Origin of the sequence: Shewanella carassii (assembly GCF_002777975.1) — a bacterium.
GTDB classification, from domain to species: domain Bacteria; phylum Pseudomonadota; class Gammaproteobacteria; order Enterobacterales; family Shewanellaceae; genus Shewanella; species Shewanella carassii.
This window is the reverse complement of sequence record NZ_NGVS01000033.1, coordinates 461,371-629,576: the sequence shown is the minus strand read 5'-3', so window position 1 is coordinate 629,576 and position 168,206 is coordinate 461,371. Positions and strand designations below refer to the sequence as shown.

Sequence of the window (168,206 nt, the reverse complement as noted above, 5' to 3'; positions counted from 1 at the left end):
TTCATCGAGTTAAATCGTTTTGTCGATTTCTCAATGCCTGTGAGTGTCCACACAGATTGCTTGATAGATTGTTAAAGAGCAAAAGAAGCCAGCCAAGCATTTCAACTTAAAGCATACAATGCTTGAATCTTTGACTTCCAGACCCTGTCGCGGGTCAGTGGTTGCGCATTATAGGGAGCCTGAATTTTTGCGCAACCCCTAAAAGGCGATTTTTCTTATCAAAGTCTCTGAGTGATTACTATTACACCAAGAAGTCCAATAATCCGCCAAATTAGGCCAGTGATGCCAAATATTTAGGTACATCGGCAATGCTATCCAGCACTACGCTCGCCTCATCCATGGCTTCCTGAGTCACCTCTTTACCACTTCTGACCAGGATCCGCACCGGGATCCCCGCAGCTTTGGCGGCGCGCATATCATCGGCCTTGTCACCAACCATTACACTGGCGGCAAGTTCCAGCTTAAGGAAACTGGCTGCACTGTTGATCATTCCGGCCTTAGGTTTACGGCAGTCACAATCCTGCTTGTATTCACCTATGCCTTTCTCGGGGTGGTGCGGGCAGTAATAGATACCATCGAGATCCACGCCCTTGTCGGCAAAGTTCCAATCCATCCATTCGGTCAGACTGGCAAACTGCTCTTCGCTGTATAGTCCACGGGCAATACCTGACTGATTAGTCACCACCACCAACTTATAGCCTTGCTGCTTCAACGCCAGGCAAGCATCGAAGACGCCTTCGATATATTCAAAATCATCTATCTGGTGCACATAGCCGTGATCGACATTGATTACACCATCTCTATCCAAAAAAACCGCTCGGTTCACTGTTTGCCTCCCAGAAAGCGAATGGCGATATTATTTCATTCATTGCAACAAAATGCACTGCGGGAACAGACTTATGTTGTGAGCTTTATGGCAGAGGGGGAGAAAACCCCGGCCCTTGAGGTCCGGGGTGGTGTTTGGCCTAGATGTTTAATGCACTGCCGCTAAGGGAGAGGCTAGACTTCCGGGCTCAGCATGACCATTCAAACGGGTCGTAGTCTGCGAGCACTCTGGCATATTCAGGACTCAGGCCATCGGTAGAAAAGTAATATCCCTTGCCATCGCGGCCTATGTCATAACGTATGTCGTCATACTCCGGCATCGCCAGCAACTGTTGTCGCAACGCCTGCTGCGCTTCGACATCTAGGTTATAAGGGGGATAGCACAAAACCGAAGCCTCGAGCACAGCAGTATGACGGCAACTGGCTTCGCGTATCTGCTGCGCCAGGGTCGCTACCACTTCACCCCGTTGCAATGCCAACCAGCGGTTAGCATAACTGTCCACCATGTGGCGATCTGAATAGAAGAAGTGTTCACCATCCGATAAACGCATCTTCAGATCCCTATATTCAGGCGCCAGGATCAAGCTGATGTACTCTTGCACGGCATCCACAATCTTTTCCGTGTCCTTCCCTGCCACAGCCAACAACTGCGGCAGGGAAACCAGACGTCCGTGCTGGCTGAATAGCCGGATAAAATCCACCAGTTCCAGCATGGCTTACCCCGGCAACAGGCCACGAGCCTCTAGTGCATCGGCCGCGTAACCCAGGCCAAATTTCTCCAGGGTTGACCTCAGCGGTGCCCCGGTTTGCCTGTCCCAACCAAAATCGTCATAGAACATATCCAACGCCTTTTGAATATCGTCTCTGTCCATCTTAATGGTGCCTTCATCGCCGAAGGCCTTGTCGGGATCCATGTCGTAAACCCAATCGCAGAGCACATCGTGCTCATTGCGCATATTGATCTCATTCATTTGGATCATGGTCAGCGCACGGTGCAGATGCAGTACCCGCTCGGCCATAAAGTCGAGCTCAGTCTCGGTCACAACTTTTCCTGTAACCAGAGAGAACATTTGGGATTCTATGGTGCTATCTCCGCGATAGTTGCGATTCTTGTCCGGCGAAGCCAGCAAGGGGAACATCCAGTTACAGAGAGTCAATGAGTCGTGCAGCACGTTTTTCACCAAAGACCACTTGGCAAACCTGACCTTGGCCGGGTTGATTGGGGTGTACCACTTCACCTTATCGAAGGCCCCTTCGCCCCAGAACTCGGCGGCTATGGTTTCGATCATGTCCTGAGGCAAGCCGCAGTTAACAATATTGATATGGGAGTGACACTGGGCATCGCGGTTGAACACCATATTGATCAGAGTGCCCACCTGCCCTGCTGTCTCACTGGCATGATGCACGGCAGCGTTAGTCTTCTTATTGAAAATTTTCACCGAGGATTCTTTGTGAATATCCCAATAACCAAGATCCGGGTTACGCCCATCCAGTTTCCAGCGTTCAATCAGATCCGACATGCCATCGGCCATATGGGCAATTTCCCCTTCGCGGTAGGCTATGCGGCGGTAAAAATCGATAAGGAACGCCGGATCTTTCTTGTCCCACAGATCCCAAGGGATGCTGTCAAACTCCTCCTTGGGCAACAGATATTGGAACATATCGTGCTTTTTAAGGAACTTGAACAGATGCGAAATCAGGCCATAGTTACACCAGATGCCGTAATCATCGATCAGATGTCCCCCCAAAGCCCCGGTCATCGCGTGCTCTTCCGAACCTTTCTTAGTATCCATCAGATACTGGGGCGCCAGGAATCCCATACAAACGTTGGAAATATGCTCGCTCTTGCGACCATACTTCTGCTTCAGTTCAGGCACCTTAAGTTCACAAAAACAGCGAATGGGGCAAGCATGACAACCACCGGTACGCTTCATCCACTTGTTGGCATACTCTTCACCGAAGTACATCTCGGCCATTGAGGTGCGGAACCCCACCTTATTACGTTCATTCCAAGGTACCTCACCCAGCTCAATCTGTTGATCCGACTGCCCCCATTTAAGCCCAGGCCGCGCCTTCCAGCGACTGATGCCATTGGAATACTCGGCCCAAGACTGCGGAGTAGATGGCACAACCCCTTGGTTATTGGCGCCTATAATCCCCAAAATATGGTCATCGAGCCGACGCATATTGGCATTATCGGCGGCAATGGCCACAGCCCCTGTACCTATGATGCCTATCCCTTTGAAGTTCTTTGACCCGAGCACGGCGCCATGACCTCCGGCTGAGTGTCCCCCCTGAGTCATAATTACAGACAAGGGCACCTGGTTTTCCCCCGCCTGACCTATGGCCGCCACTTGGGCATTGGGGCCCATCATTTCGGCAATCATGGCGTGGGTATCAAAAATCCCCTTGCCCCAAAGCGCAGCGGCTGACTCTAACGTGACTTTGCCATCTTCTACTCTGAGCCATACCGGCGCGGCGGCGCGGCCTTCAATGGCGATGGCATCAAATCCGGCATATTTCATTGCCGGTGAAAAGTGACCACCGAAATGACCATCGGAGATCAGATGATCTTTAATCACCGGGCTGCGGGAAGTAATAGTAGTGCGACCAGTACAGATCACCCCTGAACCGGTTAGCGGACCGGCTGAGAATACAATAATATTTTCAGGATCTGTGGCCTTGATATTATCTTTATGGCCATCCCAAAGGATCTTGTAGCCTATCCCCATACCACCTATATAGTCATGATATTTATTTGTTGATTCTGTCGTAATATTGCCGGTTGTTAAATTAACCCTTAATACTTTACCAGCCCATCCGCCAAGTTTATCTGTCATTTTCAATTACCTCATTAACCGATCAGGCCAGTATATTTTTCATATTGTTCGAGCGCGGCTTCCGCCTGTTCCCAGGTATAAAATTTAATCGCACCTGTCGGACAAACCTGGGCACAGGCCGGCTCGCCCTGACACAGGTCGCATTTCACGGCTTTCATTTTGCTGCGTACGACTTTAATCACCTGTTGCGGGCATTTATCGGCGCAATAACCGCAACCGACACAGCGCTTTTCATCTATCACCTTAGCGCCGGTTTCCGGATGAGTTGAAATAGCCTGCTGCGGACAGACCTCAGTACAAACTTCACAATGACGACAGGTGGCGGGCACCACTGTGCGATCGCCGCATTCCCCTCGCTGCTCTGTGTAATTGAATTGCACACCATGAGGCCCATAGTTCATGTTGTGTTCGACCTTGACCCTTGCCAGGGTTGGGCTGCAATCGCCTTCATGGTTCCAGCCACAGGCGATTTCACAGCGACGGCAACTGACGCAGATAACCGGATTAACCACCATCAAGCCACCGGGTAACACCTCAACCTTTTCATCGCTGGCATCGTCACTGCCACAACCGGTAAGAAAGCTGATGAGCGTTCCACCATAGACAGTACCTACGGCTGCTCCCATACTCCCTTTCAGCATTCCTCGTCTGGTAATCATATTGCGTTCCTTAATTAGTTTAAGAAATATTATTTAAATATGCATACACCAAATGCCCGACGATTCATGCTAATTAAACTAGGACATTTTTTCTTAACTCGGGTCACATTTACTCACGAACAAGCAAAGTAATCTCAGTAACTAGAATTATCATCAAATATTAAACTTTCACTTTTCTTAAAAAGGAAAAATACAATTTAGATCGAGACAGCGCTTATCAGTTATAAATGGTTCAGATTGACAATAGCCATAGACAAAAAACTCAAAAGAAATAAATTAATCCTTGCATACATTCCTAATTAGACATCCCGACAGAATCTAAAACATAAAGGAATGGGAAATGATGAAATTCAAGCCTAAAAACGCCTGGTGGAAACTATCTCCACTGGTGGTTTGCTTATTGGCAGCATGTTCCGATGGTGATGACGGCCAAGTGGGTCCACCGGGTGAGGTAGGGATCAATATTGCCAAAGCCAAATCACTGCAAGCCAATATCGAAGCCGTAACCATAGATGAGCAGACCCGGGTTTCGGTCGACTTCTTCTTAAGCGATGCCAACGGCGTTGCCGTAACCGGACTGGAACAACTGGAGCAGGTATCCACCTTGGCCATGGGCATAGCCAAGCTGGGCAGTGCTCAACCCATGTACGGAGATACAATGCCTGCAACGGGACGCTATGAGATAAACCGGGCTCCCCAATGGATAAGCTATATCAATAAACTGGTTGAGCCCGGAAATGGTGCCACAACCCAAGCTTCGACGCAGTGGCAAGCCGGGATTGAGAGTGACTGTAAACTCGACTGCCTACAGAGCCTGGGACAGGGGCGTTACCGCTATCAATTCAACAAGGCGCTCAATCAATACCCAAGCTTTGAAGGGCTCGATACCCACTACGAAAGTGACAAGACTCACAGGGTCTATCTGGAGCTCAAGCCCGCTGCGGACAGCTCACCGAGCAGCATGCTGATCAACAGTGTCTATGACTTTATTCCGGCAACCGGCCAAGCCGCCGCTGCCGAAGACAGCCGGGTATTGATAGATCAGCAGCAGGCCTGCTATCGCTGCCACGGCAGTGACAGGGATAACAGTGAGGCGCGTTTGTTGATGCACGGCAGCAAGCGTTTTGCCTTTGAAGGCTGCGTCATGTGTCACACCAGTTACTCGGGCGACCCAGAAACCGGCTCGGCGCTTGATATGGCGACCCTGACTCACAAAATTCACCAAGGCGAGTATAAGGTCGTTGGCTATCAGGGCCATGAATATGACTACAGCCAATTGCACTATCCCGGTGATATCAAGGATTGTAACAGCTGTCATATTCCCGATGCCGCGCCGCAGGCCAGCCAATACTTTATTCCCGGCAATAACAGCTGCCTGAGCTGCCACAGTAAGGATGCCCCGGATGACTGGAATGGCAGCGCCAGTGCGTTATTCCACGATAGAGAACTCTTCCCCAGAGGCTGGCAACAGAGCTGCTCAGGCTGCCATCCGGATGCCAGCAACCCAGAGGGCGCGGGTAAAATCCACCTGAGCCTTGGCAGGACAAGCAAACTCATCAAACAGGAGTATGCCTTTGCGCTTTCCTCCGCCGCTATCGATGGCGACAAGCTGAGTATCAGCCTGGATTTTCGCAGCCAAGGCCGCCTGCCGGCAGACGATCCGGCCATAGAGTCATTGTGGTTAACGGTCAGTGGCGATCCCGAACCTGCCAATCGTCCGCTCAACAATGGTCAGCGCAAGATTTGGAATTTGGCCAACCCTGGGGATGACGTCACCCTGGCCATGCAGGGGCACAGCCTCAGCGCCGCCATAGGCCCGCTTCAAGCAGCGGACTTTGGCGAGCCGGACAAGACTCAAGTTCGGGCAAAACTGGTTGTCTGTGCCGATCCCGCGACAGGTTTTGCTGTGGCTTGTGATACAAGCGAGACCCGCATCGAGGTGATTGCCGATAACCCCTTGTCACTCACAGGCTCTGCGGCAAGCAATAAAGCCCTTGCCGATGAGGTTGCCTGCCGGCGCTGTCATGACAGCGACATGCAGCAGCGGGTTGTCAGCGCTCATACTCTGGCGAGCCGCTTCCAGCCGGGCAATGACAGCTGCGGCAGTTGTCATGCGCCTCAAGGAGCTACGGCCCTGACCGACAAGAGCTGCAACGACTGCCACAATAATGGCACTAACATGTACCTGAATGCCGGGCTGAAACACACTCCTGGCATGGATCAAATAAAAGCGATCCGTACCCTGAACAACAGTCTGAACTACAGGGAAATGGTGCATTCGCTGCACAGTGGTACCCGCACTGTGGCCGGAATGGGCGCCGACAGAGAGGCGGCCACCTATCCGAAACCGGCCAGTGACTGCCGCGCCTGCCATATCAAGGGCCAGCTTACGCTGGATGGCCTGAGTCAGAGCGCCTCCGTGTTGGTTGCCACTCCCGGCGCAACCGAGAAAGGCCAAATCGCCGAGTATTCTCCCACGGTTGCAACCTGTGGTGGCTGTCATATCCAAGTGGAAAAATGGGCCAGCCATGCCGAAGCCTTCGGAGGCGTATTCCAAAAGGATGCCAGCGGCGGACCTGTGTATCAGAGCGGCAGCGAGAGCTGCGCCGTTTGTCACGCCGAGGGGCGTAATAACGGCGTCGACATAGTACATGGTATCAAGGATTGACCTACTCACTCTCATCGGTAAAAACGGCGCCTCGGCGCCGTTTATCTCTCTGCCGCTTGTGGTGACAAGTACCACAATGGCCTAGATGAAGCCCTACAAAGATGGAGCCCCAAAGGTAATGCAAATAGTTTTTTTCTGCCAAAAGCCGCTTCATAACGACACAGGTTATCGGGCCAACACTCCAACACGCACCATATCCAAAACACAGAACCCAGGGAATTCCCAGGGGTGGCCATATGGGTTTTTCTTTATTTATCCTCGTGTTCAATGTAGTCTTATTCGGCTCAGTAGCGAATAACCTAAGCAAGACAGGAGCCATGAGCCACACAAAGCCCATAGTTCATAAAACGCGCACCCAAGTTGTAGTCGAAGTGCTGCGAGAGAAAATTCTTTCAGGTGAAATCTCGGCTGGCACGCCTCTACGACAGAGCGCCCTCGCGGAAGAGATGCACGTGAGCCGCATTCCGATCAGAGAAGCGCTACTGCAACTGGAAGCCGAAGGGCTGGTGAAGTTTGAAGCCCATAAGGGCGCCACAACCACCGAATTATCGGTGGAACAAGTCAGAGAGTTATTTGAACTCAGAGCACTGATTGAAACTGATCTTCTTGCCAAAGCTATTCCAAACCTGCAGGATGAAGATCTGCGTCAGGCCGAAGCCGTACTGGACAAACTGGAATCTGCCTTTAGACAGGATAATGCCGTGGGAAGTTGGAGTGAACTCAACACTGAGTTTCACACGCGTTTGTACCAGGCCGCCAACCGGCCCCACACCATGGAAGTCGTACATGGTCTGAACACCAACTGTGATCGATATATCCGCTTACAGTTATTGCTGACCGGGGCAATTCCCAGAGCCGAACAGGAGCACAGGGAGTTACTGCAATTATGTCGGCAAAGAAAAATAGATGAGGCCGTGGTCCTGCTGAGGGCCCACATACTGCACGCTGCCAGTACCATTCGCGAATTGGTAGCCCAACAGGTGAGCTGAAAATCACGACCCTTTTCAAGCAATAGCGCTTTAGTTGTCCAAAAGACAGAACTGGTTTCTGTCTTTTAATTTTGAGAGTAAATTCAATGCAGTACGCCACTATTACCGGCTGGGGAAAGTGCGTTCCCCCCGCCGTTCTAACCAACCATGATCTGGCCACCTTTATCGATACCTCCGATGAATGGATTAAACCCAGAACCGGGATTAGCCAACGTCATATCAGTCACGTCAACACCTCGGAATTGGCCACAGTAGCCGCCCAACATGCACTGGCCGCAGCGGGTATCGAAGGCAGTGAACTGGATATGATTATCCTGGCAACCGCCAGCCCGGACACCCTGATCCCCAACATAGCCTCAACAGTACAAGCCAATGTCGGCGCCACCTGTGCCGCCTTTGATATCAACGCCGCCTGCAGTGGTTTCCTCTACGGGGTTGGCTTAGCGACCGCCCAAATCAAGAGTGGTCAATGCAAGAAAGTCCTGGTGATAGGTGCCGAACGGCTGAGCTTCTACCTCGACTGGTCAAGAAGGGAGACCGCTGTACTGTTCGGTGACGGTGCCGGTGCCGTGGTACTGGAGGCCACAGATACTCCATCTGGCGTACTGGGCTATGAACTCAACAATGATCCCGAAGGCCGCGATATTCTCAAAGCAGGCTTCGGTACAGGCATGGATAGATTTGTTGCCGAGTCACTGGACTTCTACATCCAATTCGATGGCCAGGAAATCTTCAAACGCGCCATCAACGGCATGGGTAAACTCAGCGCCCAGGTGTTGGAGAAGTGTGGTCTGGACAAGGAAGAGGTCGATTGGGTTATCCCCCATCAGGCCAACGAGAGGATCATCGACACTCTGGTACACAGAATGAAGATCCCCAAAGAGAAGGCCTTCGTCAACATTGCCAACTATGGCAACACTTCAGCAGCCACCATTCCTATTGCCATCTGTGATGCGTTGGAAAAAGGCATGATCAAGCCAGGACAACATATTCTTTCCTGTGCCTTTGGTGCCGGCCTCACCAGCGCCGCCTTGCTGCTGAAATGGGGTGATAGAGTCACGCCGCTGAAGCAGAGCGATGCCAGCCTGCCGCCATGCGATCAGACAGGTATTGAGCTGGTAAAACGCGCGGTAGACTATTTCTGCCATCGCGATAAAGCCTGAGCCGAATGACCTGTTTAAAAAAACGGTGCTGTGAGCACCGTTTTTTATTGTTATTGTCTACACGACTTTGACCTCTGCCGTTTTCAATCTCGGGCATCAGGCCGAAACCGGCCATACGGGCACCATCTTGCTGCCGTGCTCGGCGACAATCGCCATGATCCCCAGCTGCAACTCCTCGGCGACTTCCTGATAAACCGGTAAACTGGTGGTGCCGACATAGGCCAGTACATTCAACTCGAGTCCGGCGTTGCCAAAGCCCTTGAAGGTGACCCGCATCGGTGACTCATCCACCTTCTCATGCTGCTTTAGCAAGGCTTTGATATCATTGATGATCGCCTGCAGCTGTTTGGCATCTGTACTGTAATCGAGACGTATATCTGTCTTAAAACGGATTTTCTCCCGCTCTGAAATATTCTCTATCTCCATTTCGGCCAACTTGGCGTTGGGCATATGAATAACAGAGCGATCCAAGGTTCTGATGCGGGTACAGCGTAGGCCTATCTCCTCCACTGTGCCGCGAACGCCGCCGAAATTACCGATATTGCCAACCTTGATGGGCGCGGCCGAATAGAGAGTGATGGTGCCAATCAGGTTTTCTATCGACTGCTTCGACGCCAAGGCGATTGCCAGCCCCCCGATACCCATCCCGGCCAGTATAGTGCCAGCATTAAATCCCAGGTGCTCAAGCCATAATAAAGTCGCCAAGCTGAGCAGAGCCACCCGCAGAAAATTCCCAAGGGGACGCAACAAGGAGGCCGCCTGTTTGTTGCCCTTGGCTATCCAGCGTTCCCTAAGACTGCTCTGTGCCAGTCCCACCAGCGCCCATATCAACCAAACCGTGGCCAGAATAAAGAAAAAGCCTGTGTTGATTATCTCCTGCATCGCAGCGCTCAAGGTACTGTTGGCAAGCATGGCCCTATCGAGTGCCACAGCGGCAAAGAACCTGAGTGGGCCGCGAATAAAGGCACCCAATTCAGCCTTAAGCGGGTGTGATGAACGTGAAAGCGGCCATTGCAACAACCAGGTCACAGGTACCACGAATAAGAATGCCAGCGCCAGATAGGCCAGCATCATGGCCCATTCCCAAAGATTCAAGGTAAACAGGCGTCCTTCAGGAATGTGCTCGATAAACCACTCCACCACGGGGCCATAGCCCAAGGCCTGGTATAGTTTTGGAAGCTTGGCAACCGTGGCATTGGAAACCTTCCACAGACTGCCGTATTCAGAGCTCGGCACCCGCTGCAATAGGAGCTGATAGGCCTTGTTTTCGGCTTCCAAACGGGCAAATCCCTCCCGATAGGCGGGCAGCTTGTCGTCGGTTTTGCCCTCCGGGGTATCATCCAGCTCTTGCGGGTTGAGCCAGAGATTACGCTCGATAATCGCCAGCAACTGCCTGGCATAGAGCGGCCCCTGCTCCGCTGTCATGCCGGTGGGAAGAAAACGCAGATCCAGATACTCGGCCGCGGTTTGGTAATCCCCCTCTCTGGCGTATTGCATAAAGCCCTGCAGGGCGCCTCTGGGGGTATCCCTGAACAAGGGGTCGCGATACTCATAAGCCGCTGCAGCACTTTGCTCGCTTGGCGTTTCCGGTGCAGGTTCAGCCGCCGGACATAACCCAGGCCAGAGCAACAGAATAAATAATCCTATGCCAATCAACACTCTATTCATTAACGCGCTCCTTGCCACTATAAGATAAGGTACCAATCCATCCGGTGTAAGCACTTCAAGCTGTGTTCAAGCCAGAGTGCGCCAGGGGGTTATTGGCACCTTCAACAAAAAAGACTAGCAGAAACAAGTAGTTCCGGATATATCGGCTCAGTATTTATACTGCTTGACTTATAGCCAACTGTCGATATAATTGCCGGCGATATTAAGGTACCCTCAGCTCGTCCCATCTCGCTCCAGGCCGCTTAAGTAAATCCGTTCAGTTAACAATTCCTGAGTTTAATTGAAATGTCACACAGCTGTGGTGAACTCTGTGCTGCGGCGATGGTCTGATGTTCTGCTGACACCCGGAGTGTCTTTTTGCACTTCAGTCTGTCGGGGGCTTGATAAAGGCTGACAAACTGGGTACATTCAATAGTCAACCAACGCATCTTTCGCAATAAATGCTAAGGATTTTCTATAGTTAAGATTGTATACGCCAATATCGGCGCTAACAGAAAATAAGGAGTGTGGCCTATGTCATACAAAGTAAACGGACATGAAATCGCAGTAAGTTTTCCTGTAGATTCAATTTCCATCAACAAAAACTCTATCGCCTTTACCGACAGCAAAGGCAAGAAGAAGCAAACCTTCTCAAAGCGCACAGAAACCCTCAAGTTTATGAAGTGGTTGCTGAGCGCCAATAAGTAAGACTGTCGAAATGCCCACTCGATACCCCTATCCTCTCACTGTATCGAGCGCTCAGGCAGATTGGACTGTTATCCAGCAGCAATCGGGTAAAACATCACATTTGGTCAAGGCCTTTTCCCGTGATCCCGGGAAGCAGCCTGACCAAATGGCGATAAACAGGTAAATCAAGCGCCAGATCATTTTCCAACCCTTCCACTTGAATTAAGCTGATGCTTAACAAACTCATCTGTCGGTGTTGTCTTGAATCAATCCATCACAGCAGCTAAAAGCAGAGTGACTAAACCCGGATCCATTAAACCGAATACCACGGAAGCGATGCGCTCATTGCTTAGCGAGATCCGGCGCTGTATTCCACTGGACTTGCCGGAAGCCAGCCTATGCGGCGGGAAATGCCTGGGTTGCTCCAAGAAAATACTGGAGATGTTGGACACTGAGGTATGCTTTTGGGAGTCCCGTCTCGATGACGAAGTGCCTGGGCTTGCCGATCTCAAATCCTTGCAGCGCTTGGCTGAGCGCACTCATAAGATCCTCAAGCGTAACCAGCTGGTCTGAATCAGCCGTATTTACGCCCGTATCTGGGAAGCATGGACTCATTACCAAGGAGCCCCCCCTGATGCAGATACAATACCTGGCAGTCGCCCTCACATCGCAAGAAGTCGAGCAACACTTGCCAGCCGAGCGGATCGTACAAGAGCTCAAAGCGGATACCGCTTTGCTCCAGCTCTTGCCAAAGTTGGTAAAACTCGGGGTAACACTTGCCAAAATGATACTTACGCTCGGGTGTAACAATAGTTGGATGCAATGCCTCATCGGGCGATAACTCAAGCAACTGGGTCTTGAGGTAACTGTCTCCGCCGACCACGGCGCAGGTCAGCACTTCAATATCAGCCTGTTGCTCACAAAAATACTTCTGTAGAAACAGTGCCGTTGTACCAGTCCCCGATGGCAGAAACAGCTTGAGGTTATGGGCAGCCTGTTGCTGCTGCCACTGTAAAATCTCGGTGCCCAACTGAGCCACGCCGTATTCGGCATAACTACAGCGGCCCCCTTCGGGAACGAACAGGCTGTGCTCGCACTCAGGTACAATATGCTGCCTGACAAAGTTCTCCAGAGTCATGCCGGTCATCAACTCGGCGTTGGGCGTATTCTTTACGGCTATCACCCGTGCACCCAATTCCAACGCGGCGCGATAGTTACCCAGGGGGCGCTGCTGCAACCAGTCCGGCAGGTGATCCACATAAAAGTCCAGCTGCCAACCTTTGAGTTTGGCCAGCGCCGCCATAGAGTAGAGTGAGTTGGCCTGGGCCGAACCATAACCTATCAGGCGCTTGATACCGGGAAAGTCATGGTCGAGGAAATAACGGAACTTGCGCGCCTTATTCCCACTGAAACTGGGATGAAGTAGATCATCGCGCTTGATAAACAGCTGATGTCCCCGAAACTCAAAGGCTTGAACCGGGGTTTTATCCAGTTTGAAATCGGCTAAAGACATGGCACTGGCGATATATTTCAAGGCTAAGGTGTGCAAGGGATAGCTATTGTATGTGTTTGCCGCCAAGGAGGACAGGATTCAGGCCACAAATCCTCACAGGCACCATGGCTTTATGCCGACTAAGTGATGGCTTGGTGGCTAATCCATTGCGGCTTCACTCTATGATGATTATCGCCACTTATTGGTATAAACCACCAATCGCCGCCATCCGCCCAGGCACACAAATAGAAATATCCAATATTATTCAACAGGTTATAATTATGGCATACTTCTGGCTATTAATCGAAATATCCCCAAGCTTTACAGCAAAACTATGTGGCTGAACCGCCATTTAAAGGAGCACTCAATGGCTATTTTGCGTCTTATTTTTAATATTGCCTGGTTTATTCTTGGCGGCTTTGTCATGGGACTGGCCTGGTGGTTTGTCGGCTTGCTCTGTTTTATCAGTATCATAGGTATCCCATTCGGCCGCGCCTGTTTTGTCATAGGTGAACTGGCATTCTGGCCCTTCGGTCAGGAACATATCAGCCGCGACAGGCTCTCTGGCCGCGAAGATTTGGGCACCGGCGCCCTGGGTATGGTCGGTAACATCATCTGGTTCCTGCTGTTCGGAATTTGGCTGGCGATAGGCCACCTGACCCACGCCCTGGCCTGCTTTGTCACCATCATAGGCATACCTTTTGGCATTCAGCATCTGAAGCTGGCCTTGCTCTCTTTAACACCTATAGGCAAGACAGTGGTCGCCTCCCATTAACCACAAAGCCCAGGTCGGATATCTGACTCGATTTTGACCTGGGCTCAAACTTTCCCCAGACAAGTCTAGGGCATTTGTCGACTCAAGCGCTGCACCAACTCCAGCAATAACTCAGGCCTATCCAGCGCCACATCATGACCGCAGCGGCAAAAAGGAATCGGCTTTTGCCGATATTTAGCTGCCAGGCGAACGCTGCACTTGGGCGAAACCAGGCGATCATCACAGCCATAAACAATTGTTGCCGGCACCCGCAAGTTAGCCGGAGAGCGAAAGCGGGCCGAGGCAACAATTTGTCGCAGGCCATTGGCGAGTGTGGTTTTGGCCTCAAGCGCCAGTTGGCTCCAGTGACGACACAGAGACTTATCTTTGGCATGGGCAAGACTGGTAAGCGCAAGAATCGTCGCCTCGCGCCATTGAATGCCCTCGCCTTTGACTCTAGCGCACAAGGCTCGCAGCAGGGCTTGCAGCCGAAATCTCTGATACCAAGGAGAAAGATCGGCGGCGCTGCTGTTGAGCAATAAAAGCCCCTCAATCTGAAATTCCTTTTGGCAGCCATCTTCAACGTCATTTTTCCCGCCAAGTGCCATGGCCACCATGGCGCCCATGGAGATAGCCAATATTCGGCATTTAGCCACCTTGCGCCGCAGCAGTTCATCTGCAACAAAGTCGGCATAATCCTGAATATCCCAGGGACTGGTATCCGCCACCCTATCGCCATTTCCCGGCAGATCGATGAGCTCCACCCGAAACCCCGCCGCCAGCAGATTATCGGCAAAGGCCTGCCAATGACGTTTATCGCGCATCAGACCACGGATCAGCACCCAGGTTTGCTGCTCAGTCATGACTTGGTTTCTCCGCCGCTTGTGGATACCAAAAGTTTCGTGCCTGATAGTCCAGGTGATGCCGATGAAGTTCAGGCAGTTGTTCCAGTACCTGAGCATACCCCACATCGAGCAAGAACTGCATCAGGGTAAAGTGACGCCGTAAAATACGCTGTAGCCTGTGCTGCTTTTGAGGGTTGAAATAACCGGAGAAGCGCAGCAATTGCCTGGGATTCTTTTTAACCCAGGCCCAGGAGCCCATTTCCAGCGTTAAAGGTAGGAAAGGCACTTGGGGGTTACCACTGACCAAATAATCCCAAATATCGCCGTGGGTGCGATAGAAGCAGCTTTGAGGCGCAATATGATAGTGACAATGATGGGGGTAGCTCATTTCGAACAACTGCTTTAAATGATACACCTCCCCCAGGCGGGCAAAAGGCGTGTCCTTACAGGCAAAGGGAAACCAGATATGGTCCACCAGGCCAAAACCTGAGTGAGCATCGAGCACAATCAAGCTGCTGCCGCGGGCCATAAGATCATTACTGTAGTCAATAATCGCCCGGGTCTCGGCTTCCAGCTGATTGCTGCGGCCCCGATACCAGGGAAGATGGCGGGAAAACCGTTGACCGCCGACCATAAAAGTCACTGAGCCGCGGGCATCTATGGGAGCATTGCGCATCAAATCGACCCCATTGCCATTGGCGCGAGTTCCCCTGATAAGGCCGATGGGATTCAACACAGGTACAAACGCCAGCCGTATCTGAGTTAACATCAACTGCAGATGCTTATCCCAACTGCAGCGGGTCAACAAGCTGCCAAGAAGCGCCAGTATCACCTGGCTGCCGATACGCTCTACCCCGTGAACACCGCCGACGAACAGCACTGTGGGCACCCTGGAATTTGGGTTCCCCAGCTCCAGCGCCCGTACATCGTGCGTCTTCCCGGCAAAGCCGACTTGGGCCAAAGACCTGGCATTCAAGTGTTGCTGGTATTTATGCTCCAACTCGGCAAGCAGTTCAAGCTCATAGGCACTTTCTGTCACAGACACGTCCATCTGGGGTAAAGTGCTCAATTTAGCCGCCTTGGATGACAACTCAATGATACTTTAAGTGTTGCTCCAATATACTCTTGGCATCAATTCGAGCCAGCCCCTGGTCGAAAATATCCCGCCAGCGTTGTCCCTCTTCGGAATTTCGAAAAGCCACCAGCAAGCCCTTGCTGGCCAGCAATTGCCGATTCAGTTTAAGCTTACCCTCCAACTCCTCCATCCCCTGTTGCCGCAACAGGTAACGATAGACATTGGCATCGATCACCACGGCATCAATTCTGGCGGCCGCCAATTTGCGAAGGTTTTGTTCATCGGAATTAGCCAGCTCGAAGGGTTGCCGGCCTGAGTCCATGGCCCGATCTAGGCTCTCGGTATTAACATAGCCCTTTACCACTCCGAGATTGTAACGCTGCAAGTCCTGCAACTGTTGCCAGCTCACTGGCCGCTGGGCTTGCTCCACCAGTGCCAATTGACTGAAGCCTAACGGCTTAGAAAAAATAAACTTGTCACTTTGATGATAATACTCGGGAAAGTAACCAAGATAGGGTGAACCAGGCATGCCCGCCAACTTCACTGCCCGGCTCCAGGGGTAGAAATTAATTTTGAGTTCATGGCCCATGGCGGCGAGTGCCGCCTTGACCACGGCAACACAGGCTCCCTGCTGTTGCAGCATTTGACCACTGTAGGGAGGCCAATTAAGCGAGCTCAGTTGCAGAGTCTCGGCACGTGCAGAAGAAATGCCACAATAAAGCAGCAATAAGAGAACGAGCAGCGCAGACCGGTCGAAAAAGGTGATAGCTGTTCTTGCCATAATCTTACTCCGTTTGCCAAGGCCAATCCCACAAGCATTCAGAACGTTAACAGAGTATAGCTTGTCGATATCAGACACCCCTTACCCTTAATATGCGTTGCTGCGAGCATAAAAACGCAACCTGTCGCACATTTTAGAGTTTAATTGTGATGGTGAGTGAAAATCAGGAAAAAGTTGATTCGAGCAAGATAGCTAAATTCAGTGGCTAAAACCGCGGCGATCATCACAAAAAAACCATCTAAATCAACGATAGAGCCAATCGATATTAACATCTGTCAAAGCTGCTCACCGCTCACTATGATGGACCAATAACCACACACATAGTAAGTCTATTAGAGGTGATAGCAATGAGATATCAAGCACTGGTCATGGCTGTAACGGCAGCCCTCGGGATGACTGCGGCTCAGGCGGCTGAGCCTATCGAAATTATCAAGCCGGTGAAAATCACCGAGCCGGAAAAAGTCGAACTCGGAAAAATGCTTTACTTCGAACCCAGATTATCAAAGTCCGGGTTTATCTCCTGTAATTCATGTCACAATCTTTCCATGGGAGGGGTAGATGCCCTGCCAACCTCTATCGGTCATGCCTGGCAAGAAGGTCCTATCAACTCGCCTACCGTATTGAACGCCGATTATATGCTGGCACAGTTCTGGGATGGCCGCGCCAAAGATCTCAAGGAACAGGCCGCAGGTCCAATAGCCAACCCCAAGGAGATGGGATTTACTCATGAACTGGCGTCCGAAACCGTTGCCTCCATGCCGGCTTACCGCGCCCGCTTCAAGCAGGTTTACGGCTCTGAAGAGGTCAACATCGACAGGATAACAGATGCAATTGCCGCCTTTGAAAAGACATTGGTGACCCCCAACAGTCCCTTTGACAAGTATCTGGAAGGGGACAAAAATGCCATCAGCGCCGAAGCCAAAGCCGGTTATCAACTGTTCAAGGACAAAGGCTGTGTCGCTTGCCACAATGGTCCGGCGGTCGGTGGCACCATGTATATGAAGATGGGACTTATCAAGCCTTTCCACACGGATAACCCTGCTGAAGGCCGCAAGGCAGTAACGGGTAAGGAAGCCGACAAGATGGTGTTCAAGGTGCCGACACTGCGTAATATTGAACTCACCTACCCCTACTTCCATGACGGCAGTGTTTGGGAGCTGGAGGAGGCGGTCAACACCATGTCGGATATCCAGTTGGGTCAGAAGCTGACCGAGAAAGAAACCCAAGAGATGGTGGCCTTCCTCAAGTCGCTGACCGGCGAACAGCCCAAGGTTGAAATGCCCATTCTGCCGCCATCCAACAAAGACACCCCTAGACCGATTCCTTTCGGCAAGTAATTCATGACCATAAAGAAGCGCCGCAATGCGGCGCTTCTCTTTTACTGTTGCGGTTTAAATGACTCAAGCGTTGATATCCCGGTGCAGCTCTTCATACATCAGCTCACGCATGCGGAACTTCTGGATTTTGCCGGTGACCGTCATAGGGTATTGTTCAACAAACTTGATATAACGCGGCACCTTGAAATAAGCCACCTTCTCGGTCAGGAAGTGACGGATTTCATCTTCAGTGACGGTACTGCCGGGACGTATCTTGATCCAGGCGCACACCTCTTCACCGTATTTTTCACTCTGTACCCCGAATACTGCAGCATCTTGAATTTCACTATGGGTGTAGAGTTTCTCTTCAATCTCCCGTGGATAGATGTTCTCACCGCCCCGGATAATCATGTCTTTGATGCGACCGACTATCTGTACATATCCTTCGCTGTCCATCACTCCGAGATCGCCCGAATGCAGCCAGCCTTCTTTATCTATGGTAGCTTGGGTTTTGGCCGGATCGTTCCAGTAACCCTGCATCACACAATAACCTCGGCTACAGACTTCCCCCGGCTGCCCTACAGGTACAATCTCACCGAATTCATCAATGATCTTCACCTCGGTATGGGGCAGTGCCCGGCCAACGGTAGTGACTTGTTTCTCGAATGAAGATTCCACCTCTGTCATGTTATTGATCGGGCTGCATTCCGTTTGGCCGTAAGCGATAACGACTTCTGTCATATGCATCAGCTTATGCACCCGTTTCATCAACTCCTCAGGACAGGTGGCGCCGGCCATCACCCCGGTGCGCAAACTGCTGAGGTCATACTCCTGGAAATTGGCCAGCTCCAATTCGGCGATAAACATGGTCGGCACCCCATGCAGTCCGGTGCAGCGCTCCTGCTCGACCACCTTGAGGGTAGTAGTAGGGTCAAAGGCATCGGATGGGAATACGGCCGTGGCGCCTTTGGCCAGACACACCAGATTCCCCAGCACCATGCCAAAACAGTGATACAGGGGCACGGGAATACAAAGCTTATCATCCGGGCCAAAGCCCATGGCGTCGGCCACCAGCATGCCGTTGTTGAGAATATTATGGTGGGTCAGAGTGGCGCCTTTGGGGTTACCCGTGGTGCCTGAGGTGAACTGGATGTTAATGGCCTCATGGGGCGATAGACGCTCACCTATGCCTTTGAGATCGGCATATTCCGCCTCAGAGCCCATGGCACATACCTCGGGGAAATTCAGCATGCCCGGCGTCTTGTCACTGCCGGTGCGAATAACGCAGCGCAGTTCCGGCAGACGACTGGACACCAGCTTACCAGGCTCGGCATCACTGAGCTCCGGCGCCAACTCATTCAGCATCGCTAGGTAATCGCTGGACTTAAACTTATCGTGAGTGATCAGAGCCTTACAGCCCACATTGGTAAGTGCATATTCCAGCTCTTCCGGGCGATAAGCCGGGTTGATGCACACCATGATGGCGCCAATTCTGGCGGTGGCAAACTGAGTCAGACACCACTCGATATTATTAGGCGACCAGATCCCGACCCTGTCCCCGGGGCCGATACCCAGTGCCAACAGGCCTGTGGCCAACTTATCTATCTCTTCAAGATAGCGCGCATAACTCCAGCGCAATTGCTGATGATGCATCACCACAGCTGTATTGTCCGGATAGCGGTTGCAGATATCCTGCAAATACTGACCTATGGTCTTGTCTATCAAGGGAGTATTACTGTGCCCCAGATAACGGCTCTGTGACAGAGGTAAATCATTGAGTTGCTTGCTTGTCTTGTTGGCAGACATCTAAGCCTCCGTGCGTTGTTTTATCGTTATAGGAAGAGTCTGTCACCCTGAGCCGGCGGCCCTCCCCTCACAGTGTGAAGCCATATTGACAGCGTCTGAAAAGCATCAAAAACAGCGGCAATGATCGGCTTTCACTGCGGCCTGGGCGCAGGGTTCATAACGACTCTAACGAATGGCGCATTGGAATAACAAGCAAGGAAACCGGCTTTTAGACTAAAGAATAATGGCTCAAAAACCATCAGGGCCCCCAAAGGAGCCCTGAATAAAAAGCCTGCCGATGACGGGATCATGGCCGCAAAATGCACGGTAACAGCGACCGAATATCCTCAGGCCGCCTTTTGCAATTGCTGCATTCTTTCCAGTAAGGCCAACATGACCCCCTGACGGCGCATGTTCTGCAGGACACCCGGGCTGAAACGCTCTAAGCGCACCATGGCACTGAGCAGCAAGCGGCATTCATACAAGGAAGCATCGGCGATATATTCAGGCCTGTCGACCATATGGCTGTTTTGGTACCAATCGTCCCAACTAAACTCGTTGAGTAGCATGCCTTGGCGCTTCATTTCAGCAACAAATTTGTGGACTGTCGCGGGGTCGTAATCCTGTTCCCCGCGGGCAAAATCATGGCGATAGGTTTGATAATCAGCAGTTGAAGCTGTCAGGCTGAGTGTGGCCATAGGCGACTCCTAATCTTTTACATCGATTATCACAATAATGCATAATCTACCAATCTAATGAAGTCAGTCTGCCCTTGCCTTGCTGAATAAGTGCTTAACAGGCTGGTAAGCTTTCCTGGTAAAAACACTCAAGGAGTGCCAGCATGAAGTACTGGTTGATGAAATCCGAACCCGATGAATTCAGCATCGACGATCTACAGCGGGTCAAGGTGGAACCCTGGTGCGGGATCCGCAATTATCAGGCTCGCAACTTTATTCGCGATGAACTGCAAATCGGCGACGCCATTTTGTTCTATCATTCCAGTTGCAAAACGCCGGGCGTGGTGGGCACAGCCAGAGTCGTCGGAGAGGCCAAAGCCGATACCACGGCCTGGGATCCGGAATCACCCTACTTTGATCCCAAGTCGAGCCCAGAGTCACCGCGCTGGTTCCAGCTGGATATCGGCTTTGAACGGCAGTTTGCCAAAACAGTCAGCCTGAAAGAGATCAAGGCAGACTCGCAGCTCGAACATATGTATCTGGTACAAAAAGGGGCCAGACTGAGCGTGCAACCGGTCACAGAGCAGGAATGGCAACGTATTCTTCTACTCGCAGGAGAGAAACTATGACAAACAAACTATCCAAAGCCTTGGTAGCAATCAGCCTGGGTGCCCTGCTGGCCAGTCCGGCCGTTTTGGCCAAGCAGGATAAAGACCACAAAGATTTACCCCCTGGCCTGCAAAAGAAAGCCGCCCGGGGTGAACCTTTGCCTCCGGGTTGGCAAAAGCGCTATCACAGGGGCGATATCCTTGATAATGATATCTATGCCCGCGGCCGAGTGGTTGTGCCGCTGGGCAATGATGGCCTGATAACGGTCGACATAGAAGGCACACTGTTCAAGCTGCACGACAAGACCCGCAGGATCATTGAGATCCTGGAACACTGATGCCGTTATCAAAGCCCTGAGTTCAAAAGCAAAAAGCCATGGTGGAAACCATGGCTTTTTTGTTTGTCGGCAAAATAGGTTAAGCGCTTGACTGCTTTTCTTGACTGCCTTTCTTCGCTGCTATCTTTACCTTAATCTTTACTGCTACCTTTGCCGGTCATTTTGCCAATAGCGCTTCAGCGCCCATCCAGCATACGGCCAATTCCGCCAAGCACTGAGCCCTCGCCCCGGTCACTGCCACCGGCGGAAGGCGCATGGGCAATGATCCTGTCGGCCATACGGGAAAACGGTAAGCTCTGCAGCCACACTGTGCCATGGCCTGAAAGTGTCGCCAGAAATAAACCTTCACCACCAAACACCATGGACTTGAGAGAGCCGGCCCTCTCTATGTCGTAATCGATACCCTTGGTAAAGCCCACCAGACAGCCGGTATCCACTCTCAGGGTTTCGCCCTTGAGCTCTTTACGGATCAAGGTGCCACCTGCGTGAATAAAGGCCATGCCATCACCCTTGAGGCTCTGCAAAATAAAGCCTTCACCGCCGAAGAAACCGGTTCCCAGGCGCTTATTGAATCTCATGGTCACCTGGGTACCCATAGCCGCGGCCAGGAAACTGTCTTTCTGCAAAATGAGTTCACCGCCGACCTCATCGAGATCGATTGCCAGAATAGTGCCGGGATAAGGTGCGGCGAACGACACCCGGCGTTTGCCCTGGCCCTGATTGCTGAAATGGGTCATAAACAGGCTTTCACCTGTCAGCATACGTTTACCGGCCCCCATCAACTTGCCGAAAAAGCCCGAATCCGGCTCTGAACCATCGCCCATGCGCGCTTCAAAACTGATCCCTTCCTCCATGTAAGTCATGGCGCCGGCCTCGGCGATCACTGTTTCACCGGGATCCAGCTCCACCTCAACCAGCTGCATGCTCTCACCCTTGATCTCATAATCCACTTCATGGCTGTTCTTGCTCATTGAAACTCCCCCTCAATGGTTTAGGGTCTGAATGACCTGGCACTCAGTCTATGACATAAAATGTCAAAACAGCAAGTGAGGAGGCGGATGTAATTTGAGTAAAAAGTAACAGAATGCTTCAACCCAGACCGCTGGCGTTATCCCCTTGAAAGCGCTCAAACTCCTCCAGAATCAGCTCGGTAAACAGCCTTCCTGCACGGCCAAGGGGTCGCTCCAGCGTCGACACCAACTGAGGAATAAAACGAAAACGGCTGCCGCCGACAAAGTCCAGCTCACATAAATCACCACAAGCCAGCTCTTCGGTTATCAGGAAATCCGGCATCCAGCCAAAACCCAGGCCCTTGAGCAAGGCGTTCTTTTTCATGATAAAACCGGAGAGATAAAAGACCTTGTCGCCACCAAACTGCAGCTCATCGCGCTGGCTCTTGACCGGTGATGAGTCTTCGATGGTGAGCTCCACATGTTGCTGCAATTCGGACAGGGTTATGCCGCGGCGCGAAGTCAAGGGGTGGTCTTTACCTGCCACCAACACACTGGTGATGGCAGGCAGGGGCTTGGGGTGGTAACTGGGGCCGCTGCGATAGTCTTTTACCAACATAAGATCGGCGCTGTCGCGCTCAAACCTGTGTTGTACCCCACCGAGAAACTCCATATTAAGCTGGATTTTGGTCGGGATCTTATGCTCTGTCATGCGCTTGAGGGCAGTCATAATAGGCTCCATCGGCAAGGCGCCGTCTATCACCAGCTCCAACCTGGGCTCCCAACCCTCACTGAAACGACTGGCCAGATGTTCTATATTGCCAAGATGCGCCAGCAAGCGTTGTCCCTCGGCTAAAATAACCCGCCCTTCGTGAGTCAGCTCGGCCCGGTATTGATTACGGTCAAGTAGATTAACGCCAAGATATTGTTCCAGTTTCTTTATCTGATAACTGACCGCCGACTGCGCCTTGTGCAGACGCTCTGCCGCCTTGGCAAAACTGCCCTCTTCCACCACCACCTTAAGCACATTGAAGGCGTCGATATCGATACGCAAGGTTTACACTCCCGTAAATTCAACAAGACAATCAAATTTTTAGATTGAGTATGCCGAATAATTATTCTTTTTTTTGTACAAGCACGCAACTAAATTGAAAGATAGATCACAAAAACGGCTCATTTGCGCTGCTAGCGACCGGCAATTCCGACAGACAAGAGCGCAAAGAGAACAAGAATAACAACAGTGGCCGCCGAAGGTTCCCAACGAAGGTTAACAGCAAGCGCCACCAAGGAAGAGTCAGATGCCATTTTATGTAAAACAGGGGCAGGTTCCCAACAAGCGCCATATCGCATTTGAGAAGCAATCCGGTGAACTCTACCGTGAAGAGCTGTTTTCAACCCATGGCTTTTCCAATATCTATTCCAACAAGTACCACCACAATATGCCTACCAAGGCGTTAACCGTTGAGCCCTTTGAGCTCAGCCATGGTGAAGTGTGGCAGGACTCCCTGGTACAGAACTATAAACTGGACAGCAAACAGGCCGATAGGCAGGGGCACTTCTTCTGTGCCCGCAACAAGATTTTCTTCAATCAGGATCTGGCGATTTATACTGCCAGAGTCACCGAGGATACCGAGCTGTTCTACCGCAATGCCTACGCCGACGAGGTGGTATTTGTCCACGAGGGTGAAGGCGAGCTCTTAAGTGAATACGGCAAGCTCAAGGTGCAAAAGTGGGACTATCTGGTGATCCCCCGCGGCACCACCTATCAGTTGAAATTCAAGGACTACACTAATGTTCGCCTGTTGGTGATCGAGTCCTTCTCCATGGTGGAGATCCCCAAACACTTTCGCAATGACTATGGCCAGTTGCTGGAGTCGGCGCCCTATTGCGAGCGGGATATCCGGGTACCCGAACTGACAGAGGCCAGGGTCGAGCAAGGGGAATTCCCACTGGTCAGCAAGTTTGGCGACAAGTATCAGCTGACTCAGCTGGAATGGCATCCTTTTGATCTGGTGGGTTGGGACGGTTTTGTCTACCCCTGGGCCTTCAACATCACAGAGTACGCGCCCAAGGTAGGCAAGATTCACCTGCCCCCCTCGGATCATCTGGTGTTTACCGCCCACAACTTTGTTATCTGCAACTTTGTTCCCAGACCTTACGACTTCCATCCCAAGGCTATCCCGGCACCTTACTACCACAACAATATCGACAGCGACGAGGTGCTCTACTATGTGGATGGCGACTTTATGAGCCGCACCGGCATAGAAGCCGGTTACCTGACACTGCATCAAAAAGGCGTGCCTCATGGGCCGCAGCCCGGGCGCACCGAAGCCTCCATCGGCAAGAAAGACACCTATGAATACGCCGTTATGGTGGATACCTTTGCCCCGCTGCAGTTAACCACCCATGTGCAGAGCTGCATGAGTACAGATTACAACCGCTCCTGGCTCGAACGCTGAGCCCGGACCCGAATATCCAGCAAGGCCATCAGAGAATGGCCGCAAGCAACATCATTGAAGAGGACATAGAAATGGCAAGCGAAAAGAATCCACTGGGACTGCTCGGTATCGAATTCACCGAGTTTGCAACCCCGGACAGTGATTTCATGCACCAGGTCTTTATCGACTTTGGTTTCTCCATGCTGAAAAAAGCCAAGGACAGGGAGATTTTCTACTACAAGCAGAATGACATTAACTTTCTGCTCAACAAGGAGCGTCAAGGCTTCAGCGCCGAATTTGCCAAGCACCATGGCCCGGCCATCTGCTCCATGGGTTGGCGGGTAGAAGATGCCAACTATGCCTTGCAACTGGCGGTATCCCGCGGCGCCCGCCCGGCAGATCAGGCCCACACTGATCTGCCCTACCCGGCAATCTATGGTATAGGCGACAGCCTGATTTACTTCATCGACCGTTTCGGCGAGCAGAATAATATCTACAAGACAGACTTTGTCGACCTGCCTGCCCCTGTGATAGTCCCTGAAAAAGGCTTTATGGAAGTGGATCACCTGACCAACAATGTCCACAAGGGTACTATGGAACAATGGTCTGATTTCTATAAGGATATCTTCGGATTCACCGAAGTGCGTTACTTCGATATCAGCGGCGTACAAACCGCCTTGGTCTCCTACGCCCTGCGCTCTCCCGATGGCAGCTTCTGTATCCCCATCAATGAGGGCAAGGGTGACGACAAAAACCAGATTGATGAGTACCTGCGCGAATATAACGGCCCGGGCGTGCAACATCTGGCATTCCGCACCCGGGATATCGTCGCCTCGCTCGATGCCATGGAAGGAACCTCAATCGAGACCCTGGACATCATCCCTGAATACTACGACACCATCTTCGACAAGGTGCCGCAGGTGACGGAAAACCGCGACAAGATAAAGCATCATCAAATTCTGGTGGACGGGGATGACAGTGGCTATCTGCTGCAGATCTTCACCAAAAACCTGTTCGGCCCGATCTTTATCGAAATTATTCAGCGCAAGAACAACCTCGGCTTTGGCGAGGGCAACTTCAAGGCGTTGTTCGAATCCATCGAGCGCGATCAAATGAAGCGTGGCGTGCTGTAACCGATAACGAAATCCCCCGTTTGAGACCGATCTGATGATCGGTCTCTTGTTTTCCGCCTTAGTATATTGAGCGCTGCAATTTTTTACTTTGTCACCCGGTAGGATTTCATTAGACTGATCTCCCTTTTTGAGAGACAGCTGTACCCAAAATGCAAGACTACGCCCTGCTCGCCGCTTTTATTCCAACCTTTTTCTTTGTTTCCGTCACCCCGGGAATGTGCATGACCCTGGCCATGACACTGGGGATGAGCATTGGGGTGCGCCGCACTCTGTGGATGATGCTGGGTGAAGTCGTGGGGGTCGCCCTGGTGGCTTTGGCGGCCGTGCTGGGTGTGGCCACGATTATGTTGAAACATCCGATGATCTTCCAGGGACTCAAATATCTTGGCGGAGCCTATCTTATCTGGCTCGGCATCAATATGTGGCGGGCCAAGGGCAAGATGGCCAATCTGGACCAACCCCGAAGTATCAAGCGCACGGCGTTGATCTCCCAAGGCTTTGTCACCGCCATTGCCAATCCCAAGGGCTGGGCCTTTATGATTTCCTTGCTGCCTCCCTTTATCAATCTGCAGCAACCTATGGCACCGCAACTGACGGCACTCATCGGCATTATCATGTGTACCGAGCTCATCTGCATGCTGGCCTATGCCAACGGCGGCAAGAGCCTGAGGCTGTTTTTGAGCCGTGGCAACAATGTCCGCCTGCTCAACCGGATAGCCGGCAGCCTGATGTTGGGGGTCGGTGTCTGGCTGGCGCTGGGTTAATCGCCCTTTTTGTAGGGTAAGGCCTGCTGCAACTGCGCTTGATACAAGCGGTTGTTGCCGACCTCTGTTTGACAGAAATCGGCTATCGCCTCTCGAAAGCCCGGATGCGCTATCCCGTGCAGCGAATAGGTGGTGACACACTCAAAACCGCGGATAAGCTTGTGCTCCCCCTGGGCACCGGCGTTGAAGCAACTGAGGCCGTTCTCGATACAGTAGTCTATCCCCTGCCAGTAACAGGCCTCGAAATGCAGCGCCGGGATCTCCTCAAGTGCGCCCCAATAGCGGCCATAAAGGGTATCTTTCCCCTGCAGATAAAGCGCGCATGCCAGCACCTGTTGCGGCGCTTCGCCCATTCGGTGAACCAGGAGCAAACGCACCTCAGATGCCATCAACTTACCGAGTAACTTGAAAAAGTCGGGCTGAAGATACCCCCCGTGGCCGGAGCGTTTCAGGTAGGTCTGCCGATAGCAGCGATAGAAAAGCTGCCAGTGCCAATCTTGCAGTTCATCGCCCCTGAGCCAGACAAACTGCAAACCAGCCAAGGCACGGCGCTCTTTGAGAATATTCTTGCGCCGTTTCGAGTTGAGCCGCGCCAAAAAATCATCAAACTGGCTGTAACCCCGGTTAAACCAATGAAACTGCGTGCCTTCCCGCACCAAAGTCTGGGGCAAATGCCGCAATGACTCGAGCTGCCCCTTGCTGACAAACAGCCAATGCCAGGAGGAATAGCTTTCGAGCAGTTGCCAAAACAGTTTCCACAGCGCCTGCTGGATATCAGCGGCCGCCGCCCTGGCCTCGGGCGCTATCCCGAGTCTTGGGCCGCTGACAGGCGTAAAGGGAATGGCGCAGACCAACTTGGGATAATAGGCTTCACCGTGGCGTTGATAGGCATCGGCCCAGGCCCAGTCGAACACATATTCGCCCCAGGAGTGATCCTTGAGATAAAGCGGCATCACAGCCAACCGCCTGTCGTTGCAAAACAGCTGTAAATGCATGGGTTGCCAGCCGGCTGCGGCGCAAACACTGCCGCTTTGTTCCAGCGCCTTCAAAAAAGCATGTCGACAAAAGGGGTTGTCCGGCTCTGTTTGGCCATCTTCAGCCAGACACAGATCCCACTCGGCGGCGGGGATCTCATCAATGCCGGCGGCAAAACGCCACTGCCAGTGCTTATTGTCCAAATGTATTCCATATGCCGAGGCAAACTTGCAATCAAGGATAATTGGCGGCACATTGCATAGCAACTTAAGCAAAAGCAGTATAAGGAAATATAGTGCGTCTGATAAAACCGCTGATCTTCGCCGTCGCTCTGGCTCTGCCAACAGCCTCCACCCTGAGTTACAGCCCACAAGTTACCGCCAATGAATCCTCGATTTACAGTGAAATGGCCACAGCCCAGCCCGTTTGGGCCAAGCATGGCATGGTTTCCAGCCAGGAGGCACTGGCTTCCCGTATCGGGGTAGATATTCTCAAGCAAGGCGGCAACGCGGTAGATGCAGCTGTGGCCGTGGGTTATGCCCTGGCAGTGACTTTGCCCCGGGCCGGCAATATAGGTGGCGGCGGTTTCATGCTGGTACACCTGGCGAAGGAAAACAAGACCATAGCTATAGACTATCGGGAGATGGCTCCTTCCAAGGCCCACAGGGATATCTTCCTTGATGACAAGGGCAATGCGGTCAATAAACTCAGCCGCGAGCACGGCCTGGCGGTAGGCGTTCCCGGCACTGTGATGGGCATGGAGCTGGCCCTGTCCAAGTATGGCACCATGAAACGGGAGCAAGTGATAGCCCCGGCGATCAAACTGGCGCGGGATGGGATCAGCGTTACTTCAGATCTAGCCAACTCCCTCAATGGGGTTAAGCGCCGCATTTCCCAATGGCCAAGCTCTGCCGCTATCTTCTACAAGGCAGATGGCAGCAGCTTTGTACCGGGCGACATCATCAAGCAACCTGAGTTGGCTCACTCATTGGAGCTGATTGCCAAACAGGGCAGCAAAGGATTTTACCAAGGGGAAACCGCCGAGAAACTGGTGAGTGCCATTCAGGCCGCCGGCGGCATCATGACCCTTGAGGATCTCAACAACTATCAAGCCATAGAGCGCCAGCCGGTGCGCGGACACTATCGAGGCTATGAGGTGGTTTCCATGCCGCCGCCATCATCGGGTGGTATTCATATCATAGAGATCCTCAACATTCTCGAGCAGTACCCCATCCATGATCTGGGCCATAACACCGCCGCCACTTTGCATCTTATGGCCGAGGCCATGAGACGGGCCTATGCCGATCGCAGCGAGTATCTCGGCGATCCGGATTTCTATCCTGTGCCGGTCAAAGCCCTGTTGAGCCAGGATTATGCCAAGACATTGGCCAAGAGCATCGACAGCAAGCACGCCACCCCTTCAAGCCAGATCAAACCCGGCAAGCTGGCACCCTATGAAAGTGACCAGACAACTCACTACTCGGTCGTGGATAAATGGGGCAATGCGGTATCCAACACCTATACCCTCAACTTCAGTTATGGCTCTGGGCTGGTGGCCGATGGCACAGGGATTTTGCTGAACAATGAGATGGATGATTTCTCAGCCAAACCCGGCACCCCCAACGGGTATGGTCTGGTGGGCGGTGAAGCCAACTCGGTACAGGGCAACAAGCGGCCACTGAGCTCCATGAGCCCGACCATGATAATGAAAGACGGTCAGCCGTTTCTGGTTACCGGCAGCCCGGGGGGCGCCAGGATCATTACCACAGTGCTGCAGATCATCATGAATGTGATTGACCACGACCTGAATATCGCCGAAGCCAGCTTTGCGCCGCGGATGCATCACCAGTGGTTGCCGGATGAAATTCGGGTTGAGCGCAGCCTCAATGGTGACACCATAGCGCTGCTGGAAGCCATGGGCCACCAGGTCAAGGTCAAAAGTGCCATGGGTAGCACCCAGAGCATTATGGTGACCGAAGAAGGTAAATTTGGTGCATCGGATCCGCGCCGTGCCGGCAGTGAGGCGTTGGGATATTAAGCCGTTTGTTCTCTAGAAACTGTCACTTAGGGACAATACGGATAATTCCTAGTGACACTCAGGCTCACAAGACAATTGGCGGTTAAGGTATCCGACCGATGGCATAACCGCCTACCTGAGTCGAATAATACAAAAACCGAGTGTGGTGAAAGCCCTGCAAGCCGGGGCGATTGCTATCAGCTAAATTCAATTGACCTGCATGCCCCCAAGGCCATGACTCACAGCCCCTTGTTACAAAACAACAAAAAAACACACTTAGCGTGTTTTAAGGGGCATTTTCCACACTTTATTACTGCTAGCACTTCGGAATTCCAAGCAAAAAAGGCTATTTAAAACGGAAATACCGCATTGACTGATGAAATTTGAAACAACAGCAAATTAAGTTATTGCATTGTTTTTAATCGAGAATTTTATGTGAACTCAATCAATTTATCTTTCCCTTATAAAATGTATCCTTTCTCCCCCTTTTGAAATGAAGCTTTATTTCATCAAGGGAAAGGAAATTGGACAACCTGAGGCGCTCAGGTTTACTTATTTTGGGATAGTAAATGAAAAAAACGACTTTTCTTGCCGCTTCAATCACGTTGGCGCTGGCCGGATGTGGTGGCAGCGATAACGACACCACAACCAACTCATTCACGGTAAAAGCAATTGACGGTTATCTGGTAAATGCCGAAATCTATGCCGGTGACAACTGTCAAACCAAGCTGGCAACAACCGGAAGAGGCGGCATAGCCAAGATTGACAACCAATATCTGGGTCAAAAAATCTGTGTGAAAGCCATTGCCGACAAGACCATAGATGAAAGTCGTGGCGTAGTAAAAAAAGCTTTTGAATTGAAAGCTCAGGCAAGCAAAGACGCAAACAGCCAGGTGATCAGTCCCATGACTGATCTGGTAGTCAAGCATATGGATGCTAACAAGGGTGTATCCCAAGCGGATGCCCAGAAAGCCGTATCTGCCAAATTTGCCGGTTTGAAAGCCGACTCTGAACTCTTGTTTGGTGACTATGTAGCCAAGAGCGGCAGCGACAAGGTTGCTCAGGCACTGAATATTGTTGGTGAAACTCTGGTTTCTCAACCCGATGTGGCTGAAGAATACCTGGAAGAGTTGGTTGAAGATGTCGCAGCCAAAGTCGATGCAGGTGATGATCTGAACGATTATGAGCCTGTGATTACTCCTGAAGGTAGCGTTGAAGCCAACCATAGACCTCATATCGCCCTGTCCAAAACAGAGCAGGATAAACTTCAGGCAATTACCCTTGAGTTAAATCAATCCATCGAACCTATCGATTTAGCCGCAGCCTTTGCCGACAAAGACAATGATGCCTTTGAATTGAGCGTGATGGAGGAAGATGGCAGCGTAGCGCTGGAAACTCTCGGATTGGCATTCGATGCCAAAACAGGCGTACTCAGCGGTACCCCTAAAATCGCCGGCGAAATCGAATTGCATGCCTACGCTACCGACAGCAAAGGGGCCCGCTCTTACCCACTGGAAATTGAGATTGAAGTCAGCAGTATCAACCATGCTCCTGTCATCAATCCTGCCGAAAAGGTTGAACTCGAGGCTGAACTGGTGCGCATGGCGCTGACAGTGGGAACACAGATTGATCAGACTATTGAACTGGACGACCTGTTTGGCGATCAGGATAAAGATCAACTGACCTTCAACGCCACCACCGACATGCAAGGTGTCACCTTGAAAATTGAACAAGGCGACTCACTGCGTTTGTCCGGCAAGCCTGTGGTAGCCGGTGACTTTGTGATCACAGTGACAGTTAATGACGGCAAACATGCGCCTGTGAGAGCCGATCTTAAAGTCAAGGTTGCCGATAACGGTATCGCTCCTGAGCCAAAACACCCATTGGAAGGTAAAACCTGGTTCACCACTGAATGGGGTTCTGCCAATGAAAATGATGATGGTGTAATGCAGGTTTGGTGTGACACACTGGAATTTAAAAACAATTCTGTACTACGTAACGTCCGCACGGCTGAAAACCTGAGCGACTGCTCAAACTTGGCAACAGAAGAAGTTTCCACTTACCTCATCAACGACAAAGGTCAGATGGTGTTGGAATATGCCGATGATGAAGGTGTTGAACATCAAGAAACCATCGAGCTGAGCGACGCCATCGCCGGGGTGGGTACAGGAGCCAAAGTCGCCCAAATGTGGGGCGGTCGCTATACTCTGTTTGCCAACGCCGATGAAGTAGAAAAGCGCCTGGATATCGAATCTGATGATGATGCGGCCAATCGTATGTTTACCGCTGAACTTCCGGCAACGACAGACGCCACCTATCAATTGGGTCACCTGACCATGCAGATGACAGCGGCAGACAACGGCGGTGCCCATGTTGGCCTGTACTTCGATGTGCCTAACACCGACTTCAGCTGTGATGAAGTACGTGAATTCTACGATCTGAACCTGAGTTACCAAGGCATGGAGTATCGTATTCCAGCCGAACTGTTCCCCGGCGAAGAGAATGGCATCCAATATTGCTCAGCCCAGTTCAATATTGCACAACCTGTTGTTGGCAAGATCTATAGCGTTATCGGCCATGTGGCCGAAGACGATGCCGGTTTGGTCGAAGAGATTAAAACCAACATTGAATGGACTGGCAAAGGTAACAACGAGTAAGCCTACTCCGACATAAACAGACTCGATTGACTTTAGGTTTCTTAGCCTAAATTTAATTTGATACTGTTTAGGATCTTTGAGTTGCCCGTATCAAAAGGTTAATTCCAACGGGCAACTCTCTATTATTTAAAAATTTAGCCTATCACTGTTTATCCAGGACAGAGTCAACAGCAGTGTCAGTACTTTCCCAAGCCAATAGCCATATATAAAACGTTCTGTAAAAAATTCTGTAAAAACTCGCATCCAATTCAAGATAAAAAGCTCAAAAACCAAGCAAGCCAATGCTTAAATAATACACATCTTGCTTGCAGGTACTCCCCGCTTTGGTTAACCTCTCGGCACAGATAAAGCCCCAAAGGAAGGACCCTATGGCTGAATCCCACTGTCAAACAGAACAACAACTCCTTGAATCGCTCTACCAGCGCCAAGCAGTATGGAGCGCTCTGTCGGACTTATTTCTCGACACGGATGTGACCATGCACTACCCAGCTATCACCCGGATATGCGCGCTTTCCCCCTATTCCCTGCCGGAGCTGGAACATATTCTGTACCGCGAAGTGGCACCGGTATGCGGCCCTAATCTGTTCGATACCTGTGGAGAGTGGGCCGGGTTTGATGAAAAGTGGCTCAAAGAGAATATTGTGTTACGTCTCAATACGTCTCCCGGCCTTTGGCTGCGACTGAAACAACGCCTAGCACATAAAGTGTTCGCCCGTTACTTAGCTCCTCACTGGCAGCTCTTGTCGGCGCAGATCCAAAGTTGGCGCAATAACCAACGCTAACTTGCCCCTCAAAGTCTTTAGCCGCTGAGCATTGGGCGGCAGCGGCTTCCAACGGCCAAAGTCATATTGATTCCAGTCTGACTGAGATATAGAGCTCCCCTTTGCTCCAAACCATCGAACGTGCCTGAGCAACTTACCTTAAGTACACTCAGATGCCAGCTCTAAAATCTGCAGCAACTCATTTCATACATCCAATTTATCTCTTCTACAAAAGATTTCCCTACATTCAACCACAATCACTCTTAATGATAATAATTATCACTTGCACTCATGTTTATAACAATATAAATTTGCCCCCACTCAACGCTTAGTTTCTCAATCGCTTCATTTGTTAATCAGGACAGATACTCATGCCTAGCTACACGTTTAAGCTCAATGCCCTGCTGCTCGCTATGCTGGCATCACCGGCCTTTGCCGATGATGCTGTCGAGCGCGGAAATCAATCAATCGAAAGAATTGTCGTTTTGGGGGAAAAGACAGAGAAATCATTGAAAGACGTGAGTTCATCTGTATCTGTCATCACCGAGGAGCAGCTTAAGACGCTGCAATACCTATCGGTGCATGACGCCATCTCTGAAATACCCAACCTGGTAGTGCTGTCCGGGCAAATGCCCAATATCCGCGGGGTTTCCGGTAACGGCGCCGCCACCGGCTTTAGTGGGGTTTCCGGCGGCGCCAAGACCCGGGTATCTACCATAACCGATGGTGTGGCAGAACCTTTTATGGCGGATTTGACCGGCGATACCGGCATGTGGGACATAGAGCAGATTGAAGTGTTCCGTGGTCCCCAATCCACCAGTAATGGCCGCAACAGCATAGGTGGCGCCATGTTTATCAAGACCAAGGATCCGACTTTTGACTGGCAGGGTGCCGCTCGGGTGGGTTATCGCAGTGAGAGCCAATATATAGACTCGGCCGCCGCCATCTCCGGCCCTTTGATTGAGGATGAGCTGGCCTTTCGCCTATCGGCGCAGCATACCGATGGTGAAACTTACGCCAACCCGGTTATCCATGAAGCTAACCCGCCTGGCTTTGATCTCAATAAGCTCAACACAGACAGAATAAGAGCCAAACTCCTGTGGGAACCCGCAGCCATTGACGGCCTCAAGGCCATGCTCAGCTATGCCAAAAACCATGAGCGCGGCAACACGGGACGGCAATACTTCAGTGGTGACGATCCCTGGAAGTATCAGCCCATCAACCCCAGAAACATGGACACTGAATCAGATACCGGCAGCATCAAGCTGGACTACAGGATAAGTGACAATTTTTCGGTCGACTTCTTGCTGGCCAGAATGAACTACCACTGGGTGATGGATACCTATGACAAGGATCCTGCTACCGAGCAAGTGGTGAGTATGGAGGAGTCCAACACCACGGCTGAAACCAAGCTGCATTTTGGCCTTAACAGCGAGCTTTACAGCGGCTTTATCGGCCTCTACTATTTCAAGCGCGATCAAGACTTCAACAGTATTGGCGGTACTGTTTATCGCGGCGACGACAATAGTGACTCCAAGGCGGTTTTCGGCGAATTTACCTATAACGTCACCGATGACTTCAGGATCACCGCCGGAGGCCGGGTTGAACGGGAATCCCAGCGGCGTAATTTCTGGATGAAGCAGCCGCAAACGCCCATAGAAGATACCCTGGACAACAGTAAGACCATCAAGTTGCCCAAGCTGGTATTGCAATATGATATCAATGCCGAGACCACAGTCTCCTTAAGCGGTCGCCGTGGCTACAACGCCGCCGGTGCGGCGATAGGCTTCCCGGAAAATGAGTTCTACTTCTACGATGAAGAGTACGTTAACGCCTATGAACTTGGGCTGAGAACCAGCCTGGATGGCGGTAATATCAACCTGAGCGCCAACCTGTTCTACAACGACTACGACGGATATCAGGCCACAGGTTCTGCCAGACGGGTTATCAACATGGACAAGGTGATTACCTATGGTGCCGAGTTTGAAGCCTCAGCCATGGTGACCCGGGATCTGCGCCTGCACGGCGGCCTTGGGCTGTTGAGTTCGGAAATCAAGGAACCTGGAGAAGGTTATGCCTCTGCCAAGGGCAATGAACTGGATTCGGCCCCCTCAATGACCGCCAATCTCGGTGCCCAGTATTGGCTGACGGATCAGCTTACCTTCAGTGTCTCCGCCAACTATGTCGGTGAGTACTATGGTGACTTTGAGAACACAGAGGAACGAGTTGCCGGTGACTATGTGCTGGCACGTATGTCGCTCAATTATGAGACAGACAACTGGATCTTCAACGCCTTCGTCAACAACGCCTTTGATGAGAAAGCCGTGTTGAGCCGCTCTCCGGCAGCCCGTAACTACCCGGATGGCTATGCGGCGATAGTCGATCCCCGTAACTTTGGGGTCTCAGTCACCTACCAGTTTTAACCTTAGATAAGCCAAAAGGCTCCCAAGGGAGCCTTTTTAATTTTATTGAAGCCCCTTTGACCAAGAGTTACGGCTTCCAAGCCGTTTCATGACTGAGTCTCACGCGGCGATCATCCCCTAAGTGCGTTAAACACAAGGCGGAAAACTCGCTTTGCCAACGAGTCAGCTCAAACCCATAGCGCTCTTGAAAGGCCTGAGTCTCAAAGTACATGGAATAGGCATAGTTTTGATACAACATCAATCCGGGCAGCACTTGGCCAGCCTGCAGATACTCCCTGGATGCCGCCAGCATGATGGGATAGTTGTCGTTATGCTTTTCACCGCCGAACCCCAGCTTAAAGCCATCGAGCCGGCGGATGAAGGGATCATCTTCAAGATAGGTTTGCAACTGCACCTGGCTGAGCATTCGCATTACGCCATCGGAGGGGATGCCGAAGGCCCAATTACTGTGAAACGCCCGTAGAGCAGCATGAGCCGCCAGTTCATTTCGCCCCAAACGCCTTAACTGCGATGCCAGTGCAAACCAATAGTCACCCACTTCCGGTAATTGCTCGCAGGCCTGCTGCAGTAAAACAATGCCTGCCTCAATATCGTCCTGCTTGGCTGGCCCCTTCTCTGCTCCACGAAAAAACGCCTTGGCGCGCTGAACCAACATTGGCGCAAAGTCTGCGTCTTGCGGCTCTTCATCGCCGCGCTCCCAGTCGTTGGCTTCGAGCCAGGCAACAAATTTACCGGCGCCGGAAAAGGCCGGTACCAACTTGGCCTCATCGTGCCACATGTCACAGACAATCGGCGCCTCTGTCTCCCGGCCCAAGGGCCAATAGAGCCCAAAGTAATCACCGTTGCCGAGCTCGGCATCGAACAGAGGCAGAAAGCCCAATGAAGGATAGGGTCCCATGGGCTGCTCGTCCGCAGTAAAAGGTGACAATAGATTGATTTCAGGAGGAATATACATTATGCGACATCTCTCTATCAGCGCGGAGGACAACAACTGTTTTTGAATGGGGTTAGAGGCTAGCTCACAGGCGGAATGGAATAAGTGCCCACGGCATGGGCCACCAGGTCGCTGTGTCCGTTTGAAAACACAGACACCTCGGCAATCGCCAGTGATTTACCCAATTTCAGCAGCCTACAATCGGCAACTATGTCACACTCGGCGCTGGGTTTACGCAGGAAGTTGATATTCAGGTTGGTGGTTACCGCCAGAGGCACTATGCCTATTTCCGCCAACAAGGCGACATAGATGGCAATATCGGCCAGCTCCATCATGGTCGGCCCTGAGACTGTACCTCCGGGGCGCAGGTGCGCCTGAGTTATCGGCTTACGCACTCTGGCCGACTTATCTCCCAGATGTTCAATCACAATGCCGCTCTGTGGCAGCTCGCGTTCGATAAAAGCTTGCAGCTCGGCGATAGTCACCATCTAAACCTCCTTGATTATTTGGTCAATCTTGCGGTATCAATGGGCCATGGGTATCACTTGAGCATTAACAGCCTCTGGTTTAGCCATGTTTGCCCTTCTACTCCTGTTTGGTTGTGGGCTTTGATACCGCTTTTAATTGTTGCCGCCGTTTAAGCTCCCTCCCCTGAAGGGTAAATATCAACCAAACTAACAGCAAAGGCAGCATTGGGACTATCCCCCAAAGCAAATCCACAGAGCTTGCTACCGAGTTGTATTTAAGCTGATATACCGGCACCAACACCCAAAGGGGATAGCTGTAGAACAATCCTCGCACCAGACGCATAGACAAACTGCGACGCATCTCGGCGCCGGGAAGCGATGCAAACATCAAGGCAAACCAGCCCAAAACACCTGTCAGCAGAACAACCGCCAGCACCAATTTGACCAATAGTTCTGCCATAGTTTCGGTTTACAGGTATCTTTGTCTGCAATCACCACAAACATAATGATTGGCTAACAGTTGCTTGGTATCTGCGGCATGACAAACTTCGCAAAGCTTAACAATGTTAGAAAAGTCAAAACCAGATTGATTTTTCAGGTGGGATAGCAATTCATGATTAACCGGGCTAGCCTCAGGCTCAGCGTTGGTATCTAAGTCCACTTCCCTTTGGACAACCAACGAGCCATCTTGTGAAAGGGACTCTAGTTCCCCATTGGCGGCCCCAACAGCCTGCTTTACTTCTTGATTGGCCTCCTCTTCCTCAGCAACTACAGGCGTTTCCTGATTGTTATTCAGGAATAACCAAACAAGCAAACAGATAACACTGTAAATAGTTCCGGCAGGCCACATCACCAAACCAATCGCACAAAAGGTACCACCTGCGAGCTTATTCTCACCGAAGCCTCCCCAAAACCCCAAGCCACCATAGGCAAAACAGGCCAAGGCGATGACAACAAAAAGACTCGCGTCCACAGCCAAGCCATTGGCCGCAAAAATACTGTGAAACAGGCTGGCGCCACCAAGGAATAGCAAGCCAATAAAAAAACTCAGCACCCCACCACTAACAAACAAAACCTTTAAAGCCATATGCATCAGTCAATCTCCTTTTTAATTATTCGTCCTGGAGCGCATGCGCTTGAACTTAGGACGCCTCATCCTTGAAAAATTGGTTTGATTGGGCACTCCTGAAAACCTTGTTTCAATTAAGCCCGATAACACACCCTATCGTCATGCGAAAAAGGCGACTGCGACAAGCCCCCAAAAGACTTAAAACCATGGTTTTAATTAATCTCCGGTTGAGTCACAATCCAAATCAGCCCCAGCAGCATGCGCTGCACTATGGCCTGTGCAGGCATCATGCAGGCTCGCGACAGTAAAATCCTGTGGTCGGCCAAAGATAACTTCTGCGGCTTCCCTTCTCAGTTGCCCATAGTCCGGCTCACTGGGACCTTGAGCGATGGAGGTTTGCATCGAAATGCGGGAAAACTCGGCCGGTGAGCAATACATGGCATAGGCATAATATTCATTGGTCGAAATCCCGCCATTGCTATCACAGGCTTTGGCCGGACGCCTGAACTTTTGTCTGATTAAGGCCCTTTCCAGCTGATTTCTGGAGTAATATCTCTTCTTGCCGTAATGCTTTAGCAAATCCCTGGATAGCCTACGGGCATATTGCTTTATCTTTCGTTTTCGAAATAGATGGGCAAACATAAGAACTCACTCTCCTTGGCTCGCTTCTCCAATATGCCGCTTTGTGCTCAAAGCCTGATTGGAACCCACTTGCCGAGCGGCATCAAAGAACAGATATGGCGCGGCAAATAAGTTAATGATCAGGCTATAAAACAGCAGCAGCGCCACACCCAAACCTGTCATGACGGTTTCGGCGCCGCCTGAGCCTTGTCCCAGAATCCGCAGCAAACCGTAAATAAACATAAGCCCGGCGGCCTACCAGCATACGTTCATGGCGGTCTGTCTTGTCGCCGACAAAACCAGCTTGCCAAGCGTGTACAAGCAGGCTAGCCAGAAGACTATGACTGCTGCCCGATTCAATTTCTGCTCCTGTTCTCGCAGTTAGGCTTCAAGTGCCAATTGCAGCAAGAAGTCCAGCTGAACTCTGGCATCGCCTCTTTGAGTCTTATCAATGGCAGGCTCGCCCCCGAGACGCAGTGCCGGGGTGTAAAAATAGATCTGGTTTGGCTGCAGCTTGCCTTGCTGGTCACTGACTTGCTGAAGTTCCTTCTTCCTGAAGAAGCTGGTTTGCACTTCATCGTCACAACACCAGTCGTTGAAGAAATCTTCCATGCTCCAGGTGAGCACATCTGTCTGTGAAGTGTGGGGATCGATAAAGGCGATATCTTCATCCCCTTCATCGCTCAGGAGCCGATAATAAAAAATGTCGCCAAAACAGCTAATAGCGAACGGGATGCGACTCATGTCTTCATCCAACATCAGCCAGCCCCAGAGATTGTCCAGGTATTCATCCGGATCAATAAGTTGGATTAAACCATCACCATAGTGGCCAAAGCCATGTTGTTGCCACAGTTCCAATAAGCACTCGGGCAAATGGTCCTGATATTTGGCAAGAGTTGGCGCCGATACTGATTTGATATCTGCGCCGGGTGGCAGATGGTCGATAAAAGATTGCAGAAGCATTGAGGTAAAATTCCTTTTCCTATCAGAATAACTGTCACAAAACCTTGGGTTTTCCGTGACCTTGATTTGAAAGCCTTAGCAGGCACTTAGACATGTGGCGAGGATAAGTCCGTTGCCGATTATGCGGCCTTTGATAGCATGATTGCAATCCCGAGAGACGCACCGGCTATACACAAAGCCCAAAAATCGCTGAGACAGTATCGATATTTGTCCGCAATATCTATTCGATCGCAAAACTCTCGGCGACAAGCTTTAAGGTATCAGTCTGAGCTTGGTACAGCCCTGGCATCGAGCCGTAAAATGGTGAAGGCGATGCTTTCGCCGCTAATATTGCTATCGAAAGGTGCCTCCAGCCGACATAGGCCGACATCTATGACAGCACCTTGGGTAATATCGGTTATGGTGCCAAATGCGCGGTAGCTCCATCCCTGAATATGCTGCAGCTGCCTTAACCCCTCCGGGTTGCCGGCCAACATGGTGTTTTGATCCTCCTGTTCACAGGCGATACCGACGCTCAGCTCAATATCAATGATCTCACCATAAGTCAGGCTGTCACCACCGAATTCATCCATCACAGTAAGCGGCTGCCCCGCCACTTCAATAACGGCTTCGAGGTAATCGCCCTCGGTTTGCTTAAATACTGCTTGCACGGCTTTCCTTATAAAATTCTTTTTTGAGGCTGTTTCTCAGTTGGTCACTGCTCAGCTTCTTTGGCCGCCAGCCACTCACATTCGGCTGTGGTGGCCAATTCCCCCAGTTGACGACGCTGATCCCGCCCCTGGAAACCACAACGAGTCCCCTTGCGAATAGGTACCGCATATTGAATATCACGGGCCAGTTGCCCGAGAAATAGATTGCCGGAACGGCGATACTCTGCCACTTCCCGTTCATTGAGCTGGATCATAAAGCGGTTATTATGTCGGCAAAGCACATCCAGATATAGTTGTCCTTCATGCTCCAACAGATACCATTGCGCTTGAGACATTGCCAATACTTTCATACCCAGCTCCCGACTATGCCGCTTTTACCGAAAGAGGCACAAAATTACAGCAGCGTAAGCCACTCTGAGGTATCTGCCAGAATAAACTCATAGCGTTTGCCATCATTGAGAATGACCCGCAGCGCATCTGCCGATATAGGGAAAATACCGCCGCCAGTAGCCAGACACTTTTCTACCGCGCAGATATCATCACGCTTGAGTGTGTAGGGCCCCAGCCCCAGTTGCTGATTGAAAGGCACAAACTTGAGTTCATTGCCGGTCAAGGAGATTTTGCCATCGGCTTTGGCCACTCCATTCTGCACTGTAGTCATTGACGATTTGATCAGTTCTGCTGCCATCCTTGCTTCCTCTTGGGTGATGCCTTGCTTCCTTAAGGCCTTGTTGGCATAAGCCATCAGTAATGTTCAAACTACCTCAATAGATGAGGTTTGTCATCCCGATGAACGGGCACTGCTGCACTGCAGGGCTCAGGCGATAGCCTCTGGCAGGATGAGCTCCGGCGCACCAAAACTGTGAAGTCGGCCATCAATAATGGCCAGAGCGTCTTCATCCGAGCAGAGATAAACGGGCAAACCATGCCGCTCTGCCAATTGCTTTGCACGCCGTTTTTGGCTGAGGCCATGGGATTGGTCTCGGCTCTGCGAATGAACCACATGGGGCACAAATAAAAGGTCGGCCAAGCCCAGCGCCTTCAGGTTTTCAAGGCCCACTGTATTGCTGTCACCACAAAGCGCCGCGGTTTCTATGTTGGCGGTCAGCAGCATGGCGCCGGCACTGACACCAACCAAGAGATGTCCTGATGCAGCATAACTCTTGAGTTTCTGCTGTTGATTGCGGCTATACAATCCATGTAAAAAACGGTAAGTATCCCCGCCAGAGAGATGCACTAAAGGCTTATCCAGTAACCTCTGCATCACAGTGTCGTTAAAGCCCTGTTCAAAATCCAGGTAGGTGTTGAGACCTATGCCAAGGCCTTGATAAAACGCCTGTGTTGGCAGGTAGAAATCCCCCTCGGGATCAGGCTCTGAACCTATGTAACCACCCGCTTGCCCTTTAAGCCCCAGAGCCTCAATAGCAAACGCTAGCGCCTTATGGCCGGTTGCGCTTTGGTGATTACTGAGCAGCAGTAGATTCATCTTTTTTCACTCCTTGAAAGTCGGCAGTTTCTTACAACACCCAGAGTTTCCCGCTCACAGCCTCAACGGCCATTCGCGCCGTGATTAATAGAGTTCTTCAGCCTAAGACATCAGCGCAGGGAGTCAAAAGCAGCCAGCAGTGCTTCATCTTCTCTTTCTAACAGGCACTCGCCAATCTCATCTATGGGTAACGCAGCGCTGCGGGACAACAGCTTGAGGGCTTCAATATGCTCAAGAGTCAGTTCATGCTCGGTAAGCAAGAACGACCAATCGAAACTGTCGACAAGCGCCTGCTCGACACCATCGGCATACAGCTGGTTAAACTTTTTTGGGTTGTGACCGAAGATCAATGCCGCCAAGCAAGCGTATTCGCCGAATTCACTGTCATCATCAAAGCAGTAATCCAACGCTATGCCTCGACTTAGCAAGGCAGCCAAAGCCTGTTCACCGGCTTCATCCAAATGGTATTCATTGTAAAACAAACAGGCCGCCGCCGTAGCCAGTGCCTTATGGGAGAAGGCGTATCTGGGCAGTAGAAAATTAAAAATGGCGTAAGCGTCAGACTCTCCTGCGAAGACCAATGCCAACAACCGGTTATGGTCCAAGCGGCCACCCACTGAAATAAACGCGCTAATAAAACCGAGATAAACATCGTGACACAGCCGGTAAAGATGTTCAGGGTCGTCTTCGACCAAGCTGCCATCCGAGCCGTTGACTTTGATGATGTCAAATAGCGGCGTAAACTGTTTCGGCTCGGAATAATACGCCACACGACAATACATAAGATAATAGATTTGATAGTCCTTGATAACGGCGTTCGCTCTGAGATAAGAGATGATCTCAAGCGAGGCCGGGTCTTTCTCTATCCTGAACATATATTGGGACCAGGCTTTCGGCATATGCTGGCGCAAATAGTCCAGATTGCCTTCTTCAATATGTTGTTTTATCTCATTTAATCCACGAAACACGGCATTCCTCTCATAACAGGTGTAAATCTTCTCCGGGAAATCCCGGGCTTGGTAGGTAAAAGACCTGAGTTAGGGCTGACTCAGTTTTTGCTCAAGCGCCCGGTTCTGAGCCATAATCTCTTCGAGAAAAACCGAACCATGCAGCCTGGCCAATTGCAGCGCCTTGATAGAAGCCGCCATTGCCTTATCGAGCTGTTGGTTAAGCGTATAGGCCGTTGCCAGGCTGTCCCAAAGGATTTCCGAGCGAGCGAATCTCTCTACTCCTTGCTCCAATATGGCAACGCCCCAGGCAGTTTGGCCCTCATAGGCGGCCTTTAGGCCGTATACATTGAATTGATGTGCCGACAACGGAAAGGTATAGCCATACTCGGCAGTTTTTCCCCTGTAGAACGCCAGCAGTTGTTGCAGCGACATCACATCGACTTGTGGTACCGCGTTCCAGCCACTGAAGATGGCTTTAAGCCCCTCGACATTGCTAATCAAGGAAGTGCTGTCGTGGGTTTCTCGGGCAAAACGGGCATTGAAAACCTATAGCTTTGACGGCTTCTTGGTGTCCAGTTTTTGCAGCATGGCGTCAAAAGCCTGCACCATCTCGCCTGGCTCACTCGCCATACTGAGAAACCAGCGCATGGGCGTTTTACGCTTGCGAGTCTGGTATTTGTCGTAATCTGTAATCAAGGCACCATCGTCCCACCACAGGCTGGGACTAATGGCTATCGCGGCATTGAAGGAAGATGCCGGACCGAGCGCCTGATAACTGCTGTAAAGCCCGGCCAAAGAGTGGCCAAATATCGTCCGGTAAGGCGCCAGACGGTAACGTTCACTCCATGCAGGCAGCAGTTCCTCTGCGATAAAACGGTTATAAACATCAGCCTTTCCCGCCCTTGCGGCGAAATCTTCCGGCTCTGTGAGAGTAAAGTACTTGAGTCTGTCGCGGGTGCTTATGCCCACCACTATCATTTCCGGCACTATGGCGTATGTGCTCAGAAAGCCAACGCTGGATGCCACATGATGAAACTGAGTCGAACCATCAAGTACCAACAACAAGGGGTAATGAAAACTGTCTGAATGTCGATAACTCTCGGGCAAAGCAACCTGAACTGTCACGGCTTCATCGATAAGCCCGGCCGCAAGTGTAAAACGCTGCTCTTCGGCCAATGCAGTCAGCGACAGCAAGGCACAAAGCAAAAATACGAATCTCATGGAAATCCTTGTCAGTAAAACGTCTTTAAAGGGCATTCAAAGGCCGGCTGGCGCGGGATAAAAGAAATCTTTGCCGTTCATAGCCAATGCCTGCAACTGCCCAGCTTTGCTCGCCTTGCCAACCCTGCCACTGCCGGGCAAGCTCCTCAAAGAAATCCGCCGGGTTCCGTCCGTAGGGAAGATTATCCACCCTCACACTTGCCTGCATGCCTTCTCCCGAGATAGTCACGCAATAGTGTTAAGCCAACCACTGGTGTCCAGCTCGGGTTTATGAAAACGCACAGAGCAGCCAAAGCTGTTTTTCAATATCCATTCTTTCACCTTCCCGGCGTCCTCTTTACCTGGATTTACAAGCCCTCGGGTTACAAACGACCTTTGAGCGGGTGCTGGGTTTGCCAACCGCTGGCTCCGCGGCTGCTGACAAAATACACCAGCAGATCAGCTGCGCCACGATGGCTGACCCAATGAATGAGTGACGTAGCCATTGAGCGGCTCGTCACCTGACACCAGAGGCTATCCTGATTGTGCGTAGCGCCGCGGCTGTCGACTCGATAAACCAATAGATCGGCGGCCGCTCGGGAGCTGACTTCATGTACCAGCACTTTGGCCGCACCCCGAGCCTGAACCTCATAGACAAGTGCCATAGAACCTCCTTATTACCAATTAAATCCCTTTAAATTCATATGGTTACCACCAAAATTAGCTTAAAGCCAACTTGTATTGTCGATATTCTCACGGTTAGTGCCTTATAGACTTTGGCGATTGTTCCATCTGGGGCGCCGCCTCATATTTCAAAATCCAAAGTGCTTAACGCCCTCAAGCAATAAAACATAAAAGTCTCAAAGACTCGCTCTGACAAATTCAGTTATGTCACTGACTTTTGATAGGCAACGTCTCGACTCAAAGAAATCAATATGACAGTCGAAGCCTGATGAATGCGGCTCTGAAATGTTTCAGACGTCCTGTTAATCATTAAGCCGGTCGATTTGACAACAGATTGACTCGAGGCAAGTGTACGAGTGGGCAATCTTAATAAAAAATACCGATTTTAAATAGCGTTAAAACCGTTAGTTTGATTTTCATCTCTTTTCCAATCAATCACTTGATACCCAAGCTGATAAGATCTTGCTTAGTCCCTTGAGCCGATAGTCAATGGCGACTTCTGGAACACAACATTATCCGTTTACACCAAGCAAACAGAAAGCATTTTGCCATTCCCGTCACACTCCGAAGAGTTACTCAAAGTGAAATACTCATAATAAACAAAGCATTATTGAGCATGCGACAATTGGTCGCATCCATTTTTATCTATGTCTATTCCTATCATGCACTCATTGTGAATCTATGTAGGATAACCTTGTGAAACCTCTGACTTTTTCCATATCAACAATCACATTGGCACTCTTGCCAAGTTACCTGCTACACGCCCAAACGGTGGATGAAGTCATGGTGGTCGTGGGGAATCGAAGTGCCGCCGCCATCTCAAATGTCAGCGGCAGTGTCACGGCTATTTCTTCCCAGGAGATGGCTCGTAATATGGCCAACAATGTCCAAGATGCAGTCAAAGCGGAACCTGGGGTCGAAATAGCCGGCACCGGGAAGTTCGGCTTAAGCAGCTTCAACATTCGAGGCATGAACGAAGACAGGGTAAAACTACTGATTGATGGCATAGAACAACCGGTATTTTTTAAAGCTGGCAGCGGCTCCCCTCATACAGATGTGATCAACCAATATTCTGCGGGTTTTGAACTCGATACTCTCACCGCCATTGAAATCAATAAAAATGCGGCTTCCAGCCTCTATGGCAGTGATGCGATAGGTGGGGCCGTACTATTACGCACCAAAACACCTGATGATGTACTTCAAGGAGAAGCCCGGGCGCTGAATCTGTCTCTGGGCTATACCGGTGCTAATCAGGGGGTTAAAAACACCCTCGAAGCCGCAGTAGACAATGGTAACTGGCAAGGATTGGCAATTTATACATTCCGAGATGAAGCCGAAACACAAGCTCACGGAGAGGGTGCCGATATCATTGGCGTCATGAGAGGGCTGGCCGATCCGGCCAATTATCGGAGTCACAATTTATTGCTAAAGGGGGTATCGCAACTGACAGGTTCCCAAACCTTGGCGCTCACGGCAGAACTATACTTGCGCGATGGCGATAGCGATTTATGGTCAATGGAAGGCTATACGGTTGCCGGGCGAGGCAATCAACCCGATACTCTTTACTTCAATAACCGGCTCGAAAGCGAACAATCGCGCTGGCGCCTAACCATGGCGCACCAATGGGATGCCAACAAGCATTTATTTGATTCCTGGCAATGGCATCTCAGTTGGCAACAAGCCGATACCGACAATGACAATTACCGTACAAAAAATACCGACTGCCTTGCCGGCTGTGTATTAATCCGCAACCGTGAAGACAAACATCTGCAACTACATGGTCAGTTTGACAAGCAAGTGTCCTTAAATAGTGCTGAACAATATTGGATCTATGGTGTATCGGTAGTACACAGTGAGTTTGACTCATTTTATCAAGATCTCGACTCAGAAACCGGGGTGGTGACCGACACCAATACGACCATGCCTGCAGCCAAAGCCCTGCGTAGCGGACTTTTTATTAAACAACAACTAACAGCAAATGCTTTCCCACTGCAATGGGATTTAGGATTGAGATATGACGATTATCGTACCGATCCCGACGGGGATTTGGCTCGTCATGAAAGTAATGTACTGACATTCAATACCGGCTTGCTATATCGTTTAACCGACGAGCTTGGCAGCTACATTACGGTTACCAGCGGTTACCGGGCCCCTTCTTTATACGATCTTTACTATCGTCTCGACTTACCCCATGTCACCATTCTTCCCAACGAATCGCTCGAAGCCGAGCGTAGTACCAACTATGAGTGGGGCATTCGCTGGAACAGTAAAAATACTCAATTAGAGGCCGCGCTTTACTACAACGACTACCGAGATTTTATTGACAGCGTTGTTGATGACACTGTCTGGCCAAATGTAATGCAATACCAGAATGTCGGCGAAGCTTGGATCCGTGGCGCCGAGCTCAAGGCCCATTGGCAACTGTCTGATTGGTTAGATGGGGCGTCATTAAGAATGTCTGCCGCCTGGTCAGAAGGTAAAAATCGTCTTACTCAAAGGGCTCTGGACACTATAGCCCCTTTCAACAGCACTTTGGATCTGAGTTATGACCACCCTGATGGACACTGGGGGGCCAGCTGGTTTATCAAATACAGTGCCGCCAAACAAGGAGACGACTGGACAGAGCTTAACAATTTGACCGCGCCTGAATACCTGTACATGGATTTGCTGGCTTACTGGCAGGTCACTGACGAACTCAAATTGCAAGTAGGCATCATGAACTTAACCGATGAGCGATATTGGCTTTATGGCAATTTGGCCGGGTTACAAGCCGATCCACAAATGAACCCGGATCGCCTCACCCAACCTGGACGCCATATCAATGCCACCCTGCACTATCGCTTTTGAGGATAAAAAAGATGCCCTCTATGTTTAATGGACGTGGCTTGTTGAAGCTCATTCAATGGTCTGGGGTCACGGTATTTCTAGTGACCCTTTTGGCAGGATGGTGGCTTCCGGATAAGAGTGAACTCTGGGTTCGTAGCCTGTTCTGGGGGTTATTCTGGCCGGTACTTACCGTGACCTTGTTATTACTATCCGGCCCACTGTTTTGCGCCTTCTGCCCTTTGGGCGTCCTGGGGCGAAGCATAAGTAGGTTTGGTCTTGGCCGTCGCCTACCTCAAAGATTGAACCATATGGGCTGGAGTTTAGCCACGCTGCTCGGCAGTTATTGGTTGGTCAATGCCGCAGTTTCAGGAGGCTATGGGAAACTCCCTTTGACCGCCACCTTGATATTTTTCAGCACTTTTTTGCTACTGATGTTGTTAATGTCGATATATTACCGCGACGCCCCCTTCTGTCGCAGCCTGTGCCCTTTTGCTGTAATAGCCCAAGGATGCTCCAACACAAGCTCTCTTACCGTAAAATTGAGTCAAGATTGCCAAAACTGCCGTTCAGTCGAGTGCAGTCGCCTCTGCCCGCAACGTATCTCATTGCCACTGTTAAACGACAGCCGCCAACATCAAAGTTGTAATCTCTGCCTGGCATGCTTTTCTCAATGTTCCTCATTAAGCCTGGGGTATTCAACGCACCGACCTCAGGTCCCCCGCCCGATGATCTATGCTTGGGCCTATATAGCATTAATTGCCATGGTCACAATCCAAACGCAACTGCAGCACAGATGGGATAGGAGTAGCATGAGGGAGCTACTGCCCTGGAACACGTTAGCCGAATACTTAAGCCCCTCAATAACGCTCCCTTGGCTCAACGTATCCGGGCTATTATTGACTCTGTTTGCACTATTAATAACCGCCACTATCGTCTGGAGCTCTGCTGTCGCGGCCTCAATCTTTATCAAAGACCGCAAGCAGAATTGGTTGCCAGACATGCTATCGATCAATATCCCTCTGCTGTTATGTCTGTTGTTATCACATGGATTAATGATGTTTATGAGCCGCGGTATCAGTAATCTGGTGAATGGTCTGGCACAACTTGGGGGCAGCCAATGGCAATTCACTGGATTGGCGCGCGATAGTGACATCATGCCTTGGTTTTCCATACTGTTATGGCTGGGCGTTGGTTGGAGTCTATTACTGGCCTGGAAATGGGCAAAACCTCATAGTCGGTCGGCTCTATCCCATATCGGCTTATGGGGTATTGGCTCCAGCTTGATCTGGTTATTTTTAGCCCTAAGGTTTGGCGGCATCATGCTAGACACCGCGGCTGTTCGTTGTCACTGAGCGCCCTTGCCCCATGGCATACGCGCTAAAAAAGAATGCCGTTCACTATCAGTGAACGGCATTCTCGTGTTAATTTTTTACTGTTCAACAATTACGGAGACTCAACCCCAGAGTTGATCATCCTGCTGAATTTTGTAGAGGCTCTCGGCTCTGGAGACCAGCAACTGGGCAAACTTGGCCTGGGTAGGATCTTTGGTCGCCCCCGACTGCACCAGGTTCTCGGCCTTAAGCTGCCAGGTCAGCGAAAAGTGACGCAAGGCTTCGCGAGCAGTGGCCGCTACGCTGACATCAACATAGTCGGAAGGCAAGTCACCGGACATTACCCAATAAGTCTTATGGCTGGGCTGTTTGGATTCGATTTTCCACATGGCGACATAAGGCGCCAGATAGCGGCTTTCTGCCGGTACTACTTTGCTGGGGATCACCCCTTTCTCTGCAAGAAATTTATTGGCTTTCTGGAACTGTTCACGCACCCAAGCCTGACGCAAGGCTTCCTGCTGTTCGGCGCTGGGCGGTGTACTTGTCTGTTCAGTCATAAACTTTCCTTTCTTCTTGTTTGTTTTTATTGTGCTTTTTATTCTGTGTCGATTCGATTTAGCCCCCGAGCCGCCTTGAGTCGCAACACGGTAACAAGGCTTCAGACCGAGAACTAAACCAGCTTTACGTTAACGTAAAGTGGAAAGCAAAATTGCCAGATAGATCACAATTATTCTGCTCATCAGCTTTGTTGAGAGTATCGCTAAATGCTATGGTTCTGCAATAAATATAACAAGCGGTAGGCGGCCGCTAAGCGCCGCCCCAATATGCACAGCGGAGAACAGACGTGGCTGTATTTAATCATGTATCATTCGACGAACATGAACAGGTAGTATTCTGTCATGACAAGGAAAGTGGCCTGCGTGCCATCATCGCCATCCACAATACCAACCTGGGTCCAGCCGTTGGGGGTTGCCGTATGTGGAACTATCAATCAGATGATGAAGCCCTCACTGATGTGTTGCGCCTCTCCCGCGGTATGACTTACAAGAATGCCCTGGCCGGTCTGGCCATGGGTGGCGGTAAGTCAGTGATCATTGCCGATCCCAAGACAGAAAATCGTGAGCAGCTGTTCCGCGCCTTTGGCCGTTTTGTTCACAGCCTCGGCGGCCGCTACTACTCGGCCGAAGATGTGGGCACCACCCCTGCCGACATCATGATTGCCCATGATGAAACCCCTTATGTGCTTGGCCTGGAAGGTATGAGCGGCGATCCCTCTCCTTTTACCGCCATGGGAACTTACTTAGGTATCAAGGCTGCCGTTAAACACAAACTGGACAAAGATAGCCTCAAGGGCCTCAAGATAGCCGTTCAGGGCGTAGGCCATGTGGGCTATTATCTGTGCAAGCACCTGCATGCCGAAGGGGCCGAGCTGTTTGTAACCGATATCCATCAAGCATCACTGGACAAGGTCGCCACCGACTTTGGCGCCGTGGTGGTTGCTCCTCAAGACATCTATGCTCTGGACGTGGATGTCTATGCCCCTTGCGCCCTGGGTGCGACACTTAACGACACCACACTGCCACAGCTGAAAGCGAACATAGTCGCAGGCTGTGCCAATAACCAGCTGGCTGAGCCTCGCCACGGCGAGCAGCTCAAGCAGATGGGCATCCTCTACGCTCCAGACTATGTGATCAACGCCGGTGGTATCATCAACGTGTCTTTCGAAAAGGACTATGATGCCGCCAAGTCTACCGCCAAGGTTGAAGAGATCTACAACACCCTGTTGACCATCTTCAAACAGGCCGATGAGCAGAACCGTACCACGGCCGAAGTAGCCGATGAGATGGCCCGTGCCATCATCAATGGTACCCAAGCCTAGGCTCAACCATATTCCATAAATGGGCCTTCGGGCCCTTTTTTATTACTGAAAAAATTTTCCTCCTGTCGGCAAAGAGATAAGCGCCGGAAACAGAAAATTCATTTTTACGGACTGGCAAGCGTCATCTACCTCTGCTTGACTTAGCATTCGTCATCTCGCATGTCAGGGAGTTAGTGATGCTCAGATTCGGCTATGAAGTGGAACAGCAAAAGGTTGAATTACAGGCCAGCAACTGGAATGGATTTGAGCGTTTGTTTGTCGACGGTAAAGTGGTATCCAGCAAATTCAACCTGGGGCTGCAGAGCGAGCACAGCTTCAAGTTGCGTAACGGTGTACGTTGCCGGATGCAACTCCTGGTTGACCCCACCACAGAGCTGACTATCTGTCGCATCTACAAGTGTAACCGCCTGCTGGCGAGCCTCAAACAGGGGAAACAGCAGTCAAGCAGCTCACATCTGCAACACTGGTTGCTACTGGGGGGATTGGTGTGCGCGCTCTTAGTTTATCTTTGATTTACCGAGCACACATTCAACCATAGGGTTAACGCTTGTCGGTATGATTGATCTTGTTGAGCAGCATGAGCAGCTGCCCTCTTTCCGGCTCATCCAAGGCCGCCATAAACTTCTCGTTGACCCGCTCGGCCTCGCGAATCAAATCCTGCTCCATCGCCTTGGCCTGATCGGTCAGGAAAATTTGAAACGCACGTCGGTTGTCTTCTTCCTGATGGCGATAGATTAAGCCTTGTACCTGCAGTTGATCCAGCAGGCGTGTCATGGTGTAGTTGGCCACATCACAGCGACGTGACAACTCGGTTTGGCTTATCCCTTCCTCTTGCCAGAGCGCAAACAACACAGGCCAGAGTTTAATATCCAGCTGATAACGCTTCAGGCGGCTATCCAGTTCATGTTGCAGTTCCACGTTCAAATGGGATACCAGATAACCGAGACTCTCTTTGCGGTTCAAGCAACACCTCCTGTACTTCAGGGCTTGTCTGTTCGCTAGCGGCAGGGGCAAGCGCTTTATGCAACAAAATCGCTTATTCTGTTTCATTGGCGCCGGGCCATTTCCGCTGCCGAGTTTAACTATACCACTGCGCAAAATGATTGACCTACACAGGGAGCATGAAAGCGGCATATGACATCTCAAGCGGAATAAAACCGCATTGACCTGCCCAAATATACGGCTTTATGACTCCCCTATGGGTACACGATTGCCAGCCGACAATCCGCCTTAAACTTGAGTGGCTAACCCGATTCTGAGTCAATCAAACTTCTATACCAATGGTATTAATACTACCACCTGCTGAATATTTCACTAACACAAGAAAGGAGAACAATGGGGCATTTACAGTCAGGCTACTGTAAATAAAGGTTTTATATCTGCCTGAATGGCAAAGCGATTCCGTTAATATTTAACTCAGTAGATAGGTTTCGGCAAAGCGATAGAAACAGGCACGCCCAAGCCTGGCCTTTAGACCTCGAGGCAAGCTTACCAATAGCCCGGATTCGGCGCTCTCAAAGGCATTGAGCCCCAGCACCTCGAACTCATTACCCTGGGAGCAAACCAGGGCAAAACGGCTGCTCTCGGCCTCGATATCTAACTGCTTGTAATCGACTATGATGAGCGGTGTGTCGGCCACCGCTACCTTCAAACGCTCTGCCGGGGTGATCAACAGATGTTCACCCTCGATGCAGTGCAAAATACTACTGAAGAGCCTGGCAAACTTGGCCGGCAGTGGTGAGTTGAGATAATACCAGTCGCCTTTAACGTCTATCTCAAACAGGGCTTGCTGCTGACACAAGTCAGGCCTTGCCCCCAACCCTTTCAGGGCCTCACTCACCTTGTCTGCAGACTGTTTCATCCTGACTTCCTATTTTGGGTTCCCTATTTTTGGCGCTCTCAGGCTTGCGCCTGAGTCAGCTCCAGCAAGGCTTCGATGGGGTGCCTGGGCCTGAAGCCACCAAAACGTTTGACCTGGCTGCGACAGGAATAACCGGACACCAATATCTGCTCCTGCGGCAGCGACTTTATCGCCTCGTCCCAGGACATCTCATACAAAGCCTTGGAGCGAGGCAGGTTTTCCAGCTCATGACCATAGGTACCGGCCATGCCGCAACAACCCAGATTCACGGTTCCCAACTTGGCACCAAAACGGGCAAAGATGGTTTGCCATTCTTTGGCGGTGCCGGGACGAGCACTGGATTCAGTGCAGTGGCTGAACCAGGTGAACTCACGCCCGCTTGCAGGCAATTGCGGCAACTGCTCGAGCATGGCACTTAGCCACTCACTGGCCAGCTGGACATTGAATTGGCCGCGCTTGGCGCCGAGCGCCTCACGGTATTCGTCGCGATAAACCAGCACCAACGCAGGATCTACCCCCACCATGGGCATGCCAAGGGCATGCACCTGATTGAGAAAATCGGCGGCGGTCTGTGCCGTCTTGGCAAACTGCTCCAGAAACCCCTTGATATGAGCCGGTTTACCGTTGGGCTTGAACGGCAGCAATACCGGCTTGAGCCCAAGCGCTTCGATCAGGCGAATAAAGCGATAAACCAGTTCGGCATCGTAGAAGCTGTTGAAAGGATCCTGCACTACCAACACATAGTTTTGTCGCTCAGCGGCGGGGATAGCGCTCAAGGCGTTGAGATAATAACCACGGCTGGGGTGAGCATCTAGGCGCTGTTTCAGCGTAGGTACAGACAGCGCAGGCGCATCCACATACCCCAGAGCCTTCTTAATCACCCACTTGGATAGAGGATTCTGCGCCGCAAAGTTACTCAGCCGGGGCGCCTTGGCCATCAGCTGCACCGAATCCTCGACACCGGCCACCAGGTAATCCTTGGCGGGACGCTGATAACGGCGGTAATAGATACTGAAAAACTGTGCCCGGAACTTGGGGACATCCACCTTCACCGGACACTGGCCGGAGCACGCCTTACAGGCGAGACAGCCCTTGAGCGACTCCATCACCTCGTGGGAATAGTCGTATTCTTTCTTGGCGTTGAGGCTGTTCTGCAGCCGCTGCAATAAGCCCATGGGTTTGGACTTGGCCAGCTCATTGACGTCAACGCCTTCAGATTCCAGCAGTCGCAGCCACTCACGCATTAATCCGGCGCGGCCCTTGGGCGAATGGATCCTGTCTCCAGTCACCTTGAAAGAGGGGCACATGGGCGAAAAGCGGCTGTAGTTGAAACACAGGCCGTTACCGTTACAGTTCATCACATCCGGGAAAGCATCGCGGACACTGACAGGTATTTGCCTATCGAAACTGCCGCGCTTGGTACTGTCGACATTGTAGATAAGCTGTTGGCCTTTGGGCGCCACCAGCTTACCCGGGTTGAGTTTATTCTGGGGATCGAACAGCGTCTTAACTTCTTCAAGCTCACTCCAAAGCTGCTCGCCAAATACCTGGGGGCCATACTCACCACGCACCCCTTTACCGTGCTCGCCCCACATCAGGCCGCCGTATTTCTGCGTCAGTGCCGCCACTTGATCCGAGACGGTGCGCAGCAAGGCTTCATCCTTGGGATCGCACATATCCAGCGCCGGACGCACATGCAGCACCCCGGCATCCACATGGCCGAACATGCCGTATTGCAGTTGATGGCTATCCAACAGGGCACGGAACTCCATAATATAGTCGGCGAGCTTTTCAGGTGGTACGGCGGTATCTTCGGCGAAGGCTATCGGTTTGCGGCGACCTTTGGTGGCCCCGAGCAGCCCCACAGCCTTCTTGCGCATGGCATAAATCTTATTGATGGAACCGGCATCCCGGGTGAGCTGATACCCAAGCACCCCTTTCTCACCGGCGGCAATCTGTGCATCCAGCGCCGCGGCCAGACGCTCAGCCCGCTCATCGACCTGGGCTTGTTCTCCGGCAAACTCCACCATGTTAAGGCCATCGATTATTTTGCCGGGCACTTCCTGGATAAGCTCGGATACCGAGTGCCAGATAATGTCTTCCCGCGCCAGATTCAGCACCTTGGAATCGACGGTTTCCACCACAGTGGCATTGGCGAGCACCAAGTCGGGCGCATGGCGCAGCGCCGATTCAAAAGAGTCATATTTGATGTTGATCATAAGGCGGCTGGCCGGCAAGGGGGTGATATCCAGTTTGGCCTCAGTCACCACCGCCAGCGTTCCCTCAGAGCCCGTGAGGATCCGCGACAGATTAAATTCGCTGAGCTGTTGATCCCAGACGTTTTTCAGATCGTAACCGGTCAAAAAACGATTCAGTTTGGGAAAGCGCTGTTCAATCAGCTCTCGCTGCTCACGGCAGCGACGGGCCACCTCGGTAATCAACTTGTTGCCGAGCGGGTTGTCAGTGACTTTCTCACCCGATTCCAGTGCCTCGCGGCTCACCGGAGCCGTGTGCAGCACACTGCCATCCACCAACACACTGGTGAGCTCCAGCACATGATCCGAAGTCTTGCCATACACCAGCGAGCCGGCGCCGGAGGCATCGGTATTGATCATGCCGCCCAGAGTGGCACGGTTGGAGGTGGAAAGATCCGGGCTGAAGAAAAAGCCGTGCGGCCGCAGCGCATCATTGAGCGCATCCTTGACCACACCGGCCTCGACTCTGACCCAACCTTCCTCTGGATTAACTTCCAACACCCGGTTCATATGGCGCGAGAGGTCCAGCACTATCCCATGGGTCAGCGCCTGGCCATTGGTTCCGGTACCGCCGCCTCGGGCACTGAAGACCACCTTGGCAAAGGCTTCCTCACAGGCGAGCCGTAACGCCATGGCAATATCTGCGCTGTCTCTGGGGTATAGCACCGCCTGTGGCAGAAACTGATAAACAGAGTTATCCGTCGCTTGCGCCAAGCGGGCACTGTAACGCCGGTCAATATCGCCGCGAAAACCGCGCTGCTCCAGCGCATCCAGATATTCCAGATACAAGGGTTCCANCGCCGGTCAATATCGCCGCGAAAACCGCGCTGCTCCAGCGCATCCAGATATTCCAGATACAAGGGTTCCAGAGTTTGTTGGTGTGAAAGTAGGGGTAACATCTTATGCTCGAATAAATTTTTTGTTATCGGGCCATTATAAACAAAAAAAAGCCGCTAAAAAGCGGCTTCTTTCATAACTTACTGAGTTGTTAGCCGTGGGCTTCAGCCAGGTACAACCAGGTGTCGATCACTGTGTCTGGGTTCAGAGACACTGTGTCTATGCCCTGCTCCACCAACCAGGCGGCAAAGTCGGCGTGATCCGAAGGACCCTGACCACAGATACCCACGTAAGCACCCTTGGCCTTGGCAGACTTGATAGCCATCGCCAGCAGCGCCTTAACGGCTTCGTTACGCTCATCGAACAGGTGACTGATGATGCCAGAGTCGCGGTCCAGACCCAGAGTCAGCTGAGTCAGGTCGTTGGAGCCGATGGAGAAACCATCGAACATCTCCAGGAACTGATCCGCCAGCAGGGCGTTGGATGGCAGTTCGCACATCATGATGACGCGCAGACCATCTTTACCACGCTCCAGACCTTGCTCTTTCAGCAGTTCGATAACCTGACGGCCTTCTTCCAGAGTACGAACGAACGGGATCATGATCTCAACGTTCTTCAGCCCCATGTCGTTACGAACACGCTTAATGGCTTCACACTCTAGGGCAAAACAATCGCGGAACGACTCGGAGATGTAGCGGCTGGCGCCACGGAAGCCCAGCATTGGGTTCTCTTCCTCTGGCTCGTACTTGTCACCGCCGATCAGGTTGGCGTATTCGTTTGACTTAAAGTCAGACATACGCACGATAGCCTTCTTGGGGTGGAATGCTGCAGCAATAGAAGAGATACCTTCCACCAGACGGGCAACATAGTATTCAACCGGAGATTCATAACCGGCGATCATCTCGGTGATCTCGGCTTTCAGCTCGTCGGTTTGCTGATCGAATTCCAGCAGAGCCTTGGGGTGAATGCCTATCATGCGGTTGATGATGAACTCGAGACGGGCCAGCCCCACACCTTCATTAGGCAGACGGGCAAAGTCGAAGGCGCGGTCAGGGTTACCCACGTTCATCATTATCTTCATCGGCAGATCAGGCATGGAATCAACGCGGCTGGAAATCACATCAAACTCCAGCTTGCCTTGATAGATATAACCTGTGTCGCCTTCGGCGCAGGATACAGTCACTTCCTGACCATTTTGAATTTTGTCGGTCACGTCACCACAACCCACTACCGCAGGCACGCCCAGTTCACGGGCGATAATAGCTGCGTGACAGGTACGGCCACCACGGTTGGTGACAATGGCGCTGGCGCGCTTCATGATAGGTTCCCAATCCGGGTCAGTCATATCGGTAACCAGTACATCGCCTGGCTGGATCTTGTCCATTTCGTCGATAGAGTTGAGCACCTTGGCAATACCTGAGCCCACCTTGTGGCCGATGGCACGACCTTCACAGATCACTTCGCCGCGGCTCTTGAGGTGATAACGCTCAATCAGCTGCACATCTTCACGGGAGCGTACGGTTTCGGGGCGAGCCTGAACTATGTAGAGACGACCGTCGTTACCGTCTTTGGCCCATTCGATATCCATCGGACGGCCATAATGCTTTTCAATGATCATCGCCTGCTTGGCCAGTTCCATCACTTCTTCATCATTGATGGAGAAAGTCATGCGCTGCTCTTTGGCGACATCTTCAATTTTCACTTGCTTGCCGTGAGATGCGTCATCCGAGTACACCATCTGGATCAGCTTGCTGCCGATGTTACGACGTACAACGGCCTTGTGACCGGCTGTCAGGGTTGGCTTGTGTACGTAGAACTCGTCCGGGTTAACCGCACCTTGTACCACCATTTCGCCCAGACCGAAGGAAGAAGTGATAAATACCACATCCTTGTTGCCGGACTCGGTATCCATGGTGAACATCACGCCGGAAGCCGCTTTGTCGGAACGTACCATGCGCTGAACACCGGCAGACAGTGCCACGCCGCGATGGTCGTACCCCTGATGCACACGATAGGAGATAGCGCGATCGTTAAACAGAGAGGCAAACACATGCTTGATGGCAACCAATACAGCGTCGAAGCCCTTTACGTTAAGGAAGGTTTCTTGCTGACCGGCAAATGAAGCGTCGGGCATATCTTCTGCGGTGGCAGAGGAACGCACGGCGAATGAAGCGTCTTGGGTTTCAGAGGCTAATTTTTCGTAAGCTTCTCGAATCGCTTGTTCGAGTTCTGGCTGAAATGGGGTTTCGATAACCCACTGTCTGATCTGTGCACCAACTTTAGCCAGTGCGTTGACATCATCTACATCCAATGTGTCAAGAATGTCGTATATCTTCTGGTTTACTCCACTTTGCTCAAGAAACTCATTGAACGCGTGGGATGTGGTCGCAAAGCCGCCAGGTACTTGAACACCGGCATTGGCCAGATTACTGATCATTTCACCAAGGGAAGCGTTTTTACCGCCGACCTTGTTGACGTCACCCATGCCTAATTCCTGATACCAGAGTACGTATTGCTGCACAGTTCTATCTCCGCAAGTTTATTTCAGTGGCCCCTTCACACGAGGGCAGCGGCATTTTACACTCCGAGGCAACAAGCGTAAATCTATAATTTTATTTGTAATTTTATTACTACATGAGGTCGGCATGGCACGTAAAGTATTCTACATTTCTGATGGAACCGCGATCACAGCCGAGGTGTTTGGTCACGCGGTACTTTCTCAATTTCCATTGGAATTTGACTCACTTACCATTCCTTTTGTCGAAAATACCGTTAAGGCCGAAGCCGTTAAAAAACAAATTAACGATAGTTTTATTACAACAGGGGAACGGCCTCTGGTGTTTCATTCCATCGTCAAACCGGAAATTCGCGACATTATTTACTCCAGTGAAGGCCTGGACTATGACTTTTTGAACACTTTCGTCGCACCACTGGAACAACAATTGGGGGTCACAGCGAGCCCTTCATTGCATAGAACCCATGGTATGGCCAAAGCGGGTTATGATGCCCGTATCGATGCCATTAACTTTGCCATGGAGAACGACGATGGCCAGACCATGAAACATATGGATAAGGCCGACATTATCCTGCTGGGGGTTTCCCGCTGCGGCAAGACGCCATCCAGCCTTTATCTGTCGATGCAGTTCGGTATCAAGGCCGCCAACTACCCCTTTATTCAAGACGATATGGATAACCTCAAGTTGCCGGAAATACTGAAACGCAACAAATCCAAGCTGTTCGGCCTGACCATTGAGCCCGTGCGTCTGCATGAAATACGCCAAAGTCGAATGGAGAACAGCCGCTACTCTTCACTGCGCCAGTGCCGCCTCGAAGTCAAAGAGGTGGAGATGATGTTCAAGAAAGAACGTATTCCTTATATAGACACCACCAACCAATCGGTCGAGGAGATCGCCACCAAGATCCTCGATGCCACGGGCCTTGAACGCCATATGTTTTAAAATCTCTGCCATGCACCAAGTAATATTTACCTGAGTTGAAACTGAGTTACAGAATGACATCATCAGGCTAACTACTTGTTACTGCTAGACGAATCAAATGAAGTTAGTGTGGGAATTGATCATTTTTCAAGACCCACATGACCAATTATCGGACAATTGCCACTTTGCAGCACCGCTCGATTGGTTATAATCCGACACAAGATAAGCGCAAAGCGCTCAAGAAATTTCCCCCGGTATTATGAATGACCATTAAAACAGACGAATTACGTACTTCTCTCTTATGTAAAGTGATCTCACCTGCCCAACTCGCATCTGAGTATCCATTGACTCAGGAAGCCGCAGATTACCTGGTTGAACAGCGCCGCGAAGTCGAAGCCATTATTCAGGGTGACGATCCGCGTTTGTTGGTCATCATAGGCCCCTGCTCTATCCATGATACAGAGGCAGCCCTGGACTATGCCAGCCGCCTGGCCAAGCTGCACCATGAACTCAAAGACGATCTGTGCATTCTGATGCGGGTCTATTTTGAGAAGCCCCGCACCATAGTCGGCTGGAAGGGCCTGATTTCCGATCCTGACTTGGATGGCAGCTTCAGCCCTAATAAAGGCCTGCGCCAGGCCCGCAAGTTGCTGCAGCAGATCACCGAGCTGAAACTGCCGATCGCCACCGAGTTTTTGGATATGGTGAACGGTCAGTATATTGCCGATCTCATCACTTGGGGCGCCATCGGGGCCCGCACCACAGAAAGCCAAATTCACCGTGAGATGGCCTCGGCGCTCTCCTGTCCTGTCGGGTTCAAGAACGGTACCGACGGCAACATCAATATCGCCGTTGATGCAGTGCGCGCCGCCAGAGAACCACATATCTTTTACTCTCCGGACAAAGACGGCTCACTGGCGGTCTATCGCACCCATGGTAATCCTTATGGACATATCATTCTGCGCGGCGGTAAAACCCCCAACTACAGCGAGCAACATGTGGCCAAGGCCAGAGAGCAGATGGATTCGGTTGGGATCCACTCAGGTATAGTGGTCGACTTCAGCCATGGCAACAGCCAGAAGCAGCACAAGAAGCAGCTGGAAGTCGCCGAAGATATTATGGCGCAGCTGCGCAGCGGCTCCACCGCCATTGCCGGTATTATGGCCGAGAGTTTTATTGTCGAAGGCAATCAGAAAGTTATTGCAGGTGAGCCCCTCACTTACGGCAAAAGCATCACAGATGCCTGCCTGCACTGGGAAGACTCGGAAAAACTGCTTAGAGATCTGGCCGCAGCCGCCAAGGAAAGACGCCGCCTGCTGGGCAAGTAAGCCGCTACAAATTCAGGCCGCCAACATAAAATAGCCCCCGTCTCCACCTCGGAGATACCGGGGCTTTTTCATGCCCGGATACTTTTGAACATCCAATATTTTTCATGCAAGGCTTTCTGCCCCAGGCTGTCAATCCGCCTTTGGTCGAACTATAATACCGCCCCTGATTTTCCAGCATAACCTTGAGGTTGCCGTATGCCAGAAACGACACAGAGCCAATATGAAGCGGCCGTAGCGCGCCGAATTGAACAAGCCGAGGCTCGGGTCATCAAGGCGGTTTTCCCGTCCATTACCAATCATCACAACACACTGTTTGGCGGTGAAGCCCTCGCTTGGATGGATGAAACCGCCTTTATTGCCGCCACCCGCTTTTGTCGCAAGACACTGGTCACCGTCAGCTCTGACAGAATCGACTTCAAAAAACCGATCCCCGCCGGTAGCCTGGCAGAATTGATCGCCCGGGTGATCCATGTGGGCAACACCTCGATGAAAGTCGAAGTGAACATTTTTGTAGAAGATATGTATCAGGATAAGCGCGAGCACGCTATCCGCGGCGTCTTCACCTTCGTGGCCGTCGATGAAGACAGAAAACCGACCCAGATCTGGAGCGATGATCTAGCCAACTAGCCCCTGTTCGCTTATTCGCATAATCCTGGCCTGTATCTGGCTACAGGCTTTTAGGTTTCATTCTGCAACAGTCTTTGCCGCTGAAAAGGCTTTTATTGACCGTCGTTCTCGACTAAAGTCTAAAAGCGACGGTAACAAAAAGTCACTTAAACCCTGATAAAGCAATAGGATTATTTGTCACTTTTCTGTTACATTGACCCTTCTTCAGCGTGCAGAGCCATAACCATAACAAGCCATGAAGCCAGAAAACTTAAATATTATCATCGCCGATGATCACCCTTTATTTCGCAATGCCCTGCGCCAAGCGCTTAACAGCGGTTTCTCCAATACCCGCTGGTATGAGGCCGACAGTGCCGATGCGCTGCAAAAACTGCTTGAGCAAACTCATCAGGGATATGATCTGGTGCTGCTGGATCTGCAGATGCCGGGATCCCATGGCTACTCCACCCTTATCCATCTGCGCGCCCACTTCCCCGAGCTGCCGGTAATAGTGATTTCAGCCCACGAAGATGCCGCCACCATCAGCCGTGCCCTGCACTACGGCGGCGCCGGTTTTATTCCCAAATCGGCCTCGATGGAAACCTTTATCGAAGCAATCACCGCAGTAATGTTCGGCGATATCTGGCTGCCTCAAGACATAGAGTTGGTTGAAATTGATGATGAAAATGATACCGACAAGGTCGCCGGCAAGCTCTCTGAGCTGACGCCGCAGCAATACAAGGTGTTGCAGATGTTTGCCGAAGGCCTGCTCAACAAGCAGATAGCCTACGACCTGGGCGTATCCGAGGCGACCATCAAGGCCCACGCCACCGCTATCTTCCGTAAGTTGGGGGTTCGCAACCGCACCCAGGCCGTGATAGCGCTGCAGCAACTGGGGATGGAAAAGGTCGAGATCAGCTGATCTCACCGCTTCCCAAAGATTTTCAGTCCTCTATGGCGGCATACTTGCCAAGATAGATGATTTCCGGCGCGCTCGGGCACAACACCTCGACACACTCATCGCCGGTGCAGATAAGATGTGACCAGCCGTCACTGTGCCCATGGAAGAAACTGATTGGGCTTTCCTGCGACCAGGCGTGATCTTTAATCAGGCGGCTGTTGTAACCCTGTTCGTCCCCAAGCTCGCTCAGCGCCTGCCATAGCTCCAGCAACCCATGTTCATCCAGCATACGAAACGCAGTGACCGAGTGATAATGCAGCCGATAGCGCCCTTCACTCGGTAAATGAAACAGCTCCAGGCTGAGCTCGACCCCGGGATGGGGCGTATTTTTGATTTGATAGCGTTTGCCGCCGGGAAGCTGCAACATGAAATCACCGCCCCAGAAGAGCCCAGTGATAAAAAGATCCCCCTGCTCGAAGGGTGTCTGCCATCTGCCTATTTTCATGCTCCCTCCCATTAACCCCTGCGCTCGTTAATCCCCCTCAGACAAAAGTGGGGTAAACCAGAAAGTACTCAACAAGCGGATACCGGGCAATGGCCGCTATAACCCATAAAAAAGCGCCGCCGGGGCAAACCCTCGGCGGCGCTGCATTTGAGAGGCTCAGCGTTTACAAGCCCAGATGGCTGGCATGAAACTTAAGCTGCTCGTCGATAAATGAGGCGATAAAATAGTAGCTGTGATCATAGCCGGGGTGGCTGTGAAAACTCAGCGCAATTCCAGCGTCAGTGGCGGCGGCCTGCAAGGCCTGTGGCAGTAACTGCTCGGCCAGAAACAGATCACTCTCGCCCTGATCGACCCGCATCGGCAGCCCTTTGGCACCACTTTTTATCAGCTCTACCGTGTCATAGGCCTTCCAAGCCTCCCTGTCGCTGCCAAGATAGGCGGCAAACGCTTTCTGGCCCCAAGGGCACTGGCTAGGATGACTGATGGGGGCAAAGGCACTGGCGCTGAGATAACGGCCCGGATTTTTAAGGGCTATCATCAGCGCGCCGTGCCCGCCCATGGAGTGACCGGCAATGGCACGCTTACCCGATACCGGAAAGTGCTGCTCTATCAAGGCCGGCAACTCATCTACCACATAGTCATACATACGATAATGATTGCTCCAGGGAGCCTGGGTCGCATTGACATAAAAACCGGCCCCCAACCCCAGATCGTAAGCAGCATCTTCGGCATCGGCCACACCTTCTCCGCGCGGGCTGGTATCCGGACAGACTATGGCGAGCCCCAGCTGAGACGCGAGGCGCTGGGCCCCGGCCTTTTGCATAAAGTTCTCATCCGTACAGGTCAGCCCGGAGAGCCAATACAGCACAGGTACCTTTTGGCTATTGGCCTGCTCCGGCAGATAAATGGCGAAACGCATCTCGCAGTTCAGACTGCTGGAGTGATGACGGTACTGCTTGTGCCAGCCTCCAAACGACCTGTTGTTACTGATATTTTCCATCAGAAGGTCCTCAGAAGTGGATCACGCTGCGTATACTCTTGCCTTCATGCATCAGCTCGAAGGCTTCATTGATATCTTCAAGCCCCATGGTGTGGGTGATAAAGTCATCCAGCTTGAATTTACCGGCCAGATAATCTTCCACTATGCCTGGCAACTGTGAGCGTCCTTTGACACCACCGAAAGCCGAGCCTTTCCACACCCGGCCGGTCACCAGTTGGAAAGGTCTGGTGGAGATCTCTTGCCCGGCACCGGCAACCCCAATGATCACTGACTCGCCCCAGCCCTTGTGGCAACACTCGAGCGCCGAACGCATCACATCCACATTACCGATGCACTCGAACGAGTAATCGACGCCGCCATCGGTCAAATCCACAATCACCTGCTGAATAGGCTTGTCATAGTCCTTGGGGTTAATGCACTCGGTCGCGCCCAGCTTCTTCGCCAGTTCAAACTTGGACTCATTGACATCTATGCCTATGATGCGACCGGCCTTGGCCATCACAGCGCCAATCACCGCCGATAACCCTATACCGCCAAGCCCGAAGATGGCTACAGTGGCGCCCTCTTCCACCTTGGCAGTGTTCATTACAGCGCCCATGCCGGTAGTGACACCGCAGCCCAGAAGGCAGATCTCTTCCAGCGGTGCCGACTTGTTGACTTTGGCCAGGGAGATCTCAGGCAATACTGTATATTCAGAGAAAGTCGAGCAGCCCATGTAGTGGAAAATCGGCTTGCCGTCTTTGAAGAAACGGGTGGTACCATCCGGCATCAGGCCCTTGCCCTGGGTCTCGCGGATCTTCTGACACAGGTTGGTCTTGCCCGAGCGGCAGAACTTACACTCTCCGCATTCAGGCGTGTAAAGAGGAATAACATGATCGCCCACCGCCACACTGGTGACGCCTTCGCCGACCATCTCCACTATGCCGCCGCCCTCATGGCCGAGAATGGCCGGAAACACGCCTTCTGGGTCATCGCCGCTCAAGGTAAAAGCATCGGTATGACACACACCACTGGCAACAATGCGCACCAACACCTCACCGGCCTTGGGCAACATCACATCCACCTCTTCCATCTTCAACGGCTCACCGGCGGCCCAGGCTACGGCGGCGCGGGACTTGATAAATTTGTCTGTCATTGTCGCTTCCTTCTGTTGTGATTGATTCGGTATCGAACCTCTTGGCTCATAAACCGGATGCCAACATTGTATTTATTCCCAAATAAAAGATAATCAGCCAAATATACAAATCACTTTTACTGAGAAGTAATAATGAACCACTGGGAAGGGATCAGCGAATTTATCGCCGTGGCCGAGAGCCAGAGCTTTACCCGCGCCGCCGAGCGGCTCAACTTGTCTGTGGCGCAGATAAGCCGCCAAATCGCCGCGCTGGAGAAACGCCTGGCGAGCAAACTCTTCTATCGCACTACCCGTAAGGTGTCGCTCAGTGAAGAGGGTCAGCTTTATTATCGCCACTGCCGCTTGCTGCAAGATGGTATAGAAGAAGCCGAACGCGCCCTTGGCAGTTTGAAACAAACCCCGCAGGGCTTGCTGCGGGTGACGGCGCCGGTCACTTACGGCGAGCAATTTATTCTGCCGCTGCTGAATGACTTTCTCTGTCTGCACCCCAAGCTGGATCTGCAACTGGATCTCAACAACAAGACGCTGGATCTGATTGATGGCGGTTATGATTTGGCGATTCGGCTGGGTAAGCTGGCGGATTCCAGCTTGATGGCGCGGCGTCTTGGCAGTCGCCGCAATTATGTCTGTGCCAGCCCTGAGTATCTGGCCAACCATGGCGTGCCCCACACTCTGGGCGAGCTGCACCGGCATCAATGTTTGCTGGGTAACCACCCTTACTGGCGTTTTATCGAGCAGGGTCAGGAACGTCAATGGCGTTTGAGTGGCCGCTTGGTGTGTAATTCTGGCCCTGGGCTATTGGATGCTGCTCGCAAAGGGCTCGGGCTGGTGCAACTGCCCGATTATTATGTCGGCGAGGATCTCGCCAGCGGCGCCCTGGTATCTGTGCTCGAGGCTTACCAGGCGGCGCCGGAGGGGATTTGGGCCTTATACCCACAGAACCGCCATCTGTCGCCCAAGGTCAGCCTGCTCTTGGACTTTCTGCAGCAGGCGCTGCCGGAGGCGCCGGATCTGGGCAAGTCTTGAGTGGATGCCCTGTCTTGAATGGAGCGTTAAGTCTTTAATGGGTGACAGGTCTTGAACTGCAGCCAGATCTTAAATAGGAAATGAATTCTGTATCGGCTCTGAATCTTGCATAGCCGCGAAACTTGCGAGCCACTCAGCTTTCAAATCGCTGAGGTTTCAAATTTCCAGGCTTTTGATTCTCTGAGCGAACTATGGCTTGGCAGGCTTAGCCCTGACTCGTCTTAGCACGCTGCCAGTGCAGCAGATATTTATCCAGCTCATTAGCAAAGGCCTGTCTATCTGCCTGGCTCAACTTGGGACTGCCGCCGGTATCTATACCGCTGGCACGCAGGGTATCGAGAAAATCCCGCATATTAAGACGGGCACGCACATTGTCACGATTCAGCAGCTCGCCACGGCTATTGAGCGCCTTGGCGCCCTTGTCTATCACTTCGGCCGCCAGCGGAATATCATTGCTGATCACCAAATCACCGGCGTGACACAGGCGCACGATTTCGTTATCGGCCACATCAAACCCCTTGGGCACCTGTAAGGTTTTGACACTGGCAGCACCTGTGATCCTGAGTGCCTGATTGGCGACAAAAGTGACATTGATGCCGGTACGCGCCGCCGCCCGCACCAACATTTCGCGGATCACTACCGGGCAGGCATCGGCATCGACCCAGATTTGTGCCAGGTCTGATGCCTGCTCATTTTGATTCTGCTGCACTCGCGCTCCTTTAGTTTGCAATAAAATTCGCACGCTATTCTATCTCAAGCAGGGTATCTGTGCGCGCAAAATCCGCCAAGCTAAAGTGGATGGAATGACACCGAACGAGTCAGAGCGAAGATACTGGCTTGAATACAAAACCGTGGCCAATTTAACTTGGCCATATATGGACGCCTCCTGTTTTGCCAGTATGGTAATCCTCCCCTTTTTAACCGCAGTTAAAAGTAGAGGTTAAGCGACCATTAAAGGTGGACGCCCATGATTGGCTTTGCGTGGCCTTTCGGGATTGTATAACCAAAGCCATTGAGTTGCATAGTCTTGTACATCTTCTATGGAATCAAACAAGAACTTATTCGCAGCTTCCTTAACTATACTCGAGGTGCCTCATCTAAGGTATCAAAAGTATAAGCAACTATACTTGTTTTAATTTTCCCTTCTTGAGCTATAGCGACAAGTGCTTCAAACAGTTCATTTGAAAAGAAGGTTTTCAACATTCCTTTAGGGTTAAACACATGCCTCTTACTTGGCTCGAGTGCTAATATTTTCTCTTCCGATAAATAAAACCTTGTTGTTGCATCGGTAACTTTGAAACATCGATCTTGGTCAATCACATCTACTTCGTTATTTACTGCCACTAAATATCTTCCAGTTAAAGTGTCATCACCCCCGCATTTCAATGCAGCTGGATAGACTTCAACCCCATATGGATCAAAGCTCATTATAACTTCAGCGATTTCTTTAGTTACATTTAAACAACTGGCATCAATGATATCTAAAGCTTCAATATTAACCAAATCTTTATCTGACCATACAACAGGTGAAAGAATTGAGGTAGGTGTAAAATTGTCATCCTGATAATAGAATGCCCTGTTGTCATCATCCACAAAAAAACAATCACCTTTTTCAAAATCTTCTGTTATATATGCAATTTTCAAATTTATCTTTCCATTTTATAAGGAAGGTGCGAACAAGCCCTGCAATTTAGACCTTGATAAAACCTTTACTTTACCAGCCTAAATCTTAAACGCTAAATTTCTAATTTAGGCCAATTTATCGGATATACAGCGGATATACCGGACATCCTAAACACTTTTCGAGCCACGAGGAAGCATATCATTTGGTCTCAATCACAACATACAGAACATCCTAAACACTTTACGAGCTACCACAACATACAGAACATCCTAAACACTTTACGAGCTACTGACAGAGCTCAAGGACATCCTAAACACTTTCTAAACCGCAAGGAAGCACGCTGCCAAGTGTCAGTCTCTGATAAATAACGACGTATTTTGGGAAGTAGACTCTCTAAGACGAGTAATCTGCGTGCTTCATACAAAAACTGCGGTTGCTAGGCATGCCAACGGCAGGCTTAAGCCTGTTGCTGCAAAATCACCAAGGGTTTAAGGTTAATGGGGATGTATTGCTTGGCTTTGTTGCTTACCCCGGCACCATTTACCGCCATATTTGGCCTTCATGGCACACATCGCATCCCATCGGCCACTCATGCCACTGTACTGACGGCGAAACTCCTTGGCGGAAGTTATCCAGGCATCGTCGCTGATACCAAGCTCAAGCAGTAGTTTGGGTCTGGAACAGGCAATAAAGCCACGCTTGTCTTCCCGCACCGCCCGGCCTGTCCAATCAATCAGCTCCAGATAGTCGGCAAAGTGAAATGGAATGCCGCTTGGTTCGGCGGCAGTGGCTGCACCATCAAATTGCAGCAGCGGCTTAAGTGAAGCGTTGGCAGTTGTAGGTTCATCAACTTCCTCTATGCGCTCCTGAATGGATGTGTAATCAGAAGTTTGCAGCGAATCTGCAATACCTGCGCGAATGGGATTTAAATCCACATACATCATGCAGGCCAGCAGCGCCTGTTCATCAAGCAGCGCCTGCGACTTAAAACGTCCTTCCCAGAATACGCCCTTGCAGCCATCTTCTCGATTGGCCTTGCGGGCGATATCTTCGTTTAAACAGCGCATAAACCAACTGATACTGCCAAGGCGTTCCTGCCAATCGCTAATCAACGTATCCAACAGTATTCGCTCACTTTCTGAGAGACTATCGCCCTTGAGGAACTTTGCCGCCACAGGATTGCCGCTAAAGAGCAATGTCCAACGCTCGATGACTTCAAATGGTGACAACGATTGTTGCGCAGCAAGGTCGATTTTGAGCACCAAATGGTAGTGATTACTCATAACCGCATAAGCGCAAACGTCGATGCAGAATATTGACGACAACTGCCTGATTTTATCCACTATCCAGCCACGTCTATGCTCGTAACTGCGCCCCGACAGTGCATCTTCACCACACAAAAATGCCCTTCTCACGCAGCGATTAATCACGTGGTAAAAGGGCGTACTTTCAACATCTATCAACTGGCGGCGGGCTGTGGTCATAACCAACCTCGACTGAGCTTTGATGGGTATTTTTTCAAAGCCTAGTCAAGGCTGGGCGAAACATCAAAAAGGTATGGCTGTCCTGTTTTTTCTTCTTCAAAAAGGTATGGCTGTCCTGTTTTTTCTTCAAAGCCTAGTCAAGGCTGGGCGAAACATCAAAAAGGTATGGCCGTCCTTTATTTTATAGTCAAGGCTGGGCGAAACATCAAAAAGGTATGGCCGTCCTTTATTTTAGTCCTTTTGTTATTTCATTTGGTCCTTTATTTTTTATGGCTACCATATTAATTTAACGGTAATAATTTTATGCCTGCCTTGTCTAGACGGGCAAATGTGTCTCCATACTCCATACACCAGCCTGGAGGCATAGTATCTTTCAGGTTTAACTTATTTTTACTATCGAGGGAGTTGGCCTGGTCTTTAGAGATATATGCTAACTTCCAATGTTTGGATAAAAGTTTCGCTATATATTCTGGCTGTTTTCCTTCTTTTAATAGTCTAAACGATTCATTTCTTAAGACAGCGCATGGAACTACGTGTTCTGGATGGATTCTCGCACCATCTTTAACTTCTTTAGACTGCCCACATAAAATGTAATCTTTCTCTGGATGAAGGATATGAGAGAAGAGTCTTGAATGAATTCCTTCATTACCTGATTTAATACAGTTCTGGAAGTGTGTTATTAACACTAAGGCAGTGTTAAAAACGAAATGTTCTTTATCCATTTATTTGAACCATAGTCAATTCCTTAAAAAAAGGTATGGCTGTCCTATTTTTCCATCAAAAAGGTATGGCTGTCCTATCTTTCTAATCAAAAAGGTATGGCTGTCCTATCTTTCTACTATGTATTTTTTTGTAACGTCATGTAAATTCTTAGTCTGACTTCAGTTTCTTATAAGCACTTATCAATAACTCAGTTTCAGTTTCCGATTTATATTGCTTTTTCTCCATATCTAAACCAGAACTTTCAAATATAGACTCTGCCTTTTTAAACATTGAAAGTGCCTCAGATTCATTTAGAAGTAGCTTCTTAAATGCTTCCGCTTTTTTCTCAATTTTATTGCTATTGATATAGTCAAGTTCTTCACCCATACCTAACAAGCGCACTATCAGCATTATGTGAAAACGAGCTTTTTTATTTTCTGTTTTAAGGTCACCAGACCTGAAGAATTGTTCTACTCTGTAGTAGCAAAGAGAACTTACATAATAGGGTAAGTATTTATGTCCGTCTGCAAAGATTCTTCCAGAAAACCTTTTAACTATTGTTCCATAATACCCTGACACTAGATGAGGTGAGTTTAAGAACATTGAAGCAAATGACTTAATCTGAATAGGGATCGATATTATCTGATTCCTTTTTATGCCTGAAACCGAGTTATATTGCTGAGAGCGCCTTTCATAGTATAAAGGTATTGAAGTTTTTTCAGCAGAGTAATACAGCTCAAGTTGTTTTTGGAAGATGCTAAGTGCTTCAAGCTGCTCAGTTTTAACTTCTGTTTGGCTGTTCGTCGCCAAAGTAATGCTAGCTTTTATATCTTCATTTGCCGTAACAACTATTTTTATAGGGACCTGAACTTGTTCAATACCTTCAATGTTCTGACATTCATGAAGAATATGACTAGTTTGACAACCATTAACCACTTGATAATCTCTGATTGTGAAACGGTTACCAGCTGGGGTAATTGAAGAAGCAACTACAGTTACACCATTGTTGAGTACACAAAAAATATCAAATTTTTTGTCTTCAAGAGTACCTTTTATTTTCTTGTTTACAGGATTATCACCCTGAAAATCTCTTACATTATCATCAAAAATACTATGTATTGTCTTATTCTCATCTTGGATTAACTTCAAGTATTCGCTTAATGGAATAACCCCAAGGTAACCCTCTGAAACCCCTTCAATGTCAGGTAATGTAATTCGATTTAAAAAGGTAATAGTTGAAGAAAGTTTGTTTTTAGTCTCATGGAAGAGTTTTTGGATTTCCGAAGAACCACAAGGTTCGAAACTTACAGTTTCAAAAATTCCAATCGCATCTACCTCATCAATACCTGAGCTAATAACGGCGGAAAGGTTCTGGTCATTTACCCATTTTCCAGTACATACATAGTACATTTTACAATCAGGTCTTCTATTTACCATATACGAAGACTTTAGGATAATGTCTTCCCATAGAACCTTTTTAGCTTTAATCGTTTCATTTTGTACGAGCTTAGGATCATCACTTAGGAAATCTTTTATACCATGGATAAAGGCACCGATGTCTGCCCCACTAAACGAAGACGTTGTCTTCGTTTGTATGAAGCCAATCTCTGCGTCTAAGTGACCTGAAGATTCAACAATTTCTCTGAGTTCATCACTATCGTTTACTAGGCGCCCATTTACGAGAATATACAGCCCATCAATAGCGCAGTCACCACCAGAACCTGAATGAACTTCATCAAGCTCAAAACTTCCACGGAATTGCTTTGATAAAATTGAGTAGTTTGCGAAGTGCTCAAACTGAGTAGATTCAGGTAACCGCTCTAACTCACATTGTTCAGTAAAGCTCTTTAGTAATGAGCCTGTAATCTTATCCATATGGTACAACCAGCCTATATTAACGTTTTGATTATTATGCTCTTATGATGCCACTCTTGTTGTGAATAAGTTCGTGAATTTACATAACGCCGCGAGCAGCGGCGCGTGTTTTTGCGTCCGCTGCCTTGCCTGGTTAAGTGGCGACACTCCCACCCTACCTAAGGGCACGATGTGAGCCTGCGAACCAGACTACATTTATGGCACCCGCAAGAACTGATGACTTGAAGACACCCCCAACCTGAAATGTGGCCGCCCGCAACGAACGGGTACGCCGAGCCACATCCTTTTATTTTTCTAATGGCAACCGAACGCTCACTCATGGCACCGACTTGGAAGCTTGCGCTGTCATAAAAAAGCAGAGCCATTTAACAGTTGTATAGTGCGCATGCGCGTTTTAGTCATCGGTGGAGTGTAAACGCGCATCGCTATCTCTTTGTATTAGTTAAATATAATAGAGTTTAGCCCGAATATCCCTTACCACGAAAAACGCAATCATTGAGTCTCTCTCATAGCTACCGAAAGGGCGCGAAGGTTGTTCGTCCCTGAATTCCGCTGAAAACGGAAAAATACCACTGCCGCCGACTTTGAGCTTAAGGAAGTGCTAAAGATAAGCACCTGAATTAGTTACACAATACTCAGTACTGTTTATTAAAACAATTAGCAAAAGGTCAAGCTTTTGACAAAAGCCATAAAAGCCTGTCTTGGTTGTTTTTTACAAAATAATTGGCTGATTTTTGATTATTTTCCAACAAAAAGCGCCGCTTGCCTGTAAGACTGAGGCAAGCGGCGCAAGTTATTGGGCTAGTTTCCCCTGAGCTATTTCATCCTAGCCATGTCACAGGGCTATTTCACCTGAGGCACTCGCACTGGATCGGCGGGCTGTGGCAACTTCACCGGCGCGGCAGATTTCAGCTCATCCAAGGCAATGGCGATGGCCTTTTCCAGCTGAGGATCTATGCCTTTGGCTGTGTCTTTGGTCCACTGCTCGACTTCCACATCCGGGGCCACACCTTCGTTCTCGACCCGCCACTGGCCGTCGATACTGAAGAAACCGCTGCGCGGCGCCGTGATATGGCCGCCATCCATCAGGGAAGGCACACCCCAGATGCCGACCAGGCCACCCCAAGTGCGTTTACCCACCAACTTGCCCACTTGGTAATAGCGGAACATATAAGGGAGCATGTCGCCGCCCGAGCCGGAGACTTCGTTAATCAACATTACCTTGGGCCCCCAGATACCGCTGCCCGGGCTGGTCATGGGGTGATCGCCGGCCATCTGGTTATTGAAGTAACCGTTACGCTCGCGGCGCAGCACATCTATGATGTACTCGGCAATGTAACCGCCGTGGTTGAAGCGCTCATCTATGATCACCCCCTGGCGCTGATTCTGGGCGAAGAAGTAGCGATTGAAGTAACTGAAACCGTTCTCGCCTGTGTCCGGAACCCAAACATAGGCCAGTTTGCCGCCGGAAGCTTCATCCACCCGCTTGCGGTTATCCTCGACCCAGGCGTTACGTCTCAATGCCTGTTCGCTGGCCGTTGGCACCACAGTCACCTCAAAGGCTTTTTTGTCGCTGCCATCCGGGCTGATACTGAGACGGGTCTGTTTACCGAGAGTCCCCTGGAAGGCCTGATAGAAGTTGGCCTTGTTATCCAGCGGTTTGCCGTTGACTGCCAGCAGATACTGGCCCGCCTTGACCTGGGGATAGAGAGCCAGCGGCGCACTGCCTTGGTCCGCCGGATACCAGTTTTCGCCGCGATAAATGCGGCTGAAGCGATAACCCTTGTCGGTCGCCTCAACATCGGCGCCGAGCAGACCGGTACGGTTGTCGGCAATTTCCGGCAGATCGCCATCATTGGTAAAGGAGTGGCCCACAGAGGTTTCGGCGCCCATGTTATCGAGCAGATAGGTCATGTCGGCGCCGTGGCGCACATGGGCGACCAGTGGCTGGAACTCCTTGTATACCGCGTCCCAATCGGCACCGTGCAGATTACTGACATAAAAGTAATCGCGCTGGAAGCGCCAGGCTTCGCGGAAGATTTGCTGCCATTCGGCCTTGGGATCGATACGTGCCGTCAGCTTGACGTTGAGCGTCTTGGCATCGTCCCCCATGGGCGCGGCGCCGGCAAATTGCTGCCAGTTGTCGCCGATTTTCACCAGCAGGCTCTCGCCGTCGTGGCTCAGATGATACTCATCGACATCACCGGCCAGGGTATCGGCCTTACGCTCCTCAGTGCTGTACTTGCGAAGCTCTGTGGTTTCATCCAAATCCTGCATATAGAACAGCTCACCTGGCTTACCGGCGCTCAGGCTGTGGATTTTACCGCTCTCACCCAGAGGCAGCACCCGCTGCGCTATACCGTTGAGATCGATTCGCACCGCAGGTGGTGCATCTGAACCTTTGGACTCCTCTTCAGTGCTGCCCTCTTCCTCGTCGCTTCTTGGCAGCATGGGCGCCTCGGTGCGGGTATTGAGCAGCATGGTATAGAGGCCGTAAGTCGGGGTGAAGGCAACCGAGGTCATATCCAACCAGGCGGCGTGAGGGCCATAATCGGTACTGGCGGCAAAATAGAGCTTGTCGCCGGCGCTGTCCCACACTGGGTAACGCACATCGGCCATGCCCTGGGTAATTCTGTTACTCTGATTATTGCGGGTATCGAACAGGTAGAGACTGCGGAAAAAGCTGTCATCCTGCTTGCTGTAGGCCAGATAACGACTGTCTGGCGACCAGCTGGGGGCCATCTCCCAGTCGGGGTTCACTACCGGCTGGCTGTCGATAACCTGCGCCTTGCCCTTGGACAAGTCCGCCAGCCAGAGTTGCTGGCGCTGATCGCTGAACACCAGCTGTTTATCATCTGGCGACCAGATAAGCCCGGTATAGAAGCCCTTTTCGGCCAGTTTGATCTCTTGCTGCGGCTTGCCGAGTTGATCGGCTATCACCAGGCGATATTCGCCGCTCTTGTCGGAGAACCAGGCCAGCTGTTTGCCGCCGTTGGACCAGGCGGCGCCCACTTCGCGGCTGTCTGAGCTTTCAGTAAGATTACGGGCATCGCCGTGCTCCACGGGCACGGTAAATACATCGCCGCGGGCCACAAACAGGGCGCGCTTACCGGTAGGCGAAATGGCCGCCGACTCTATCCGCTTTTCGACCTCTTCAAAGCGTGGCCGCACCCAGGGGAAATCGGCATGCAGGCTGATGGCCAGTGCCTCACCCTTGTCGTTGTCGTTGGCATTGGTATTAGCCAGCGACTTTTTCACCAGCTCGCCACGGTATTCGTATACCAGAGTGTCGTTATCCAGGGTAAAGCCTTTGACATCGGCATCCTGGTAATGGGTCAGCTGCTCCGGCTCGCCGCCCTTGACCGCGACCCGAAAGATATTGGTGACCTGGGAGCGGTTGGAGAGGAAATAGATATAGTCGCCGTGCCACTGGGGCTCGAGATCCTGGGTGTTGTCCCAGGGCAGATCTTTTTCCTCCAGGCTATCGAGTGAAATCAACCTGAGCGGCTGATTCTGGCCGCCGCGGTAGTTACGCCAGCCCGGATCCCAAAGACCAGCGCGGCGGTAAACCAGCTGCTTGCCATCGGCAGAGAAACTGCCGTCAAAGGCGCGGTTCATGGGTAAAGGCTTGGGATTGCCGCCCTCGATGGACAGGGTAAACAGCTGCTGCCAGCCCCTCGGGGCATTGGCCCTGCCGGAGCGCAGCAATACCGATTTGCTGTCCGGGCTCCAGCCCACCAGCTGATCCACATCCGGGTGGAAGGTCAGGCGTTTGGGCTCGCCACCGGCAATAGGCAGCAGGTAGATATCCTGATTGCCCTCATAGTCGCCGGTAAAGGCCACCCACTTGCCGTCGGGCGACAGCTTGGGTTGCATCTCCTGCCCTTGGAAACTGGTGAGACGCACCGCCTCGCCGCCCTTGAGCGACACTTTCCAGATATCCTTGGCGTAGGAAAACACCAGAGTATCACCGCGAAGATCCGGCTCCCGCAGGAGTTTGGCCTCTGCAGCCAGCAAATTGGGGCTGCCGAGCGCAAGGGCCGTCAGCCAAAAGAGTTTATTGAGCTTCATTCCTGTTCCTTGTATTTGAATACCAGCAAACCTGTGGGGATCCCCCGCCAAAACCGCAACTTAACCAGCGCCATAGCAGAGCTACCCCTGTAACATAACCAGTGGTAAAAAAATACGCAAAAAAGGTTTTGTTTCAACTCATTGCAATACGCCATTCCGGGCGAATGAGACAAAAATCCCCGGCCTTAAGCAGACCTTAATCTGAGCCGGCCAGAATAATTCCTATCCACCAGCCGGGCCATGAATTCAACGCCCACTTTTTCAGGCTTTCTATTTCGCAGATCTCAGCTGCGACTCTGTCTCAACTCGCACTATGCCACTACAGTCACAGGAATCACAATGCCCATTGCAAGCCACCCGCTGAGTTTTCAACACTGGTTCAAACATCATCTGCTGTTGCCGTTATCGGTAGGGCTTGGCGTGCTTATCTTGCTGCACATCACTAATGCCGACCTGCTGCTGGCACAGTGGATGTTGGCATTTGAGGGCACCAACACGGCCTGGCCCTGGCGCCATGCCTTTGTCGCAGACAAACTGCTGCACACAGGAGGACGGGATCTGGTGGTGCTGGCGGCAGTTGTGTTGCTGTCGACCCTGGTATTGAGCAGTTTCAAAGCCTCAATGAAGCGCTGGCGCCGGCCCTTGCTGATGCTGTTTATAAGCGCCCTGGCAACCGTGCTTTTGGTGCGTATCGGCAAGAGCATGACCAATGTTGCCTGCCCCTGGGATCTCAGTTTATTTGGTGGCCAGCAGCCTTATCTGCCCTTCCCCATGAGCCTGAGCGTTGACACTGAATTGGGCCAGTGTTTCCCCGGCGGACACTCCAGCGGCGCCTTTGCCTGGGTGGGACTTTATTATCTGGCGTTGGTCTTGAAGCCGAAATGGCGCTTTAAGTTGCTCGGCGCGGTATTGCTGATAGGCGCCGTGTTCAGTCTGTGTCAGGAGTTTCGCGGCGCCCACTTTTTATCACACGATATCGCCAGCGCCCTTATCGGTTGGACCATGGCGACCTTGAGCTACGGCCTGGCTTATCGCCCTTGGCGAGCGGCAGGATACGCCGGGGTTCCGGCGCAGGCACTGATACAGACACAGGCACAGATACAGACACAAACAGAAGTCACCCGCTAAAATACCGGGCCTGATTTATTGCCGATAAATCAGGTCCTGTTTCCATAGGCTATTTCACTGAGCTTTTGAATTACGCCTTCTTCACCAGGCTTGAGATCAAAGCCCTGAGCGCCGCCGGTTTAATCATCTTGGCCATATAGTGGTAACCGCGGCGCTCGACATCCTCCACCAGATCCTTGCGGGTGTTGGCGGTGATCAAAATGCCGGGCAGATGTTGCCCATACAACGCCCTGAGCTCATCCATGGCATCGACGCCGTTTTGGCCCTTATCCAGATGATAATCTGCCAGCATGATGTCCGGCGCCACCCCTTTGAGCCCCAGCTTGATCCTGGCATCACTCAGATCCCGGGCGCAGATCACCTCGCACTGCCAGCGGCTCAACAGGCTTTCGAGCCCGGCGAGGATAGCCTCTTCGTTGTCGATACACAGCACCTTGACCCCGGCGAGCGGCTGCAACACAGAAGAGATGGCCTTGGGTTGCGGCACGCTGACAGTGGCCCCAAGCGGCACCCGAATGGCAAATACAGAGCCCTTGCCCTGCACCGAAGAGACGCGGATATCATGCTCCAACACCTTGCTTATTCTGTCGGCTATCGCCAGCCCAAGCCCCAGGCCGTTGACACTGTTGGAATGGGGGTTATCCAGACGCTTAAACTCGTGAAATATCTCCCTAAGCTGCCCGGCTTCGATGCCGCAACCGGTATCCAGCACTTGCACCTCAAGCTCGCTGCCGCGGCGGCGACAGCCCATCAGCACCCGCCCGCCCTTGGCATAGCGATAGGCGTTGGTGAGAAAGTTCTGCAGCACCCGCCGCAGCAGTGACGGGTCTGAATTGACCGTCAGGCTGCAGGGCATCATGGCAAAGCGGATCTGGCAGTCTTTGGCCATGGCCTCAAACTCCACCGCCAGGGCGTTGAGCACTTCGGAGATGGCAAAGTCGCGCCGTTTTACCTCCACCATGCCGGAATCCAGCTTGGAGATATCCAACAGATCGGTCAGCAGTTCACCGGCGGTTTTCAGTGAGCTGTTGACATGGGAGAGGGTCAGCCGCCCTTCCCTGTCAAGCCCGGGATACTGACTCAAAGAGGCGGTAAACAACCGGGCCGCATTGAGCGGCTGCATTAAGTCATGCCCCACCGCCGCCAGGAAACGGCTCTTGGAAGCGTTGGCCATCTCCTCCTGGGCCTTGGCTTCGAGCAGCTTGCTGTTGAGCAGCGCCAGCTCATAGGTGCGCTCCTTGACTCTGGCCTCCAGGGTCTCGTTGACCTGCTCCAGCGCCTGTTGCTGCTCACGATATTGGGTAATGTCGGTAAAGGTCATCACAAAGCCGCCGTCCGGCATGGGATTGCCCTGAATTTTGATCACCTTGCCATCGCGCCTGCGCCGCTCTGAGCTGTGGGCGGTGCCGTTACGCATATGCTGTACCCGGCGCTCGACATGCTCGTTCACATCCCCCGGGCCGCAGTAGCCGCGGGAGGCATTGAAACGTATCACCTCGCTGATGGGCATGCCCGGTTGCAGAAAATCTTCCGGATAGTCGTAAAGCTCTGCATAGCGGTAGTTCCAGGCCACCAGGTTGAGATCTTTGTCCACCACGCTCATGCCCTCGTAGGCGTGTTCTATGGCGGCGCGCAGCATGTCCTGACTGAGAATAATCTTCGACGAGGCCTCATCCACCAAGCTGAAGACTTCATCGAGGGCCAGATCCCGCCCCTGCAGCACTGAGTCCATCACCAAAGAGGCGCTGGAAGCCCCCAGCACCCCGGCCAGCATGTGCTCGGTATGGGCAATAAGCTCGGGCGGTGCCGTCTTGTGCCAGCTGTCGCTGCGCACCGCATCGGCAGAAAAGCGCGAGAAACTCTCATAGGCCCGGGTCGGGCTGACAAAGCGGCTGGCCAGGATAAGCAAGTCCTGCTGGCTGATGGGGCCCGTCTTGCGATTGCCTGTGTTTTTGAGTTCACCCGGGGTGACAAAGGCGCTGGCCTGAATACGCTCAACCAAGCCGGCGCGCAGCCAGATAGAGCCGCCGATATAGCCAATCAGGTTGGCGCCGAGTGCCAGCAGGGTATCGTTGACATTGGGCTTAAGCGCCTTTAACAGTTCAAATTGACCTGCCAGCACGCCTTCCCAAGCGCCCGAGCCCTTGAGCAGCAAAAAGCCCCATAGACCGAAGCCCGCCGCCATGCCGAGAAACACCCCGGCGCGATTGCCGTGTTTCCAGTAGAGCCCGCCCACCAAGGCCGGTGCCAACTGGGCAAAGGCGCCGAAAGACAGCATGCCCAGGTTGGACAAAGAATCACTGCTCTCAAAGCTCAGGTAACTGAAATACCCGAAAGCCAGGATCAGCGCGATGGAGAGACGTCTGGCATAGAGCAGTTGCTGGGAAAACTGGCTAAAGTTCTTGCGACGGATCTGCCCGGTACGCAAGAGTACCGGCACCAGCCACTCGTTACTTATCATCACGCTGATGGTCACCACTGCCACTATCACCATGCCGGTGGCGGCCGAGAGGGTTCCCAGCAGCGCCACTATCGCCAGCCAAGGTGCGTCCAGCGCCAGCGGCAGATTGATCACATAGGTATCGGCAGAGACACTGTCGCCGAGCAGCACCTTGCCCGCCAGGGCCAGCGGCCCGACAAACAGGCCGAACAGGCCAATATAGAGAGGGAACAACCAGCGCGCCTTGGACAGAGTCTGCTCGCCTTCGGCCTCGACCACCATGACGTGGAACTGGCGCGGCATACAGAGAAAAGCCGCCATGCCGACTATAAGCTCGGGCATCAGCGCTTCGAGCCTTAGATTGGGATTGACTATTACCCCCTTGGCGCTGGCCTGGCTCCAGAGGTCGCCAAAGCCGCCAAATACCCCGAAGACCACTATGCCGCCCACCAACACAAAGGCGGCCAGTTTCACCAAAGATTCAAAGGCGATAGCCAGCATCATCCCCGGGTTATGCTCTGTGGCATCCAGTTTGCGGGTGCCGAAGAGGATGGCAAAGATGGCCAGCAGCACGGCGATGATAAGCGCGACTTTGGCGCCATCAAGCGGATCATCCGGGCTTTGGAACAGGCTTAGGCTGAATACCATGGCTTTCAGCTGCAACGCGATATAGGGCATGATGCCGAACAGGGCAATGAGTGTGATGATCACCGCCAGCGGCTGCGACTTGCCGTAGCGGGCGGCGATAAAGTCGGCCACCGAGGTGATATTTTGCGCCTTGGACACCACCACCATTTTGCGCAGCATGCCAAAGCCCAGGGTAAAAATAATGATGGGGCCGATAAAGATATGCAGATAGGACCAAAAATCATTGGCCGACTGGCCAACCGTACCGAGAAAACTCCAGGAAGAGCAATACACCGCCAGGCTGAGGGCGTAGATCCATTTCTGCAACCTGCGGGTGACACCACTGAACCAACGCTCCGCGCCCCAGGCAAGCAGGAACAGCAAACAGACATAACAGACGGCGATCACCGCCACAAAAAGGGTCAGATTCATAGGGTTCTCTTTATTGTCGCCGTATCCGTCGGCGACTGTTGTTATCCCGGCTAGATTACACCAGCCAAGGGTTTTGATGAACCGCTGCGGCGATTTGCATCTTATGCGGCGCCCATTGTGGGGGCAAAAACCTGTATTGGATACCGATTTAAACCCGCGCAAACCTTAACAAAACCACGCCGGCTCAAGCACTTCAAGCTGTGCGTTTTAAACGCAATAACCGATTAATAAATAACATTTTTTCATCACTAGACCAATGTCTAATAGAGACAGCACTGCCAAGCAACCCATACTTTGGCTCACGTATGATAAAAACAAGGGGAAGCCCAATGAGTACTCAGTCTCTTTATAAAGTGCCCGCGGCGATTGCGGCCAATGCACTGGTAAATGATGAAAAATATAAGAAAATGTACCAGGAGTCCGTGGTTAACCCCGAAGGTTTCTGGCGTGAACATGGCAAGCGTATTGACTGGATCAAGCCCTATACCAAGGTCAAGAAAACCTCATTTGACGATCACAATTTGTCGATCAACTGGTTCTACGACGGCACGCTGAATGCCTCGGCCAACTGCCTCGACCGCCATCTGGAGAAACTGGGCGATCAGACCGCCATCATCTGGGAAGGCGATGATGCCAAAGATCAACGCACCCTGAGCTACAGCCAGCTGCACACAGAAGTGTGCAAATTTGCCAACGCCCTCAAGAGCCAGGGCGTGCGCCGCGGTGACGTGGTCACCATGTATATGCCCATGGTGCCGGAAGCTGCCATCGCCATGCTGGCCTGTGCCCGCATCGGCGCCGTACATTCCGTGGTATTCGGTGGTTTTTCCCCGGATTCCATCGCTTCACGCATCATAGATGGCCGCTCCAAAGTCATTTTGACCGCAGACGAAGGTCTGCGCGGCGGCCGGGCTATTCCGCTCAAGCGCAATATCGACGAGGCGCTCTCCCATGCGGATGTCACCACGGTTGAGAAGGTGATAGTGCTTAAACGCACCGGCAATGATATCAACTGGGTCGAAGGCCGTGATGTCTGGTGGGAATCGCTGACCGAAACCGCTTCCGAGTATTGCGAAGTGGAAGAGATGGGCGCCGAGGATCCCTTGTTCCTGCTCTACACCTCAGGCTCCACCGGTAACCCCAAGGGGGTGCTGCACACCACGGGCGGCTACATGGTGTACGCCTCCATGACCCACGAATATGTGTTCGACTACAAGCAGGGCGAAGTCTACTGGTGCACCGCAGATGTGGGCTGGATCACCGGCCACAGCTATATGATTTACGGCCCGCTGGCCAATGGTGCCACAGTGCTTATTCACGAAGGTGTGCCCAACTACCCAAGCCCTGCCCGCCTGGGCGAGATGATTGACCGCCATCAGGTCAACATACTCTACACGGCCCCCACGCTTATCCGCGCCCTGATGGCCGAAGGCAAGGAGCAGTTTGACCAGTTTAACGGCAGCTCGTTGCGGATCATGGGCTCTGTGGGCGAACCCATCAACCCTGAGGCCTGGCGCTGGTATCACGAGGTCATAGGTCATGAGCATTGCCCGATTGTCGATACCTGGTGGCAAACCGAAACCGGCGGCATTCTTATCAGCCCGCTGCCCGGTGCCACAGACACCAAGCCTGGCTCGGCCACCCGTCCCTTCTTCGGGGTGCAACCTGCGCTGGTAGACAACATGGGCAATATTCTGGAAGGCGCTACCGAGGGCAACCTGGTGATGCTGGATTCCTGGCCGGGACAGATGCGCACGGTTTACGGTGATCATGAGCGCTTTGCCCTGACCTACTTCAAAACCTTCCGCGGCATGTATTTCACCGGTGACGGTGCCCGCCGTGATGAAGATGGCTACTACTGGATCACCGGCCGGGTCGATGACGTGATTAACGTCTCCGGTCACCGTCTGGGCACAGCTGAGATTGAAAGCGCACTGGTGGCGCACGATCTGGTGGCCGAGGCCGCAGTTGTGGGTTATCCCCATGACATCAAGGGCCAGGGGATCTACGCCTATGTCACACTGACCAAGGGCATAGAAGCCACCGAAGAGCTGAGGCAACAGCTGAGACAATGGGTGCGCAAAGAGATTGGCGCCCTGGCGACCCCGGATCTTATCCAGTTTGCCGGTGGCCTGCCCAAGACCCGCTCCGGCAAGATCATGCGCCGCTTCCTGCGTAAGATTGCCGCCAACGAGATTACCAACCTTGGAGATGCATCAACCCTGGCCGACCCAGCCGTGATTGATACTCTGATTGAGTCGCGACTCAACCGTACAGAGTAAAAGCTTACTTCCTCCTATTGCCCCTCCTGGAGGGGCATTTTTTTACTTTCAGCTTGGATCCCCCAAGGGCGGCTTAAACGGTTCACCTATGTAAGCCGCTCCTACATTTCAATTATCTCTCCTGTTGCACCCGAAGCATTAACATGTGAAGAATGACTTTTCACATGTTATCAATGGCATGAATAGCGAATTAGTGTTTGGCAAGCTAGACGCAATAATCAGCAACGAAATCGGTCATAGCTCACTTATGGCGTTGATGACCCCCGAGGGCGGGATTTGGCAATAAAGGAAAACCATATTACAGCCCCTAAACTTTTAAGGCCGATTTCACCATTGCCTGGATATTTAGGCCACCGAATAAAGCAAGCCACCCTGAGGTGGCTTGGCTAAGAGTATAAATAGGGATCATAAGTAGGGAGTCACAGCTCCCGGTCGCAACAAGGGTTAGAGCACGTATTTAGCCGAGAAAATGACCCGGTTGAGTTCCCCATCTGTGCCATTTTCCCGCTCGTTCTTGGCGTACATATACTCTACCCCAAAGGTCAGAGCCTTCACCGGCGAGTAAAGCAGGTTGATATAACCTGAATAGGATTCCTTGTTGGCGCTGCCTCCGGTCAGAGACACATCGTTATCAGCGCTGAAAGCGGACAAGGTAAAGCTTGAGCGCCACTGCTCGTTCCACCAGTGACGATAAGACACAAAGCCTGAGTAGGATTCTATCGCCTGCAGATCGTTATTGTTATCCAGTACCGCGCCATTGGCAAAGTTCAGCGCCACATAGCGGCCCAGGCCTTCGCCATAGGTGGCGGTGAAACGGATATCATCACGGCCCACAGGAATGATCCCGGCCACGCTGGCGCCATAGCCGAGCTCAGTGCTGTCTATATCCTGATTGGCGATACGAGTCTCCAGTTCAAGTTGCCTCAGCATCCCCATTACAGAGAAACTGGCGCCACCCGAGGTCTTAAAGTTATAACGGGCGATAAGATCCGGCATCACCCCATTACCACTGGTGATCCGGCTGCCACCGCCATAGGGAGTAATAGTGGTTTCCGGGTTTTCGATGGCGATTTGAAAGCCACCATTGCTGTATCTCAGCTGCGCCTGACGGGCAAAGGGAGTACCTTCGGTGGCGCCGACAAAGTCGAGGTTTTCCGGCAAGGCTCCCGGATTCATAAAGGTGGTCCAGGTCTGGCCTATGGTCCAGTTGTCATAGCTGATAAAGGCATGACGAATGCGCGGTGAATAGCTGTTGGATACCCGCTCATCACCATCGGCGTGAGTCATAAAGTCCAGCTCGATAAAACCGGTGAGCGTATGACCATCGAGATCTGTTACCGTCTTGAAATTAAAACGGGTTTCCCGAGCCTGGAAGTCAGCAACCTGATTGCCGTTGCCATCGACACCATAGATGGCACCCGGCACATAAAACTGGCGTGAAATATTGTTGGAGTCGGGCGCACCATTGCTGTAATCACTGAACATGATATCGGCCTTAAGATAGCCGCCAAACTGCACGTCAGTCTTGTCCAGTGCCGATGCCTGAGCCGTCCCCAAACCGCCCAGTGCCAGAAGGGTTGCAGCGCACACCCCGGTGAGTCTTGCTTGTTTCATCTTGGATTGTCTCCCTGTTGTTATGCCAATCCATTCGACAAAGCGCACAACAGCCGAAACAGATTGAGCTAGCAAGAAGCACTATCCGATGTTTAACAGAATTGAAACATTGGCAATAGGTCTATAAGACAAAAGTAGAAAAGCTTTAGCTAAATTAGCCTGATTATCTGCGTAGTTTGGAAATATCGAACTTAAGATGTTATAGAGGATATTCTGGATGGTGGGTCGTGAAGGATTCGAACCTTCGACCAATTGGTTAAAAGCCAACTGCTCTACCGACTGAGCTAACGACCCATACAGATGGAGCATTCAGTGGTGGGTCGTGAAGGATTCGAACCTTCGACCAATTGGTTAAAAGCCAACTGCTCTACCGACTGAGCTAACGACCCACTAAAAAGGTTTACGAAACATGAAGTTGGTGGGTCGTGAAGGATTCGAACCTTCGACCAATTGGTTAAAAGCCAACTGCTCTACCGACTGAGCTAACGACCCATTCAAGTTTCGCCCCAGCAGGCTGTGCCGTGCTGAGGGCGCCTATAATACCGCTTTGTGATTCTCATGCAAGTGTAAATTCCCGATTTTTTGTCGTTTGCATGAAAAACAAACTGGGCGGATGTTTTTTAGTTAAATCATGGTTTAATTGCCGCCAGTTGCTGCTGTGCAATCCTTGCTGCAGCGCTGTTTGCGTACTGTTTCACCACTTGCTGATAGTAGTTCTTTGCCGCCGTTTTATCACCGGTTTTCTCGGCAATCAGCCCAAGTTTAACCAGGCTGTCGGCCCGCTTACCCGATTCCTTGAAGTTATCGACCACATTGGTAAAAGCGGTTTTAGCTTCGGTAAATTCATTCTTATTATAGAGCAGTTGCCCGAGCCAATAGTTGGCGTTATCGGCAAAGCCCGAGTTGGGATACTGCTTGATAAAGTCGCGAAATGCAGGGATTGCAGCGTCGTACTGACGCTCTTTCAGTACCAGATCGACCGCTCTTTGATAGCTGTCGGTCTCGGACAAAGAGGAGCTGGCCACCAGATTGGATGGAGTCTGGCTAACGGCAGGCGCCGCTGGCTTACTTTGCAGGTTGGCGATTTCGTCATAGAGCTGGCGCTGACGCTGCAACATCTGGTTGATCTGATAGTTTTGCTGTTCGGTCAGGCCTCTGAGCTCCAGCACCTCTTGTTGCAGAGTATCCATTCTGCGCATGGTATCAAACTCAGCTTGCTGACGAGCCTTGATGATCCGCTCAAGGCGGGCGATACGATCTTCGCTGGAACCGCCACCAATATCTTCAACGGGCGCTGGGGCCGCATAAGCGGCCCCAGTTCCCAGAAGCATGGCCGCGATGATAACGGCTTTCTTCATTCTTTAGTGTCCTTCTGTCGCCGGGATCAGTACACCAGTACAGCGCGGCGGTTCTTGGCAAAGCTCTCGTCGGTATGGTTCATGTCCAGAGGCTTCTCTTCACCATAGCTAACAATGCTCATCTGACTTGGCAGTACGCCCATACCCTGCAGGTACTTGGCAACGGCCTTGGCGCGGCGCTCACCCAGAGCGATGTTGTACTCCGGCGTACCACGCTCATCAGCGTGACCTTCAATCAACACACGTACGTTAGGGTGTTCAACCAGATATGTACCGTGGGCTTCCAGAATTTCGGCGAACTCTGTCTGCACTTCACTGCGGTCAAAATCAAAGTAGATGATGTGTTCTTTACGCAGTTCCTGGAACTTGAGGCGCTGCTGCTCTTCAGGGCTCAGCACAGGGTTGGCGCCCCCGATTTCCACGCCGCCGGCAGCATTGCCGTACTCACTGCCGGAAGTTGTCGAACCGCTGGCGTCCGTTTCTGATTCTGAAGTTGAGCTACAGGCACCCAGAGCCAGTAATGGCGCCGCGATTACGATTGCCTTAAACAACTTGTTGAGATCCATCATGTTATCCTTCTGAAATATAAGTTATAGAAACGGTGACCAAGCGGGTGATTTCACTTCACCCTGCCCCACGGGCAACCGCGCCTTGAAACGGCCATCGACAGATACTGCTGCCAGCACCTGCTTGCCGTTATAGGTAGTGCCATAAATCACCATGGTGCCGTTAGGGGCAACACTGGGTGATTCATCGAGCCGGGTTGAAGTCAAAACCTGCATAAAACGCGTCTGCAGATCCATACGGGCAATATTATATTTACCGTTGGTTCTGTTGACGAAAATCATACTGCGGCCATCAGGGGTCACAGTTCCCCCCAGGTTCCACTCGCCTTCGAATGTCAGGCGGGTCACCTTGCCTGAGGCCAACTCTACCTGATATAGCTGGGGCCTGCCACCCCGCTCTGAGGTGAACAGCAACGACTTGCCATCGGGGAACCAAGTGGCTTCAGTATCAATGGCATAGTGATTGGTGATCCGCTTGAGCGCACCTGTCGCTATATCCACCACGTAGACCTCAGGTTGGCCATCTCGGGACAGCGTCACCGCCAGCTTAGTCCCATCGGGCGAAAAGCTCGGCGAGCCGTTGATACCGGGGAAACTGGTGACCTTGGTGCGACTCTGACTATAGATATCCTGAACAAACACTTCAGCCTTTTTGTTCTCGAAGCTGACATAGGCCAGCTTACGCCCGTCCGGAGACCAGGCAGGAGACATCAAAGGCTCGGGCGAGCGCAGCAACATCTGTTCGTTGTAGCCGTCGTAGTCGGCAATCATCAGACGGTAGGGGTTCTTTTCCTCGCGATTGACCACCACATAGGCGATACGGGTCAAAAAGGCGCCGCGGTTCCCGGTCAGCTTTTCATAGACTATGTCGCTGATCCTGTGGCCATACTGGCGGAACTGCGCTTCGCTGATAACGGTTTCGCGGCTATCTAGCAATAGCTCGCTGCGGGACTGAGGACCACCAGTCTGCATCTGCGCCTTGACCAAGTCCACCAGGTCAAAGCTCACCAGATACTTACCGGCGCCATAAGGTTTCACATAACCCATTACCACGGCTTCGGCAGAAACATTTTTCCAGGCGGCGGCATTGAACTCGTCTATCTTGCTGATGGCGCGTTGACCCAGTGACAATTCATCCAGAGGCTTGAAGGTACCGCTGCGGGTCAAATCAGACATCACCACATCCGAAATCGACTCTGGCGCAGGCCCGGCGCCCTGCCAAACAAAAGGCACCACGGCGATGGGACGCGCGGCGTCCACCCCTTCGGTGATCACTATATCCAGCGCCGCCTTGGCCGGCAGCACCAGCACGGCCAGCAAACAGATAAGACTCTTGGCAATTCGTTTCATGGGGCTCCCTTAGTTGAATTCCGGTCTAACTTCTAAATTAATCTCTTTCATCAGCTGATACACATCAGGCTCCTGGGAAACCGGCAAACGCCCGGCCTTGTTGATGGCAGCCTTGGCGGCGCGACATACCACAGGATCCCCTTCGATGATCTGGCTGTTGGTGACAAAGCCGTCTTTGGCCAGACGCACCTTGACCTTACAGACTCTGCCGCGCATGGACTCGTCCACTACCAGATTGCGCTGAATAGTGGCGGTGATCATCGCCCGGTAACGGTCGACTTCACTCATGACCTGACGATTGCGGGTCGCTGACAAGGCGGCTTGCTCGGCGGCCAGCGCCTCGGCCAACTCCTGCTCCTGACGGCGACGGGCCTCTTCCTCGGCCTTACGTTTACGCTCGGCTTCCTCTTTGGCCTTACGCTCAGCCTCTTTGCGTTTGCGCTCCTCTTCCGCCTTCTTGGCGGCGGCTTCTTCAGCCTTGCGTTTCTGCTCGGCCTTCAAGGCAGCCTCTTCGGCTTCTTTACGCTGTTGCTCCTTGGCCTTACGCTCGGCTTCCGCCTTCTGGGCCTTTTCTTTCTCCTGCTGCTCTTTCAGCTTGGCAGCCTTGGCAGCTTCGGCGGCTTTCTGGGTCTCCAGTTCTTTTTGCTTGCGCTCGGCTTCCAGCTTGCGGATCCGTTCCTGCTCCTGCTCGCGGGCCTTTCTGGCCTCATTGGCCTGGCGGTCTAGCTCCTGCTGCCGCTCGCGCTCACGGCGCTCGGCGGCGGCCTTGTCCTGTTTCAGCTTCTGGACATAGTCATCCACTTTCTGCTGATCGACCACCACGGCCTGCACAGGCGCAGACTGCGCCTGGGTGGGCTGCGGCTTAGGCTTGTCATGAAAGTCCACGCCCATGGCCAGAATCGCAATAACCCCTACATGCAGCACAGCTGAGATGATAAAGGGGACAGTAAAATCAGATTTCCCAGCCACTTACTTCTCCTCTGGCGAATCTGTCATCAAACCGACCGAAGGTACGCCGGCATGTTGCAGCGATACCATAAGTTGAATTACCCGCTCGTAGGGAATGGCGCGATCGCCCTTAACCACCACGGGGCGATCCGGCTCCATTTGGATGATGGCGCTGACCCGGGTGCTGATCTCTTCCAGATCCAGCACTTCATTATTGGGTGAGCCACCCAAGTCGAGAAAATACTCACCCTCGGCATTAATAGAGGCCACCACAGGCGGCTTGCTGTCGGCGGGCAGCGGCTCGGCCTCGCCCTGAGGCAAGTCCACTTTCACCCCCTGAGTCACAATCGGCGCCGTCACCATAAAGATGATCAGCAGCACCAACATCACGTCGATATAGGGCACCACATTGATTTCAGCGACGGGGCGACGCCGCTTGCGCTGATATCCCTGAATCATACCGCTTCCTTATCGCTGTATGCCTGACGGTGCAATATGCCGGAGAACTCTTCCATAAAGTTGGCGTAGGAAGTCTCAACCTTTTCCACCTGAGTGGAGAATCTGTTATAGGCGATAACCGCAGGAATCGCGGCGAACAGGCCCATGGCGGTAGCAATAAGCGCTTCGGCAATCCCCGGGGCCACCATGGCCAGGGTGGCATTTTCCACCGCGCCCAAGGCGATAAAGGAGTTCATGATCCCCCAAACTGTCCCAAACAAGCCGATATAGGGACTGGTGGAGCCTATGGTTGCCAAGAGTGGCAGATGGGTTTCCAGCTTATCCAACTCTTTGGAGAGGGAGATCCGCATGGCGCGATAGCTGCCATCCATAATGGCCTCAGGCACCCGGCCGTTCAGTTTCGACAGGCGGGCATATTCCTTAAACCCGGAAACAAACATGGCTTCCAGCCCTGAGTTACTGTCCTGGCGCGCCGACAGTTCCTGATACAAACGATTGAGATCCACACCGGACCAAAACTTCTGTTCGAAGCGTTCGGCATTATGCCTGGCCGCATTCAGGAGTTTGCGCCTCTGGATAATCACAGCCCAGGACGCGATAGACAGAGACAATAAGGTGAGCATCACCAGTTTTACCAACAGACTGGCCTGCATGAACAATCCAATAAACGAAATCTCAGCTTCCACCTTTTTTAAACTCCTGCAATATGTGTTGGGGAATGGCCAGTGGCCGCATGCGCTCGAGTGAAATACAGGCAACCAAAATGCTGGCCGCGCAATAACACTCACCCTCGGCATCTACCAGGCGCTGTTCAAACACCAAAGATGCCCGCTTCACTTCTGAGACACGGGTTTCCACCCAAAGGTTCTGCTCAAATCGCGCCGCCTTGCAGAAATCCAGCTCGGCGTGGCGTACCACAAAGGCGATATCCTGCTGCAACAGGGCGGTTTGGCTCACCGACATAGATCTGAGCCACTCACTTCGGGCTCTTTCAAAGAATTTCAAATAGTTGGAATGGTAAACCACCCCACCCGCGTCTGTGTCTTCATAATAGACAGTGATAGGCCAACGAAACATGCTTCCACTTGCTTTTAATGCGCCAAAAGTGAGGCCTACTATACCTTATCCACAATCCGCTTGTGAATGGCGGAAAAAGCAAAGGGGCCCGTAGGCCCCAGTTTATTTTTTTAAGGCTTAACTTAAGCTTAACCGTCGATTTTGCTCGGCAGAGTCAAGCCAAAGTTGTGCCACAGGAAGGTGAAGATATCCGCCGCTTCATCTATCTTCATCGCCGTGGGTTTACCTGCGCCGTGACCGGCATTGGACTCGATACGCATGATAACCGGCTGATCACCCTGCTGCTTGGCCTGCATCATGGCGGCAAACTTGAAGCTGTGCAGCGGCACCACCCTGTCGTCGTGATCGGCCGTCATCACCATGGTCGCAGGATAAGCCTGAGACTTGACGTTGTGATATGGCGAGTAAGCCAGCAACGCCGGGAACTGCTCGGCATTGTCGGCACTGCCGTATTCACTGGTCCAGGCCCAGCCTATGGTGAACTTGTGGAATCTGAGCATATCCAGTACCCCAACGGCGGGCAGCACGGCGGCAAACAGATCCGGTCTTTGGGTCACGGCGGCGCCCATCAACAAACCACCATTACTGCGGCCATAGGCGCCAAGCTTGCTCTTGTTGGTATAGCCCTGGTCCAGCAGGTATTCGGCAGCGGCAAAATAGTCGTCAAACACATTTTGCTTCTTGTCGAACATACCTGCCTGGTGCCAGCTCTCACCATATTCGGCGCCGCCACGCAGGCTGGGCACAGCATAGATGCCGCCCATATCCAACCAGGCGATATTGGCCGGGCTGAACCTTGGGGTCATGGAGATGGCAAAACCACCGTAGGCGTACAGGAGTGTCGGGTTGGTGCCGTCTTTCTTCAGCCCTTTCTTGTAGGACAGCATCATCGGCACCTTGGTACCGTCCTTGCTGGTGTAGAACACCTGCTCGGATACATAATCATCCGGATTAAAGGCGATTTTAGGGCTCTGGTACAGCTCGGACTCACCTGTCTTGAAGTCAAACTTATAGGTGGTCTGCGGCTGCACATAGCTGTTGAAGGTGTAATAGAAGTAGTCTTTGCTGCGTTTGCCGTATGGGCCGGCAATCTTGCCTTTACCCGGCAGAGTCACGTCCTGGCGCTTGACGCCGCCCATGGAGTAGATGGACAGCTGTCCCAGCACGTCATGCAGTGAGCTCACCACCAGGTGATCATTGATGATACCGACACTGGCGATAGGATCCTTTGTCTCAGGGATCACTGTCTTCCAGTCTTTTTTGGCCGGACGGCGCAAATCTATCGCAATCACTTTGCCGTTGGGGGCATCGAGATCTGTCTTGAAGTAGAACACTGACTTGTCGTTGCCGATAAAGCTGTACTCGGCTTCCAACTCGGAAATCAGCTCGACCACTTCCGCTTTTGGATCTTTGAGTGACTTATAGAAGAAGCGGTTGCGGCTGTCGGTTCCCTGGGAGATAGACAGCAACAGATAGTCACCGTCTTCAGAGACACCGATACCAAAGCCCCAGTCCTTGTTTTGCGGTCTTTCATAAACCAGCTTGTCCTGGCTCTGATCTGTGCCCAGCTTGTGGTAGTAAACCTTTTGGTTGAAGTTGACATCGGCCATCTTGTCACCGCCGGCAGGGGCATCATAACGAGCATAGAATACGCCTTCGTTGGCGTGATCCCACACGGCAGAGGAGAACTTAATCCACTCCAGCTTGTCGCTGAGCAGTTTGCCGCTGGCAATATCCATAAACTGCCACTGTTGCCAGTCGGAACCGGACTCGGAGACACCATAAGCCAGCACCTTGCCATCGTCACTCACTGACACTCCTGACAGGGCAACTGTGCCCTTGTCGGAGAAAGCGTTGGGATCCAGCAACACCTTCTCATTACCCTGCTTGTCTTTGACATAGAGCACTGACTGGGCCTGCAGGCCGTCGTTGCGGTAATAGAAGGTATTGTCACCCTTTTCAAAGGGTGCAGAGATTTTTTCGTAGTTCCACAGGGTGGTGATCCTGTCGACTACCGCCTGCTTGTTGGGGATTGCCGACAGATACTCCTGTCCAAAAACCTGTTGCGCCTTGACCCAGGCTTCGGTTTCCGGGGTGCTTTCTTCCAAGTGACGATAAGGATCGGCAACCTGAACACCGTGAATGTTTTCAACCAGTACTTCGGCGCGAGTCGCCGGATACTGGGACTTAACGGCAGCCAGCGCATTCTGGCCCTCAGAATTATCAGCACTTTGGCAAGCGCCGAGCGCCAGGCTCAGACCAACCGCCAACAGCATAGGGCGAGCTAATTTTGTAGTTAGTATCATGGAAACTTCCTGTCCGACTAAATAAAGAGGCGTACAGCGGCGTTTTAGCAAAAAATGCAAACGCAGCGACTTGCAAAGTACTATACAAGCAAAAAAAACCGACACAATCGTCAAATTGCAATCTGTGCAAGGATTGAACAATGACAAATGTTAATAAAACGGCAACAAGGATTAATTATATAAATTGCAGATTTATGCAGCCACATTGAGTAAAGAAGCGAAACACGGGCTATAAGTGCATTTAAGTGACCTACATCACCTTTGTGTCATTAGTTTTACTTATCTCATGACGTAGTTTTTCTCGCTTGTTGCTGACACATTCTGTCACTAAAATGTGCCTCGTTTTCAGGAAGTATTTACCCCGGTAAATATGAAAACCAAGAACTTCAAAACTGTTGTGTAGTTTTCATGGCAGTTTTCCCTGGTTCTTATGCTTGACTTCCTTCCTTCAATTTGTTGATTGCAATGATTTAATTTTTGCGGCCCGCTTGTTTCAAGTGGGCTTTTTTTTTATGTTTTAATCGCCCCCTTTCCCAAAGACAACAAGGACCCGTATGTCACTGCTGCGTATATTGTTTGCTTACCTGTTACTGCTGGTCGGTGCTTTTTCAGCTTATATCTGTATTTTTGGTGCCTTCCAGAGCCTGCCGGAGCAACAACCGGCAAAATACTTTATGGTTATCTTCGGCGCCTTGCTGGCGGCTGTCAGCCTCACCCTCGCCGGTTTTCTCAACCGTCACCGTAACTGGCGCCGTTCCAGCGGTATCACCTTGTTGGCGGCAGCAGGTTTGGCGCTTCTGATCGTTGTGTCCGATGCATCATACCAAGACACGGCCCAGTTGCCGCCGATGATCGCCTTAAACGATTATGCGGTTGGTGGGCCCGTGGTTATTTTGGTGCTGCTGCTCGGCGGCTTGCTGCTGTGGCAAGGTATCAAGCAGCGACCCAAAGCTCACCTTTAAACCTTGTTCGCCCAAAGCTTGTGAAACTGAGATAGTTAACCTCGTTCGTCCTGATCTCTGTGCATAGGCACCTATACATTAAGCATCTATACATTAGATATCTGTGGATTCCATCAACCCTGAATCGGCACGCTTAAAAGCGGGACATCCTAGCAGAGGGGCGGGGCTAAAGCCCTGGCACATCCTCGCCAAAGATCGCCTTGAGGGGGCTAAAAGGCTTGATGGCAAAATCAAGCCATTTATCTCAGAGATATTGGGAGGGTGTCTATCGTGAGAACTCATTTACTTGGGTTTACTGGGGGGGTTGTTGGGAGATATAGCTGAGCCTAAGTACGCTCCGACATCAAGTCAAAAGGCGCCTTAAGGCGCCTTTTCTTGTCTTGTTTGCTCAGCGGCAAAAGCTTACTTGGTACCGAAAATCTTGTCACCAGCATCGCCCAAACCAGGCAGGATATAACCCTTATCGTTCAGGCACTGATCGACAGACGCTGTATAGAGTTCGATATCGGGATGTGCCTCTTCCAGCGCCTTAAGGCCCTCAGGAGCCGCAACCAACACCAACGCCTTGATATGCTTACAGCCACGCTTTTTCAGCAAGTCTATGGTGCAAATCATGGAGCCACCTGTGGCCAGCATGGGGTCAACTACCAATGCCAAACGCTCTTCCATATCGCTGGCGAGCTTCTCGAAATAAGGCACTGGCTCCAGAGTTTCTTCGTCACGATAAACACCGACGACAGAAATGCGGGCACTGGGAATGTTCTCCAGTACGCCGTCCATCATGCCAAGACCAGCACGCAGGATAGGCACTACTGTCACTTTCTTGCCTTTGATCTGTTCCACTTCAACCGGACCATTCCAGCCGTCAATGGTCACAGTTTCGGTTTCCAAACCTGCGGTTGCCTCGTAGGTTAACAGGCTGCCAACCTCAGCGGCGAGCTCACGAAAACGTTTGGTGCTGATCTCAGCTTCACGCATCAAACCAATTTTGTGGCGTACCAGCGGGTGTTTAACCTCGACAACTTTCATTCTTTTTCTCCTGATCTTGCGGGCGGGACGAGCAATCAGACTGGCAGCTCCAGGCGTGCAGAGCACAAACCAGCCGGATTTGGGCAAATTTGTGAGATTTTAGTTGATTTGTTCCAGCGGTAAAACAGAAAGTTTTATAAATCTGGTAAATCGTGACTTATATCCCTATGAATAAAGTGCAATCTTGGCTTTCGAGCCCCCCGGCAAACTGCTAGAATAGCGCCGCATAAAATCCATAACGATGTACCCGAGAGGATCAAGTGAGTACCCCTACCCCACTGAGCTATAAAGACGCCGGTGTCGATATCGATGCAGGCAACGCACTCGTCAATAACATCAAGTCCGTAGTCAAACGCACTCACCGTCCTGAAGTCATGGGCAACCTGGGTGGTTTTGGCGCCCTGTGTGAACTGCCAACCAAATACAAGCACCCTGTGCTGGTTTCCGGTACCGATGGTGTGGGCACCAAACTACGCCTGGCCATTGACTTCAAAAAGCATGACACTGTCGGTATCGACCTGGTGGCCATGTGTGTCAACGACCTGCTGGTTCAAGGCGCCGAGCCGCTGTTTTTCCTCGACTACTATGCTACCGGCAAGCTGGACGTCAATGTGGCGACCGACGTGGTCACAGGTATCGGCGAAGGTTGCTTCCAATCCGGTTGTGCCCTGATCGGTGGTGAAACCGCCGAAATGCCCGGCATGTACGAAGGCGCTGACTATGATCTGGCCGGTTTTTGTGTCGGTGTGGTAGAAAAAGAAGCCATCATCGACGGTAGCAAGGTACAGGCCGGTGATGCACTGATAGCCCTGGGCTCCAGTGGTCCTCACTCCAACGGTTACTCACTGATCCGTAAAGTCCTGGAAGTCAGTCAGGCCGACCCACAGCAAGATCTGGACGGCAAGCCGCTTATCGATCACCTGCTGGAACCAACCCGCATCTATGTCAAACCTTTGCTGGAACTGCTGGAAAAACACCCGGTTCACGCCATGGTACACATCACAGGCGGCGGTTTCTGGGAAAACATTCCAAGGGTACTGCCCGAAGGCGCCAAGGCCGTTATCCAGGGCGAGTCCTGGCAGTGGCCCAGCGTATTCAACTGGCTCAAGCAAGCCGGTAATATCACAGAACATGAAATGTACCGCACCTTTAACTGTGGTGTCGGTATGATAGTTGCCCTGCCTCAGGCCGAAGCCGCCGCCGCCATTGAGCTACTCAATGCCAAAGGTGAAAACGCCTGGCAGATAGGCACTATCGCCAATCGTAATCAACAAGAAGAGCAAGTGGAGATCCTTTAATGCAGGAGAGTTGTCGCATATTGGTAATGATTTCGGGCAATGGCAGTAATTTGCAGGCTGTTATCGACAGCTGTGATAGCAAGATGCCCGGGCGCGTGGTCGGAGTGATCAGCAACAAGGCCGATGCCTATGGTCTGATCCGGGCCCATCATGCCGAAATAGACACCAGTTGCGTCATCGCCCGCAAAGAGGAGTCCCGCGCCCAATACGATGCCAGACTGCAGGCGGCTATCGACAGATATCAGCCCGATCTCATCGTATTGGCCGGCTTTATGCGTATTCTCAGTGATGAGCTGGTCAGCCGTTACCAGGGCAAGATGCTCAATATCCACCCGTCACTGCTGCCCAAGTATCCTGGATTGGATACCCACAAGCGCGCCATCGAAGCCGGTGACAGCGAGCATGGCGCCAGCGTCCATTTTGTTACCCAGGCTCTGGACAGTGGCCCGGTGATTTTGCAGGCCAAAGTCCCAGTGTTTGCCGATGACACAGTGGCAACTCTGGCGGCCAGAGTGCACGAGCAGGAACACGCCATCTACCCAATAGTGGTGCGCTGGTTCTGTCAGGGCCGGTTGAAAATGGTCGATGGTAAAGCTTGGCTCGACGATGAAGCCATCGGCCCCAACGGCTACGCCCCGGACTGATCTCTGAGTAAACTTAAAGCGAAAAGGAGCCATACGGCTCCTTTTTTTATTACAACAATGGCTATTACAGCTATGGCGCAAGCTTACCTCTCCGCCTAATTTACCCGGATATGACGCTCCGTTACCGGCTTTTTACCGCGGCCAATTGTAATTTTATGACCAATGGCGTTAGATAGGGGCAGTTATCAGGACAGAACGAGACGCGCATGAAGAGTATTATCTGCGACATAGACGGCGTGCTGATGCACGACAACAAATTAATCCCCGGCAGTGACAAGTTTATCGCCCGGGTGCTGGAACAGGGAAACCCCTTGGTCATCTTGACCAACTATCCGGTGCAGACGGGCAAAGATCTGCAAAACCGCCTCGGTGCCGCCGGGCTGCATATTCCCGAAGAGTGTTTCTATACCTCGGCCATGGCGACCGCCGACTTTCTCAGGCACCAAGAAGGCAGCAAGGCCTTTGTCATAGGTGAAGGCGCCCTCACCCACGAACTTTACAAGGCTGGCTTTACCATTACCGATATCAACCCCGACTTTGTTATCGTCGGCGAAACTCGCTCCTACAACTGGGACATGATCCATAAAGCCGCCCGTTTTGTTGCCGATGGCGCCCGTTTTATTGCCACCAACCCGGATACCCATGGCCCGGCTTATAGCCCCGCCTGTGGCGCTCTCTGCGCGCCTATAGAGAGAATAAGCGGTCGCAGGCCCTTCTACGTGGGTAAACCCAGCAGTTGGATCATCCGCTCGGCCCTGAACCACATAGATGGTCATTCCGAAAATACCGTGATTATCGGCGATAACATGCGCACCGATATTCTGGCCGGTTTTCAGGCCGGACTGGAAACCATACTGGTCACCAGTGGGGTCAGCAAGCTGGAAGACATAGAGAAAGAGCCCTTCCGTCCCAACCATGTGTTTGCCTGCGCCGCCGACATCGACGTGATCTGAAACCATTGGTAACATTCCTTTTACCGCCTCCGCTTGTGCCGGGGGCGTTTTTTCGTCCATGATAGCGCACAGGCAAAGGCAAAGCCGTTGCCACTTCATACCTGACAATAAAAGCAACAACAGGATCCGTTATGCGCTTGATGATCCCCCTATGTACCCTGGCACTCTTGAGTGCCTGTAGCCAGACCAATACTGCCGACGACCCCATCCGCGTTGTCAGTTTCAATGAACAAGAGTTTCGCCAGGACATCCAAACCCTGGCTTCGGATGAGTTTGAAGGCCGGGCGCCGACAACCCGCGGCGAACAGCTGACTCTGGACTATCTCAGCCAGGCCTTTGCCGATATGGGGCTTGAGCCCGGTGTCAATGGCAGCTTTTTGCAAAAAGTGCCCATGGTGAGCTATACCGCCAGTGAAACCCAGGCAATACAGTTAGCCGGTATCGATTTTCAATATCCCCAGGATCTGGTGCTCAGCAGTCGCCATGATGTCAAACGCGTCGATATCACCAACGCGCCGCTGGTGTTTGTCGGTTACGGTATCAACGCCCCCGAATACGACTGGAATGACTACCAAGGCCTGGACATGAAGGGCAAAATCGCCCTTATTCTGGTAAATGACCCCGGCTTTGCCCGTCCGGATCTCGGTAAATTCAACGGCAAGGCGATGACCTATTACGGTCGCTGGACCTACAAGTATGAAGAAGCCAGCCGTCAAGGCGCATTGGGCGCCATTATCATTCACGATACGGCTCCTGCCGCTTATCCCTGGTCTGTGGTGGAAAACAGCTGGACCGGCCCACAGCAGGATCTGGCCTCGGACTCCGGCAATGAGCGAGTGGCAGTGGAAGGCTGGATAACCCTGGACGCCGCCAAAAAGGTGTTTGCCAAGGCCGGGCTTGAACTGGACAGTGCCATCAGCCGCGCCGCCCTCGGCCCAACGCAACTGACGCTGGGGCAAACCGCCAGCATAGGTTTCGACAACAAGGCCGAGTATGGCGACAGCTACAATGTGGTTGCCACTCTGCCGGGCAGCAGCCGCGCCAATGAGCATATTCTGTTTACCGGCCACTGGGATCATCTGGGCATGAGCAGTTCGGCCGAAGGCGACAAGGTGTTCAATGGCGCCATGGACAACGCCTCCGGCATCGCCGGCATGCTGGCCATCGCCCGTGAGTTTGCCGCCGACGCCAAGGCTGGCAAGCGCCTGAAGCGCTCGCTGACTTTTATCGCCACCACAGGCGAAGAGCAAGGTCTGCTGGGATCACGTTTCTATGCCGCCCAGCCCGCCTATCCACTGGAAAACACCATAGGGGTGATTAATCTCGACAGCACCAATATCTATGGCCGCACCAAAGACTTCACCATAGTGGGCAAAGGCAAGTCTGAGCTGGAGCGTTATCTGGAAGCCGCGCTCAAGACCCAGGGCCGCTATGCCTCGGCAGAGAAACACCCCGAGTCCGGCGGTTTCTTCCGCTCGGATCACTTCAGTTTTGCCCAGTATGGCGTACCTGCGGTATTTGCCGGTGGCGGCAGCGAACCTGTAGATCAGGCCACCGCTGACTACAAAGCAGCGATGAAACAACAGATGAAGGGCTGCTATCACAACCTCTGCGATGAGTATCATGCCAACTGGGATCTCTCCGGCGCGCTGGAAGATCTCGCCGTGTACTACAAGGCCGCCGAACGCTTGGCGGATTCGGCCGACCGCCCGGGTTATTTCAAGGGCACAGAGTTTCACAGCCTGCGACCAGAAACCGGCGTTACTCCGGCGATTTAACCAGACGCATTTCCCTATCCCCCAAGGCGCCTCCGGCGCCTTTTTGTGTTGTTTTCCGGGCCGATAAATCGATCGCCGATAAAAACAGCGGCTTTGGGAAAGCGCCAATTTGCACGCGGTTACAGCAGACTAAAATGCAGATCTTTCACCAATTAAGCGATTAAATTATTCAACCTGCAAAAAAGCCACCAAACAAACAGGTTAAAATTTATAAATTAGACCATTTTTATGATTTATATTTAAAAATAACGCTTGGCTTTTGAGAATTCTACAGGCAAAGTGGAGCCATTGCTGAAGAAACACCAAGTTTGGAGTCTTACCATGTGTTCAATTTTTGCCATTCTCGATATCCAGTCTGATGCCGCCGCTCTGAGAAGCACAGCGCTGGAGATGTCCAAACTGATGCGTCACCGCGGCCCTGACTGGTCGGGTATTCATACCACTGCAAGAGCCATTCTCGCCCATGAGCGGCTGGCCATTGTCGATATCGAACACGGTGCCCAGCCGCTGTTATCTGCAGACGGCCAATTGGTGCTGGCAGTCAACGGTGAAATCTACAACCACAAAGAACTCAAGGCCGAGCTCGGCGACAAGTACAGCTACCAGACCAACTCGGATTGCGAAGTGATCCTGGCGCTGTATCAGGAATATGGCTGCGACTTTCTCGATAAGCTCAACGGTATTTTTGCCTTTGTACTCTATGACAAGGCCAAGGACTGCTACCTCGTAGGCCGGGATCACATGGGGATCATCCCGCTTTACACCGGCCGCGATACCAGTGGCAACTTCTATGTCGCCTCCGAGATGAAGGCACTGGTCCCCGTATGTAAAACTGTGGAAGTATTCAGCCCCGGGCATTACCTCTACAGTGCAGATGACGCGCCGGTGCAATACTATCAGCGTGACTGGCGCGACTATGAAGCGGTAGCCCAAAACAGCGCCTCCAGCGAAGAGTTGCGCGAAGCGTTGGAAGCCGCGGTAAAACGCCAGCTGATGTCAGATGTGCCCTATGGCGTTTTGCTGTCTGGCGGGCTGGATTCCTCGGTGATTTCCGCCATTACCCAAACTTTTGCCAAGCGCCGTATTGAAGACAACGACGCCTCCGATGCCTGGTGGCCACAGCTGCACTCCTTTGCCGTGGGCCTGAAAGGGGCGCCGGATCTGGCAGCGGCGCAAAAGGTCGCCGATGCCATAGGCACCATACACCATGAGCTGCACTTCACCTTCCAGGAAGGCCTGGATGCCATCAAGGAGGTGATTTATCACCTGGAAACCTATGATGTCACCACCATACGCGCTGCAACCCCCATGTATTTGATGGCGCGCAAGATCAAGGCAATGGGGATCAAGATGGTGCTCTCGGGCGAAGGAGCCGATGAACTGTTCGGCGGTTACCTCTATTTCCACAAGGCACCCAACGCCCGCGCCTTCCACGAAGAACTGGTACGTAAACTCGACAAGCTACACCTGTACGACTGCCTGCGGGCCAACAAGGCCATGGCAGCCTGGGGCCTGGAAGCCCGGGTACCCTTCCTCGACAAGGAGTTTATGGACGTGGCCATGCGCCTGAACCCAGAAGCCAAGATGTCGCGCGATGGCCGAATTGAAAAGCATATTCTGCGTGAAGCCTTCGAGCATAAGCTCCCGGCCGAAGTCGCCTGGCGCCAGAAAGAGCAGTTCAGTGACGGTGTGGGTTACTCCTGGATTGATGGCCTGAAAGAACATGCCGCCGCCCAGGTGGAGGATAAAGAGCTGGCCAACGCCCGTTTCCGCTTCCCGCACAACACGCCGGAAACCAAGGAAGCCTACTTCTATCGCTGTTTCTTTGAAGAGCACTTCCCGCTGGAGTCGGCAGCACTGACGGTACCGGGTGGTAAATCGGTTGCCTGCTCTACCCCGGAAGCGCTGGCCTGGGATGAGAGCCTGTCAGGCATCATAGATCCTTCCGGCCGAGCGGTGCGCTCTGTGCATACCGCATCTTATTGAGCTAAAGTAAAAACCATAAAGGCGCCGAATGGCGCCTTTATTCATTAACTTAAATCCGCTTCTGTGCCGCTTTATTTGCTTTGAGCTTGTTCACTTGCGCCTTGTTCTCAGCACTCTAAGCCCGGCCGTTACTTGGTCACGCTCAACTTGTCGCTGCCGACAGCGCTCGAGAATAGCCTGCCGCTCGCTGTCCGTTGCCTGATGCCAGGCCAGAATTTCTTCCAGCGTCCTGAAACACCCCAGGCAAACATCTTGCAGGTCCAGGCAGCAGTGGCGAATACAGGGAGAGTCCACCCTGTTACTGCGCTTTGGCTGCCTGGACATATTAGCTTCTTAGCTACCGCGCTTAAGGTAGCTTGGCTGATGCAGCTCAGTAACCTCCAGCGATACACTGTCGGCTTTGGCCGCAATCGGCTCCAGTGCGGCAAACACGCTTCGGGTCAGGGCTTGCTTTTGCTCATCGGTGCGCCCCGGCATAATGGCCAAACGCACATGGATAAAGCTTTGAGTGCTGTCCTCCCCTACCAGGAAATGCTCACAGGCATGTGCTCTACTCTTGATGGCAGATGGTGTGAACAAGCCTGAGTCTATGGCACCTTGGTGCACCGCCTGAACCAGTTTGGCAACCGGCAACTGCTGCGCCAGGGGCGCCGAATACTCAATAATACAGTGAGGCATAATCCTTCCTTGTAAAGGGAGAAGCGTCCGGGGCTATTCAGACCAGACGGCATACTCGTTTTGGCTCGGGCAGCGAAAATGAAAGCGCCGACCGCCGGGGAAACTGAAAATATCTTTACTGATCTCGCCGCCATGGGCCTTGACGGCCTCCAGGCTGGCATTCAAATCATTTGAGTAGAGCACCAACAGCGGGCAGCCATTGAGGGTATCGAAGTTCACCGATGAACGGAAAAAACCGCCATCGATCCCGGCCTGGGTAAAGCAGCTGTAGTCCGGGCCATAGTCAACAAAGCCCCAACCAAACACCGCCTGAAAAAACGCTTTAGTGGCTTCCAGTTCCCGGGCGGGAAGTTCAAGATAGTTAATCGTATGATGTAACGCCATGGATTTCCTCCCGCCGCTTGAGCGACTTGATTGCTGTAATACTTAATATGCTGAAAAGCTGCTACTTGACCGCGCTTATCGCCAATGCCTGATAGCCATAGTTATAGCAAGCGTTGCAGGTATACGCTGACCAGCCCTATCAAACCGCCAAAGACACCGCCCCAGACAACCAGCCAGCCCAGGTGAGTTTTAATCATCTGCTGCACCATCTCTTTGACCAACTGCGGCGTTAACTCGGCCAACCGCTGCTCGACAATATCCTGAATTTGACTGCGCATATCGGCCATCACTCCGGGCTGCTCCAGCTCGCCCTTGAGCAGCTCGTAAAAATCATCACTCTTGGCAATATCTGCCAGCGATTGTTGCATCTTTTCAATAAAGGGTTGCTTGAGCGGAGTAAGAGCTTCAGCGCCGCCAAACATGGATAACATGCCCCCCAATGATGACTGGGCAACCGTGGCCACCAAAGCATCGAAGGCCGGAGCCAAGTCTACCTTGGTGATAACACCGGAGAGATCCAGGCTCTGCTTGTCCGAGCGGGTAGACAGGAAACGGTCGATATTGGCTTCGGAGAAGAACTGCTCCATCATCAGCTCGCTGATCGCTTGCTTGAACTGCTCGAAACGAGCCGGGATCACCCCTGAACCATAGAGACCCGGCACCTTTTCAAACAACATATGCACCGCCAGCCAGTTGGTAATGGCGCCGGATACGGCAAATAGGCCTATGTTAAATAACACATCTGAGTGCATGCCATAGCCGGTCAGCATAATGGCCAGCGCCAAGAGATTGGTAACCGCGCTCTTGTCGAGCACAGGTGTCTGTTGTACTGCTGTTTTCAATCTAAAATCCCCTGAAATTAAAACCCGCTAATGGTAGCAAACAGGGGGCAGCAGATTAAAGTAGTGCGTGATACAGACCTTGCTCTGTGTCATCCCCGGTTGCGGACATGAAGGACTCACCGAATTTGCGCTTCACCGCCAACACCTTGGCATCCTGTGCCAGAGTACGGGCTCTATGAGTGAGTTCTTTGGCAATTCCCTGACCTCGGTAATCGGGCAATACAAAGAGATCATCGAGATACCACAAGGGCTGGAGTAATAAAGAAGAGAATGAAGGAAAGAGCTGAGTGAATGCCAATGGGAAATCGCCTTCGGTGGCGATAAAGATCATCGAATCATTTTCCTGCAAGCGAGAGCGTAAAAATTCGCGACAACGACCGAGATCCGACTCTTGTCCCAGTTCCTGCCGATATTCATCAAACAACAGGATCAGTTGCTCCAAATCCATTTCAGTAGCCAAACGTATTTGCATTTTTCATCCCTGAATACAAGTTGAAATCTTACTATTTGCCAAAGGCAAAACGACAATAAACTTCTTAAACAAGGCAAGGCTAACATAGAAAAGCTTCTCTGGCAGCAGCTTTAGGCTGCCCTCCCCCCAAGCCTGTTCCCGTTCATGCCCATCCTGGCAGCCGTTTTCAACGAGCACACAAACCCAAGTAGACTTAGCGGTATTGGTCGGCGATAACAACTGAAATAGCCCCCAGCCATCAAGTACTGAAACAGGCAATTTAACAATTGGAATATTGCTCATATGATTTGCCGGGCACAGTTGTTTTAATAGCTAATTATGTTGCCAACCCCCACAAAATCAGGGTTTTATTGCCTTTGTTAAAAAACTTGACCTTAAGCTAATTGTTTTACTAATAGGTACTGGGTATTGTATAGCCAATTCAACCAGTTAGCTTTAGCTTTTTCTTAAGCGAAGGCTCTGCGACAAGGATACTTTTCCGTTTGTAACGGTATTCAGGGACGAACAACATGTCGTGCCCGTGCGGTAGCTATGGCTTTACTTAACGCTTTTTGTCGGGCTTGAGTTTTAGGGTCCTTGGTTTTAAGGCGCTTAGTTTTAAGGTGCTTGGTTTTAAGGCCCTTGGTTGCAGGGCTTGAAGCGCTCATGGTAAGTACCTCAGAACTGATTTTCTATACAGTATTATTGACGTTCCTGACAATATGCTGGGAAGTTGCAGCTAAGTTTGCGCGTTATTTCTGTAACATTTTAGAAAATAGCATTAAATTCATAAACTTAAAAATACAGCTGGTAGATAATAGGTTTGGAAACCGCGCATGCGCGTTTAGCTGCAAGGGATATTAGGACTAAATGGTATTATATCCAGCTAATTCAAACAGATAGCGATGCGCGTTTATACTCCTCCGAGGACTAAAACGCGCATGCGTACTATACAGCTGTTATACCTATTAAAGAGTAAGGAGAAATATTTTGACAGGAACTGAAATTATAGGATTGGTGGCATCTATTGTCTCATTGATCATTGGTGGCTTTGCGATTTGGCTATCGGTAACGTTCTATAAGATGTCAACAAAAAATACACAAGATTTGGAGAGAGCTTCGTCAAATATTAATTCTACAGTTACTAGACTTGAAGTTCTTTTCGAAAAGCTATATGCAGATACCTTTGGAATGATGAAAGATACAGTAACTGATATGAGAAATCATGTTTGGAATTCCAGCGATTTTTCACGGTCAGATAAAACAGAAATAGAAAATAGTTTTGTTAAGCTAAAAGAAGAAATTAATGAAAGTATTGAGGCTCTCATATCTAGTCATGGGGATTCAAAAAAACAAGTGAGCGCTATTGCAGAACAGATTGAAAACTTAGTAAGTGAGAAAATTGATCACACGGCTAAAGAGCAATCTGAAAAATCTTGGAAAGAGAAAGAAAAAATTATTCTATCCACATTGGCCAAGCATGGTCCTATGACAACAGGAAATATTAGACGACTTCCAGGTTTAGAAGAAGACGAAGCAGCATCAATGCTTTTTATCTTAAGAAAAAATAATGAGGTAATCTGGGACGGATCGCCGGAAATGTTTGATTCAGAAACTATTGTGAGATTACCCAAGAAGGTATAACAATCGCAAGCATGCAGGGACCAATTTTCCGCTGCGCTTCAAATTGGCCCCTGTTGCGGGCGTTATATGGCAACCAACATTCGTACATAATCGATAGTAAGCATTAGGAAAAATCATGTTAAGGATAAATGACTCCATTAATTTTCAAGGTCAAGAATTTATTATCTCTTCCTTTTTAGGTCAGGGAGGAATGGGTCATGTTTTCTCTATCCTTGAGAAGAATGGAACATTACGATTAGCTCTTAAATCTCTACAATATTATATTCAAGATGACAACAATCATCGGTCACTTATAAATGAATGGGATAAAGCACAAACAATACAACACGAAAATGTGATTCAATACCACGGATTTCACGATGGACTATCAGACCCCAGTACACCATTTCTCGTAATGGAGTATGCTGAAGATGGTTCTTTAGAAGATTTCATCAAAGACCAAAAAGAATTGTTGGATGAAAGTGTCTGCCTAGAGATATTTCACCAAATAATTAATGGAATGGAAGCTGTAAATAAGATATTAGTTCATCGTGACATAAAGCCAGATAATATTTTTCTAAGCAATGGCGTTTTTAAAATTGCAGATTTTGGGTTGGCCAAAATTGCGCAAGAAAAAACACGTTCAAAGACTTTTAAAGGATGGGGTACAGAGCCATATATAGCACCAGAAGCCTATCGAGCAGAAAAGAACACTATCCAAATGGATATGTATTCTATCGGACATGTTTTTTATCAAATAGCAGCATTAAAACATGCATTCGGACAACAGTTAGATTGGGAACAAGCACACCTTACTATAGTGCCAAAACTAGTAAGTGAAGAAAATTCAAGAATATCACCAAAAGTTGCATCTGTTATTAATAAATTAATGGCTAAAAGACCAAACATGCGTTACAGCTCATGGGAAGATGTAAGGAGTGACCTTTTAAGTTCTACACAAAATACTGGATCACATAAATCTGCAATCGATAAAATTATTCAGAACAAAATTGCTAGAGACCAGCAGGCTGAAAAAGAAGAGTCTGAGAGACAGCGAATTCAAAGTGAGAAAAAGAGAAAAGAAGGTATTTTGAATTTTCAATTTGAAAATGAAGTCATTAAACCACTTTCAGATTTCGTTGATGATTTCAATAAAGTCTCAGGTACAACTGGCAGTATGAAAATACACCAAGCTTATGGTATGGGAGATTTGAGGTATGACATTACATTCAGCAATAAGAAAGTGAACATCTGGTTTCACAAGATTACTGAGCATGACGTAATTAAACGTTATGGCAATGATATGTGGGGTGAACGCAAAGAGTTTCTAATTAAGCCTGAACTAAATCGAAAATCTGTTTTAGCATGGGGAGGAATAGAGTCCTCAGATGGAAAAGGGATAAATATTGTTCTTGTAGAATCCGACATTGATGAATATGGTGACTTATATATTTTAGAAAATACTCACTCAGGATTAGCTAGGCAGAGAGATAATAGGCCAGACCCATTCGCCTTTACGAGTAACGAGCTGCCAAAAGAAATACATAATGTTGGTGCTATGCATATTTATAATACTCAAGTAAATGAGTTCAATATTGAAAAATTAGTAAATTTTGTTTCCAATTCATTTTGAATCTAGCCTCAAGCCATATAACAAGTAAATCCAAGNGTGACATCAGTTGGTTCATGCGTTGTCTTAATGAACCGATAGCGCGTCAAGCCAATCAGGAAGATAACTGTACCGGTCGATTTTATTCGCCGCCATCCCTGGCGCTCTCCCTGCGGGCCAGCTAAAGCTGTTCAAATTTATTCCGGATAAATTTGTGGGAGGGAAGATTTAAGTCACAAGCCTTACTTGATGAAGCCGCAGTGTTAACCTGCATGGCCTACGTTGACCTCAACCCCATCAGAGCCAAGATGGCCGATACGCCTGAGCAGTCAGAACATACCAGCATTCGGCTACGTATTCAGGCAGCCTTGAAAGGTAGGAAAAAATGGACACCCTGCGTTAATGGCGCGGTAGTTAGCCTCCGACTATGCTTTTTTTAAGCATTTAACAAGGAGGTTATTATGCCGCGCCCTCGCCGAACTCAAATCAGCCTTGAAGATAACCACTGTTGCAGCCGCGAAAAAAATATGGACACCCAGCGTTAATGGCGCGGTAGTTAGCCTCCGACTATGCTTTGTTTAAGCATTTAACAAGGAGGTTATTATGCCGCGCCCTCGCCGAACTCAAATCAGCCTTGAAGATACACCCTACTACCACTGTTGCAGCCGCGTGGTACGGCGAGCCTTTCTGTGTGGTGATGATGCCTACTCGGGCAAGAATTATGACCACCGNCGTTAATGGCGCGGTAGTTAACCTCCGACTATGCTTTTTTTAAGCATTTAACAAGGAGGTTATTATGCCGCGCCCTCGCCGAACTCAAATCAGCCTAGAAGATACGCCTTACTACCATTGTTGCAGCCGCGTGGTACGGCGAGCCTTTCTGTGTGATGATGCCTACTCGGGCAAGAATTATGACCACCGCCGTGGTTGGGTAGAATCGTTACTGTTTGAACTGGAAGCCGTTTTTGCCATTGATGTGGCGGCATTCGCCATCATGAGTAATCATCTGCATCTGGTGTTGCATATCGATATAGAGACAGCAAACCGATGGACTGACAGAGAAGTGCTTGAGCAATGGCACAAGCTGTTCAAAGGTGATGAGTTAACCCGCAAATTCACCCAGGGTGAGCTGATTGAAGTGTATGAAGTGCCCAGGCTGAAGCATACTATCGCGATTTATCGCAGCAGGTTATGTGACATCAGTTGGTTCATGCGTTGTCTCAACGAACCGATAGCGCGTCAAGCCAATCAAGAGGATAACTGTACCGGCCGATTCTATTCGCCGCCATCCGGCATTTTGCAACCAGTTGCCAGTTCTTTCAAACAGCCTGAACATCACGCTATTTATCTCAACCGCAGTCATTGAAATCCCCTGAACATGGGTAGGGCTAGCACGGCTCAAATCTCGCATTTTTGCGTGAAATCGGTTCGATTTCATCAAACCTCTGCAACTCACGAATATCTTTCGGCCTCAGCGTACTCAAATCACCTAGCGCTGCTTGAACGCAGACTGAAAGAAGATTAAGTTATTGTTTTACAGTGGGTGGCTTGATTTTTTATTTTGATTTTTCTTTTCGCCCTCATAGTTCACTGAACTATATGCCGCCCGTTGCGAATGCCAAGCAAGCAGCATAAGCTGGAAAATCTCATCAAGAGATTGGTACTAATCTCGGGGAAAGGTCACTCCGAGGACTAAAACGCGCATGCGTGCTTTATAGCTGTTATAAGCTATTTATATTATGTAAACTTCTTAACGGAGCACTGAAAGTTTTTGTGCAATAAGTAAATTTTTAATTTCCAAGGTATGATGTGAAAAAAACGATTAACAACTGTAACGATGAAGTTATTATCAATATTGAAGTGGATGAAATTAATACTTTAGAAACACTCACTAAGTTAGCCGACGCTTATGTTGATATTTCGTCTAGAATCGACGAGTATCGCGCTGATATTGACTGGAACTGCCCTATTGAAATTAATGTGGTGACTCCCGAAGGTTCGGTCAGTGAAGAGGAGATGTTCAAGAAATTTACGACTGATCCAACTTTAGAGCGAAAAGCGGTTACTTTTATCTACAATATCACTAATTACTGTAAAACAACCACTTTGGAACTTTGGGGTGGGGATGAAGACCATCTTGCTGAACCAGGAGCTTATGCTCTTTGTATGTATCATGAAAAATATATTCCGTTGTATATCGAGCTTTTACTTCAAAATGATTTGGATCATGAGGTATATCAATCGGGTCATATAATTGACATTATAGAAAAATATGGTTTTACTTCGGATGTTCTTCGTTTAATGGCGAATCGTGTTGACGCTGCTGCAGGTCAACATGGTAGCGAGGATATGAAAGAGTATCATCCACAATTAATGGAGCTGTTTTTAAACCAACCCGAGCAAAAATCTTTATTCCTTAATACAGCGGTACAATCTATTTATTTACGTTCCATTCCATATAGCCTTCCATTTGACTCTATACGTGATTTGAGCATTTATATTCAAGAAAGCGGTGAAAGAACAAGGTGGTTGAAGCAACAGGAAGAGCAAGCCAAAGATACCTTTGGCAAGAATGTTAGGTGGTGAGTATAGATTGATGTTCTGTACGCTGATAAAAAATGTGGACACCCAACGTTAATGGCGCGGTAGTTAGCCTCCGACTATGCTTTTTTTAAGCATTTAACAAGGAGGTTATTATGCCGCACCCTCGCCGAACTCAAATCAGCCTTGAAGATACGCCTTACTACCACTGTTGCAGCCGCGTGGTGCGGCGAGCCTTTCTGTGTGATGATGATGCCTAATCGGGCAAGAATTATGACCACCGCCGCGGTTGGGTGGAATCGTTACTGTTTGAACTGGTTTTGTTTTATAGTGGGTGGCTTGATTTTTCAAATTTTTCTAAAGAGCAACGATAAGATTTAATTTTGAAACAAAACCAAAGAAGATCAATTGATTACCAACTTTGGCTGGTGTTGATCCTTACAAGCTTTATACCGTTAATCTACTCGACAACGCGAATCCACTTTTTGGGGAGTATACCAAGCCCTTGGGCGTTCAGTATTGCAGCACAAGTAGCTTGGCTAAATGTTGGCTATGAGGTGCTAAGCGAAACTCTCTTGGTACCGCTAGCGTTTATTCTCGGAAAAGTCATCAACGATGAAAAGGACTTTCGTCAGCGAGCAAGTATTTCATTACTTATTATCGTATTGAGTTATCTTGTTGTGACCGTTTTAGTATTGTGGCTAGCGCCACAATTCGTTGGGGCAATGCAGCAGAAAACTGAGTTGTTTGAGAGTACCGTTCAATACATTCGATTAGAGTCATTAGCTATTCTGCTTTCTAGCCTTTATGCATTCTTGTCGTTGGTCTTAGTGCTGAAAAACGAGAAAAACGTACTGTATAAATTACTCATAGTGCAAATGGTTATGACAGTTATGTGCGATTGTCTGCTAGTCAGTAAACAATCATTCTCATTTCAAATCGGCGTAAATGGGATAGCTATTAGCAATATTATTGTTAATAGCTTTCTTGCTGTAGCAGCTGTCACTTATTTATCAAAATCAGGCGTAAGCTTAAACATACGGCAAGGTAAGGTACCTCAACAGCAATGGCTCAAAGAGTGGGGAATAATTGGCTGTAAATCTGGTCTTGAGTCTTTTGTTCGTAATGCCGCATTTATTATCATGATCCTGCAACTGGTAAACCAAGTACAACAGGCAGGAATATTTTGGATTGCTAACCAGTTTATTTGGGGGTGGTTGCTACTTCCTGTCTTAGCTTTGGGTAAACTAGTAAAACAGGATGCGGCGATTAATAATGGCCTAACACCTAAACAGGTTAATCGCTACCTCTTGTTAACTACAGGAATCATTACTATTTGGATGCTTACTGCGCCATTGTGGAATAGTTTTATTTCTAATGTAATGGGGGTAAGTGACCCTAAACCGATCACGGATCTGGTGTGGCTGATGGTGGGATTCTATATCGTGTTTAGCTTAAACAGTGTCATAGATAACTACTTTTATGGGATTGGGCGTACCGATCTAATGCTCTATCAATCTTTGATCGTCAATTGTATTTTTTATGGCGGTGCATTTGTGTTTTATCAAGTAGGCATATTTGTGCCCACACTTCAAAGTATTGCAGTGATGTTTGGTTTAGGAATAACAGCAGATGCTATTGTTACTTGGGGTTTGTATCGTATCCTCAGAGGCAAGTTAAACTCAGCTAAAGAGCCAGAACTTCAAGTTAATTAGGATATTAAAATTTTAGAAGGCAAAAAAATGGATACCCAAGGTTAATGGCGCGGTAGTTAGTCTCCGACTATGTTTTGTTTAAGCATTTAACAAGTAGGTTATTATTCCGCGCCCTCGCCGAACTCAAATCAGCCTTGAAGATACACCTTACTACCACTGTTGCAGCCGCGTGGTGCGGCGTGCCTTTCTGTGTGATGATGATGCCTACTCGGGTAATAATTATGACCACCGCCGTGGTTGGGTGGAATCGTTATTGTTTGAACTGGAGCTGTTTTTGCCATTGATATGGCCACATTCGCCATCATGAGTAATCTTCTGCATCTGGTGTTGCATATTGATATAAACAGAAAGAAGATTAAGTTATTGTTTTACAGTGGATGGCTTGATTTTTGCTTTTTACATCAGTTTTCAATTAACAAGTCAACTAACTGAAGCGCCACTTGAGGCGTGATACCTCTCGGGGAAGTAATGGAAAGCATCACAGAAGAAATTATCGGAAAATACATAGATGTAGCTCAGTATAAGGAGTTGAGTAATTTTATACCTGATAAGAAGTTGGAGATAGTTGAAATAATCCCGCCAGAAGAGGTAACGGCTATCCGTGAAAGGTATAACCCTTATCTTGAAGGTATTGATGCAAACCCCATTGCTGTCACCCTAGGCGATGAAATGATTTTTATCGGTAGTGGTCCCAAAAATGAAGGCAACGTGTACTACGTAGATATAGAGTTTGGTGTTTTCAAGTTACACAACTCAATTTCTAAGTTTTTAAGTGCAATCAAATTATAACAAGACAATGTTACATTACTGCTGGACTTGGTAACGCTTGGCAAAATTCCTACAATTACAACAAGAGTTATGGGCATAGTGGTTTTTACTGTATTTTTAATTTAAATAGTTGAACATCGGCTTGCAAGACTACATGCGACATCTTGCATCCTTGATTCTAATCTCGGGAAAGGTCAGTAGGCGCGAAGTCTAACAGTTCATATAAAGCTATACAGCTTCATTAAGACATCAAAAGAAATGGGAATGGATATGGAATACAGCAGAGAAAACATTGAGCAACTGCTAGAAGGGAAATTGCGACAAGCTTTAGCTGACTTTGGCGAAAAAGAGCTAAGGATCATTGATGTAGGCGTGTTTCCTTGGCACTCGGAGATCAGTGTATCCTTTCTCTTCAGCGAAGATTCGGCAGAGGAGGATGATATTGCGGCATGGCCGCATTTTGATTACTCCAAGATATTTGCAGGTGATTGGGATCAAGCCAGAGAATTAGCCAAAACAATGAATGACATGTGGGCTATCAATAATGATCCAATCCCATTTTTCTCGGATTTCGGTTCTGCATTAACATCTGACCGAATATCGAGCGTTATAAAACAGTTCAATCTGGCGCCAGACTTTAGGATACAAGTCCTGAACCCAGATAACCCTCATAGTAAGAATTTCTGCACCTAGTGGGGGCCGTAACCCTCTGTCAAATGCAGCACTACAGGTATTGATAAAACAAGCCGTCATATAAACCTTATTCGACAGCATAGGTTTATTGGCCAATGGTGAATGTTTGCCCATTTTTTGTCGGAAAAACTCAACCAACATGCGGCTATTGATAAATCTCATACTCTAGAAAACATTAGGCTTGATACCCACTGGGAACCATTAAGTCAGGACGGATAAATAAGTGAACGAAGCAGTCATACTGAAATTAAGGGCTCTGATGGCATGCATCAGGGAGAAGAGAACCGCTGATGCAATCGACTTATTGCAGATGAATTCAGAGCTGGTTCGATTACAAACGCCACTGGGCAGCATGCTTCATATTGCAGCTGATAATGACAACTTGGCATTGTGCCAGGCTTTGGTCAAGCTGGGAGCCGATATCGATAGCAAAGACAGTATCAGTGGCAGCAGTCCAATCCATAGGGCGGCTTCGAATGGCAACGAAGATATCGTGAACTACTTCATCGGCCTTGGCGCAAGACTCGATATTTCTGAGCCAGACCGCAATCCCCTTTTTACTGCAATACATTATGGCCACCTCCATATTGTGAAGCGGCTAGTGGAAGCGGGTATAGATACAAGGGTCCGTTATACCGGCCCAACAATGAAGAATATGGGAGCACTTGAGTTTGCCCATGAGTGGGGGCGCACTGAGATTGCAGATTACATCCAGTCCATCAGCTAACGCCCTTACTTTGCGGTGATTGCCCCATGTAAGCCGGACTTTGAGCCCTCCCGATTTAGGCGACAATGGCTACCTTCCCGCCCCAGAGCTCCCGCCAAAGAAACCCACAAAGCCCGGCTGACTCGGCTACACTCAAAGCTGAACTCATTGCGGGCTCAACAAACCGGGGCAATTAATGAAAACGGCCAAGTTATCAGCCCGCCTGTCTCAGGAGAACCTATCTATGAACTCCCCCTTTAACACCCATGGAGCCTTGAGTTGGCACGAATTGACCGCCAATGATTCTGAGCGGGCGATGCGGTTTTATGGTGAAATTTTTGGATGGAGCTTCAAGACCATGCAGTTGCCGCAGGGGCCTTACCACATCATAGAAAACGAAGGTATCGGCATTGGCGGTATAACAGACAGTCCGGCGCCAGCCATGCCGAGCAACTGGACGGGTTATATTACCGTCAAAGATGTCGACGCCGTTGCCATCAAAGCCAAGGCGTTGGGAGGCGATATCCTTTACGGCCCGGAAAACATTCCTCAGGTCGGTCGCTTCTGCTGGATAAAAGATCCCTGCGGCGCCATTATTGCTGCCATTACATACACTCAATCCGGCGAAGATTAAATCCGCTCCGTTTGGTAAAGATCATTCATGTTGCCAACTAAAGCTCTAACGGCCAGACAGATTGGTAAAAGAAGCGTTTTATAACGGCCGGATAAATAGCCCAATGGTAACAAAACCAAACACAAAACCGCCTTATCAACAATAGCGAATACACGTTAGAATAGCGCCCAATTATGGATGCAAACCTGCTTCAAGGGATCTCACACCGCTATGCCCAATCTGCTGACTCAGCTCATCAGCCGCTTTCGACAGGCACCGCTCGCCATCAAGGCCGGCATCTATCTACTACTAGCATATGGCCTCTATGCCCTATTGCTCGGTGGACTCGCTCCCTGGGGGATCAAGTCGCAAACACCCAAGCAACTGCAACAACTGCTTGGGCGTCAGGCCAGCCTGAACGATATCAGCATCAACCCTTTCCTTCTCAGAGTCCGCCTGGATAACTTCGCCCTGCAGGAGAGCGACCCGCAGCAAGTATTTGTGTCTTTCACGCAGCTTGAGTTGGAACTGGCATTTTGGCGCTCGCTGACTCAAGGGGCCATCGCCATAGATCATATCTATCTCCTTGAACCACAAGTGAATGTGCAAAGACTTGCGTCAGAGAAGGGCCAAGCTCAATTCAACTTCAGCGATATGCTTGCCCACCTTGAAGCCAATCGAACACCGCAAGCCGAGGCGACGGAAAAAGCCTCTGCGCCGCCTAGAGTCATTGCCCGGGATATCCGAGTGACAGAGGGTAAATTCGCTTACCAGGATGAGGTCGCCAATACAGAGCTCAGTTACGACAAGCTTAATTTCAGCCTACAAGCTTTGGATACCAAGGCATATAGTCTCAGTCTGCCGGAAGATGAGAACAAACCGGTACTGGCGAAAGATGCCAACCGCTATGCCCTGTCATTGACCGGCAGCGATAATGGACAGTTGCAGACTCAGGGACAGTTTCAGCTGCAGCCACTCGAAGTCAGCGGCGAGCTGCAACTGGCCAAAATTTCCCTGCTACCCTTCTGGCCGTTTGCCGATGGGCTTATTGCCGCTAAGCTCAGCGACGGTGAACTCAGCTTCCAAAGCCAGTACCAGTTGAAACAGCAACAAGACCAACTGCATTACCATGCCCACAAGGGCCGGTTTATTCTAGAAAATCTGCTGTTCTCCGACCAACAGCAAGCCAGAGTCAAGTTGCCGCTGTTGGCGCTGGATAACATTCGGGTGGACGGCGATAACCAGAGTGTTGATATCGACGAACTGGCGCTGCAAGGCCTGTGGGCTGATGCCCGCCTGGATAAGCAAGGCCTGGATCTACAGCAGCTCTTTATGCCCGCCCTGCCTGCCACACATGCCAAGCCCGATAACACCGCGGCCAAGGCACAAGTGGAACCAGCACTAGCCCAACCAGAGGCGGCAACTGAAACCGAGGCGCAAAATAAGGCCACAGCGAAAGAACAAGCCACTGCAGAAGATAAGGCTACAGCGCGAGAAAAAGCTACAGCGCATCCAGCAGCTGAGCCAAACAAAGCCCTGGGGCAAGAGAAACAGTGGCTCCTGACCATAGGCAAAATCAATCTCAAACAGGCCGATCTCAACTTGTTTGAGCAGCAGCAAAGCAATGGTATCCACTGGCGTGTCTATCCATTGGACATCACCACAGGACCCGTGCGTTCCGATCTCGAAGGAAACATAGACTACCGGTTGCAGCTGGCGCTGAGTTCTGATGCCCAAAACCCACCGGAAACCAGCCAAGGCCAGTTCACCTCCATCGGCGCGTTAGATGCCAAGGCTCTCACGATTAAAGGCGAGTTGGCACTAACTGAGCTGGAGCTGCAGCAGTTCCAGCCCTATCTGGCGCCCTACCTCAATATGCAGTTTGAAAGCGGCAAGTTGAGCACTCAGGGCAAGTTCACTGCCAACGCCGAAGGTAAGGCCCATTTTCAGGGGCAAGCCGACATAGATAAACTGCTTATCAAGGATGGATTGGCATTTGAGCCTCTGCTGAAATGGCAGAATATGGCGATAGATGCGATGAGCTTTGATTCCGAAGCAAACAGCCTCAAAATCAGCAATATATTCTTGAAACAGCCCTATGCCAAGGTGATGATTACCGAAGATAAGCGCACCAACATCGGCGAGTTGCTCCGCGCGGATGCTCAATCTCAAGTGGCGCAAGAAAACGTCGACATACAAGCGCAGCAAACTGCCGCCAAGGAAAAAAACACCGCCAGGGCAGCTGCAGAGAAGGCATTTAAACTGGATATCGGCAGCATTGCCATCCAAAACGGCTCGGCCTATTTTGCCGATAACTCCCTCACTCCTAACTTTGCTTCCGGTATCGAGGCGCTGGAAGGCAAGATAAGCCAGCTATCCTCTACCCCGGGAACCAAGGCCAGTGTCGATATCAAGGGCAAGATAGACAAGTATGCTCCGGTCACCCTAAAGGGAGAGGTGAATCCACTGCTGGAAAAACCCTATCTGGATCTGGATTTAGTATTCAAGAGTGTCGAGCTGACTTCGGTGAATCCCTATTCGGGCACCTATGCCGGTTACTACATAGACAAAGGCCAGCTGTCTTTGGCGCTCAACTATCAATTGGAAGACAACCAGTTGAAAGGCGACAATCATCTGGTGATAGATCAGCTTAAGCTGGGTAAACCCAGTGATTCCGATCTGGCCACCAGTTTGCCAATCACCCTGGCTATCGCCCTTTTGCAAGACAGACATGGGGTGATAGATCTTGGCTTACAGGTTTCAGGCGATCTCGACAGCCCAAGTTTCAGCTTCGGCAGCATAGTGATGACCGCCATCACCAATGTGATCACCAAGGCGGTCACCGCCCCCTTCTCTTTATTGGCCGGTCTGGTTGGCAGTGATGAAGAGCTGAACCTGGTCGCTTTCCAACCCGGTATAGCCACGCTGGACGCTGACGCCGAGGATAAGCTGAGCAAGCTGGCCAAGGCGCTGGATGACAGGCCCAAGCTGCAATTGAGCATTGAAGGCAGCGTAGCGCAGCGGGAAGACAGTGAGGCGCTGGCAGAGCAAAAACTGCAGCAGCAACTGCTCAAGGCCAGCAAGCTTGCAACCCTGCCGGACGAGCTGAGCGCCAGTCGCTTCCCCACCCAGGGTAAGCTGGCAGATGCTCTGGTGGAATTGTTCGAGCAACAGTTAAAACTGGATGCCGACGCGGAAAAAGACAAAGTGAAGCAAAGACTTGCCGAAAAGGCCAACGGTGAAAGAGTCGATGAAGATACCCTGCTCACCGTCTGGCATATGGGCCTTTACAACCAACTGCTCAGCGCTCAGGAGATCAGCAATAACGAGCTGGCCAATCTGGCTCAGGCCAGGGCCCAGGCCATCAAGGCCTTCCTGGTGGACAGAGCAGCCGTCGCCCCGGAAAGAGTCTTCCTGCTCGACAGCAAGACAGAGATGAAACTGGATGCATCTCAGGCGATTTTGTCGCTCAATGCCGATTAAAACGCTGGCCACTTTGTAAAGGCGCCTCTTTGGCGCCTTTACATCTCTGCATGCAACCTTTGCACTGACAAAGGACTCTGGCGCACTCCTCCCGCCCCTTCATCACCCTTAGCCCAGGCTTGAGTTTCACTACCACTGAGTTAAACTGCCTGCCGTTTTTAGCTTATATAGAGGATGCTTATGTTTATTATTCGTTGGATCTTGGGGCGGATTATTTTGCTGCTCAACTTTGTTTTTTCACCCAAGGGGCTTAAGCGGCAACCCGAGCAGCAGGCGGATATCGATGAACAATGTCGTAGCCTCAGCCTATATCAGTATCCCGCCTGCCCTTTCTGCGTCAAGGTAAGACGTGCGATGAAACGCCAGAGCCTGAATATCACCACCCTGGATGCCAAGCAGGAGCCACACAAGAGTGCTCTGCAAAACGGCGGTGGCACGATGAAAGTTCCCTGTTTGAAAATAGAACAAGCCGGTGAAGTGACCTGGATGTACGAATCCAACGACATCATCAGCTATCTCAATCAGCGTTTTGGTTGATCAATCCCTTGCCTGCCGTCCCAATACGGCAGGCACAGCTTGTTCCAAGCTTTATTCCTGTGTATCGTCCCAACAGTAATTATTAATCAGGGACAGAGTAAATGGCAGCGGAGCAAAACCCACGCAACATAGAGTCAGTTTTGGCTCATCAAGAACAGACAATCCCTACGGAACGAGCCTCGGGGATGACGCCTCCACCGCCCGTTGCAGAAGCAGCAAGCAATGAATCCAGCTATCCCATTTATGTAGGGTTTTGGGAGCGACTGGCGGCAACCCTGCTGGACTCACTCATGTTGATGTGCATCACAGTGCCACTGACTCTGCTAGTCTTTGGCATCGATGCCATATTGGAGAACGATGCCCTAATCTTGGGCCCGCTCGATGTTGTGATCAACTACCTGTTGCCTTTCATCTTGATCATCTTGTTCTGGCATTATAAGTCCGCGACTCCGGGCAAGATGGTGTTAAGGGCCGTCATTGTTGACGCCGACACTTTGCAAAAGCCATCAACCGCCAGCCTAATAGTGCGCTATTTAGGCTATATCCCCTCTACTCTGGTATTCGGCCTTGGCTATCTCTGGGTGGCCTTCGATCCCCGCAAACAGGGCTGGCATGACAAACTCGCCGGTACTCTGGTGATCCGCGCCCCCAAAGACTAAAGCCCCACCACAGGCCAACGCAAATATCGAAAAAAACAACAAGTTACCGGATGGCAGGCTTAGTTTGTTAGGCAATGAAAGATAGTTGCACTCAGTCGCACCGATCAGTGACGCCAGAGATAGACCCGGTCCGAGTAATCGTAGAGCCACTCGGGCCGGTACACTACCAATAGAGTCACGGCCATGCCGTTGAGTAAGGCCTCCGGGAACCCCAGCAGCGGAATAAGCAGCAGATAGTTATCCGCTAGGTAAGCGGCGCTGTAATCCGTGCTGGCCCAGAGATAAGCCGACCAGGCGAGAATATGGCTGGCAACAGATAACCCGGCGTTGAGAAAACCAGCCACAAAAATAAACACAAACAAATGCTTGGGCAATTTGTGATAACTCAAGCTATGTACGGTCAACGCCAGCAGCAGTGGCAGACACACGCCAAAAAGCATCATGGGTCCCAGCATCCAGGGCTGGTGGTAGACAAACAGGCAAAAGAAGCTCACCGGAAGCAGCATCAATACAGACGCCAAACGCCAGCCAAACATCAGCATCAGGGTCACCAAGGCCAGAAAATGCGCATGGATCCCCTCGGTTACGCTGGCATTGAGCAGCCAAAGACCATTGATGGCCAAGGTACTGAGTAGCGCCCGCCACTGCAAGCTCTTGTCCGCCAGCAGTCGTTGCCAGTCCCGTTTAGGCCAGATCCAGGCAAACCAGCCAAAGAGCAGAGCCCCATAGAGCACGTCAGCCAGTCCCGGCTGCCATTGAACCTTATCGAAAAGATGTTGAAGATACTCGACCATAACCTACCATTCGCTCAGCCAATAAAGGCGATAAACATAGATGCCGCGTTGACTTATTCGCACCTTCCTTAATGCAATTGTGTTTATTCTGCAGTAAGTTAGCACTAATTTGTATCTCCAAAAAAATAATAAGGATAATCACCCCAGCTTATGCGTGCGCTTTTTCTGTTATTACTGCCGCTGCTGCTCAGTAGCTGCAGCTCAAAACCCAACATAGATCCGGCCGATTTTGCCGGTGCCATCAAAGACAATTTTCAGACCGATATCAAGGCCGATGGTTTGAAGCTCTTCACCTATACCGCCCGGCTTACAGCCCCCAAGGCTGACGGCCGGTACGAAAATCCTATTGAGGCTCCCAGGACAGCCAAAGAGATGCGTCAACGACAGGCCATTCGAGAGGCGAGACTTGCCGTGTTTGAACAGCAGCTACAACTTGGGCTCGATAATACCCTCAAGATGAATCAATATTGCCGCGAAGGCTTCTATGAGCTCAGTCGTCTGCTGCAGTCCGACAGAGGCGAGATCCGCGGCGAATGCCGCGATGGCGCCAATGAAATGGACAAGAGTCGCTTCGGCAATAAGTAATTTTTTTGAAAAAAAACCGCAAATTTGCTAGTTTTGCCGCAGTTTTCCGCTTTAGGTGCATATGAGATGGAACCCACAGGAATCATTCAGGAGATAGAAGAGCCGGTTAACCGCAGCAAGGTTAATCGTCAGTTGTTACTCGCCACCAGCCTGTCGGCCGTGGTTGCCATGGCGTTATTGTTGTTTGGCGAGCAGTATAACCACCTTTGGCAGGATCAAAGTGCACTGCAGCTCAACCTGTTCCGCCCCGGTTTCTTATTGCTGATAGTCTCAGGGCTGATAGTGATCCCCACCAGTGTGGTCGAGCTTATCAAGGCCGCCAAGACGCCGGAACGACCACTGATGTTAGATATGGCTCTGCTCAGCATTGGAGTCGCAGTTTCCATGAGCTATATCGGTGTCTTTATGACCCTGTTCCTCTAAGAAAAGCGCTTGCGCCGCAGTATCCCAACCTGCCCCAGGCAGGTTGAGCTTGTTGCCCGGCCGTCGGCAGGCTAAAATGCCTGCCCTTTGCCCATCCCAAGTGGGAAGTACCAGGAAATTTTGCATGAACAAGCGACAAAAACTGACCAAAAAACTGGCCAAGCGTGCCAAAGCCCGGGAAAACAAGAAAGAGATCCCCAACTCAGGCCCGGCCAAACAGGGTTATATCTCCAAGGCCGAGCGCGCCAAAATCGCGGCGGCCGAACAAGCAGAAAGCAGCGCTGTTGAACAACCAAGCAGCGATACTGCTGAAAATGATACCGCCGCGACGCCCCAATCTGACAGCCTATAAAGCGTTTTCAAGCTCTTCTTTAATGCATGGCGTTAAGGCTTCTGCCGCTGGGGCGAGGTCGCCTGGGCACTGGCTATCGGCTCCAGCTCTTCGGTCATCTGCCCCATCTGGGTACAGGAAGACGACAATGGACTGCTGGAGGCCATGGAGAGTTCCTCCTCATCGAGCCTGTCGGCCTCAAGACCTTGCTGGCGGCCATTGGCGGCCACTCTGGCCACCAGCCGATAGGCGGTGATCACCGCCAATATCCCGAAGAGCACTGACCCCAGTGCCTGACCAATCAAGACCCCATATACCCCACCGAGCTCGGCTCCAAGATAAACAAATGGCAGTGTCCCGATAGTGGCCTTGCCCACATTGAAGGCAGTTGAATACTTAGCCTTACCCAGGTTGTTGAACGAGGCGTTGGCCACAAACAGTGCGCCGTTGAACAGGAAAAACAGCGCCATATATTGGCAGAAAAAGCGGACCAGCTCGGCAGAATCGCCGCGCATGTCAAAAGCCAATACCAAAGGCTCGCGCAATAGCCACAGCAGCAGCGACATCCCCAGCACATAGGCGATACAAAACTGCAGCGCCCGGGTCAAACACTCGCTGAGCCTGTCATAGGCCCTGGCACCATAATTCTGCCCTATGATTGGGCCTATGGCGCCGGAAAGCGCAAAGATCATCCCAAAGGCCACCGGGGTCAAACGCCCCACGACGGCCCAACCGGCGACAAAGCTGTCGCCAAAGTCGGCAATCGCCCGGGTCACCACCGCATTACCTATGGGGGTGGCCACATTGGTCAGCATAGCCGGCCCTGCGATGGCAAAAATGGCGCGCAGATCGCCGCGAAAGCTCGCAAGTTCGAAACGGTGCCAAAGGCCGTGTTTGATAAACACCCCTCTTGCCGCGATCAGCAGCACACTGAGACGCGCCAATACCGAGGCGGCCGCCGCCCCTTCTATGCCCATGGCAAACAAGAAAATAAAAATGGGATCAAATACTGCATTGACCGCGCCGCCCGCCAGGGTCGATAGCATGGAGAGCCTGGCATCACCCACGGCGCGCAGGGCGCTGCCAAGTGCCATCGCCAAACAGATGATCGGCAGCGAAGGCACCAGAATATACAGATAATCGGCGGCAAGCTCGGCGGTATGTCCCCTGGCGCCCACCAGCGCCAGCAGTTCAGGGATCAAGGCGGTCACCACTATCGCCATCAGGCTGGATACCAGCAGGGTCACCATGGCGGCATTGAGCAACAAACGCTTGGCCCCTTCGGTGTCTCTGGCGCCAACGGCGCGGGACACCAGAGCCCCCAGTGCAATCGATAGGCCGATACCTATGGAAGTGGTAAAGAAAGAGATGGTACCGGCATAGCCCACGGCGGCCGCCAATTCCAGCTCTCCCAGCATGCTGAGGAAGAAAATATCCAACAGGTCGACCACAAACAGCGCCGAGATCCCAACGGCCGCAGTAGAACTCATCACCAGAATGTGACGCAGTATATTGCCCTCAACAAACTTAGCCTGAGTGACGGCCTGAGTGCCTGCCTGAGTGACTGTCTTAGCCGATGATTGGTTGTTTGACACCCTAATCCTTGTTTTCTTCCGGAACTGGCTCCAGTTCACTGCCGCAGCGATTACAGTAGATAGCATGGTGATCATGCCCGGTTTTTAAACAGTTGGCGCAGCGGCGCAGATCGCGGCTACGGCCCATCTCCTGGGAGATTTCGGCGGTAAGGATCCCGGTGGGAATAGCAATTATCGAGTAACCCAGGAGCATGGTAAACGCCGCTATCGCCTGACCGAGATCTGTCTTGGGGGTGATATCACCGTAGCCCACAGTGGTAATGGTCACTATGGTCCAATAGACAGACTTGGGGATCGAGCTGAAGCCATTTTCCGGGCCTTCGACCACATACATGATGGCGCTGAGCACCATAATGATGAGACTCACAGAGAAAAAGAAGATAAACACCTTGCGACTCGACTGCAGCATCGCCTTGAGCAGCAGATTTCCCTCACTCAAGTATCTGAGCAGCTTGAGTACCCGAAAAACTCTGAACAGCCGCAAAATCCGGATCACCAAAGTGAAATTGGCCCCGGGGAAGAACAGTGCCAGGTAACTGGGCAGGATACTGAGCAGATCCACGACACCGTAAAAACTGCGAGCATAACTCAAGCGATTGCTGGAGCAATAGAGCCGCAGCAGATATTCCAGAGTGAACACCAAGGTAAAGGCCCATTCCAGTGCCAGGATGATATGTCCGAAACGGGCATGGATATCAGCCACGGTATCGAGAAAAACCAAGGCAACACTGAGAATAATGCAGATGATCAAGCCGATATCGAACCAGCGACCGGCGGGCGTTTCAGTACCAAAGATGATTATTCTAAGCTTACGCTTGAGCTCAGGCTCTGGTGGCGTATCTGTCATCTTGTGTTGATTCATGCGGCAAGCTTTCCTTACTGTCTAACCCAAACGGCGTCTCACTCTTGACCCTTTAACGTCTCGCACTGTCAATTTTCGCGGCGCCATGCCCAAAAGGCAGGGGCGTAAGTCTGCCACGCATCGGCGAGTGTGCCAAATATTCTCTGGCACCGGCACAGAGACAAGCGCACCCCATGCAGGCCAAAAAAGCACAGACAGGTGCGCTCAAAGGCTTCAAGAAAGCCCCTGTTTTCGGTTATTATCGCGTCAAAATAACCATAATCAGAGCCAGGCACCATGGGCCCTTCGTTTCGTCATATAGTTTATGCAATATTTCTGCTGGCGTTTGCCCAGTTGTACAGCCCCCTGGCCTCGGCACAGGTGGATTTGGTGCTGGTCAACAAGTCAGATTCGCGTCTGAGCCTGATTAAAGCCGGTAAGGTGATCAAGGAATATCGCATCGCCATGGGGGAGATGCCCAAGGGCCACAAGTATCAGGAAGGCGACCAACGTACTCCCGAGGGCCGTTATCTACTGGATTATAAAAAGGCCGACAGCGCCTTTTACCGCGCGATTCACATCTCTTATCCCAATGACGAGGACAGACTCAGGGCCAAGGCGCTAGGGATAAGCCCAGGCGGTCAAATCATGATCCACGGCCAAAACCCCCGCTCTGAGTTAACCCCGGAAGAGGCGCAACAGTTTAACTGGACCAATGGCTGTATCGCCCTCACCAATAAAGAGATGGATGAACTCTGGCAGTTGATTGAGCCGGGAACGCCGATAGAAATCTGGCCCTGAAACAGGAATCAAATATGCAAAACCTTCAATCTCTGTCGCAGTTGCTGGCAGACTGGCAAGCCTTTGCCGACAAAGTTATGCCTCTGATTGAGCGCCTCGGACTCGAACGTTTAAACGAGTGCGATCACGCCGCGCTGCGGGTCAACTCTGTCGCCGCGGCAGAAAAGCTCAAGGCCGAATTTGCCCAATGCGGTGAAATCATTTCGGAAAATATCATCAACGGCCGCCCTATCCTGATCATACGACTGCAGCAGCCTCTGCGATTGGGTCAATGGCAAATTCCCTGTGTCGAGCTGCCCTTCCCCAGCGATAAACACTATCCCGAAGAGGGATGGGAACATCTGGAACTGGTTTTGCCGGGGGGCGCCCAAAGCTGTGATGAACTGGCTGAGCAACTGCGTACTCTCTGCCCCCGAACCCAAGCCGCACTCGATGGCGACACGGAGATCAAACTCAAGGCCAGCAGCCCCAAAGGCGAAGCCGAACGCTTAGCCAACCCGACATTGGCATTCAAGGCTGGCGGGGTTTGCGTCAAGGTGCATCCTCACAGCATTCAGGCCATCATCGCCAGCGAACAGGAATAACCCGTTAGACCAGGCCTGGGCTACCCAGCCGGGCACCTAAGAGCAGGTGCCCCAAAACAGCAAGTATGGCTTGGCTCACTCCACCATCCGCTCAGGAGTCAAGGATTCAGAACTTGCGCTGTCATTGCGGCTGGTTTGGTAATAACCCATAAGATCCGTCAAGCGACTCATGGCATAACCAAACACGGCGCCGATCAACAAAGGGGGCATTATGGTCGCAATATCTGCGGCCATGGCAAAGGTAATACAGCAGCCGATAAAAGCCCCGGGGATAAAGTTGAGTTTACTGAAACTAGCCTGCAAACACATGGCGCTGGTGGCGATGCCGGTAAAGATCCAGCCAAATACCGGCGAGACAAAGAAGCTGCTGCCGCTGATAATAAGCCAGGCCCAGAATACACCTGAAGTATTGGTGCACCATGCCTGCAGCAGACCGGCAAAACCGCGGCGGCCCTGAGCGAAGAAAGTACTGCACCCCAGAAAACCTATCCAGGTTGTCAAATCCAAGGTGTCGGCAACCCCACACCAAACAGTGGCCAAAAGCCCGGCAGATATTGCTGCATGCCAACGCTGTTGCATGGTAGCCTCCAGTAAAACGATGTTTTGACTAAATTACATCACTTTTAATAACAAAAACCAGATCAACCGCTAATATTGGTTAATTTATGGCTAAATATTGTGCAAAACCACACCCAAAGACGTAATAAAACCACAAAATATTGAAATTTAATCAAATAAAAACCCGGAAGGTCCGGGTTTATTCATCAATGGCGACTTTAGTCGGCCATTAACTGATCGGCCACAAAGGGATTGTTACGTCGCTCTTCGCCAAAATTGGACATGGGGCCGTGGCCGGGAATAAAGTTGACTTGTTCCCCCAGAGGCCAGAGCTTATAACGGATGGAATCAAGTAAGGCTTGGTAGCTGGAGCCGGGGAAATCGGTTCGGCCAATGGAGCCACGAAACAGCACATCCCCCACCCAAGCCAGATTCCCGGCAGGATCAAAAAAGACCACATGCCCTGGAGTATGTCCCGGACAATGCAGCACACTCAGCTGTTGTTCACCCAGGGTAAGCTGCTCACCATCTTCGAGGTAACGATCAACCTCAAACGCTTCGCAAGCGGGAAAGCCAAAGTTCTGACTCTGACGCGGCAGATTATCCAACCAAAATTTATCGTCGATATGCGGGCCTATGATCTGCACCTCACACTCAGTGGCCAAGGTCTTGGCGGCACCGACATGATCTATGTGCCCGTGAGTCAACAGAATATACTGCAACTGCAGGCCGTGCTGCGCCAAGGCATCCATGATGCGCTCTGGGTTGCCACCCGGATCTATCACCGCGGCTTTGCCACTCTTTTCACACCAAATAAGGCTGCAGTTTTGCTGGAAAGGGGTCACTGGGATGATCTGGTATTTCATTACACACACTCGCAGGCTGTTATCGTTCCATGATCGATAGATCGTCTCGATGCATGATCCATCAACCCGGCAACAGAAAAAATGATCCCGGGCAAGGAAAGCGTCAGATAAGCCGCTTTAATCTGGCGCCGGTTTGCAGCTTAGGGATTTTTATATACTATTTTGGGCTATCAACCTTCAAGCCCAAGGCCCTACATGATAACAGACAGCCGTCTTGCTGGCATCCTGAGCCGCAAACACTTCTTCTCTCTGCCGCTGGATTATCAGCATCCCACCGGGGAACAACTGCAAATCTTTGCCCGGGAGCTTCGCGGCCCCCAGGGCAACGCCGCCAATCTGCCTCTCTTGGTGTTTTTCCAAGGAGGCCCGGGTTTTGGTGCCGTCCGCCCCCTTGCCAATGGCGGCTGGATCAAAAGAGCGCTTAAAGAGTACCGAGTACTCTTGCTGGATCAACGTGGCACCGGCCTCTCAAGCCCGGTCAGCTTTAAGACCCTGAGCGGGCTGACGCCTGCCGATCAGGCTGAGTACCTGAGCCATTTTCGCGCCGACAATATTATTCGTGATGCCGAGGCGATTCGGGCGCAACTGAGCCCGGATGCGCCCTGGAGTATTCTCGGTCAGAGTTTCGGTGGCTTTTGCGTACTCAGATACCTGAGCGCCGCACCGCAAGGGCTCAAGGAAGCCTTTATTACCGGCGGTATTCCATCCCTTGAGCGCCCCGCAACCGAGGTTTATCGGGCAACATATCAACGCCTGTTGGCCAAAAACCGGGATTTCTTTGCCCGTTTCAAAGATGCCAAAGCCTTGCTGGCCGAGCTCAGAGAATTTATCAATAGCCATGATGCGCGCCTGGCCACAGGTGAGCGGCTGACCCAGGAAATGCTGCAGCTTTTGGGCGTCAACTTAGGCATGGAGCAAGGACCGGAAGCCCTCTACTATCTGCTGGAGCAAGCCTTGATAGATACCCCAAGCGGCAAGGCGCTCAATCCCTTGTTTGAGGCGCAGTTCTGTCAATTGCTGGATTACAATACCAACCCACTGTTTGCCATCATGCACGAGTCTATCTATTGCCAGCAACAAGCCGCAAACTGGGCTGCCCACAGGGTGCGGGCCGAATATCCGGCGTTTGCCCCGGACGCCGATGAGCTGCTTTTCAGCGGTGAGATGATCTACCCCTGGATGTTTGAGCAGTTTGCCAACCTCAAGCCGCTAAAAGCCTGCGCCGAATTGCTGGCCGCCAAAGCCGATTGGCCTTCACTCTATGACCCGAATATTCTCGCCAAAAACCGCGTACCTGTCGCCGCTGCCATCTACAGCGAAGATATGTATGTCGAGCAGGCCTACAGCCTGGAAACCGCCGCCAGAGTCGGCAACCTCAAGTATTGGTTAACCTCTGAATATGAGCACAACGGCATACGCATGGATGGTGAACGGATCTTGGATAAGCTTATCGCCCTCAATCGCGGCATCGAGCTCAGATGATTTCAGTTTGGGTTAATTTAAAAAGCGCACACTGAACTCGGTTCCACATCCATTGACGCGTTACTTGAACGCTTGTTTCAGTATCGTCCGGGTCTGCTCTTTTGGCAGACCTTTTTTTATCCAAAAAAAACCGCAGCCAAGGCTGCGGTGGAAATAACAGACTTATACCATTCACTATATCAGCGGTGAACTTCTCGGCGTTATGTCGACCAATCAAGAACAGCGCTGTAAAGCACGGTGTTAAATCCAATCCCCAAATACAGGGAGACTCGAATCGCCTTTTAGCGCTTCATCGCTGGGTATGTGAACTCATGGCACTGATTGCAATATACCTTGCTCTCTTTGTGCTCCTGGTGACAGTAAGTACATGGCAAATCCGTGCCATAGTGCAGGCTGTCATGGGGATTAGGTTCAACATCATGACCGGCGTTGGCTGGACGAGCTGTCTGCTTGGCAACGTCTTCAGGAGTGCCGTGACAAGCTTCACAAGCCGTCGCGTCAGGAATGGTTTTACGCTTGGCATCGCCATGGCAAGCGGCACAATCGACACGACCATTTTCAGCAGTCATGACTTCTTTGTGGTAGTCCTTGATCTTCATGGCATTGGCCGCTCCAGGCAGCATCAAGGCGCAGGTAACAAGAACAGTGGATATTATCTTCAACATCTTGGGGCTTCCTGTTGCGGGGCAGTTGCCTGCCCCGCTCTTCTATCAGTAGTTAGCAATAAAGTCGTGTGACGCCTGGATATCAGGAGTGAAAGGACGATCTTTGCTTACAAAAGGTACCTGCTGACGATAAGCTTCATACATGGCACCAGTGGCTTTACCCTGTTTCAGGCTCTTGTCATGCATCTTGCGCAGATCAACAGCTTGAGTAGAGTGCAGCAGCTCTAGGCCATAGATGGTGTTGGTGTTGTCAACAATCTGGATCAGGTTGTCAGAAGCCAACTTCAGGTTAGTGAAGGTGTCTTCGATGTTACCGGCGATCTGGACACCATCGAAAGAGACAGGGCTGGCCAGTTGCTTGTTACGCACCTGCATGTCAACGAAGGCTTTCTGGATTGCACCGAAAGCATGACCATTGTTTTCCGGACCGGCCAGGAAGCGGCTCAGACGGGTAAAGTGGGCATCAGACAGGTGGATAGTGCGCATTACACTGTTGTGAGACACGTGAGTCAAAGCAGTGCTCAGGTTCTGTACTGCCAGGGCAACAGGCAGAGGCTCGAAGTTGGTGGTTGGGAACACACCACCCTTGCCTTCAACCATGTACTTGGCTACCTGAGGGAACTGGCTGTAGTCCTTGGATGCGCCCAGAACTACGGCTGGGTTATCGTCTGAGTGGTTGATCTGGATATCGATCACTTCGCCCAGATCTACCAAGGCCTTCTTGGCGCTAGCCAGAGTATAAGCTGTAGTACGGTAGCTCAGAGGATCCTGCAGCGGACGCTCATCATTCAGTTGCCACAGATAGCTGCCATCCAGTTGCGCCAGAATATCTTGAGTCGTTGCCTGAATGTAAGGGAAAGGACGGATGTCATTGGTTTGTGGCAGGAAAGGAGCCACGTTACCGTTCAAACCTTCAAGGCTCAAACCGAATACGGTTGGAGACACTTCCAGCAAGTGCTTGGCATCCTGATAGCCCTTCATTGCATAGGCTACAGCCACTGCGTTGTTGGACAGGATAGACAGGGCATCTTTACCCATAGGCTCCAGCAGAGGAATACCGGCATCGGCCATGGCTTCACGGCTGCTTACGCGCTTGCCCTTGTAGAACACTTCCCACTCACCAATCATCGCCAGACCTACGTGAGAGGCCAGCAGGATATCGGCTTCACCCACAGTGCCCTGTGAAGGGATAACTGGAGTGATACCCTTGTTCAGGTAGGCTTCGTAAAGGTCAGCCACTACTGGCTGAACACCGGTTTGACCAGCCAGAATGGTGTTCAAACGCACGGCCAGAGCAACACGAGTCAGACGTACAGGCATTGGCTCACCAACACCGGCACTGTGGGCGCGCAATGTGCTGTAGTTAAAGCTGCGAGACGCATCCAATACTGCCGCACTCAGTTTACCGTTGGCATCAAACAGCTTGTGGTCTTTGTTCAGACCTACACCTACTGTCAGGCCGTAAACCGGCTTACCCAGACGCGCAGCTTCCATCAGCAGTTCATGAGACTTAACCAACTTGGTACGGGCTTGAGAGGCAACCTTCACTTTGGCACCGTCGGCAATGGCCCAGGCTTGTTCCTGAGTCATGTGTTTACCATCTAGAACCACTTGCTCCATTGCCAGAGCGCTGCCTGACATTAGACTCAGCGTCAAAGACGCCAGCATAAGAGACTTGTTCATCATCTTACTCCTTGTTATTGAATATTTTACGCTTGCTTGAGTGCTACAGACTGGGCAGCGGCACAGTTTTGGCCAGCGTTACGGCCAGTTACAATACCTTCGGCCACGGCGCAAGCACCGAGACGGCTGGCACCGTGAATACCGCCGGTGGATTCACCAGCAGCATAAAGACCTGGGATAGGCTTATTGCTTACCAGATGCAGAACTTCTGAGTTGGTGTTCACTTTGACACCACCCATGCAATAGTGAACTTTTGGCCACATACGCACTGCGTACCATGGGCCCTTATCCAGCACTATCGCTTCCTGCATTGGACGACCAAACTCTTTGTCTTCTCTGGTCTTGACCGCTTCATTCCAGCGAGCCACCTGAGCCTTGAGCTTGTCGGCAGGCATGCCATAAGCCTTGGCCAGTTCGTCCAAGGTTTCAGCTTTGGTGATTACCTTGTACTTGATACCCCAATCCAGTGTTTGCGCATTTTTCGCGCCTTCGGCATTGGTAAAACCGATGGGATAAACAGGATTGTTATGCTCATCTCTGCGGGTCATGATGGCATCGGCACGCGCCTTACGGTCGGCCAGCTCATTGAAGAAACGCTCACCGGTGCGCACATCCACCACAATACCGTGAGGATAAGTGGCAATAGTGTTGAACTGAGAGGCGGTACCAAAGCCTTTCTCATCCGGTGATGCCCATGGGCCCAATTGGATTTGATCCAGATGGATAGGGTTAGCACCCAGAAGCATCATCTGCTTCAAAGCTTCAGAAGTCGCACCCGGATGGTTGGTAGAGTCCAGATCATTGTTCAGCTCAGGCAGCTGCATCATGCGATATTCGATATCCCGACCAAAACCACCGGTCGCCATGATCACGCCCTTACGAGCGCCGATAGTGCGTAGTTTACCTGTCCGTTCGCGTGGGAAATAATAACCTTCACGAACCTCGACCCCGATCACGCGACCATCGCTGTCACGGATAAAAGATTCGAGCTTGGTTTGATTTTTCATGATCACGCCTTTGGCGCGAGCCGCCTTAACCAAAGGACGGATAATGCCGGCGCCTGAGCTTTCAACAGTTTGCAGCACACGCTGAACACTGTGACCGCCAAAGTGCTGTACAAATGGCTTCCACTTAACCCCATAGTCAATCAACCATTGGCAAGATTCGGCTGTGCCATTACACACCAGCTTCAGCATCTCAACATCATTCATGCCACGACCGGCGCGCAACATGTCGGCTACCATGGCATCGACTGAATCTTCAATACCGGCTTGTTTTTGCAACGGAGAACCGGCAACGGCCATGGCACCACCGTTAATGGTTGAGTTACCACCAAAAACAGGCATCTTATCGATAACCATTACACTGACGCCGGCTTCACGCGCCTGCAAGGCTGCGGCCATACCGGCAAAACCACTACCGACAACCAACACATCTACCAGTTCATCAAAGGATTCCGGTGCCTGCTCGCGGCACTGGGCCATGGCACCATTGCTGACAGCCATCCCCACTCCGGTCACGGCCAGAGCGGCGCCGCCTTTGAGCAACTGACGACGACTACTGTCTATTTTCTGTTTTTCTGTCATGTACTTATTTTCCTTTCATGCAGGGAAAGAACTCAGTCAACCAGTTGCACTGGCCATGCCAACTAACCAAAAAGAGGTGCTTTGGGGGAGATTTATGATTACGACCACAGAATCACGAAATATAAAGATCTACAATCACGAAACTTCGCGGTTTATTTGAAATATCAATGGAAAAACACTTTTATTACGAGTGTACCAGGCGGCTGTGCAGTAGCCTGCAACTGGATACATCACTGAAACACTATTTCGACTATGTGCGCGACTCTATACCGCTCGATGGTCTGTACATAAATATTTATCGAAAAGAATTCAATGATATACAATTTATTGCTCAAGCCAGTGAAACCCAGGCCAGTACACTTAATGTCCAAGTGTCTCTTCCCGAAGGTCTAGCCAAAACCCTGGAGGACCCAGATAGGCCAAGGGTCAGAATTGTTAACGATATTGACCATGACCCGGTAACCTCTCAGGTAGCCCCCAAGGTGATATACGGGATCCGCTCACTGATCATCTTGCGGATGTCGATCGAGGATACCCATTTAGGAATAGTTGGCTTCTATTCCAAAAAAGCCGGTACCTTCCGACCACGACACGCCGATATGCTGGCGCCGCAGATGAGCACCTTTGCCCTAATCACCGCCCTCAATCTCAGAGGCCGTAATCTGCTGCTGGAAAACCAGGCCTTGGCCAAACAAAATGTCAGCCTGAAACGCACGCTGGATGTGCAAAATGGTGTGGTCGGTGCCAACTCGGGGCTAAAGCAGGTGATGCAACAGGTGCAATCCATCGCCCACCTCAACACCACAGTACTAATGTTGGGGGAAACTGGTTGCGGTAAAGAGGTGATCGCCAACGCCATTCATGAACTCTCGGCCAGAAGTGGTAAACCTTTCATTAAAGTCAACTGCGGCGCCATTCCTGAAACCCTGATCGACTCAGAGCTATTCGGCTATGAGAAAGGTGCCTTTACCGGCGCCGAGTCGCGCAAGGCCGGTTACTTCGAACAGGCCAATGGCGGCACCATCTTCCTCGATGAGATCGGCGAGTTACCACTCTCGGCTCAAGTGAGATTGCTCAGGGTGTTGCAAAACAGCACCATCACCCGAGTCGGTGGTCATGAACAGGTACATTTGGATATCAGGGTGATTGCCGCGACTCACAGACACCTGCAAGCCATGGTGCATCAAGGGGATTTTCGCGAGGATCTCTGGTACCGACTAGCTGTGTTCCCGATTGATATCCCTTCTCTGCGCCAACGAAGGACAGATATTCCGCTATTGGTACAGCATTTCATTGAACAGCTGAGCGCTCGATTCCAACTGGCGAAGCTTCCCCGCATTCGCCCCGAACAGCTGGCGATTCTCAGCCAATACAACTGGCCCGGTAATGTCCGGGAGCTGATTAATGTGCTAGAGCGAGCCATCATTCAAAACCCGACCGGCCCACTGGACTTCAGTTTCCTGGCGCCACAAACCGAAGCCGTGGCGACTGCCAGCGGCCAGACCATAGTGGTTGACCCAAGCCACGCCGGTAATCAGCTGGTGCCGCTGGAAACCATGACCCGCAAGTATATTGAACATGCCCTTAAAGTGACCGGCGGCAAGCTCTATGGTCCGGGTGGTGCGGCCGAGCTGTTGGATATCAACCCCAATACGCTGCGCAGCAAAATGAAAAAACTGGGAATTGTTTAATCGACAATTCAAAAATAATAAGGCCGAAAGTCTCTCTTTCGGCCTTATTGGTTTAATAGATTCAGAAAGCGTAATTGACGGCAACACTGTATTCCAGACCATCGTTGGGCGCAGTGCCCCAACTTTGGTAATGAGTCAATTGCAGTTTCAGGTTCAGATCTTTGCTCAATGGGCCGGAAAGCGCGGCAAATAGCTGATGCCCATAATCAGTGTCATAACCAAATACCGCCGCATGCTCGCGGTCACGCCCAAAAGCCGCTGTATAATCCAGGTTTAATTTCCAGCCCTTGGGGAGCACTGGCAAATCGTAATAACTGTTGCCATTGAGCACCACTCCGGATAACCCTGAATAATCCCTGTCCGTCAGATTAGACTGGCTCACGGTATAGTGCCCCGCCAACCCCAGATTAAAACGCAGCGAGCCATAATCAAAATGCTGTTTTAATCCCAAATAAAAATTGTCTTCGGTCAGATGTTTATGGGTACCGAGAAAATTTTGCAGCCATAAGGCGGTTCGCTCTTCATTGAGTCGATAATGCCAAATGGTCAAAGATTTAAATGCGACCCGCTTATCGGCGACGACTTTAGCCGGATTTTCCACCTTCAATAGTTGATAAAAGGTGTTACGCTCATCGCGATTAAAGTAGCTCAACGCCACAAAAGGCTGGTTGAAAGCGCCGCGGTTGTCGCTACGGGTATCCCCGGGGAACCCCAGGTAACCGGTTTCCACACGAGTAGATGCCGCGGCGGCACCAGTCTCTCCCAATGCCAACAGGCTAAATAATGCCGATAACCACAGACCCTTACTCACTGTCATAGTCTCGTTTGTCCTCCTTTTGCATCTAGGCAAGAAAAAGTGAAAAAAAGGCCACCCTAAGGTGGCCAATGCAGGGAAAGAAGGGAGCCCCTTAGAAGAAGTAGCGGATACCTACTGCATAGTTGTTGTCTTGCAGATCTTCCCAAGACTTGTCATCCATGTCGCTGAAGTCAATCTTGGCTTCGGCGAACATTACAGTGTCACGGCTGTAACGGTAGTGCAGACCCAGTACCGCAAACTGACGAGTCCAGTCACCCTTGATAGCGGTGTTGGCGTCTGTATCCAGATCTTGATAGCTCAGCAGGAATGAAGGTACGAAACCGTTTTCATACTGATAAGCCACGATGAATTCACCACCGGTAGAATCGTACAGGTTGCCGCCAACCAGTTCGTTTTGCTTACTCTTGTGAGCGTTGAAGCCAACGTACAGACCATCGGCATCACGACCTGGAGCATACTGGTAGAAAGTACCGTATTGAGCACCGATACCGACGATCTGGTTGGTATCATCAACGGCGACACCGGCCAGGTTGCCTTCGAAGTCACCACGGTTGAAACCGGCCAGAACCTTGAACTTGTCGGTCACATAGTAAGTCATGCTGGCGCCATAGCTAGAGTCGAAGCTCAGCTCAGAACCATCATTCAATGCCACACCGTCTTTGTCGAACAGAGCGATGTCATCATTTTGCTTGGAAGCGTACTGCAGAGCGATATGCAGTTTGCCAAAGAAGGTGTTGCGATACTGGAAGGCAGCATCGGCACGACCGGCACCAGTCAGACCGCCGTCACCAAAGGTGTAGGCACCTACAGACCAGCCAGTGAAGGCATCCAGGATATCTGTGGTATAGGCAACATCGTAATATGCACCCCACTGCTTACCGAAAGTCAGAGTACCCCACTTGTCGTGAGCCATACCCACATAACCCAAACGGTTGAACATAAAGTCACTGTTCTTCTCGGCGCGCATCTGACCACCGCCCTGGCCTTGGGTGTAAACCAGGCTGTCATCACTGGTCACCATGTTGATGCCCCACTCAGTGTGAGCAAAGGCACGCCAGCCATCACGTTCCTGACGATCGAAACGGAAACCTACGCGAGAAAAGTTATCGATAACAGAGGTTTCATGGCCATCGTTGAAGGCCGCAAAACCCAACCAGCCGATCATGTTCACGCTGTTGGTTTGGTCGTTATACAGTTCTACTGCCTGAGAAGCGCCACTTGCCAGCATAGCCGGGATCATAAGTGCCAGGATCTTCTTGTTCATATTCATTACCCTTTTATAAGTAAAAAGCGTTTAACACGCTGATTTATTAGACATATTTCTATGTATTATTCGAAGGGGTGCAGTTTGCGTGCCAGCCACGAAAAAGCCACCGTCAAAGCCGAGTTTCCGGAGCTGGATCGTCAAATCGTGAAATATCGTGACTGGGGGGCGTTAAATACCGTGAGAGGAATTAAATATCGTTGTAACAAGCGTGCAGTTTCTGCATCAAAGCATGTTCAAGCGTATCTTTATTAACTTTGATAAGTCAGCAGTGGCTTGCAGGAACGAGTGAGCTGACAAATTTGTTCATTAAAAGGTAACACCTTGATTTTCAGCGACCTTAAGCTAAGCCACCTCAGCAACGACTCAGGCAACCCCTTGTCGGCCCTCATCGCGGCTCCTACACTCAAAGATACAAAGTCACAGACTGATGACTAATATACTGATTTGTATAAATTTAAATATATTGCAGCGGCAATTGTATCTGTTGCATCATAGGTGAGCACTATATGAGCACTTGGAGGGAACATGGAAAACTTACAACATCTGCCCGCCGAAATATTGTTGGGCATAGTCAATGAAAAGCTAAGGCTAAACTGCCCAGACAAGGATGCCCTCTACTACGAACTCGACCTGTCACCTACCCAACTGGAGCATAAGCTCAGTGCGCTGGGATACGAGTATCATGCCCCATCCAACCAATACCGACGCTTGAAATAACCGCAAGCTCTCAGGAAGTTGCAGACTGGGCTTTGGTTTTGCTCTTGGTCGCTGAACGATAGTTGCGCTTGCCGGCGCCGGCCTTATCGCCAGTGCTCTTTTTGGTGCTTGTGCCCTTGAACGCGCCGGCCTTAGTAGCATAAGTACCACTGCGACGTTTACGTCCTTTGAAGCCTGTACTTTTCACGCCACTCAAGGCCGTAGGCAGTTGTGCCTTGGCCTGCTCAATAAGCTCGCCCAGTTTAGCCGTCAAGGGCTGCATAAAGGCCTGATATTTAAGTTCACGGCGACAAATCGCATCTAGGCTACTTTCCCACAGCGCCGTCATATCCGGCGTGGTGGCCACTTCAGGCAGGCTTTGAATAAGCCCGCTGCCAGCCTCGGTAGCCAAAATATTCTTGCCCTGACGTTTCAAAAAGCCACGTTTAAACAAGAGTTCAATGATCCCGGCGCGGGTTGCTTCTGTCCCCAGCCCATCGGTTTCCTTGAGAATTTTGCGGATCTCTGGGTCTTTCACATAGCGGCTTATGCCTGTCATCGCCGCCAGCAGTGTGGCGTCGGTAAAATGCTTGGGGGGCTGGGTCATCTTTTCCACTAGTTCACCCTTGAGGCAATCCAGCATCTGCCCCTGAGTCAGCTCAGGCAAAGCAGTTTGAATATCTTCCGCTTCATCGTCGGCTTTTTGTTTGCCAAACAATTGCTTCCACCCCTGTTTCAATGGTTGTTTGGCCTTGGCCACGAAGCAACCTCCGGCAATGTCGATCACGGCGCGGGTTTCAAGGTACTCATAATTAGGGTAAAACTGCGCCAAATACTGACGGGCGATCTGCAAATACACCTGACGCTCACGCTGTGACAACACACCGAGGTTAGCCGTCTTTTCCGTAGGCACTATCGCGTGATGGGCGTCCACCTTGGCATCATTCCAGGCCTTAGACTTAAGGGCGGGATTGGGCGCTTCACAGCCTTGCAGCAGCTCAGCTGCCCCTTGGGTAATGGCATTCAAGACTGCCGGGGCCAGCTGGAACTGCGCCTTGGGCAGGTGACGGCTATCGGAGCGCGGATAGGTTATCAATTTATGCCGTTCGTACAGAGACTGCGCCGTATCCAGCACCTCTTTGGCGCTCATACCGAAGCGTTTGGCGCAATCAATCTGCAGCGCAGACAGACTATAGAGCAAAGGCGGCGCCTGGTGTCTTTGCTTACGCTCCAGCTCATCTATCCGGCCGGGTTGGCCGGTGATCCTGCCGACCACATTCATCGCCAAACCGCGGGAGAGCACCCGCCCCTCTTCGTCCATCCAAGGTTGACAAGCCTCACTGGGCTGCCAGCGGGCGCTGAAACAGCTCCCCTCTTGGGTGCTAAGATGGGCCAGTACTTCATAAAAAGGTTTAGGCACAAAGGCAGCGATTTCCAGGTCGCGCCGGACAACCAAACCAAGCACAGGGGTTTGCACCCGACCGACCGACAGCACGCCCTGATAGCCCACCTTGCGCCCCTGCAGTGTATAGGCACGGGTCATATTCATGCCGTAGAGCCAATCGGCTCGGCTACGCGCCAGTGCCGAAGTCGACAATGGCACAAACTCGCGGTTGCTGCGCATCTGCCCTAGGGCGCGTTTTACCGCCTGCGGGTTGAGGTCGCTTATCAACAAGCGTTTAACCGCTGCCAGCTTATCGCCCTTGACCCCAAGATGGGCAATCACTTCATCCACCAACAGCTGCCCTTCCCGGTCCGGATCGCCGGCATTGACCAGCTCACTGGCCTGCTTGACCAATTTACGCAAGACACTGAGTTGGCCGCGACTGCTGGCTTTGGGTTTAATCTGCCAATCGGACGGGACAATAGGCAGGTGTTCTAACTGCCAGGACTTGTAGGCGGGATCGTAAGCATCCGGCTCAGCTTGCTCCAGCAGATGACCTATACACCAGGAAACACAATCTCCGTTGCCAAGCTCGATATAGCCCTCATGTTTGCGATGGGGTTTGGGGAGCACCTCGGCGATGGCGCGCCCAAGGCTGGGCTTTTCGGCGATATAGAGGATCATCCACTGCGTCCTTTGACTGTCACTGAACAGAATTACTGGATAAAATTACAGTAATTCTAGCCAAGTCACCTGCCAGCTGCAAATCCTCTGTGGGTAATGGCATGATTAACTAAGCTTGATTGGGCAAAGTTAATCGAACAAGGCGATTGAACAAGGCAACTAAACACAGCGCAGCTATCTATTTTCCTCCTCAAGCTCCGCCAGGAATTCTTTACTTACCCAGTCAGCCGTTTCGGGAAGGACTTCTTCTGACAACCAAGAAAAAATATCCTTGTACACGGCCCTGGCCGGAAAACCTTGCTGCTCGCGCTTTCCTGTCCAGGTTAAATGGACAGAGACCAGCTCTTTTTGTATTTCGCCGTCAATCACTTTAAACCCGGCCACGCTGTCATTATCTTGCCGCCTGGCGATGGGATAAAAGTCCTCCCCGGTTTCTTTTTGGTATTCCATTCTCAGCCCGGGTCCGCCGGGTTCATCGATAAACCACCAAGGCATGAGTCCTGCAAATTTATGCGCTTTCAACCAGTAATACTCTATGGGTAACTGCATCTACTTAATTCCTTATTGGCCCGCCGCTCAGCCCCGGAGGAAACGTAATGCACCAGGGGAATGGTATTGAAAGCAATGAGTTGGTTATTAAAGTGAAATCATCCACCTCAATAGAGAGAGCAGGCACCGGCGCCCTTGAGCCGCCTTAGGTTGCCAAACTGATTAAAATGCTCATCTCTTCGGCTGAGCCGAGCATTTTAATGCGGCTAGGCGCTGAAAAGTGCAGCGTCATCTCTTTTATCCAGCTCATCAGATCGCGTTAACAGCAGCCTTCCCAGTAAACTCATCCATTGCGCTGATCACAAGCTATCTCAGTATGGTCCCTCTCTACCTTGCCGTAATCTATGCCCTATCGGCGGCTGAAATCAACCATGAAAGCCCGGCCGAAACTTTCCAGGCCAATAGCAGGTTCTCATCTTTGCCACAGCCAACACTAAGTGCCCCGCGCGGAAGTCATTAAAGCACTATTCGAAAATCCATGTACATACCCATGATTTCATTATGGAAATAATCATCTATCCATAAGTTCACCTTTTACCACCCAGTGTAAATTCAATTGCGAACCATTATCACTTGCAATTAAAATGCAATATCTTTCAGGAGGCCAAATAATATGGAAACGTCCCCGCTGTTGTTGCGCTGTAACCAACTGCTTTGGTGTGAGGGATTGGTCTTGCTGGCAATCATGCTGGTATTGGCCAATTTTGGGCTGGATGCCCGGCTGTTGATCCTGCTGTTAGCACCAGGCTTGGTGCTGTCTTTAGCCTTGGGATACCAACCCGGCAAGAAGACGCTCAGCCTGGTGTTCGCCTGCTGGATCCCTGTCTGGTGCCTCATTTAACCCCTTGAGTTGTTTAGGAGAATGTTATGCCCAAATCCACGGTTCGGATGACCCTTGTCGCCGCGGCTGTCAGCAGTCAATTGCTGCCGATGGGAGCCGCCATGGCCGAAGAAACCCAGATGGAGCGCATGGTGGTTAGCGCCAACCGTACCCCGACCCAAATAAGCGAGCTCTCCAGCACGGTTTGGCTAATCGATGAAAACAGCATCCGCGAGCAGATAGACAGCGGCAAAGGCGTGAAAGAGATGCTGGCCGCCCTGGTTCCCTCCATGGACGTATCCAGCCAGGGCCGAACCAACTTTGGTCAGAACATGCGCGGCCGCGCCATGGTGGTGCTGATAGACGGCGTATCCATGAACACCTCCAGAGGGATCAGCCGCCAGTTGGACAGCATAGATCCCTTTAACATCGCCCGCATTGAAGTCTTGGCCGGCGCCTCAGCCCTCTATGGCGGTGGAGCTTTGGGCGGCGCTATCAATATAGTGACCAAAAAAGCCGCCGACAGCCTGGATACCTTTGAAGCCGAAGCAGGTTTCAAATCGGGTTTTAACGGCAGTGATGACTTGGATTACCGCGCCGCCTTTGCCGTGGCCGGAGGCAGTGATACCCTCAAGGGACGTTTCAGTGCCGCCTGGCAGGAAAATGGCCAATGGTTCGACGGCAGCGGCAATCAGGTGATGCCGGATATCACCCAAACCGGCATGCAGTACACCCAAGGTTATGATCTGATGGCCAACCTGGATTGGAGCCTCCCTAACGATGCTATCCTTAGTGCCCTGGTGCAGTTTTACAACAATGAGTCCGACGGCGACCACGGCCTCTATATGGGGGAAAACTTCAGCGGCGTCACCTCAGATGCTTCCCTGCTCGAAAGCCGCAAGGGATTGAATGCCGATCGCAGTCCCAAAACCGATCGTACCTTATTGAACCTCAGCTATACCCAGGCGGACTTTCTCGGCCAAACCTTGTACCTGCAAGGCTTTTACCGCAAGGAAGATCTCGACTTTCACCCCTTCCCTTATGTCAGTGAAACCCTCGGGGTTTACAACTTCTCTGCCTCGTCACAAAACACCGGCATTTATGGCCTGAAAGCCGTGTTGGAATCCAGACCCAGCGACAGCCTCAAACTCACCTGGGGCATCGACTGGGACAAGGAGAGCTTCGACTCGGATCAGATGAGTTTTGATCTCGACGCCGCCAACCAGAGTGGCGGTTTGACCATGAAGGAGCTGTTCACCACAGGCCGATATGTCGACTTCAGTGTCGAGTCCATCGCAGCCTTCCTGCAGGGCAGTTGGGATATCAACGACTATCTGGTGCTCAACGCAGGTTATCGTTATCAGCAGATGGACAACAGCGTCGATGACTTTATCGGCTATAACCAACAGGTGGCGATTGCCCAGGGTAAGGCGCCGGGCGCCGATGCTATCAAGGGCGGCAGCACAGACTACCATGTCGGCCTGGTTAACCTGGGATTGGTGGCTAAACTGAGCCGGGATCAACAGCTGTGGCTCGCCTACTCGCAGGGCTTTGAGCTGCCGGATCTGTCCAAATACTATGGTCGCGGCAGCTATCAGGCCGATGCCGATGGTTATCTGCAGCTGACCAACAGCATTAATATCAATGATTCCCGCCTCGATGGCATCAAGACAGACTCCTTTGAGCTGGGCTGGCGCTATCTGGCCGACCGTTGGCAGGCCCAGGCCAGTCTGTATTACGCCATCTCTGATAAGGTGATTGAGGTCAATCGCAGCGATCTGACCATAGAAGTCAAGGACAAGGATAAACGCACCTATGGCCTGGAAGCACAGCTGAACTTCGATATCAGCAGCGCCTGGCAGGTGGGCAGCAACCTGCATCTGGTTCGCAGTGAAATCAAAAATGGCGCCGACTGGATTGATGAGACAGTCACCTATGCTTCACCTTCCAAGGCCACGGCCTTTATCGCCTGGCGCGGTGACAGCCAGCAGTTAAGATTGCAGGCCGAGCATAGCTTCAGCGCCGACTCTGACTATCGCTTCAAGGCAAATGATGGCCAGAGAAGTGAGTTAGGCAGCTATACCACTTTGGATCTGCTCGGCTCCATCGAACTGCCGGTCGGCACCCTGAGCTATGGCATCGAAAACCTGCTTGATAATGACTACAGCACCCTTTGGGGCCAGCGAGCCGCTTACTTCTACAGCCCGACTTACGGCCCGGAGAAGATGTTTGACTATCACGGCCGTGGCCGCACTTTTGCCATCAATTACCACCTGAGCTGGTAAATAGCCTCAAAAAGCGTCGCCCCTGCGGCGCTTTTTCTCTTTTGCGCTTGTCAGCTCAGCTCGGATCCCTTAGTTTGTGGCGGCCAATTTATTTACAGGGAAGTGTCATGCTACTTTTAATCGCGGCGATTATGATTGTCCTGCTGCGCCGTCTGCTCAAGGCCGATGAGCCCTTTCAGGGCTATGAATGGCTCGCGATTGTCACCTTGGCTATTTATCTGCTCTGTTACTTCTACCTGCCGCCATTTGCACCGGCAAGCAACCAGAGAATGGGGTTACTGTACGAGATGATCCCAAGCTTCAGCCTGGGCGCTATCCTCTTTCCCGAACTGGGTTCACGCTACCCTGAAAAAGTGGTTTGTATTTTGGGCGGTCTTGGACTGCTGACCTGTGCTGTGATATTGGCAATATTCAAACTGAGCGTTTGGTAGGGTCGGGCCGGGGATTCAACCGGAACCTCTGGTTTAATGGCAGAGAAACAGAAAGTAACGGAGAAAATGTGAGCGACGACTTAGGGCGTTTGCAGTGCCTCGCTCACCTTGGCTAAAATGAAACCGGCTCTCTTCGCAACCGACCATCTGGGCACTTCAATTAACTCATAACCGAAAGCCTCATAGGCTTTTTGCATCGCATGATAAGTCGCCACCGCTTCACTGAAGTCCTGCTTACGTTTCATATCATTGGCGTAAATGGCTTGCCAGGGCGGAAAGATGAATACCCTTGGGTGATAAACAAGCTCACGGCAATGACTCAGCAAACTCTCTGGAATCGTTAAGTTCTCAAGCAGGCTATAACCGTAGGAATCCAGCATACTGCGGTCAAAGAAGATAATGCCGTCATCGCCGCTGAAGGCTTGATAACGCGCCAGCTCTTCATCAACCATGGCATCACGAAAAGCGCTCTTGTCATCCCAGGGCAGTGCCCTTCCAGCTTGCGCCAGTTGAGCCTTGATCACCTTACGGCCGACTTCCGGCGCACTCGGATAACCCAAGCTTTGTAAAAAGTCGATGACAGACGTCTTGCCTGAACCCGGTCCACCGGTAAATACAATGCGATTATGCAATCAAACCTCTCTTTGCTCATCAACAGCAAACTGACTTTAAGCTGATTGAGATTTTGTGCCGCTAAAACCAATCCCGCTTCAGATGGCACTAATAGCAAACAACCGCCAAGAGGCGGTTGTTTGGGGGGAACAACTCAAGATTCGATACAGGCGCGAATTCTATCGGCTATGGTGTGCAGCTCATCCATGTCCCCTTGATGGGCCGCATGCTCCATCAGACCTTTGAGCGGGCCGGGCAACACATGGAAATGTACATGGGGCACACTCTGACCGGCGGCGCTGCCATTGTGTTGGAACACAGTGGAGCCCGGGATCCCCATGGCCTTTTCCACTGCCTTGCCCATCAGTTTGACGGTACGCATGCAGGCCGCCGCCGCTTCATCAGACAACTGATACAGGGTCACGGCCGGTTCTTTGGGCAACACCAATAAGTGGCCCTTGGTTTGCGGCATGATATCCATGAAAGACAGAGTATGCTCATCTTCATAGAGTTTGATACAGGGCAACTCGCCGCGAAGAATGCGGGCGAAAATATTGTTGTTGTCGTAATTCAGATCCATCTTGTCACTCCATACTGACGAATCGATTGGCTTGGAAGCTATTGGTGTACCACAAAAAAGGGCCGGTTGCACCGACCCTTTGGTATTGAAGCTACCGCAATTAACCGAAGTAACTGTCGTCGAAGGCCATGATGGATTCACTGGCCGCGGCAATTTGACGCCGATAGCCACTGGCGCTGCTGACATAGTAGTCCATAAAGAAACCCGCCGAGGCCAGTTTGCCGGCATAGAAACCGTCGGCATCATCTGCCAGCCCATCGAGCGCCAGCTCGGCCATCCGTGCCCAGATCCACGCCAGCGCAGCGGTGCCAAACAGCTGCATATAAGGCATGGAGGCCGCGCCCAGGTTGTCGGGATTCTTCATCGCCAACTCCATCAGGCTTTGGGTAGCGCGCTGCAGATCCATTGCCGCCTGGCCCAAACCTTCGAGCACCTTGGCAAACCGGGGATCTTGAGCGGCCTTGGGTTTGGCGCCTTCGATAAAGGCCTCCACCTCTGCGGCCCAGAGCCTCAGCGCCGCGCCCTTGTCACCCATCAGCTTACGCCCCACCAGATCCAGCGCTTGCACGCCATTGGTACCTTCATAAATCATCGCGATACGGGCATCACGGACAAACTGCTCCATCCCCCACTCATGGATATAGCCATGGCCGCCAAACACCTGTTGGGCATCGACACAGGCGCTGAAGCCCCTATCTGTGATAAAGCCCTTGACCACAGGAGTAAACAACGCCGCCAACGCCTTGGCTCTGGCCTTTTGTTCGGCATCCTGATGCCGCTCGGCTTCATCAAGCCACAGCGCCTGCTGGCCGATAAGAGCGCGGGCGCCCTCATTGAAGACTTTTTGCGACAGCAGCATCCGCCGCACATCGCCGTGCACCAGAATAGGATCGGCATTTTGCTCCGGCGCCTTGGTGCCGGACAGTGCCCTTCCCTGAACCCGCTCTCTGGCGTAGGCCAGCGCGTTCTGGTAAGCGATTTCAGAGACGCCCAGCCCCTGAACCCCAACGCCCATGCGCGCCTGATTCATCATGGTGAACATGGCTCTGAGTCCTTGATGGGGTTCGCCCACCAACTCGCCTTTGGCGCCGTCGAACAGCATCACACAAGTGGAATTGCCGTGAATGCCCATCTTATGCTCGAGGCCGCTGGCCTTGACATTGTTGGCCTCGCCCAGGCTGCCATCTTCCTTGACCCAATACTTGGGCACGGCGAACAAACTGATCCCCTTCACCCCGGCCGGGGCATCCGGCAACCTGGCCAAGACCAGGTGCACTATGTTTTCGGCCAGATCGTGATCGCCACTGGAGATAAAGATTTTCTCACCGCTGACAAGATAGCAACCGTCAGTGCCGGGCTCGGCCTTGGTGCGCAGCAGCGCCAGATCGGTACCGGCATGGGATTCGGTCAGATTCATGGTGCCGGTCCACTCGCCGCTCACCAGTTTGGGCAGATATTTGGCCTTGAGCGCCTCGGAGCCATGGGCAAAGATGGCACTGTATGCACCGTGGGTCAGCCCGGGATACATGGCAAAGGCCATGTTGGAGGAGGTCTGCATTTCGGTGGCAAAGATACCCACCACTTCTGGCAGGCCCTGGCCGCCGAACTCGGGATCACAGGTCAGCGTTGGCCAGCCGTTATCCACATACTGGCGGTAGGCATCGATGAAGCCCTCGGCGGTTTTCACCCCGTCGGCTTCCAGTCGACAGCCCTGCAGATCGCCGACACTGTTGAGCGGCAGCATCACCCCAGTGCTGAAATCGGCCATGCCTTCGAGAATGGCATTGACCAACTCAGGGTCGATTTCATCGAACCCCTGCAGTTTTGGCTGCTGATAAATATCCAGTAACTGTTCAAGAATAAAGCGGTAATCCCGCATCGGCGGCTGATAACTTGCCATATGCTTATTTCCTTTTCCCTGTGATTGATGTCTCACCTTAGCCAATTCTGAGTAAAAACTCAGCACCTCTGACCAGTTTTATATCACTTTATTTGAATACAAGAACAGCGCGCTGCGTAAATTCGCTTGAACAGCCCCTTATCTCGGGCTGTAAAACTTTGTAAGCTAGGGGCATTATCCTGTTCGCCCGCTAAAGGAATCCTGCATGGCCAGCGTCAACACCCGCAAACACCCCAATGGTCTGGACTATATCGAAATCGATACCCCACTCTGCTACGGCCGTATTTTTTTACAGGGTGCCCAGATAGACAGCTTTGTGCCCAAAGGCAAGGCGCCGCTGCTGTGGGTTTCTCCTGCCGATGACTATCTGCCGGGCAGTGGTATTCGCGGCGGTATTCCCGTCTGCTGGCCCTGGTTTGGCATGCATGCCAATGAGGGCTGGCCCCAGCATGGCTTTGCCCGTACCCGGCTGTGGCAACTTGAGCGAACTCATATCAGTAATGAACGGGTAGAGCTGAGCTTTGTCCTTAAACTCAGCGACGAGGACAGACGTTACTGGCCCCACGATACCGAGGTGCGGCTGGACTTTGTCCTCAGCGACAGCCTCAGGGTCAGCCTGATTAACCGCAACCTGGGCGAGCAAAGCGTAACGCTGACCCAGGCATTGCATAGTTATTTCCCCATCGGCGATATCCACCAACTGCGCGCCACAGGCTTTGCCGGCAGCCAATATATCGAGTTTGGTGAAGGCCCCTATGCACAAGTCGAGGACGAAGTGCGCTTTGAGCGCGAGACCGACCGGGTTTACACCGGCTTGTCCGAGCTGCAAAAGCTGCATACCCCCAACGGCACTATTCTTGTCAGCCGTGAGCAGAGCCACTCGGCAGTACTTTGGAACCCCTGGATAGACAAGTCCAAGCGGCTGGCCCGTTTCCAAGAGCAGGATTACCTGTCTATGGTCTGCCTGGAAGCCGCCAATGTGCTGGAAGATAAACTGGTGCTCGCCCCCAAACAGAGTCACACTCTGACCACAGAAATTCGCTGGCAGGAGTGAGCGGCCAAGGCCGGGAAACACCAATGAGGTATCGACTCCCAAGCAAGAAACGCCTGACGGTATGGGCTGTTGGCCTGTTGCTTCTGCTGGTGCTGCTTCCGGGTGCCCTGCTGGTAGGGCTGGCTTGGTCCCTGTATGAAAGGCCGCAGTGGCTGCTGCCGCATATTAATCAATATCTGGCTGCGCAAGATATTCGTATCGATGAGTTGCGCCTGGCGCCTGAAGGCTGGGACAGACTGAGCTTCGATTATCTCAAGCTTGATTACCAGGGCAGCGAGCTTGAGTTTCATCAACTCAGGCTCCAGCTCAAATCACCTGTCAGTGCCAAACGGATTTGGCAATTGCTGACAGGCGAAGCATCGACGCCGCCCCCTGGCTCCACCGACTGGTTGATGGCGCAACTTCAAAAAGTCAGCTACCGAGACGCCGGTTTTAGTTTGACGCCTGAGCTACTCTTGCCCGGCGGTGATGATGGCGGTCAGAGTCTGGCACTGGACTTGAACTCTGTGCCCGAAATAGCCCTGGGGCCGACCCGAATAAGCCTGTTGCCCGAAGCCGGCGTATCCGATACACCCCATACGTCGCTGACCTTGGATAAGGCAGGTAATACCCCAAGCTTTACTCTGCTGCTGCAAAAGTTGCAGCTCAGCCCTTCCGGGCAACTGGTTACTGAGCTGGGCACCCGGTTACATGGAGGGCTACAAGAGGCTCAAACAAGACAAGAAACGCCCCTGCTGGCATTAACCGCCGACTTGAAAGCCAAACTCGCAAACGGTGCCCCTGCCTGGCGACTGACCAGTCACCTGCATCTCAAAGCGCTGCAACAGGCGCTGGCAAGTGTTGAGCAGGACCCGACCGCAGCGCCCCTCATCAGTGCTTTCAAGCTTGATGAAATATTGCATGCCGAGCTAATGCCGAGCCTTGGCGGAGATCTCTTCTCACAACTGACTCTGGATTTGACCCAAGGCAACATAGACTCGCGCCATTGCTGGTCGGCGCCGACTATTGCCATGCCGGGACTCGAGCAAGTGGCGCTTGAGATAACACCGCTGCCTCTGGAAGCTAAGGCACACAATTCATTGACCGATAGCCCTCTGTGCCCAAGTTCCAACGCTGCTGCCAGTTTCAGTGCCAAGGCTGAGGCTGAGGTTAAGGATAGTGATGGCGCAGGCTTGCGCTTTCGCTTTTCGGGCTCCACCAGCGAGCAGTTTTTTGAGCTGGCGCCGCTGAGACTCACGCTTTCAACCACTCCGGCTCAGCGCCAAGCACTGCTTGCCTTGCTCGCAGCAAACTCCCCATCGGCGCAAGCATCAGCAACCCAAGCCGCGGAACTCGAGTCACAACTGGCGCAGCTGCAGCAAGTCTTGGCGCAAGAGCCAGCTGAAAAAAAACAAGTAAAACCCCTTATCGCCGCAATTGAGCTGGCGCTTGAACAAGGCCTCGACGCCGAGCTCAAACCCGCCAAGGACAAAGATTCAAAGGGCAATGCGGCAACGGGCAATGAGACATCCATGCGGGTATCGCTGCCGAGTCTGACAGTGCGGCCGTTACTGCCCGCCCTGATGACAGAGAAGCAGCAAGCGTCGTTCGGTGCGCCAATTAATCGGCCAAGTGTTGCGGAATTGAGCCCGGCAGCGCTCAGTAATGGCGAGCGGCCGAGTTTGCAGCTGTCCTTTGAAAACCTGCAATTGCAACTGCCAAAGGCCGCAAGAGCACAGCAAGACACGTCTGTTTCTTTGCCGCAAAGCGCCAAGCCTCAAGGGTTAAATTCGCCGGGCTTTGGCTTATCAAGATCTGACTTCTCAAGCTCTGGTTTATCAAGCTCTAGCTCATCAGGCTCAAGCTCACCAAACGCCTCAAAATCAAAGCCCTTGTCGGCCGAGCAGCGACTCGAACTGGCGCTGCAACAGGCCATTCAGGGGCTGCAACTCAGCCTTGAGCAGTTGCCACTGGAACAAGCACGCACAGACTGGCGCCTTGAAGCCTCCTTGCCGAGCGGTTTTCGCTGGCAGTCGGCTGCAGCTGAATTGCAACTCAATGAGGGCGCATCAATGGCGCTTAGCGGTAAGCTGGCACTGGAGCCGACAAGCGAAGGGCAACAACTGGACTTCAGCCTCGCGGCCAATCCTGGGTTCAGCACTGGCGCCATTCAAGCCGGTATAGAGGATAAAAGTATCCAACTCTCGGGCTTTAAGTTGTCACTGCTGGACCCTCTCAGTGGCAGCTTCAACCAAGGCAAACTTAAGCTGTCTTTACCCGCGGTCAGCAGCCAGCTGGGTGAATTGCAGGCTAAAAGCGGGCCGCTGGCACTGTCGATTGCCCAAACCTCGCTTCTGAGCCCCGGGCTCAGTCGAACCCTGGATGCCAACCTAAATCAAAAACGGCACTTGCCACTCTTGAGCCAACTCTTGGATGAGCGTTTTACCAGTCGTCTGAATCTGGCCTTCGATGGGCTCAACTTAAGCCAAACCCGGCATACCAAGCTCGGACCTCGCACCGAAACCCTGCTCAATCTGGGCTATGGCAGCTTCAGCCAGACCATTGACTGGCAGGATAACCGTCTTGTCAGTGAAGAAAACTGGCAACTGGATAATATCCCGCTTCACAGCCGCCACGACTTTATGCCCATCTGGCCCAAGCGGGCCAAAGATCCGCTTGGCTACCGCTTGAACAGTCGCTGGACCCTGGATACGGATCTCGCTGATATCAAGGCGCTGGCGGCCAAGAACCTGCCCTTGCCTCCTGAGTTGGTACTCAGGGGCGAGACCCATATGATTGCCGACCTCAAGCTCGAAGGGCTTGGACGAGCGCTGCAATTGCAACTGGATTTCAACCCGCTGCTGTCGGATCTCTCCGGCAGTATCAGTCAGTTACCATTTGAAGGTGCCAACCTGTCGGCCTTGTGCCGTTTGACACTGGCCAAGGAAGCCAAGGCGCCGGCAGAGGCCGAACTCAACTGTCAGCAGCTCAAGGCTTCGGTACAGGCCTTCAACCCCGGAGTGCTGTTGACCAACCTGGGTTTAGAAGGCCAGCTCAGCCTGACCCCTGAACTCGACAACAACCAAAGCACTCAAGCTAAGCTGTTGCCCGGATTTCGGGATGCCGATATTCAGGTGCGCGGCCAAGGCGAGTTACTCAAGGGACAAATGCTGCTGCCCAGCTTCCGCTTGCGGCTCAACGCGCCATCCAATGCCTATTTGGTGTTGCAGGGCCTGAGCCTGGAAGAACTGTTGGCCATCCAGCCTCAGGAAGGCATCTACGCCGACGGTATTTTCGATGGTGTCTTACCGGTATTTATTACCGACGGCCAGGTCTCGGTCAAAGGCGGCCGCCTGGCGGCCCGTGCCCCAGGCGGACTTATCAAGGTCGGCAATAATCCGGCTGTCGCCCAAATGCGCGCCGGCCAACCCTATCTGGACTTTGCCTTTTCCACCCTCGAACACTTGCAATATTCTACCCTGGCCAGCACTTACGATATGGCACCGGATGGTGAGGCCTGGCTCAAGGTTGAAGTAAAAGGTCAGGCCGAGGGGATTGAACGCCCTATCCACTTGAACTACTCTCATGAGGAGAACATGCTGCAGCTCCTCAGGAGTCTGACCATAGGTGACAAGCTTCAAACCCAAATTGAAGCTTCCATGCAGTGAGGACACAAAAGGACATGAATGTGAAACAGACCCAATTTATGTTGCCGCTGGCCGCCAGCCTATTATTGGCCTCGGCCTGTACCCCAACGGTCAAGATAGAGCCACCGGATAAGCCGATTGTGATCAACCTGAATGTGAAAATCGAACATGAAATTCGCATCAAGGTCGATAAAGAGCTGGATCAACTGCTGGCCAATGATGAACTGTTTTAAATTGCCGGAATTCGCGAAAGGAAAACACAGATGAAAACCAAGTTGATGACCCTGACTGCCGCTCTGTTGATGAGTTTCTGCGTCTTTGCCATAGGTTTGCAGGACGCCAAGAGCCAAGGGTTGGTGGGGGAACAGCAAAACGGCTATTTGGGCGTGGTCAAATCCAGCGCCGAGGTAACGGCACTGGTTAAGGATATCAATGCCAAACGCCAGGCACACTATGAAAAAATCGCCCGTCAAAACGGAATTTCCGTGGATGATGTTGCCAAACTCGCCGGCGCCAAGGCGATTGCTGCCGCCGACAAAGGCCATATAGTTCAGGATGCTTCCGGCAAGTGGGTTCGTAAGTAAAGAACCACTGTGGTTCTTTTGATTATCTTTACCAGGTCCAGAACCAGGGACGGGTCGACCTGCCAAACCTCAACAAAGCCTGTTGAAGTCATACCCTACACGGGGCTAATTCGCGATAACGTTGCCATTTGCCTATTAAGCCAGTGCGGCTCAACAACTCAAGTAGGTAGTGAGTTTAATATTTAAACTACGGAGTTCTGTGCGCGATAAAAACAACCACTTGTTGATACAAATATTACCAAATTGTCATAACCGTGATGAGTATCCTTCCAAAATCTGATGAATTCCAGGATAATCCGTAACCGAGTGACAGTTTTACATCAAAAGTAGGAAGATGATTTCGTAACCCATAACAGGTAATTTCACATCTTATATTGATTTTCCACCTGGCTATTTTTTAGCGCTTGTTGTTCGACAGCTTTTGCACCTACCTTATTCAACAACGTTTACCGGTATAAATTGACTTCAAACGGACTGAGCTCAATCCGGCACCCTTGTTTGAAAAGCAAGAGTCTGAACTGATTTTACGGTATTCCTCTATTTTTTTACTTGCCCTGTCACTCGTTAAAGTTTGGCCCTCCAAACAGGCCACCATTCCTAACAAACACAATAAAAAGGTTTAACAATGAGTCTCAGACACCTGACAATAGGTAAAAAACTGGCAATGGCATTTTCCCTTTTTGGAGCGATTTTGCTCTTCTTGGGAATGTTCTCTCTCCACCTTTTCAACCAGATGAACAAAGCGGTTACCGAAATCACTGATGCAATTATTCCCAGCATGGATATCGCCACAGATATCCGTAATCAAGTGACCAACTTTCGTCGTTATGAATTGGGTTATTTTTTGATCTTGGACGACTCAGAGAAGACCAGAGAATATACAGCCGTGATGGAAAAACAATCACAAACATTAAAATGGTTGTTTGATAAATACAGCAAAATTCTCTACAACCAGGAAGAAACTGACGTTTACCACTCAGTGGTAAACCATTGGAATGATTATCTGCTCCTTCATAACCGAGTTGCTGCGCTGCAGAATAACGGCAAAGTCGTAGAGGCCAAGAAATTATTTTTAAGTGAAGGACCAAAGAAATTTAAGTTGATCATTGACGATGCTGAGCGGCTAGTGAGTGTAAACGATAACTTCTCTAACCTTAGCCGCCAAGAAGTGGAATACAGTTATGAATCGGCAATAGTCAGCGTAATAGTCACTACTGCCGTCTCCTTGTTGCTGGTGTTCTTTTTCGCCACTATGCTCACTCGCCAGATCCGTGATCCGCTCACTATGCTGGTCACTCAGGCCCAAGCTATTTCCCATGGCAAACTCGGCCGCAGCGAGCTATGCGATTGGATTGAAAGCGGCCGTATCAACAACGACGAAACCGGGCAACTGGCCCTGGCCATTCGTGAAATGAAAGAAGGCCTGAAAAAGCTGGTGACAGAGATTACCTCCTCTGTTGAGCAACTGGGCTCGGCCGTAGCGGAAATGAGCGCCATTTCCGAACAATCGGCCCAAGGCATGTCGCAGCAACAAAACGAAATCGATCAAGTGGCAACGGCCATGAATCAGATGCAATCGACCCTGCAGGACGTTGGCCGTAACACTACCGAAGCCGCCAATGCCGCCAATCATGCCATGAATGCCGCCCAGGAAGGCACAGGCATAGTGCAACAAACGGTCACCAGCATAGATACGGTTGCCGACAAACTGGATTCAGCATCTAATGTTGTGCAACAGCTGGAGCAGGACAGCCATAACATCAGCATGGTGCTGGACGTGATCCGCGGCATTGCCGACCAAACCAACCTATTGGCGTTGAATGCCGCCATTGAGGCCGCCAGAGCCGGTGAGCAGGGACGTGGCTTTGCCGTAGTCTCTGACGAGGTGCGCACTCTGGCGCAGCGTACACAGACCTCGACCGAAGAGATCAGCAAGACCATCGAAATGTTGCAGGCTCGCACGGCTGAAGCCGGTGAAGCGATGCAGATCAGTCGAGCGCAGATGCAAGACTCCTTGGAACTGGCCGGCAAGGCCGGTGAAAGCATTGTCAGTATCAACGAGGCGGTGAACACTATTACCGATATGAGTAATCAGATTGCCAGCGCCACCGAGGAACAGAACGTGGTGGCCGAGGATCTCAACCGTAACCTGAGCACCATCCAGATGGTTTCCGAGGAAAATACCCAAGGAACCCAACATACGGCGGCCACCTGTCAGGATCTTAACCGCTTGGCCTCTGAGCTAATGGACACCACCCGCAGATTCGACCTGGGCCAATAACCCGAGTCTAACGCTCACAAGGCAGACCCACGGGTCTGCCACCTTTGACGAGTCGTCACTGTTATCACGCAACAAGCCTCCTTGTAAGTCTTTCTCCTCTTCCGGGCACTGTAGACAAAGTTCATCACGCTTTACAACCATTCAAACCCAACTTAAACCACATAAAGACCTAATAATTCGACATTGAACAAATAACGCTTTCAGCAGCGTTAAACTTAAAAAATAACAATAAAAACAGAATATAGTGGTAATGAAAAAACAAACAACCCCCACAAAAACAGCTTTTGCAATGTAACAAAAGGTATTATTGTGAGCAGATTACAATAAAATAAACAGATAACCATTGAAATCACAAGTTTGAGATCCATAAGACACACGCCCTACCCTGTTTTGCATAGATTAACAAGCCGCCGGTTCACATTGGACGGCTAACCATAAACTCCAACTGTATTTACATTGATTGCAAAACCATGAAAAAAACCACCATCGCGCTGCTATTAAGCACCACATTGCCGCTGACGGCCATGGCCGGCGACCCCCTGCCATTTCCGTTGACCAATCTTTCTATCAAGGAACAAACTCAACCCGAAATCAGCCGCTTTAAAGATGCCAAAACCTGCTCCGGCTGCCATCCCCGCCAATTTAAGGGGTGGCAAGGTTCCATGCACTCCATCGCCTTTATCGATCCGGTATTTCAAGCCGAGTGGGCCATGGGCGAAAAGGAAACCGATGGTGCAACCCGCAATCTTTGTGGTGGCTGCCATACCGCTCTAGGTACTGTCACACAAACCGTTGAGTTTAAATCTGAATCCGGAAAGTTTGGTGGTTTTACCACTCAGGCCGTGGCCAATCAGGGGGTCAGCTGTGAGGTCTGCCACTCAGTGGTAGATACCAATATGGCGAAAACGGCCAATGGAGAACATGGCAACGCCTCGCTTGAACTGTCGACCGATGGTGGTAAACGTGGTCCCTATGACGATGCTAAGGCCATGGGCCATAAAGTGATTTATTCTGAGCTGCATACCAAATCAGAATTTTGCGCCAATTGCCATAATGTGTTTAATCCGACCGAGAATCACTTCCCGTTGGAACACACCTACCAGGAGTGGAAAAACTCACCTTATGCCGAAGCCGGGATCCAATGCCAGGATTGTCACATGGTTCCGGTAGAAACCGCGGTGCGGGTGGCTGATGAAATGAAACCCGCCAAACAACTTGCCGACCACGGTCTTGGCGGAAAAGCCGGTATGGGAGGCAAACAAAGGTCCTTGGTTCATGATCATACCTTTGTCGGGGGTAATGCCATTGTCGCGCCTTTACTGGGAGTAAAGGGCGGTAAAGAACATGCTGAGGAAGCAACAAAACGCCTGCAAACCGTGGCTGAATTGAACGCCTCAGTCAAAGGTTCAGCCAAGGAGCCTGTGTTGGAAATCACGGTTCACAACCGCCGCGCGGGTCATGCTCTGCCAACCAGCCTAACCTTCATCCGTCAGGTATGGCTGGAGGTTGTTATTACTGATGATAAGGGTAAAGAGCTGTTACGCTCAGGAACTCTGGACGCCAACAACAAGCTGCCGGAAAATACAGTTGTATTTCAAGATACTTCGGTAGACATTCATGGCAACTCGGAGCATAAGCCTTGGAAGGTCGCCAAATTCAGCGTGCAAAATACAATTCCAGCCAAAGGCAGCAAAACAGTGGCTTATCCATTCGAATTGCCGAGTGAAACCAGTCATTACCAGGTGGAAGTGAAGCTTCACTACCGCTCATTTGACCAAAGCGTGGCCGATCTGTTGTTGGAAAACAAAATTCAGGTTCCAGCGATTGAAATGACTCATTTAACTCAGCACTATCAAGGTGTTGAATTGAAATAATCTCCGATTGAAACGCTCCCGAACTCGGGAGCGTTTTCAGGTTGGTATCCTATAGCCGACCATGATTCCAGCTTATCGACAAAGTATTATCGGCGCCAGCCAGATCTAAGCTCCGAGTCGAGTCCTGTCTATATAGTGGGTATGCAATAATTGATGAGCCAATGCCCCCATGGGCGTGGTATTCATATCCCGATAAAAAGCCAGTACGCCCGGGTTGCCATGACTGACCCGAATATCAGACAACAGATCGTCTCGATATAAGCCCAGCGCCCGCATAGTCACCCGGTTATAACGCTTATCGGTTTTGTAGACCAGGGCTCCGGTCGGACAAACCTGCACACACTGGCCACATTGCACACATTCACTGTCAGCCATGGAAACGCTGAAACCGGCCCTTGGAGCGCAGCGCAGCGCCTCTTCTCCCGCAGGCAAGGCACTGTAATGATCGGGAGTAAAACGAATGACATTATGCCCATGGCTATGGCAGGCGCTGATGCAGGCTCCGCAGCTAATACAACGGTTGGCATCAAAAGTGATAAGCGGAGCCGAATCATCTATAACAAAACGTCTGGCATGACTTATGTCCAGTTGCGTTTCTTTGATCTTGTACTCGGTGGCATAGTGCCGCAATTTGCAATCCTTGTTGGACTGACAGGCGCATTCCAAACAACGGGCCGCTTCCCGCAATGCCTGTTCTTGGCTAAATCCCAACTCGACCTCGGCAAAACTCTGTAGCCGTTCTGCAGCAGGCAATTCAGCCATTTTAACTCTGGGTTCTACCTTTGAGGCAGGATAAAGCGACTTGTCCAACATGCGGGTCTTGGCAGCCTTGCGAGCGTTAAAAGCCCGTGGGCTCAGGGCGCATGTTAGACCCGAGGACAATTGGCGACTGATCGCTTCAGCCGCACGCCGCCCATCGGCTATGGCCGCCACGGCAGTAGCCGGGCCACGGCGAGAATCCCCAATCACGAATAACTTGTCAATACCGGCAGACATGGTGTGGTCGCAACCGGAAATAGTATTCCAACGCGTCAATGTCAGTTGACCAGAGGCAAGCTGATTTTTAGGTGTATCCAGGAAAGACAGATCGGTTTGTTGTGATACTGCAGCGATAACGGTATCAAAGTCCTCAGTAAACTGCTCACCGCTGGCAATGACACTTTGACGCCCCGATGCATCGGGTTCACTGAGTAGCATCTTGTCAAAAGTGACGGCCCGTACCCGGCCATGCTCATCGGCGTGATTGCATGCCGGATTAGCCAAGAAGTGAAATTTAACCCCTTCCTCTTCGGCGGCATGCACCTCGTGCGGCTCTGCTGGCATGCTGGCTTTGGTACGACGATAAATCAGAGTGACATCAGCCCCCTCGCGCACGGCAGTACGGGCACAATCTATGGCCGTATTCCCGCCACCGATAACGGCCACCTTATTGCCTGTTGTCAGTCTCTTGTCCGTACAATAGTCGCGCAGATAGTCGACCCCGAGGAAGCATCCCGCCAAATCGCTACCCGGATAGTTCATCTCCACCGCTTTTTGGGCACCTATGGCCAAGCAGATAGCGTCATGGGTTTGAGCCAGTTCATCCAGATTAATATCTCTTCCCAGACGACATCCTGTCACTATCTCCAAACCATTACACTGAAGGAGTTCTATCTCTTTATCCAAAATGGCTTTAGGGAGACGATACTCAGGGATACCGTATCTCAACCAACCACCGGCCTGGGGAGCCTCGTCATAAATGGTAACATTATGTCCTTGATTGGAAAGAAAATAGCCAGCTGTCAATCCCGCGGGGCCGGCTCCAATGATAGCGACTTTCTTGCCCGTATCCGGAAGGCGTTCCGGGACATAACTTTCCATATCCGCCAAATCCAGATCGGCAGCATGACGTTTGAGTTGTCGAATAGCCACGGGCTCATCGATCAATGAGCGGCGACACTCGGCTTCACAAAATGCCGGACATACCCGGCCAATAGACAGAGGCATGGGCAAGGTTTGTTTGATAACCTTCACCGCCTCAGTGTGATTCCCCTGAGCTAAGTGGTAAAGATACTGCTGAACATCCACTCCCGCAGGGCAAGCCTGTTGGCATGGAGCTTCACAGTCGGCAAAATGATCCTGTAACAGGTATTTAAGCGCTTGCTGCCGCTGCTCACTCAGAAAAGCAGAATGGGTAACAACCTCCATTCCCTGCTGAGCCAGCGTTTCACAAGCCCGCAGACACTGACGCTCAGATGGTGGTGAGCCGGCAAGACACACCTCCACTACACAAATATTGCAGTGATGTTCAAACTCAGTATTTAACCTGTTACCTATATTGCAAAGACTGGGAATATGAACCCCATTCTCTGTTGCTATTTCCAGAAGTGTTTTATTTTCTTCCGTTGAGATGAGAGTACCATCGAGTTGGATTTCTATCATGACATTGCTCGAAACTAAAGTACCCGGAAATTCATTACCATGTGTTCTAAGAATGTTTATTCGACCGGGCTAATATGATGGACGTTAATTATACATCCTGGATCCAAGCATCCCATTCGGTACACTAAACTTTGTCCGTTAAATATTAATCGAGTCACACTTTTGTTCACAAGCAACTTAAATTATGAGCATTATTTAATCACGTCCTTGCTGTAAAAAACAACAAGCACAGTAATAACTAATATTTTAAGGTGAAATTTAGTATCAACTTAGGAAAGCCGCAAAGAGTAACAACCAAATCAAATTATTGTACTTCATTATTGCTTTAAAAATAGAAAAAGTAACCAGACCAATATTTATAAAACATAAAAACAACCAAAACACATTAAAAATAGGTAATCGCCAGCAAAAAGAAAACGGAATCAACACCCGACCAAAAACCATCAATCAAATAACGATGATCGCAACAATCATTAATTATTATTCATTAATCCATTGCTAACGCCATTTTCATCTATAGTTAATAACTAAAGCACAATAACCAGTGTGAAAGTGAATACAAAATTCTCAGTTTCACCATAATTGTGACAAATGTCATTCCCAAAAGTGGCATCTTAAAAGATAATATTTAATGTGCGTGAAAGCATGTCTCTTGATTTAGTGTAAATTTGTCGCGCCATGGATGGCTACTACCTGTAAATATCCATCATACTAAAAATTCAGTGGCAACATTCACCAAAAAATTTGAAGAATATAAATAGATTTAGAACAAACTCGACATAGTAAACACCTGTCGGAACCGTTATGCATCCTTTAAGATACATAATACTTTTCGACTGTCTGTTTTTTATTTTCCGTTTGTAACCCCTATCATTCTAAAGTGACTTCATAATATAAAGTCACCGTTTTAACAAATAAAACAAAAAGGTTTAACTATGAGTCTCAGACACCTGACAATAGGTAAAAAACTGGCTATGGCATTTTCCCTTTTTGGGGCAATCTTGCTCTTCATGGGAATGTTTTCGCTCTACCTGTTTAACCAGATGAATGACGCCGTAATCGAAATCACTGATGCCAACATTCCCAGCATGAACATCGCCAATGATATTCGTAGTCAGGTGACCGATTTTCGCCGCTATGAACTGGGGTATTTCTTGATTTTGGACGATCCCGAGACAGCTCAACAATACAATGGCGTGATGATAAAACAGGCACAAACGCTCAAGAAACTGTTTCATGAATACAGCAAGAATCTCTTCAACCAAGAGGAAACTGACGCTTATACTGCGATTGTTAAACATTGGGATGAATATCATGAATTTCACAACCGCGTAGCCGACTTACTGGACAGTGGTCGGATCCCCGAAGCACAACAGTTATTTTTAACTCAGGGTCCAAAGAAATTTGCCTTGATTGTTGATGATGTTGAAAAATTGGTCAAAATCAATCACGGATTTGCCGATACCGGCAAGGCTGAAGTTGAACATCACTATGATTCGGCAACGTTAAGCATCACTATCATCACCATAGCCGCATTACTGCTGGTGATCTTTTTCGCCACCATTCTCACCCGTCAGATCCGTAATCCACTCACCATGTTGGTCACTCAGGCCCGGGCCATTTCCGAAGGTAAGCTCGGCCGTGGAGAACTCTGTGACTGGATTGAAAGCGGTCGCATCAACAACGACGAAACCGGGCAACTGGCCCTGGCCATTCGTGAAATGAAGGAAGGCCTGAAAAAACTGGTGACAGAGATCTCCTCCTCTGTTGAGCAACTCGGCTCGGCCGTATCAGAAATGAGCGCCATTTCCGAGCAATCGGCCCAGGGCATGTCACAGCAACAAAACGAAATCGATCAAGTGGCAACGGCCATGAATGAAATGCAATCGACTCTTCAGGAAGTCGCCCGCAATACAACCGCCGCCGCCAATGCCGCCAATAATGCCATGGAAGCAGCCCATGAAGGCACTGGCATAGTGCAACAAACGGTCACCAGCATAGATACGGTTGCCGACAAGCTGGATTCGGCATCCAATGTTGTGCAACAGCTGGAACAGGACAGCCATAACATCAGCATGGTGCTGGACGTGATCCGCGGCATTGCCGACCAAACCAATCTATTGGCGTTGAATGCCGCCATTGAGGCCGCCAGAGCCGGTGAGCAGGGACGTGGCTTTGCCGTAGTCTCTGATGAAGTACGCACTCTGGCGCAGCGTACACAGACCTCGACCGAAGAGATCAGCAAGACCATCGAAATGTTGCAGGCTCGCACGGCTGAAGCCGGTGAAGCGATGCAGATCAGTCGAGCGCAGATGCAAGACTCTTTGGAACTGGCCAGCAAGGCCGGTGAAAGCATCGTCAGTATCAACGAGGCGGTGAACACTATTACCGATATGAGTAATCAGATTGCCAGCGCCACCGAGGAGCAAAACGTGGTGGCCGAGGATCTCAACCGTAACCTGAGCACCATCCAGATGGTTTCCGAGGAAAATACTCAAGGCACCCAGCATACGGCAGCCACCTGTCAGGATCTTAACCGCTTGGCATCCGATCTGATGGAAACCACCCGTCGATTCGATCTCGGACAATAATATAGCGTGTCACTCTCAACGGACGGGTCTACAGACCCGCCTCGTTATTCTGATTTGAACCAATAAAAGCGCAGCGAAATAGGCAATGTTCGCCTATTTCGTTGAGTTTCCCCGGAACTCGAATCACCCATAACCCGGTATTTTCCCGTTTCAATTTGCCGATATCACGTCCTATCCCCGGTTGTGACAGTTAAAAAAACGCCCCGGTGATTTACAGCCTTACCGGGGCGTTTGGTTGGAGGGTTGCGGCCTGAGGCCGCTTTTACAGTAAAGCAGCGCTGTTATTCGAAGCACTGTAACTCAAAGCACTGTTATTCAAAGTGCTGTTACTCAAAGGCGATTCGAAGAACAGCCATTCCAATCAGTGTCAGTCGAAGAAGCGTCGTCCTTCTGCGGCCATGGTCTTGAGCAATTCACTCGGGGCGAATCTGTCGCCGAAGCGGCTCTGGAAGCGTTCCAGCTTGGCCAGCAACTGATCGGCGCCCATGGTGTCTATATAGTGGAAAGGCCCACCGAGGAAAGGCGGGAAACCTATGCCGAAGATGGCGCCAATATCCCCATCGCGGGCAGAGGCTATGATGCCCTCTTCCAGACACCGCACCGCTTCATTGAGCATCTGCACCACACAGCGCTCTGCCAGGTTGGCATTTTCGGCGCCAACACCCGGCGCTATCCCCAGCACTTGATAAACGCTCTTGTCCACTTCCTTCTTCTTGCCGGCTTTAGGACCGTAGAGATAGAAGCCCTTGGCATTCTTGCGCCCCTTGCGGTCATCGGCGAGCAGCTTATCGAAGGCAGAGGGGGCAGCGAAACGCTCACCCAACTCCTTTTCGAGTATCGGCGAAATCTTGGCGCCCACATCAATACCCACTTCATCGAGCAGAGTGATAGGGCCGACTGGGAAGCCAAACTTCACCAGCGCCTTATCCAGGCTCTCGACACTGTTGCCCTCAAGCAGCAGCTGCGCCGCTTCATTCATATAGAGCGCCAGAATACGGTTAACATAGAAACCGGCGCCATCTTTCACCACTATCGGCGTCTTGCCCTGTTTGCGGGCAAAGGCCACTGTGGTGGCTATCGTCTGGGGCGAGGTCTTGTCGTGAGCAATCACTTCCACCAGCGGCATCTTCTCTACCGGCGAGAAGTAATGCAGGCCGATGACGTTTTCCGGCCTGGCGGCGGCTTCGGCAATCTGACCTATGGGCAGAGACGAGGTGTTGGACGCAAAAATAGTGTGTTCACCGCATTCGCGCTCGATATCCCGCACCATTTGATGCTTGAGGCTGAGATCCTCAAATACCGCCTCGACCACTATGTCGGCATCCTTGACCCCAACATAGTCTGTAGTCGTCGTCATCAAGGCCATCTGCTTATCGCGCACCGCCGGGGTCATATGCCGACGCTTGACGCCCTTATCCAGTAACTTATAGGCATAGCCCAGCGCATTGCTGAGTCCCTGCTCACTGATATCCTTGACCCGCACCGGGATTTTGGCCTTGGTGGTGGTCACTGAGGCGATACCGCCGCCCATCAGGCCACCGCCGAGCACTACGGCCTTGTGAACCGGACTGGGCTCAGCACCTTCGGCGCCGGTTTCCTTTTTCATTTCTGTGGTGGCAAAGAAGATGGAGCGCAGCGCCGCCGACTCGGACGTCACCACCAGCTCGCCGAAATGGCGCGCCTCTGTGGCCAAACCTGCCTCTATCCCCTGGCTCATCCCCACCCGCACACAGTCGATGATCTTGTCCGGCGCCGGATAGTTACCCTGGGTTTTTCTGGCAACCTGTTTACGGGCCTGATCAAAGATGATTTTCTGCCCAAAGCCGTTGCTTTCGAGCAGCTTGTTCATCAGAGGTTGATTATTTTTGCCTTTACCGCGCTTGGCTTTGCCGGCCAATGCCAGTTCAACCGCCGCCTCCAGCAGAATCGACTTGGGCACCATATCGTCCACCAGCCCCATCTTCAGCGCCTGCTTGGGGCGAACCTGTTTACCGGTAAGCATCATATCAAGCGCTGTGGTGATCCCCACCAGGCGTGGCAGACGCTGGGTACCACCACCGCCCGGCAGCAGACCGAGCTGAACTTCCGGCACCCCCAACATGGTTTTCTTGTCGTCACTGCACAGCCGCAGATGGCAAGCCAGTGCCAGCTCGAGGCCGCCACCGAGACAGGCGCCGTGAATGGCTGCGACTACAGGAATTTTCAACCCTTCCAGTTCGGCAAACACCTTATGCCCTGAGCTCGACAGCTCGCGGGCATCGGCGGCGCTTTGACAGGCATCGAGCATGGAGATATCGGCGCCGGCCACGAAGGAATCAGGCTTACCTGAGATAATCACCAAGCCCTTGATACTGCTGTCCGCTTTGATTTCGCTCAGCAAGGCGCTGATCTCAGGGCCGAATTCGGCCTTGAGGGTATTCATGCTTTCGCCGGGTACATCCATGGAAAGAATGGCAATGCCGTCGTCGCGGCGGCTGAGGCTAAAACTCTTGTTGCTGTTTTCCATCTGCAATTACTCCACTTCCACTATCATTGCCACACCCAGACCACCGGCCGCACAGGCGGTTGTCAGCCCCGTACCGCCACCGCGGCGCTTCAGTTCATTACACACTTGGGTGATCAAGCGAGTACCCGTGGCCGCAAACGGATGGCCATAGGCCAGCGAGCCGCCGAGCACGTTGAACTTGCTCATATCGATTTCACCAATGGCGCGGCTCTGACCGAGTTTTTCCTCGGCAAACTTCTTCGAGGCAAACATCTTCATATTGGCCAAAGTCTGGGCGGCAAAGGCTTCGTGCATCTCTATCAGGGTCAGATCTTCGAGCTGCATACCGGCGCGTTTCAACGCCAGTGGCGTGGCGTAGGATGGCCCCATCAGCATGTCCTCCCAAACATCTATGGCGCTGAAGGCATAGCTCTTGATATAGCCAATGGGGGTGTAACCCAGGGCCTTGGCTCGACCTTCGCTCATCAGGATCACCGCCGAGGCGCCATCGGTCAGCGGGGTACTGTTGGCGGCGGTGACACTGCCGTGCTTGCGGTCGAATACGGGTCTGAGTTTGGCGTAAGACTCAAGGGAGGAGTTGTCGCGGATATTGTTGTCACGCTCGATAAAACTCTTGTAGGGCGGCACATGAGCCACCATGACTTCATCCTTGAGCTTGCCTTCATTCCAGCTCTGGCTCGCCAGGGTATGAGAGCGGTGGGCCAGCGCATCCTGATCGGCGCGGCTGATGCCGTGGCTCTTGGCCATCTGCTCGGCGGTTTGCCCCATGGACAGGCCGGTGGAATATTCGGCCACAGCAGGCGGCACAGGCAAGAGATCTTTAAACCCCAGACGGCGAACTATGTTCCACTTCTGTCCCAGGGTACGGGCCTTGTTGAGATCGACCAAGGCATGGGCCAACTTGCGGGACACCCCGATAGGCAGCACAGAGGAGGAATCCGAGCCCCCGGCTATGCCTATTTCGATATTGCCCGTCATGATCGACTCGGCAATATTGACAGTGGACTGAAAACTGGTGGCACAGGCACGGGTAACACTATAGGCATCTGTGTGCAAATTCATGCCGGTACCCAGAACAATTTCACGGGCAATATTGGGCGCGGCCGGCATCTGTACGACCTGGCCGTAGACAAGCTGCTCAATCAGCTTGGGGTCCAATTCACTGCGACTGAGCAGCTCATTGACCACCATCTTGCCCATATCCAGCGCCGATACGCCGTGAAACGCCGTCGCCTGTTTGGCAAACGGGGTACGCAGACCGGCCACTATGGCAATCCGCTCGCCCCTGGCATTGGTTACCTGTTGTCTGTCACTCATTTGTCACCCTCTTATTAAGCAGCACACGCCGAAAATGGCCCTGACACTGCGCTTTATTGTTTTTCCATAAGAGACCCGTACTGCCCTAAACAGGTCTGACCATTAAAAGTGTGATCTGATTCTAACTTCTTGTTGGCCGGTTTTAAACACTTGTTTGTTTTTTTAACACTAGCCAAGGGCGCAGGGAATTCTTTACCATAACCGCTGTCTATAGTTGGGCCTTAAAATAAAACGAGTAGCATCATGCCTTTGAGTCGATTTCATGCACTGCGGACCTATCTGGATCAAGTGATCATAGGTCAGCCAATTTTGACCGAAAACCTGCTTATCGCTCTGATAGCCGATGGCCACCTGTTAGTGGAAGGACCACCTGGGCTGGCCAAGACCCGGGCCGTTAAAGCGCTGTGTGATGGCATTGAGGGCGACTTTCATCGCATTCAGTTTACCCCGGACCTGCTGCCGGCCGATTTGACCGGCACCGACATCTATCGCGCCCAAACCGCGACCTTTGAATTTGAGGCCGGGCCGATATTTCACAACCTTATTCTGGCGGATGAAATCAACCGCGCCCCGGCCAAGGTGCAGTCGGCCCTTTTGGAAGCCATGGCCGAAGGCCAGGTGACGGTGGGCAAACACTCCTACAAGTTACCGCCGCTGTTTTTAGTGATGGCAACCCAAAACCCGCTGGAAAACGAGGGCACCTACCCGCTACCGGAAGCCCAGCTTGATCGCTTCCTGATGCACCTGAATCTGGATTACCCGGAGGCAGACACTGAACTTGAGATCCTGCGTTTGTCCCGCAGCGAAGCCAAGACCCACGGCATGGAGAAAGTCACTCCCATAGGCCAGCAGGAAGTATTCCTCGCCCGGGAGCAAGCGCTGGAACTGTATCTGGCCGAGCCGCTGGAGCGTTATATTGTCGACTTGGTGATGGCGACCCGTCAGCCTCAGCGCTACAGCGACCAGCTTGCCAAGTGGCTGGAATACGGCGTCAGCCCGCGGGCGACCCAATCCATCGAGCGCTGCGCCCGCGCCCGTGCATGGTTGTATCAGCGTGACTTTGTCTCCCCTGAAGATATTCAAGCCGTGGTGCCCAATGTACTGCGCCACCGCTTGCTGCTGAGTTATCAGGCGCAGGCCGAAGGGGTCAGCCGCGATCAGGTGATTGACCATGTGCTCAATCAGGTGGCCGTTCCCTGATGAAAGCCGCAGCAACAGACTCTTCGCTGCCACTGTTTGCCGACGGCCTCCACCTGTGTGAGGCCGAGCTGCTTGCCTGCCAGAATATCGCCCGCGCTCTGGGTGACCGGCAGGGAAAAGCCCGTGCGGCCATGGCCGGTCATAGAGCCAGCCTGGTCAAGGGCCGCGGCATGGAATTTGCCGAAGTGCGCCACTATCAACAGGGCGATGATGTCCGCACCATAGATTGGCGGGTCACCGCCCGCACCGGCAAGGCGCATACCAAGCTGTTTGTCGAGGAGCGTGAGCGCCCTATTCTGCTGTTGGTGGATATGAAGCACAGCCTCTATTTCGGCTCCCAGCTATTATTGCAGTCGGTACAGGCGGCGCATCTGGCGGCGACCTTGGGCTGGAATGCCATCATGCAGGGCGACCGTCTCGGCGCGCTGGTGGTGGGCGATAGCGCCCACAGAGAGCTTAAGCCAAGAGCACGCAACCAGGGGATCCTGGCACTGATATCGGCGCTGGTGGCGGTACACAAGTCGCAGCTCGAAGCGCTGGACAGCCCCCATGAAGATGGTCAGGCGTTAATGCTCCAGGCCTGTCAGCGTCTGGCACGACTGGCCAAACCCGGCTCCCTTATCTGGATAATCACAGACGGCAACGGTTTTGGCAGCGAATGTCAGCAGGCGCTGTCGGAACTCAAACGCCACTGCGAGCTGGCGGCCTTTGTGGTAACAGATCCCATGCGCCAAGGCACACTCGAGCTGCCGCGGCAGTTTGCCCTGCCGGTACGGGAGTCGGGCCGCAGCCTGATCCTGGATCGCAGCGGTTATGATGCCTGGCTCGGTCGTCAGCGCGCCAACCTGGCGCAGTTTGATACCCTGATGCAACAACTCAAGGTCCCGGTTCGCACTCTGGATGCCGGCCGGCGCCTCAATCAACAATTGACACTGTTAAGATGAATCCCAATCAAGCCAATCCGGCGCTGAGTGCGCTCAAGGATATTCAACTGCCGGCCGAGGTGCCCTTTTGGCCTCCGGCTCCCGGTATTTGGCTGCTGATGCTGCTGGCCTTGTTACTGCTTGGCGCCGCGGTATTCTTTGGCTATCGGCGCCTGCAGGCAGCCAAGGCTCACAAGGCGGTGGCTCAAGCCGCCATGACTGAACTGACACAGCTGCAGGACCAGGACCCGGAGCTGCTATCCAAGATGAGCGCATTGTTGAAACGCACCGCCATCAGTTATGGTGAGCGTGCCCAGGTGGCCGGACTCAGCGGTAAACCCTGGGCCGAGTATCTGGATAACGCACTGCCAGCCAAGCTGCGTGGGCGCTTCGCCTCTTTGCTCGAAAATCAATACAGTGGTCAACCGAGCGCAGCCCCTGCCGAGTTGCGGGCGCTTTGTGTTTGCTGGCTCAAGTGCGCACCGAAACACTTTGCCAAGGGAGGTAAACCAAGATGCTGACCCTCCATTGGCCCTGGTTACTGCTGCTTATTCCATTGCCGCTGCTGCTTGCCTATCGCCCCGCCGTCAACAGCGGTGGTCAACTGCAACTGCCCGGCGTCGATGCCCATGCCCGCGAGCAGCAACAAAGCAAACGCAGAGCGCCCTTGAGTCTCTGGCTGCTGTGGTGCCTGTTGCTTTTGGCCATCGCCCGGCCACAGTGGCTTGGCGATCCCATAGAGCTGCCCACAGAGGGGCGGGACCTGATGCTGGCGGTGGATCTCTCCGGCAGTATGCAGATTGAAGACATGGTGCTCGATGGCAAAGCGGTAGACAGATTCACCCTGATCCAGAAAGTGGTCAGCGACTTTATCGAGCGCCGCGCCGGCGATCGTATCGGCCTGATATTGTTTGCCGATGCCGCCTACCTGCAGGCGCCACTGACTCAGGACAGACGCTCTGTGGCTCAGTATCTCAAGGAAGCCCAAATCGGCCTGGTGGGCAAACAGACCGCCATTGGCGATGCCATTGCCCTGGCGGTAAAACGCTTCGATAAGGTGAAAGACAGCAACCGGGTGTTGGTGCTCTTGACCGACGGCTCCAACAATGCCGGTAGCATAGTGCCGGATCAGGCCGCCGCCATTGCCGCCAAGCGCGGCATCACCATCTACACCATAGGTGTGGGCGCCGATGTGATGGAGCGTCGCACCCTGTTTGGCCGTGAGCGGGTCAACCCCTCGATGGATCTGGATGAAGCCCAGCTGCAACGGATAAGCGATGCCACCAAGGGGCGTTATTTCCGTGCCCGAAATACCGAAGAACTAGAGCAGATCTATCAGGAAATCGACAAGCTGGAGCCCGTCAGCCGTGACGCCCTCAGTTACCGGCCGCAATCCGAGCTGTTTTACTGGCCGCTGGGACTTGCGCTGGCGCTAAGCGTACTATTGCAGCTGCAAAGCCTGTTGCTCAGCGTCTGGCCAAGGCCTTGGGGGAGGAAATCATGAGTTTGCACTTTATCCGTCCCGAATGGCTGTGGGCCTTAGTGCCACTGGCATTGCTGTTAGTGCTGCAAAGTCGCCGTCAAGCGGGCCAATCTGACTGGGATCGTTATATTGCGCCGCATCTGGCGCCACTGCTGTTGACCCAAGGCAGCAAAAGCCGCCGAAACCGCCTGCCCTGGCTTGGTCTGGCCTGGTTAGTGGCAGTACTGGCCTTAAGCGGCCCGGCGCTTTACAAGAAACCCCTGCCGGTATTTGCCAGCAGCACAGGACGGGTGCTGGTGATGGATATGTCTTTGTCCATGTATGCCACTGACGCCGCCCCCAACCGTTTGACCCAGGCCAGGTTCCGCGCCACGGATCTGCTGGAGCAACTCAATGAGGGGGAAACCGCGCTGCTGGCCTACGCGGGTGACGCCTTTGTCATCAGTCCCTTGACCCGGGATCGCAACACCCTGCTCAATCTGTTGCCAACCCTGAGCCCGGTCATCATGCCGGTACGCGGCTCCAATTTGGCCGCGGCGCTGGAGAAAGCCAAGGAGCTGCTCAGCCAGGGCGGCCACCTGCAGGGCGATATCATCTTGATGACAGATGGCGTCGGCAGCCGTCAGCTCAATGCCGCCAAACAGGCGATTGAGGGCAGTCACTACCGCTTGGGCATTCTGGCGATAGGTTCATCCCAAGGGGCACCGATAAGGCTGCCGGATGGGCAACTGCTCAAGGACAGCCGAAATGAAGTGGTAGTGCCGGCCACCGACTTTGGCATGCTCAGCGAGCTGGCGAGTGCCGGGAACGGCATTTTGGTGCCCTACAGCAACGACGGCAAGGATCTGCAAACGCTGGTGCAGTGGCTCGCCACCAGCTCGGATGCCACAGAAACAGATCTTGCCGGCGATACCTGGGTCGACCTTGGCCCCTATCTAGCATTCTTGCTGTTGTTGCCGCTGCTCTTGAGCTTTCGCAGCGGCCTGCCGGTACTGTTGCTGCCCTTGAGCCTTGGCCTGCTTGTCTGCCCACCTAGCCAGGCGAACGGCTGGGATGACCTTTGGCAAACCCGAGATCAGCAGGGAATGCAGGCATTCAAGCAAGAGGATTTTGCCACTGCCGCCGACAAGTTTGTTGACCCGGCCTGGCAAGGCAGCGCCCGCTACCGCGCAGGCGATTATCAAGGCGCGCTGCAAGCCTTCGAGCAAGATGACAGTGCCACAGGCTTATACAACCAAGGCAATGTCCTGATGCAGCTTGGCCAATTCGAGGAGGCCGCCAACAGATACCAAGAGGCGCTGAAAAAAGATCCCCAAATGCAGGACGCTGCTGAAAATAAGGTCTTAGCCGATGAACTGCGCAAGCAACAAAAGGCTCAACAGCAACAAGGTTCTCAGTCCGGCAACGACCAGAGTCAAGGCGGTCAGGACAGTCAGGACAGCGCCCAAGGTGACAACAGCCAGGGCCAAAACCAGGACAAAGAGCAAGGTCAAGACAGCCAAGCCGACCAAGGCTCAAGCAAGGACTCGCACCAGAGCTCAGATAAAGACGCTAACAAAGAGAATAGCGAGCCTTCCACTGCCGACTCGCAGCAAAATGATGCTGACAATGCCGCCGAGAAGGATGCTGATAAGAATGCCGAAGGCGCTCAGAACCCGCAGAATGCCGAGGATAATACCGGCGCAGACTCTGAGCCTGAGATGCAGGCTGCTTTGCCGCAAGAGCAAGAGCCGCAAAATGAGTCAAGCACAGCTGCAAGTCAAAACGGTGCGGGTCAACAGGATGGCTCAGAGTCTGATGCCGACAAGGCCAACTCGGCGAGCCTTGCCGAGCAACAAGAAGGGCCAAACGATGAGCAAAGCGATGATCAGGTTAAGGCACAAGTTGCCGCCTCGTCACTCGATGACACCGAGCCCCTGCCCCCCGAAATGGAGCGGGCGCTGAAGGCATTGGTGGATGACCCGGCCACTTTGCTGCGCAACAAGATGCAACTCGAGTATCAAAAACGCCGCCAGCGCGGCGAGACACCCAAGGACAATGAACAGTGGTAACTAGACTTATTCCTCTATTGCTTCTGTGTCTGCTGCCGCTCAAGGCACTGGCACTGACACAGCTTCAGGCCTCGGTCGATCGCAATCCCGTGACCGAAAGCGAGTACTTTATGCTGTCCGTGGTGGCAGATGATGAACTCGAAGCCCAGGCACTGGACACCTCGGCCCTGTTGAAAGACTTTATCGTCGGCCGCACCAGCGTCAGTCGCAGTACCCAGATCATCAATTTTGATGCCCGCAAGGAAACCCGCTGGCAAGTGATGCTGGCCCCC

148 protein-coding genes, 3 tRNA genes and 6 pseudogenes (1 of these 157 running past the window's edge) are annotated in these 168,206 nt (G+C 51.6%); 74 read left to right on the top strand and 83 right to left on the bottom strand.

Annotated features, from left to right (window positions below; all coding sequences use genetic code 11):
• Nucleotides 1-271: 271 nt before the first annotated feature.
• The 4 genes from gmhB to CBE72_RS19020 form a co-directional block, all read right to left on the bottom strand.
• Nucleotides 272-826, bottom strand: a complete 555-nt coding sequence (gene gmhB, locus CBE72_RS19035; RefSeq protein WP_100145759.1) for a D-glycero-beta-D-manno-heptose 1,7-bisphosphate 7-phosphatase — start codon at nt 824-826, stop codon at nt 272-274.
• A gap of 187 nt (nt 827-1,013) precedes the next feature.
• On the bottom strand, nt 1,014-1,538 hold the full coding sequence (locus CBE72_RS19030; protein ID WP_100145757.1) for a hypothetical protein: 525 nt from the start codon (nt 1,536-1,538) through the stop codon (nt 1,014-1,016).
• A gap of 3 nt (nt 1,539-1,541) precedes the next feature.
• Complete coding sequence (locus CBE72_RS19025) at nt 1,542-3,665, bottom strand: aldehyde ferredoxin oxidoreductase (protein WP_100145755.1); 2,124 nt, start codon at nt 3,663-3,665, stop codon at nt 1,542-1,544.
• Between the two features lie 14 nt (nt 3,666-3,679).
• Nucleotides 3,680-4,324: a 4Fe-4S dicluster domain-containing protein gene (locus tag CBE72_RS19020; protein ID WP_100145753.1), complete on the bottom strand. Its 645-nt coding sequence runs from the start codon at nt 4,322-4,324 to the stop codon at nt 3,680-3,682.
• Nucleotides 4,325-4,664: 340 nt separating this feature from the next.
• Between CBE72_RS19020 and CBE72_RS19015 the strand changes: the two genes are divergently transcribed.
• From CBE72_RS19015 to CBE72_RS19005, 3 genes are all read left to right on the top strand, one after another.
• The gene (locus tag CBE72_RS19015) at nt 4,665-6,992 is read left to right on the top strand and encodes a multiheme c-type cytochrome (protein ID WP_100145751.1); all 2,328 of its coding nucleotides are present in this window, start codon (nt 4,665-4,667) and stop codon (nt 6,990-6,992) included.
• A 317-nt stretch (nt 6,993-7,309) separates the two neighbouring features.
• Nucleotides 7,310-7,981, top strand: a complete 672-nt coding sequence (locus tag CBE72_RS19010; protein ID WP_100145749.1) for a GntR family transcriptional regulator — start codon at nt 7,310-7,312, stop codon at nt 7,979-7,981.
• Nucleotides 7,982-8,067: 86 nt separating this feature from the next.
• On the top strand, nt 8,068-9,144 hold the full coding sequence (locus tag CBE72_RS19005) for a ketoacyl-ACP synthase III (RefSeq protein WP_100145747.1): 1,077 nt from the start codon (nt 8,068-8,070) through the stop codon (nt 9,142-9,144).
• Between the two features lie 96 nt (nt 9,145-9,240).
• Here CBE72_RS19005 and CBE72_RS19000 read toward each other — a convergent pair whose 3' ends face one another.
• Nucleotides 9,241-10,812, bottom strand: coding sequence for a mechanosensitive ion channel family protein (locus CBE72_RS19000; RefSeq protein WP_188726029.1), 1,572 nt, complete (start codon nt 10,810-10,812; stop codon nt 9,241-9,243).
• A 513-nt stretch (nt 10,813-11,325) separates the two neighbouring features.
• On the opposite strand from CBE72_RS19000, the gene CBE72_RS18995 reads away from it, so the two are divergent.
• Nucleotides 11,326-11,499 (top strand): hypothetical protein, encoded by a 174-nt coding sequence (locus CBE72_RS18995; RefSeq protein ID WP_100145745.1) that lies wholly within the window; start codon nt 11,326-11,328, stop codon nt 11,497-11,499.
• A 315-nt stretch (nt 11,500-11,814) separates the two neighbouring features.
• Complete coding sequence (locus CBE72_RS18990; protein WP_100145743.1) at nt 11,815-12,051, top strand: hypothetical protein; 237 nt, start codon at nt 11,815-11,817, stop codon at nt 12,049-12,051.
• A 1-nt stretch (nt 12,052) separates the two neighbouring features.
• Here CBE72_RS18990 and CBE72_RS18985 read toward each other — a convergent pair whose 3' ends face one another.
• Entirely contained in the window at nt 12,053-13,027 is a 975-nt protein-coding gene (locus tag CBE72_RS18985; protein WP_229671949.1) for a 1-aminocyclopropane-1-carboxylate deaminase/D-cysteine desulfhydrase, read from the bottom strand.
• Nucleotides 13,028-13,337: 310 nt separating this feature from the next.
• On the opposite strand from CBE72_RS18985, the gene CBE72_RS18980 reads away from it, so the two are divergent.
• Entirely contained in the window at nt 13,338-13,745 is a 408-nt protein-coding gene (locus CBE72_RS18980; RefSeq protein ID WP_025011114.1) for a YccF domain-containing protein, read from the top strand.
• Nucleotides 13,746-13,810: 65 nt separating this feature from the next.
• Here CBE72_RS18980 and CBE72_RS18975 read toward each other — a convergent pair whose 3' ends face one another.
• From CBE72_RS18975 to CBE72_RS18965, 3 genes are read right to left on the bottom strand one after another with little or no spacing between them, the layout of a single operon-like run.
• Nucleotides 13,811-14,587 carry an alpha/beta fold hydrolase gene (locus tag CBE72_RS18975; protein WP_157929114.1) on the bottom strand — a complete coding sequence of 259 codons (777 nt, stop codon included), beginning with the start codon at nt 14,585-14,587 and terminating at the stop codon, nt 13,811-13,813.
• Complete coding sequence (locus CBE72_RS18970) at nt 14,580-15,608, bottom strand: M14 family zinc carboxypeptidase (protein WP_373289259.1); 1,029 nt, start codon at nt 15,606-15,608, stop codon at nt 14,580-14,582. Before CBE72_RS18970 ends, CBE72_RS18975 begins: the two co-directional genes overlap by 8 nt.
• A 52-nt stretch (nt 15,609-15,660) precedes the next feature.
• Nucleotides 15,661-16,425, bottom strand: a complete 765-nt coding sequence (locus CBE72_RS18965) for a substrate-binding periplasmic protein (RefSeq protein WP_100145737.1) — start codon at nt 16,423-16,425, stop codon at nt 15,661-15,663.
• A 347-nt stretch (nt 16,426-16,772) separates the two neighbouring features.
• Here CBE72_RS18965 and CBE72_RS18960 point away from each other — a divergent pair, with 347 nt between their 5' ends.
• Entirely contained in the window at nt 16,773-17,762 is a 990-nt protein-coding gene (locus CBE72_RS18960; RefSeq protein ID WP_052247979.1) for a cytochrome-c peroxidase, read from the top strand.
• A 63-nt stretch (nt 17,763-17,825) separates the two neighbouring features.
• Here the strand turns inward: CBE72_RS18960 and CBE72_RS18955 are convergent, their stop codons facing one another.
• Entirely contained in the window at nt 17,826-19,547 is a 1,722-nt protein-coding gene (locus tag CBE72_RS18955; RefSeq protein WP_100145735.1) for an AMP-binding protein, read from the bottom strand.
• A 326-nt stretch (nt 19,548-19,873) separates the two neighbouring features.
• Nucleotides 19,874-20,224, bottom strand: a complete 351-nt coding sequence (locus tag CBE72_RS18950) for a DUF6508 domain-containing protein (RefSeq protein WP_100145733.1) — start codon at nt 20,222-20,224, stop codon at nt 19,874-19,876.
• A 143-nt stretch (nt 20,225-20,367) separates the two neighbouring features.
• Here CBE72_RS18950 and CBE72_RS18945 point away from each other — a divergent pair, with 143 nt between their 5' ends.
• Together CBE72_RS18945 and CBE72_RS18940 are read left to right on the top strand one after the other, a co-directional pair.
• The gene (locus CBE72_RS18945; protein ID WP_071475849.1) at nt 20,368-20,832 is read left to right on the top strand and encodes an EVE domain-containing protein; all 465 of its coding nucleotides are present in this window, start codon (nt 20,368-20,370) and stop codon (nt 20,830-20,832) included.
• Nucleotides 20,829-21,149 (top strand): hypothetical protein, encoded by a 321-nt coding sequence (locus CBE72_RS18940; RefSeq protein WP_028780804.1) that lies wholly within the window; start codon nt 20,829-20,831, stop codon nt 21,147-21,149. Before CBE72_RS18945 ends, CBE72_RS18940 begins: the two co-directional genes overlap by 4 nt.
• A 176-nt stretch (nt 21,150-21,325) precedes the next feature.
• On the opposite strand, the gene CBE72_RS18935 is transcribed toward CBE72_RS18940, so the two are convergent.
• Both CBE72_RS18935 and CBE72_RS18930 read right to left on the bottom strand, forming a co-directional pair.
• A complete protein-coding gene (locus tag CBE72_RS18935) occupies nt 21,326-22,120 on the bottom strand; it encodes a TIGR00266 family protein (RefSeq protein ID WP_071475851.1) in 795 nt (264 codons plus the stop codon).
• Nucleotides 22,121-22,238: 118 nt separating this feature from the next.
• Entirely contained in the window at nt 22,239-23,153 is a 915-nt protein-coding gene (locus CBE72_RS18930) for a LysR family transcriptional regulator (protein ID WP_093983391.1), read from the bottom strand.
• Nucleotides 23,154-23,397: 244 nt separating this feature from the next.
• On the opposite strand from CBE72_RS18930, the gene CBE72_RS18925 reads away from it, so the two are divergent.
• From CBE72_RS18925 to CBE72_RS18915, 3 genes are all read left to right on the top strand, one after another.
• Nucleotides 23,398-24,558, top strand: a complete 1,161-nt coding sequence (locus CBE72_RS18925) for a homogentisate 1,2-dioxygenase (RefSeq protein ID WP_100145731.1) — start codon at nt 23,398-23,400, stop codon at nt 24,556-24,558.
• Nucleotides 24,559-24,629: 71 nt separating this feature from the next.
• Nucleotides 24,630-25,670: a 4-hydroxyphenylpyruvate dioxygenase gene (gene hppD / locus CBE72_RS18920; RefSeq protein WP_039033461.1), complete on the top strand. Its 1,041-nt coding sequence runs from the start codon at nt 24,630-24,632 to the stop codon at nt 25,668-25,670.
• 149 nt (nt 25,671-25,819) lie between these two features.
• Nucleotides 25,820-26,434: a LysE family translocator gene (locus CBE72_RS18915; RefSeq protein WP_039033377.1), complete on the top strand. Its 615-nt coding sequence runs from the start codon at nt 25,820-25,822 to the stop codon at nt 26,432-26,434.
• Here CBE72_RS18915 and CBE72_RS18910 read toward each other — a convergent pair.
• On the bottom strand, nt 26,431-27,612 hold the full coding sequence (locus CBE72_RS18910; RefSeq protein ID WP_167387699.1) for a GNAT family N-acetyltransferase: 1,182 nt from the start codon (nt 27,610-27,612) through the stop codon (nt 26,431-26,433). The genes CBE72_RS18915 and CBE72_RS18910 overlap by 4 nt on opposite strands.
• Before the next feature lie 92 nt (nt 27,613-27,704).
• On the opposite strand from CBE72_RS18910, the gene ggt reads away from it, so the two are divergent.
• The 4 genes from ggt (at nt 27,705) to CBE72_RS18890 (ending at nt 35,267) form a co-directional block, all read left to right on the top strand.
• The gene (gene ggt / locus CBE72_RS18905) at nt 27,705-29,447 is read left to right on the top strand and encodes a gamma-glutamyltransferase (RefSeq protein WP_100145729.1); all 1,743 of its coding nucleotides are present in this window, start codon (nt 27,705-27,707) and stop codon (nt 29,445-29,447) included.
• A gap of 548 nt (nt 29,448-29,995) precedes the next feature.
• Nucleotides 29,996-32,083, top strand: coding sequence for a hypothetical protein (locus CBE72_RS18900; RefSeq protein ID WP_100145727.1), 2,088 nt, complete (start codon nt 29,996-29,998; stop codon nt 32,081-32,083).
• Between the two features lie 368 nt (nt 32,084-32,451).
• Nucleotides 32,452-32,865 carry a DUF7079 family protein gene (locus tag CBE72_RS18895; protein WP_100145725.1) on the top strand — a complete coding sequence of 138 codons (414 nt, stop codon included), beginning with the start codon at nt 32,452-32,454 and terminating at the stop codon, nt 32,863-32,865.
• A 350-nt stretch (nt 32,866-33,215) separates the two neighbouring features.
• Nucleotides 33,216-35,267: a TonB-dependent receptor gene (locus tag CBE72_RS18890; RefSeq protein ID WP_100145723.1), complete on the top strand. Its 2,052-nt coding sequence runs from the start codon at nt 33,216-33,218 to the stop codon at nt 35,265-35,267.
• A 67-nt stretch (nt 35,268-35,334) separates the two neighbouring features.
• On the opposite strand, the gene CBE72_RS18885 is transcribed toward CBE72_RS18890, so the two are convergent.
• From CBE72_RS18885 to CBE72_RS18815, 16 genes are all read right to left on the bottom strand, one after another.
• Nucleotides 35,335-36,222, bottom strand: a complete 888-nt coding sequence (locus tag CBE72_RS18885) for a tetratricopeptide repeat-containing protein (protein WP_100145721.1) — start codon at nt 36,220-36,222, stop codon at nt 35,335-35,337.
• 59 nt (nt 36,223-36,281) lie between these two features.
• On the bottom strand, nt 36,282-36,689 hold the full coding sequence (locus tag CBE72_RS18880) for a PaaI family thioesterase (RefSeq protein WP_100145719.1): 408 nt from the start codon (nt 36,687-36,689) through the stop codon (nt 36,282-36,284).
• Between the two features lie 97 nt (nt 36,690-36,786).
• Entirely contained in the window at nt 36,787-37,128 is a 342-nt protein-coding gene (locus CBE72_RS18875; protein ID WP_100145717.1) for a hypothetical protein, read from the bottom strand.
• Between the two features lie 9 nt (nt 37,129-37,137).
• The gene (locus CBE72_RS18870; protein ID WP_100145715.1) at nt 37,138-37,761 is read right to left on the bottom strand and encodes a hypothetical protein; all 624 of its coding nucleotides are present in this window, start codon (nt 37,759-37,761) and stop codon (nt 37,138-37,140) included.
• A gap of 192 nt (nt 37,762-37,953) precedes the next feature.
• Nucleotides 37,954-38,379 (bottom strand): DUF6559 family protein, encoded by a 426-nt coding sequence (locus CBE72_RS20285; protein WP_100145713.1) that lies wholly within the window; start codon nt 38,377-38,379, stop codon nt 37,954-37,956.
• Between the two features lie 6 nt (nt 38,380-38,385).
• Complete coding sequence (locus CBE72_RS18860; protein WP_100145712.1) at nt 38,386-38,601, bottom strand: hypothetical protein; 216 nt, start codon at nt 38,599-38,601, stop codon at nt 38,386-38,388.
• Between the two features lie 138 nt (nt 38,602-38,739).
• Nucleotides 38,740-39,321: a GAD-like domain-containing protein gene (locus CBE72_RS18855; RefSeq protein WP_100145711.1), complete on the bottom strand. Its 582-nt coding sequence runs from the start codon at nt 39,319-39,321 to the stop codon at nt 38,740-38,742.
• Nucleotides 39,322-39,581: 260 nt separating this feature from the next.
• Nucleotides 39,582-39,971 (bottom strand): hypothetical protein, encoded by a 390-nt coding sequence (locus tag CBE72_RS18850; RefSeq protein ID WP_025010480.1) that lies wholly within the window; start codon nt 39,969-39,971, stop codon nt 39,582-39,584.
• 44 nt (nt 39,972-40,015) lie between these two features.
• Complete coding sequence (locus CBE72_RS18845; RefSeq protein WP_100145710.1) at nt 40,016-40,321, bottom strand: hypothetical protein; 306 nt, start codon at nt 40,319-40,321, stop codon at nt 40,016-40,018.
• Between the two features lie 44 nt (nt 40,322-40,365).
• Nucleotides 40,366-40,659, bottom strand: a complete 294-nt coding sequence (locus CBE72_RS18840) for a hypothetical protein (RefSeq protein WP_025889069.1) — start codon at nt 40,657-40,659, stop codon at nt 40,366-40,368.
• A gap of 129 nt (nt 40,660-40,788) precedes the next feature.
• Complete coding sequence (locus CBE72_RS18835) at nt 40,789-41,457, bottom strand: Type 1 glutamine amidotransferase-like domain-containing protein (protein ID WP_100145709.1); 669 nt, start codon at nt 41,455-41,457, stop codon at nt 40,789-40,791.
• A 110-nt stretch (nt 41,458-41,567) separates the two neighbouring features.
• Nucleotides 41,568-42,425: a hypothetical protein gene (locus tag CBE72_RS18830; RefSeq protein ID WP_100145708.1), complete on the bottom strand. Its 858-nt coding sequence runs from the start codon at nt 42,423-42,425 to the stop codon at nt 41,568-41,570.
• A gap of 69 nt (nt 42,426-42,494) precedes the next feature.
• Entirely contained in the window at nt 42,495-42,908 is a 414-nt protein-coding gene (locus CBE72_RS20500; protein WP_229671945.1) for a hypothetical protein, read from the bottom strand.
• A gap of 45 nt (nt 42,909-42,953) precedes the next feature.
• Nucleotides 42,954-43,628 (bottom strand): alpha/beta hydrolase, encoded by a 675-nt coding sequence (locus tag CBE72_RS20495; protein WP_229671943.1) that lies wholly within the window; start codon nt 43,626-43,628, stop codon nt 42,954-42,956.
• 25 nt (nt 43,629-43,653) lie between these two features.
• A complete protein-coding gene (locus CBE72_RS18820; RefSeq protein WP_100145707.1) occupies nt 43,654-43,836 on the bottom strand; it encodes a DUF6228 family protein in 183 nt (60 codons plus the stop codon).
• A gap of 154 nt (nt 43,837-43,990) precedes the next feature.
• Entirely contained in the window at nt 43,991-44,272 is a 282-nt protein-coding gene (locus CBE72_RS18815) for a 7(1) septoil knot domain-containing protein (protein ID WP_100145706.1), read from the bottom strand.
• Between the two features lie 715 nt (nt 44,273-44,987).
• Here CBE72_RS18815 and CBE72_RS18810 point away from each other — a divergent pair.
• Complete coding sequence (locus tag CBE72_RS18810) at nt 44,988-47,138, top strand: TonB-dependent hemoglobin/transferrin/lactoferrin family receptor (RefSeq protein ID WP_100145705.1); 2,151 nt, start codon at nt 44,988-44,990, stop codon at nt 47,136-47,138.
• A gap of 788 nt (nt 47,139-47,926) precedes the next feature.
• A complete protein-coding gene (locus CBE72_RS18805) occupies nt 47,927-48,469 on the top strand; it encodes a hypothetical protein (protein ID WP_157929113.1) in 543 nt (180 codons plus the stop codon).
• Between the two features lie 101 nt (nt 48,470-48,570).
• On the opposite strand, the gene CBE72_RS18800 is transcribed toward CBE72_RS18805, so the two are convergent.
• The gene (locus CBE72_RS18800; RefSeq protein WP_100145703.1) at nt 48,571-49,005 is read right to left on the bottom strand and encodes a DUF4826 family protein; all 435 of its coding nucleotides are present in this window, start codon (nt 49,003-49,005) and stop codon (nt 48,571-48,573) included.
• A gap of 287 nt (nt 49,006-49,292) precedes the next feature.
• On the opposite strand from CBE72_RS18800, the gene CBE72_RS18795 reads away from it, so the two are divergent.
• Nucleotides 49,293-50,327 (top strand): Glu/Leu/Phe/Val dehydrogenase dimerization domain-containing protein, encoded by a 1,035-nt coding sequence (locus CBE72_RS18795; RefSeq protein ID WP_100145702.1) that lies wholly within the window; start codon nt 49,293-49,295, stop codon nt 50,325-50,327.
• A 176-nt stretch (nt 50,328-50,503) separates the two neighbouring features.
• Nucleotides 50,504-50,839, top strand: coding sequence for a hypothetical protein (locus CBE72_RS18790; RefSeq protein ID WP_100145701.1), 336 nt, complete (start codon nt 50,504-50,506; stop codon nt 50,837-50,839).
• 28 nt (nt 50,840-50,867) lie between these two features.
• Here the strand turns inward: CBE72_RS18790 and CBE72_RS18785 are convergent, their stop codons facing one another.
• The 4 genes from CBE72_RS18785 to ppsA form a co-directional block, all read right to left on the bottom strand.
• Nucleotides 50,868-51,290, bottom strand: a complete 423-nt coding sequence (locus CBE72_RS18785; protein WP_025011184.1) for a MarR family winged helix-turn-helix transcriptional regulator — start codon at nt 51,288-51,290, stop codon at nt 50,868-50,870.
• A 448-nt stretch (nt 51,291-51,738) separates the two neighbouring features.
• Nucleotides 51,739-52,188 (bottom strand): DUF1285 domain-containing protein, encoded by a 450-nt coding sequence (locus tag CBE72_RS18780; RefSeq protein WP_100145700.1) that lies wholly within the window; start codon nt 52,186-52,188, stop codon nt 51,739-51,741.
• Nucleotides 52,189-52,226: 38 nt separating this feature from the next.
• Nucleotides 52,227-55,241 carry a D-2-hydroxyglutarate dehydrogenase YdiJ gene (ydiJ, locus tag CBE72_RS18775; protein WP_206191802.1) on the bottom strand — a complete coding sequence of 1,005 codons (3,015 nt, stop codon included), beginning with the start codon at nt 55,239-55,241 and terminating at the stop codon, nt 52,227-52,229.
• A 190-nt stretch (nt 55,242-55,431) separates the two neighbouring features.
• Entirely contained in the window at nt 55,432-57,801 is a 2,370-nt protein-coding gene (gene ppsA / locus CBE72_RS18770; protein WP_100145699.1) for a phosphoenolpyruvate synthase, read from the bottom strand.
• A 124-nt stretch (nt 57,802-57,925) separates the two neighbouring features.
• Here ppsA and ppsR point away from each other — a divergent pair, with 124 nt between their 5' ends.
• The 4 genes from ppsR (at nt 57,926) to CBE72_RS18750 (ending at nt 61,573) form a co-directional block, all read left to right on the top strand.
• On the top strand, nt 57,926-58,738 hold the full coding sequence (gene ppsR, locus CBE72_RS18765) for a posphoenolpyruvate synthetase regulatory kinase/phosphorylase PpsR (protein ID WP_100145698.1): 813 nt from the start codon (nt 57,926-57,928) through the stop codon (nt 58,736-58,738).
• A gap of 242 nt (nt 58,739-58,980) precedes the next feature.
• Nucleotides 58,981-60,045, top strand: coding sequence for a 3-deoxy-7-phosphoheptulonate synthase (locus tag CBE72_RS18760; protein ID WP_100145697.1), 1,065 nt, complete (start codon nt 58,981-58,983; stop codon nt 60,043-60,045).
• A 195-nt stretch (nt 60,046-60,240) separates the two neighbouring features.
• Complete coding sequence (locus CBE72_RS18755; protein WP_045283855.1) at nt 60,241-60,672, top strand: acyl-CoA thioesterase; 432 nt, start codon at nt 60,241-60,243, stop codon at nt 60,670-60,672.
• Nucleotides 60,673-60,907: 235 nt separating this feature from the next.
• The gene (locus CBE72_RS18750; protein ID WP_100145696.1) at nt 60,908-61,573 is read left to right on the top strand and encodes a response regulator transcription factor; all 666 of its coding nucleotides are present in this window, start codon (nt 60,908-60,910) and stop codon (nt 61,571-61,573) included.
• A 22-nt stretch (nt 61,574-61,595) separates the two neighbouring features.
• Here CBE72_RS18750 and CBE72_RS18745 read toward each other — a convergent pair whose 3' ends face one another.
• The 3 genes from CBE72_RS18745 to CBE72_RS18735 form a co-directional block, all read right to left on the bottom strand.
• Nucleotides 61,596-62,057 carry a hypothetical protein gene (locus CBE72_RS18745; RefSeq protein ID WP_100145695.1) on the bottom strand — a complete coding sequence of 154 codons (462 nt, stop codon included), beginning with the start codon at nt 62,055-62,057 and terminating at the stop codon, nt 61,596-61,598.
• Nucleotides 62,058-62,220: 163 nt separating this feature from the next.
• The gene (gene fghA / locus CBE72_RS18740; RefSeq protein ID WP_100145694.1) at nt 62,221-63,057 is read right to left on the bottom strand and encodes an S-formylglutathione hydrolase; all 837 of its coding nucleotides are present in this window, start codon (nt 63,055-63,057) and stop codon (nt 62,221-62,223) included.
• 10 nt (nt 63,058-63,067) lie between these two features.
• Entirely contained in the window at nt 63,068-64,192 is a 1,125-nt protein-coding gene (locus CBE72_RS18735; protein WP_028781420.1) for an S-(hydroxymethyl)glutathione dehydrogenase/class III alcohol dehydrogenase, read from the bottom strand.
• Nucleotides 64,193-64,324: 132 nt separating this feature from the next.
• Between CBE72_RS18735 and CBE72_RS18730 the strand changes: the two genes are divergently transcribed.
• Complete coding sequence (locus CBE72_RS18730; RefSeq protein WP_028781419.1) at nt 64,325-65,218, top strand: LysR substrate-binding domain-containing protein; 894 nt, start codon at nt 64,325-64,327, stop codon at nt 65,216-65,218.
• 205 nt (nt 65,219-65,423) lie between these two features.
• On the opposite strand, the gene CBE72_RS18725 is transcribed toward CBE72_RS18730, so the two are convergent.
• From CBE72_RS18725 to CBE72_RS18695, 6 genes are all read right to left on the bottom strand, one after another.
• Complete coding sequence (locus CBE72_RS18725) at nt 65,424-65,927, bottom strand: YaiI/YqxD family protein (RefSeq protein WP_268239848.1); 504 nt, start codon at nt 65,925-65,927, stop codon at nt 65,424-65,426.
• A gap of 368 nt (nt 65,928-66,295) precedes the next feature.
• On the bottom strand, nt 66,296-66,862 hold the full coding sequence (locus CBE72_RS18715) for a hypothetical protein (protein WP_206191799.1): 567 nt from the start codon (nt 66,860-66,862) through the stop codon (nt 66,296-66,298).
• Between the two features lie 474 nt (nt 66,863-67,336).
• The gene (locus tag CBE72_RS18710) at nt 67,337-68,326 is read right to left on the bottom strand and encodes a transposase (RefSeq protein ID WP_100145692.1); all 990 of its coding nucleotides are present in this window, start codon (nt 68,324-68,326) and stop codon (nt 67,337-67,339) included.
• Between the two features lie 281 nt (nt 68,327-68,607).
• A complete protein-coding gene (locus tag CBE72_RS18705; protein WP_100145691.1) occupies nt 68,608-69,048 on the bottom strand; it encodes a hypothetical protein in 441 nt (146 codons plus the stop codon).
• Between the two features lie 148 nt (nt 69,049-69,196).
• The gene (locus CBE72_RS18700; RefSeq protein WP_028781289.1) at nt 69,197-70,903 is read right to left on the bottom strand and encodes an AIPR family protein; all 1,707 of its coding nucleotides are present in this window, start codon (nt 70,901-70,903) and stop codon (nt 69,197-69,199) included.
• Nucleotides 70,904-71,746: 843 nt separating this feature from the next.
• On the bottom strand, nt 71,747-74,974 hold the full coding sequence (locus CBE72_RS18695; RefSeq protein ID WP_100145690.1) for a S41 family peptidase: 3,228 nt from the start codon (nt 74,972-74,974) through the stop codon (nt 71,747-71,749).
• Nucleotides 74,975-75,313: 339 nt separating this feature from the next.
• Here CBE72_RS18695 and CBE72_RS18690 point away from each other — a divergent pair, with 339 nt between their 5' ends.
• The gene (locus CBE72_RS18690; RefSeq protein WP_157929112.1) at nt 75,314-76,102 is read left to right on the top strand and encodes a phosphatase PAP2 family protein; all 789 of its coding nucleotides are present in this window, start codon (nt 75,314-75,316) and stop codon (nt 76,100-76,102) included.
• Nucleotides 76,103-76,172: 70 nt separating this feature from the next.
• Here the strand turns inward: CBE72_RS18690 and CBE72_RS18685 are convergent, their stop codons facing one another.
• Nucleotides 76,173-79,601, bottom strand: coding sequence for a hybrid sensor histidine kinase/response regulator (locus tag CBE72_RS18685; protein ID WP_100145688.1), 3,429 nt, complete (start codon nt 79,599-79,601; stop codon nt 76,173-76,175).
• A 329-nt stretch (nt 79,602-79,930) separates the two neighbouring features.
• Between CBE72_RS18685 and acs the strand changes: the two genes are divergently transcribed.
• On the top strand, nt 79,931-81,883 hold the full coding sequence (gene acs / locus CBE72_RS18680; RefSeq protein WP_100145687.1) for an acetate--CoA ligase: 1,953 nt from the start codon (nt 79,931-79,933) through the stop codon (nt 81,881-81,883).
• A gap of 444 nt (nt 81,884-82,327) precedes the next feature.
• Here the strand turns inward: acs and CBE72_RS18675 are convergent, their stop codons facing one another.
• From CBE72_RS18675 to CBE72_RS18620, 12 genes are all read right to left on the bottom strand, one after another.
• Entirely contained in the window at nt 82,328-83,497 is a 1,170-nt protein-coding gene (locus tag CBE72_RS18675; RefSeq protein WP_100145686.1) for a DcaP family trimeric outer membrane transporter, read from the bottom strand.
• Between the two features lie 218 nt (nt 83,498-83,715).
• A tRNA-Lys gene (locus CBE72_RS18670) sits at nt 83,716-83,791 on the bottom strand.
• Between the two features lie 19 nt (nt 83,792-83,810).
• Nucleotides 83,811-83,886, bottom strand: a tRNA-Lys gene (locus CBE72_RS18665).
• A gap of 27 nt (nt 83,887-83,913) precedes the next feature.
• Nucleotides 83,914-83,989: transfer RNA gene (locus tag CBE72_RS18660), tRNA-Lys, on the bottom strand.
• Between the two features lie 137 nt (nt 83,990-84,126).
• Nucleotides 84,127-84,855, bottom strand: a complete 729-nt coding sequence (gene ybgF / locus CBE72_RS18655; protein ID WP_100145685.1) for a tol-pal system protein YbgF — start codon at nt 84,853-84,855, stop codon at nt 84,127-84,129.
• Nucleotides 84,856-84,881: 26 nt separating this feature from the next.
• Nucleotides 84,882-85,421, bottom strand: a complete 540-nt coding sequence (gene pal, locus CBE72_RS18650) for a peptidoglycan-associated lipoprotein Pal (protein ID WP_100145684.1) — start codon at nt 85,419-85,421, stop codon at nt 84,882-84,884.
• A gap of 24 nt (nt 85,422-85,445) precedes the next feature.
• Nucleotides 85,446-86,771, bottom strand: a complete 1,326-nt coding sequence (gene tolB / locus CBE72_RS18645) for a Tol-Pal system beta propeller repeat protein TolB (protein ID WP_100145683.1) — start codon at nt 86,769-86,771, stop codon at nt 85,446-85,448.
• Between the two features lie 9 nt (nt 86,772-86,780).
• Nucleotides 86,781-87,740 carry a cell envelope integrity protein TolA gene (tolA, locus tag CBE72_RS18640; protein ID WP_100145682.1) on the bottom strand — a complete coding sequence of 320 codons (960 nt, stop codon included), beginning with the start codon at nt 87,738-87,740 and terminating at the stop codon, nt 86,781-86,783.
• On the bottom strand, nt 87,741-88,178 hold the full coding sequence (gene tolR, locus CBE72_RS18635; protein ID WP_100145681.1) for a protein TolR: 438 nt from the start codon (nt 88,176-88,178) through the stop codon (nt 87,741-87,743). It lies immediately after the preceding gene.
• Nucleotides 88,175-88,864 (bottom strand): protein TolQ, encoded by a 690-nt coding sequence (gene tolQ / locus CBE72_RS18630; RefSeq protein ID WP_100145680.1) that lies wholly within the window; start codon nt 88,862-88,864, stop codon nt 88,175-88,177. The genes tolR and tolQ overlap by 4 nt, the downstream gene beginning before the upstream one ends.
• Nucleotides 88,854-89,255, bottom strand: a complete 402-nt coding sequence (ybgC, locus tag CBE72_RS18625) for a tol-pal system-associated acyl-CoA thioesterase (protein WP_025011952.1) — start codon at nt 89,253-89,255, stop codon at nt 88,854-88,856. The genes tolQ and ybgC overlap by 11 nt, the downstream gene beginning before the upstream one ends.
• Nucleotides 89,256-89,383: 128 nt before the next feature.
• Nucleotides 89,384-91,561, bottom strand: coding sequence for a prolyl oligopeptidase family serine peptidase (locus CBE72_RS18620; RefSeq protein ID WP_100145679.1), 2,178 nt, complete (start codon nt 91,559-91,561; stop codon nt 89,384-89,386).
• 554 nt (nt 91,562-92,115) lie between these two features.
• On the opposite strand from CBE72_RS18620, the gene CBE72_RS18615 reads away from it, so the two are divergent.
• Nucleotides 92,116-92,523 carry a hypothetical protein gene (locus CBE72_RS18615; protein ID WP_100145678.1) on the top strand — a complete coding sequence of 136 codons (408 nt, stop codon included), beginning with the start codon at nt 92,116-92,118 and terminating at the stop codon, nt 92,521-92,523.
• 402 nt (nt 92,524-92,925) lie between these two features.
• Here the strand turns inward: CBE72_RS18615 and upp are convergent, their stop codons facing one another.
• Entirely contained in the window at nt 92,926-93,552 is a 627-nt protein-coding gene (upp, locus tag CBE72_RS18610; protein ID WP_100145677.1) for a uracil phosphoribosyltransferase, read from the bottom strand.
• A 260-nt stretch (nt 93,553-93,812) separates the two neighbouring features.
• Between upp and purM the strand changes: the two genes are divergently transcribed.
• From purM to asnB, 5 genes are all read left to right on the top strand, one after another.
• Complete coding sequence (gene purM / locus CBE72_RS18605; protein ID WP_100145676.1) at nt 93,813-94,850, top strand: phosphoribosylformylglycinamidine cyclo-ligase; 1,038 nt, start codon at nt 93,813-93,815, stop codon at nt 94,848-94,850.
• Nucleotides 94,850-95,494, top strand: a complete 645-nt coding sequence (purN, locus tag CBE72_RS18600) for a phosphoribosylglycinamide formyltransferase (protein ID WP_100145675.1) — start codon at nt 94,850-94,852, stop codon at nt 95,492-95,494. Before purM ends, purN begins: the two co-directional genes overlap by 1 nt.
• A gap of 206 nt (nt 95,495-95,700) precedes the next feature.
• Nucleotides 95,701-96,447, top strand: coding sequence for an HAD-IIA family hydrolase (locus CBE72_RS18595; protein WP_100145674.1), 747 nt, complete (start codon nt 95,701-95,703; stop codon nt 96,445-96,447).
• Between the two features lie 131 nt (nt 96,448-96,578).
• Nucleotides 96,579-98,225, top strand: coding sequence for a M28 family metallopeptidase (locus CBE72_RS18590; RefSeq protein WP_100145673.1), 1,647 nt, complete (start codon nt 96,579-96,581; stop codon nt 98,223-98,225).
• 321 nt (nt 98,226-98,546) lie between these two features.
• A complete protein-coding gene (asnB, locus tag CBE72_RS18585) occupies nt 98,547-100,211 on the top strand; it encodes an asparagine synthase B (protein ID WP_100145672.1) in 1,665 nt (554 codons plus the stop codon).
• A gap of 90 nt (nt 100,212-100,301) precedes the next feature.
• Here asnB and CBE72_RS18580 read toward each other — a convergent pair whose 3' ends face one another.
• The 6 genes from CBE72_RS18580 to CBE72_RS18555 form a co-directional block, all read right to left on the bottom strand.
• Entirely contained in the window at nt 100,302-100,535 is a 234-nt protein-coding gene (locus CBE72_RS18580) for a DUF1289 domain-containing protein (protein WP_039035487.1), read from the bottom strand.
• A 9-nt stretch (nt 100,536-100,544) separates the two neighbouring features.
• Nucleotides 100,545-100,889 carry a 5-carboxymethyl-2-hydroxymuconate Delta-isomerase gene (locus CBE72_RS18575; protein WP_100145671.1) on the bottom strand — a complete coding sequence of 115 codons (345 nt, stop codon included), beginning with the start codon at nt 100,887-100,889 and terminating at the stop codon, nt 100,545-100,547.
• Nucleotides 100,890-100,922: 33 nt separating this feature from the next.
• Nucleotides 100,923-101,273, bottom strand: a complete 351-nt coding sequence (locus CBE72_RS18570; protein WP_039035489.1) for a VOC family protein — start codon at nt 101,271-101,273, stop codon at nt 100,923-100,925.
• A 101-nt stretch (nt 101,274-101,374) separates the two neighbouring features.
• Nucleotides 101,375-102,043 (bottom strand): DUF445 domain-containing protein, encoded by a 669-nt coding sequence (locus tag CBE72_RS18565; RefSeq protein ID WP_100145821.1) that lies wholly within the window; start codon nt 102,041-102,043, stop codon nt 101,375-101,377.
• 127 nt (nt 102,044-102,170) lie between these two features.
• Nucleotides 102,171-102,587: a GNAT family N-acetyltransferase gene (locus CBE72_RS18560; protein ID WP_100145670.1), complete on the bottom strand. Its 417-nt coding sequence runs from the start codon at nt 102,585-102,587 to the stop codon at nt 102,171-102,173.
• 3 nt (nt 102,588-102,590) lie between these two features.
• Nucleotides 102,591-102,869 carry a hypothetical protein gene (locus CBE72_RS18555; RefSeq protein ID WP_100145669.1) on the bottom strand — a complete coding sequence of 93 codons (279 nt, stop codon included), beginning with the start codon at nt 102,867-102,869 and terminating at the stop codon, nt 102,591-102,593.
• A gap of 687 nt (nt 102,870-103,556) precedes the next feature.
• Between CBE72_RS18555 and CBE72_RS18550 the strand changes: the two genes are divergently transcribed.
• From CBE72_RS18550 to CBE72_RS18480, 16 genes and pseudogenes are all read left to right on the top strand, one after another.
• The gene (locus CBE72_RS18550) at nt 103,557-104,210 is read left to right on the top strand and encodes a hypothetical protein (protein WP_100145668.1); all 654 of its coding nucleotides are present in this window, start codon (nt 103,557-103,559) and stop codon (nt 104,208-104,210) included.
• A gap of 115 nt (nt 104,211-104,325) precedes the next feature.
• Nucleotides 104,326-105,822 (top strand): serine/threonine-protein kinase, encoded by a 1,497-nt coding sequence (locus CBE72_RS18545; protein WP_100145667.1) that lies wholly within the window; start codon nt 104,326-104,328, stop codon nt 105,820-105,822.
• A gap of 38 nt (nt 105,823-105,860) precedes the next feature.
• Nucleotides 105,861-106,181, top strand: a pseudogene (locus CBE72_RS20490) (hypothetical protein); the annotation flags it as partial.
• A 220-nt stretch (nt 106,182-106,401) separates the two neighbouring features.
• A pseudogene (locus tag CBE72_RS18540) lies at nt 106,402-106,533 on the top strand (transposase); the annotation flags it as partial.
• 61 nt (nt 106,534-106,594) lie between these two features.
• Nucleotides 106,595-107,077 (top strand): annotated as a pseudogene (locus CBE72_RS18535) (transposase); the annotation flags it as partial.
• Nucleotides 107,078-107,607: 530 nt separating this feature from the next.
• A complete protein-coding gene (locus CBE72_RS18530; protein WP_100145666.1) occupies nt 107,608-108,384 on the top strand; it encodes a hypothetical protein in 777 nt (258 codons plus the stop codon).
• Between the two features lie 110 nt (nt 108,385-108,494).
• Nucleotides 108,495-108,596: pseudogene (locus CBE72_RS20635) on the top strand (transposase); the annotation flags it as partial.
• A 126-nt stretch (nt 108,597-108,722) separates the two neighbouring features.
• Entirely contained in the window at nt 108,723-110,054 is a 1,332-nt protein-coding gene (locus CBE72_RS18520) for an MATE family Na+-driven efflux transporter (protein WP_100145665.1), read from the top strand.
• Between the two features lie 103 nt (nt 110,055-110,157).
• Nucleotides 110,158-110,399 (top strand): annotated as a pseudogene (locus tag CBE72_RS18515) (transposase); the annotation flags it as partial.
• A 123-nt stretch (nt 110,400-110,522) separates the two neighbouring features.
• Nucleotides 110,523-110,843, top strand: coding sequence for a hypothetical protein (locus tag CBE72_RS18510; protein ID WP_100145664.1), 321 nt, complete (start codon nt 110,523-110,525; stop codon nt 110,841-110,843).
• A 243-nt stretch (nt 110,844-111,086) separates the two neighbouring features.
• Nucleotides 111,087-111,515 carry a hypothetical protein gene (locus tag CBE72_RS18505; protein ID WP_071477402.1) on the top strand — a complete coding sequence of 143 codons (429 nt, stop codon included), beginning with the start codon at nt 111,087-111,089 and terminating at the stop codon, nt 111,513-111,515.
• Nucleotides 111,516-111,738: 223 nt separating this feature from the next.
• Complete coding sequence (locus CBE72_RS18500) at nt 111,739-112,242, top strand: ankyrin repeat domain-containing protein (protein WP_100145663.1); 504 nt, start codon at nt 111,739-111,741, stop codon at nt 112,240-112,242.
• Nucleotides 112,243-112,465: 223 nt separating this feature from the next.
• Nucleotides 112,466-112,855, top strand: coding sequence for a VOC family protein (locus CBE72_RS18495; RefSeq protein WP_100145662.1), 390 nt, complete (start codon nt 112,466-112,468; stop codon nt 112,853-112,855).
• Nucleotides 112,856-113,065: 210 nt separating this feature from the next.
• Complete coding sequence (locus CBE72_RS18490) at nt 113,066-116,317, top strand: DUF748 domain-containing protein (RefSeq protein WP_100145661.1); 3,252 nt, start codon at nt 113,066-113,068, stop codon at nt 116,315-116,317.
• A gap of 180 nt (nt 116,318-116,497) precedes the next feature.
• Entirely contained in the window at nt 116,498-116,854 is a 357-nt protein-coding gene (locus CBE72_RS18485; protein ID WP_100145660.1) for a glutaredoxin family protein, read from the top strand.
• Nucleotides 116,855-116,955: 101 nt separating this feature from the next.
• Nucleotides 116,956-117,513, top strand: a complete 558-nt coding sequence (locus tag CBE72_RS18480) for an RDD family protein (RefSeq protein ID WP_229671940.1) — start codon at nt 116,956-116,958, stop codon at nt 117,511-117,513.
• A gap of 104 nt (nt 117,514-117,617) precedes the next feature.
• On the opposite strand, the gene CBE72_RS18475 is transcribed toward CBE72_RS18480, so the two are convergent.
• The gene (locus CBE72_RS18475) at nt 117,618-118,307 is read right to left on the bottom strand and encodes an energy-coupling factor ABC transporter permease (protein WP_100145658.1); all 690 of its coding nucleotides are present in this window, start codon (nt 118,305-118,307) and stop codon (nt 117,618-117,620) included.
• Nucleotides 118,308-118,457: 150 nt separating this feature from the next.
• On the opposite strand from CBE72_RS18475, the gene CBE72_RS18470 reads away from it, so the two are divergent.
• The 3 genes from CBE72_RS18470 to CBE72_RS18460 all read left to right on the top strand — a co-directional run bounded on the left by CBE72_RS18470 (nt 118,458) and on the right by CBE72_RS18460 (nt 119,667).
• The gene (locus CBE72_RS18470; protein ID WP_100145657.1) at nt 118,458-118,892 is read left to right on the top strand and encodes a hypothetical protein; all 435 of its coding nucleotides are present in this window, start codon (nt 118,458-118,460) and stop codon (nt 118,890-118,892) included.
• 66 nt (nt 118,893-118,958) lie between these two features.
• Nucleotides 118,959-119,315: a hypothetical protein gene (locus CBE72_RS18465; protein ID WP_100145656.1), complete on the top strand. Its 357-nt coding sequence runs from the start codon at nt 118,959-118,961 to the stop codon at nt 119,313-119,315.
• A 124-nt stretch (nt 119,316-119,439) separates the two neighbouring features.
• Nucleotides 119,440-119,667 carry a DUF2986 domain-containing protein gene (locus tag CBE72_RS18460; protein WP_100145655.1) on the top strand — a complete coding sequence of 76 codons (228 nt, stop codon included), beginning with the start codon at nt 119,440-119,442 and terminating at the stop codon, nt 119,665-119,667.
• Nucleotides 119,668-119,699: 32 nt separating this feature from the next.
• Here the strand turns inward: CBE72_RS18460 and CBE72_RS18455 are convergent, their stop codons facing one another.
• Together CBE72_RS18455 and CBE72_RS18450 are read right to left on the bottom strand one after the other, a co-directional pair.
• Nucleotides 119,700-121,136 carry an MATE family efflux transporter gene (locus tag CBE72_RS18455; protein WP_229671967.1) on the bottom strand — a complete coding sequence of 479 codons (1,437 nt, stop codon included), beginning with the start codon at nt 121,134-121,136 and terminating at the stop codon, nt 119,700-119,702.
• Nucleotides 121,137-121,242: 106 nt separating this feature from the next.
• Nucleotides 121,243-122,103, bottom strand: coding sequence for an ion transporter (locus CBE72_RS18450; RefSeq protein ID WP_100145653.1), 861 nt, complete (start codon nt 122,101-122,103; stop codon nt 121,243-121,245).
• Between the two features lie 276 nt (nt 122,104-122,379).
• On the opposite strand from CBE72_RS18450, the gene CBE72_RS18440 reads away from it, so the two are divergent.
• A complete protein-coding gene (locus CBE72_RS18440; protein ID WP_100145651.1) occupies nt 122,380-122,883 on the top strand; it encodes a L,D-transpeptidase family protein in 504 nt (167 codons plus the stop codon).
• A gap of 14 nt (nt 122,884-122,897) precedes the next feature.
• Complete coding sequence (locus CBE72_RS18435; protein WP_100145650.1) at nt 122,898-123,467, top strand: VOC family protein; 570 nt, start codon at nt 122,898-122,900, stop codon at nt 123,465-123,467.
• Nucleotides 123,468-123,542: 75 nt separating this feature from the next.
• Here the strand turns inward: CBE72_RS18435 and CBE72_RS18430 are convergent, their stop codons facing one another.
• Entirely contained in the window at nt 123,543-124,046 is a 504-nt protein-coding gene (locus tag CBE72_RS18430; protein WP_100145649.1) for a DUF1097 domain-containing protein, read from the bottom strand.
• Between the two features lie 197 nt (nt 124,047-124,243).
• A complete protein-coding gene (locus tag CBE72_RS18425) occupies nt 124,244-124,891 on the bottom strand; it encodes an MBL fold metallo-hydrolase (protein WP_100145648.1) in 648 nt (215 codons plus the stop codon).
• 195 nt (nt 124,892-125,086) lie between these two features.
• Between CBE72_RS18425 and CBE72_RS18420 the strand changes: the two genes are divergently transcribed.
• Nucleotides 125,087-126,373 carry an alpha/beta fold hydrolase gene (locus CBE72_RS18420; protein WP_100145647.1) on the top strand — a complete coding sequence of 429 codons (1,287 nt, stop codon included), beginning with the start codon at nt 125,087-125,089 and terminating at the stop codon, nt 126,371-126,373.
• Between the two features lie 281 nt (nt 126,374-126,654).
• Here the strand turns inward: CBE72_RS18420 and CBE72_RS18415 are convergent, their stop codons facing one another.
• Genes CBE72_RS18415 through CBE72_RS18405 form a run of 3 tightly spaced genes read right to left on the bottom strand, consistent with a single transcriptional unit; the run spans nt 126,655 to nt 130,307 of the window.
• Entirely contained in the window at nt 126,655-127,038 is a 384-nt protein-coding gene (locus CBE72_RS18415; protein ID WP_100145646.1) for a cytochrome c3 family protein, read from the bottom strand.
• Between the two features lie 45 nt (nt 127,039-127,083).
• Entirely contained in the window at nt 127,084-128,721 is a 1,638-nt protein-coding gene (locus tag CBE72_RS18410; protein ID WP_100145645.1) for an HAL/PAL/TAL family ammonia-lyase, read from the bottom strand.
• A gap of 26 nt (nt 128,722-128,747) precedes the next feature.
• Nucleotides 128,748-130,307 carry a flavocytochrome c gene (locus tag CBE72_RS18405; RefSeq protein ID WP_100145644.1) on the bottom strand — a complete coding sequence of 520 codons (1,560 nt, stop codon included), beginning with the start codon at nt 130,305-130,307 and terminating at the stop codon, nt 128,748-128,750.
• Between the two features lie 167 nt (nt 130,308-130,474).
• On the opposite strand from CBE72_RS18405, the gene CBE72_RS18400 reads away from it, so the two are divergent.
• On the top strand, nt 130,475-131,998 hold the full coding sequence (locus CBE72_RS18400; protein ID WP_100145643.1) for a sigma-54-dependent Fis family transcriptional regulator: 1,524 nt from the start codon (nt 130,475-130,477) through the stop codon (nt 131,996-131,998).
• A gap of 61 nt (nt 131,999-132,059) precedes the next feature.
• On the opposite strand, the gene CBE72_RS18395 is transcribed toward CBE72_RS18400, so the two are convergent.
• Nucleotides 132,060-132,815 (bottom strand): nucleoside-specific channel-forming Tsx family protein, encoded by a 756-nt coding sequence (locus CBE72_RS18395; RefSeq protein WP_100145642.1) that lies wholly within the window; start codon nt 132,813-132,815, stop codon nt 132,060-132,062.
• A gap of 91 nt (nt 132,816-132,906) precedes the next feature.
• The gene (locus tag CBE72_RS18390) at nt 132,907-134,079 is read right to left on the bottom strand and encodes a porin (protein ID WP_100145641.1); all 1,173 of its coding nucleotides are present in this window, start codon (nt 134,077-134,079) and stop codon (nt 132,907-132,909) included.
• 84 nt (nt 134,080-134,163) lie between these two features.
• On the opposite strand from CBE72_RS18390, the gene CBE72_RS20185 reads away from it, so the two are divergent.
• Together CBE72_RS20185 and CBE72_RS18385 are read left to right on the top strand one after the other, a co-directional pair.
• Nucleotides 134,164-134,334, top strand: coding sequence for a hypothetical protein (locus CBE72_RS20185; protein WP_157929111.1), 171 nt, complete (start codon nt 134,164-134,166; stop codon nt 134,332-134,334).
• A 273-nt stretch (nt 134,335-134,607) separates the two neighbouring features.
• On the top strand, nt 134,608-134,799 hold the full coding sequence (locus CBE72_RS18385) for a DUF4250 domain-containing protein (RefSeq protein WP_100145640.1): 192 nt from the start codon (nt 134,608-134,610) through the stop codon (nt 134,797-134,799).
• A 10-nt stretch (nt 134,800-134,809) separates the two neighbouring features.
• Here the strand turns inward: CBE72_RS18385 and CBE72_RS18380 are convergent, their stop codons facing one another.
• A complete protein-coding gene (locus CBE72_RS18380; RefSeq protein ID WP_100145639.1) occupies nt 134,810-136,846 on the bottom strand; it encodes a DNA topoisomerase III in 2,037 nt (678 codons plus the stop codon).
• A gap of 174 nt (nt 136,847-137,020) precedes the next feature.
• Nucleotides 137,021-137,395: a hypothetical protein gene (locus CBE72_RS18375; protein ID WP_100145638.1), complete on the bottom strand. Its 375-nt coding sequence runs from the start codon at nt 137,393-137,395 to the stop codon at nt 137,021-137,023.
• Between the two features lie 613 nt (nt 137,396-138,008).
• On the opposite strand from CBE72_RS18375, the gene CBE72_RS18370 reads away from it, so the two are divergent.
• The 3 genes from CBE72_RS18370 (at nt 138,009) to CBE72_RS18360 (ending at nt 140,931) form a co-directional block, all read left to right on the top strand.
• Nucleotides 138,009-138,236 carry a hypothetical protein gene (locus CBE72_RS18370; RefSeq protein WP_100145637.1) on the top strand — a complete coding sequence of 76 codons (228 nt, stop codon included), beginning with the start codon at nt 138,009-138,011 and terminating at the stop codon, nt 138,234-138,236.
• A 26-nt stretch (nt 138,237-138,262) separates the two neighbouring features.
• The gene (locus tag CBE72_RS18365) at nt 138,263-140,500 is read left to right on the top strand and encodes a TonB-dependent receptor (protein ID WP_100145636.1); all 2,238 of its coding nucleotides are present in this window, start codon (nt 138,263-138,265) and stop codon (nt 140,498-140,500) included.
• A 107-nt stretch (nt 140,501-140,607) separates the two neighbouring features.
• Nucleotides 140,608-140,931, top strand: coding sequence for a hypothetical protein (locus CBE72_RS18360; protein ID WP_096141219.1), 324 nt, complete (start codon nt 140,608-140,610; stop codon nt 140,929-140,931).
• Between the two features lie 80 nt (nt 140,932-141,011).
• On the opposite strand, the gene CBE72_RS18355 is transcribed toward CBE72_RS18360, so the two are convergent.
• From CBE72_RS18355 to CBE72_RS18345, 3 genes are all read right to left on the bottom strand, one after another.
• The gene (locus tag CBE72_RS18355; RefSeq protein ID WP_100145635.1) at nt 141,012-141,563 is read right to left on the bottom strand and encodes an AAA family ATPase; all 552 of its coding nucleotides are present in this window, start codon (nt 141,561-141,563) and stop codon (nt 141,012-141,014) included.
• 134 nt (nt 141,564-141,697) lie between these two features.
• Nucleotides 141,698-142,123 carry an HIT family protein gene (locus CBE72_RS18350; RefSeq protein ID WP_174839989.1) on the bottom strand — a complete coding sequence of 142 codons (426 nt, stop codon included), beginning with the start codon at nt 142,121-142,123 and terminating at the stop codon, nt 141,698-141,700.
• Between the two features lie 100 nt (nt 142,124-142,223).
• Nucleotides 142,224-144,023, bottom strand: coding sequence for an acyl-CoA dehydrogenase C-terminal domain-containing protein (locus tag CBE72_RS18345; RefSeq protein WP_100145634.1), 1,800 nt, complete (start codon nt 144,021-144,023; stop codon nt 142,224-142,226).
• 205 nt (nt 144,024-144,228) lie between these two features.
• Here CBE72_RS18345 and CBE72_RS18340 point away from each other — a divergent pair, with 205 nt between their 5' ends.
• From CBE72_RS18340 to CBE72_RS18315, 6 genes are all read left to right on the top strand, one after another.
• A complete protein-coding gene (locus tag CBE72_RS18340) occupies nt 144,229-145,077 on the top strand; it encodes a D-hexose-6-phosphate mutarotase (protein ID WP_100145633.1) in 849 nt (282 codons plus the stop codon).
• A gap of 23 nt (nt 145,078-145,100) precedes the next feature.
• Entirely contained in the window at nt 145,101-148,724 is a 3,624-nt protein-coding gene (locus CBE72_RS18335; protein WP_100145631.1) for an intermembrane phospholipid transport YdbH family protein, read from the top strand.
• Between the two features lie 38 nt (nt 148,725-148,762).
• Entirely contained in the window at nt 148,763-148,936 is a 174-nt protein-coding gene (locus tag CBE72_RS18330) for a YnbE family lipoprotein (protein WP_100145819.1), read from the top strand.
• A gap of 30 nt (nt 148,937-148,966) precedes the next feature.
• Nucleotides 148,967-149,287 carry a YdbL family probable chaperone protein gene (locus CBE72_RS18325; RefSeq protein WP_100145629.1) on the top strand — a complete coding sequence of 107 codons (321 nt, stop codon included), beginning with the start codon at nt 148,967-148,969 and terminating at the stop codon, nt 149,285-149,287.
• Nucleotides 149,288-149,912: 625 nt separating this feature from the next.
• Entirely contained in the window at nt 149,913-151,568 is a 1,656-nt protein-coding gene (locus tag CBE72_RS18320; protein ID WP_100145627.1) for a methyl-accepting chemotaxis protein, read from the top strand.
• A 470-nt stretch (nt 151,569-152,038) separates the two neighbouring features.
• Nucleotides 152,039-153,442, top strand: a complete 1,404-nt coding sequence (locus tag CBE72_RS18315; protein WP_100145625.1) for a multiheme c-type cytochrome — start codon at nt 152,039-152,041, stop codon at nt 153,440-153,442.
• A 105-nt stretch (nt 153,443-153,547) separates the two neighbouring features.
• Here the strand turns inward: CBE72_RS18315 and CBE72_RS20485 are convergent, their stop codons facing one another.
• Both CBE72_RS20485 and CBE72_RS18310 read right to left on the bottom strand, forming a co-directional pair.
• Nucleotides 153,548-153,718 (bottom strand): iron hydrogenase small subunit, encoded by a 171-nt coding sequence (locus CBE72_RS20485; RefSeq protein ID WP_229671964.1) that lies wholly within the window; start codon nt 153,716-153,718, stop codon nt 153,548-153,550.
• Nucleotides 153,719-153,733: 15 nt separating this feature from the next.
• A pseudogene (locus CBE72_RS18310) lies at nt 153,734-155,863 on the bottom strand (FAD-dependent oxidoreductase); the annotation flags it as partial.
• Nucleotides 155,864-156,798: 935 nt separating this feature from the next.
• On the opposite strand from CBE72_RS18310, the gene CBE72_RS18305 reads away from it, so the two are divergent.
• Nucleotides 156,799-158,454, top strand: a complete 1,656-nt coding sequence (locus CBE72_RS18305) for a methyl-accepting chemotaxis protein (protein WP_100145621.1) — start codon at nt 156,799-156,801, stop codon at nt 158,452-158,454.
• A 367-nt stretch (nt 158,455-158,821) separates the two neighbouring features.
• Here the strand turns inward: CBE72_RS18305 and fadJ are convergent, their stop codons facing one another.
• On the bottom strand, nt 158,822-160,960 hold the full coding sequence (gene fadJ / locus CBE72_RS18300) for a fatty acid oxidation complex subunit alpha FadJ (RefSeq protein WP_100145619.1): 2,139 nt from the start codon (nt 160,958-160,960) through the stop codon (nt 158,822-158,824).
• Between the two features lie 6 nt (nt 160,961-160,966).
• The gene (gene fadI / locus CBE72_RS18295; protein ID WP_045282694.1) at nt 160,967-162,277 is read right to left on the bottom strand and encodes an acetyl-CoA C-acyltransferase FadI; all 1,311 of its coding nucleotides are present in this window, start codon (nt 162,275-162,277) and stop codon (nt 160,967-160,969) included.
• 243 nt (nt 162,278-162,520) lie between these two features.
• Between fadI and CBE72_RS18290 the strand changes: the two genes are divergently transcribed.
• The 6 genes in view from CBE72_RS18290 to CBE72_RS18265 are tightly spaced (each overlapping or abutting the next) and all read left to right on the top strand, a layout consistent with a single transcriptional unit that may run on beyond the window.
• A complete protein-coding gene (locus tag CBE72_RS18290; protein ID WP_100145617.1) occupies nt 162,521-163,477 on the top strand; it encodes an AAA family ATPase in 957 nt (318 codons plus the stop codon).
• Entirely contained in the window at nt 163,477-164,421 is a 945-nt protein-coding gene (locus CBE72_RS18285) for a DUF58 domain-containing protein (RefSeq protein WP_100145615.1), read from the top strand. The genes CBE72_RS18290 and CBE72_RS18285 overlap by 1 nt, the downstream gene beginning before the upstream one ends.
• Complete coding sequence (locus CBE72_RS18280) at nt 164,418-164,921, top strand: DUF4381 domain-containing protein (RefSeq protein ID WP_100145613.1); 504 nt, start codon at nt 164,418-164,420, stop codon at nt 164,919-164,921. The genes CBE72_RS18285 and CBE72_RS18280 overlap by 4 nt, the downstream gene beginning before the upstream one ends.
• Nucleotides 164,915-165,904: a vWA domain-containing protein gene (locus tag CBE72_RS18275; RefSeq protein ID WP_039032828.1), complete on the top strand. Its 990-nt coding sequence runs from the start codon at nt 164,915-164,917 to the stop codon at nt 165,902-165,904. Before CBE72_RS18280 ends, CBE72_RS18275 begins: the two co-directional genes overlap by 7 nt.
• Nucleotides 165,901-167,934, top strand: coding sequence for a vWA domain-containing protein (locus CBE72_RS18270; protein WP_100145611.1), 2,034 nt, complete (start codon nt 165,901-165,903; stop codon nt 167,932-167,934). The genes CBE72_RS18275 and CBE72_RS18270 overlap by 4 nt, the downstream gene beginning before the upstream one ends.
• On the top strand, nt 167,928-168,206 hold the 5' portion of the coding sequence (locus CBE72_RS18265; RefSeq protein ID WP_100145609.1) for a BatD family protein. Its footprint extends 1,341 nt past the window's final position; only the first 279 of its 1,620 coding nucleotides appear in the window; its start codon is at nt 167,928-167,930; its stop codon lies off the right edge, out of view. The genes CBE72_RS18270 and CBE72_RS18265 overlap by 7 nt, the downstream gene beginning before the upstream one ends.

Coding starts and splice junctions, on each gene's coding strand:
- CBE72_RS18405 (WP_100145644.1), bottom strand. CDS start 130,307: ATGACAGAAAAACAGAAAATAGACAGTAGTCGTCGTCAGTTGCTCAAA.
- CBE72_RS18845 (WP_100145710.1), bottom strand. CDS start 40,321: ATGAAAGTATTGGCAATGTCTCAAGCGCAATGGTATCTGTTGGAGCAT.
- CBE72_RS18755 (WP_045283855.1), top strand. CDS start 60,241: ATGCCAGAAACGACACAGAGCCAATATGAAGCGGCCGTAGCGCGCCGA.
- CBE72_RS18340 (WP_100145633.1), top strand. CDS start 144,229: ATGGCCAGCGTCAACACCCGCAAACACCCCAATGGTCTGGACTATATC.
- pal (WP_100145684.1), bottom strand. CDS start 85,421: ATGGATCTCAACAAGTTGTTTAAGGCAATCGTAATCGCGGCGCCATTA.
- ybgF (WP_100145685.1), bottom strand. CDS start 84,855: ATGAAGAAAGCCGTTATCATCGCGGCCATGCTTCTGGGAACTGGGGCC.
- CBE72_RS18325 (WP_100145629.1), top strand. CDS start 148,967: ATGAAAACCAAGTTGATGACCCTGACTGCCGCTCTGTTGATGAGTTTC.
- CBE72_RS18790 (WP_100145701.1), top strand. CDS start 50,504: ATGCTCAGATTCGGCTATGAAGTGGAACAGCAAAAGGTTGAATTACAG.
- CBE72_RS18590 (WP_100145673.1), top strand. CDS start 96,579: ATGCGCTTGATGATCCCCCTATGTACCCTGGCACTCTTGAGTGCCTGT.
- CBE72_RS18875 (WP_100145717.1), bottom strand. CDS start 37,128: ATGGCAGAACTATTGGTCAAATTGGTGCTGGCGGTTGTTCTGCTGACA.
- CBE72_RS18925 (WP_100145731.1), top strand. CDS start 23,398: ATGCCATTTTATGTAAAACAGGGGCAGGTTCCCAACAAGCGCCATATC.
- CBE72_RS18860 (WP_100145712.1), bottom strand. CDS start 38,601: ATGTTTATTTACGGTTTGCTGCGGATTCTGGGACAAGGCTCAGGCGGC.
- CBE72_RS18480 (WP_229671940.1), top strand. CDS start 116,956: ATGGCAGCGGAGCAAAACCCACGCAACATAGAGTCAGTTTTGGCTCAT.
- CBE72_RS18580 (WP_039035487.1), bottom strand. CDS start 100,535: ATGTCCAGGCAGCCAAAGCGCAGTAACAGGGTGGACTCTCCCTGTATT.
- CBE72_RS18815 (WP_100145706.1), bottom strand. CDS start 44,272: ATGGCACTTGTCTATGAGGTTCAGGCTCGGGGTGCGGCCAAAGTGCTG.
- CBE72_RS18570 (WP_039035489.1), bottom strand. CDS start 101,273: ATGGCGTTACATCATACGATTAACTATCTTGAACTTCCCGCCCGGGAA.
- CBE72_RS18750 (WP_100145696.1), top strand. CDS start 60,908: ATGAAGCCAGAAAACTTAAATATTATCATCGCCGATGATCACCCTTTA.
- CBE72_RS18440 (WP_100145651.1), top strand. CDS start 122,380: ATGGGCCCTTCGTTTCGTCATATAGTTTATGCAATATTTCTGCTGGCG.
- CBE72_RS18420 (WP_100145647.1), top strand. CDS start 125,087: ATGATAACAGACAGCCGTCTTGCTGGCATCCTGAGCCGCAAACACTTC.
- CBE72_RS18415 (WP_100145646.1), bottom strand. CDS start 127,038: ATGTTGAAGATAATATCCACTGTTCTTGTTACCTGCGCCTTGATGCTG.
- tolB (WP_100145683.1), bottom strand. CDS start 86,771: ATGAAACGAATTGCCAAGAGTCTTATCTGTTTGCTGGCCGTGCTGGTG.
- CBE72_RS19010 (WP_100145749.1), top strand. CDS start 7,310: ATGAGCCACACAAAGCCCATAGTTCATAAAACGCGCACCCAAGTTGTA.
- CBE72_RS18880 (WP_100145719.1), bottom strand. CDS start 36,689: ATGGTGACTATCGCCGAGCTGCAAGCTTTTATCGAACGCGAGCTGCCA.
- CBE72_RS18555 (WP_100145669.1), bottom strand. CDS start 102,869: ATGAGCAATATTCCAATTGTTAAATTGCCTGTTTCAGTACTTGATGGC.
- CBE72_RS18575 (WP_100145671.1), bottom strand. CDS start 100,889: ATGCCTCACTGTATTATTGAGTATTCGGCGCCCCTGGCGCAGCAGTTG.
- CBE72_RS18455 (WP_229671967.1), bottom strand. CDS start 121,136: ATGAGTTCTACTGCGGCCGTTGGGATCTCGGCGCTGTTTGTGGTCGAC.
- CBE72_RS18895 (WP_100145725.1), top strand. CDS start 32,452: ATGGCTGAATCCCACTGTCAAACAGAACAACAACTCCTTGAATCGCTC.
- asnB (WP_100145672.1), top strand. CDS start 98,547: ATGTGTTCAATTTTTGCCATTCTCGATATCCAGTCTGATGCCGCCGCT.
- CBE72_RS18960 (WP_052247979.1), top strand. CDS start 16,773: ATGAGATATCAAGCACTGGTCATGGCTGTAACGGCAGCCCTCGGGATG.
- CBE72_RS18870 (WP_100145715.1), bottom strand. CDS start 37,761: ATGCATATGGCTTTAAAGGTTTTGTTTGTTAGTGGTGGGGTGCTGAGT.
- CBE72_RS18980 (WP_025011114.1), top strand. CDS start 13,338: ATGGCTATTTTGCGTCTTATTTTTAATATTGCCTGGTTTATTCTTGGC.
- CBE72_RS18990 (WP_100145743.1), top strand. CDS start 11,815: ATGCGCTCATTGCTTAGCGAGATCCGGCGCTGTATTCCACTGGACTTG.
- CBE72_RS18280 (WP_100145613.1), top strand. CDS start 164,418: ATGAATCCCAATCAAGCCAATCCGGCGCTGAGTGCGCTCAAGGATATT.
- CBE72_RS18840 (WP_025889069.1), bottom strand. CDS start 40,659: ATGGCAGCAGAACTGATCAAATCGTCAATGACTACAGTGCAGAATGGA.
- CBE72_RS18935 (WP_071475851.1), bottom strand. CDS start 22,120: ATGAGCAAGAACAGCCATGAAGTGGATTATGAGATCAAGGGTGAGAGC.
- CBE72_RS18365 (WP_100145636.1), top strand. CDS start 138,263: ATGCCCAAATCCACGGTTCGGATGACCCTTGTCGCCGCGGCTGTCAGC.
- CBE72_RS18945 (WP_071475849.1), top strand. CDS start 20,368: ATGAAGTACTGGTTGATGAAATCCGAACCCGATGAATTCAGCATCGAC.
- ppsR (WP_100145698.1), top strand. CDS start 57,926: ATGGCACGTAAAGTATTCTACATTTCTGATGGAACCGCGATCACAGCC.
- CBE72_RS18835 (WP_100145709.1), bottom strand. CDS start 41,457: ATGAATCTACTGCTGCTCAGTAATCACCAAAGCGCAACCGGCCATAAG.
- CBE72_RS19005 (WP_100145747.1), top strand. CDS start 8,068: ATGCAGTACGCCACTATTACCGGCTGGGGAAAGTGCGTTCCCCCCGCC.
- CBE72_RS18900 (WP_100145727.1), top strand. CDS start 29,996: ATGAAAAAAACGACTTTTCTTGCCGCTTCAATCACGTTGGCGCTGGCC.
- CBE72_RS18760 (WP_100145697.1), top strand. CDS start 58,981: ATGACCATTAAAACAGACGAATTACGTACTTCTCTCTTATGTAAAGTG.
- CBE72_RS18320 (WP_100145627.1), top strand. CDS start 149,913: ATGAGTCTCAGACACCTGACAATAGGTAAAAAACTGGCAATGGCATTT.
- CBE72_RS18430 (WP_100145649.1), bottom strand. CDS start 124,046: ATGCAACAGCGTTGGCATGCAGCAATATCTGCCGGGCTTTTGGCCACT.
- fadJ (WP_100145619.1), bottom strand. CDS start 160,960: ATGGAAAACAGCAACAAGAGTTTTAGCCTCAGCCGCCGCGACGACGGC.
- CBE72_RS18695 (WP_100145690.1), bottom strand. CDS start 74,974: ATGAAGCTCAATAAACTCTTTTGGCTGACGGCCCTTGCGCTCGGCAGC.
- CBE72_RS18885 (WP_100145721.1), bottom strand. CDS start 36,222: ATGTATATTCCTCCTGAAATCAATCTATTGTCACCTTTTACTGCGGAC.
- ybgC (WP_025011952.1), bottom strand. CDS start 89,255: ATGTTTCGTTGGCCTATCACTGTCTATTATGAAGACACAGACGCGGGT.
- CBE72_RS18685 (WP_100145688.1), bottom strand. CDS start 79,601: ATGAATCTGACCCTTTTTGTGGCGGTGATCGCCGTCTGTTATGTCTGT.
- CBE72_RS18955 (WP_100145735.1), bottom strand. CDS start 19,547: ATGTCTGCCAACAAGACAAGCAAGCAACTCAATGATTTACCTCTGTCA.
- CBE72_RS18360 (WP_096141219.1), top strand. CDS start 140,608: ATGCTACTTTTAATCGCGGCGATTATGATTGTCCTGCTGCGCCGTCTG.
- CBE72_RS18370 (WP_100145637.1), top strand. CDS start 138,009: ATGGAAACGTCCCCGCTGTTGTTGCGCTGTAACCAACTGCTTTGGTGT.
- CBE72_RS18475 (WP_100145658.1), bottom strand. CDS start 118,307: ATGGTCGAGTATCTTCAACATCTTTTCGATAAGGTTCAATGGCAGCCG.
- CBE72_RS18975 (WP_157929114.1), bottom strand. CDS start 14,587: ATGACTGAGCAGCAAACCTGGGTGCTGATCCGTGGTCTGATGCGCGAT.
- CBE72_RS18345 (WP_100145634.1), bottom strand. CDS start 144,023: ATGGCAAGTTATCAGCCGCCGATGCGGGATTACCGCTTTATTCTTGAA.
- CBE72_RS18450 (WP_100145653.1), bottom strand. CDS start 122,103: ATGAATCAACACAAGATGACAGATACGCCACCAGAGCCTGAGCTCAAG.
- CBE72_RS18615 (WP_100145678.1), top strand. CDS start 92,116: ATGTCACTGCTGCGTATATTGTTTGCTTACCTGTTACTGCTGGTCGGT.
- CBE72_RS18485 (WP_100145660.1), top strand. CDS start 116,498: ATGTTTATTATTCGTTGGATCTTGGGGCGGATTATTTTGCTGCTCAAC.
- CBE72_RS18410 (WP_100145645.1), bottom strand. CDS start 128,721: ATGAACAAGTCTCTTATGCTGGCGTCTTTGACGCTGAGTCTAATGTCA.
- CBE72_RS18940 (WP_028780804.1), top strand. CDS start 20,829: ATGACAAACAAACTATCCAAAGCCTTGGTAGCAATCAGCCTGGGTGCC.
- CBE72_RS19025 (WP_100145755.1), bottom strand. CDS start 3,665: ATGACAGATAAACTTGGCGGATGGGCTGGTAAAGTATTAAGGGTTAAT.
- CBE72_RS20485 (WP_229671964.1), bottom strand. CDS start 153,718: ATGCGGGCGCTGGGCTTATATCGAGACGATCTGTTGTCTGATATTCGG.
- CBE72_RS18425 (WP_100145648.1), bottom strand. CDS start 124,891: ATGAAATACCAGATCATCCCAGTGACCCCTTTCCAGCAAAACTGCAGC.
- CBE72_RS18620 (WP_100145679.1), bottom strand. CDS start 91,561: ATGATACTAACTACAAAATTAGCTCGCCCTATGCTGTTGGCGGTTGGT.
- tolR (WP_100145681.1), bottom strand. CDS start 88,178: ATGATTCAGGGATATCAGCGCAAGCGGCGTCGCCCCGTCGCTGAAATC.
- CBE72_RS18495 (WP_100145662.1), top strand. CDS start 112,466: ATGAACTCCCCCTTTAACACCCATGGAGCCTTGAGTTGGCACGAATTG.
- CBE72_RS18950 (WP_100145733.1), bottom strand. CDS start 20,224: ATGGCCACACTCAGCCTGACAGCTTCAACTGCTGATTATCAAACCTAT.
- CBE72_RS18745 (WP_100145695.1), bottom strand. CDS start 62,057: ATGAAAATAGGCAGATGGCAGACACCCTTCGAGCAGGGGGATCTTTTT.
- CBE72_RS18595 (WP_100145674.1), top strand. CDS start 95,701: ATGAAGAGTATTATCTGCGACATAGACGGCGTGCTGATGCACGACAAC.
- CBE72_RS18275 (WP_039032828.1), top strand. CDS start 164,915: ATGCTGACCCTCCATTGGCCCTGGTTACTGCTGCTTATTCCATTGCCG.
- CBE72_RS18270 (WP_100145611.1), top strand. CDS start 165,901: ATGAGTTTGCACTTTATCCGTCCCGAATGGCTGTGGGCCTTAGTGCCA.
- CBE72_RS18465 (WP_100145656.1), top strand. CDS start 118,959: ATGGAACCCACAGGAATCATTCAGGAGATAGAAGAGCCGGTTAACCGC.
- CBE72_RS18965 (WP_100145737.1), bottom strand. CDS start 16,425: ATGGCAAGAACAGCTATCACCTTTTTCGACCGGTCTGCGCTGCTCGTT.
- CBE72_RS18460 (WP_100145655.1), top strand. CDS start 119,440: ATGAACAAGCGACAAAAACTGACCAAAAAACTGGCCAAGCGTGCCAAA.
- CBE72_RS20495 (WP_229671943.1), bottom strand. CDS start 43,628: ATGAGATTCGTATTTTTGCTTTGTGCCTTGCTGTCGCTGACTGCATTG.
- CBE72_RS18730 (WP_028781419.1), top strand. CDS start 64,325: ATGAACCACTGGGAAGGGATCAGCGAATTTATCGCCGTGGCCGAGAGC.
- CBE72_RS18565 (WP_100145821.1), bottom strand. CDS start 102,043: ATGCTGACCGGCTATGGCATGCACTCAGATGTGTTATTTAACATAGGC.
- CBE72_RS18675 (WP_100145686.1), bottom strand. CDS start 83,497: ATGAAACAAGCAAGACTCACCGGGGTGTGCGCTGCAACCCTTCTGGCA.
- CBE72_RS18820 (WP_100145707.1), bottom strand. CDS start 43,836: ATGCAGGCAAGTGTGAGGGTGGATAATCTTCCCTACGGACGGAACCCG.
- hppD (WP_039033461.1), top strand. CDS start 24,630: ATGGCAAGCGAAAAGAATCCACTGGGACTGCTCGGTATCGAATTCACC.
- CBE72_RS18855 (WP_100145711.1), bottom strand. CDS start 39,321: ATGCTTCTGCAATCTTTTATCGACCATCTGCCACCCGGCGCAGATATC.
- CBE72_RS18290 (WP_100145617.1), top strand. CDS start 162,521: ATGCCTTTGAGTCGATTTCATGCACTGCGGACCTATCTGGATCAAGTG.
- CBE72_RS18375 (WP_100145638.1), bottom strand. CDS start 137,395: ATGCAGTTACCCATAGAGTATTACTGGTTGAAAGCGCATAAATTTGCA.
- CBE72_RS18890 (WP_100145723.1), top strand. CDS start 33,216: ATGCCTAGCTACACGTTTAAGCTCAATGCCCTGCTGCTCGCTATGCTG.
- CBE72_RS18915 (WP_039033377.1), top strand. CDS start 25,820: ATGCAAGACTACGCCCTGCTCGCCGCTTTTATTCCAACCTTTTTCTTT.
- CBE72_RS18350 (WP_174839989.1), bottom strand. CDS start 142,123: ATGGATCTGAATTACGACAACAACAATATTTTCGCCCGCATTCTTCGC.
- CBE72_RS18995 (WP_100145745.1), top strand. CDS start 11,326: ATGTCATACAAAGTAAACGGACATGAAATCGCAGTAAGTTTTCCTGTA.
- purN (WP_100145675.1), top strand. CDS start 94,850: ATGCAGGAGAGTTGTCGCATATTGGTAATGATTTCGGGCAATGGCAGT.
- CBE72_RS20285 (WP_100145713.1), bottom strand. CDS start 38,379: ATGTTTGCCCATCTATTTCGAAAACGAAAGATAAAGCAATATGCCCGT.
- CBE72_RS18490 (WP_100145661.1), top strand. CDS start 113,066: ATGCCCAATCTGCTGACTCAGCTCATCAGCCGCTTTCGACAGGCACCG.
- CBE72_RS18380 (WP_100145639.1), bottom strand. CDS start 136,846: ATGATCCTCTATATCGCCGAAAAGCCCAGCCTTGGGCGCGCCATCGCC.
- CBE72_RS18400 (WP_100145643.1), top strand. CDS start 130,475: ATGGAAAAACACTTTTATTACGAGTGTACCAGGCGGCTGTGCAGTAGC.
- CBE72_RS18800 (WP_100145703.1), bottom strand. CDS start 49,005: ATGACTGAACAGACAAGTACACCGCCCAGCGCCGAACAGCAGGAAGCC.
- CBE72_RS18560 (WP_100145670.1), bottom strand. CDS start 102,587: ATGCAAATACGTTTGGCTACTGAAATGGATTTGGAGCAACTGATCCTG.
- CBE72_RS18285 (WP_100145615.1), top strand. CDS start 163,477: ATGAAAGCCGCAGCAACAGACTCTTCGCTGCCACTGTTTGCCGACGGC.
- CBE72_RS18545 (WP_100145667.1), top strand. CDS start 104,326: ATGTTAAGGATAAATGACTCCATTAATTTTCAAGGTCAAGAATTTATT.
- CBE72_RS18385 (WP_100145640.1), top strand. CDS start 134,608: ATGGAAAACTTACAACATCTGCCCGCCGAAATATTGTTGGGCATAGTC.
- CBE72_RS18780 (WP_100145700.1), bottom strand. CDS start 52,188: ATGAAACAGTCTGCAGACAAGGTGAGTGAGGCCCTGAAAGGGTTGGGG.
- CBE72_RS18735 (WP_028781420.1), bottom strand. CDS start 64,192: ATGACAGACAAATTTATCAAGTCCCGCGCCGCCGTAGCCTGGGCCGCC.
- CBE72_RS19030 (WP_100145757.1), bottom strand. CDS start 1,538: ATGCTGGAACTGGTGGATTTTATCCGGCTATTCAGCCAGCACGGACGT.
- fadI (WP_045282694.1), bottom strand. CDS start 162,277: ATGAGTGACAGACAACAGGTAACCAATGCCAGGGGCGAGCGGATTGCC.
- CBE72_RS18435 (WP_100145650.1), top strand. CDS start 122,898: ATGCAAAACCTTCAATCTCTGTCGCAGTTGCTGGCAGACTGGCAAGCC.
- CBE72_RS18505 (WP_071477402.1), top strand. CDS start 111,087: ATGGATATGGAATACAGCAGAGAAAACATTGAGCAACTGCTAGAAGGG.
- CBE72_RS18470 (WP_100145657.1), top strand. CDS start 118,458: ATGCGTGCGCTTTTTCTGTTATTACTGCCGCTGCTGCTCAGTAGCTGC.
- CBE72_RS18305 (WP_100145621.1), top strand. CDS start 156,799: ATGAGTCTCAGACACCTGACAATAGGTAAAAAACTGGCTATGGCATTT.
- CBE72_RS18705 (WP_100145691.1), bottom strand. CDS start 69,048: ATGGATAAAGAACATTTCGTTTTTAACACTGCCTTAGTGTTAATAACA.
- CBE72_RS18510 (WP_100145664.1), top strand. CDS start 110,523: ATGGAAAGCATCACAGAAGAAATTATCGGAAAATACATAGATGTAGCT.
- upp (WP_100145677.1), bottom strand. CDS start 93,552: ATGAAAGTTGTCGAGGTTAAACACCCGCTGGTACGCCACAAAATTGGT.
- CBE72_RS18690 (WP_157929112.1), top strand. CDS start 75,314: ATGCCCATTGCAAGCCACCCGCTGAGTTTTCAACACTGGTTCAAACAT.
- CBE72_RS19000 (WP_188726029.1), bottom strand. CDS start 10,812: ATGAATAGAGTGTTGATTGGCATAGGATTATTTATTCTGTTGCTCTGG.
- CBE72_RS18805 (WP_157929113.1), top strand. CDS start 47,927: ATGAGGGAGCTACTGCCCTGGAACACGTTAGCCGAATACTTAAGCCCC.
- acs (WP_100145687.1), top strand. CDS start 79,931: ATGAGTACTCAGTCTCTTTATAAAGTGCCCGCGGCGATTGCGGCCAAT.
- CBE72_RS18315 (WP_100145625.1), top strand. CDS start 152,039: ATGAAAAAAACCACCATCGCGCTGCTATTAAGCACCACATTGCCGCTG.
- fghA (WP_100145694.1), bottom strand. CDS start 63,057: ATGGAAAATATCAGTAACAACAGGTCGTTTGGAGGCTGGCACAAGCAG.
- CBE72_RS18710 (WP_100145692.1), bottom strand. CDS start 68,326: ATGACCACAGCCCGCCGCCAGTTGATAGATGTTGAAAGTACGCCCTTT.
- CBE72_RS19020 (WP_100145753.1), bottom strand. CDS start 4,324: ATGATTACCAGACGAGGAATGCTGAAAGGGAGTATGGGAGCAGCCGTA.
- CBE72_RS18390 (WP_100145641.1), bottom strand. CDS start 134,079: ATGAACAAGAAGATCCTGGCACTTATGATCCCGGCTATGCTGGCAAGT.
- CBE72_RS19015 (WP_100145751.1), top strand. CDS start 4,665: ATGATGAAATTCAAGCCTAAAAACGCCTGGTGGAAACTATCTCCACTG.
- CBE72_RS18330 (WP_100145819.1), top strand. CDS start 148,763: ATGTTGCCGCTGGCCGCCAGCCTATTATTGGCCTCGGCCTGTACCCCA.
- CBE72_RS18395 (WP_100145642.1), bottom strand. CDS start 132,815: ATGACAGTGAGTAAGGGTCTGTGGTTATCGGCATTATTTAGCCTGTTG.
- CBE72_RS18700 (WP_028781289.1), bottom strand. CDS start 70,903: ATGGATAAGATTACAGGCTCATTACTAAAGAGCTTTACTGAACAATGT.
- CBE72_RS18335 (WP_100145631.1), top strand. CDS start 145,101: ATGAGGTATCGACTCCCAAGCAAGAAACGCCTGACGGTATGGGCTGTT.